This is a genomic window from Chryseobacterium sp. LAM-KRS1 (assembly GCF_013184525.1).
GTDB classification, from domain to species: Bacteria; Bacteroidota; Bacteroidia; order Flavobacteriales; family Weeksellaceae; genus Chryseobacterium; species Chryseobacterium proteolyticum.
Window position 1 is genome coordinate 173,015 of the sequence record NZ_JAAOIZ010000003.1, and the last position, 230,686, is coordinate 403,700.

Annotated in this window: 211 protein-coding genes, 1 tRNA gene, 1 other RNA gene and 1 pseudogene (2 of these 214 cut by a window edge); 98 read left to right on the top strand and 116 right to left on the bottom strand. The window is 35.4% G+C overall.

Annotated elements, in window-relative coordinates:
* From G9C87_RS08280 to G9C87_RS08415, 28 genes are all read right to left on the bottom strand, one after another.
* On the bottom strand, nt 1-253 hold the beginning of the coding sequence (locus G9C87_RS08280) for an NAD-dependent epimerase/dehydratase family protein (RefSeq protein ID WP_172280019.1). It extends 650 nt beyond the left edge of the window; 253 of the gene's 903 nt are visible here — the first part of the coding sequence; the start codon lies at nt 251-253; its stop codon lies beyond the left edge, outside the window.
* 28 nt (nt 254-281) lie between these two features.
* Nucleotides 282-1,490: a glycosyltransferase family 4 protein gene (locus G9C87_RS08285; protein WP_172280020.1), complete on the bottom strand. Its 1,209-nt coding sequence runs from the start codon at nt 1,488-1,490 to the stop codon at nt 282-284.
* A gap of 4 nt (nt 1,491-1,494) precedes the next feature.
* Nucleotides 1,495-2,631 carry a non-hydrolyzing UDP-N-acetylglucosamine 2-epimerase gene (gene wecB, locus G9C87_RS08290; RefSeq protein ID WP_172280021.1) on the bottom strand — a complete coding sequence of 379 codons (1,137 nt, stop codon included), beginning with the start codon at nt 2,629-2,631 and terminating at the stop codon, nt 1,495-1,497.
* An 11-nt stretch (nt 2,632-2,642) separates the two neighbouring features.
* Complete coding sequence (locus tag G9C87_RS08295) at nt 2,643-3,761, bottom strand: NAD-dependent epimerase/dehydratase family protein (protein WP_172280022.1); 1,119 nt, start codon at nt 3,759-3,761, stop codon at nt 2,643-2,645.
* A gap of 58 nt (nt 3,762-3,819) precedes the next feature.
* Nucleotides 3,820-4,224, bottom strand: coding sequence for a WxcM-like domain-containing protein (locus tag G9C87_RS08300; protein WP_172280023.1), 405 nt, complete (start codon nt 4,222-4,224; stop codon nt 3,820-3,822).
* A gap of 48 nt (nt 4,225-4,272) precedes the next feature.
* Complete coding sequence (locus G9C87_RS08305) at nt 4,273-5,307, bottom strand: polysaccharide biosynthesis protein (RefSeq protein ID WP_172280025.1); 1,035 nt, start codon at nt 5,305-5,307, stop codon at nt 4,273-4,275.
* Nucleotides 5,307-5,843, bottom strand: a complete 537-nt coding sequence (locus tag G9C87_RS20945; protein WP_306613945.1) for a CatB-related O-acetyltransferase — start codon at nt 5,841-5,843, stop codon at nt 5,307-5,309. The genes G9C87_RS08305 and G9C87_RS20945 overlap by 1 nt, the downstream gene beginning before the upstream one ends.
* A gap of 4 nt (nt 5,844-5,847) precedes the next feature.
* The gene (locus tag G9C87_RS08315) at nt 5,848-6,912 is read right to left on the bottom strand and encodes a glycosyltransferase family 4 protein (protein ID WP_172280027.1); all 1,065 of its coding nucleotides are present in this window, start codon (nt 6,910-6,912) and stop codon (nt 5,848-5,850) included.
* A 66-nt stretch (nt 6,913-6,978) separates the two neighbouring features.
* A complete protein-coding gene (locus G9C87_RS08320; protein ID WP_172280029.1) occupies nt 6,979-7,905 on the bottom strand; it encodes a hypothetical protein in 927 nt (308 codons plus the stop codon).
* A gap of 32 nt (nt 7,906-7,937) precedes the next feature.
* The gene (locus tag G9C87_RS08325; protein ID WP_172280031.1) at nt 7,938-9,059 is read right to left on the bottom strand and encodes an EpsG family protein; all 1,122 of its coding nucleotides are present in this window, start codon (nt 9,057-9,059) and stop codon (nt 7,938-7,940) included.
* Nucleotides 9,060-9,097: 38 nt separating this feature from the next.
* Nucleotides 9,098-10,297 carry a hypothetical protein gene (locus tag G9C87_RS08330; RefSeq protein WP_172280033.1) on the bottom strand — a complete coding sequence of 400 codons (1,200 nt, stop codon included), beginning with the start codon at nt 10,295-10,297 and terminating at the stop codon, nt 9,098-9,100.
* On the bottom strand, nt 10,297-11,451 hold the full coding sequence (locus G9C87_RS08335; protein ID WP_172280035.1) for a polysaccharide pyruvyl transferase family protein: 1,155 nt from the start codon (nt 11,449-11,451) through the stop codon (nt 10,297-10,299). The genes G9C87_RS08330 and G9C87_RS08335 overlap by 1 nt, the downstream gene beginning before the upstream one ends.
* A gap of 4 nt (nt 11,452-11,455) precedes the next feature.
* Complete coding sequence (locus tag G9C87_RS08340) at nt 11,456-12,919, bottom strand: oligosaccharide flippase family protein (protein ID WP_172280037.1); 1,464 nt, start codon at nt 12,917-12,919, stop codon at nt 11,456-11,458.
* A 13-nt stretch (nt 12,920-12,932) separates the two neighbouring features.
* The gene (gene wecC / locus G9C87_RS08345) at nt 12,933-14,141 is read right to left on the bottom strand and encodes a UDP-N-acetyl-D-mannosamine dehydrogenase (RefSeq protein ID WP_172280039.1); all 1,209 of its coding nucleotides are present in this window, start codon (nt 14,139-14,141) and stop codon (nt 12,933-12,935) included.
* Nucleotides 14,142-14,150: 9 nt separating this feature from the next.
* Nucleotides 14,151-15,278, bottom strand: coding sequence for a non-hydrolyzing UDP-N-acetylglucosamine 2-epimerase (wecB, locus tag G9C87_RS08350; protein WP_172280041.1), 1,128 nt, complete (start codon nt 15,276-15,278; stop codon nt 14,151-14,153).
* 133 nt (nt 15,279-15,411) lie between these two features.
* On the bottom strand, nt 15,412-16,740 hold the full coding sequence (locus tag G9C87_RS08355; protein WP_172280043.1) for a nucleotide sugar dehydrogenase: 1,329 nt from the start codon (nt 16,738-16,740) through the stop codon (nt 15,412-15,414).
* 73 nt (nt 16,741-16,813) lie between these two features.
* A complete protein-coding gene (locus G9C87_RS08360; RefSeq protein WP_172280045.1) occupies nt 16,814-19,150 on the bottom strand; it encodes a GumC family protein in 2,337 nt (778 codons plus the stop codon).
* Between the two features lie 8 nt (nt 19,151-19,158).
* Complete coding sequence (locus G9C87_RS08365) at nt 19,159-19,866, bottom strand: polysaccharide biosynthesis/export family protein (protein ID WP_228456987.1); 708 nt, start codon at nt 19,864-19,866, stop codon at nt 19,159-19,161.
* 214 nt (nt 19,867-20,080) lie between these two features.
* Nucleotides 20,081-20,887, bottom strand: a complete 807-nt coding sequence (locus G9C87_RS08370) for a polysaccharide biosynthesis/export family protein (RefSeq protein WP_172280049.1) — start codon at nt 20,885-20,887, stop codon at nt 20,081-20,083.
* A gap of 72 nt (nt 20,888-20,959) precedes the next feature.
* Nucleotides 20,960-22,909 (bottom strand): polysaccharide biosynthesis protein, encoded by a 1,950-nt coding sequence (locus G9C87_RS08375; RefSeq protein WP_172280051.1) that lies wholly within the window; start codon nt 22,907-22,909, stop codon nt 20,960-20,962.
* A 438-nt stretch (nt 22,910-23,347) separates the two neighbouring features.
* Entirely contained in the window at nt 23,348-23,809 is a 462-nt protein-coding gene (locus G9C87_RS08380) for a regulatory protein RecX (protein ID WP_172280053.1), read from the bottom strand.
* 59 nt (nt 23,810-23,868) lie between these two features.
* Nucleotides 23,869-25,134, bottom strand: coding sequence for a serine hydroxymethyltransferase (glyA, locus tag G9C87_RS08385; RefSeq protein WP_172280055.1), 1,266 nt, complete (start codon nt 25,132-25,134; stop codon nt 23,869-23,871).
* 224 nt (nt 25,135-25,358) lie between these two features.
* Entirely contained in the window at nt 25,359-26,264 is a 906-nt protein-coding gene (locus G9C87_RS08390; protein ID WP_172280057.1) for an NAD(P)/FAD-dependent oxidoreductase, read from the bottom strand.
* A gap of 74 nt (nt 26,265-26,338) precedes the next feature.
* Complete coding sequence (locus G9C87_RS08395) at nt 26,339-27,859, bottom strand: glycosyltransferase family 39 protein (protein ID WP_172280058.1); 1,521 nt, start codon at nt 27,857-27,859, stop codon at nt 26,339-26,341.
* Between the two features lie 155 nt (nt 27,860-28,014).
* Nucleotides 28,015-29,208 carry an efflux RND transporter periplasmic adaptor subunit gene (locus G9C87_RS08400; protein ID WP_172280061.1) on the bottom strand — a complete coding sequence of 398 codons (1,194 nt, stop codon included), beginning with the start codon at nt 29,206-29,208 and terminating at the stop codon, nt 28,015-28,017.
* 31 nt (nt 29,209-29,239) lie between these two features.
* A complete protein-coding gene (locus G9C87_RS08405) occupies nt 29,240-30,511 on the bottom strand; it encodes an ABC transporter permease (RefSeq protein WP_172280064.1) in 1,272 nt (423 codons plus the stop codon).
* A gap of 59 nt (nt 30,512-30,570) precedes the next feature.
* The gene (locus G9C87_RS08410) at nt 30,571-31,800 is read right to left on the bottom strand and encodes an ABC transporter permease (protein ID WP_172280065.1); all 1,230 of its coding nucleotides are present in this window, start codon (nt 31,798-31,800) and stop codon (nt 30,571-30,573) included.
* A gap of 44 nt (nt 31,801-31,844) precedes the next feature.
* Entirely contained in the window at nt 31,845-32,534 is a 690-nt protein-coding gene (locus tag G9C87_RS08415) for an ABC transporter ATP-binding protein (protein WP_172280066.1), read from the bottom strand.
* 425 nt (nt 32,535-32,959) lie between these two features.
* Here G9C87_RS08415 and G9C87_RS08420 point away from each other — a divergent pair, with 425 nt between their 5' ends.
* From G9C87_RS08420 to G9C87_RS08430, 3 genes are all read left to right on the top strand, one after another.
* Nucleotides 32,960-33,934: a ribonucleotide-diphosphate reductase subunit beta gene (locus G9C87_RS08420; RefSeq protein WP_172280067.1), complete on the top strand. Its 975-nt coding sequence runs from the start codon at nt 32,960-32,962 to the stop codon at nt 33,932-33,934.
* A gap of 82 nt (nt 33,935-34,016) precedes the next feature.
* Nucleotides 34,017-34,304: an antibiotic biosynthesis monooxygenase gene (locus tag G9C87_RS08425; protein WP_172280068.1), complete on the top strand. Its 288-nt coding sequence runs from the start codon at nt 34,017-34,019 to the stop codon at nt 34,302-34,304.
* Nucleotides 34,305-34,330: 26 nt separating this feature from the next.
* Nucleotides 34,331-36,022: a ribonucleoside-diphosphate reductase subunit alpha gene (locus G9C87_RS08430; protein ID WP_262888817.1), complete on the top strand. Its 1,692-nt coding sequence runs from the start codon at nt 34,331-34,333 to the stop codon at nt 36,020-36,022.
* Between the two features lie 140 nt (nt 36,023-36,162).
* Here G9C87_RS08430 and G9C87_RS08435 read toward each other — a convergent pair whose 3' ends face one another.
* The gene (locus G9C87_RS08435) at nt 36,163-39,348 is read right to left on the bottom strand and encodes a TonB-dependent receptor (RefSeq protein WP_172280071.1); all 3,186 of its coding nucleotides are present in this window, start codon (nt 39,346-39,348) and stop codon (nt 36,163-36,165) included.
* A 432-nt stretch (nt 39,349-39,780) separates the two neighbouring features.
* Here G9C87_RS08435 and G9C87_RS08440 point away from each other — a divergent pair, with 432 nt between their 5' ends.
* The 3 genes from G9C87_RS08440 to G9C87_RS08450 all read left to right on the top strand — a co-directional run bounded on the left by G9C87_RS08440 (nt 39,781) and on the right by G9C87_RS08450 (nt 43,227).
* Nucleotides 39,781-41,820 carry a T9SS type A sorting domain-containing protein gene (locus G9C87_RS08440; RefSeq protein WP_172280072.1) on the top strand — a complete coding sequence of 680 codons (2,040 nt, stop codon included), beginning with the start codon at nt 39,781-39,783 and terminating at the stop codon, nt 41,818-41,820.
* A gap of 97 nt (nt 41,821-41,917) precedes the next feature.
* Complete coding sequence (locus tag G9C87_RS08445) at nt 41,918-42,808, top strand: DUF72 domain-containing protein (RefSeq protein WP_172280074.1); 891 nt, start codon at nt 41,918-41,920, stop codon at nt 42,806-42,808.
* A 188-nt stretch (nt 42,809-42,996) separates the two neighbouring features.
* Nucleotides 42,997-43,227: a hypothetical protein gene (locus tag G9C87_RS08450; protein ID WP_172280076.1), complete on the top strand. Its 231-nt coding sequence runs from the start codon at nt 42,997-42,999 to the stop codon at nt 43,225-43,227.
* Between the two features lie 93 nt (nt 43,228-43,320).
* Here the strand turns inward: G9C87_RS08450 and G9C87_RS08455 are convergent, their stop codons facing one another.
* The 6 genes from G9C87_RS08455 to G9C87_RS08480 form a co-directional block, all read right to left on the bottom strand.
* Nucleotides 43,321-43,914 (bottom strand): hypothetical protein, encoded by a 594-nt coding sequence (locus G9C87_RS08455; protein WP_172280078.1) that lies wholly within the window; start codon nt 43,912-43,914, stop codon nt 43,321-43,323.
* Nucleotides 43,915-43,952: 38 nt separating this feature from the next.
* Entirely contained in the window at nt 43,953-44,597 is a 645-nt protein-coding gene (locus G9C87_RS08460) for an HD domain-containing protein (RefSeq protein ID WP_172280079.1), read from the bottom strand.
* On the bottom strand, nt 44,590-45,438 hold the full coding sequence (locus G9C87_RS08465) for a serine aminopeptidase domain-containing protein (protein ID WP_172280081.1): 849 nt from the start codon (nt 45,436-45,438) through the stop codon (nt 44,590-44,592). The genes G9C87_RS08460 and G9C87_RS08465 overlap by 8 nt, the downstream gene beginning before the upstream one ends.
* An 89-nt stretch (nt 45,439-45,527) precedes the next feature.
* Nucleotides 45,528-46,421, bottom strand: a complete 894-nt coding sequence (locus G9C87_RS08470; protein ID WP_172280083.1) for a ribokinase — start codon at nt 46,419-46,421, stop codon at nt 45,528-45,530.
* A 57-nt stretch (nt 46,422-46,478) separates the two neighbouring features.
* Nucleotides 46,479-47,114 (bottom strand): DUF4241 domain-containing protein, encoded by a 636-nt coding sequence (locus tag G9C87_RS08475; protein WP_172280085.1) that lies wholly within the window; start codon nt 47,112-47,114, stop codon nt 46,479-46,481.
* Between the two features lie 202 nt (nt 47,115-47,316).
* Nucleotides 47,317-49,932 (bottom strand): valine--tRNA ligase, encoded by a 2,616-nt coding sequence (locus G9C87_RS08480; protein WP_172280087.1) that lies wholly within the window; start codon nt 49,930-49,932, stop codon nt 47,317-47,319.
* Nucleotides 49,933-50,061: 129 nt separating this feature from the next.
* Here G9C87_RS08480 and G9C87_RS08485 point away from each other — a divergent pair, with 129 nt between their 5' ends.
* Nucleotides 50,062-50,532, top strand: a complete 471-nt coding sequence (locus tag G9C87_RS08485) for a DUF1573 domain-containing protein (protein ID WP_172280089.1) — start codon at nt 50,062-50,064, stop codon at nt 50,530-50,532.
* Nucleotides 50,533-50,609: 77 nt separating this feature from the next.
* Nucleotides 50,610-51,479: a PPK2 family polyphosphate kinase gene (locus G9C87_RS08490; protein WP_172280091.1), complete on the top strand. Its 870-nt coding sequence runs from the start codon at nt 50,610-50,612 to the stop codon at nt 51,477-51,479.
* A 130-nt stretch (nt 51,480-51,609) separates the two neighbouring features.
* On the opposite strand, the gene rnpB is transcribed toward G9C87_RS08490, so the two are convergent.
* An RNA gene (gene rnpB, locus G9C87_RS08495) (RNase P RNA component class A) lies at nt 51,610-51,933 on the bottom strand.
* A gap of 214 nt (nt 51,934-52,147) precedes the next feature.
* Between rnpB and G9C87_RS08500 the strand changes: the two genes are divergently transcribed.
* Genes G9C87_RS08500 through G9C87_RS08510 form a run of 3 tightly spaced genes read left to right on the top strand, consistent with a single transcriptional unit; the run spans nt 52,148 to nt 54,991 of the window.
* Nucleotides 52,148-52,639, top strand: a complete 492-nt coding sequence (locus G9C87_RS08500) for an RNA polymerase sigma factor (protein ID WP_172280093.1) — start codon at nt 52,148-52,150, stop codon at nt 52,637-52,639.
* Nucleotides 52,632-53,306, top strand: a complete 675-nt coding sequence (locus G9C87_RS08505; protein WP_172280095.1) for a beta-carotene 15,15'-monooxygenase — start codon at nt 52,632-52,634, stop codon at nt 53,304-53,306. The genes G9C87_RS08500 and G9C87_RS08505 overlap by 8 nt, the downstream gene beginning before the upstream one ends.
* Before the next feature lie 59 nt (nt 53,307-53,365).
* Nucleotides 53,366-54,991, top strand: a complete 1,626-nt coding sequence (locus G9C87_RS08510) for an AMP-binding protein (RefSeq protein ID WP_194304242.1) — start codon at nt 53,366-53,368, stop codon at nt 54,989-54,991.
* 43 nt (nt 54,992-55,034) lie between these two features.
* On the opposite strand, the gene rpoN is transcribed toward G9C87_RS08510, so the two are convergent.
* Both rpoN and asnS read right to left on the bottom strand, forming a co-directional pair.
* Nucleotides 55,035-56,498, bottom strand: a complete 1,464-nt coding sequence (rpoN, locus tag G9C87_RS08515) for an RNA polymerase factor sigma-54 (RefSeq protein ID WP_172280097.1) — start codon at nt 56,496-56,498, stop codon at nt 55,035-55,037.
* Between the two features lie 158 nt (nt 56,499-56,656).
* Complete coding sequence (gene asnS / locus G9C87_RS08520) at nt 56,657-58,105, bottom strand: asparagine--tRNA ligase (protein ID WP_172280099.1); 1,449 nt, start codon at nt 58,103-58,105, stop codon at nt 56,657-56,659.
* A gap of 462 nt (nt 58,106-58,567) precedes the next feature.
* Between asnS and G9C87_RS08525 the strand changes: the two genes are divergently transcribed.
* Nucleotides 58,568-58,690, top strand: a complete 123-nt coding sequence (locus G9C87_RS08525) for an AraC family transcriptional regulator (RefSeq protein WP_172280101.1) — start codon at nt 58,568-58,570, stop codon at nt 58,688-58,690.
* Between the two features lie 11 nt (nt 58,691-58,701).
* Here the strand turns inward: G9C87_RS08525 and rimM are convergent, their stop codons facing one another.
* The 4 genes from rimM to G9C87_RS08545 form a co-directional block, all read right to left on the bottom strand.
* The gene (gene rimM / locus G9C87_RS08530) at nt 58,702-59,244 is read right to left on the bottom strand and encodes a ribosome maturation factor RimM (protein ID WP_172280103.1); all 543 of its coding nucleotides are present in this window, start codon (nt 59,242-59,244) and stop codon (nt 58,702-58,704) included.
* Between the two features lie 12 nt (nt 59,245-59,256).
* Nucleotides 59,257-59,826, bottom strand: a complete 570-nt coding sequence (locus G9C87_RS08535; RefSeq protein WP_172280105.1) for a 30S ribosomal protein S16 — start codon at nt 59,824-59,826, stop codon at nt 59,257-59,259.
* 154 nt (nt 59,827-59,980) lie between these two features.
* Nucleotides 59,981-60,493 carry a nitroreductase gene (locus G9C87_RS08540; protein ID WP_172280107.1) on the bottom strand — a complete coding sequence of 171 codons (513 nt, stop codon included), beginning with the start codon at nt 60,491-60,493 and terminating at the stop codon, nt 59,981-59,983.
* Nucleotides 60,494-60,631: 138 nt separating this feature from the next.
* On the bottom strand, nt 60,632-61,081 hold the full coding sequence (locus G9C87_RS08545) for a hypothetical protein (protein ID WP_172280109.1): 450 nt from the start codon (nt 61,079-61,081) through the stop codon (nt 60,632-60,634).
* Between the two features lie 69 nt (nt 61,082-61,150).
* On the opposite strand from G9C87_RS08545, the gene G9C87_RS08550 reads away from it, so the two are divergent.
* On the top strand, nt 61,151-61,507 hold the full coding sequence (locus G9C87_RS08550; RefSeq protein WP_172280111.1) for a DUF805 domain-containing protein: 357 nt from the start codon (nt 61,151-61,153) through the stop codon (nt 61,505-61,507).
* Nucleotides 61,508-61,545: 38 nt separating this feature from the next.
* Here G9C87_RS08550 and G9C87_RS08555 read toward each other — a convergent pair whose 3' ends face one another.
* Entirely contained in the window at nt 61,546-62,076 is a 531-nt protein-coding gene (locus G9C87_RS08555) for an SRPBCC family protein (protein WP_172280113.1), read from the bottom strand.
* 164 nt (nt 62,077-62,240) lie between these two features.
* On the opposite strand from G9C87_RS08555, the gene G9C87_RS08560 reads away from it, so the two are divergent.
* The 4 genes from G9C87_RS08560 (at nt 62,241) to G9C87_RS08575 (ending at nt 65,600) form a co-directional block, all read left to right on the top strand.
* On the top strand, nt 62,241-64,259 hold the full coding sequence (locus tag G9C87_RS08560; RefSeq protein ID WP_172280116.1) for a M3 family metallopeptidase: 2,019 nt from the start codon (nt 62,241-62,243) through the stop codon (nt 64,257-64,259).
* A 70-nt stretch (nt 64,260-64,329) separates the two neighbouring features.
* On the top strand, nt 64,330-65,061 hold the full coding sequence (locus G9C87_RS08565; RefSeq protein WP_172280118.1) for a class I SAM-dependent methyltransferase: 732 nt from the start codon (nt 64,330-64,332) through the stop codon (nt 65,059-65,061).
* 92 nt (nt 65,062-65,153) lie between these two features.
* The gene (locus G9C87_RS08570; protein ID WP_194304243.1) at nt 65,154-65,354 is read left to right on the top strand and encodes a YqaE/Pmp3 family membrane protein; all 201 of its coding nucleotides are present in this window, start codon (nt 65,154-65,156) and stop codon (nt 65,352-65,354) included.
* 93 nt (nt 65,355-65,447) lie between these two features.
* Nucleotides 65,448-65,600 (top strand): hypothetical protein, encoded by a 153-nt coding sequence (locus G9C87_RS08575; protein ID WP_172280120.1) that lies wholly within the window; start codon nt 65,448-65,450, stop codon nt 65,598-65,600.
* Here the strand turns inward: G9C87_RS08575 and G9C87_RS08580 are convergent.
* Nucleotides 65,597-66,409, bottom strand: a complete 813-nt coding sequence (locus tag G9C87_RS08580) for a helix-turn-helix domain-containing protein (RefSeq protein ID WP_172280123.1) — start codon at nt 66,407-66,409, stop codon at nt 65,597-65,599. The genes G9C87_RS08575 and G9C87_RS08580 overlap by 4 nt on opposite strands.
* Before the next feature lie 70 nt (nt 66,410-66,479).
* Between G9C87_RS08580 and G9C87_RS08585 the strand changes: the two genes are divergently transcribed.
* The 5 genes from G9C87_RS08585 (at nt 66,480) to G9C87_RS08605 (ending at nt 73,044) form a co-directional block, all read left to right on the top strand.
* The gene (locus G9C87_RS08585) at nt 66,480-67,631 is read left to right on the top strand and encodes an Atu1372/SO_1960 family protein (protein ID WP_172280126.1); all 1,152 of its coding nucleotides are present in this window, start codon (nt 66,480-66,482) and stop codon (nt 67,629-67,631) included.
* 30 nt (nt 67,632-67,661) lie between these two features.
* Complete coding sequence (dapB, locus tag G9C87_RS08590) at nt 67,662-68,462, top strand: 4-hydroxy-tetrahydrodipicolinate reductase (protein ID WP_172280129.1); 801 nt, start codon at nt 67,662-67,664, stop codon at nt 68,460-68,462.
* A gap of 126 nt (nt 68,463-68,588) precedes the next feature.
* Nucleotides 68,589-69,695 carry a TlpA family protein disulfide reductase gene (locus tag G9C87_RS08595; RefSeq protein ID WP_172280132.1) on the top strand — a complete coding sequence of 369 codons (1,107 nt, stop codon included), beginning with the start codon at nt 68,589-68,591 and terminating at the stop codon, nt 69,693-69,695.
* A gap of 193 nt (nt 69,696-69,888) precedes the next feature.
* The gene (locus tag G9C87_RS08600) at nt 69,889-70,557 is read left to right on the top strand and encodes a hypothetical protein (RefSeq protein ID WP_172280135.1); all 669 of its coding nucleotides are present in this window, start codon (nt 69,889-69,891) and stop codon (nt 70,555-70,557) included.
* Nucleotides 70,558-70,665: 108 nt separating this feature from the next.
* A complete protein-coding gene (locus G9C87_RS08605) occupies nt 70,666-73,044 on the top strand; it encodes an outer membrane beta-barrel family protein (protein WP_172280137.1) in 2,379 nt (792 codons plus the stop codon).
* 21 nt (nt 73,045-73,065) lie between these two features.
* On the opposite strand, the gene G9C87_RS08610 is transcribed toward G9C87_RS08605, so the two are convergent.
* Both G9C87_RS08610 and G9C87_RS20880 read right to left on the bottom strand, forming a co-directional pair.
* Nucleotides 73,066-73,425, bottom strand: coding sequence for a hypothetical protein (locus tag G9C87_RS08610; RefSeq protein ID WP_172280139.1), 360 nt, complete (start codon nt 73,423-73,425; stop codon nt 73,066-73,068).
* The gene (locus G9C87_RS20880; RefSeq protein WP_262888818.1) at nt 73,418-73,549 is read right to left on the bottom strand and encodes a hypothetical protein; all 132 of its coding nucleotides are present in this window, start codon (nt 73,547-73,549) and stop codon (nt 73,418-73,420) included. The genes G9C87_RS08610 and G9C87_RS20880 overlap by 8 nt, the downstream gene beginning before the upstream one ends.
* Before the next feature lie 91 nt (nt 73,550-73,640).
* Here G9C87_RS20880 and G9C87_RS08615 point away from each other — a divergent pair, with 91 nt between their 5' ends.
* From G9C87_RS08615 to G9C87_RS08630, 4 genes are all read left to right on the top strand, one after another.
* Nucleotides 73,641-74,273, top strand: a complete 633-nt coding sequence (locus G9C87_RS08615) for a TetR/AcrR family transcriptional regulator (protein ID WP_172280141.1) — start codon at nt 73,641-73,643, stop codon at nt 74,271-74,273.
* An 87-nt stretch (nt 74,274-74,360) separates the two neighbouring features.
* Complete coding sequence (locus G9C87_RS08620) at nt 74,361-75,185, top strand: helix-turn-helix domain-containing protein (protein ID WP_172280143.1); 825 nt, start codon at nt 74,361-74,363, stop codon at nt 75,183-75,185.
* A 75-nt stretch (nt 75,186-75,260) separates the two neighbouring features.
* Nucleotides 75,261-75,911: an NAD(P)H-dependent oxidoreductase gene (locus G9C87_RS08625; RefSeq protein WP_172280145.1), complete on the top strand. Its 651-nt coding sequence runs from the start codon at nt 75,261-75,263 to the stop codon at nt 75,909-75,911.
* 240 nt (nt 75,912-76,151) lie between these two features.
* Complete coding sequence (locus tag G9C87_RS08630) at nt 76,152-76,415, top strand: hypothetical protein (protein ID WP_228456988.1); 264 nt, start codon at nt 76,152-76,154, stop codon at nt 76,413-76,415.
* A gap of 39 nt (nt 76,416-76,454) precedes the next feature.
* Here G9C87_RS08630 and G9C87_RS08635 read toward each other — a convergent pair whose 3' ends face one another.
* The 4 genes from G9C87_RS08635 to G9C87_RS08650 all read right to left on the bottom strand — a co-directional run bounded on the left by G9C87_RS08635 (nt 76,455) and on the right by G9C87_RS08650 (nt 79,081).
* Nucleotides 76,455-77,123 carry a hypothetical protein gene (locus tag G9C87_RS08635; protein ID WP_172280147.1) on the bottom strand — a complete coding sequence of 223 codons (669 nt, stop codon included), beginning with the start codon at nt 77,121-77,123 and terminating at the stop codon, nt 76,455-76,457.
* Nucleotides 77,124-77,267: 144 nt separating this feature from the next.
* Entirely contained in the window at nt 77,268-77,789 is a 522-nt protein-coding gene (locus tag G9C87_RS08640) for a RidA family protein (RefSeq protein ID WP_172280149.1), read from the bottom strand.
* Nucleotides 77,790-77,955: 166 nt separating this feature from the next.
* Nucleotides 77,956-78,600 carry an ester cyclase gene (locus G9C87_RS08645; protein WP_172280151.1) on the bottom strand — a complete coding sequence of 215 codons (645 nt, stop codon included), beginning with the start codon at nt 78,598-78,600 and terminating at the stop codon, nt 77,956-77,958.
* Nucleotides 78,601-78,613: 13 nt separating this feature from the next.
* Nucleotides 78,614-79,081 carry a nuclear transport factor 2 family protein gene (locus tag G9C87_RS08650; protein ID WP_172280153.1) on the bottom strand — a complete coding sequence of 156 codons (468 nt, stop codon included), beginning with the start codon at nt 79,079-79,081 and terminating at the stop codon, nt 78,614-78,616.
* A 270-nt stretch (nt 79,082-79,351) separates the two neighbouring features.
* Between G9C87_RS08650 and G9C87_RS08655 the strand changes: the two genes are divergently transcribed.
* Together G9C87_RS08655 and G9C87_RS08660 are read left to right on the top strand one after the other, a co-directional pair.
* Nucleotides 79,352-80,278 carry a helix-turn-helix domain-containing protein gene (locus G9C87_RS08655; protein ID WP_172280155.1) on the top strand — a complete coding sequence of 309 codons (927 nt, stop codon included), beginning with the start codon at nt 79,352-79,354 and terminating at the stop codon, nt 80,276-80,278.
* A gap of 70 nt (nt 80,279-80,348) precedes the next feature.
* Nucleotides 80,349-80,786, top strand: coding sequence for a GNAT family N-acetyltransferase (locus G9C87_RS08660; protein ID WP_172280157.1), 438 nt, complete (start codon nt 80,349-80,351; stop codon nt 80,784-80,786).
* A gap of 26 nt (nt 80,787-80,812) precedes the next feature.
* Here the strand turns inward: G9C87_RS08660 and G9C87_RS08665 are convergent, their stop codons facing one another.
* The 4 genes from G9C87_RS08665 to panD all read right to left on the bottom strand — a co-directional run bounded on the left by G9C87_RS08665 (nt 80,813) and on the right by panD (nt 83,552).
* Entirely contained in the window at nt 80,813-81,481 is a 669-nt protein-coding gene (locus tag G9C87_RS08665) for a TerD family protein (protein ID WP_172280159.1), read from the bottom strand.
* Nucleotides 81,482-81,483: 2 nt separating this feature from the next.
* Nucleotides 81,484-82,059 carry a TerD family protein gene (locus G9C87_RS08670; protein ID WP_172280161.1) on the bottom strand — a complete coding sequence of 192 codons (576 nt, stop codon included), beginning with the start codon at nt 82,057-82,059 and terminating at the stop codon, nt 81,484-81,486.
* 110 nt (nt 82,060-82,169) lie between these two features.
* Nucleotides 82,170-83,198: a lysylphosphatidylglycerol synthase transmembrane domain-containing protein gene (locus tag G9C87_RS08675; RefSeq protein ID WP_172280163.1), complete on the bottom strand. Its 1,029-nt coding sequence runs from the start codon at nt 83,196-83,198 to the stop codon at nt 82,170-82,172.
* Between the two features lie 3 nt (nt 83,199-83,201).
* Nucleotides 83,202-83,552, bottom strand: a complete 351-nt coding sequence (gene panD, locus G9C87_RS08680) for an aspartate 1-decarboxylase (protein WP_172280165.1) — start codon at nt 83,550-83,552, stop codon at nt 83,202-83,204.
* Between the two features lie 397 nt (nt 83,553-83,949).
* On the opposite strand from panD, the gene G9C87_RS08685 reads away from it, so the two are divergent.
* Nucleotides 83,950-84,240 carry an HU family DNA-binding protein gene (locus G9C87_RS08685; RefSeq protein ID WP_034682524.1) on the top strand — a complete coding sequence of 97 codons (291 nt, stop codon included), beginning with the start codon at nt 83,950-83,952 and terminating at the stop codon, nt 84,238-84,240.
* Between the two features lie 73 nt (nt 84,241-84,313).
* Here G9C87_RS08685 and pdxH read toward each other — a convergent pair whose 3' ends face one another.
* Nucleotides 84,314-84,955 (bottom strand): pyridoxamine 5'-phosphate oxidase, encoded by a 642-nt coding sequence (gene pdxH, locus G9C87_RS08690; RefSeq protein ID WP_172280167.1) that lies wholly within the window; start codon nt 84,953-84,955, stop codon nt 84,314-84,316.
* A gap of 24 nt (nt 84,956-84,979) precedes the next feature.
* Here pdxH and G9C87_RS08695 point away from each other — a divergent pair, with 24 nt between their 5' ends.
* A complete protein-coding gene (locus G9C87_RS08695) occupies nt 84,980-85,528 on the top strand; it encodes a YqgE/AlgH family protein (RefSeq protein WP_172280169.1) in 549 nt (182 codons plus the stop codon).
* 327 nt (nt 85,529-85,855) lie between these two features.
* On the opposite strand, the gene G9C87_RS08700 is transcribed toward G9C87_RS08695, so the two are convergent.
* The 9 genes from G9C87_RS08700 to G9C87_RS08740 form a co-directional block, all read right to left on the bottom strand.
* A complete protein-coding gene (locus tag G9C87_RS08700) occupies nt 85,856-86,665 on the bottom strand; it encodes an aminotransferase class IV (protein ID WP_172280171.1) in 810 nt (269 codons plus the stop codon).
* Nucleotides 86,666-86,738: 73 nt separating this feature from the next.
* Nucleotides 86,739-87,125 carry an START-like domain-containing protein gene (locus G9C87_RS08705; protein ID WP_172280173.1) on the bottom strand — a complete coding sequence of 129 codons (387 nt, stop codon included), beginning with the start codon at nt 87,123-87,125 and terminating at the stop codon, nt 86,739-86,741.
* A gap of 189 nt (nt 87,126-87,314) precedes the next feature.
* The gene (locus G9C87_RS08710) at nt 87,315-88,496 is read right to left on the bottom strand and encodes an aspartate aminotransferase family protein (protein ID WP_410499088.1); all 1,182 of its coding nucleotides are present in this window, start codon (nt 88,494-88,496) and stop codon (nt 87,315-87,317) included.
* Between the two features lie 106 nt (nt 88,497-88,602).
* A complete protein-coding gene (locus tag G9C87_RS08715; RefSeq protein ID WP_172280175.1) occupies nt 88,603-90,348 on the bottom strand; it encodes an OstA-like protein in 1,746 nt (581 codons plus the stop codon).
* Nucleotides 90,349-90,351: 3 nt separating this feature from the next.
* Nucleotides 90,352-90,825, bottom strand: coding sequence for a Fur family transcriptional regulator (locus G9C87_RS08720; RefSeq protein WP_089027587.1), 474 nt, complete (start codon nt 90,823-90,825; stop codon nt 90,352-90,354).
* A 65-nt stretch (nt 90,826-90,890) separates the two neighbouring features.
* The gene (locus G9C87_RS08725; RefSeq protein WP_172280177.1) at nt 90,891-92,882 is read right to left on the bottom strand and encodes a KUP/HAK/KT family potassium transporter; all 1,992 of its coding nucleotides are present in this window, start codon (nt 92,880-92,882) and stop codon (nt 90,891-90,893) included.
* Between the two features lie 103 nt (nt 92,883-92,985).
* Nucleotides 92,986-93,969 carry a pyruvate dehydrogenase complex E1 component subunit beta gene (locus G9C87_RS08730; RefSeq protein WP_172280179.1) on the bottom strand — a complete coding sequence of 328 codons (984 nt, stop codon included), beginning with the start codon at nt 93,967-93,969 and terminating at the stop codon, nt 92,986-92,988.
* 110 nt (nt 93,970-94,079) lie between these two features.
* Nucleotides 94,080-94,499, bottom strand: coding sequence for a DUF2147 domain-containing protein (locus tag G9C87_RS08735; protein WP_172280181.1), 420 nt, complete (start codon nt 94,497-94,499; stop codon nt 94,080-94,082).
* A 144-nt stretch (nt 94,500-94,643) separates the two neighbouring features.
* Entirely contained in the window at nt 94,644-96,572 is a 1,929-nt protein-coding gene (locus G9C87_RS08740; RefSeq protein ID WP_172280183.1) for an LTA synthase family protein, read from the bottom strand.
* A gap of 89 nt (nt 96,573-96,661) precedes the next feature.
* Between G9C87_RS08740 and G9C87_RS08745 the strand changes: the two genes are divergently transcribed.
* From G9C87_RS08745 to G9C87_RS08765, 5 genes are all read left to right on the top strand, one after another.
* Entirely contained in the window at nt 96,662-97,360 is a 699-nt protein-coding gene (locus tag G9C87_RS08745; protein ID WP_172280185.1) for a CDP-alcohol phosphatidyltransferase family protein, read from the top strand.
* Nucleotides 97,361-97,435: 75 nt separating this feature from the next.
* Complete coding sequence (locus G9C87_RS08750) at nt 97,436-98,200, top strand: 3'-5' exonuclease (RefSeq protein WP_172280187.1); 765 nt, start codon at nt 97,436-97,438, stop codon at nt 98,198-98,200.
* Nucleotides 98,201-98,202: 2 nt separating this feature from the next.
* Nucleotides 98,203-98,601, top strand: coding sequence for a hypothetical protein (locus G9C87_RS08755; RefSeq protein WP_172280189.1), 399 nt, complete (start codon nt 98,203-98,205; stop codon nt 98,599-98,601).
* A 69-nt stretch (nt 98,602-98,670) separates the two neighbouring features.
* Entirely contained in the window at nt 98,671-99,276 is a 606-nt protein-coding gene (locus G9C87_RS08760; RefSeq protein ID WP_172280191.1) for a fumarylacetoacetate hydrolase family protein, read from the top strand.
* A 59-nt stretch (nt 99,277-99,335) separates the two neighbouring features.
* The gene (locus G9C87_RS08765) at nt 99,336-99,773 is read left to right on the top strand and encodes a universal stress protein (protein ID WP_172280194.1); all 438 of its coding nucleotides are present in this window, start codon (nt 99,336-99,338) and stop codon (nt 99,771-99,773) included.
* A gap of 78 nt (nt 99,774-99,851) precedes the next feature.
* Here the strand turns inward: G9C87_RS08765 and G9C87_RS08770 are convergent, their stop codons facing one another.
* Nucleotides 99,852-100,085 (bottom strand): DUF6341 family protein, encoded by a 234-nt coding sequence (locus G9C87_RS08770; RefSeq protein ID WP_172280196.1) that lies wholly within the window; start codon nt 100,083-100,085, stop codon nt 99,852-99,854.
* A gap of 42 nt (nt 100,086-100,127) precedes the next feature.
* Here G9C87_RS08770 and G9C87_RS08775 point away from each other — a divergent pair, with 42 nt between their 5' ends.
* On the top strand, nt 100,128-101,033 hold the full coding sequence (locus G9C87_RS08775; RefSeq protein ID WP_172280198.1) for a DUF6427 family protein: 906 nt from the start codon (nt 100,128-100,130) through the stop codon (nt 101,031-101,033).
* A 7-nt stretch (nt 101,034-101,040) separates the two neighbouring features.
* Complete coding sequence (locus G9C87_RS08780; protein WP_172280199.1) at nt 101,041-101,625, top strand: DUF3109 family protein; 585 nt, start codon at nt 101,041-101,043, stop codon at nt 101,623-101,625.
* Between the two features lie 61 nt (nt 101,626-101,686).
* Here the strand turns inward: G9C87_RS08780 and G9C87_RS08785 are convergent, their stop codons facing one another.
* The 12 genes from G9C87_RS08785 to G9C87_RS08840 form a co-directional block, all read right to left on the bottom strand.
* Nucleotides 101,687-102,373 (bottom strand): hypothetical protein, encoded by a 687-nt coding sequence (locus G9C87_RS08785; RefSeq protein ID WP_172280201.1) that lies wholly within the window; start codon nt 102,371-102,373, stop codon nt 101,687-101,689.
* A 111-nt stretch (nt 102,374-102,484) separates the two neighbouring features.
* The gene (locus G9C87_RS08790) at nt 102,485-103,819 is read right to left on the bottom strand and encodes a trigger factor (RefSeq protein WP_172280203.1); all 1,335 of its coding nucleotides are present in this window, start codon (nt 103,817-103,819) and stop codon (nt 102,485-102,487) included.
* Nucleotides 103,820-103,957: 138 nt separating this feature from the next.
* On the bottom strand, nt 103,958-104,548 hold the full coding sequence (locus G9C87_RS08795; protein WP_172280204.1) for a hypothetical protein: 591 nt from the start codon (nt 104,546-104,548) through the stop codon (nt 103,958-103,960).
* A gap of 47 nt (nt 104,549-104,595) precedes the next feature.
* Nucleotides 104,596-106,980 carry a TonB-dependent receptor gene (locus tag G9C87_RS08800; protein ID WP_172280206.1) on the bottom strand — a complete coding sequence of 795 codons (2,385 nt, stop codon included), beginning with the start codon at nt 106,978-106,980 and terminating at the stop codon, nt 104,596-104,598.
* Between the two features lie 231 nt (nt 106,981-107,211).
* Nucleotides 107,212-107,568, bottom strand: coding sequence for a hypothetical protein (locus G9C87_RS08805; protein ID WP_172280208.1), 357 nt, complete (start codon nt 107,566-107,568; stop codon nt 107,212-107,214).
* Nucleotides 107,569-107,649: 81 nt separating this feature from the next.
* Nucleotides 107,650-109,590 (bottom strand): ABC-F family ATP-binding cassette domain-containing protein, encoded by a 1,941-nt coding sequence (locus G9C87_RS08810; protein ID WP_172280210.1) that lies wholly within the window; start codon nt 109,588-109,590, stop codon nt 107,650-107,652.
* A gap of 159 nt (nt 109,591-109,749) precedes the next feature.
* A complete protein-coding gene (locus G9C87_RS08815) occupies nt 109,750-111,054 on the bottom strand; it encodes a T6SS phospholipase effector Tle1-like catalytic domain-containing protein (RefSeq protein ID WP_228456989.1) in 1,305 nt (434 codons plus the stop codon).
* 153 nt (nt 111,055-111,207) lie between these two features.
* Nucleotides 111,208-111,885 (bottom strand): response regulator transcription factor, encoded by a 678-nt coding sequence (locus G9C87_RS08820; protein ID WP_172280212.1) that lies wholly within the window; start codon nt 111,883-111,885, stop codon nt 111,208-111,210.
* The gene (locus G9C87_RS08825) at nt 111,869-112,567 is read right to left on the bottom strand and encodes a sensor histidine kinase (RefSeq protein ID WP_228456990.1); all 699 of its coding nucleotides are present in this window, start codon (nt 112,565-112,567) and stop codon (nt 111,869-111,871) included. Before G9C87_RS08825 ends, G9C87_RS08820 begins: the two co-directional genes overlap by 17 nt.
* A 65-nt stretch (nt 112,568-112,632) precedes the next feature.
* Nucleotides 112,633-113,256 carry a hypothetical protein gene (locus G9C87_RS08830; protein ID WP_172280214.1) on the bottom strand — a complete coding sequence of 208 codons (624 nt, stop codon included), beginning with the start codon at nt 113,254-113,256 and terminating at the stop codon, nt 112,633-112,635.
* 8 nt (nt 113,257-113,264) lie between these two features.
* A complete protein-coding gene (locus tag G9C87_RS08835) occupies nt 113,265-113,993 on the bottom strand; it encodes a hypothetical protein (protein WP_172280216.1) in 729 nt (242 codons plus the stop codon).
* 157 nt (nt 113,994-114,150) lie between these two features.
* A complete protein-coding gene (locus G9C87_RS08840; RefSeq protein WP_172280218.1) occupies nt 114,151-114,771 on the bottom strand; it encodes a DUF5715 family protein in 621 nt (206 codons plus the stop codon).
* A gap of 219 nt (nt 114,772-114,990) precedes the next feature.
* Here G9C87_RS08840 and aqpZ point away from each other — a divergent pair, with 219 nt between their 5' ends.
* Nucleotides 114,991-115,707, top strand: coding sequence for an aquaporin Z (gene aqpZ / locus G9C87_RS08845; RefSeq protein ID WP_172281032.1), 717 nt, complete (start codon nt 114,991-114,993; stop codon nt 115,705-115,707).
* A gap of 35 nt (nt 115,708-115,742) precedes the next feature.
* Here the strand turns inward: aqpZ and G9C87_RS08850 are convergent, their stop codons facing one another.
* The 8 genes from G9C87_RS08850 to aceB all read right to left on the bottom strand — a co-directional run bounded on the left by G9C87_RS08850 (nt 115,743) and on the right by aceB (nt 123,241).
* The gene (locus G9C87_RS08850; protein ID WP_172280220.1) at nt 115,743-116,288 is read right to left on the bottom strand and encodes a hypothetical protein; all 546 of its coding nucleotides are present in this window, start codon (nt 116,286-116,288) and stop codon (nt 115,743-115,745) included.
* A gap of 95 nt (nt 116,289-116,383) precedes the next feature.
* Nucleotides 116,384-117,373 (bottom strand): acyl transferase, encoded by a 990-nt coding sequence (locus tag G9C87_RS08855; RefSeq protein ID WP_172280222.1) that lies wholly within the window; start codon nt 117,371-117,373, stop codon nt 116,384-116,386.
* A gap of 173 nt (nt 117,374-117,546) precedes the next feature.
* Nucleotides 117,547-118,338, bottom strand: a complete 792-nt coding sequence (locus tag G9C87_RS08860; RefSeq protein ID WP_172280223.1) for a UDP-2,3-diacylglucosamine diphosphatase — start codon at nt 118,336-118,338, stop codon at nt 117,547-117,549.
* Between the two features lie 25 nt (nt 118,339-118,363).
* Nucleotides 118,364-118,810, bottom strand: coding sequence for a 6-pyruvoyl trahydropterin synthase family protein (locus G9C87_RS08865; protein ID WP_172280225.1), 447 nt, complete (start codon nt 118,808-118,810; stop codon nt 118,364-118,366).
* A 72-nt stretch (nt 118,811-118,882) separates the two neighbouring features.
* Nucleotides 118,883-119,266 (bottom strand): acyl-CoA thioesterase, encoded by a 384-nt coding sequence (locus tag G9C87_RS08870; RefSeq protein ID WP_172280227.1) that lies wholly within the window; start codon nt 119,264-119,266, stop codon nt 118,883-118,885.
* 149 nt (nt 119,267-119,415) lie between these two features.
* Nucleotides 119,416-119,991, bottom strand: a complete 576-nt coding sequence (locus tag G9C87_RS08875) for an OmpH family outer membrane protein (protein WP_172280229.1) — start codon at nt 119,989-119,991, stop codon at nt 119,416-119,418.
* Between the two features lie 195 nt (nt 119,992-120,186).
* Nucleotides 120,187-121,470 carry an isocitrate lyase gene (gene aceA, locus G9C87_RS08880; RefSeq protein WP_410499190.1) on the bottom strand — a complete coding sequence of 428 codons (1,284 nt, stop codon included), beginning with the start codon at nt 121,468-121,470 and terminating at the stop codon, nt 120,187-120,189.
* 196 nt (nt 121,471-121,666) lie between these two features.
* Complete coding sequence (aceB, locus tag G9C87_RS08885; RefSeq protein WP_172280233.1) at nt 121,667-123,241, bottom strand: malate synthase A; 1,575 nt, start codon at nt 123,239-123,241, stop codon at nt 121,667-121,669.
* A gap of 126 nt (nt 123,242-123,367) precedes the next feature.
* On the opposite strand from aceB, the gene G9C87_RS08890 reads away from it, so the two are divergent.
* From G9C87_RS08890 to G9C87_RS08900, 3 genes are all read left to right on the top strand, one after another.
* Complete coding sequence (locus G9C87_RS08890; RefSeq protein ID WP_172280235.1) at nt 123,368-124,852, top strand: helix-turn-helix domain-containing protein; 1,485 nt, start codon at nt 123,368-123,370, stop codon at nt 124,850-124,852.
* Nucleotides 124,853-124,921: 69 nt separating this feature from the next.
* The gene (locus tag G9C87_RS08895; protein ID WP_172280237.1) at nt 124,922-125,572 is read left to right on the top strand and encodes a ComF family protein; all 651 of its coding nucleotides are present in this window, start codon (nt 124,922-124,924) and stop codon (nt 125,570-125,572) included.
* Between the two features lie 76 nt (nt 125,573-125,648).
* Nucleotides 125,649-126,338, top strand: coding sequence for an alpha/beta fold hydrolase (locus G9C87_RS08900; protein WP_172280239.1), 690 nt, complete (start codon nt 125,649-125,651; stop codon nt 126,336-126,338).
* Here the strand turns inward: G9C87_RS08900 and upp are convergent, their stop codons facing one another.
* Nucleotides 126,339-126,989, bottom strand: coding sequence for a uracil phosphoribosyltransferase (gene upp, locus G9C87_RS08905; RefSeq protein ID WP_172280240.1), 651 nt, complete (start codon nt 126,987-126,989; stop codon nt 126,339-126,341).
* A 144-nt stretch (nt 126,990-127,133) separates the two neighbouring features.
* Between upp and G9C87_RS08910 the strand changes: the two genes are divergently transcribed.
* Nucleotides 127,134-131,054 (top strand): Pls/PosA family non-ribosomal peptide synthetase, encoded by a 3,921-nt coding sequence (locus G9C87_RS08910; protein ID WP_172280242.1) that lies wholly within the window; start codon nt 127,134-127,136, stop codon nt 131,052-131,054.
* A gap of 11 nt (nt 131,055-131,065) precedes the next feature.
* On the top strand, nt 131,066-131,548 hold the full coding sequence (locus G9C87_RS08915; protein WP_172280244.1) for a GNAT family N-acetyltransferase: 483 nt from the start codon (nt 131,066-131,068) through the stop codon (nt 131,546-131,548).
* Between the two features lie 116 nt (nt 131,549-131,664).
* On the opposite strand, the gene der is transcribed toward G9C87_RS08915, so the two are convergent.
* Both der and katG read right to left on the bottom strand, forming a co-directional pair.
* A complete protein-coding gene (der, locus tag G9C87_RS08920; protein ID WP_172280246.1) occupies nt 131,665-132,975 on the bottom strand; it encodes a ribosome biogenesis GTPase Der in 1,311 nt (436 codons plus the stop codon).
* Nucleotides 132,976-133,264: 289 nt separating this feature from the next.
* Complete coding sequence (gene katG, locus G9C87_RS08925; RefSeq protein ID WP_172280248.1) at nt 133,265-135,541, bottom strand: catalase/peroxidase HPI; 2,277 nt, start codon at nt 135,539-135,541, stop codon at nt 133,265-133,267.
* Between the two features lie 286 nt (nt 135,542-135,827).
* Between katG and G9C87_RS08930 the strand changes: the two genes are divergently transcribed.
* Nucleotides 135,828-136,289: a heme-binding domain-containing protein gene (locus G9C87_RS08930; RefSeq protein WP_172280250.1), complete on the top strand. Its 462-nt coding sequence runs from the start codon at nt 135,828-135,830 to the stop codon at nt 136,287-136,289.
* A gap of 10 nt (nt 136,290-136,299) precedes the next feature.
* Nucleotides 136,300-136,713: a thiol-disulfide oxidoreductase DCC family protein gene (locus G9C87_RS08935; RefSeq protein ID WP_172280252.1), complete on the top strand. Its 414-nt coding sequence runs from the start codon at nt 136,300-136,302 to the stop codon at nt 136,711-136,713.
* Between the two features lie 185 nt (nt 136,714-136,898).
* Here G9C87_RS08935 and G9C87_RS08940 read toward each other — a convergent pair whose 3' ends face one another.
* Entirely contained in the window at nt 136,899-138,332 is a 1,434-nt protein-coding gene (locus G9C87_RS08940) for an alpha-amylase (protein ID WP_172280253.1), read from the bottom strand.
* Nucleotides 138,333-138,521: 189 nt separating this feature from the next.
* On the opposite strand from G9C87_RS08940, the gene G9C87_RS08945 reads away from it, so the two are divergent.
* On the top strand, nt 138,522-139,181 hold the full coding sequence (locus tag G9C87_RS08945; protein WP_172280255.1) for a DUF4290 domain-containing protein: 660 nt from the start codon (nt 138,522-138,524) through the stop codon (nt 139,179-139,181).
* Entirely contained in the window at nt 139,182-140,489 is a 1,308-nt protein-coding gene (murA, locus tag G9C87_RS08950) for a UDP-N-acetylglucosamine 1-carboxyvinyltransferase (protein ID WP_172280257.1), read from the top strand. It abuts the gene before it with no gap.
* Nucleotides 140,490-140,558: 69 nt separating this feature from the next.
* Here the strand turns inward: murA and G9C87_RS08955 are convergent, their stop codons facing one another.
* From G9C87_RS08955 to G9C87_RS08980, 6 genes are all read right to left on the bottom strand, one after another.
* The gene (locus G9C87_RS08955) at nt 140,559-142,487 is read right to left on the bottom strand and encodes a DUF2207 domain-containing protein (RefSeq protein ID WP_172280259.1); all 1,929 of its coding nucleotides are present in this window, start codon (nt 142,485-142,487) and stop codon (nt 140,559-140,561) included.
* Nucleotides 142,488-142,490: 3 nt separating this feature from the next.
* Nucleotides 142,491-143,045, bottom strand: a complete 555-nt coding sequence (locus tag G9C87_RS08960; RefSeq protein ID WP_172280261.1) for a LemA family protein — start codon at nt 143,043-143,045, stop codon at nt 142,491-142,493.
* 113 nt (nt 143,046-143,158) lie between these two features.
* Nucleotides 143,159-143,470, bottom strand: coding sequence for an NIL domain-containing protein (locus G9C87_RS08965; RefSeq protein WP_172280263.1), 312 nt, complete (start codon nt 143,468-143,470; stop codon nt 143,159-143,161).
* Between the two features lie 158 nt (nt 143,471-143,628).
* The gene (locus G9C87_RS08970; RefSeq protein WP_172280265.1) at nt 143,629-144,279 is read right to left on the bottom strand and encodes a YiiX/YebB-like N1pC/P60 family cysteine hydrolase; all 651 of its coding nucleotides are present in this window, start codon (nt 144,277-144,279) and stop codon (nt 143,629-143,631) included.
* Nucleotides 144,257-144,712, bottom strand: a complete 456-nt coding sequence (locus G9C87_RS08975; protein WP_172280266.1) for a DUF1801 domain-containing protein — start codon at nt 144,710-144,712, stop codon at nt 144,257-144,259. The genes G9C87_RS08970 and G9C87_RS08975 overlap by 23 nt, the downstream gene beginning before the upstream one ends.
* A 124-nt stretch (nt 144,713-144,836) precedes the next feature.
* Nucleotides 144,837-146,624 (bottom strand): T9SS type A sorting domain-containing protein, encoded by a 1,788-nt coding sequence (locus G9C87_RS08980; RefSeq protein ID WP_172280268.1) that lies wholly within the window; start codon nt 146,622-146,624, stop codon nt 144,837-144,839.
* Between the two features lie 291 nt (nt 146,625-146,915).
* Here G9C87_RS08980 and G9C87_RS08985 point away from each other — a divergent pair, with 291 nt between their 5' ends.
* The 5 genes from G9C87_RS08985 to lnt all read left to right on the top strand — a co-directional run bounded on the left by G9C87_RS08985 (nt 146,916) and on the right by lnt (nt 152,252).
* Complete coding sequence (locus G9C87_RS08985; protein WP_172280270.1) at nt 146,916-148,121, top strand: pyridoxal phosphate-dependent aminotransferase; 1,206 nt, start codon at nt 146,916-146,918, stop codon at nt 148,119-148,121.
* 8 nt (nt 148,122-148,129) lie between these two features.
* Nucleotides 148,130-148,627, top strand: coding sequence for a hypothetical protein (locus tag G9C87_RS08990; RefSeq protein ID WP_172280272.1), 498 nt, complete (start codon nt 148,130-148,132; stop codon nt 148,625-148,627).
* Nucleotides 148,617-149,630, top strand: a complete 1,014-nt coding sequence (gene murB / locus G9C87_RS08995; protein ID WP_172280274.1) for a UDP-N-acetylmuramate dehydrogenase — start codon at nt 148,617-148,619, stop codon at nt 149,628-149,630. The genes G9C87_RS08990 and murB overlap by 11 nt, the downstream gene beginning before the upstream one ends.
* Nucleotides 149,631-149,687: 57 nt before the next feature.
* On the top strand, nt 149,688-150,491 hold the full coding sequence (proC, locus tag G9C87_RS09000) for a pyrroline-5-carboxylate reductase (protein WP_172280276.1): 804 nt from the start codon (nt 149,688-149,690) through the stop codon (nt 150,489-150,491).
* Between the two features lie 126 nt (nt 150,492-150,617).
* Nucleotides 150,618-152,252 (top strand): apolipoprotein N-acyltransferase, encoded by a 1,635-nt coding sequence (gene lnt, locus G9C87_RS09005; RefSeq protein WP_172280278.1) that lies wholly within the window; start codon nt 150,618-150,620, stop codon nt 152,250-152,252.
* A 149-nt stretch (nt 152,253-152,401) separates the two neighbouring features.
* Here the strand turns inward: lnt and G9C87_RS09010 are convergent, their stop codons facing one another.
* On the bottom strand, nt 152,402-154,114 hold the full coding sequence (locus G9C87_RS09010; protein WP_172280280.1) for a T9SS type A sorting domain-containing protein: 1,713 nt from the start codon (nt 154,112-154,114) through the stop codon (nt 152,402-152,404).
* A 239-nt stretch (nt 154,115-154,353) separates the two neighbouring features.
* Here G9C87_RS09010 and rpmB point away from each other — a divergent pair, with 239 nt between their 5' ends.
* From rpmB to G9C87_RS09045, 7 genes are all read left to right on the top strand, one after another.
* A complete protein-coding gene (gene rpmB, locus G9C87_RS09015) occupies nt 154,354-154,593 on the top strand; it encodes a 50S ribosomal protein L28 (RefSeq protein WP_007841810.1) in 240 nt (79 codons plus the stop codon).
* A 7-nt stretch (nt 154,594-154,600) separates the two neighbouring features.
* Nucleotides 154,601-154,783 carry a 50S ribosomal protein L33 gene (gene rpmG / locus G9C87_RS09020; RefSeq protein ID WP_034683820.1) on the top strand — a complete coding sequence of 61 codons (183 nt, stop codon included), beginning with the start codon at nt 154,601-154,603 and terminating at the stop codon, nt 154,781-154,783.
* 20 nt (nt 154,784-154,803) lie between these two features.
* Nucleotides 154,804-154,956, top strand: a complete 153-nt coding sequence (locus G9C87_RS09025; RefSeq protein ID WP_002976755.1) for a DUF4295 domain-containing protein — start codon at nt 154,804-154,806, stop codon at nt 154,954-154,956.
* A gap of 104 nt (nt 154,957-155,060) precedes the next feature.
* On the top strand, nt 155,061-156,005 hold the full coding sequence (locus tag G9C87_RS09030) for an MBL fold metallo-hydrolase (RefSeq protein ID WP_172280281.1): 945 nt from the start codon (nt 155,061-155,063) through the stop codon (nt 156,003-156,005).
* Nucleotides 156,006-156,116: 111 nt separating this feature from the next.
* Complete coding sequence (locus tag G9C87_RS09035; protein ID WP_172280283.1) at nt 156,117-156,590, top strand: RidA family protein; 474 nt, start codon at nt 156,117-156,119, stop codon at nt 156,588-156,590.
* Nucleotides 156,591-156,600: 10 nt separating this feature from the next.
* Entirely contained in the window at nt 156,601-157,554 is a 954-nt protein-coding gene (ftsY, locus tag G9C87_RS09040) for a signal recognition particle-docking protein FtsY (protein WP_172280285.1), read from the top strand.
* A 68-nt stretch (nt 157,555-157,622) separates the two neighbouring features.
* Nucleotides 157,623-157,877, top strand: coding sequence for a GlsB/YeaQ/YmgE family stress response membrane protein (locus tag G9C87_RS09045; protein WP_089027653.1), 255 nt, complete (start codon nt 157,623-157,625; stop codon nt 157,875-157,877).
* A gap of 72 nt (nt 157,878-157,949) precedes the next feature.
* Here G9C87_RS09045 and sppA read toward each other — a convergent pair whose 3' ends face one another.
* Nucleotides 157,950-159,704: a signal peptide peptidase SppA gene (gene sppA, locus G9C87_RS09050; RefSeq protein ID WP_172280287.1), complete on the bottom strand. Its 1,755-nt coding sequence runs from the start codon at nt 159,702-159,704 to the stop codon at nt 157,950-157,952.
* On the opposite strand from sppA, the gene folK reads away from it, so the two are divergent.
* The 5 genes from folK (at nt 159,619) to fmt (ending at nt 165,849) form a co-directional block, all read left to right on the top strand.
* A complete protein-coding gene (gene folK / locus G9C87_RS09055) occupies nt 159,619-160,164 on the top strand; it encodes a 2-amino-4-hydroxy-6-hydroxymethyldihydropteridine diphosphokinase (RefSeq protein WP_306614077.1) in 546 nt (181 codons plus the stop codon). The two genes, sppA and folK, sit on opposite strands and share 86 nt — an antisense overlap.
* Entirely contained in the window at nt 160,161-161,273 is a 1,113-nt protein-coding gene (locus G9C87_RS09060; protein ID WP_172280290.1) for an OmpA family protein, read from the top strand. The genes folK and G9C87_RS09060 overlap by 4 nt, the downstream gene beginning before the upstream one ends.
* A 50-nt stretch (nt 161,274-161,323) precedes the next feature.
* Nucleotides 161,324-162,772, top strand: coding sequence for an OmpA family protein (locus G9C87_RS09065; RefSeq protein ID WP_172280292.1), 1,449 nt, complete (start codon nt 161,324-161,326; stop codon nt 162,770-162,772).
* A gap of 77 nt (nt 162,773-162,849) precedes the next feature.
* Nucleotides 162,850-164,751, top strand: a complete 1,902-nt coding sequence (locus G9C87_RS09070) for an ATP-dependent DNA helicase RecQ (protein ID WP_172280294.1) — start codon at nt 162,850-162,852, stop codon at nt 164,749-164,751.
* Nucleotides 164,752-164,901: 150 nt separating this feature from the next.
* On the top strand, nt 164,902-165,849 hold the full coding sequence (fmt, locus tag G9C87_RS09075) for a methionyl-tRNA formyltransferase (protein ID WP_172280296.1): 948 nt from the start codon (nt 164,902-164,904) through the stop codon (nt 165,847-165,849).
* A gap of 41 nt (nt 165,850-165,890) precedes the next feature.
* On the opposite strand, the gene ribB is transcribed toward fmt, so the two are convergent.
* Both ribB and G9C87_RS09085 read right to left on the bottom strand, forming a co-directional pair.
* The gene (gene ribB, locus G9C87_RS09080; protein ID WP_172280297.1) at nt 165,891-167,012 is read right to left on the bottom strand and encodes a 3,4-dihydroxy-2-butanone-4-phosphate synthase; all 1,122 of its coding nucleotides are present in this window, start codon (nt 167,010-167,012) and stop codon (nt 165,891-165,893) included.
* Nucleotides 167,013-167,078: 66 nt separating this feature from the next.
* Nucleotides 167,079-168,083, bottom strand: a complete 1,005-nt coding sequence (locus tag G9C87_RS09085) for an LLM class flavin-dependent oxidoreductase (protein ID WP_172280299.1) — start codon at nt 168,081-168,083, stop codon at nt 167,079-167,081.
* A 589-nt stretch (nt 168,084-168,672) separates the two neighbouring features.
* Here G9C87_RS09085 and G9C87_RS20795 point away from each other — a divergent pair.
* Nucleotides 168,673-169,311: pseudogene (locus G9C87_RS20795) on the top strand (M12 family metallopeptidase).
* Nucleotides 169,312-169,343: 32 nt separating this feature from the next.
* On the opposite strand, the gene G9C87_RS09100 reads toward G9C87_RS20795, so the two are convergent.
* Entirely contained in the window at nt 169,344-171,470 is a 2,127-nt protein-coding gene (locus tag G9C87_RS09100) for a helix-turn-helix domain-containing protein (protein WP_172280305.1), read from the bottom strand.
* A gap of 83 nt (nt 171,471-171,553) precedes the next feature.
* Between G9C87_RS09100 and G9C87_RS09105 the strand changes: the two genes are divergently transcribed.
* Nucleotides 171,554-172,000, top strand: coding sequence for a hypothetical protein (locus G9C87_RS09105; RefSeq protein ID WP_172280307.1), 447 nt, complete (start codon nt 171,554-171,556; stop codon nt 171,998-172,000).
* A 96-nt stretch (nt 172,001-172,096) separates the two neighbouring features.
* Here the strand turns inward: G9C87_RS09105 and G9C87_RS09110 are convergent, their stop codons facing one another.
* Nucleotides 172,097-172,612 carry a gamma carbonic anhydrase family protein gene (locus tag G9C87_RS09110; protein WP_172280309.1) on the bottom strand — a complete coding sequence of 172 codons (516 nt, stop codon included), beginning with the start codon at nt 172,610-172,612 and terminating at the stop codon, nt 172,097-172,099.
* Between the two features lie 152 nt (nt 172,613-172,764).
* On the opposite strand from G9C87_RS09110, the gene G9C87_RS09115 reads away from it, so the two are divergent.
* From G9C87_RS09115 to hemH, 3 genes are read left to right on the top strand one after another with little or no spacing between them, the layout of a single operon-like run.
* Entirely contained in the window at nt 172,765-173,643 is an 879-nt protein-coding gene (locus G9C87_RS09115; RefSeq protein WP_172280310.1) for a NifU family protein, read from the top strand.
* A gap of 3 nt (nt 173,644-173,646) precedes the next feature.
* Nucleotides 173,647-174,177 carry an NADPH-dependent FMN reductase gene (locus tag G9C87_RS09120; RefSeq protein WP_172280312.1) on the top strand — a complete coding sequence of 177 codons (531 nt, stop codon included), beginning with the start codon at nt 173,647-173,649 and terminating at the stop codon, nt 174,175-174,177.
* 10 nt (nt 174,178-174,187) lie between these two features.
* Nucleotides 174,188-175,222 carry a ferrochelatase gene (gene hemH, locus G9C87_RS09125; protein ID WP_172280313.1) on the top strand — a complete coding sequence of 345 codons (1,035 nt, stop codon included), beginning with the start codon at nt 174,188-174,190 and terminating at the stop codon, nt 175,220-175,222.
* Nucleotides 175,223-175,295: 73 nt separating this feature from the next.
* Here hemH and G9C87_RS09130 read toward each other — a convergent pair whose 3' ends face one another.
* A complete protein-coding gene (locus G9C87_RS09130) occupies nt 175,296-177,275 on the bottom strand; it encodes a M4 family metallopeptidase (RefSeq protein ID WP_172280315.1) in 1,980 nt (659 codons plus the stop codon).
* Nucleotides 177,276-177,647: 372 nt separating this feature from the next.
* Nucleotides 177,648-178,859, bottom strand: a complete 1,212-nt coding sequence (locus tag G9C87_RS09135; RefSeq protein WP_172280317.1) for a type IX secretion system plug protein domain-containing protein — start codon at nt 178,857-178,859, stop codon at nt 177,648-177,650.
* 72 nt (nt 178,860-178,931) lie between these two features.
* On the opposite strand from G9C87_RS09135, the gene G9C87_RS09140 reads away from it, so the two are divergent.
* Nucleotides 178,932-179,570 (top strand): MBL fold metallo-hydrolase, encoded by a 639-nt coding sequence (locus G9C87_RS09140; RefSeq protein ID WP_172280319.1) that lies wholly within the window; start codon nt 178,932-178,934, stop codon nt 179,568-179,570.
* Between the two features lie 98 nt (nt 179,571-179,668).
* Here G9C87_RS09140 and G9C87_RS09145 read toward each other — a convergent pair whose 3' ends face one another.
* Genes G9C87_RS09145 through G9C87_RS09155 form a run of 3 tightly spaced genes read right to left on the bottom strand, consistent with a single transcriptional unit; the run spans nt 179,669 to nt 184,840 of the window.
* Nucleotides 179,669-182,113, bottom strand: a complete 2,445-nt coding sequence (locus G9C87_RS09145) for a TonB-dependent receptor (protein ID WP_172280321.1) — start codon at nt 182,111-182,113, stop codon at nt 179,669-179,671.
* Between the two features lie 17 nt (nt 182,114-182,130).
* On the bottom strand, nt 182,131-183,609 hold the full coding sequence (locus G9C87_RS09150; RefSeq protein WP_172280323.1) for a trehalase family glycosidase: 1,479 nt from the start codon (nt 183,607-183,609) through the stop codon (nt 182,131-182,133).
* Between the two features lies 1 nt (nt 183,610).
* A complete protein-coding gene (locus tag G9C87_RS09155; RefSeq protein ID WP_172280324.1) occupies nt 183,611-184,840 on the bottom strand; it encodes an MFS transporter in 1,230 nt (409 codons plus the stop codon).
* A gap of 123 nt (nt 184,841-184,963) precedes the next feature.
* Between G9C87_RS09155 and G9C87_RS09160 the strand changes: the two genes are divergently transcribed.
* Nucleotides 184,964-185,863 carry an AraC family transcriptional regulator gene (locus G9C87_RS09160; RefSeq protein ID WP_172280326.1) on the top strand — a complete coding sequence of 300 codons (900 nt, stop codon included), beginning with the start codon at nt 184,964-184,966 and terminating at the stop codon, nt 185,861-185,863.
* Nucleotides 185,864-185,994: 131 nt separating this feature from the next.
* On the opposite strand, the gene G9C87_RS09165 is transcribed toward G9C87_RS09160, so the two are convergent.
* Nucleotides 185,995-186,549, bottom strand: a complete 555-nt coding sequence (locus G9C87_RS09165; RefSeq protein ID WP_172280328.1) for a thioredoxin family protein — start codon at nt 186,547-186,549, stop codon at nt 185,995-185,997.
* Between the two features lie 165 nt (nt 186,550-186,714).
* Here G9C87_RS09165 and G9C87_RS09170 point away from each other — a divergent pair, with 165 nt between their 5' ends.
* From G9C87_RS09170 to G9C87_RS09185, 4 genes are all read left to right on the top strand, one after another.
* Nucleotides 186,715-187,311, top strand: a complete 597-nt coding sequence (locus tag G9C87_RS09170; protein WP_172280330.1) for a TetR/AcrR family transcriptional regulator — start codon at nt 186,715-186,717, stop codon at nt 187,309-187,311.
* Nucleotides 187,312-187,663: 352 nt separating this feature from the next.
* Nucleotides 187,664-188,824 carry an efflux RND transporter periplasmic adaptor subunit gene (locus G9C87_RS09175; RefSeq protein WP_172280332.1) on the top strand — a complete coding sequence of 387 codons (1,161 nt, stop codon included), beginning with the start codon at nt 187,664-187,666 and terminating at the stop codon, nt 188,822-188,824.
* Nucleotides 188,825-188,866: 42 nt separating this feature from the next.
* Nucleotides 188,867-192,037, top strand: coding sequence for an efflux RND transporter permease subunit (locus G9C87_RS09180; protein ID WP_172280334.1), 3,171 nt, complete (start codon nt 188,867-188,869; stop codon nt 192,035-192,037).
* Nucleotides 192,038-192,058: 21 nt separating this feature from the next.
* On the top strand, nt 192,059-193,471 hold the full coding sequence (locus tag G9C87_RS09185; RefSeq protein ID WP_172280336.1) for an efflux transporter outer membrane subunit: 1,413 nt from the start codon (nt 192,059-192,061) through the stop codon (nt 193,469-193,471).
* A 188-nt stretch (nt 193,472-193,659) separates the two neighbouring features.
* On the opposite strand, the gene miaA is transcribed toward G9C87_RS09185, so the two are convergent.
* Complete coding sequence (gene miaA, locus G9C87_RS09190) at nt 193,660-194,574, bottom strand: tRNA (adenosine(37)-N6)-dimethylallyltransferase MiaA (RefSeq protein ID WP_172280338.1); 915 nt, start codon at nt 194,572-194,574, stop codon at nt 193,660-193,662.
* Nucleotides 194,575-194,666: 92 nt separating this feature from the next.
* On the opposite strand from miaA, the gene G9C87_RS09195 reads away from it, so the two are divergent.
* From G9C87_RS09195 to nadA, 3 genes are all read left to right on the top strand, one after another.
* Nucleotides 194,667-195,524 carry a YicC family protein gene (locus G9C87_RS09195; protein WP_172280340.1) on the top strand — a complete coding sequence of 286 codons (858 nt, stop codon included), beginning with the start codon at nt 194,667-194,669 and terminating at the stop codon, nt 195,522-195,524.
* A gap of 69 nt (nt 195,525-195,593) precedes the next feature.
* Nucleotides 195,594-196,157, top strand: a complete 564-nt coding sequence (gene gmk / locus G9C87_RS09200; protein ID WP_172280342.1) for a guanylate kinase — start codon at nt 195,594-195,596, stop codon at nt 196,155-196,157.
* A 99-nt stretch (nt 196,158-196,256) separates the two neighbouring features.
* Entirely contained in the window at nt 196,257-197,276 is a 1,020-nt protein-coding gene (nadA, locus tag G9C87_RS09205) for a quinolinate synthase NadA (RefSeq protein ID WP_172280344.1), read from the top strand.
* Between the two features lie 72 nt (nt 197,277-197,348).
* Here the strand turns inward: nadA and G9C87_RS09210 are convergent, their stop codons facing one another.
* The 6 genes from G9C87_RS09210 to G9C87_RS09235 form a co-directional block, all read right to left on the bottom strand.
* On the bottom strand, nt 197,349-197,513 hold the full coding sequence (locus G9C87_RS09210; protein ID WP_172280346.1) for a hypothetical protein: 165 nt from the start codon (nt 197,511-197,513) through the stop codon (nt 197,349-197,351).
* Between the two features lie 53 nt (nt 197,514-197,566).
* Nucleotides 197,567-197,761 (bottom strand): bacteriocin-like protein, encoded by a 195-nt coding sequence (locus G9C87_RS09215; RefSeq protein ID WP_172280347.1) that lies wholly within the window; start codon nt 197,759-197,761, stop codon nt 197,567-197,569.
* A gap of 25 nt (nt 197,762-197,786) precedes the next feature.
* Nucleotides 197,787-197,972, bottom strand: coding sequence for a hypothetical protein (locus tag G9C87_RS09220; protein ID WP_172280349.1), 186 nt, complete (start codon nt 197,970-197,972; stop codon nt 197,787-197,789).
* Between the two features lie 112 nt (nt 197,973-198,084).
* A complete protein-coding gene (locus G9C87_RS09225; protein WP_172280351.1) occupies nt 198,085-198,279 on the bottom strand; it encodes a hypothetical protein in 195 nt (64 codons plus the stop codon).
* A gap of 41 nt (nt 198,280-198,320) precedes the next feature.
* Nucleotides 198,321-198,488, bottom strand: coding sequence for a bacteriocin-like protein (locus tag G9C87_RS09230; RefSeq protein ID WP_172280353.1), 168 nt, complete (start codon nt 198,486-198,488; stop codon nt 198,321-198,323).
* Between the two features lie 243 nt (nt 198,489-198,731).
* Nucleotides 198,732-201,413: a reprolysin-like metallopeptidase gene (locus G9C87_RS09235; protein ID WP_172280355.1), complete on the bottom strand. Its 2,682-nt coding sequence runs from the start codon at nt 201,411-201,413 to the stop codon at nt 198,732-198,734.
* A 635-nt stretch (nt 201,414-202,048) separates the two neighbouring features.
* Here G9C87_RS09235 and thrA point away from each other — a divergent pair.
* The 8 genes from thrA to G9C87_RS09275 all read left to right on the top strand — a co-directional run bounded on the left by thrA (nt 202,049) and on the right by G9C87_RS09275 (nt 210,390).
* Nucleotides 202,049-204,493 carry a bifunctional aspartate kinase/homoserine dehydrogenase I gene (thrA, locus tag G9C87_RS09240; RefSeq protein ID WP_172280356.1) on the top strand — a complete coding sequence of 815 codons (2,445 nt, stop codon included), beginning with the start codon at nt 202,049-202,051 and terminating at the stop codon, nt 204,491-204,493.
* Nucleotides 204,494-204,502: 9 nt separating this feature from the next.
* The gene (locus tag G9C87_RS09245) at nt 204,503-205,432 is read left to right on the top strand and encodes a homoserine kinase (protein ID WP_172280358.1); all 930 of its coding nucleotides are present in this window, start codon (nt 204,503-204,505) and stop codon (nt 205,430-205,432) included.
* 11 nt (nt 205,433-205,443) lie between these two features.
* Complete coding sequence (thrC, locus tag G9C87_RS09250) at nt 205,444-206,748, top strand: threonine synthase (protein WP_172280360.1); 1,305 nt, start codon at nt 205,444-205,446, stop codon at nt 206,746-206,748.
* 5 nt (nt 206,749-206,753) lie between these two features.
* Nucleotides 206,754-207,122 (top strand): dihydroneopterin aldolase, encoded by a 369-nt coding sequence (gene folB, locus G9C87_RS09255; protein WP_172280361.1) that lies wholly within the window; start codon nt 206,754-206,756, stop codon nt 207,120-207,122.
* Between the two features lie 33 nt (nt 207,123-207,155).
* Nucleotides 207,156-208,520, top strand: a complete 1,365-nt coding sequence (locus G9C87_RS09260; RefSeq protein ID WP_172280363.1) for a DUF4403 family protein — start codon at nt 207,156-207,158, stop codon at nt 208,518-208,520.
* Between the two features lie 33 nt (nt 208,521-208,553).
* On the top strand, nt 208,554-209,069 hold the full coding sequence (locus tag G9C87_RS09265; RefSeq protein ID WP_172280365.1) for an RDD family protein: 516 nt from the start codon (nt 208,554-208,556) through the stop codon (nt 209,067-209,069).
* Between the two features lie 50 nt (nt 209,070-209,119).
* Nucleotides 209,120-209,190: transfer RNA gene (locus tag G9C87_RS09270), tRNA-Cys, on the top strand.
* Between the two features lie 456 nt (nt 209,191-209,646).
* Nucleotides 209,647-210,390 (top strand): hypothetical protein, encoded by a 744-nt coding sequence (locus G9C87_RS09275; protein WP_172280367.1) that lies wholly within the window; start codon nt 209,647-209,649, stop codon nt 210,388-210,390.
* A gap of 987 nt (nt 210,391-211,377) precedes the next feature.
* Here G9C87_RS09275 and G9C87_RS09280 read toward each other — a convergent pair.
* The gene (locus G9C87_RS09280) at nt 211,378-212,463 is read right to left on the bottom strand and encodes a hypothetical protein (protein WP_172280369.1); all 1,086 of its coding nucleotides are present in this window, start codon (nt 212,461-212,463) and stop codon (nt 211,378-211,380) included.
* A gap of 787 nt (nt 212,464-213,250) precedes the next feature.
* Between G9C87_RS09280 and G9C87_RS09285 the strand changes: the two genes are divergently transcribed.
* The 4 genes from G9C87_RS09285 to G9C87_RS09300 all read left to right on the top strand — a co-directional run bounded on the left by G9C87_RS09285 (nt 213,251) and on the right by G9C87_RS09300 (nt 216,754).
* Nucleotides 213,251-214,012 (top strand): hypothetical protein, encoded by a 762-nt coding sequence (locus tag G9C87_RS09285; protein WP_172280371.1) that lies wholly within the window; start codon nt 213,251-213,253, stop codon nt 214,010-214,012.
* Nucleotides 214,013-214,285: 273 nt separating this feature from the next.
* Nucleotides 214,286-215,782, top strand: coding sequence for a helix-turn-helix transcriptional regulator (locus G9C87_RS09290; RefSeq protein ID WP_172280373.1), 1,497 nt, complete (start codon nt 214,286-214,288; stop codon nt 215,780-215,782).
* 120 nt (nt 215,783-215,902) lie between these two features.
* Complete coding sequence (locus tag G9C87_RS09295; RefSeq protein ID WP_172280375.1) at nt 215,903-216,325, top strand: transposase; 423 nt, start codon at nt 215,903-215,905, stop codon at nt 216,323-216,325.
* A 60-nt stretch (nt 216,326-216,385) separates the two neighbouring features.
* Entirely contained in the window at nt 216,386-216,754 is a 369-nt protein-coding gene (locus G9C87_RS09300) for a helix-turn-helix domain-containing protein (protein WP_172280376.1), read from the top strand.
* Between the two features lie 1,691 nt (nt 216,755-218,445).
* Here the strand turns inward: G9C87_RS09300 and G9C87_RS09305 are convergent.
* Nucleotides 218,446-222,213 (bottom strand): fibronectin type III domain-containing protein, encoded by a 3,768-nt coding sequence (locus G9C87_RS09305; RefSeq protein ID WP_228456991.1) that lies wholly within the window; start codon nt 222,211-222,213, stop codon nt 218,446-218,448.
* 1,027 nt (nt 222,214-223,240) lie between these two features.
* On the opposite strand from G9C87_RS09305, the gene G9C87_RS09310 reads away from it, so the two are divergent.
* The 8 genes from G9C87_RS09310 to G9C87_RS09345 all read left to right on the top strand — a co-directional run.
* Nucleotides 223,241-223,792, top strand: a complete 552-nt coding sequence (locus tag G9C87_RS09310) for a YMGG-like glycine zipper-containing protein (protein ID WP_172280380.1) — start codon at nt 223,241-223,243, stop codon at nt 223,790-223,792.
* Between the two features lie 52 nt (nt 223,793-223,844).
* Complete coding sequence (locus G9C87_RS09315; protein WP_172280382.1) at nt 223,845-225,485, top strand: LIC_10190 family membrane protein; 1,641 nt, start codon at nt 223,845-223,847, stop codon at nt 225,483-225,485.
* A 45-nt stretch (nt 225,486-225,530) separates the two neighbouring features.
* A complete protein-coding gene (gene aroC / locus G9C87_RS09320; RefSeq protein ID WP_172280384.1) occupies nt 225,531-226,601 on the top strand; it encodes a chorismate synthase in 1,071 nt (356 codons plus the stop codon).
* 17 nt (nt 226,602-226,618) lie between these two features.
* The gene (locus G9C87_RS09325) at nt 226,619-227,182 is read left to right on the top strand and encodes a thioredoxin family protein (protein ID WP_172280385.1); all 564 of its coding nucleotides are present in this window, start codon (nt 226,619-226,621) and stop codon (nt 227,180-227,182) included.
* Between the two features lie 38 nt (nt 227,183-227,220).
* Nucleotides 227,221-227,760 carry a TlpA family protein disulfide reductase gene (locus G9C87_RS09330; RefSeq protein ID WP_172280387.1) on the top strand — a complete coding sequence of 180 codons (540 nt, stop codon included), beginning with the start codon at nt 227,221-227,223 and terminating at the stop codon, nt 227,758-227,760.
* 83 nt (nt 227,761-227,843) lie between these two features.
* Nucleotides 227,844-228,191: a YkvA family protein gene (locus tag G9C87_RS09335; RefSeq protein WP_172280389.1), complete on the top strand. Its 348-nt coding sequence runs from the start codon at nt 227,844-227,846 to the stop codon at nt 228,189-228,191.
* Between the two features lie 123 nt (nt 228,192-228,314).
* Complete coding sequence (gene pyrF, locus G9C87_RS09340; protein ID WP_172280390.1) at nt 228,315-229,682, top strand: orotidine-5'-phosphate decarboxylase; 1,368 nt, start codon at nt 228,315-228,317, stop codon at nt 229,680-229,682.
* A gap of 62 nt (nt 229,683-229,744) precedes the next feature.
* Nucleotides 229,745-230,686: the 5' portion of an aminopeptidase gene (locus tag G9C87_RS09345; protein WP_228456992.1), read on the top strand. It continues 1,878 nt past the right edge of the window; the window shows 942 of its 2,820 coding nt (coding positions 1-942); its start codon is at nt 229,745-229,747; the stop codon falls past the right edge of the window.

The window sequence follows — 230,686 nt, forward strand, 5'->3', positions numbered from 1 at the left end:
AGTTTAAGAATTTGTTAAATAATTCAATTGTCAGATCCCTGTTTATTTTATAATACTCCTGGTCATCAGAAGTGTTGGATGTATCATGTGCCTTCCCTGCGAGATGGATTATTGCATCACCATTCATAGGAAATTCATTTCTCCAATTTTCATTTCGGAGAGATAAGGAAGTAACATGATGATCCTTTGATTCTAAGAACGTTGAAAGGTTTTTACCTACAAACCCAGATGCACCGGTGATCGTTATATTCATACTATATTTTTTAATCTGACAAAGGATATTATTTTCCTTTGATGATATTTTCTAAATTGGATATACAACTGGACATTCTGAAATTATCCTCATAATACCTCCTGCTATTTTCTCCTAATTGCGTAAGTACTTCTTTTGATAAACCGGAAGCCTTTAAAATGGTATTTGCAAGCGATTGATAATCTCCCGCAGAAACTGTAAACCCACAATCGGCCTCTTTGACATTATCTGCCCCTTCTCCATTCAGCATTGCAATAACAGGTTTGGAAGCACTCATGTAGGCCTGTAATTTCGCAGGCACTGTAAGGTTAAATATCGGATCATCTTTCAGAGTAACAAGCATCACATCAGCTTTATCAAAAAAACTGGACATTGCTTCTACAGGAAACCTACCCATTGTAAAAACCGTTTCCTGTAACTGATGTTCTTCTATAAATTCTTTTACGAAAGGCATTTTCCGGCCATCTCCTACCAGTATAAATTTAATATCCTTTTTGTCTCTGAGTTCCAAAGCTGCCTTTACAATATTGTCCAGATCCTGTGCTTCTCCGATATTTCCAGCAAACATCACTTTAAATCCATCGGGTAAGGATGGAATGGAAAAATCTTTATTCCCTTCTGATATCGTATCTTCTGCCCAGTTAGGAAAATAAATGATTTTGTCATCAAAATTTCCTTTCTGATTAATTGACTTTCTAAATCCCTGGGAAGTAATCAAAATTTTCTCTGAATTCTTATAAAATCTTTTGATAACATTTTCATAATAATTCAATATCCATTTGTTTTTTACTCCACCCGCGATGGATAAACTTTCAGGCCATAGATCCATAACCCAGAAATAAACCGGTGTCTTCCATATTTTATTCATGAGAAGAGCAGGATAATACTGTGTTATTGGAGACGGTTCGTGTACAATAATAGCATCAAACTTATTATTAAAACCCATTAAAAAGGCTTTAATCGAAGCAAAAACAGCAAAACTATAATAGTTGATAAATAGCCGTATTCCGCCTCCTTTCCCTCTGGGAAGAAGTAGTGATCTTATTACTTTTACACCGTTAACAATTTGTTTTCTATTTTTAAAAACACCGTACCCTTCAAAGATCTTACCCTCAGGATAATTGGGAAGTCCCGTCAATACAGTAACATCGTGACCTTTCTTTTTTAGTTCAAAAGCGAGGTCATTACTTTTGAAATTTTCCGGATAAAAATACTGTGTTATTATAAGAATATTCATAAGTTTATTCTTCGCTCCAAACTACTCTCTTGATGTAATCCGTATATGAGATGATAATTCTTACTACTTTTTCAGATACATTAGGCATCGAATAATCGGCAACAGGTCTGAAATTACGTTGCTGCCCAATACTCTGTTGTTGTACCTGCACAAGCCCTTGCATGATGCGCTCCGGAGATAAGCCTACCATCATTACACTGGCTTCTTCCATAGCTTCGGGTCTTTCATGAGCCTGACGTATGTTGAGAGCTCTAAAGTTAAGAATTGAAGATTCCTCTGAAATTGTTCCTGAGTCTGATAATACAGCATAAGAACGTTTTTGAAGAGCATTATAATCGTGAAAACCAAGCGGTTTTAAAAACTGAATTTCAGGACGAACCTCTATTTTCATCTTATCAATCATATTTCTGGTTCTTGGATGAGTAGAAACAATGATAGGATACTGATAATGTTCTGCAATGGCATTTAATGAATCTATAAGTCCTCTGAAGTTTTTTTCAGAATTAATATTTTCTTCACGATGAGAAGATACTACAAAGAATTTTCCTTCTTCAAGGTTAAGCTTTTCAAGGACATCGGAAGCATTTATTTCAGGGAGATAATGATTCAGTACCTCGTACATTGGCGACCCTGTTTTAATAATTCTGTCAGCAGGTAGTCCTTCACGCAATAAATATTCTCTTGCAATATCCGAATATGTAAGATTCACATCAGCTGTGTGATCTACAATCTTACGATTGGTTTCTTCAGGTACTCTTTGATCAAAACACCTGTTCCCTGCCTCCATGTGGAAAATAGGAATGTGTCTTTTTTTTGCAGGAATTGCACACAAGCAGGAGTTCGTATCTCCAAGAACAAGGAAAGCCTCTGGTTTTAGCTCTTCCAGCAAAGGATCTATTTTAATAAGGATATTTCCTATAGTTTCTGTTGCTGTTTTGCCAGCTGCTTCCAAAAAATAATCAGGTTTCCTTAATCCCAGATCGTCAAAGAAAATCTGATTAAGTTCATAGTCATAATTCTGACCCGTATGAACGATGATATGTTCTATTGCTTCAGATGCATCCAAAGCGGATAATACTCTTGATAATCTAATAATTTCCGGTCGTGTTCCAACAACCGTCATTACTTTTAATTTTTTCATTAATTAATATTTTAAACTTCTACAAAATAGGTGTCGGCATCTTCTGGATTATATGCTTCATTGATCCAGAAAATAGTGTACAATTCTTCTTCACCAATATTCTTAATATTGTGGGTATACCATATCGGCATATCCACGTATGCAGGATCCGACCCGTCCAGATAAAAATCAAGGACTTCATCAGAATCTATTTTTCTTAGCTGAATTAATGCTTTTCCTTTAATTACAGCAAAACGTTCGATTTTTCTAGTATGAAAATGATTTCCTCTTGTGATATTAGGCACTGTAGTTGAAAATGAACATTGCCCTCCGATGCCTAACCGGATGATTTCAACAAAAGCACCTCTGGGATCTGTATGTTGGATAAACTTTACCGGGTAGTGCGTTTTATAATCAATATAAGAACGATAAGTATTAAATAAATTATGTTCAAAAGAATCCTTTATAGCAGGAATCTCACCATTCTCAAAATACAAACTTTTGAATTGATTAAGCAGCTCCAACACCTCAGATACTTTTCTGGACGCAGTAGCTTCTATAAAAAGTTCTTCGGTACTTTGTCCTGAACGGATTTCTTTAATAATACGATCAACAAGTTCCTGAACATAAATTAGTTTAACTTCACCATCGTTTGCAATATTGGGCGTTTCTCCATGTGTTAATTGATAGCAGAATGTAGCAACAAATGAATTATAAAAAGGCTTGCCAAAAGCTCCGAAAACATTTGGAATGATCAAACCTGTTACTTTACCATCATTTGCCTTCGCCCAATTGATAATTGCTTCCCTACCCTCACGTTTTGATTTGCCATACAAATTATCTCTTTCCTCTTGTGTTGAAGATGAGATCAGGACATGCGCCCTGGAATTTGTACGCTTTAATGAGCTTACTAAATTTTGAGCTAGGGCTACATTGGTTTCATAAATCACTTGCTCACTTTCATGACGGTTCATCGCCGCTAAATGAACAATAACATCACATTTAGAAACGAAATCATCTAGCTTCTCCTGACTTTCAAAAAATTCTTTTTTAAATTCAACGCGCTCAAATTCCTCTGGAAATAATCCTAAAGTATTATATAAGTGACGACCAACAAAGCCATTTTGTCCAGTAATTCCAACTTTTTTCATTTAATTATTTTTAAAACAAATATTGGTTATCTGTTATTAATTGTTTAAGATTATTACTTTATTTAAAATAATTTAATTCAAACCGATACTCATCTTCAATCTCACCCAATTCATAATCAGCTAAGACAAGCAGTTTGCTTTCTTCTTCCAAGCTTTGGATAGCAGTTAAACAACCAGCATGAATATGCAGATAGGTTAAGGCTTCTGAAGAAAGTATATATTTATTTATTTTCGCATTTGTTGAAGGATTGTCAAAATCATCTATTACGATAACAGATATTTCAAATTTCCCTTTCATACAAGCAAACCAACGTTGTTCAATTTTATGCCCCTGCCACCCTCTGACAAATTCAGTTGAGTGATTTTCTATTGTATAAATACGTTTAATTTTCGTAGCATCAAACTCATTGTTATAGGTTATAATGCCTCTTATATCTTCGTGCCTGTTTCCTTTTAATATCATCAACTATATTTTGATAATTGTTTGAACTCTAATTTTAATTGATAAATTCTAAGGATATTGCATAACATCCTCTCCAAAAACTTCTTTCCTTATTAGCGGAAGAGTAGATATCAATTTTTTTAAACCTTCTACACCTTGTTGTTCTGTATTATGAGAATGATAGTCTTCTATTCTGGATATATCTTCTTCTCCTTCAGAGAAGTATTTCGCATAGTTCAAATCACGATTATCTGCAGGAATACGGTAAAAATCCCCCATATCTTCTGCTTTGATCATTTCCTCACGAGTGCATAGTGTTTCGTAAAGCTTTTCACCATGACGTGTCCCAATAATCTTAACAGGGACTTCTTTACCTGTCAATTCAATTAGTGCTTTTGCTAAATCTCCAATACTACCTGCAGGAGCCTTGTTTACAAAGAGATCCCCCGGATTGGCATTTTCAAAAGCAAATAATACCAGATCTACAGCATCTTCTAAGGACATGAAAAAACGAGACATATTGGGATCTGTAATTGTTATGGGCTCTCCCTTTTGAATTTGATTTAAAAATAAAGGAATAACAGATCCTCTGGAAGCCATCACATTTCCGTAGCGTGTTAAGCAAACTGTAGTATCTTTTAAATTACGAGCTTCTGCTACTGCTACTTTCTCCATCATAGCTTTGGATATTCCCATTGCATTAATAGGGTAAGCAGCTTTATCTGTTGATAAACAAATAACCTTTAAAACTTTGTTTGCTGCAGCGGCAAGAATAACATTTTGAGTTCCTTCTACATTAGTTTTTACAGCCTGCATAGGGAAAAATTCACATGAAGGAACCTGTTTCAATGCAGCAGCGTGAAAAATATAATCCACTCCTCTTGTTGCCGGTTCTACAGAATTATAGTCTCTTACATCACCTATATAATATTTTATTTTTTCATTTTTATATAGGTTACGCATATCATCTTGTTTTTTCTCATCACGAGAAAATATACGGATTTCTTTAAAATGATCCGTTTGTAAAAATCGATTTAAAACAGCAGTTCCAAAAGATCCTGTACCGCCTGTTATTAATAATACTTTATCTTTAATTCCTTGCATTACTTTGTATAGTCGTTAATCGTTATTTCTAAATTTTCTTTTAGCATTTTTTTGTGCTCATCAATTTCTTCTTCAGTAAATCTATATTTAATAAACTTAGCTGGAGAACCTCCAACAATTGTATATGGCTCTACATCTTTTGTAACAACAGAGTAAGCAGCAATAATTGCTCCATTACCAATTTTAACACCTCTGCTTATAAAAGCACCATACCCAATCCATGCGTCATCTCCTATTATGGTCTCTAATTCTGCTTCTCTACCAGAAAAAATGATTGGTTTATTTGGATTCTTATAGTAATGATCTCCTCCAACAATCTTAACTTGAGGAGCCAGCATTGTATATCTCCCGATTTTAACTTTGGGATAGATTACACACCCTGGTCCGATGTAAGAGTATTCTCCGGCTTGCAGGTCTCCCGATATCTCTGACTTTCCCCCCATATAAAATGTTTTATGTACATTTTTGAGTCCATAAGATAATCTAAAAAATCTCATTTTTAAGTCTCTGTATAGTTGTCGGATTATCCCTTTCATTGATTTAGCTTAAAGATTTATTAATAGCTCTTTTAATTTCATTGGCCATCATTTCAGGAGTTCTATTATTGATGTAATGGTTATATGCATTTTCATTCATTTTATGAACTTGCTCATTATTATTGATAATCCATTCCATTACATCTGCCAAGTTCTCCTGCTCTTTGTATATTATACCGTTATATTTATTTTTTATATTAAAAATTTCACCTCCCGTAATAGCGTCCTCTCTCGTTACGAATGAAGTACTATTACCCATAGAGTTTAGAACGGATAAACCTGCCTGATTAGGTGATATACATGCGATGGATTCAGCAAATATTTTAGAAAGTTCTTTAGCATCATAAATACTTCCAAACAATACAATTTTATCCGCTATGTTCTTTTCCTTAATAAATTCTATAATTTTCTCTTTTTCCGGGCCATCTCCTACAATTAATAATTTAGGGCAATCGTTCCTTTTTGTGTACAATAGATAATATGCTTCAAGTAACTCTCCTATTCCCTTCTGCGGATACAATGTTCCAACAAAAAGAAAATCTTTTTTATTGTTAACATCTGATTTAATTACATTTTCAACTTCTGTAGTATTATGAGCCACAAACAGTTTTTCTTCAGGAATTCCTGCTTTTATATATCTTTCCAACGGATAAGAACTATAAAATAGCGTAAAATCAGATTTTCTTGAAATATAGTACCTAAATTTATCCCATGTCGTTTTAGAGTCAAAACTATTTTCATATGAAGCAGTCACTCCGATTCCCCAATATCCAATCTTATATTTTCTATTTCTTCTTAAGCAAAGTAACATAAGACTAATCCATCTGAGATTAGATAATCCAATTACCACATCATATTGAGATGCAATATTGTACAAATTATCTTTATGAAGCTCAAAAGGTCCTGCTTTTTTAACGGGCAGATACATTGTTTTAAAAGAAAACTTTTTATTTTTAAATTTCTCATCAGAATAGGCAACAGTTAGGTCAAACTCTTCATTGATCAGTTCAAAAATTCTTTCTCGATAAGACCATACTTTGTTGTAAATGATTAAAACTTTGGTTTTCATATTTTTTTAATATTATTCATCGGAAAATTTAATCCGAAATGCCCTCTATTGGTTTAAAATTTAGAATTATTTAGTTGCATTATAATATGTTTTAAAAACATCTAAATCATATTGTTCAACGTCTTTTACATTTGAATATTCTTTCTGAAGTGCTGGGTATTTTTGTCTATTTAAATAAAAATACTTTTGACTATCCCACCATATTACACCACTTACTTTTTTCCCGGAAGAAACACGAGAGGTGATCATCTTATAATAATTTTTAAAAATATCGATTGGAATAAGTGACATCGCCATATTGGAGTTTCCTGAATTTCTCTTTTGCCATATAAATGGATAAACGTCTTTATTGTACTTTTTACCTACCTCTAAAGCATAATCAAGGTTAGTATATAAATAATCCCCACTTCCCACTTCTAATATTGGAGATCGGGCATTATATACTCTTGGATTAGCATTATACATATATAAAGAAGGAGCTATAATATCTACAGCGTTAAAAACCGGAGCCAGCCTCGCATTTACATCTTTCCATCCACTACTGTTTCCTTTGAAGGTTCTAACAGGTAATCCATAAAACCCCCATTTTAAATTGGGACGAAGTTTCTTAGCTGTTTCAACAGCTTTAACGAACTGCTGGATAGCCAAATTGGCACTTTTATCATCAGAACCTGAAATTGCTTTAATGGCAGGACCTTCCCAATCAATAACTGCAATCCCAGTACTTCCAGCAGATGTCTTATCATTAATATTCTTTGTAAATAATTCAACATCAAGATTACTTCCATCTGTTGTAACATCTTTTTGATAAAAGATAATTGCTTTTTCTAACCCATTCTGTTTAATGTATGTCTCCTGCAATTGATTCAGGCCGGTCATTCCTATGTATAATTTAGGTTGTTGCCCATACATTCTGTTTGAAAATACCAACAATATGATTGTTATTAAAAATAACAATGGACTGTTTAATTTTAAGTATTTTGTTGTTTGCATTGTTATAAAATTTAATTATTTCTTATAAACGTTTAATCTGGTATATTTATACTTTTCTCTTTTATTGTCTCTCCTGTACGTTTGTGATATGCATTCTTATTGAGATTGCTTCTATAACTTTTTGGTAGGTGATCTGATGACAAAATATGATATATACTGTTGGTATAAGGGAGATATTGATAACTACTCCAAATTGTTTTAAAAATAGTTAAGCCTATTAATAGATAAAGAGAGTATTTAATTTTGAAATTTGCAGATTTTATAATTATTGCTAAACAAACGGCAAAAAATAGTCCAAAATATAAAGTAATTCTAAAGCCTGTTGGAAAGATCAATAAAATCCTAAATAAATACATGTATAATAATGCAAAAAAATACAGTATATCACCATGAGGATTATTTAAAATTGCTTTTCTATAACGTAACAAAACGAAGAATAAGAAAAACATAATCAATGAACCAATAGTGAATATTGCGTTATTAGATTCCGCTACATAAACATTTAATAACTTATATGCTATTGTTGGAAACAAAGAGGCAAAATAATTTGAAAACTCATTTAAAATTTGTGGAAAAAAACCTATAATACAAGCTATAATATACCAAATTGATAAAGTAACATTTGACCGATATATCATTTTTTTCCTAAATACAACTAGTAAGGATAATAAAATTGGAGCAATTAATGAAATGTGAAATAAAAGTCCTAATAATGCAACAATAATAAATTTAACATACTTCTTATCCAGTAAATATACTGTACTCCAAACTAATATAACTGACCCACACATAAACCTTAAAGGATTATCAATCAGCATAAAAAGGAGGTTATAATTAAGCATAATCCCAATCGGTAAAAACTCACCTTTAATAAATCTTTTTATGAATTTTATAACTGAATATAAATAGAGACATTTTACAAGTCCAAGAAACAACCAAAAATCAGGTATAATATGTCGTATCAAGTATATGAGATAATAAAATCCCTGCTCATAATCTCTTCTTAAAAGGTCTTTATCTGTAGCAAAATTATATAAGTCTTCATAATGTCTCCAGTCTGTTCCAACAGTATAGCCAAAACATAAAAATATATATATCCATACAAGAAATAGCTTCTTACCCAATATATGTTTTCTATCGGGTAGATTATCCATAATGATACACAACAAGAATGTTACAATATAGAAAAGCATTATAATGTATTATATAAATTCAAAATATACTCTTTACCATAAGTGTGATTAAAGCTACTATTTTTTAGTTGGCCATTTTTATAATCATTATAAATTTTTTTAAATTCATTATATATCATACTCTGATCACTAATATCCGCAAAATATTGTACATCATTTTTTTGGTAAAGATCATTTAAAACACCAATTGAAGGACTAATGCTAAATATCGGCGTATTGTGAGACATATAATCACCAACTTTAGTAGGCAGAAAAATACCTTCATCACAAGGTGCTTCAATTATTAACGCTACATCGTACTCTTTTAAAAGTTCTAAACTCTTTTTGTATTCTACAGGAGGTAACAGATTGATTTGATTGTTACCTTCCACATTTTTAATTAATTCCTTCAAATCATTATCAAATATTCCTATAAAATCAAGAGTAATATCTTTTGCACCACTTTCTGCAATGAACTTGGCAAATGCCTGAACAACAATCTTAGGATCACGCGGAGATCGAACATTTCCAGAATGAATTAATCTTAACTTCCCGTTGTTTTCTTTTTTTCCAATAATTGGCTCATATGCCAAATGAGGAATTATTACAGTCTTTGACTTATCGGGATTAAGATAATTCAACATGTAATCTCTTAACCGTTCATTAGGGAAAATATGCTTATCTGCAAAATCCATTATAGTAATAATACCTTTGTTATAAAACGACATCTTGGCATCTAATCCTCCACCATAAGGAACTGGATATTTAAGTGGCGGATACGGATCATTCCATGTAGAAATCCATTTTAACCCCAGTTTCTTTTTAAGATAATATCCGATTAAAAAACTAGGCGTATCTTTTGTAATAACATAATCGTATTTTTCATTTTTAAAAAATGACTTATTATTAAAAATGACTTCATAGGCCCAGTGAGCTCCTTTAAATACTGTTCCAAACAAAAAATAAACGTATAAATGCTGAAATAGTGTTTTTAAGGTAAATTTGTTATCTACTTCTACAACGATACTTCTATTAATTTTGACATTTAAATCTTCTAAAGACTGAGTGGAAGGATAATTACTCCATTTTATTTTTTTAGAAATGAGGTCGATTTTATATCCATTATTACTTAATAATTCCAGCAGCTTAATGTTAACAATAGCTTCAGGAGAATTAACCGGATATGAACTGGGTGCAATAAAAAGTACTTTCTTTGACATTATTCAAAATTTCTTAAAACATTCAATACATCTTCCACCATTGCGTTTGCTCTGGCATTAAGAGTTTTATAGCTATTTCTTATATTCTCTTGATGTTGCTGATAATTACCTTTTATATTTTGTATGTATTTATCCAGAACAGAGATTTCTTCTTCAGGATTCCAATAATAAAATCCACTAACTTCGTCACAAAGCGCTTTTAGTTTTGGATCAATTCCTAAACATATAGTTGGTATTCCCAGATTAAGAGCAAAAATTGCAGCATGATAACGAGATGTAATTAAAATATCACATTCATTTAAATACACATAAAACTCTACAAATTTGTACTTTAAGGGGTGCCAGATAATGAGATTCCTTATTCCTAAATCAGATCTTTTTTTAACCTGTTGAATTAATACATCATCTTTTGATTCAGAAAACATGAATAAATTTCTCTCGAAATCTTTTTGTTCAGGTAACCAATTAAAGATTTTACTGTTAATGAGTTCTCCTGTATTGTTATGAGGCCAATCTCTAAGTACTACTCCAAGCTTTAGCCTGTCTTCTTTAGTGGCTTCATGATTTAATGGATATTTATTCTTGAACAAGTCCGTTAGGCATAGATCTGCTCCAAATTGCCTGTTTTTTAAATCCCATTTTTCTAAATATTGCAATGAAATACTATCTCTGCAATAAATTTTATCATACAATGCCAAGTCATTCTTAACATTAACTTCATCCTTCTCTGTACCAAAAGGTCCAAGCCCTATTCCTAAAGCCAGTTTTAATTTGATATCTTTTTTCTTTTTACCTTTTGAAGTTAAAAAGCTGATCAACAAAGATGGTTCTTTTAATAAAAGATTAAAATAAAGTTGGTATCTGGAGCTTAATGATATGTCTCTTTGTGACTTTTCAAATGAAAAGAACTGGGTTCCACCACCTAAAATATAAACATCAGCTGACTCAAAACGAGATGCTGCTAAACTTAGAAATTTGGCATTGCTGAATTGCTGTTTAATATATTTTTCCTTTTTACAAACAATCTTTGCATCTATATTTCGATTAACATGAGAAAGTAGATCCAAAGTCATTTCTAACAATAAATCATCACCTACATTCGCATCTCCATACGCTCCTTTAATTAATATGTCGATTTTTCTATTTCTCTGCATTTGTTCAATTCTTTATATAAACATTATACCACCGCTTAATTGTAAGTAATACCAATAATAAACTCACCACCAATAAAACCACTCTAATAATTACGGAGACATTCATTTTAAAAAGAAAAAGCCCCCCAAGTACAATTCCAAAGTATAATAGATTATACCATGTTAGCACCAGTTTCTTATTTACCAGTTTATTTTTAATAAAATAAGGAATAAATAATACGGTGTTTAAAAAATAAGCAATCACAAAGGCAACTCCTCTGCCAATGGCTCCATAATCAACAAGTAAGTAACTGAATGCTATTGCCGTAATACCCCAGAAACCATTACTAAAAACACTAAACCACATGAAATTACCTGCAGCAAAATTTCTGGCAATACCCTGTTTTTGTGAATTTATAATAGTAAATATAGAAACTAATATTGTCGTAATATACATATCATTGTTATGATACTGTGATCCAAATAAAGAGGAAAACACCTCAGGTAAAAAAACAGTTGGCAGACATATAATTAAACCAAAAAACATCGGATGGATTATATTTAGAAATTCAAACTTTTTATTTCCATTTCCAAAGTTTTTCATAGCGTAAGGATAAAAAACCTGTCCAATAATACTCAATAAAATCATTGAAATTTGTGAGTAGTTATTGCTGGCATTAAAAATCCCCATTTCGTATAAACCATTATGATTTCTCTTTATTAATATACTATTACAAATTAAAATAATTGGGTTAACCATTAAACTGCTAATGAATGCAGGTAAGCTAAATTTTAGTATAATATCAAAATTTGATTTTATATTGTCAAGAGAAAACCATATTCCATGTTCTTTGCATACTCTTCGTAGTAATATCGCGGAACATAGCCATATAGAAAAGTTTGTGATCAGAAGCGCAAAAGCAAATCCATTCACTCCATATCTTTCCGTTAGTATAATAATTAAAGGAAAGGATAATAATCCATTTACAATATTAATTATAGAAATGGATTTAAAGTTTTCAAATCCTGCCAATGCACCGGTTTGCAAACCATTTAGAGAAGAAAATAAAATAGCAATAGAACAATACAACATAGGTTGCCATATTTCTTCTTTACCTGTCAATAATACACAAAGCTCCTTATTAAAAAATAAAGAAAACACTAACACAAGTATGGCTAGTAAAAAAGAAGATAATCGTACTAAAGAAAATATTTCACTTGTTTTTCTCTTATTTTCATGAAGATTTATAGCAATGTATTTAGTGGCAGTAACTCCAAAGCTTGCAAGACTTAGCAATGAAAAAGTGGTAATATAGGATTGTAGAATCCCTATATTACCAAAATCAGCTACGGACAATTCTCTTGCAACAAAAAACATTGCTAGAAAGCCTAATCCTTTAGAGGCTATTACTCCTAAGAAAGACCAAAAAATACCTTTTATAAGCGTATTTTTTTTAAAATCGTTAATAAGATTTTTAATTTTTATCATTAAATATTAATGATTATAATTTAACGCCACAAAAATCTATTACGATTTTATCGTCAGCAATTTCCAACTTCTTAAATTCATTATGAGCAACAAGGAAAACAATGATATCCGCCTTCTTTACTGCATCTTTGTAATCTGTTAATTTAAAAATCTTGTGTTCTTGTACATTAGGTTCAACAATAAACAAGTCAGCATCTCCTGAATCTTGTAATACCCTTTCTGCAATATGAATAGCTGGAGATTCTCTCAAGTCATCAATATTGGGTTTAAAAGCAAGTCCCATAATAGCTATAGAAGGTTGACGCCCTTGTTTTAATTCGAATTCTAAACGTGCTGTCTTAATTTTTTCAGCACACCAGAATGATTTATAATTATTAGTTGCACGGGCTTGCGCGATGATACGAGATTCCATAGGGAAATCAGCAACAATAAAGTACGGATCAACAGCTATACAATGTCCTCCTACTCCGCAACCTGGTTGTAATATGTTTACACGTGGATGTTTGTTCGCCAATTGAATTAGTTCCCATACGTTAATACCTGCTTTATCACAAATCAATGATAATTCATTAGCAAATGCAATCTGAACATCTCGAGAGGAGTTTTCAGTTAACTTACACATTTCTGCAGTTCTAGCATTTGTCGGATGAAGGTCTCCCTTAACAAATTGACGGTAAAATTCAAGTGCTTTTTCGGTAGATTCTTTATTTACACCTCCAATTACACGATCATTATGAACCAGTTCATACATTACGTTGCCAGGAAGTACTCTTTCTGGACAATAAGCCAAATAAATTTTATTTTCCAATTCCGGACGCTCTGAAAAAATGTATTCCATCATTTTTTCGGTAGTCCCAATAGGGGATGTAGATTCAATAATATACAAGTCTCCCTCTTTTAATAGAGGGATCAACACCTTTGTGGCTGCTTTTACATATGAAATATCAGGTTCATGATTTCCTTTAAATGGTGTTGGAACGACAACCAAATAAGTATCAGCAATCACTGGTTTTGTGTCCGCCTTTAAATAGCCATTTTTAACTGCATTTGCCACAGCTTCATCTAAATCCGGCTCTACAATATGAATTTTACCAGCATTAATGGTATCCACTACATGTTGAGAAATATCTACTCCATGTACTGGTATGTTATTATTAGCAATTAAAGCGGATGTTGGCAATCCGATATATCCTAAACCTATCGTTACTACTTTTGGTTGCATACTTTTATTTTAAATATTACTATTTTGTTTAATGAATTGGACAATACGTTGACATGCCTTTCCATCACCATAAGGATTATGCAAGGCACTCATCATTTGATACCGTTGGGTATCTGTCAGTAAATTTTGTGCTTCAGAAACAATTTTGTTTTTATTAGTTCCTACTAGAATTACCGTCCCAGCATCTACAGCTTCAGGACGTTCAGTTGTATCACGCATTACTAATACCGGTTTTCCTAAACTCGGAGCTTCTTCTTGTACGCCACCAGAATCTGTAATAATCATATATGATTGTGTCATTAACCAAACAAAAGCCGGGTATGCTAAAGGATCAATTAACTTAATATTATCTATTCCTGATAAAATTTCATAAACAGGCCCTTTAACGTTTGGATTTAAATGTACAGGGTAAATAATCTGAACATCAGAATTTACTACCGCTATTTCCTTTAATGCTTCACAAATATTAATAAAACCTTGTCCGTGATTTTCTCTTCTGTGTCCGGTTACTAATATTAATCTTTTGTTAGTATCTACAATATTTTTTAGAGATTCAATCTCATCGTTTTCTATTTTCGTAACTCTTTCTGAGCTATCCAATAATGCATCAATTACAGTGTTCCCGGTTACTAGGATATCTTTCTCAGCTACACTTTCCGAAATCAGATTGCTTTTTGACTGCTCAGTAGGTGCAAAGTGATAATCAGCAATACGTCCTGTAACCTGGCGGTTTATTTCTTCTGGAAATGGAGATCGTTTGTTATGAGTTCTTAAACCAGCTTCTACGTGACAAACTTTTGCACCGGAATAAAATCCAGCTATACTTGCGGCCATAGTGGTTGTAGTATCACCGTGAACATAAATAAAGTCAGGTTGAAAATCGTCCAAAACAGATTTCATTTCTGTAATAATATCTGCTGTTAATGAATATAAATTTTGATTAGGTTTCATCAAATTTAAATCATAGTCAGGTTCGATATCAAAGAATGACAGAACCTGATCAAGCATTTCTCGATGTTGTGCAGTCACACAAACCTTGGTTTCAAAATCAGCATTGTTTTTAAACTCTTTTACCAACGGAGCCATTTTTATAGCTTCAGGACGTGTCCCAAAAATGATAAGATTTTTAATTTTCATAAGTTAATTTCCCATTCTTTTTTTAATAAATCTATGATGAACTCTTAATATTAAAGTTACAATCATCAAAAAACACGTGCGATTTTTAATTTTGCTAATCTACCGCACAGTAATATAATTTTATTTTTTAGGGTTATAGTCTAGAATCGTAATGACTTAAAAAGCCTTTAACATCATAAATGACTCCCTCTTCCTTTAAAAGTTTTGATAAATCAACGTCTAAAAATTCCTTATGAGATACAGTAAGTACTATGGCGTCAAACTTTTGAGAGCTTATTCTACCATTAATTTGTTCAATATCTTTAATGATTTCAAATCCATACTCCTCTTTGACCTCCTCATTTTTTGCCCAAGGATCATAAGTTGTGACTTCTACACCATATTCTTCTAATCCCTGAATAACGTCAATAACTTTAGAATTACGGATGTCCGGACAATTTTCCTTAAAAGTGATACCCAGGTTTAAAACTCTTGCACCCTTTATTTTAATATCTCTTTTAATCATCAACTTAATAACCTGAGAGGCTACAAATGCCCCCATAGAATCATTTAGTCTTCTTGCTGCCAGTATTAATTCTGAATAATATCCTATTTCCTGAGCTTTTTGTGCTAGATAAAAAGGATCTACCCCTATACAATGCCCCCCAACCAAACCAGGCTTAAAGGGTAAAAAATTCCATTTAGTTCCAGCTGCCTCTAAAACATCATTAGTATCAATGTTCATAAGCGAAAAAACCTTAGCTAATTCATTTATAAAAGCAATATTAATATCCCTTTGGGAGTTTTCAATAACTTTAGATGCTTCTGCAACCTTAATGGATGAAGCCAAATGTGTTCCAGCATTAATGATTGACTTATATAAGTCATCTACAATAATTGCAACTTCTTTTGTAGAACCTGATGTTACTTTCAAGATATTTTCTACAGTATGATTTTTATCTCCAGGGTTTATACGTTCTGGTGAGTATCCTGCAAAAAAATCTTCATTAAATTTTAAACCAGATACTTTTTCTAACACTGGAACACACTCTTCTTCTGTGACTCCGGGGTATACTGTGGATTCGTAAATAACAATGTCACCTTTCTTCAGAACTTTTGCTACCGTTTCTGAGGCTTTATATAATGGTGTTAAATCGGGTCTGTTATGTTTATCAACAGGTGTAGGTACTGTGACAATATAAATGTTTGCTTCTTTAATATCATCTACTTCTGATGAACAATACAATCCTTTTTGTGAGATGTTAGAGTTTGAAGCCTCTTTAAAAGGGTTTGTTTTAGATAAGACAGATTGTAGTATATTGTTATCTACTTCTAATGTATGATCTGTGCCGTGATTTAACTCTTCGATTCTTTTCTGGTTAATATCAAAACCAACAACTGGATATTTCGTAGCAAATAAACGTGCTAATGGTAACCCAACATATCCTAAACCAATTATACTAATTCTAATCTGTGTATCCATCAATATTGTACCTTCTAAAAGTCACTCCTAATATTATAATATCTCTTGTTAATCCCATAGCTTAGTAACAAAATTATTTTTTAAATAATCTTTGCCACCAGCTTTCCTTTTTATCTTTAGTATATCCATATCCATAACCATAATTATATCCATAACCTCCAGCACTTTTGGATACATCATTAATAACAAAGGATACATTAGAAAGTTTAGAATCTTTAACTAAATCATTTGTAAAATCTATTAATACATTTCTTGACACCCCAGACCTTACCACGTAAAGAGTTGTATCCGCAACATCTGCAATATTAAGAGTATCCGATACTAGTACAAGGGGTGCAGAGTCGATAATAATATATGCATATTGTGATTCCATTTGGTGGATAAGTTTTTGGTATCTACCATTAGAAAGAAGTTCCTGAGGATTAGGAGGAATACTTCCAGCATAGATTACATCACAATTTGGATTGGTATCTGAAGTATGAATAAGATCTTGGACATTAGTTGATTCATCGTATAGATATTCTGTAAGCCCCTTTCTTTTCACTGGTTCACTATCATAACGCTGAATCTGCGGATTTCTGATATCAGAACCAATAAGTAGAGCCCGCCCATTTTTATTTCCTAATGTAAGTGCTAAATTAACTGATACTAAAGTTTTTCCCTCTCCCTTAACAGATGATGTAACCATAATAATTTTAGCTGATTCCTTAACAGGTAGCACAAATTTAAGATTGGAAACCAATACTCTGAAAGATTCTGCTAATTCAGAAAAATCATTTTTTTGCACTAAATGATTTTCTTTATCATTTAATGTTGGTATATCTGCTAAAATACCTAAAGAAGAACGCTCCTTAATATCGTCACGATTATAGATTTTATCATCCCACATAAAGAACAAATAAAATATGGCAAAGGGAAGCAGTATTCCAAGGAACAGAGCTCCCAGAAAAACAATACTCTTTTTAGGTGATATGGGAATATCATCGGTAAATGCGGGATTTACAATTTTTGCTTTTGGAACATTTACAGATAAGTTGATTGCATTTTCTTCTCTCTTCTGTAATAAAAATAAAAATAGTTGCTCCTTAAGATTCTGCTGACGCTCTATTCCACGATACACTTTTGATTGTCCAGGTACCTTCTCAATAAGTCCGTTACTTGTTGCAATCTGATTATTAAATTGTGATATAGTTGCCTGCACAGTCTCCTTTTGCTGACGAATATTCTCACGAACAATCTCTTTTAATGAAGCTATTTCTTTATTCATTTCCACTACAGCAGGGTTTTCATTAGTCGCCTGCTTTAGTGTTTTATTTCTGGTAATAAGAAGTGTATTATATTGAGAAATAGCTTGTTCCAGTGAAAGATTGAGTCCAAGATTGGAAGGCATAAGCTGGTTTCCACCTTTTGCAGCTTCTTGCGCTAAAGAGTTCAAAAGCTCCAGCTGCGCTTGTTGCTGTAAAAGCGCTTTGGTATTATCGTTTGTATTTTGAAGTGCCAATTGTGCCTGGATTTCAAGATCAACGATACGATTGCGATTCTGGAAATCCTCCTTTTGATTTTCTACTCCAGACAGATCACGGGTAATAACCTCTAACCTTTTATCAATAAATTCTTGTGTATTTTTTGCCTGTAAATTTTTATCTCTCAGACCATCCAAATTATATTGCTTTGTGACTTCATTTAGAATAGCTTCTGATTTTTCCGGAACTCCACCTATCAAACTGATATCCATCAACAATGCTTTTTGATCCGGTAGATCTACTTTAATCTTTTCCTCTAATTTTTTAACTCTCTCAATCGGATTCCAAAATACTATTATATATTTTGAACGAAATTTAATTGCAGAATTTTTATGTAGAATAACTGTTCCGAACTTCAAATGTAGAGGTTTGTCAAATTCTCCTTTAAACTCAGCTTTCTTATCATCAATTAATGTAAATTGATGATCACCTACTTCACTAACATTATATTCTGCAGATTTAAATTTCTTTTCATTTTTAAATGAAAGTATTTTACCTGTAATCGGTATCTGTGTAAATAATTCCGAATCCTTAATTTCTCCAGCACTAAAGTATTGAACACTTAGGTTTAAGTTTTTAACAACCTGCATAAGTATTGGACGGGATGTAACTACAGCTACTTCACTTTTCATCTCATCAGCATTTCCTAAGCCTATCCCCAAATTATCCAAATCCGCAAGTGCAGAAGTAAGATCTGTTTCCTTTTTATCAAATTTAAGAGTAGTTTTTGATTGATATTGAGGAATAGAATATCTTAGATAGATGTAGGCTCCAATCATAAACATTAAAATGGATCCAATAAACCAGGGCCATTTTCTTAGATATTGCCCGATAATTTTCTTTATATCTAATACTTCTTCTTTTTCCTGAAATTCTATATGCTGCATGTTCTAGTTTATCGGGTTAAAGAAATAACGAGGGTTGCTGCTGCCAATGCTGAAGCAATAATTTGAAATGTAAGAGCTCTATTTGGATTAGAGTTTGCCTGTATTTGCTTATTATGATCAGGTTCTACATAAAGAACATCATTTTGTTTCATGTAGTAGTAAGGTGAATTTACTATATCCGATCTTGATAAGTCTAAATTAACAACCTGATCCGAACCATCGTCTCCTGAACGAATAAGTTTTACGTTTGTACGATTTCCAAAATCTGTCATATCTCCCGCAAGACTTAATGCCTGAAAGATATTAAGCTTTTGTGTAGGACTTTCTTTTTGGCCAGGAAGCTTAACCTCACCTAAAACACTAACATTGAAATTTTTCAAAGTAATGGTAACTAAAGGATCTGTAAGATATCTTTTTAAACGGGACTCTAATTCCTGCTTTAACTGTATTTGTGTCATCCCTTTTGCATAAACATTTCCTAACACAGGAAAATTAATATATCCTTCTTCATTTACCATATACTCACTGGGTTGTACATATTGAGTTATACCATTTGGAGACTCACTTCCAACACGATTTGCAGTATTTAGGTTAAATGGTTTTACTGCTATCTCATCAAGCGCAGAAACGAGAATCAGAAGCACATCACTTTCTTGTATATGTAACCCCTGAAATTTTGCTTTAGCCACTTCCTCCTCCATATTATGCTGTGCCATATATACCATATTTTGTTTAGGCTTGCAAGATGCCAAAACCGCTGACAAAATTATAAGGTAAGTAATAATAGTTTTATTCATGATATTATTTAATCTACTGTCGCTTGTCTTTAATTTTATTTATTGATTACATTCCGAACAAGCTATTTTTTTCTACTAATTTGTGATTTAATGTTTACCTGCTGGTGACAATCTATTCTAAAATTTTATTTTATTAATTTTTAATCAATGCCAATATCCCTACAGTTATTGAAGCAATTACAGAGGCAACAGAAATGTAAAGCCCTGTATTAGGATCTACCCTTGCTGCTTTTTCCCTGTTAGCATTTGGTTGAACATATACTACATCATTTTGTTTAAGATAATAGTAAGGAGAATTTATAAAATTAGCACTTGTAAGATCTATTCTTTCTTTACTGATCTGTCCATCAACATTTCGAACAATTAAAATATTATTTCTTACTCCATAAGCAGTTAAATCTCCTGCTAAACCGATCGCACTTAGTAAAGTTGTATTTCCATCAGGTATTACATAAGTTCCAGGCTTAGCAACTTCCCCAAGAACAGAAACTTTAAAATTGATGAGTTTGATGTCTACAATAGGGTTTTTTACATATTCTGAAATTAACCCTGTAAGTTTAGTTCTTAATGTTTCAATATTTTCATTTTTAGTACTTATTTTTCCTATCTGAGGAAAAACAATATCACCATTGGTATCTATGACATAAGTTGGTCCGGACGCCGGAACCTGCTGAGGAAGATTATTGGAACTAGGCAATGTGTATTGAGCAACTGTACTACCTGAAGAATAATTCTGATTAAAAGGCTTTACTACATCCATATCCTTTGCGGAAACTGTAATAATCAGTTGATCTCCCGGCTGAAAATCAATCCTGCTATTTTTAATCGAATTTTCTAGTGTAATACTATCAATGTCTTTCATATAATTGATGTCTTGCCTTGCTGCACAAGAAAACATTGCTAAACTTACAGCACCATAAATAAAATACTTTAAACTCATTCCTGATAATTTTTCCACAAAAATAGGATAATTATTTTTTTACAAACTATTCATTGATTTCATTGCACTCAATTAGTCTTCTACTAATGGTTCTTTATCCAAAATTTCAAACTCGGAGTTATTGCTTATAAACTCCTGAACAATAGTTTTTAAAATTCTAACTACCTGTAATTTATCTCTTTTAACAGCAGCTAATATAATCTGCTTGCATAGCATATCCACCTCATCGAATTCCATTATCGGATCTCTTGAGATCAAAATCTTTTCATGGTGTGTAGGAATGGTAACAGTATTATTACTTAAAAGTTCCTCATATAATTTCTCTCCCGGTCTTAAACCAATGAAGGTAATTTTTATATCTACATCTGGCGTATAACCAGATAGTTTTATCATTCTTTTAGCAAGATCTAAAATCTTAACAGGTTCACCCATATCAAATACATAAATCTCTCCTCCATTACCCATAGTTCCTGCCTGAAGTACAAGTTCACATGCCTCAGGAATTGTCATAAAGTAACGAATAATGTCCGGGTGAGTAATCGTAACGGGACCTCCCTTTTCTATTTGCTTTCTAAAGTGAGGAATAACCGAACCGTTTGATCCCAATACATTCCCAAAACGCGTAGTAATAAACTTAGTAGTATTTCCCGGTGAATTCTGTAAAGACTGAACAAACAATTCTGCTGCTCTTTTTGACGCCCCCATTACATTGGTAGGGTTAACAGCCTTATCGGTAGAAACCATCACAAAACGGTTTACTTTATACTTTTTCGATAATAAAGAAACGTTCTTTGTCCCTAAGATATTTACAAAAATAGCTTCATGTGGATTTTCTTCGATTAACGGAACGTGCTTGTATGCAGCCGCGTGATATACCATTGAGAACTGATAGTCTTCAAACACTTTTTCTAATCTGTAACTGTTAGAAATATCCGCCAGTACAAATTTAAACCGTTGCTCAGGAAATTTTTCCAGAAGCTCTAATTCCAATTCATACAATGGGGACTCTGCCTGATCAAGAACTACAATTAATGCAGGATTGAACTGCGCAACTTGCCTAACAATTTCACTTCCAATAGAACCAGCACCTCCTGTAACTAAAACATTTTTATCAAAATGTCTCTTTTTTACGTCTTCACTCTCTATTTTTATAGGTTTACGATTCAGTAAATCTTCAATCTGAAGCTGGCTGATTCCTCCAACAAGATCACTATCTCGCATCTTACTAAGTGTCGGAGCCTTCAGCACTCTTAAACCACTATCCAAAGCTAAGGTCATCCATTCTTCGATTTCCTGCTTTGTCATAATCTCCTTAATCAACAATACAGCATCAAACTGCTTGATTAATTTTTCGCTTTTAAAAAACTGATTTTTATTATAAATCTTGTAGCCCAATAGTAAGGCTCTGTTTGAATCTGATCTTCCAGTTAGAAACCCTTGTAATCGATAGGGATAGTTAGGATTATGCATAATGGCGCGAGCCAATGCTACAGAAGCCTCTCCAACGCCTACCACTGCTATTCTTACTTTAGAAGAAGCACCTTTAATATCAATTAGCATATTAAAGAATTGCTTAGTAACCATCCTAAAAAAGAACATGATGGATACCGAAATAAGGAAATACAAAAACAGATTAGGATACAGGAAGAGCGATGTACCCATGGCCATCTGTGAAATGTAATTGATAATCAAAAGACTGACCAATGTACTTCCTGATGATAGTATAATCTTGAAAAAATCAAAGAAAGTAGAATGTCTTATAATACCTGCATAGGTTTTGAAGACATACATAAACAGGATATTAATCCCAATTACTAAAATCCTTTTCTGAACAACATATTCCGGAAAATTAACTTTTACATCCAGATTCCTTAAGAAAAGACGTGAAAGCAAAATTGAAAAAAAGATAATTAAAATATCGATAATGATAACCAACCATCTCGGTATATATCTCAATTTCGTGATTTTCACAATGTTATCGCCATTGTAAAGAGCATTAAAAGCTTCATGCAACTTTTTCATTCAACATTAGGTGATTTTATTAGCGGGGCAAAGGTAATAGATATTATTCATAATTTTAATGCAATTGTTTAATTTCTTTTTTCTACTTTATCTATTTCCAATAAAAATTATTTCTAACACATATTATTGTCTATAAAAAAATTTATACACAATCTCCATACTTTTTACGCTATTTATATCATATTTTCATTGTTTTTCAGATATAAATTTCAAAATATAAATATTGCAAACCACATGCATTTTTCGTGCCACTTACTTTAATTTCTTTTAAAATTTTAATTTTTTTTTAATAAAACAATGTAAGATATTACATATAAAAGTCTTATATAAAACTACAGCTCAATTCACAGTATAATTGTTATAATTTATTATCCTTAAAATTTCAACAAAGCTATTTTTTTTAAACAGAAAATAAACGGAACGTAAATTACATATATATTAATTCTCAAGAACCTGCAGGATTATTTCATATTCGTACCCCTTGCCTATTAAATAACTGATTGTTTTCGTTTTTCTCTGGTACTCTTTCAGCCCACTGGATTTGGAATAGTGATCATCAAACATCTTTTTAAGGGTTTTAAAATAATCGTCCTCATCTATTTCATTAAAGCAGGATTGAATAAGCTTTTCGGAAATTTGCTTTTGCTTTAAATTCATCCGAATCTTATTTCTCCCCCAGTGCTTTATATAAAACTTTCCCCTGATATAACTTCTTACAAACCTCTCCTCATTCAGATAATTTTCCTGAATCAGATATAAAAGAATCTCCTCTTTAGCTTCGTTGATCAGCATGAATTCTTTCATCTTTTGTTCAACTTCAGCATGACATCGGTCCTGATAAACACAATAGTTAACCAGCTTTTGTTTGATTTCTTCAAAAGTATAAGATTTCTTATCCATATATTATAAAAAAAGAATGAGCAAAGTGCCCATTCTTAGTATTTAAATTGAAGTAAAATTTAGTAATTAAACAAAGCTTTCCCTTCCATTAATTCATTTACTTTCTTTTTTACAGATGCAATAACTTCTTCATTCTTGATATTATCAACAACCTCGGAGATGAGTTCTGAAATAGTTTCCATATCCTGCTCTTTTAATCCTCTTGTTGTAATTGCTGCAGTTCCTAGTCTGATTCCAGATGTAGTAAATGGTGATTTATCATCAAAAGGAACCATATTTTTGTTACATGTAATATCTGCCAGAACTAATGCTTTTTCAGTCTCTTTACCATTAACGCCTTTATTTCTAAGATCGACAAGCATTAAGTGGTTATCTGTCCCCCCGCTCACAATATCAAACCCTCTACTGATCATTGCCTTTGCTAAAGCTTGAGCATTAGATTTAACTTGTTTTGCATAAGTCTCAAACTGAGTATCCAAAGCTTCTCCAAAAGCAATTGCTTTACCAGCAATCACATGTTCAAGAGGTCCTCCTTGAATTCCAGGAAATACTGCACCATCTAAAACCTGACTCATCATTTTGATCTCTCCTTTAGGTGTCTTATGACCATACGTGTTTTCGAAATCTTTACCCATCATGATCATTCCTCCTCTTGGCCCTCTTAGTGTTTTATGAGTAGTTGTAGTTACTACGTGGCAATGTTCAAATGGAGAATTCAGCAATCCCTTTGCAACCAAACCTGCCGGGTGCGCAATGTCAGCCCACAGAGTAGCACCTACTTCATCTGCCACCTCTCTGAATTTTGCATAATCCAGGTCTCTGGAGTAAGCGGAAAAACCGGCAATAAGCATTTTGGGCCTTTCTCTCAAAGCAACTTCTCTCATTTGATCGTAATCGATCAAACCTGTTTCCTGTTGTACGCCATAAGAAACAACATTATACTGAATTCCTGAAAAATTAACGGCTGAACCATGAGTCAGATGTCCTCCCATGGAAAGATCCATTCCCATAATTTTATCTCCGGGTTTCAAAACGGCAAGGTAAATAGCTGCATTAGCCTGAGATCCGGAGTGAGGCTGAACATTTACATAGTCAACTCCAAAAAGCTCCTTTGCTCTGTTTATTGCTAATGTTTCGACCTCATCTACTATTTCGCATCCACCATAATACCTTTTACCAGGGTACCCTTCTGCGTATTTATTTGTTAATACACTCCCCATCGCCTTCATTACATTATCAGAAACAAAATTTTCCGATGCTATAAGCTCCAATCCATGAGTTTGTCTTTGTTTTTCCTTTTCAATCAGGTCGAAAATAATATCCATTTACTTTTAGTTTTTGAGATTTTTCACCCCAAATGTACGGAATTTTCAACAAGATTTTATTCATAAAAATATGATTTTTGGGATAAAATAATATAAAACACAATTTATTTCTCAATCCCTATCTAGCTTAAAATCTCAGTGAAAAAGTGCCCATCACTTCTTATAAAAAAATATTCCCTGCTATATTAATACAGCAAGGAATACTAAAAACACTTAAAATTTAATTAAAATTCTTCTTCAATAAGCTCCTTATTTACCATAGCACCAACGGTATTTCCAGATCCGACAGCATTTGCTACAGATCTCATCATTGAAGAGCTATCACCACAGGCATAAACACCATACACATTGGTTTTATAAAAAGCATCTGTTTTTATATGGCCTGACTCAGTTATTTCGATGCCTAAATCCTGTGAAACGTTTATATTTTGCTCAAAAGGAACTTTAGCATAGACAGCTTTTAAAGAAACTTTTGATCCGTCTTTAAAGACGACACTTTCAATGATCCCGTTCCTATGCTTCAATTCCGTAATTTCATTTTCATTGATATTAATTTTTTTTTCTTGTAACTTTCTGATCTGATCTTCTGTGAGCTCTGCCTTTCCATTGGTAAACAGAGTAAGGTCTTTCGTCCAATGTGAAATCATTTTTGAAAACTCATAGGCAAAATCGCCATTACCCATAATTCCTGTTTTCTCATTTTTCACTTCGTACCCATGACAATACGGACAGTGTAAAACAGAAATCCCCCAACAATCTTTGAATCCTGGAATAAGTGGCTTTATATCATTAATTCCAGTGGCAATAATCAATTTCTTAGATTTGAATCTTTCTAGTGACTGAGTTTCGACTTCAAATCCGTTATCTATTTTCAGAAGTTTACTCGCAATACCATCATAAAACTTTACAGAACTATATTTTTTCACCTGAGATTTAGCCTCATCACTAATCTCCCGGGGAGTCCTTCCATCTTGTGTCAGAAAATTATGAGAATAAGGTGTTTGCTCATTGCAAGGTTTTCCTCCATCAATAATTAATACATTTCTCAAAGATCTTCCTAAAGCCATTGCAGCTGAAAGACCAGCATAACTGCCTCCAATTATTATAACATCATAAGGGTTTACTTCCATGGTCTGAAATAAAATTTAAGACAAAGATAAAATAATTTTTTAATAATGCAATAAAGTTGCAATAATGAATTATTTCAAAATTCCCTTTTATTATCATCGATCTCATTTTTTAATTTCGGTCTAACATCTATTTTTGCCCGACTGAAACTAAAAATAAGAGTACCTTTTTCTCTGGCAAAAGGATTGGTAATAGAATCAGCTTTTCTTGAAATTTCAAAGTAAGGACCAGTCTCTTTTAGCTCATCATCATTATCATTATCTTTTATTCTTATCAAGTTAAAATATTTGTCTTTAAGATCAAACCAGTTGATATAATCGGCATTAAATGAGACAGCTTTTATTCCCATCTTTGAATAATAGTTAATAGCTCCAGCTTGACCATAATTATCACATAAAACTAAAGTCTTTCCTATCTTTGATAATTTATAATATTCTTTATCTACTTTTTGTGCTAATTCTTTCCACCCTTGCATATCTGCAAAATCCTGAGGTAATGAGTGATCCTTTCCATCCTCCCATCTCAACAATCCAAATTTTTTATAACGCTCCGGATTATTCACAATAAACTCAGGACTCTTATTAGGAAACAAAATACGATACATGGGAATAAATAATAGTATGGGAAAAAGTATACAGAGTGGTTTAAGAAATCTTTTCCATCCGCTTTCTAAAATGTGATCCAAATAAGCTGACCCAAAGGCAATATAAACAGGATAAAGACCAATTGCATAATAATCTTTAGCTTTAAAAAAGACAAACAGAGATATTGCAATTACATATCCCCAAAAGAAAAATCTGAACTTTTCAAATGGTTTGTAAAATAACAGGGCGTAGAAAGCCAATATGATAACAAACGTAACTCCTATAAAGAATAGTAATTGAGATTTAAAAAAGTCAAATCTATTCACATTGACCAATTGATTCTCTGAAAGCTGCTTCATATGATGAATAACAGGGAAGTTATTATTATACTGCCATAAGAGATTAGGAAAAATAATAACTAAAGTTACAAGTGCAGCCCAATAGGTGTGCTTGTTTGCAAAGATCTTTCTTTGGCCTGTTAACAAAAGTGCAGGGATAAAACCCAATGCCAGAAAAGCAATATTATATTTATTTAAAATACCCAAACCAAAAATTATCCCACCGGAATAAAGCCATTTTATTTTCTCTGTATATATGTATTTAATTAAAATATAAAAGAATAAAGTCCATAAAAACACTTCCGAAGAGTTAGGCTGAAAAAACATATTTAATCGCAAAAGCACAGAAAATAATAGCCCAAAAGAAGCCAAAATCTGAGCAAACAATCCTCCTTTTAACTCTTCAATGATCTTCCACACCACAACTATAGTCAGCGCCCCAAATAAAGCCGGAAAAAATCTAACCCAGAATACTGATCTACCTAATATTTTAATTAACCATGCCACCCAAGAACTAACTGGTGGAACGGACAAATATCCCCACGCAAGATGATCTCCCTGATCAATATGAAGAAACTCATCCCGGTGTAATTCGTATTCGGGGTTAATCAATAAATATTGAAGAATAAATTTTGCAATAATAAAAGCGAAAAGAATAAGATAGCTTTTCTTCATAGGTAAAAGTTTGAAATTAAAATTAAGACATTTTAAGATTGCTATTCATTACATTTTCAAACCTTGTTTAACGGAATAGGCAACAACTTTAATGAGCAAAAAAATCCCGGAAATAAATTCCCGGGACTGTAGATAAAATGTATCTGATTAGTTTATTATTTTTTCTTTTCTTTAAGTTCCTCTTTGTCCTTATCTGATGGGTTCCACACTTTTACTTCAGAATTTTTATCTATTCCTGAAAGAATCTGAACATTGATCCCGTCACTGGCTCCTAATTTCACATATACTTTTTTGAATTTTCCATCAGGTTGCTTTACCTCAACAAAAGATCTGTCTTTACCGTTGTTTTTCTCATATTGAATAAGAGATTCATCAAGCAATAATGCATTCTTTTGGGAATTCAATACAATCTCTCCATTTGCTGAAAATCCAGCTCTGATGTATTCATTATTAGGATTGGTTACATCACCTTCTACAGGAAATTTTATCGTTCCCAGATTGTCTTTTCCCTTAGGAGCAATCATTGTTAATTTCCCCGGAAAAGTTTTGTTCTGCAAGGCACCAATTACAATATTCATAGGCATACCCTGTTTTAGTTTTCCCGCCTGAGCTTCATCAATCTCTCCCTGAAAGATCAGTGAATTAAGATCAGCAATAGAGCAAATCGTTGTTCCCGCGTTGAAAGAGTTCGCTTCAATAACCTGGCTTCCTACTTTTACAGGAACATCAAGCACAGTTCCTGCAGCTTTTGAACGTATTTGCGTTGTAGCAAAACCCTGAAGTTCAGGAGTTGCTCCGGTTTTCACAATTTGTAATCTCTTCTGAGCCGTCTGGAATTGCTGGTTTGCGTTTTTAAGAGTCTGTTGCTGAGAATACAATTGTTGTTGAGAGTTTAAATAATCCTGCTTGGAAATAACTCCCTGACTATACAATTTCTGTTGCATATCAAATTGTTTCTGCATGTTATCTACATTCAGCTTGGCATTGCTGATCTGAAGCTGCGCATTCTGAACTTCCTGCTGTGCATTGTTTACATCTGCGATATTTGGAATAATCCTAACCGTTGCAACCAATTGTCCAGCAACTACTTTATCCCCTTCATCAACTAAAATTTTATCAATAATCCCTGCAATATTAGGCTTGATCTCGATTTCTTCTTTTGGTATAATTTTCCCTGTCGCCATGACTTTATCATCCATATTCTGGACCGTTGGTTTTCGCGTAAGGAACGCTTCACTCTCTTTAGAATTGGATTTGATCAGATAACCGATTCCCGAGAATAATGCCACTGCAAATAAAAGCCCCAACAGTATATAAATGGCTTTTTTCCAAGTGAATTTCTTTTTCATATATCTAGTTTATTTTTTATTTAAATGGTTTTTATTCAGTTCTTAACGCTTCAATAGGTCTGATTTTAACAGCTCTCTGAGCTGGAATCATTCCGATAATCAATCCTAAAACTACCATCACCGCCATGGCAGCAAATACATTTCCGTAGTTTACCGTAGGATTATAAAATGGAAAGGCATCCTGATTCTGTGTAGCCATATTCAGGACCATTAGGACGAATATTCCCAACATGAATCCTAATAACCCTGAGGATAGTGTAATTACAACACTTTCCAGCAGAATCTGATTTCTTACTTCTGAAGGTTTGGCTCCTAATGCTCTTCGGATCCCTATTTCTTTTGTTCTCTCTTTTACCGTAATCAGTAAGATATTTGAGATCGCAATAACTCCCGCAAGAATCGTAAGTGTTCCTACAATAATTGTTAATAGCTGCATTCCGGTTAAGAATCCGGTTAATTTTCCAAATTCTTTTCCAAGGTTGAAGCTTCCAAATGCATTTGTATCTTCAGGTGAAACTTTATTTTTAAGCTTTAATACCTGTTTTACTTTTTCTTCCACAATCTTTAAATCGGCATCCGGCCTGCTGACAATAGCAAACATATCAATATTGTCTCCCGCATTATACATTTTCGTGTATGAAGAAAGAGGGATGAAGACAGTACGGTCATTTTCAAAACCGCCTCCTTTTTTCACTCTGAAAACACCGATAATATTAAAGAAAAGCCCTTTTATATTTATTGATTTACCAATAGGATTTTCTTTCTTTTTGGAATTAAAAAAGTTTTTATATACCTCTTCTCCGATCACGGCAACATTTTTATTGCCTGATAAATCGGCATCGTTTATATAGCGTCCGAAAATAAGTTTCTTTTCAGAAATTTTATTTCCCACAGGATAATCCCCTGTAAGAGAATAGGTAGCACTTTTCCCGTTTCTTGACATAGATTCTCCGGGTGTTCCTGTAAAACTTCCCCGAGCATTCTGTGGTGAAATGTAATCTATTTCAGGAATTTTTCTTTTAAGCATTTCCATATCCGGCAAATGCAGTTTCATCTCTCTCCCTTTTGGAAAACCTTCGTATGGAATAGAGGTTTTCTGAGCCCATAGAAAAATAGAATTCGTTGCAAAGCCTGAAAATAATTTATCGAAACCATTCTCCATTCCTTTTGCTGCTCCCAGCAAACTTACGTATAAAAACATACCCCAACCCACCCCGATCATGGTAAGGAATGTCCGAAGTTTATTATTTCTCAGTGAATAATAAATTTCCTGCCAGGTATCCTTTTTAAATAAGATGTTCATTGGTGTTAGTTATGAGTTTGATTTATACTTTTTTTATAATTATGTACGAACATCAGCTATTACTCTGTTCGTAATGCCTCTATAGGTTTAATTTTCGATGCCCTGTAAGCGGGAACAAAACCGGCAATCAATCCTGAAAAAACCAATGCCAGAAACGCCATAAAGATCTCGGTCCAGCCGACACTAGGGTTCTTGATAAAAAATTCTTCAAGGCTGTCTCCCATAAGGCTAAGCGCTAAAACTCCCAAACCTACCCCAATTAAACCTGAGATCACAGTGATCACAACACTCTCCTGTACAATTAATGCCACAATGCTTTTTGGTTTCGCTCCAATAGCCTTTCTAACACCTATCTCCTTGGTTCTCTCTTTAACGATGTAAACCATAATGTTACTGATTCCAATGATTCCCGCGATCAAAGTCCCCATCCCGATAAAACCAACAATACCTGTAAGTACAGCCATAAACATAAATGTATCATTCATATTTTCTGCATTATTCCATACCCGGACCCCATTTTCATCGTCAGGAGAAACATTCTTCCTGGCTTTTAATCTATCTTTAAGCTCGTTACCATATTTTATAGCTTGCTGAGGTGTTAGCTTTTCGTTATAGGCTATATAAACCGTTGTTACAGTATCTGAACCTTTTTTCATCTGTTGCAAAGTAGTAATGGGTACTGTAATATGTCTTTCGTCCCAGTCTCCACCGTCGTCGGAAAATACTCCAACTACTTTGAACATTGTTCCGTTAATATTCAGTTCTTTTCCTACCGGACTTCCGTTTTTGATCAAATCTCTCTGTACCATTCGTCCGATCACGGCAACATTTTGTTTTCTTTCAAGATCGGAAGGATTGATATAACGTCCCTCAAGAATTTTCCTGTTTTCAATGAACTTTTCTTCAGGATCTCCTCCGTTAACCTGATAATTCCCACTTTCTTTTCCGTACTTCACCAGCAAACTGGTTTGATACCTTGGAGTTGAATAGCCTACTTTTTCCTTATCTGCTTTAACCAGAAAGTCATAGTCATCATTATTCATGGTTACGTTACGATCCGACTGTAATCCTTTGTAGGCAATGGTTGTTTTTCCTGTAAAGATGGAAATAAGATTTTGAGCATCCCTTGCAAAACCTTCTGTAAAAGCGTTTTGTAAACCTTTACCGATTCCGAAAAGAACGATAAAGATAAACAGCCCTAATGCCACCGTAAATCCGGAAAGCACCGTCCGCAATACATTACTGCGAATGGAACTGAATATTTCCTGCCAACGATCCAGGTCAAACATATTTTTATTTTTTTACTTTTTTAAAGTCAATGTACATTCACTATTTATAGAACAACCTGTTTGATAAATTCATCACTTTCGATAACTCCATCCTTTAAAATCACATTTCTTTTTGTTTGTGCTGCAACATCAGGTTCGTGGGTTACTACAATGATCGTTTTTCCTTCATTATTAATATCCTGTAACAATTTCATGATATCATGGGTTGTTTTTGAATCCAAGGCACCTGTAGGCTCATCGGCCAATACCACTTTAGGATTTGTGATCAGCGCCCTTGCAATAGCTACCCTTTGTTTTTGTCCACCAGAGAGCTCATTGGGAAGATGGGTTGCCCATTGGGCGAGTCCTACTTTCTCCAGATATTCCATGGCGATCTGATTACGTTCTTTTCGGGGTACGTTCTGATAATATAAAGGGAGAGCAACATTTTCTAAAGCCGTTTTATATCCTATCAGATTAAAAGACTGAAAAATAAATCCTAAAAATTTACTTCTGTATTCTGCAGCCTTTACTTCGGATAAATGCTCGATGGGAACACCGTCCAGCTCATAAATCCCGGAATCCTTTTCATCCAGAATGCCTATAATATTAAGGAGGGTAGACTTTCCGGAACCCGAACTTCCCATAATAGAAACAAACTCGCCTTCGGAAATATTGAGATTAATTCCTTTGAGAACGTGCAGTTTACTTTTCCCTGTATCGTATGATTTGTTTAAATCCTGAATTACTAACATTAAGTGATCTATGTTTTATAGTCAATAAGTAGAAGATATTTTCAATTTGTTACAAGAATCAAAATTTATTGTATTTTTTTAGTGTTTAATAGAATACACCTTTATTTATAGTATTTTATAATTTTATGTTTAACTGTAACTTATCAAAAATATTTATTTTATGCTTATTATTGTATGTAAACCAATATCAGTGCTTGTTTCATGTAAATGTGGAAAACTTTTACGATTAAAAGTCAACCAATTAGTGTTTAGCCCTTTCAAAATCGTTTCTTTTTTTCGAACTTTGTGCTTCGCACTAGCAAATAATAAATACACTTTTCTTGTGAAAAACTTTTAAATATAAGTTCCAACAAATCAAGCTGTTATTTATTCTTTGATTTTTATCCACAGTGATCTAATTAGTTTAATTTAAAGACATTTTTAATATGGGAATTTTTGATAAGAGAGTAAGTTACAAGCCATTTGAATACCCTGAGGTTCTTCAATTTGTAGAAGCGATCAACAAATCGTTTTGGGTGCATTCGGAAGTGGATTTTACTGCAGACATTCAGGATTTTCATTCGCAGCTGGAACCACACGAAAAAAATTCTGTGAAAAATGCTTTACTGGCTATTGCACAGATTGAGGTGTCTGTAAAGACATTTTGGGGAAACCTATACAATCATATGCCAAAACCTGAACTGAACGGTTTAGGAGCTACTTTCGCTGAATGTGAATTCCGTCATTCTGAAGCCTATTCGCGTTTATTGGAAGTACTGGGATATAATGAAGAATTTACCAACGTTATAGCAGTTCCTGCTGTAAAAAAGAGAATTGACTTCTTATCAAATGTTCTGAAACATGCTAATTCTTCCACCCCGAAAGAATATGTTTCTTCTCTTTTACTATTCAGTATCCTGATTGAAAATGTATCGCTTTTCTCACAATTTGCGATCATTCTTTCTTTCACAAGATTTAAAGGATACATGAAAAACGTTTCCAATATTATCGCGTGGACTTCTGTTGATGAACAAATCCATGCTAACGCAGGAATTTATCTGATAAACAAAATCCGCGAAGAACAACCTGATTTATTAACTGATTCAGACATTGAAGATATTTATACTTTAGTAGATCAATCTGTAGAATTGGAAGGTGAAATCTTAGACTGGATCTTTGAATTGGGAGAATTGAGTGTATTCTCAAAAGAAGACTTACTCAACTTTATGAAATACCGTGTTGACGACAGCTTAAAGAAAATCAATATGGATACACGCTACAACATTTCGCCGGAACAATACCGTCCGATGAAATGGTTTGAGGAAGAGGTTTTTGCTAATTCTATGGATGATTTCTTTGCTAAAAGACCTGTTGACTATACGAAACACGACAAGAGTATTACAGCCAACGATTTGTTTTAATTAAACAAGCTCTGTATATAGCTCAACAATCTTTCATTAGAAAGTATCCTTTTCGGATGAAATAAAAACCAAAACACAAAAGATGATTAATGTAATTGTAAGTTATACCGTAAAACCAGAATTTGTTTCAGAAAACAAAGAAAACATTCAAAATTTCCTGAATGATTTCAGACAATTGGATCTGTCGGCATTTGAATACAAGGTTTTTCTTAAAGAAGACGGTGTTACATTCTTACATTATTCTAATTACAGCAATGAAGAGGTACAACATGAGGTTTTGAATACACCATCTTTTAAAGAATTTCAACGATTAAGAGATGAGAGTGGACTTAACGGTTCCCACAAGGTAGAATTTTTAGAATCAATTTAATAACACAAAATTCCTGGATATACGACATGGATATCCGGGAATTTGAAAATATAACAACTATGGAGGAACAAAATACTAATATATGGTGGCTCAACGAGGAGTCTGAGCAAATGCTAAACAGAGGATATCTGTTAAAAGGGGAAACTGTAGATGGAGCTATCGACAGGATTACCACTGCTGCAGCCAAAAAGCTATACAAACCGGAATTACAACCTGCTTTTAAGGAAATGATCACCAAAGGATGGATCAGTTTTTCCTCTCCGGTCTGGGCAAATATGGGAACACAGAGAGGTCTTCCTATTTCATGTTTCAATGTACACATTCCGGATAGCATTGAAGGGATTACTCATAAAATGGGTGAGGTGATCATGCAGACAAAAATCGGGGGTGGAACTTCAGGATATTTCGGGGAACTTCGTAACAGAGGAACTGCAGTAACAGATAATGGAAAGTCTTCGGGAGCGGTTTCCTTCATGAAATTATTTGATACGGCAATGGACGTAGTATCACAGGGAGGAGTGAGAAGAGGAGCTTTTGCAGCTTACCTGGATATCGATCACGGTGATATTGAAGAGTTCTTATCAATTAAAGATATCGGAAGTCCTATTCAGAATTTATTTACCGGAATTTGTGTTCCTGATTACTGGATGCAGGATATGATCGATGGTGATATGGAAAAACGTAAGATCTGGGCAAGAGTTTTGGAAAGCCGTCAGCAAAAAGGTCTTCCTTATATTTTCTTTACGGATAACGTTAACAGAAATAAACCACAGGTTTACAAAGATTTGGGACTTACTGTAAATGCAAGTAATCTTTGTTCTGAGATCATGCTTCCTTCTACGAGAGAAGAATCATTTATCTGCTGTCTTTCTTCCATGAACCTGGAATTATATGATGAATGGAAAGATACGGACGCAGTGAAGTTGGCTGTTTATTTCCTTGATGCTGTTTTAACTGAATTTATTGATAAAACAGAAGGCAATTATTACCTACAGGGAGCAAGAAACTTTGCAATGCGTCACAGAGCTCTTGGGCTTGGTGTTTTAGGATACCATTCTTACTTACAAAAGAACATGATCCCGTTTGAAAGTTTTGAAGCAACTCAGTTTAATGCAAGAGCATTCAGACATATTAAAGAGCAATCTGAACAGGCATCAAGAGAACTGGCTAACATCTATGGAGAACCTGAATTGTTAAAAGGTTATGGGTTAAGAAATACCACCACAATGGCTATTGCTCCTACGACTTCAAGTTCTGCTATTTTGGGACAAACTTCTCCGGGAATTGAACCTTTCGCATCCAACTACTATAAAGCCGGTTTGGCCAAAGGAAATTTCATGCGTAAGAATAAGTACCTGGCAAAATTATTAGAAGAAAAAGGACTTGATAACGAAGAAACATGGAGAACGATTATGTTGAACCATGGTTCCGTTCAGCATTTAACTGAACTAACTGACGAAGAAAAAGCTGTATTTAAGACATTCAAGGAAATTTCTCCGATGGAGATCATTTCTCAGGCCGCTCAGAGACAGCAATATATTGATCAGGCACAATCATTGAACTTACAAATTCCATCTACCATGCCCGTAAAAGATGTAAACTATCTGTACATCGAAGCATGGAAAAAAGGAGTAAAAACATTATATTATCAAAGAAGCTCATCAGTATCTAAGGAAATGATGGTGAACTTTGTATCTTGTTCAAGCTGCGAAGCTTAGACTACAAATAATAAACAATTATATATTGAAGCACGTTTTTTTAAACGTGCTTTTCTTATATCTTGTTTTGTACAGAATTACAAAATAAAAAAAGCCCAGAAAGAAAATCTGGACTCTTGAAAGAATATATAAAGTAAAAATTAAAAATTATATCGAACTCCCAGCTGTGCCTGGAATCTTGATGCAAACTGATCAATCGTATAAGGCAACCCCGGAGATTTGAAATTATAGGTTGGATCTCCAGCTCCCGGCTGTCCCGCTGCCACATTTCCAACTTTCGTTAATCCAACACTTGCTGTTGAATTAAAAGTATTCGGTACAAAATAGATCTTACCCCAATCCTTGTTCAACAAATTGGTGAAGTTGATGATACTTAAAGAAATCTGTATATTATTTTTAGACTTCCGGCTCAGTCTGATCTCATCCATAATTCTGATATCTGCCTGAATATTCCAAGGAGTAAAGTCTCCGTTTCTCTGAGTAAACGTCCCTCTTCTGCTGCTCAGGTATTTATTATTATTAACGAAGCTTTCATAATCAGCCACCTGCTGTTGGGCGGTTACCAAAACATTCCCTGCAGCATCTTTTATCGGAACAATATATTTAGCAGCTTCAGCAGCATCTTTAAAGATATATGCCAATCCGGCAGCTTGTCCTGTATTAGCAATAGTACTGTTTACAAAGCCCCATGAGAAAGGATTTCCTGACTGAGCATTAAAATATACGTTGGCCGACAATCTGTTGGACTCTGAAACATTGAAACCATATCCGAGATTGGCAACAATTCTATTTTTAATAGCAAAGTTAGAAGTTGTCAACTGAGGATTATTAGGTGTAAGGGATTGATTCATCTGCCAGTTACTTTCCATTGAGTTTCTGATCCCGTTGGTAATATCTTTAGCATCTCCGTAAGTATATGCTGCAAAGAAGTTAAATCCGAAATTATAAGATTTAGAAATCTGTGCTGTTATATTATACCTGTAACCTTCTTTCGTATTGGATAACATGTACGCATTAGAAAAATTACTGTTGATATTCGTTGTATAAATAGGCATTTGGTGATTCACGTCATAACTGTAATACGTTACGTTATCCGTTTTATTCACCTGCTGGAATTTCAGATCATAAAGTACTTTAGTGTAAATACCTTCTAATGTCAACTTATATCCTCCAACGGTATAATCTACTCCTAATGAACTTCTCCACACTTTAGGCATTTTGAAGTTATTATCAATAAGGTCTACCTGAACTTTGGAAGAGTTTTGCCAATTAGCAAAGTTTCCGCTTACCAATGGGTCTCCATTAGCTGCCATTTGAGCTGCCGTTGGACCATTATAATCATAACTTCCGAAACCTACTCCATCATTATAATAAGCATAACCTAGCCATGCAAACGGTATTCTTCCTACGAAAATACCAGAACCCCCTCTTAATACAACTGATCTGTTTTCTGTAAGATCCAAAGTAAATCCTAATCTTGGAGACAACGTGGGTTTATTAAGATATTTGTTTGTAAGCTGATTTAATGGTGTATAGCTGTAGGTATTCCCCATATTAGGATCCGTAGGAGAATTAGTAACTTTTGAACTCAAAAGGGGTTTGTTTGGTAAATCAGTATAATCTACTCTTACACCAGGAGATAAACGTAGTCTTCCCAAATTAATCTCGTCCTGAAGGTATAATGATAGAAGGTTCACTTTATATGATGCATATGGATTATTAAACAGCGTCTCTCTGCTATCTCCATTGAAAGGATAAGTTCCTCTTATCCTTGCTGGTTTTGAGTTATAAAAATCATCAAGATTTTTATACGAGATTCTTCCGTTCAATGCATTTACAAAACCATAATCGATATTGTATAATTCATTATGCGTTCCTAATAAGAAAGTATGATTCCCTGTCTTATACGTTAAATTATCGGTGATCTCAAATGTTTTCTGCTTCATATTGAAAACCGTTGCCTCTCTATCATTTCCTAATAAAATAGTTCCTCCATTATACCCTATTTCCACTTGTGGAAACATAGCGTTCGAAGAAGTAGGATCCCTGTAATCATTAATAGAAGAATATCCTAATACTAAGTTATTATTCCATTTATCATTAAAACGGCTTTTTAGTTCCAAAGTCGTCGTTGAAGCATTGTTCTTTTGAATATAGTCCATGCTTGAAAACCTGAAATTGGCACCATCTCTTTCAAGGTTTGAGGCCTGCGAGAATACAGTGTTATTTTTAATGGACAATGTATGTTTATCATTAATCTTCCAGTCTAATTTGTTGAAAAGTTTTGCACTTTCAGAAAAATTAGTGTACTGATTAAAGCTTCCCACATTAAAGCCATACTTGGTTCGAACAAAATCTGAGATCTGTTGAGCAACAGCGTTATTAACCAACGCATTAGGATCATCAGCATTATAAAAAACAGGATCTTTTCTTTTTGTATATTCAAGATTGGTGAATAAAAACACCTTATCTTTAACGACAGGTAATCCTACTCTCCCTCCATAAATAAAATCCTGAAAAGAGCTTGGCATTTTTGAATTATCTCCTACCCTATTTCTTCCTGTAATAGCAGCATTACGTCCGTATACATAAAAAGATCCTTCCACATTATTACTACCACTACGTGTAACGGCATTGATACTTCCTCCAAGGAAATTTCCTAATTTCACGTCATAAGGAGCAATATAAACCTGTACATCCTGAATCGCATCCAAACTAATTGAGTTGGAACGTGTACTACTTCCCGGCATTCCCGATGTTCCCGTTTGTCCACCCAAAGACGGACTAAAACCAATCGCGTCGTTATTGATCGACCCGTCAATAGTAACGTTATTATACCTGAAATTGGTTCCGTTGAAAGAGTTGTTAGCACTTTGAGGGACCAACTTGGTAACATCCTGGATACCCCTGTTAATATTTGGGAGTCCGGAGATCTGAGCCTGGCTAATTGCAACTCCGTTTTTCACAGTGGTTCTCTTCGAGGTAAGCTTTACCTCGTCGATCACTTTTTCTCTGTTTTTGATTTCTACTACAGGCAAATCATTACTTCCTAATGAAAGCTGTAAGTTGGTATTCGAGTAGATAATTTGCGAACCATCGGAAATCTCTATCGTGTAGGGTCCTCCGGGTTGTAGATTATCCAGACTAAATTGTCCTTTGTTATTACTTTTAGTTTCAAAGGTACTGTTGGTGGGAACGTGAACTACTTTTACCGTAACTTCAGAATTTACCCCTTTTAATCTTCCGAAAATTTTAGAGCTGGTTTCTTGTGAAAACGCTAAGCCAAAAGACAAAACAGCAAAAGCACAGATCAATTTTCTCTTCATATTTTTATACTTCTAAATTTTATGGCAAAATTAGAAGCAACAATCATGAAGTGTGGTAACATACAGTTAACATTATATAACATAATGTTTAATATTTCCTTAAAAAAAACTTAATTGCTTAAGGTAAACATGTAAGATGAGATCTTGGTAACATTTTACAAATAAATCTTTTACCGCATTGAAGCTATTTTAAGATATATGAACACAATATGAACAACATTCATTTTAATAAATCAAAGCCTTGATAAAAAACGGAAAACATGGTAGAGGTACTCATCAGTATTTGTACGGATAACAAATATAGTATTAATACTATAGTAGTATTTCTAAGTTGCCAGGTTTAAAAATATAGTACTTTTGTAAGGTTGAGGTTTATAATTTCCTTCACTGGATATATCCTTATTAAAATTAGCAACCCCTTAAAAACACAATATGTACAAAATGCTATTTATCTTCTGTGTAAGCTTTTCCTGCATGGCTTATTCTCAGAACCTTAATTTTACAGATGCCAAATTTAAGGCCTTACTACTAACTTCAGGTCCGGGTAGTCAGATTGCAAAAGACATCAATGGCAACAATATTAAAATTGATGCAAATGGAGATGGACAGATTCAGCTTACTGAAGCCCAGCAAGTAAAAACTTTAAATATAAAGTTCAATGTGCTTCCCACTTACAATAGCCTTCCAAACCAAATCACCGATGCTCTTTTATTCCCCAATATCGAAGAACTTTACATCAATGACACAAAATCAGCGGTCATTAGTTTTGTTAACAATAATAAAATTAAAAAAGTTCTTTACACCGGAAGTGGTGGATTTGTAAACAATGTAGGAGTTAGCCACCGTGTTCCCATTGATTTTTCTTTCGACAATTGTGGTGCCGTAGAAAATGTGAATGACTTTGTTGCAGACATCAATTTATCTCCTTACGACCCCTCCACAATTTTGAGATATAAAAACTGCCTTCTCATCAAGGATGATATTGTCTTAAACAATAAAAACATTAAGGAGCTTCATATCAAAAACTGCCATGTAAAAACGCTCACCTTCATATCCTGTAAGCGGTTAGATAAGATCAGTGTTCCAAATTTAAATTCACTGACCAAAATTTCAGTTTCCGGATCTACCGGAACCATATTACCATCCGGAAATCAGAATATCCACCTTGTTGCGAAATCTTGTACAAACCTGGAAGAAGTTATAGCAGATACGGATCATTATGAAACCACCGGAGCTTATTTTACTTCCGTAGATCTAAACGGCTGTACTTCGTTAAAAAGGATCAAAGGTCTTAATGCATCCTCAATCAATTTTTCCAATGCTGGATTAATCAATTTAGAAGAGCTTGATGCATCATTCTACAACCGGTATGGTTATTATACTACTTCAGGAGTATATTTTGGAAATGTAACCTCTTTGGATGTATCCGGACTTCCCAAATTGAAAATACTAAAAGCTTTCAATCAGCCCATAACCAATGCTACTTTTAATAGTGCGGCTGCTTTGGAAGATATGGACATCACAAATTCCTGTGGCTACATGGCTGTTTTGAATGTAGACAATCTTACCCATCTCCAAACTCTGAAAGCAGATATTCCCGGTGATCTGAATTTCCTGAATCCACATACTGATCTGCAACAGATTTCTGCACAAAACTGTACTTCTTTGGTCAATCTATCGATAAAAGGAAATAAAGACCTGAAAAACTTAGACCTTCAGAATTGTTCGGCTATACAAACATTGAACCTTGGACCTAATTTACCAGGCAACTCACCTTTTGATACCTTTACGGAATTAAATAGCCTTAATATCAATCAATGTACCTCCTTAAAGGAATTAGGTATCGCTAATACAAAAATTTCTACGATAGACCTTTCACAATGTCCACAATTGGAATCTGCTGATCTTGAATATAATTCATTAGTAAACAATATTAACTTTTCACAAAACGTTCAACTCAAGTACCTTACCCTGAGAAGCTGTCCGCTCATTACCAATCTGAATTTATCGGATTGCAACGTTTTAGAAGCTATTGCATTCTTTAACATGTCCGGATTAATCCAGGTGAATATCAAAAACAATGCATTGGAGGGCTGTGACTTTTCCGGGTACACTAGTAATTTAACCATTTGTGTTGATCCTGCTCAACTTACCGATCTTCAAACTATGTATCCGGACATTAATTTCAGTACCAATTGCCCGTCTACTACCAATTCAAAAAATACGAAGCTAGACCATATAATAACCAAAATTGATGTATTTCCTAATCCCGTAAAAAATATCCTTCAGATAAGATCCCCTGAACCCGTCAATACAATAGATATATTCGACAGTATGGGGAGATCAGTATCACATCAGAGCTGTGGCAAAGGAGATTGCACTATTAATACGTCAGGTTATCCTGCAGGAATTTATCTTATCAAAATAAAGACGAAATCTACTGAAATTTCAAAAAAAATAATAAAAAACTGATTCCCTTTTCCTTGATATCTTTAGCTTAAATTCATAAAATAATTGTCTTATTTTTATTTTATATTTGTTAGATACTTAATTCTTAAAAACTTCAAATATGAAATTCGGACAAGTAGAAGATCCTTCAAAAATAGATTTTACATTACCCAAAGATCACAGCAGAACCAAAGAGATCCTCAAACAAAATAAAAAGGGATTAGAGAATATCTCCATCGGATGTGCCAAATGGAATAAAACCGACCTCAAAGGATTTTATCCCAAAGGAACCAAGGACGAATTAACCTATTATGCTACCCAGTTCAATTCTATAGAACTCAATGCGACATTCTACGGAATGCCAACTCCTGATCAGGTATTGACATGGAAAGAAAAAACACCAGCAGGGTTTAAATTTTTCCCAAAGATTACCAATACGGTTTCCCATTTCAGGAGATTAATTGATGTTACAGAACCTGTAACCCAATTTGCAACATCGGTTCTTAATTTTGATGAAAAACTGGGTATGGTATTTCTTCAGCTTCATGATAACTTTAAACCAAAAGATTATGACAGATTAGAGAAGTTTGTCAAAGAATGGCCAAAAGAAGTCCCACTAGCTATAGAGCTCAGAAACACGGAATGGTTTAATGATGAAAACATTTTAAATACAACCTGCGATCTTTTTGAAGCCCATCATATCACTAATATTATTGTGGATACTGCCGGAAGAAGGGATATGCTTCATATGCGTCTTACCACTCCCAATGCTTTCATCCGTTATGTAGGAGCAAATGCAGAAAGTGACTACGAAAGATTGGATGATTGGTTAAAGCGAGTTACACAATGGAAAAAAGAAGGCCTCCAAAATTTATACTTTTTCGTCCATCAGAATATTGAAAAGGCATCCCCTTTATTATCTGCTTATCTCATCAAAAAAATGAATGAGGAATGGAAAACCGACCTCCATGTGCCTCAAATGGCAACAGAAAGTATCCAAAGTTTGTTTTAGTATAAAAAAAATATTCAGCTATTTAATCATTTAATTTAAGATTTTATAGCTTTTTTTTATGTTTTAACAGTAAATATATCACTGTTTGGTGTGAAAAATTTTTTATCAGCAAAAGACACTATTTTTCACCAAGAAATGATATATTGTAAGGTATAAAACCCTTATTACCAACTGTAAAAATCAAAACTATGGAAAAGGAAATATGTACTATCAGCATTACAAACAATTCTCTTGGTGACAATTACACCTTTTACGAAAATGAGAAGATTAAAAGAATCTACGACAGTACCAGCCAGCATCAGGATGTAACAGAATGGCTGACCTATGACCAGATCAGCAGTCAAAGCAAGGATAAGCTCATCAAAAACTGCCCGGAAGAGCTTAAAGAAAAAATCATGATAATTTTAAATTATCCGTGATGTAACAAGAGACATCGATACTAATATTTAACTAAAAAAGAAAGATGATCTGCTGGCTTCAGCAGATCATCTTTTATTTTGAAAGGGTTACATTTATTTTTTAATTCTAAAAAGCAAGACCAAATTAAGAAATAGCAAAAGAAAATCGAGAGATACCCAGATTCCCAGTTTTACATTTTCATAATTATAGGCTTCCACCTGCTTTTTAGCAATCTCAGATAATTTTACACTTTGATTGATATAGTTGTTCACCTCAACGATCTGATCAATATTTTTGTTAGGAACAGAATGCTGTGAAAAATAAACCAGGTTTTTCTTTCCTAAATATCCGATAACCCAATACTCATCAGATTTATCCATCTTGAGGTATTCTATTCTGTAATATTCCGGGCGTATCTTTCCAATGTGCTTTGCCTCGTGCATTGCATTTTTATCCGGATTATTGACGTTGATGACATAAAAATCCAGGGTCTGAGGAAGTTTATTAATAACCTGCAAACCAACGGAATTACTCACCACTCCAACAGCACTTTTCTTGATAAACCAATAAGTGAATACCGAGATTGAAAAAATAAGCGTTGCGATACGGAACAGTTTTGCCCATTCAGCACCTTTTCCTGATTTTACCTTAGATAAAATAAGAGAGAGGACAGAACAAAGAAAGATAACAAAGATGATTAATCCCATGCTGCAAATATACTGATTAAGAATTTTAAGAAAGAACGTTAATCAACATTCCATTCTTTATAAAACTGATCAAGAAATTGAAGCATCACCTCATGCCTTTCCTGAGCCAGTTCTTTTCCTTTCTCTGTGTTCATTAAATCCTTTAAAAGTAATAATTTCTCGTAGAAATGATTGATTGTAGTGCCGTCAGATTTTTTGTATTCCTCTTTCGACATATTCAGCTTTGGCTTAATATCCGGATGGTACATCAGGTTATTTTTAAATCCACCGAAATTAAAGGTTCTTGCAATACCTATTGCTCCTATAGCATCCAAACGGTCTGCATCCTGAACAATCTTTAATTCAATAGGTAAATTCTGCGGAGCTTCTCCCCTGTTTTTAAAAGAAATATTCTTAATAATAAAAAGGACCTGCCCGATAATTTCTTCTGAAACATGCTGTTCTTCCAAAAACTCACGGGACACTTTTAACGCAATTGTTTCATCACCATCATGAAATTTGGGATCTGCTATATCGTGAAGCAAAGCTCCTAATTCTACAACTTCTTTGTTACAGTTTTCATTTTCAGCAATTTTTCTGGAAAGCTTCCAGACTCTTTCGATATGAAACCAATCATGTCCTGCTTCTGCTCCTTTAAGTTTTTCCTTTACAAAATCTATTGTCTTTTCAATTACACTACTCATTATGTATTAATTCATTTAAAATAATATTCCAAAGCTTCTTGTTATAGCTCCTGAAAAAATTAACATGTCCTATTTCTCCTTTTTCAGATTCTGAAGTTTTTACCAGGCGATATGTCGGTTTAAGGTTGGGATACGTGTCGTTTAATAGACTCTTTACTCCTTTATCCGTAAGCCAGACATCATCTTCAGCCCTGATTACAAAAACTTTTTGAATCAATTTTTTAGAATAATCATCAATTTTCTCCAGTAAACCGTTTGTTGATTTTTTATTCAAAATTAAGGTTCTCCAATCATAAGCGCAATTTTTAGGAAGACTTTCTCCAAGTCCAAACCAATGAGCCGGAAAATAACCCAGAAGCTGCGTGGCTAAAGGCTGGACAATCCCAAATCCAAGATAAGCTTCTATTTTTGTCCTGAATTTCAGATTCCCAACAAACGCATTTTGTGTTCCCACAAAAAAGAATTCTTTAAACATCTCCGAATCCTTATTCATCCCAAGGATCAATGCTCCAACAGAATGTCCCAGGCAATATTTCTCATATCCTGTAAAGCGGATTCTGATGTAGGTTGTTACTGCTTTATAATCCCGGGAACCCCAGATTCGCATGGAAGCCTCGAAGCCTTTCATCTGCTCCGGTTTTGAAAGCCCGATTCCCCGATAATCATACGTGATCACTGTAAATCCCTGCTCTGAAAAATATTGTGCAAAGGAAAAGTAAACATGCTGTTTTACGCCTGTAGCAGAATTGATTAGTAATAATTTATTATTGCTCTGTTCCGGCAGGAAAAGGTGGGCGACAATAGAAATGTGATCTGTGGTTTTTAGAATTAGTTTTTCCATAGTGTAAAAAGAAAAAATCCACTCAAAAGTGGAAATTTTTACTGTTTATTTTATGTTAATTATATACTTTCGATATGTACCAAATAGCTTTAAATAACATAATCGGACATTCTAGGCAATCCGGTTTGCGATCCTTTTCTCGTAGAGACTTTTAAAGAAACTTCATTTCCAAACTTTACACACTCCTCAATAGGATTATTATGACACAAGGCTATGGCAAATCCGGATGTAAATGCATCTCCCATTCCCATTTTATGTACCGTTTTATTATCGTTATGGTTTCTGAAGTATTTCATTTCAGTTCCATCAAAATAAATCGTGGAATTCGTATCATCTCTTACAAAAACTTTATTAAAATATTTTTCAAGAACCCGCTCTTTTTCCTCCTCACCAAAAACAATATAGAGTTCACTACTTTTTACGATTACAAAATCTACATTTTCCAGTACTTCTTCACTAAGTTTCATAGCCGGTGAAGCATAGAGACCAACTTTTTTTCCGTATTTTTTTGCTTTTCTAATGGTATATTCAACAACTTCTATAGAAACTTCTAACTGAACCAGGATAAGATCTGCTGTAGGAAAATACCGGTCTGCATCTTCAATATGTTTGGTACTTAAAAGCTTATTTGCAGCCGGTACCACAACAATGGCAGCATTACCATCAGAAGTCGTCACATAAGCTGTTCCTGTAGCTTCTTTGTCTGTTTCTGCAACAAATCCCACATTCACATTTTCATTCACCAGATTACGCATAATTTGCTGTCCCAGTGGGTCCATTCCCACACATCCAATGAAATAAACACTGGCTCCCAATCTTGCAGTTCCTACAGCCTGATTGGCTCCTTTTCCACCAAAATAACTATCCGAATTAATGGCTAAAACAGTATCATTAGGAGCCGGAAGTTTTTCAGTTTCCAGAACAAGATCTATGGAAGAGCTGCCAACAACTATAATTTTGGGTTGTACTGAGGAAAAGTTCATTGCGGTTAAATTGGTTTATACAAAAATAAAAAATTAGGAATACTAATATAACAATAATTAACTTATTTCAATAAATTCCGTAACTACCTTTACAGGCTCATTATTTTTATCATACGCGATATAGCTGGCATAGAAACCTTCTCCATATCCTGTCTCGAAAGCAAAGATAGTTCCCGGATGCTCATCCGCAGGTTTCAAAAAGGCATATTGATCGATCGCTCCGTTTTCATCGAAAAAATATTCGTGGAAAAACTCCTCATAAATTCCCATAAAGTCGGCACCTTTACTGTGATACAATCTTTTTTCCAGTTCATTAAGTTTTTCCTGGGTATCAACATCCATAAAACAACCCATCCCACTTTCTACAGGATAACCAAATATCTCACCCTCTGCAAGGTCTTTTATATCCTGACCTGAAGTAGTTGCCAATTTCCATTCTGCGATTTCTGAGTGACTGAAAATAATTTCAGCATAGGCTACGCAGTTACTTTCTCTCTCCTTATGTAATAGAACAGCAAAATCCCCTTTTGGGAAATCTGTAGTAAAAGGCTGCATATCATTTGTGATCAAGGGGTCACAAGCTACCAATTTCCCACTGGAAAGGTAAATTTTCCCAACCTCAAAGCTTTCTAACAAAGGACTTTCTACAAAATCTCTTGAAAACAGCTTTTTTATATTCTCTACGTGCGTCATTTTTATTGTCTTTATTTATTGGTGATGAGCTGATCCGCTTACAAGTTATTTTGGCAGCTCATCTGCTCTTCAGATATTATGTCTGAACTATTGTATTAAATTCACAAAAGAAGACAAGTTAAACTGGTCTTCTTTTATGGATATAGTTTCCGGGATTGTCCGGATTGATATTTGTTTTATTTCAAGATAAGTGCCAAAAGATTTATAAGCTCTTCAGCTTCTCTTCCAAAATAGCAATTTTATCCTGTGCATCTTTCTGTTTCTTACGCTCCGCTTCTACAACTTCTGCTTTAGCATTGGCAACAAATTTTTCGTTGGAGAGCTTTTTTTCTACAGAAATTAAAAATCCTTTCAAATACTTTATTTCGTCTTCTGTTTTTGTTTTCTCTTCAGCAAGATCCAGGTTTTCGCTCAATGGAATGGACACTTCGGTAGAACCTACCAGGAATGTAAAACTTGGTTTATTTGTTTTTTCACCAAAATAAATGCCTGAAATATTCGCCAGTTTTCTGATAACAGCTTCATTGGCAAACTCTGAAGAACCCGTATAAATTTCAGCTGCCTCTTTAGGAGAAATCCCCTTCGTCTGGCGATAGTTTCTAACTCCTGAAATAAGTTCCTGAGCCATTTCAAAGTTTTTGATAATAGTCTCATTAAATTCTCCTGCTTTTTTCTGCTGAGAGATAATCAACGCTTCCTCTATACTTCTTTCCGAAATCGTCTGCCATAATTCTTCCGTAAGGAATGGCATAAAAGGATGAAGTAATTTCATTAATTCTTCAAAGAAATAAATAGTCTTTTCGTATACTTCTCTCGAAATCCCTTCACCATAATTAGGTTTGATAGCCTCCAGGTACCACGAACAGAAATCATCCCAGATTAACTTATAAACCAAATGCAAAGCATCAGAAATTCTGAATTTCTCAAACTGATCATTAATTTCAGCAATCGCTTTGTTCAATTTATTTTCGAACCACTCTATTGTCTGGTTTTCCGTTACGTTAGCCGGTTTATCTTCATGATTCCACATATTGATTAATCGGAAAGCACTCCAGATCTTGGTCATGAAATTTCTCCCCTGAAGCATAAGATCTTCATCAAAAAGGAGATCATTTCCCGCAGCAGCACTTAGTAAGATTCCAACACGCACACCATCAGCACCATATTTATCAATTAATTCCAAAGGATCCGGCGAGTTTCCTAAAGATTTCGACATCTTTCTTCTTTGCTTATCTCTAACAATACCGGTAAAATAAACGTTTTTAAAAGGAACTGTCTTTTTATATTCTAATCCGGCCATGATCATTCTCGCTACCCAGAAGAAAATAATATCCGGACCTGTTACCAGATCAGAAGTAGGATAATAATACTGAATATCTTTATTTTCAGGATCAAGAAGCCCGTCAAATACAGACATAGGCCATAACCATGATGAGAACCAGGTATCTAAAGCATCCTGATCTTGTGTAAGGTTTTCAGCTGTAAGATTTTGGTCCCCTGTTTTTTGTTTTGCTAATTCTAAAGCTTCTTCTTTTGTTTCTGCAACTACAAAATCTTCATCTCCGCTTCCATAATAATAAGCAGGGATCTGCTGCCCCCACCAAAGCTGGCGGGAAATATTCCAGTCACGGATGTTTTCCATCCAATGTTTATAGGTATTTTTGAATTTTTCTGGATAAAACTTAATTTCATCGTCCATTACTACATCCAAAGCAGGCTGAGCAAGCTCAGACATTTTCAGGAACCATTGAACAGAAATTTTAGGCTCGATCACTGCTCCTGTTCTTTCAGAAGTACCTACCTTATTTACATAATCCTCAGCTTTTAAAAGGAGATCTTTTTCTTCCAGTTCTTTTGCAATCTGTTTTCTTACCTCAAACCTGTTTTTCCCGGCATAATGTAATCCATGCTCATTAAGATTTCCATCATCATCTAAAGCATCAATCATTTTCAACTGATGTTTTTGCCCGATCTCGTAGTCATTGGTATCGTGAGCAGGAGTAATTTTCAGTGCACCGGTTCCAAATTCAATATCCACATATTCATCTTCAATGATAGGTACCACACGGTTCACGATAGGTACGATCACATTTTTACCTTTCAGGTGAGCATATCTTTCATCATTAGGATTGATACAAACAGCAGTATCCCCAAAGATTGTTTCAGGACGCGTCGTCGCAACAGAAAGGAATTCTTCGGAACCTTCTATTTTATATTTCAGGAAATATAATTTCCCGTTCTGTTCTTTAAATATTACTTCCTCATCAGATATGTTCGTTTTTGCTTCCGGATCCCAGTTAACCATTCTGTAGCCTCTGTAGATCAATCCTTTATTATAAAGATCAACAAAACTTTTAATTACCTGCGCTGAAAGCTTATCCTCCATCGTAAATCTGGTTCTGTCCCAGTCGCATGAACAACCCAATTTCTTCAGCTGTTCGAGGATGGTTCCCCCATATTTGTCAGTCCATTCCCATGCATGTTTTAAAAACTCCTCACGGGTAATATCAGATTTATTGACTCCCTCAGATTTCAGTTTAGCAACAACTTTAGCCTCAGTAGCAATTGAAGCGTGATCTGTTCCCGGAACCCAGCAGGCATTAAAGCCCTGCATTCTTGCACGGCGGACCAGAACATCCTGAATGGTATTGTTCAACATATGTCCCATGTGTAAGATCCCCGTCACGTTTGGCGGAGGAATTACGATGGTATATGGTGGCTTGTCATTAGGCTCCGAATGGAAAAACTTGTTTTCCAACCAGTAGTTGTACCATTTTTGTTCTGTTTCCTGTGGATTATACTTTTCTGAAATCTGCATAAATTCTATTTCTTTAGCTTACAATTTGCAAAAATAGCTTAAAGAAAAAAAATTTTCAGTATGAATTAAAATAATTTTTAACTTTGTTTCTTAAAGTTTATCTAAACAAACATATTAACATTCAAGAATATGAAAAAATTAATTGCAGGAATTGCACTATTTGGAACATTTGCTATTGCATCTGCACAAACTATTACTTTTGATAAAACCACTTTCGATTATGGTACTATTAAGCCTAGTGCAGACGGTACAAGATTTTTTACAGTAACTAACACAGGTGATAAGCCTTTGGTAATTTCTAACGTAAAACCTTCTTGTGGATGTACAACTCCTGAATTTAGTACAGATCCTGTAATGCCAGGAAAATCTGCTAAAATCAAAGTTGGATACAATACGACAATCAACGGACCATTCAACAAAATGATTGAAGTATTTTCTAATGACCCGGCAAACAGCAGAAGTGTAATTTACATCAAAGGAAATGTAGATGCTAACGCTCCTGAAGTTGCAGCTACTCCTGCAAAGGTTGAAACTGCAGCAGATGCTAAAGCGGCTAAAAAAGCGGCTAAGGCAGCGAAAAAAGTTGCTGCGGCAAAATAAGCTCTACTCAGAAAAAATAAAAAAACCGTCTACATGTAGACGGTTTTTTTATTACATTTATTTCAAATATATAATTTATGGACACCAATTTCTCAGACGATTTTGAAGTAAAAGGAAAATTTTCCATCAAAAAAACCTCAACGGAATACAAGGGACCTCTTACTAAACAAGAAGGACAGGCAATGCTGGCTATAGAAAAAGAAAAACTTCGTAACCTTCAGGAGAAGTTGTATGCGGATGGAAGCCAGTCTCTCCTTATCATCTTACAGGCGATGGATGCCGCAGGAAAAGACAGTCTTATTGAGCATGTGTTTGGTGGAGTAAATCCACAGGGCTGTAATGTAACAAGTTTTAAAACCCCAAGTTCAAAGGAATACGCCCATGATTTTTTATGGAGACATTATATTGCACTACCTCAAAAAGGAATGATCGGAATCTTTAACCGTTCACATTATGAAAGTGTTTTGGTTTGTAAGGTGCACCCGGAATACAACCTCAGTGAAAAAACATGGAAGTCCGTAAAAGATTTTGACGCCAAATTCTGGGAAAACAGATATGAGAGTATAAGAAATTTCGAAAAACACCTCTCTCAGAACGGAACTAAAATCATTAAAATATTTTTAAATGTTTCAAAAAAGGAACAAAAGCAAAGGCTGCTGGACAGAATTAACGAGCAAGAAAAAAACTGGAAGTTCTCGGCTGCTGATCTTCCGGAAAGGGCATTGTTTGATCAATATATGAGCGCTTATGAACAGGCTATTAATGAGACTTCAAAAGATTATGCTCCGTGGTACGTATTACCTGCAGACAATAAATGGTTTGCAAGAGTAGCCGCTATCCAGATCATTATTGATGCATTAGAAAAGATGGACCTTAACTATCCGGCACTTTCTGATAAGGACAAGAAAGGACTTGTTGATGCTAAAAAAGCCCTTGAGAACGAATAGCATCATAAACAATGCTTCAACTTGTAAAATTCATATTTTCAAGTCGACATTAATTATCTTAACAGGCTCAGAAATACAAAAGCGGGGAATAATCCCCGCTTTATTTATAGTCATTTCGTTATCTAAAAAAATCACGAGAAAATCTATAAGCCGGATTTTGTACTTCCTGAGAAGTGCCTGTTATTTATCTGCGTCTTACATTGCTGCAAAACTTTTGCTGATTACCCCTCGGCTTTCAGAGCGAGCAACTCCTATTTTCATTACTGAAAAGAACCGATATACTTATCATTGCACCGCAAAGAGTTTACCTGGTTTCACTACAGCCGAACTGTACTTGCTTTCTGTTGCACTTGTCCTACCCTCACGGGTGACGGATGTTATCCGCTTTGCTGCTCTATGGTGTCCGGACTTTCCTACCCTTGCCGAAACAAAGATCAACAGGCCGATTTTCTCGTGGGCGCAAAGATACGAATTAAAGGCTTTACATTATATGTTATGACGATTACTTATAAGCCTGCCGAACAATACGCTTTCTTAATCAAAGACAAACAATCCGATAAAGCTTAAGTATATGGTAAGTGCCGATTACCAAAACTTGCAATTTATAATTCATAACCCTTCACTAATTAGCACATTATTATTATCTTCGTGCCGTTATACATCTAATTGTGATTTCCAGAGAAAAAGAATTTGCGCAGCTCATAAAAGATAATCAGGGATTGATTATCAAAGTTTCGCGTCTTTATACCAATTCTCTGGAAGATGAAGAAGATCTCTTTCAGGAAATTGTCCTGCAGCTTTGGAGAAGCTATGACTCCTTTAAAGGGAACTCAAAGATCTCCACATGGATGTATCGTGTTGCCTTAAATACAGCCATTACCCTTTTCAGAAAAAAAAGCAAGAGCCTTCCTACAAATGAGCTGGACATCAATCATAAAGACTTCATTGAGGATGATGATGAAAAACAACAGCAGATTTCACTTCTATACACCGTGATCAAGACATTGCCTAATGTAGAAAGAGCTATTGTAATGATGTATTTAGATGATTTGCCCTATAAGGATATCGCAGAAAACCTCGGGATAACTGAGGTAAATGCCCGTGTGAAAATGAACAGATTAAAGAAAACCCTTAAAGAACAGATGGAAAAATATGCCTGATTTTGATTTAGACAGCTTTAAGAAAACATGGCAGGAACAGCCTGTTCAGCAAAAATACGACAATAGTGAGATTCTTAATATGCTCAACAGAAAGTCACGTAACTACGTGAAATATATTTTCTGGATCAGTGTTTTTGAATTTTTACTTTTCTCCGTAATGGGGCTATTTTATTTCTTTCAGGGAGAAGAAACCAATGGATTCCTCAACGTTTTAGAAAAACTGGGTGCTCGAAAAACTCCCGAAGTGGAAAACAGTTTTGACAAGATATATCTGATCCTTAAGATTCTTAGTTTACTTGTTACCGCCTATTTTGTCTATAAATTTTATCAGAATTATCGAAGAATAAAAATCGAAGAAAACCTTAAAGGCCTTATTACCCGAATTATTAAGTTCAAGAAGACGGTTAATGCCTTTATTTTAATCAGTATTGTTTTACTCGTTGCTTTTACTTCTATTTTTACAATCTTTATTTTTTATGCGTTAAACTCTCAAAATGTGGAACCTGCCAACTCGGCCGTTATCATTTTCATCATAGGGACTGTATTGAGTACCGGACTGTGTGTTTTGCTGATCTGGTTATACTACAGACTCGTTTATGGAATTATCATGAGAAAACTCGATAAGAATCTTGCACAGCTGAGAGACATTGATTCCCTGGAAAATTAACTTTTCCCAGGCGCTATCTTAGGATTTATTTGTTATTTTAGATCAATAAATCTTTTTGTATGGCTTTATCTTATGTATCCGGAGCTTCAAATATTCCTTTACTTGGAGAAACAATCGGTAAAAACCTTAAAAGAACAGTTGAAAAATACCCTGATCATGAAGCTTTAGTTTCTGTTCAGCAGAACTATCGAGCAAGCTACAAAGAATTTTATGACCAGACCACAGCCGTTGCTAAAGCTCTTATTCACTTAGGCACAAAATCTGGTGACAGGATAGGAATCTGGTCTGCCAACAGGTATGAATGGGTACTGCTTCAATATGCTACTGCAAGAATTGGCAGCATTTTAGTGAATATAAATCCTGCATACAGAACTCACGAACTCACATACGTTCTCAATCAGTCAGAAGTTCGTTTTATCTTTTCTTCTTTATCCTTTAAGACCAGTAATTATAAAGAAATGGTTGAATATGCAAAGGAAGTATGTCCTACATTGGACGGTGCTATTTTCTTTGACGACAGTTGGGAACAGTTTCTGGAAAAAGGAAATTCAGTTTCCGATGAAACCTTACGAAATTTTGAAGAAAATATCGAATTTGATGATCCCGTTAATATCCAATATACATCCGGTACAACCGGTTTTCCCAAAGGAGTTACCCTTTCCCATCATAATATACTGAATAATGGTTACTTTATCGGAATACGGTTGCATTACTCAGAAAAGGATAGAGTTTGTATTCCAGTACCTTTTTATCATTGCTTTGGGATGGTTATAGGAAACATTTGTTGCACTGCACATGGCGCCTGTATTGTAATTCCCAATGAGAGCTTTGATCCGGACATTACCCTACAGGTAGTTTCTGATGAAAAATGCACGTCATTGTACGGAGTTCCTACCATGTTTATCGCTGAATTGGCAGTAAAAGATTTTAATACATTTGATTTCTCTAATTTAAGAACCGGAGTTATGGCCGGGTCTGTATGTCCACCAGAAATCATGAAAAAGGTGGAAAGTCTTATGAATATCAAAGAAATGAGTATTTGCTATGGAATGACGGAAACCTCACCGGTTTCAACCCAGACATTAATAGGAACATCTTTGGAAAAACAGGTAAGTACCGTGGGTACCGTTCAGGATCACCTTGAAATAAAAATCATAGATGAGAATGGCAGAACGGTGAAACGTGGTGAGCATGGCGAACTCTGTACCCGGGGATACTCTGTAATGCTCAAATACTGGAATGATCCGGAAAATACAAGAAAGGTTATTGATGATGCCCGATGGATGCATACCGGCGACCTTGCTGTAATGGATTCTGAAGGTTATATTACTATTTCCGGAAGAATAAAAGATCTCATTATCCGTGGCGGTGAAAATATTTCCCCAAAGGAAATTGAAGATTTTCTATACACCTATCCCAACATCCTGGATGTGCAGATTATAGGTGTTCCAAGCGAAAAGTTCGGAGAAGAAGTAATGGCATGGGTGAAGGTGAGGAATGGCTTTGATGTAACCGAAGATGAACTTCTTAACTACTGTACAGGGAAGATTGCCCATTACAAGATTCCTAAATACTGGAAATTTGTAGAAGAATTCCCAATGACGATTTCAGGAAAAATAAGAAAGGTTGAAATGCGTGAAATCTCAGTTAAAGAATTAAAACTAGACCACTTAAGGAACAATTAATATAACCATAAAAAATGCCCGGCTCTCCGGGCATTTATATTTTTTAAAGTTCTTTTCTTAATCTTGCAACTGGAATGTTAAGTTGTTCCCTGTATTTTGCAATTGTTCTTCGGGCAATATTATATCCCTGTTCTTTTAAGATAACCACTAAGGCATCATCGGTAAGAGGCTTTCTTTTATTTTCTTTACTGATCACTTCCTGAAGATGAGTTTTAATTTCTTTAGTAGAAACTTCTTCTCCATCATCGTTCGTTAAACTGTCAGAAAAGAGGTCTTTAAGATAAATAATCCCGTTTGGTGTATCAGCATATTTACTTTTTACTACTCTTGAAATCGTAGAAATATCAAAACCTGTGATATCTGCAATATCTTTAAGAATCATCGGTTTTAAAGATTTTTCATCTCCGGTAATAAAATATTCCTTCTGAAACTTTACAATAGCCGTAATCGTCTGCAATAAGGTATTCTGACGCTGGTTGATTGCATCAATATACCATTTCGCTGCATCCAGCTTTTGTTTGATAAATAATGCAGCTTGTTTATGCTCCGAAGAGTTTTTATCATGAGAATAGGTGGTAAGGATATCTTTATACTCCTCAGAAACCCTTAATGTAGGTGCATTCTTACTATTAAGCATCGGAATAACCACTCCATCCTTCACCTGAATTACAAAATCCGGGATAATTTCCTGATTGATCGTTATCGTTTGCGTATCAAAATTACCTCCGACTTTAGGAGATAGTTTCGAAATTTCTTCCAGAGCATCTTTCAGATCTTCTTCTTCGATATCATACTTCTGGATGATTTTATTATAATGCTTATTGGTTAAAGCATCAAACTGATGTCTCAAAATATTAGCTGCTAAAGAAACAGCTTTATCCGAACTTACTTTCTTCTCGATTTGCAGAAGAAGACATTCCTGTAATCCCCTAGCTCCTACTCCCGGCGGGTCCAGTTTCTGTACATAATTTTCCAGAATATCTTCAGCCTTTTCTATAGTTGTATAAATACCCTGTGAGAAAGCAAGATCATCTACAATAGACTTGATCTCCCTTCTAAGGTATCCATCGGTATCCAGATTCCCAATGATATACTCGGCAATTTTTATGTCCTCAGGATTGATGTTGGCCAGGTGGATCTGTTCCAATAGATAATCGTATAGAGACTGCCCCTCGGTTAGAAGGCTTTCATTATCGAATTCCTCATCGTCCGCAGAATAATTACTCGAAGCAGTTTTATAGCTTGGCTCATCATCATAGATATATTCATTCACATCAAAATCAGTTTCAATGCTTTCATTTCCTTCATTCTCATAAGAATCCTCAAGAGAAGCATAATCATCCTCTTTAGATTCCTCCTTTGCGATTTCCAGGGCTGGGTTTTCTTCTAACTCTCTTTCCAGTTCCTCTTCAAATTCCAAAGTATGAAGTTGAATCAGCTTCATTAATTGGATCTGCTGAGGAGCCAACTTTTGTCCTAGTTTGAGTTGTAAGTGTTGTTTAAGCATATTACTCTTTGTGTTTTAACATAAGATATTCCACGAATTTAATCAATTTTTTTTAAAAATTTCATATTTAGCATGATTTTTGCATTATATAATTTAACATAATAAGCTATTATTAAAAATAAAAAAGCCTTAAATTGAATTTAAGGCTTTTTTTGTATCTAGAATTCAGCACTTTTCGGCGTTCTTGGAAAAGGAATCACGTCTCTGATATTCGTCATCCCTGTTACAAAAAGAACAAGCCTTTCCAAACCTAATCCAAATCCTGAGTGAGGTACCGAACCAAATTTTCTGGTATCCATATACCACCAAAGTTCTTCTTCCTCAACATGCATTTCCTTCATTTTCTGTCTAAGAACTTCAATTCTTTCCTCTCTTTCAGAACCTCCGATGATTTCTCCGATTCCAGGGAAAAGAACATCCATTGCTCCTACTGTTTTGTTATCATCATTCAAACGCATGTAGAATGCTTTGATATCTTTCGGATAATCAAAAAGAACTACTGGACTTTCAAAATGTTTCTCTACCAGGAATCTTTCATGCTCAGACTGGAGATCGGCCCCCCAGCTTTCGATTGGGAACTGGAATTTTCCTTTCTTATTCTCTTTAGAATTCAATAATATTTCAATAGCTTCCGTATAGCTTACACGCATAAAACGTTTAGCCACTACATTTTGAAGCTTTTCTATAAGACCTTCTTTAGCTCTTTCCTTTTCAGGCTTAGCTTTTTGTTCTTCGGCAAATCTTTTATCTAAAAATTCAAGATCATCTTTACAGTTATCCAATACATACTGGATCACATATTTCAGGAAATCTTCTGCCAGATCAATGTTATCTTCAAGGTTGTTAAAAGCAACCTCTGGCTCTACCATCCAGAATTCCGCAAGGTGACGGGTAGTATTTGAATTTTCAGCACGGAACGTAGGTCCGAAGGTATAAATCCTTCCCAATCCCATTGCAGCAGTTTCGCCTTCCAGCTGTCCGGAAACAGTAAGATTGGTTTGCTTTCCAAAGAAATCCTGACTATAATCAATAGCTCCATCTTCTGTTCTCGGAATATTATTCAGATCAAAACCAGTCACCCCGAACATCTCTCCCGCTCCTTCAGCATCTGCACCTGTAATGATCGGTGTATGAATGTTGAAAAACTGATTTTTGTTAAAGAATGAATGAATAGCAAAAGTTACCGCATGACGTACTCTGAATACAGCCCCAAATAAATTGGTTCTGAATCTTAAATGCGCCTGCTCACGAAGTTTTTCCAGACTGTGTTTCTTTGGCTGAAGAATCGTTGTCTGTAGCTCCTCCGTAAAGTTATCTCCTAAAATAACAATCTTCTTAGCAATAATCTCTACCGTTTGTCCTGCACCCTGGCTTTCAACAACCTCTCCTACCACTTTTAGGGAAGAAGCTGTACTGATCTTATTAATAAGAGCCTCATCAAAATTTTCAAAATCAACAACTATTTGCAAATTATTAATTGTAGATCCATCATTTAATGCTATAAAGCGATTTGAACGGAAAGCTTTTACCCAACCGTATACCGTAATGTCATGATGTAATACCTTTTTGTAATCCTGTAGGATTTCTTTAATCGTTTGCTTTTTCATTTGTTGATTATAAATTTTCGTATAAAAATTAATGTCTGCAAAGTTACAAAAAAACAGCGCAAGTTGATGATTGCGTCGTCTTTAAAAAATCACCGACCCATTATTTAATATAAAATCTATTATTTACCTGGTTTTAATTAAAAAAACAGTCCTCATTCTTTGTTTTCCATAGCTTATTTTCCGTGCTGGGGAAAAGCTCAACAACACCATACCGTCACTTTGAAAGTAACTAAGTGATTAGATCAATCAAATCAATTTTCAAATATTTGCCAATGATTTAATAGTTTCTAAACAATTGCATTGTAAAATACCATATAAGAGCCGATTAATAATTTAATAGAAAAATGATAATGAACACACTTCGTAAAGGTGAATTTTCGGGCAAACCAATCAAACTCTTTATTTTGATGGTTTAACCAAAATTAAAAGTAAATAAATCACTTGATTTTCTTCATAGAAATTATGGATCCCCTAACAGATATTGCTCTTGAATGCGGTTTTTCTGATCAGAGCCATTTCATCCGTTGCCTCAGGGAAAACATGGGAGTTACCCCGTTAAAATATAGAAATCTTTTAAATAAGTAATGCAATATATTTTACTCGTCCTTCTTAGATGGAACTAGAAAGACATCAATAAGCCCTTCAGGCAATTGCATTTTAATAAACCTTTCTTCTCTGTTTACTTCGAGAATCCAGTCTTTAATGATAGGAATAACAACTTCTTTTCCATCCAGGTTGGTTACAAAATACGTTTGAGCCGTCTGATCATTGATTGAACGAATAACACCACAGTCATTATCATGTTCATCAAAAATAGTAAAACCAATTACTTCGTGGTAATAAAATTGTTTTCCGGTGAGTTTAGGAAGGGAAGCAAGCGGTAAGTATACACTTTTCCCCAATGACTGATCCACTAATGCTTCAGAAGAGTTTCTAAATGCGATATTCAGAGCATCAGACTTGCTCCAGGATGATTTTTCAATAAAAAAAGGAACCAATAGTCCGTTGATTTCAACGAATATTGATTCCAGTTTATTGTAAAGTTCGGGTTGATCGGTATCCAATTTAAGGATAACGTTTCCCGCAAGGCCATGTCTGCGTGTGATTTTACCTAAAAAGTAGCAATCTTCTTTACGCATACAAGGTGTTTCTTAAGCTTCAGTGTTTTCTTCAGTTTCAGCAGCTGGAGCTTCTCCTTCTGCAGTTTCTTCAGCAACAACTTCTTCAGCAGGTGCGTTAGCAGCTTCCTCAGCAGCTTTAGCATCAGCCTCAGCTTGTGCAGCAGCAGCTAATCTAGCTTCATTTACTTTAACTTCAGCCTCTAAAGCAGCTTTTTTAGCATCAGCCTGAGCTTTAGATAAGCCTTCTACTTTCCCTTGCACTTTTTGTTCTTTAGCATCTACCCAAGCAGCAAATCTTTTTTCAGCCTCAGCCTCATCAAAAGCTCCTTTAGCAACACCACCTTGTAAGTGTTTTTTGTAAAGTACTCCTTTGTAAGAAAGGATAGCTCTTGCAGTATCAGTTGGTTGAGCACCGTTGTTTAACCACTTTACAGCAGAATCAACGTTCAAATCAATTGTTGCAGGGTTAGTAATTGGGTTGTAAGTTCCTAGTTTTTCGATGAATCTACCGTCTCTTCTAGCTCTAGCATCTGCAACCACGATGTGGAAAAAAGGTTTTCCTTTTTTACCGTGTCTTTGTAATCTGATTTTTACTGACATAATGTTTGAATTTTAAGGGAACTCGTCCCAGTTAAATATTTAAGTGTGCAAAGATAAATAAAATTTCTAATGTATCAATAAAAATGTAATAATTTATATGCTTAGCAACATAAAATCACATATAATATTGCCATATTCAATGGTAAGCTTTGTACTAATCAAGCTTTCCCATATAGAAAAGCCCTAAACATCTTTGGTTTTCTTCAATGGTTAAAGAATCTTTCAGGTGATTGACAATTCCAGGAGAACTCCAATAACACCCTATTTCATTGGCTGTGCAAGTAAGATACATATTCTGTACAGCCATTGAAACAGCTGCTATTTCCTCCCATTCCGGAACCATTCCACTGAAGTTGACCACAATGGAAACAACAACATCTGCTTTATTGATTTTAAAGCCTATATCATCATATTTCTTCTGCAGGAAAGTTTGTTCGGACTGGGTTGCTTTGTAAATATTCTGCATTTCTAAAGCCAGCTGAGCTTTTTCTTCACCCCGGAAGGTTTTAAAACGCCATGGTTTTGTACGTTTATGATTCGGAGCCAGTGTTGCGGAATGTAAAATCTCATCAAGGATATCCTGAGAGATTTTTGTTTCGGTATAATCTTTAGGGAAGATACTTCTTCTTTGTTCTATGATCTCTTTTAGAATTTCTGCTTTGTTCATAGAGACAAAATTACGAAAAAGTTAATGTGAGACGATTGCGAATAAGCATATTATTAATTATGAATATTAATTTTTCTTATTCAGTAATCGCTGTATTATTGATGTTTAATTGATAATCATGAAATACATGGTACTAATCTAAAGTACTTCAACAATTTTCTGATGAATATTATTCAAAGTAAAAGCATCTCCCGGTTTCATTCCCATCATCTTTTTAGCCATAGGGCTTTGCGGTGAAATGGCATAGAAACGATCTCCTTCAAAAAAGAATTCACCTAAAGAAACCGAAATGTAAAACCTTGCTTTATTGGTTATCACCAAAGAACCCAACTGAACTTTTTCCGTGGCATTATTTAGGACTTTCGACATATTCCTTTTCAGGTCATTAAGTGCCCCAAGCTGCTTTTGCATCTGATAAATCTCTTCCTGCATTTCTTCTCGCATGCTGTCATATTTTGGAGTCTTCTTAATGTCTCGGCTCGCATCCAAAGTGAATTCTATAAAATTCTTTAGCTTCTCAATCTTTTCGGCGATCACGTTTTTAACATAATTTCTTATGTCACTTTTCTCAAATACGATCTTCTCCATAAATCTAATCTTTACATAAAGATAATATTTTTTTAAATAAATATATTTGTCTCCGAAAAATTAAAAATCATGTTTAAAAATCCATTTTCATTTCAGGGAAGAATAAGGCGCACTGAATTCTGCTTGTCATACATTATTTATGCGTGTGTTGTATTTCCGTTAAGCATTGTTCAGGACCTTGTCAAATCTTCAACAGCAACTATTTTTTCGTTTATTATTCTCATTCCGGTATTTTGGTTTCTGTTGGCACAAGCTACTAAAAGATGTCATGACAGGGGAAATTCCGGATTATATGTATTCATTCCGTTTTATATATTCTGGATGCTTTTTGCAGACAGCGATCCCGGTCCAAATGAATATGGCCTTAACCCTAAAGGAATTGGAAATTATAACTCCATCAATGAAATTGGTACCAAAGAATATTAACAACAAAGCCCTGTCTGCTGACAAGGCTTTTTCTTATTTTACCGCTCTGTTAATTTCTTAAGTTCCCCGAGCCCCTGATCAAAAGTCTTTCCCATCTGGCTATCCATCATAGGTTTCATAGGTTTCATCATAGTGCTGAGCTCATCATCCATAGTCCAGGTTACTTTAGTTCCGTTTCCTTCCGTAGTCAGGATAAAGTTTGCAACTGCTTCACCTTCGAAAGGTCTGATAAAGTGAAGTTTACTGGTTATTTTTTCATTGGGAGTTACTGCAGTAACGGTTTGTACTCCTTCTCCAACATCGTTATTCCCCTTCCATTTGTAAGAATCTCCTACTTCACCACTCGTACCGGAATAGCTGATTGCAATATTTTTATCCGGCTTAATGAAAGGATTCCAGGTATTGAAAGCTTTTGTAGACCCAACATGTTCCCATACTTTTTCCTTCGGAGCATTGATAACTACTGATCTTTCGAAATGATACTTGTTGCTGAAAGCCACCATAGCAAATACGGCATACAAAATAGCTAAAACAATGAGTATCCCTAAGATTTTCAAAATTGTTTTCATAGTTTTTAGATTTTAATGTTAAGCCAAAATTACGCATTCCTGTTATAACGCTGCTTTTCTTATGACAAGATTATGTTGATCGCTACTTTTTGTCATAACCGATAATTAAGGCATTATTTTTGACGAATTCAAAAATTAAGTTTACATCAATAAAAAATAGAATAATGAATATTTTAACAGAAAACTTCAAAACACCTTACCATACTGCTCCTTTTGATCAAATTAGAAATGAAGATTATCTTCCCGCTTTTAAAGAACTAATACAGAGATCTGAGGAAGAAATCAACGCTATTGTTGATAATAATGAAGCTCCCACATTTGAGAATGTTATTGAAGCACTCGCCTACTCCGGTGAAAAATTAGATATTCTTTCCAATATTTTTTTCAATGTAAATTCTGCGGAAACAAACGATGAATTACAACAAATCGCAGAAGAAGTTTCACCTATTTTAAGTGAATATTCTTCAAAAATTTCGCAAAACGAAGCACTCTTCAGCAAAATCAAAAAAGTGTATGAAGAGAAGGAGAAATATAACCTTAACGAAGAGCAGCAAATGCTTTTGGAGGAAACCTATAAAGGTTTTGTACGAAGCGGTGCACTACTGAATGATGAGGACAAAGAGAAGTTAAAGAAGATCAACATGGATTTATCTTTGAAATCCCTGAAATTCGGCCAAAATGTACTGGCATCAACCAACGCCTATTTTAAGCATATTACCAACAAAGAAGATTTGGCAGGTATTCCTGAAGCCATCATAGAACAATATGCTGAAGAAGCAAAAGAAAGAAACCTAGAAGGCTGGGTCCTTACATTGCAATATCCAAGCTATGTACCATTCATTACGTATGCTGAAAACCGTGAACTAAGAAAAGAACTGGCTTTGGCCAATGGTAAAAAATCTTTTGATGGCGGAGAGTTTGACAATCAAAACCTTATCAAAGAAATTATTAATCTGAAACAGAAAAAAGCAGAATTGCTCGGATATAAAAATTATGCTGACTTTGTGTTAGAAGAAAGAATGGCCAAATCTCCAGCTAAAGTTTTGGATTTTTTAAATGAATTACTGACGAAAGCAAAACCTTATGCAGGAAAAGAAATTGACGAATTAAAAGGATTGGCAAAAGAAGATGGTATTGAAGAAATGCAAGGTTATGATCATCCTTTCTACGCTGAAAAACTTCGCAAAGAAAAATTTGACCTTAATGATGAAGAGCTTAAGCCTTATTTTCCTTTAAATCAGGTTCAGGATGCGGTGTTCGGATTAGCCAACAAGCTATTTGGATTAACTTTTGAAGAAAGAAACGATATTCCTAAATATCATGACGACGTAAAAACCTATGAAGTAAAAGAAAACGGCGAGTACAAATCATTGCTGTATGTCGACTACTTTCCCAGAAAAGGTAAGAGAGCAGGTGCCTGGATGACCAGCTATAAAAGTCAGTATAAAAAGAATGGTGAGAACTCACGCCCACATATTTCAATCGTCTGCAATTTCAGCAAACCTACCAAAGATACTCCAAGCTTATTAACATTTCAGGAAGTAACCACGTTATTCCATGAATTTGGCCATGCTTTACATGGTATGCTTGCCAATACCCAGTATCCGGGATTATCCGGCACTTCGGTAAAGTGGGATTTTGTGGAACTGCCATCTCAATTCCTGGAAAATTTCTGTTATGAGCCGGAATTTTTAAAAACTTTTGCCAAGCATTATAAAACTGGAGAAGTTCTTCCTGATGATAAGATTCAGAAAATTGAACAATCTAAAAACTTTATGGAGGGATATCAGACGATGAGACAGTTAGGTTTTGGAATACTGGACATGATGTACCACACCAATGCAGGAGAATTAGAGAGTGAAAGCATAAAGAGCTTTGAAGATAAATACACCAAAGCAACCCAACTCTATCCTACCAATCCGGAAACGGCAATGAGTCCGAGTTTCTCTCATATCTTCCAGGGTGGATATTCTGCCGGATATTATTCTTATAAATGGGCGGAAGTTCTGGATGCGGACGCATTCCAATATTTCAAAGAAAATGGAATCTTTAATCCGGAAATTGCCGCCAAATATAAAATCCTTTTGTCTTCGGGTGGAACAAAAGATCCCATGGAATTGTATAAAAACTTCAGAGGAAGTGAACCGAAAGTAGAAAGTTTATTAAAAAGAGCATTTGGATAATTACCATTTCTAATTATGAAGCATTAAAACCGCTAATCTATACGACAGATTCACAAGTACATTTTTTATCATGAAAGAAAACAAATACGCTGATCCTTCTTTTTTCAGACAATATGAAAAAATGCTTCGCTCTCAACTTGGATTGGAGGGAGCCGGAGAATGGTATGTTTTAAAGGATATGTTACCCGATTTCACAGAAAAGAATGTACTTGATCTCGGTTGTGGTTTTGGTTGGCACTGCCGATATGCTATAGAGCAGGGGGCAAAATCTGTCATTGGAATTGATCTCTCTGAAAAAATGCTTGAAAAAGCCAGAGAGATCAATAAACTAAAAGGTATTGAGTACTTTCGGAGTGCTCTTGAAGAGGTAACTTATCCAAATCAAACCTTTGATGTAATTTTAAGTTCTCTTACCTTACATTATGTAGAATCATTTGATACCATTGCTCAAAATATCTACAAATGGTTAAAACCCGGAGGTCAGTTTGTATTTTCTGTAGAACATCCTGTTTTTACTGCCGAAGGCACCCAGGACTGGAGTTATGATACCCATGGAGAAAAACAACATTGGCCGGTGGATAACTATTTTATCGAAGGAAGGAGAAACACTACATTTCTTGGTGAAAATGTTGTTAAATACCACAGAACATTAACGACGTACATTAGCTGTTTATTAAACTCAGGATTCAAATTAAAGAAAGTTGTAGAAGCTCAGCCAAGCGAAGAAATGCTCAAACAATTTTCAGAAATGAAAGATGAATTGCGAAGACCGATGATGTTACTGATATCTGCAGAGAAATAAACAAGTACACTGTGAGGGATATGACCAGGCTTGCACTTGAAAATATCAACATTAATTAAAAGAAAAGTATCACTATTTAAAATCTTACGATCATGTTACTAGCAATTTTATTACCCTTTTTATCTTTTATCGTTCGTGGAAAAGTCCTCACCGGAATATTATGCCTGATTTTACAGATCACTGTAATCGGCTGGGTCCCTGCTGCAATTTGGGCAGCTCTCTCCCTGAATAATGAAAGAGCAGATAAGCGAAACCGTGACCTCATCAAAGCAGTAAAAGAAAGCCAGAGATAATTATTCTAAGCTTATGATGTTTGGAAAGAAGATCAATTACTGAAATGAAGGCAACTGAATTGCTATTGATTATTAATAAAAACACACTTTACTATGCTGAGTTTTTATTGTATTTATGATGATCAGCCCACTCCTGTCTACCCTGAAAAGATTGACCTGGAACTAGCTGGAGATCTTTTTACACCTCTTCAAAATAAAGGAATATTAAGCAGAAAACCAAACAGAGAAAAAGTCAATGCAGACTAGAAAATAATATCCTTTTTGGCTTTCGGTGCTTCCTTCATAATGGAAGCATAAGAAGAGGTAAAAGCAGAAAGACTTTTATATCCTACTTTAAAAGCTATTTCGCTTAAGGTATATTGCCGGGTATCGATAAGCTCCACACTCTTTAAAATCCTGATCAATTGTCCGTACTTCTGAAGAGTAATTCCCGTCTGCTCTTTAAATATTCTCTGTAAACTTCGGACAGACATTTTTGCAAGGTCTGCCATATCGCTCACATTAAAACTTTCCTGATAATGGCTGTTAATATAATCACAAACAGGAATTAAGCGATGATCTTCAGGAACAGGAATTTCCAGAAAACGACTTTCATTACAAAAGTTAGGCAAACTATTTAACAACGCTTTTAAAAAAACGGTTTGCTCCTGATCTTCAGTATCCAGTTGATTCCATTTTGAAGCATATAAAAGCATCTCTTTCAAAACAGGAGGTGCCGCAAAAACATGCACTTCTTTAAAAAAATCAGATGGTAAAAGCTTTTTAAATAAAATGACCATCAGATTTACTGATCTTGCATCAGAAGTAGTGCGGTGCTTAACTCCGGAAGGGATCCAGATCACATGATTTTTAGGAACAAGATATATTTTCTGCTGAATATGCAGATACTGATACCCTTCTTCCACATAAGTGAGTTGGGCCCTTTCATGAATATGCTCATATTCATCATGTTTCCAGTTTTCCTCATACCACACATAGGCATCCTTTGAGATGGTATCATTGTAGAAACCCCGGTTCGTTTCAATCAATCCGCATTTAAGTTTGGCGTTTTGCATATTCTTTTTGGCAAAGTTAATAAAAACGACATTGTTAATTTTGTATCTGAATGTTAGACCTTAAAAAAATATGAAAAATATAAGCAAGATCATCACTGCTTTCTTACTTCTGATAATAACCCAATCTATGATGGCACAAGAACATAAAGCTAGAGTTCTGGTTCTGTTTCATTCGGATAATGGAGGAACTTATGAATTAGCAAAAGAAATATCAAAAGGAATTGAAACCAAAGGAAACGTACTGGCTGTAATCAAACAGGTAAAAGCGTCAACCCATCCCAAACTGAAAGATATCCCTGTAGCCAGCGTCGAAGAACTCTCTTCCTACGACGGAATTGCATTTGGATCACCCGTTTATTTTGGAAATATCAGTACGGGAATGAGTGAGTTCTTATCAAAGACTGTTGGATTGTGGAGCTCCCATGCATTAGAAGGAATGCCGGCGACCGTGTTCATGTCTGCCGGAAGTGGTGCAGGAAAGGAGCTGGCTATTCAGTCTTTTTGGAATAGCCTGGCCGTTCATGGAATGGTACTGGTATCGAATGGTATTCGTGGTGCAGAAAACACAGACAAAAATACCCCACAGGGAAACACCGTTCTTGGAGTAACCAGCCTTGCTTCAGTTAAAAATGTAGAACGTCCCAGCGAAAGTGAACGTTATATTGCCAGATTGCAAGGAGAAAACTTTGCTAAGATAGCAGCAGCACTAAAAGATACCTTTCCCCATAAGATGACATCGGAAAATGATATCCAAGAAAAAACAGCTAATATCAACACTGTCTTAAAACAAAAGCAGATCATTCTTCCACAGGTTCCTAAACCTGCAGGAAATTATCAGCCCTATGTACGTTCAGGAAATCTGGTTTTCATTAACCAGGTTGCATTAAAAGACGGGAAAATCCTCAATCCAGGAAAGTTAGGCCTTTCACTTACTGAAGAACAGATAAAAGAAGCTACGAAAGTGACCATGCTTAATGTTCTTTCTGTATTAAATGAGGCCTTGGGTGGTGATTTAAACCGCGTAAAACGTTGTGTACAGCTTACGGGAATATTTAACACAAAAGACGACTACACCAAACACGCAGATCTTATGAATATAGCATCCGATCTTACTGTAGAAGTATTTGGAGAAAAAGGAAAGCATGCAAGAGCTACTTTTGGGGCATCATCGATTCCTGTTAACTCTTCTGTAGAGATTCAGGCCGTATTTGAAGTGGAGTAAAAAATATTAATTAACTTAAACAAAAAAATTATGATCAAAATATTCGTTGCAGGGGCTACCGGATGGGCCGGCTCTGAGCTGAGCAAAGCTATTTTTAAACAAAAGGGAATGCAGCTGGTCGGTGGATTGTCCCGTTCCGGCAGTGGAAAAAACCTCGCTGAGATCCTTGATTTAGGGAATGAAAAAATTCCGGTATTTGATACCATTGAGAAGGCTTTAGATGCCCTTGACTTCGATGTGTTATTTGACTACACAAAACCTGATGTTGCCAAAACCAATGTCCTGGCGGCCGTAAAAAGAGGTAAAAAAGTTATTGTGGGAACTTCAGGCCTTACAGGAGAAGATTATGCAGAAATAAAAAAAGCTGCCATTGAAAATGATACTTCCGTACTGGCGGTAGGAAACTTTGCGATCACAGTTGTTCTTCTTCAAAAGTTTGCTGAAATTGCTGCAAAATATATTCCCAACTATGAAATTATAGATTATGCACATGAGCTAAAAATCGATACCCCAAGCGGAACTGTAAGGGAACTCGCTCACCGATTAGCCCAGGTTCAAAAACCCGTTGTCCCTATTCCTACGGATCAGATGGTTGGTGAAAAGGCAACGAGGGGAGCAGAAATGGAAGGGGTTCATGTTCATTCCGTAAGGCTTCCGGGGCATGTTATTGCTGTAGAAACTATTTTTGGGTTAAAAGATGAAAAATTAATCATCAGACACGACTCAGGAACCAGTGCAGAACCTTATGTAAAGGGTGGGTTACTTGCTATTGAAAAAATAGGCACATTCAAAGGTCTCAGAAGAGGACTGGATACAGTAATGGATTTTTAAATAAAATTACAAAGGGTAAAAAAAGGAGACTAAATAAGTCTCTTTTTTTTGTGATATTTCCTGAAAACAATAACGGAAGTTACTCATAAAACAATATCTTTAATTTTTTAAAATCTCAATTTATTTATGAAAAAAATTTCACAGGTCTTACTTTTTTTATCATTCTGTACTATTTATTCCCAAACCAATTTTAAAATGGATATCAGTGCTCCGGTATTTGCTAAAGATTCCATAACCATTGCTCCTCCGATGGGAATGGGAGAAACCCATAAACTGTACAATTTTACCATTCAACCGGAAAAAGGTGTAAGATTTATGAAGGGTTTTAATACCGCATTTATCAGGATCGATGACTCAAAGGCAGTGACCGGACAAATAGAATATCCTCAGCCTGTTATCTTTGGATATTTTAATGCTGTAGAAAAGGGAGGGTATGGTTCTGATATTTTTTTCATTGAAAAAGGGGATTACAAGATCAGTATCGTGGATAAAAATCTGAATTTTACGTCAGGTTCTGAAACGCCAACCAACGCCGAATACAAAAAACTGAAGAAGTTACTTGAGATAGCAGACAAAAAATTAAAACCTTATGAAGACAATAATCCTGGTGATATTGAAAGTAAACAAAAGCTGCTGAGAACCTATATCACTAAAAATCCAAACTCCTATGTGGCGTTCTGGGAAATCGTAAATGATTTCTCAAAATACGGTTTTAACCCAAGCTATGTGGAAAATATGCCCTTATTTTCTAAAAAGATAAAAGGGATATTCAGTTATAAAGAATTTGAGAAAATCCTGAAAATAGAAAATGCTACAAGTGTCGGTGCAAATTTCCCGAACCTGAAACTTAATTCAACCGATCAGATAAATAACTCCAGTTTTTCTGACCACAAACTTACCTTGATAGATTATTGGGCTACAACCTGCAAACCTTGTATTAAAGATTTGCCCAAGCTGGTCACCTTATATGAAAAATATAAGGATAAAGGTGTGCAATTCATAAGTGTTGCTGACGATATTGTGAAAGACAGAATGGATCGTGCCAATACAATACTGAACGAAAATAAAGTAAGCTGGAAAAATTATTTCGATGTGAATCAGGCATTCCTCAATAAGCTTCATGCTACCGGATATCCTCTACAAATTCTGGTAGATCAAAATGGAAAGATCATTGCCAGAAAGTTCGGTGAATTGGATCAGATTGCTGGGGAAATAGAAAAGCACATTCAATAATAAAAAAATGACAGCCAAACAGCTGTCATTTTTTTGGCCATCAGTAAAATCAGAATTGAACTTTATCCGACTTTGAAAAGACAGAAGAAAGCATTGCATACAAAACCAAAAAATATATTCAACTTATATCACCGCATATTTGTATCTTTAAATACATCTAAAGGTTTTATTGTTAATTTTTTGATACAAAATTATGGCAGAAAAAATTTATTTCATAAAAACTAACCCTACTATTGCCAAGATCAATTTGTACAATAAGCTTTGCCGTGAGGAAAATTCAGCACTCAGATATCTGGATGATGACAAAAAAACCAGCCTGGAAATTATTAAGGCTAAAGTAAAAGACAGTGTCGAAAATCTTACACCTGATGAACTATGCAGTATTTTTCACTGGTTTCAGGGTGAATATCATGATACAAGTGCAGATCCATCAAATTCAAAGGAAGAAGTAATTAATCAGCTTTTTATTAATGGGATTGATCAGTTTTACGAAATTTCTCCTCCTGACGTTACTCCATTCAACCAGATTATTTCCGATTATCAGAAATATTCTCAAAGCACTTTACCCTATAAGTTCAATACAGAAGAATTCAGTCCTTTTCTTATCTATGGAATATTTTTTACCGGACTACTCAGCCGGTTCCATAAAAAAGAAAACAGCCATATTCTTTTAATGGACTTTTTAAAGCCGGATCATAAGGATTTATATTCCTTCGCTGAAGACAAATTCAATGCTGTTCAAACCAATCCTGAAACAGGATCACTCTTTGACAGTGGTGTTCAACTTTCAACATACTTCGGTGAACTCTATGACCTAACCCGATTTTACAAAGACCCAATTATCAAACTTCACGACTCTTAATATATAGATTTATCTATAAGGATACCATATTTTTTTATAAAATTCACTATCAAATGAATAATGATGTAACATTATTTTCTTAAATTGCCCCTGTCAGTAAATAATGATATGGTTCGAAAGATATTTACCTTCATATTTTTCTTATTTTCTCTTTTCATCTATGCTCAAAGCATTGAAGGAAGTATTATTGACGGACATCACAAGCCTGCGGTAGAAACTGAAGTGGTTATAACAAACGATACTGAAAAATTTTCTGCTATTACAGATCAGAACGGAATGTTTAAAATAGTTCTGAATAAAAATGGAATTTATTTATTAGAGGTTATTCATGACGGAATAAAAGTAGAAAGCGAAAAAATAACTGTTAGCGGAAATCTTACTAAAGACATCCATATAAAAGAAAATACACCTTTTGAGCAAAAGATAGAAGGAGTTTCTGTTTCCATAAAGAAAAAGCTATTTGAAAGAAAAGTCGACCGATTGGTTTTTAATGTTGAAAACTCTATTGCATCACAAGGAATAGATGTCGTGGAAGCATTAGCAAAAACTCCAATGGTACGGGCTACAGATGATGCTATTTCTATTGCTGGAAAAAGCAATGTTGCAGTGATGTTGAATGATCGGATCTTAAATTTATCCGGTCAGGAATTGATCAATTATCTAAAAACATTACGCTCGGATGATGTCGCTAAAATTGAAGTTATCACTACACCTCCTGCCAAATACGAAGCAGAGGGGAAAAGCGGGCTGATAAATATTATTCTGAAAAAGAAGGCTGATATGGGATGGAATGGCTCTTTACAGACATCAGGAAGTTACTTTTATGGAAAACCTACCGTCAGTGCAAGAAGTGGAGCCGGTTTTAATTACCAGGGGAATAAATTATCTCTTACAGCCAATTTATCTGCAGGAGATAATTATTGGGACAGTTCATCTTACAATTATTTAACAGGGACTACTAACTCAAATTACTGGAACACCGATTCCAAAGAACTGTATAATAACAAATACAAAGGAGCCAATCTGAAAGGAGAATATAAAATCAGTGATAAACACCTTGTAGGATTCAATTATAATTATTCTTTCGGCAACCCATTCGAAAAGGCTGAAAATTATACATCTATTTTTAATGAAGGAGGGAAACTCAATGTATTCTCCGACAGTAAAAATAAAAATCACAGAAACCTTCACAATACCAATGCTTTTTACGATATAAAGCTTGACACAATTGGAAGTAAACTTAGCATATCAGGTAATGTATTAATTAATAACGCACACGCCGATAACTTTTACAATACCGTCACCGATACCAAAGTTTCTACTCTTACCAATCCTGTCAGCAGGTACCGGATCTATTCAGGCCAGGCTGATCTGGAAAAGAATTTTGTCAAAATAAAAACGGAATCAGGCTTGAAATACACCAAAATAAAAAACGCATCTGATTTTAATTTCTTCAACATTGAGAATGGACAATATATTTTGAATAGAGAAAGGACCAATACATTTATCTATAATGAAGAGAACTTTGCTGCATACCTGTCTACCAGTTTTAAAATCAATGATAAATGGGATGCAAAAGCGGGCCTTCGTTATGAGTACACTACACTGGAAGGCGTTTCATTAAATGATAATTCTTCTGCCAACATCAATTACGGAAAATTTTTCCCTACGGCTTATTTAAGTTATAAACCTAACGAAAACAATACATTTACATTAAATTATTCCAGAAGAATTTCGCGGCCCTATTTCGGAAACCTTAATCCCTTCAAATATTATACTTCAGAATATGAATATAATACCGGAAACCCATATCTTCTTCCCTCTTTTTCAGACAATTTTGAGTTGGGTTACGTGCTTAAAAATAATTTAAACATTACACTCTACTACAACTACAATAAGGATAATTGGGATAGAATACAGGTGGTAGAAGGAAATCTGAAATACAGTATTGTCAAAAATTTCTATAACCAAAATCAGGCGGGTATTAACATCAGCTACAATTATAATAGGCTTACGTGGCTGGAATCTAATGCATTCTTAAATGGGTTTTATGCCAAATCCAAATCATATCTTCCTGAAGCGGTGGCAGCACCGGCAGGATATGGAGCCAGTATTAACCTGGATAATAACTTCTTCCTTAATAAGGAAAAAACATTGACTTTAATGCTAGGTATATGGGCAAACATTCCCAACAGAATTGGAAATACTTATTTTAATGGAAACGGATCGGTTTATACGGGAATAAAATTAAACCTGATGGAGAAAAAATTAATGATCAACTTATACCTGAATGATGCTTTAAATACCGACCGTAATAAGGGAACAGAATATTATCCCAATTATAATGTAGAGTATTATTCCAAAGGAACCTCACGAAACATGTTATTTTCAGTAACCTATAAATTCGGTAATAATGATATAAAGGGAGCAACCAAGCAAACGAAGTTCGAAGAATCGAACAGAGCTGGAGGAAGCAATGGTAATTAAAATAAGTAGGATAACAACAGTTTAGCCTGGTACTTTTTTATGCTGAAAAACATAGTATCCAATTCCTCCGATGGAATAAGCCAGTACATCAAAAAAATCTCCAACAAAGTGATCAGAAACCAATGGACAAAACCATTCAAATAAAAGAGAGAGATAAATAACCGAGCTTATGATAAACTTTAGATCGGGCTGCCACCGGAAACCCAATATTTTATTCATCCCATATTGTATCAGATAACCGTACATGGGAACTGTAATAAGATCTGTAAAATAATCATTGAACCAGGGAATAATAATTCCATTCTTTCGGAAAATGATAATGGCTGACCAGATGAATAAGCCACATAAGAATAAGACCGAGATCCTGTATTTTCTAAGCATGTAATACCGCCATAATGACTCCTAAAATGACCTGCAGAACCTTGACCATCACTTCCTGCAAGTCTTTTTCATCTTTTCCTCTCTCTGCCACTTTTTCGTAATTAAATTTTTGTTTCCCTTCCATTGCATTTTGATTTCTGAGTACAAATATACAAAAATTAGAACAAATGTTCTAATTTTTAAAATATTCAAAAAATCTCTCTTATATTTGAGGCATGAAAACCAGGGAAAAGATTATTTCAACAGCAATCCAGCTTTTCAACGAAAAAGGATACAATACAATCACGACAAGACATATTGCGGCTGAACTCAATATAAGTCCGGGAAATCTGCATTACCACTTCAAACATTCTGAAGATATTATTAAAGTTGTTTTTTCCGAACTCCTACTGGCAATGGATGAAATGATGAATACACTTCAGCAAACTGATCATAAGACCTTACAAAACTTATTTGACTTTACTTACCGTACTTACGAAATTTTCTATTCTTATCGTTTTATCTTCCTCAATTTCGTTGATATTCTAAGAAAAATTCCAGAAATAAAAACTCAGTATGAACAAATTAATTTGCACAGGAAAACTGAATTTGAATCTATATTTCTTGATTTTCAGAAGAACAGGATCTTCCGGGAAGATATCCCTGATTTTATTATAAATAACCTTAGCACCCAAATATTTATTATTGCCGATAATTGGGTTACCCATAATAGCCTAACACTCAATCTACCAAAAGAAGAAGCAATTACGCATTACAGCCTTATCCAGATGAATTTGTTTTACCCTTTGTTAAATCCTGAACAGCAGAAATTATATCGATTGAATTTTATTCAAAAACTTAAAAAATAAATCTCAATTTGTTTTAATTTTACCATTCAGTTAAAACGATGTAGTAATGAAAATCCTTTATTTTACATCATAATAAATGGCTTATAAATGTCCGGATCTTCAGCACAATATAATGGTTACAAAATCTCAGTTCCGCCGGAATTCGAGAATATATTTTCACATTTCTATTTTGCTGAAAACAATTCCGAATTTCCGGTAACCAAGACATTGCTGCCTACGTATCAGACGATATTGCTATTTTGCTTTGGGGAAAGTGCATCAATGGTAACTAAGGAAAAAACGATGATAACGGTAGATACGTGTGTCGTTTTTGGGCCTATCAGGCATTCTTTCGACTATACGTTGCCTTCCGGAACTTCAATTCTTGTAGCTAATTTCAAAGATGATGCTTTTTATCGTTTTTTTGGAAAAGCGTGCATCTCATATCAGGCCGCGATAAATCCTGACGAGCTTCTTGAAGAAAACTGTTTTACCAATCTATGGCATCAGATTTCAAAAATTAATTCTACTCAGGAACAGGTAGATTATATTCTTGAGTTTTGTAAACCCTATTTGCAGGAGCGGGATCTCACAGGTCAGCTCTTGAGTGATTTTACAAATAAAAATTTAAACCCCATTAAAACAATTGCTGAAAAGACCAATCAAAGTGAACGAAGTATTCAGCTAAAACAAAAAGAGCAATTTGGATATTCATCCAAAGAGATCAGCCGGTATAGCAGGTTTTCAAAAGCCATCCAGCTTATTGAGAAAGAAATTGCCAATCAAAACAAAGTTGAATGGTTTACCATTGTTGATGAGTGTAATTATTACGATCAAAGCCAGCTGATCCATGATTTCAAGCACTTCATACATCTTTCACCTTCACAGTTCCTGAAGTTTCAACAGGACATCTGCAACCCAAAATCGGATTAGGCACTTCGTTTTCTTACAATTTTTGTGTACTCAGCTATTCTACCTTTGTCCTGCAACAATAAAAAAGTAGAAAAAATGAGACATCTAATTATTTACGCACATTATAACGAAAAGAGTTTAAACCACCATCTGTTAGAAACTGTTGTTGAAAGCCTGACTTCCCAAAATCATGAAGTTATTGTAAGAGATCTTTATGCAATTAACTTTGATCCTGTGTTTTCTTTAAAAGATATACAGGAACAGAGAATGGGAATTCTTGCCGATGATATCAAATATGAGCAGGAGTTCATCACATGGGCAGAGCATATTACCTTCATCTATCCTATCTGGTGGACCGGAATGCCGGCTATTATGAAAGGATATATCGACAGGGTTTTCAGCTATGGTTATGCTTACCGTTATGACCAGGGCATTCAAAAGAGTTTATTGGCAGGAAAACAAGCCATAATTATCAATACTCATGGTAAATCACATGCAGAATATGAACAAATCGGAATGGATAAAGCACTTTCATTAACCTCCGATAAAGGTATATTTACATACTGCGGTTTTGAGATCAACCAACATTTTTTCTTCGATAAAGCAGACAGGGTATCTCCTGAACAAGTGGAAATATGGAAAGAGCACATTAGAAATACATATTCAGAAATCAATGATCGCTTAACGAATGCTAATGAATCTGAAATATTGAACACTCATCCATTGCAAACCCGTCAATCTTCTTAAAGAAAATAATCAGCCAGTTTCCTGATTGAATTCTTACAATAGAAAAAAGTTTCTATCTTTGCTGTTCATATGAAATATTTAAACAGCATATTACGTCTTCCTTTCTTTAATGAGTATTACTACCCGATGTACTGTTCGGGAAGACTGTCTATGTGTATAATTCAATAACAAAATATTAATTTATTATATAGAGCCCGAACATTATTGTTCGGGCTTTTTTAATGCAAAATTTTAAAAGAAATGATTCATCTATTACAAGAAAATGTGGAAATTATTTTACCACAAAACGGTCTGGAAAACAAATTACAACAGGCTAAAGACGAAAACAGGAAACTAAACATCAAACTGGGATTCGATCCTACTGCTCCGGACCTTCATCTGGGACACGCTGTTGTTCTAAAAAAACTCAGACAATTTCAGGATCTGGGACACCGGATTATTATTGTTGTCGGAAGTTTTACAGCAAGAATCGGGGATCCCAATTGTAAATTAAAAACAGAATAAAGATCAAAAAACTCTTAATAAATCATCCACATTAGATCTTTAAAATAAATTGATATTAATAAAAGCTCCTACATTATAATCGTATTTTTTCATTGGCCCATACCAATCTAAATTTACTCCAGTACCAAATGAAAATTCTTTATACCTAAGCCCTAACCTTAGCATGACATAGCTTCTGTCATGGAGTCCAGAGTTGATGGTAACTGAATGCATACCCTGAAACCTGGTATATAATCGCAATTTATCGGTTATACTTGGTATATATTCTGTCATAAGCATCACTTCTGCGTTTGCATTTTTTGATACATCAACGCTGGGAGCCATTATTACAGTGTAATTAGAATCACTCAACGTATAGATAAGTCCTGTTGATGTTCTGAGACCATTTACAGATGTATACATAAATCCTCCCGTAATATCAAGTCCTTTTAAAACCGAATATGTAAACTTTCCCTGGGACATGATGCTATCTGTTCTAGGTTCCCAATTTGTTATTAAGTTTGAAACACTAAAAAATCCGAATCTGGATAAGGAAGAAATTTTTTTTACAACCAGTAATTGATAAAATAGTCCATTGTAACCAACCAAAGTTTCCATATTTATTGGAGGATTTCCTATTGTCTGTTTTTCCGCATACTGCCCTAAAATAAATGTTTTAGAAAATAGTGTGATTAATATTATTAGTAATATTCTGACCTTGAAACTCATTGATGTTTTATTATTTTGTAAAACTTTCTTTGTAATAATAATTTTACTATTGTGATTGTTGTGTACAAGTATAGCTAAACAGTATTTATTTAATAAAATACAAGCAAAAAGCTATTTAAATGATCTCTTTGCTTGTATTATTTATTATTTAGCTAGCCTACTTTTTTTTACTACAGCCTCGGCCTGAACTTCAAGTTTAACATCGGGGTGCCATAATTTCACAACCTGAACTGCTGTGGAAGTTGGGGGATTTTGAGTATTTACATATTTATCCCGTATTTCTTCAAATTTATTGAGTTCATTAATATCGGTCATATAAACTTTGATTTTAATTACATCATTAAGGGTTCCCCCTTCTTTGGCCAATGTACTTTTAATATTTTCAAATACAGTCTTAGCTTGTACAGATATATCATCCTTTCCTATGATCTTTCCGGCCCCATCAAGATAACTTGTAGTACCGGATAAGTCAATTTTCATATAATTATGTGATAAATCATATTTAACATATTCTGCATATCCAGGAGCAGAGGGGCCGTAAGTTAAATTAATGTTCACATCATGTTTTCTGGCCATCGTAGAACAGCCCATTGATAAAAGGCTCAGTGATATACTAAAAACAGCGAAAAATATTTTTATTAGTAATGAATTATTGGTAAACTTCATTGTTATTTTATATTTAATGGTCATTATATCATTAGTACATTTTGTAATTTCTCATTAAAGTATATCACAAAAACATGTTAATCAATTTTCTTTCTTTTATTTAATTCAGATTCTTATAGTTTAATACCTCTGGGTAAAAAATAATACGAATGAGGCCATTTATAAATCACAGTGCACCGATCTGAGACATAAAGGTATAATCATCATAAAACAACCATTCTTCAACCATCCTTCCTCTATCATTCCACCGGCCAATCGTAGCCATCTCAATATTAAACTTCTTTTTTGTAGGCTGTATAATCCTACCATTAGCTAATAACATTGGTCTTGTAAACGTTCCTTTCCAAATACCTGTTACCGCAGTATAATATCCTTGTCCAATTCTTACATGATGTATAGGATTTTCAGTATCGGGAGCAAATGAAAATATCTTTTTAGATCGTTCAATATGGGCTTTTAAGCCAACAGTTTTTGTTCCATCCGGATAATGTACAATAATTCCTTGATCATGACTTCTGCTCATTTCATCCCATTTTTGATGGCTATACACATTGAAATCCAAATCATCAAAATTATCAAGGTTATTTTCTACCATTTCTCTTTCCTTCCTAAATTCATTTAAATTTTTACCTATATTTTTTTTTGCTGTTTCAGGAGCTGTAGATGAAAAATCATCAGGAATAATTTTATCACCTGTCTGCTCATATGGAGCTATCCTGTTCAATCTTTTTTTGGGTGTATTATCCTTGCAGGAAATACAAAAAGCGAGGCCCACAGTCAGTAATAGCAGAACGAAAATTCTATTTCTCATTTTCTTGTAAGTATTAATTACCTTTATTGTATAAGGGGTTTATATCCATATAGATAAGTGTATGTGTTATTTTATTACCGTCAAAAACAAAAACATCCGTTACAGGAAGTGTAATATTACTGCCATCGTGTCTAGTGTAGGAAACTTCCATTTGAACAACTGTGGAAGTAGAATCTTTCCATATTCTTAAAATCTTATGTTTTAAGTCTTTTATAGAGTTATAAAAATCTGTCTGAGCTTTAAATATAGCAGATTTCCCTACCTCCTCCGGAAAATTTCCAAATTTAAAAACAGAGTCCTCAGATAAAAATTCAGCAAACTTATTGGGATCTTTACTATCTATAGCTGATAGTATTTTTTCTATACTAGGCTGTTTTTTTATAACCGTACTTTTGGAATAAATCATTTCTCGATTTTGTTTTTTCTGTCCAGAAATAATTAAGGACGAAAGACTGATCATAAATACTAATGTATATTTCATAATGTAAAAAATGTTGTTATTATTTAGCTACAAATTTATTTTGACATATAAGCATTTATGTGATTAATTTAGAAGTAATAATGACGAATTTTGGATATGGCGTTTAATAATTACACACCGAGTGCATAGTCAAATACATTATCTTATATTTGGTCAACGAAACAGATCATTTACCTTTCGCACGATTAAAACTGTTTTCTAATTAAACTTGAAAAGCATAATACATATGCTTTGTGTAGTTTAGAGTATTTATTAAGCTTATTTATTTGTATGGCAATGAGAAATAAGAGTAAAACAATTAAGAGTAATATTTTTGATTCATTAAAAATATCTAAAGTAAACAACCAAGAGCATATAGAAGATTTCACAATTATCAACTTAAGAGATGCAGGACTTTCTGCTCCCTATACATCTTATCCTTTCAGGTCCGATGACTTTATATTTATTTTTATAAAAGAAGGCAACGGAAAGATTTACAGAGGAAATTATCTACAGGAAGTACAACCACTGTCAGTACATTTTATAAATACATGTCAGCAAATTGAGCTCAGTATGGATAGTTTAGATGACATATATATGATAATTGTAGGAGAATATTTTTTTAAAAAGTACATCGACAAGGATTTTTATAGAATGTTTACTTTTCTAATCATTGAAAGTGGTATTTCCAAAGAATCTACTCCTGATTTCTTTTCAATGATGGAGGATACATATATAAAAATTTATAATGAATTTAAGAGAGCAAATAGAAACTATCATGCGATTGGACATCTAGTTGGATTTCTCCTACATAAATTCACAGATGAGTTCTGGATTGAAAATTCTAATATTCATGAAGAAAAATGTACTTTAGAAATGCTTATTTCTTTTAAAAGACAATTATCCGATAATTTTATTGAACTTATTAATGGTAAAACAGAGAAAGTTTTAAAGTTGTCAGATTTTGCGTCAAGTCAGAATATACATCCAAAACACTTCAATACCATTATAAAAAATAAAACCGGTAAGACAGTTTCAGAATGGATTACTGAAAAATCTATTGATGAAGCTAAAATTCTTTTAAGGGAATCAAACTTATCTATTAAAGAAATTTCAAATCTGTTCGGCTATTCAGAACCTACTCATTTTTCACACTTTTTTAAGAAAAATACTAAAATGTCCCCAAAGGAATATAGAGAAGGGTCAAAAATGATTTGAAGAATTTTTTCGAACTTTTTTTAAATCTTAAATTCAATATATTCGTGGTATTGAAAAGGTTGAATATACCATGAACTTTACATTGAAATACAGGAAAGCTGAGGAAAGCGATATTGAATTCCTGCTCGATCTGAGAACGAAAACGATGACTGAGCATTATGCCACTTCGAATCTTCCAACCACAAAAGAATATGCTCTTCAAAGGATCCTTTACCAATTTGAAAATGCTCATATCATCATTTTAAATGATAACCCAATGGGATTGTTAAAAATAAACAGAACTGCAGATAATATAGATATTTTACAACTTCAGATTCATCCTGACCAACAAGGTCTGGGTATTGGAAAATCTATTTTGGAAAAAATTATCCGTGAATCGGTTTCGGATCAGAAATCAGTTTCCCTTAGTGTTTTAAAAACTAATCGGGCACAGAAACTTTATTCCAGCTTAGGTTTTAAAATCATCGATGAAGATGATCATTCTTATAATATGAAATTTTTTAATTAAAAAAAGTATGCTCTTCAGCATACTTTTTATTTATACGTATAAGGCACCAGAACATCTATAAAATTATCCGTACTGTAAGGATCTCCTATTGCCCTGAATTTCCAGTCTCCATGATGGCGATATGCTTCAGCAAAAACCATCGAGCACATGCCATTCATACTGCTATCTCCGGAAAGACTATATTTTGTAATTTCTTTTCCTCTTGCATCAACCGCTCTGATAAAAGCATTATCAATCATTCCGAAATGCTGTCTGTTGGTCCTTCCCTGATATATAGACACTACAAAAATTATCTTTTGATAACGTTCGTTTAATTGATCCAGCTTCACTATAATCTGTTCATCATCTCCATCGCCTTCCCCTGTTCTATTATCACCCGTCAACCAGATGTGACCTGAAGGATGACGCATCGAATTAAAGTAAATAACATCACTTTCATAAAGCACAACCTGTTTTCCATTATGCCCATGAAGAGTTCTTCCCATATCAGCAACTTTCCCATTTTTATCCAGAAGAAAAGCAACAGCATCGAGGTCATATTCGGGTTCATTGCTGAATAACCTCCCAAAGAAACCTCCCTGCTTGCGAACGTCCCAACCCAATCCGATAGTGACCTGAGAAAGATCATAAACGCTTTCACCAAGATTGTTTTTCCTCAGATCTATGGTTTGGCCTTTTTGTAAATTAATTGCCATTGTTATTTAATGATTTGCCCTTTATAATATTTTTCAAGGAAGAAAGAAAGGTCTGCCCTGTAACCAATTCCGGAAGCCTCAAATTTCCAGCTTCCATTCCTCTTGTATAACCTGCCGAACTCGATTCCCGTTTCTATAGAAAAATCCTCATCCAGTTCATATTTGGCGATTTCCTGGTTGCTATTATTATCAATAATCCTGATATATGAATTTCTTACCTGACCAAAATTTTGTTTTCTTCTTTCAAAATCTTCAATGGTAACCACAAAGAGTATTTCTTCTACTCTTCCATCAACTTTTTCCAAATCGATAATAATAGATTCATCATCATCCCCGTCACTGTTCTTTCCACTCGGATCATCACCCGTATGAGTCAATGCGCCATCCGGAGAGCTTAGATTGTTATAAAAAACAAAATAATCTTCACTTACAAGTTTTCTTTCTGCATCGATCATAATTGCAGAAGCATCGAGATCAAAATCATATCCTCTTCCATCGTTAGGATCCCATCCCAATCCAATCGTTAGTTTTGTTAATCCTATATCTATTCTTTGTCCTTTCTGTAGGTTAATTGCCATAATAAAATCTTAAATATCTAAGATAAATTTGATTTCCCGAATATCCAAATATTTTAATAGAAAAAGCCCGATCTAATTGACCGGGCTGTATTGTATATCAGAATGGATATTTAACTTTCAAAATTATTGTGACTGACTCTGCTATTTCTTGCTTTCGCCAGCATTGGAATAGAAATCAATCCCATAACCAACATAATTACAATTTGCAGAGGTAAGGAAATAAAAGAATAGGTAAGTCCCATTTCACCTCCTAATTCCGCACTTTTTCCCATGGATATAAATAATGCCATAAATCCGAATTTCATAGCCAGGTTGAAGGCTCCGATACCTCCACTGGCAGGAATGATCATTCCCAATGTTCCTACTACAATAATAAAGAAACCGTCAGCAATGGTGAAGTTTGAAGTTTCCGGAAGTGCAAAACATACAAGATAGGCTGCAAAATAATAGGATATCCAGATTCCCAGCGTATACAAAATAAACTTTCCTTTCTGTTTCAGCCTGAAAATCGAAGTGATCCCCTGGAAGATTCCATCTATAAAGCCAATAATCTTTCCTAAAAGAGGAATTGTTGCAAGCTTCTTTTTGAGAACAAAAAAAAGTATTGTTCCTACTGCAAGAATTAAAAGAACGATTAAAATTTTATTTGGGTTGATATCTATTCCTGAGTTTTCGTAAAAAGAAAGAATGGCCTTGTATTTAAAGATTAAGGTTAATCCCAAGAATCCCAACATACAAATAAGATCCACTACTCTTTCCAAAATAATCGTTCCAAAAGATTTATCTACCGGAACTCCTTCCACTCCATACAATGCCGTAGCCCTTGCTACTTCTCCACTTCTGGGAATGGTAAGATTCATCAGGTAGCCAAATGAAATAGACCACAATGAATTGGAGTTAGAGATCTGATGCCCCATTGGCTCTAATAAAAGATTCCAGCGAACAGCCCGAAACCAGTAAGCTAAAATCCCAAAAACAGAAGCAAATAAAACCCACAGGTAGTTTGCTTTTGCCAATGATTTCTGAATCACCTTAAAATCAAGTCCCTTTAAAGCAAGCCATAAAAAAAAGCCTGCAAAAGCAAGCGAAATTACGACTGTAATTATTGACTTTATGGGATTCGTTTGTTTTTTCTCCATGAATCAGGTAAGAAGGTTTGTCTTTTCATCCGGGAAAACGATCTTTGGCTGGAAACTTTTTGCCTCCTCCGGCGTCATTTGTGCATAAGCTATAATAATGATGATATCATCCTTCTGAACTTTTCTTGCAGCAGGCCCGTTTAAGCATACCTCTCCGGATTTTCTCTTACCTTTTATAATGTATGTATCGAAACGCTCTCCATTGTTTACGTTTACGATATAAACTCTCTCACCTACCACCAATCCGGCAGCTTCGATAAGATCTTCGTCAATCGTTATACTCCCGATATAATTAAGGTCTGAGGCAGTAACCCGTACCCTGTGAATCTTTGACTTGAAAACTTCTATTAACATGCTGCAAATTTATTAATAAAAATTTATAAATTGAAGTTTATAACCATTTTAAAAGCATCAGATACACAGGTATTTATTTTTTTTTAAATTAAAATATTTGGATTTTACTTACTAAATCTACAATCATATCACCAAATACATTAATACTTAATACAAATTCAAGATTTAATAAATACAAAAAATAATATTCCGATTTAGCTAAAGTCAATACACATAAGCATTTGGCATGATTTTAGTAACGGGTAACGTAGATTTTTGGTGAAAAACCGAATTATGATATTTTGATGTTTTTTCGCCAAAATCAAAAAAATAACACAAAATTTAATAAAAAAATTGCACAATTAGAAAATAGTATTATATTTGCTATAATTACGAACCAACTTTAATATTAAAAATTATGAACAAGTCTGAATTAATCGACGCAATCGCAAAAGATGCAGGAATTACAAAAGTTGCAGCAAAGTCTGCTCTTGAATCTTTTATTTCTAACGTAACTACTACTTTAAAGAAAAAAGACGGAAAAGTTTCTTTAGTAGGATTCGGTACTTTCTCAGTAGCTGAGAGAGCTGCTAGACAAGGTATCAACCCTGCAACTAAAAAACCAATCAAAATTGCTGCTAAAAAAGTTGCTAAATTCAAAGCTGGAGCTGATCTATCTACAGCAGTTTCTGGAGCTAAGAAAAAATAATCATTCAGATTAGAAAATGCAAACCTCATCTTTTGATGAGGTTTTTTTATGTTTATTCAGTTTGATAAAGGGATTAAGGCGCTAAACGGGAAATTTTCCAGTCGAGACCTTCAAGCTGATAGATAATCCTGTCATGTAATCTATTGGGTCTACCCTGCCAGAATTCTATCTCATAAGGTTTTGCGATATAGCCACCCCAATTCTCGGGTCTTGGAACTTCATCCGTTTCATATTGCTTCTCCAGCTCTTTTAATTTCTCTTCCAGAAACTCCCTGTTGGGAATAATCTGGCTTTGAGGCGACACTACTGCACCCAGCTGGCTGCCTTTTGGTCTGGAATGAAAATAGCCATCACTCAGATTCTCCGCTACCCGTTCCAAATTGGCTTTTATGATGATCTGCCTTTCAAGTGTTGGCCAGAAAAAATGGAGACAGGCCTTATGATTTTTTTCAATTGCCTTTCCTTTCTTGCTTGAATAATTGGTGTAAAAAATAAACCCTTCATACGTATATGCCTTTAAAAGAACCATTCTCGTCCTTGGGCATCCATCTTCCTCTACAGTTGATATAGCCATTGCATTTGCTTCGGAAACATCTGGATTCTCTGACGCTGTAAGAAACCAATCCCTGAATTGCTCAATCGGATTTTGTTTTATCTCACTTTCAATAAGTTGGGATTTCTCATAGATTTTTCTCTTATCGTGAAGGTTTTCCATAAATATTTTTTATTAAATTTGAGTATGCATTACTCATACAAAGGTAAAATATTAATTTCCACACCTGATATTTCCGGAGATATTTTTTCCAGATCAGTAGTCCTTATCGTAGAACACAACGAAAGCGGCGCATTTGGTTTAATATTAAATAAGAAAAACAATCAGGTGAGTGGCAAGTTCAAGAACTTCTTTGATTTTAAAATCGATGTGTACGATGGTGGACCGGTGGAAAATGATAAGATATTCTTTATTGTAAAAGGCAAGAAAGTAACGGAACTATATACTGATATTGCTGATGGATTTTATCTGACAGAGGATATTGAAAACATCATTAGCTCCGTTTTAAGTGGAGACCTCCTTATAGATGATGTCAAGATCTTTTCCGGATATTCAGGATGGACAGCCAATCAGCTGGATAGTGAGGTTCAAAGAAAAATGTGGACTGTAGTCGATATCTATAATCTGGACTATACATTACCCAATGACCAGACCTTATGGAAAACTATCATGCAAAATCTGGGTGGTGAATATCTACTCTGGGCTAATTCCCCGGAAGATATTTCATTGAATTAATTCTACTTATATTGGGAATTAGAGAGAAAATATTAACAAATTTTAAGCTTGCTTTAACCAATTTTTAAGAAAGAATTTCCGTTATTTGAATAACCAAAAAGTCGTGAAAATGAAAATCTTAAAACAACTCATTTTATTTTTCTTTCCGGAAGTATTTTTAACTCTTAAGCCTATTAAGGTGAAGCGAGGCAATAAATAAAAATAATATTGTAAATAAGTCTGCCAGATACATCTCAGCAGGTTTAAAAAAATACAATTTCTGATATATTCAGAATAAAACCCGGTAAAGGACTTTGGAACTTTTGTTGTTTACCGGGTTTGTCAATTTTAAAAACTTTCCTTCCATTTTTCCACCAATTCGGTGAATCGGGAATTTCCAAAAGTCTTATTTCTTATCTTTCCTACAGAAAATATGCCTTTCTCATCTGAAATCATTAAAATTTCTTCAGCTTTCTGAGATTCAAATGCAATAATTTCATGCTCCTGAATATCAGCAAGATTATTCTTATGTAAAAAAGTAACAAAATTTTCCAGTAAAGGAGAAATGTATGCACCTTCGGAATGTTTTGGAACTTTAATGATATTTCCTTCTAAAAACAGAAGGTTTCCAGAAGTAGATCTCGCAATCCTCTTATTCGGATTAAGCAGAATCACATCATCCAGATCGTTTTCCTGAGCATAAATCCCTCCATAGATGTTTTCCGGACAATGAACCCTGATATTACTCAAAAGATTATTATTTACATTAATTTCTTTGATAAGATCAAGCTCAAGAAGCCTTTGATGAATGGCCAGAATATCATCCTTTTCATCGACTTCATAAAAATAGGAAATTGATGATTTTGCTAAAGTAAGTTCATCTGAATTTCTGAAAACCTGAAAATTAATAATCGCATTTTTACTATTCTTTCCTTCAATCACCTCTTTTTGAAAAAGAGTTTGAAAAAATTCAAGAGTATAAGTCAAAGGAATATTCATTCTCATTTTTCTCATTGAGGCCATTAGGAAGAAATAACACTCTTCGTCCATAATGAGCTTAGAGTTCCTAATAAAAAAAGAAACCTTTACAGCATCTCCCAGGAGAAATGCCCTGTTCTTCACATTCAATTCGTCTGATGTAAAATATTGATTTTCCAATGTATGATTTATTTATAAAAAAATAATGAACGATAAATCGTTCATCAGTTTTATCATTTTGTACAGCCCACTATTAAGCAGCCCCTAGTTTTATTCTTAGATTTTCTATAAGATTCTCCCAATACATCGCATTTTCTTCTTCATCTCCTTCTTCACAAAAATCTGTGATATTTAAAGCCAAATCTTCAGTAATATCATCAATCGTGATGGTCATTTCAAAGAAATTCTTTGTTCCCTCATCTTCTTCCCATCTGAAACGCACGAAACCTTCTGGCTTATATCTAATCAAAGTCGCCTTTTCAGCAGGGCCTCCACCCCAGCTAAAAAAGAAGTCATCTCCTTTCTCTACTACCTCATCCGCAAACCATTCAGATAATCCTTCTGCCGTCGCCAGATACTCATATAAAATCTCTGAAAGACAATGCATTGGAAATTCGTAATGGACTTTAAGTTTCGCCATATAATCTTTGTTTTATCGTCCCGCAATATATAAATTAATTTTTTTATTACACAAAAATGTATTTACTTTTTTATACAATATGCATGATATTTGTCACAGTTGTTCTGACACTATCGTGAAGGATTTTAAAAGCAAAATTTACAGTGCTTGGCATAAAAAAATCTCTTCTTTGAAAGAAGAGATTGATATCTAATTTTCGTTTAAAACTTCAAGGATAATCTGGCATCCCTCTTTTATTTCCTCAAGAGATATGGTTAACGGTGGAGAAATTCTTAAATATTCATTCCTGTACAGTTGCCAGAACACTACAAGACCTTTTTCCATACACTTCTGAGCAACTTTTAAAGTATATTCCGGGCTTCCTAAATTTACAGCGAGCATCAACCCTCTCCCGTTTATATTACTGATCTTGGGATGCACCAGTAATTCTCTGAATAGTTCCTCTTTCCTGTCCACCTCATTCATTAGCCCACTTTCCAGTATTTCTTTTAATGTTGCATAGCTGGATGCCGCTATAAGAGGATTCCCTCCGAATGTGGTGATATGTCCCAACTTCGGCGAATGTGACAAACTATTCATTATTTCCTTAGAGCTCATAAAAGCCCCAACAGGGACTCCACCTCCCATTCCTTTCCCCATAACAAGGATATCCGGAACAATTCCATAATGCTCAAATGAAAACAGCTTACCTGTCCTTCCAAACCCCGGTTGTATCTCATCCAGGATAAGGAGAGCCCCCACCTCCTCACATCTTTTTTTTAATTTCTTCAGATAATCGTTCTGAGGAACTAAAAATCCTGCCGCACCCTGTATCGTTTCAAGGATTACACAGGCTGTCTTCTCTGTAATCTTATCCAGATCATCTTCATTATTGAATTCAATAAATGATACCATCGGTAAAAGAGGACGAAATTCCCTCTTATGATACTCATTTCCCGAAACACTTAATGCTCCATGGGTATTTCCATGATAAGAATCTTTAAAGGAAATAATTTCTTCCCTTCCGGTATATCTTTTGGCCAGCTTCAGACTTCCATCTATAGCTTCAGCTCCACTATTGACAAGATAAGTTACTTCCAGCGGATCCGGAGTAGCTTCTGCCAACAAACGACATAATGCCACAGGTTTATCCTGCGCATATTCACCATATACCATTACATGAAGGTACTTTTCCGCCTGTTCTTTGATTGCATTAACGATTTTAGGATGGGAATGTCCCAAAGTATTGGCAGAAACTCCTGCTACAAAATCAAGATATCTCTTTCCGTCCGTTCCAAAAATATAGCTTCCTTCTGCTTTTTCAACTTCAAAACCTGCTGCAAATTGTGTAGTTTGTGCCTGGTATGAAAAAAAATCTTTTTGCAATTCCATTTTAAATAAAATTTTAGCAAAGCTAAAAAACATTCATTAAATCCCGAAATTATCATTACACAAAAAAAGCCTGCTTTTTGGCAGGCCTTTTATTTTTTACAGAAACTCATTTTCTGACTCTCTTAGGTTTTTTAGCTTCTTCCTTAGCTTTTTCCTTTTCAACAGCTTCTTTAGCCGCATCATAAAGTTCAGTGTCGGCTTCGTATTTTATCTCTTCATATCCAGGAGTATCTACGAGGATATCCTGCCATTTCCTGATTCTGTCTTTTGTATTCCAGTTAAAGTCCTGAAATTTCCTTCTGGCAGGTTCTATCTTACTCATAGGATATGTATCGGATGTTGCTCCGATATTACAGGATACAATCTGAAGTACTCTGCTTTCAAATATAGCATCAATAATTCCACATGAGGTAAGGGTAATACCTATTCTTTCATTCTCTTTAGTCTTTTCGTTAAAGTCATCCGCATAACTTATGGCCTGTGCATTTCCTATAACTTTGGTTTCTTTGACCTCGCTTTTTTCATAATAAACGGTCATGAGCTTTCCTTTTACCTGGTTGAACTCATCTTTCAGGTTCAAAGAATCAACTTTACTTATAGCAAATGCATTTCCTATTACTTTCAAGGAGTCAAGATCCTCGGTTGCCGTATTAAAATAAGCTTCGATTTTATCTCCTGTCACCTGCTTTTCTCCACTCCATAAGATTGGTGCAGTATACATATGCATAATACCATCCGTTTCGTTAAATGCAATGGAATCTGCTCTTCCCTGTGCATTAGACTTATAAAACCGTCCTTTCCTAAATGCTCTCAAAAAACTTTTTTTCTTTGTAGCATCAGTTTCATCAGGTTTCTGATAAGAGATTATCTTTTCAGCTGCAAAATATATAGAATCCTTTTCAAGGATCTTTACGGCATATGGATTTTTGGTAATGATCGAAGAATCTTTCTTTTGAAAAATTTCTCCATAACCTCCTTTCACATATCTTTTTTCTTTAGGATCATCTAATGTCACATTTCCGGTAGCTGTACCAAACCCTGTGAGCTGATTAAAATACATATCATCTCCGGTCAGAATTTTATCGTTATAATGTATCCTCGAATTTTTATTAAGGTAGGATTCTTTAGAACCCATTTTATAGGTACCTCTTTCGGTGTATATATAGTTTTTCGGATTGGCCCTGTTGGTTATCGTTGTCGGACCAAAGAACTCAGCAACTTTAGTATTCTGGTTCTGTTTAATGTTGGGACCTTCGATAACATAGTCCGGAGTATCAATTTTTACATTGCCCACAAAATCGATCATCTTCGTATCCAGAAAATAGGTCGCAGATTTTGTATACATTACATTCTGTCCGTCAGAAATCGTTCCTCCTGTATTAAAATAGGCAAGATTTGAAAGTTTATCGTAATAAAGAATATCGGTTCTGATGGTTTGCTTTGGGTCGGTAAGGACTACGTTCTTACGTGCAACGCCCTTTTGGGTATTCCCATCGTATTCCATTTCCCCAGCAGTAATTACCGATCCATCTGTGTTCTGGAGCTTTGTATTACCAATCGCTTTCGCAAAGTTTTCTTCGCTATACAGCACAACTTCATCTGCCGTAAGGATAGAACCCTGATTTTCGATTTTTACATTTCCCTCAAGATATTGGTTTCCGTCATACTTTGCAGGATCTTTTTTTACAAAATCCGCATGGATGATTTTAATTTTATCTTCAGGTCTTATTTGCTTGGGTGTATTATTATTTACAGGAGCTTTTAAATAAGGATCCCTTTGCGCAGGTTTTTGTTGATCTTGCGCAAATATAAAAGTAGAAACAAAGAGTATCAGAAAAAGAATCAGTCTCATTGATTAGTCATTCTTAATGCCATAAAAATACAGCGAATGAGAATCAATTTTTACGCCAAAAGCATCTTCTATAGCTTCTTTGATCCCTTGAATCCTAGGATCACAAAACTCTATAATTTCCTCAATCTCCTTATCAGAATCTTTTTTGTAGATCACCAAGTGATCGTGTTGCTTATCAAAATAAGACTTCTCATAAGATGAAGACGTCAGTGTTTTTTCTCCAAATTGGTGTTTACGAATTAGCCCTGCATCCAGGAAGATCTCAATTGTATTGTAAATTGTTGCTTTAGAAACATGATATTTCTTCTGCATCATCAACAGATAGAGATCATCCACATTGAAATGGTGATCCATATTATAGATCTCTTCCAATATGGTGTATCTCTCAGGTGTGTTTCGGAAACCTTTTTCTAAAAGGTAGTTTCTCAAAACATCTTTGATAAGAGCTATATTTTTTTCTTTTTGTATAGTATCCATTAAAATAATTATCTACAAATTTATTAATTTTTATTTAAATAGATAGTATGCTTATAAAGTGGTGCTTAGAAGTTATGGCGTAAAAATCCCGCCTGTTCAATTTTTTTATCATATAATGTCTCCTCTGTAATCGGAGCAGATTCTACCACTACATTGTGTGAAGTGACTCCCCAGGCCTTGAAATCGTCACTTCCGATATACTTCACAAAATTGTAAATATTAAGCGTGATTTTTTGTTTTACCGTCAAAAGTATATCGTTGATATATGTATTATCTATAATCACATATTTAAGATCCGGAGGTATATTATGTGCTCTCAAAGAAGGATGACTGCTTCTTGATGGAATAGTTCCATCAGCCATAAGGTCTTTCAGAACCATACCGAAATAATCATTGATTCTACGGTCTACTTTAAATCCTAAAAGAAAATTCACTTTAAATACAGTTCCCGGTAATATTTCATCTACCGTATATTTAAAAGTATACGGATCTTCCTGATTTACAATACTTAAAACAAAATAATGATCTGCCCGTTTAGGCTGTTTCTTGATGATGGAATAAATAATCTTTGACTCTACTTCATCATTTCTTTTTGCTCTGCTTAAGTAAGCAAGATTGGTAGCATATTTAGGAATGGTCTCATCAAGTTTCATATCCTTAATAATGGACACATATTTATCGATCTTTACATATTGTATAAAATTAGCCTTGATCAGTCTGCCATTATACCATGCATACATACATACTGCAATAAATCCACCTAACACCATTGTTAGCCATCCTCCATCAACAAATTTGATGACATTGGCATAGAAAAATCCTGATTCAAGGAAAAGATAAACTGCTCCGAAACCTATGATAAAGAATTTGCTTACCCGTGTTCTGCTTAACCAGAAAAGTAATAGTATGGTGGTCATTAACATGGTAATGGTAATCGTCAGACCATAAGCCGCTTCCATTCTTTCAGATTTTTGAAAAAATATAACCACAACAAAACAGAATACCATTAATCCCCAGTTTACTCCCGGGATATACATTTGTCCTTTAATACCCGAAGGATATTCAATGTGCTGATTCGGCCAGAATGAAACCGACATGGCTTCCGAGAACATAGTAAATGATCCGGTGATTACGGCTTGACTGGCGATAATTGCAGCGGCTGTTGCAAGGATAACCCCAGGTAAAACGGCCCATTGCGGCATAATTCCAAAGAATGGATTCACTCCACTGAATACCTGATGATAATTATCCAGCAGCCATGCTCCTTGTCCCAGATAGTTCAGGATAAGCATTAATTTTACAAACACCCAGCTGATTCTTATATTTTTAGCACCACAATGCCCCAAATCCGAGTACAAAGCCTCCGCTCCTGTTGTACAAAGGAACACTGCTCCCATGATAACAATAGCACTTGGAGAGTGTGTAATAAGATTGTAGGCATATATCGGGTTGAATGCTCTTATAATTTCAATGTGATCAAAAAGGTGGATTGATCCGAAAACCCCTAAGGCCAGGAACCAGGTTACCATAACGGGTCCAAAGAATTTCCCAATAGAAGCCGTTCCAAACTGTTGTACCACAAAAACTACAAACAGGATGACCAGGGTAATGAGAACTACCGGTGTCTCGGGATTATATATTTTTAAACCTTCAATAGCAGACATAACCGTTAGTGAAGGAGTGATTACACTATCTGCAACAAGTGTTGCCGCTCCTATAATGGCAACCACATAGAGCCATTTCTTCTTGAGTTTCTTTACTAGTGAATAAAGTGCAAGAATTCCCCCTTCTCCTTTATTATCTGCTCTTAGAGCAATAATTACATACTTTATAGTAGTTTGAAGGGTCAATGTCCAGATAATACATGATAATGCACCTTCAATATATTCATCGAATGGCATTGCCGCACCATCTTTTCGGGCATTCACAATTGCTTTCATTACGTACAATGGTGACGTCCCAATATCCCCAAAAACAATTCCGAGGGACACAATAACCCCTACAAATGAAAGTTTCTTTAGGTCAAAATGATGACCACCCTCTGTAACTTCTGACATATCAGCTAATTTTAAAAGCGCAAATCTACACTAAATTTATGACCTCATGAATTATTCTTCATGAATATAATAAATGAAAAAACTTCCTTTCGGAAGTTTTTCTCTATGATTTAATATACAACGCATTTTTAATCTCCTCTTTCACTTTTTCAAGTTTAGGGAACCATTCTGCAAATAAAGCTGCTGAATATGGAGCAGGAGCATCAGGAGTCGTAATTCTCTTGATTGGTGCATCCAGATAATCGAAAGCTTTTTGCTGAACCATATATGCAATTTCAGAAGAGATAGACGCAAACGGCCATGCTTCTTCCAAAATAACCAGTCTGTTTGTTTTCTTAACAGAATTTAAAATAGTATCATAATCCAAAGGACGGATTGTTCTAAGGTCGATCACCTCTACAGAAATTCCTTCTTTAGCCAAATCTTCAGCAGCCTGAATCGCTACTTTCATGATCTTACCAAAAGAAACAAGAGTTACATCCTTACCTTCTTTCTTGATATCTGCCTTTCCGATTGGTAGATAGTATTCTTCTTCAGGAATCTCCATTTTATCTCCATACATCTGCTCGGATTCCATGAAAATTACCGGATCATTATCCTGGATTGCTGATTTCAATAATCCTTTTGCATCATAAGGATTAGAAGGTACGATCACTTTCAATCCCGGACAGTTTGCATACCAGCTTTCGAAAGCCTGAGAGTGTGTAGCTCCCAATTGTCCTGCAGAAGCAGTAGGACCACGGAAAACAATAGGACAATTCCACTGTCCTCCACTCATCTGACGGATTTTTGCTGCATTATTGATAATCTGGTCAATTCCTACCAAAGAGAAATTGAATGTCATAAATTCTACAATGGGTCTGTTCCCATTCATCGCTGCACCTACGGAGATTCCGGTAAAACCAAGTTCTGCGATCGGTGTATCGATTATTCTTTTAGGACCAAATTCATCCAGCATTCCTTTTGAAGCCTTATACGCACCGTTGTATTCTGCAACTTCCTCCCCCATTAAATAAATGGATTCGTCTTTACGCATTTCCTCACTCATTGCCTGTGCAATTACCTCACGAAAAGTATATTCTGCCATATTTCTTTGAAAAATTTAGACTACAAAAATAGTGTTTTTTTATTACACACATCATAAAAACGGCATCTCATTTAAATGAAATGCCGTTAATTAATTTTATTTAAAACAGATTAGTTTACTTTTTGCCAAGTCTGCGTTCTTCCTAACAGGGATAAACCTATGTATCCTCTTACATTCAACTGATCTCCGGATCTTGTAATTGTACATTTATAAGTTTTTCCAGTCTTCGGATCTGTAATAGTTCCTCCGGTAAATTCGTCACCTTCTTTTTTTAATCCCCTGATAATTTCCAGTCCAAGAATAGGTTTTCCTTTTCTGTCATCTTTACAATTGGTACAGTTAGGATCAGCGGGCTTTATAAGTAATTGCGAGACCTTGCCATAATAAGTCCCATCTGTTTTTTTATAGATTTCTACAATAGATTTTGCCTGTTTGGTCTCATCATCTATAGTTTTCCATTTTCCTTCTATCTGTGCAAAAGATAATATACTTGCCAAAGAAAATGCCAGGGTAAATAATAATTTTCTCATATACTTGTTATTTTAATTTTGATATACTGTTCTTGTTATCTATTTAACGCTAAAAATATAAATTAATTTTAAACAAACAAAAACATTTATTATACTAGGCATATATAACAAGACACATACCAATTTAAAAAATTAAACACCCTCTTAGTTCAGTTTACGGTTGATAACCCTGTCCATATAATCCTGATACCAGGCTTTGGCAATCTCCTTTCCTTTTTCAGTCTCCGGTGTATTCAAATGATCTGCCAGATTTTTCTCCAATCCCAGATCTGATTTATCATAGATGCCTACTACATTTTTTCCGTCGAAACGATAGATATAATTCCCAATAATAAATTGTTCCACACCGCCATCAGAATTTGCTATGATAGCAGGGTATTTTTTATCACTTACAAGACTTCTTCCCCAGCTTCTTATCCTTTTATTATATCCGATCAGATCTGCCAGTGTTGGATAAATATCAATCTGCTGTGCTTCTTCCGTATTTACTCCTTTCAAATGATATTCGGGATTGGGAGAATATAAAATAATCGGAACGGCAAAACGGTTCATACTTTTCTGATATTCCGGATAATAGATTTCATTGGTATGATCTCCGGTAAACACGAAAATAGTATTATTATACCAGGGTTGTTTTTTAGCCGTTTCAAAATATTTTTTTATTGAATAATCAGTATATTGTATCGGTTCATGCATTTGATTTTTACCTTTTTTAAATTTCCCCTGGTATTTTTCAGGAATTTTAAAAGGATGGTGAGAAGAAGCGGTAAAAACAGTAGCCATAAATGGTTGCGTTTTCCCAACATTTTTAGCAAAGTATTGCAAAAACGGCTCATCCCAGATCGCCCACATTCCGTCAAAATCGGCATCATGATTATATTCGGTCTTTCCAAAATAATGTTTGAAGCCTAAAATATTTCCAAAGCCAAGGAATCCCATGGATCCATTGGGTGCTCCATGATAAAATGAAGTATCATAACCCAGATCATTACAAATAGAAACAATAGATTGTATTTTCTGATTGGAATATGGTGAACTTGTAAAAGCATCCGTAAGACTCGGAATTCCGGCAAGCACACTGCTCATTCCATGGATAGACTGTCTTCCGTTCGCAAAGGTGTTGGGAAAAATTAAACTTTCACCAGCTAAACTATCAATAAACGGGGTGTAAGAAACATAATCTTTAATATTCTTATCCTTATTAAAAGCTCCGGAATATTCCCTGCTGAAGGATTCAACAATAAATATTACGATATTCGGACGGTTGGTTACCTGCCTGTCGTATATTTTATAAGGCTGGATATTATCTTCTATAAACTTCTGGTCTACAAAGTGAACTTCTTTAAAATTATTGGTTCCTAATGTTCTGAAGAATGAAAACGTACTGTTCAAAACCATATTCCCCTGAGATGGAATTTTCACGAAACGATTTGCGTCCACAAGATTAATAGGCCTTGTGCTGTGTCTGAAGTCTCCACGGATCCCTCCTACTACCAAAACTGTAATTCCACATAGACAAAGGACAGAAAGGATAAAATAAGGAATAAGTCTTACCGGCTTCTGTTCCGTGATCTTTACCCTTTTGTAAAGAAAAACCCACAGTGCCATAAGAACAAAAAACCATATAAGAACAAAAGGATTCTGAACAATGGAAGCACCAAACACTTTTCCGATATTAGTTTCATGCTTGGCCACCTGAAATGCAGCCGACGTTAATCTTGTCTGGGCAAATTTATAATAAACAAAATCACCGAAGTTCATGGCATAGGCAATTCCATTTGTAATAAAGTAAAGCCAAAATAACATTTTTTGATATCCCTTTCTGGTATTGATTATAACAGGGATAAGACTCAGCAAAATAAATAAAGAATTGACATATAAAATTGCAGTAGTATCAAAGGCAATTCCATGAAAAGATAAACTAAAATAGTCTGAAACCGAATCTACCTTTATGAGCTCTTTATTAAAATACCAGAACAAAAATCTGGCAATCTGATAAAAAACATATGCCAAAAAAATCCGGTATACCAATACCAGAACTTCCTGTTTTCTAAATTCTTTAAAAAATTTCATTTGGCAAATTTACATCAATTTCAGATTAATGTATTTTTTAGTGGGTAATATTTTAACCTAGAATTCTTAAAAAATGTAATTTTGTGACTATGAATTTTATTAAAAACAATCTTGCGAACGTCCTAACCTTAGGAAATTTATTTTCCGGATGCATAGGGGCAGTGCATCTTATCCTTGGTGATTATAAAATAACCGCTATTTGCCTTATCCTTTCGCTGGTTTTAGACTTTTTTGATGGCTTTGTTGCCCGTGCTTTAAAAGCTAATTCGAATCTGGGGGTTCAGCTGGATTCACTGGCGGATATGGTAAGCTTTGGTTTTATTCCGGGATTGACCATGTTTGTTGCTCTCACAGACAATTCTTATTCTCACATTCCATGGTATGTTTATTCAGGATTTTTACTTACTGTATTTTCATGCCTGAGGTTAGCAATTTTTAATCTGGATGAAGATCAGAAGTATTACTTTAAAGGTTTAAATACACCTTCCAATACTATTTTAATTTTTGGCTTGTATTATGCCTTTAAAAAAACTCAGAGCTATGAGTTTATATTTTCCAATCTATATCTGATGATAGCCATTACCATTGTTTTTTCGTTACTTTTGGTAAGTCCTGTTAAAATGATTGCCATGAAATTCAAATCCATGAAACTGGAAGACAATTATCCAAAGCTTGCTTTATTAGTAGGTTCCATCACCATTCTGATCATATTTGGAACAGTAGGAATCCCAATGGTTATACTTTATTATATTTTAATTTCACTTATATTTCAAAAACAACTTACATAAATTCAGAATTTTGACTAAAATAAATTGATATATTATTACTTCAAAATTCACTATCTCAACTTATAAATCTTCAATATGAATTTAAAACTATATAAACCTCTTTGCATTTTCGACCTTGAAACAACGGGAACAAATATCGGAAAAGACAGGATTGTTGAAATCTGTATTCTAAAAGTAAATCCCGATGCATCCAGGGAAAGTAAAACCTGGCGTATTAATCCTGAAATGCCAATTCCTTTGGAATCGAGCCACATTCACGGCATTTATGACGAAGACGTTAAGGACGCTCCTACTTTTAAATCTATTGCTTCGAAGGTAATGGAAATGATTTCAGGCTCAGATTTGGGAGGTTTCAACTCCAACAGGTTTGATGTTCCTCTTCTTGCAGAAGAGCTTTTGCGCGCAGGAATTGATTTTGACCTGAGTAAATTCAAGTTGGTGGATGCTCAAACCATCTTCCATAAGAAAGAACCGAGAAACCTTGGAGCCGCTTATCAGTTTTATTGTGGTAAGACATTGGAGAATGCACACTCCGCTGAGGCTGACGTTATGGCAACCTTTGAGGTATTAGATGCCCAGGTAGGAAAATATGATGACGTGCCGAATGAAATTGCTGCTTTGAGTGAATTTACATTTCATAATAAGAATGCGGATTTAGCAGGGTTTATCGGATTCAATGAGAAGATGGAGGAAACTTTCAGCTTCGGTAAATATAAAGGACAATGTGTAAAAGTAGTTTTCCAGAAAGACCTGGGATATTATGGTTGGTTACAGAACGCCGATTTTCCTTTGTATACAAAGAAGGTCTTTACAAAAATTCAACTATCAAGTAAATTCTAAGGATGTCAAAACTTGTTCGTTTTAAATTTTACGAAACGGCTCTTGAAGCCAATAGGGATAAACAGATATTGGCAGAAAAAGGCCTCAACAGCTTCATAGCTAATGAGCAGCTCATTCAGTCGGACTGGCTATTGTCTCAGGCAGTGGGAGGAATTCAGCTTCAGGTTTTTGAAGACGACCTTGATAAAGCAACAGAAATTTTGAAAGATTACAAAGAAAACGAGACTATGGCTCTAGAAGTGGAGCATACCATCGAAAATCCCGAATTCGATTTTGTATGTCCAAAATGTGGCTCCAATCATATTTACAGAGATGATAGTGCTACAAGTTTTTTCGGAGTTTCTATCTTAACAAGTCATAAGTTCATCTGCTATTACTGTGAGAATGAATTTACCCATTAACAATTAAATAATTTTTGCAAGGTATCATCGTCAATGATTTCATACCATGCAATAAAAAAATATAAGCATATGAAAATTATCTGCATAGGAAGAAATTATAGTGAGCATGCGAAAGAATTAGGAAATGAAATTCCTGAAAAACCTGTAATCTTTATCAAACCTGATACTGCTGTCCTGAAGGGTAATGATTTTTACCTACCCGAATTTTCTAAAGATATTCACTATGAACTTGAGGTGGTATTGAAAATCTCAAAAGGAGGAAAATACATCCAAAAAGATTCCGCTCATAAACATTATGAAGAAATAGGTTTGGGAATAGATTTTACAGCAAGGGACCTGCAGACAGAGTTAAAATCAAAAGGCCTGCCTTGGGAATTAGCTAAGGGGTTTGATGGTTCGGCTGTAGTAGGAAACTTCTTTAATAAAGAAAATTATAATCTGGAAAGTTTAGGCTTTTCATTACTGCAAAATAAAGAAAAGGTACAGGACGGAAACACAAAGGATATGATATTCAGTTTTGATGATATCATCGCATTCGTTTCCCAGTATTTCACATTAAGAGTGGGAGACCTTATCTTTACGGGAACTCCAAAAGGAGTTGGGAAAGTTGAAGAAAATGATATTCTGGAAGCATTCCTTGAGGATGAAAAAATTCTGGATATCCGAATATTATAAGTATTTAACAGCGTATTTCATATTTTTTTCACTATCTTTAGTTAACAAAATTAAAGGTTATGATAAACATTATATTGCCCGTGGATTTTGGGGATAAAACAGAACAACTCGTAGATGGTGCGATCAAATTTGCCAAAGAGATAAATGGCAAGATTCATCTGATCCATGTAGCACCTACAGACATTGGATTTGCTATTGGTGATATGGGATTTCAGTATTTTCCTGAAGTTGAAGAAAATGAGATCAGAGAAGAACTGGTACAGCTGAATAGGCTTGAACAGAGAATTATTTCTCACGATGTAGAATGCGAGCATCTTTTAAAACAAGGTATTGCCAAAGATATTATCCTGGAATACGCTAAATCAAAAAATGCCAGCTATATCGTAATGGGCTCTCACGGAAGAAGTGGAATTTATGATGTTTTTGTAGGCAGCCTGACTAAAGGTTTAACGAAAAGCTCTACAATTCCGGTTTTGGTACTTCCTATTCACGAATAAAAAAAGTAAATTTTAACCGTTATAAAAAAGCCGATCAAATAAATTATTTGATCGGCTTTTTACTATATAACCAATTAATTAACCTTCTTTTTTGTAGATACTTGGATCATAATAAGGGTGTTTTCCCTCTGTTGGAGAATAGTAGTCTTTATCTTTATCACCTCCCAGTGTAACCACCAGAACGTAACACCAATAGGTGAACAACACACAGCAAACAATAAATAGGATCCAGTTTAAAACATTTCCAAAGGAATCAAAAAAACCGAAAGACCATTTGAAAACTTTGCTTAAGAATAGAAAGAAAGACGTCATTATTTTCCTTTTTTAAATTAACTTTGTACAAATTTATAAAAAATGTTTAAATTACTTTCAAAAGAAAGCAATATTTTTTCAATTCCTGTTTATATTGGTTTTCTTCTTTTAATAGTAATAATATTTAACATCCTGAATTTCAATACTTATGAAGCAATTGTTGCCGGAATAACATTTCTGGGAATTGCTTTGGGATATTTCTGTTTTCACAGTATTGCACTTAATCATCAGACTCATCTCCCCTTATTTTTATATTCATTTTTCATTTTCGGGCTCTATCCGGGAAATCTTGATATCGGAATTGCCGTATCATTACTTACCAATTCCTTTCTTTTGCTTCTTCTGACGAGCGCTAATGAAGATACCCGGAAAAAATCATATGTCCTGGTAGGTGCCATCGTTGCATTGAATTTTATTTTTTTACCTACAACATGGCCAATGGCCGTTTTTGTAGTTATACACGTTATTGCAACCTCTGAAAAAATAAGTTTAAATATATTCAGATTTTTACTTGGAATTATCCTGATCGTGTTCAGTTATTTTTCTGTCATGTTCTTTATGGACTTTACCACCTGGAACCTTGATTATTTCCCATTTGGAAAGATGAAACTGATTACAGATTACAGAGGAATTATCCCTTTAATCCCGGTTGCATTAATGCTGATCTATGCGGTATATGATCACTTTAAAAATTACAACAAAAAAAGCCCGATAAGCAGATATAAATATACCTTCCTATTGGTTTTCTCTTTAGCTCAGCTGGTTACTATTATCCTGTATATGAATAAGAGCTATGAATATTTACTGCTCCTCGCATTTCCTTCCAGTATCATACTGAGCCGGATGATGCGTTTTTTGCCCAAATACTGGATGCAGGAAGTCAGCCTTTGGCTGATTATTTTGAGTTTGGTTACCTTTAAAATAGGTACGTATTTTAATTTATTTTAAAAAGATTATGATTCAGATAGACGATAAATTAATCTCCGAGGAAATATTTTCCGAGGAGTTTGTTTGCAACCTTACCAAATGTAAGGGAGCATGTTGTGTGGAGGGAGATGTTGGAGCTCCTTTAGATAAAAACGAGCTTGAAATTTTAGATAATATCTTTGATAAAATCAAACCTTATCTGACGAAAGAAGGTGTAAAAGCTCTTGAAGAACAGGGAACATGGACAACCGATCCCTCTGACGGAATGTATGTAACGCCCATGGTAGAAGACCGCGAGTGTGCCTATGTAACATTCGATGAAAAAGGTATTACAAAATGCGGAATTGAAAAAGCGTATGAAGACGGTGCTATTGACTGGCAAAAGCCGATTTCGTGTCATCTGTATCCAATACGAATTACGGAATACTCTTCTTTTACTGCTTTAAATTACCATGAATGGTCTGTGTGCAGCGATGCATGTACATTGGGAAGAGAATTGCAGGTTCCTGTTTATAAATTCCTGAAAACACCCCTTATCAGGAAATACGGTGATGAATTCTATACCGTTCTAAGTGAAGCTGCTGAAGAATGGAAAAAAGAATATGGAAATTAAAAAAATAAAAACCGCAGATTTTGCGGTTTTTATTTTTTTATAAGCTGTAGGTTTTACCTTATTATAATTTAAAATCAGCGTCAGTAACACCGGAATTCAGAACAATTTTAGTGGTTTTGATAACTACCTTCTGTCCATTTCCTTCAGCATCTACTTCTCCAGGGAACTTCAATCCGTCTACAGTCATGTAATCTTTTACAATCGCTGTACCTTCTTTTGATTCGGACTTGTATAACAATCCTGTAGTTGCATCAAAGAAGTATTTTCCTTTATCTGAAGTTAGCACATTATAATCTTTGCCATCTATCTTCTCTACATTTACGGATTGGAAAGAAGCAGGATCATATCCCAATGCATCAACTGTTTTGCTCTTTTTAAGGTCAGCAATTTTATCTGCAGGAATATCCATTTTTTGTCCCATCTGGTCAAAAGTTCCTTTTTCGCCATCGAAAACCTGAGTCATTTGTTGCCCCATTACGCTTTGTACGGACTTGAATTTATTTCCCATTTTTTTAGTCGTCATAGCAATTTCCATCCCTTGTACAGTAACGGTATTTTCTATAACGGTTGTTTTTATAGCTTCTAATTTATCTCTTCCCCCCAAAGCTTTAAGATAATTATCTATTACTTCTTTAGGTGTCAGTTTCGATTTTACTGCTTCTGTTTTAGCAGCGGTTGTTTTTTGCTGTGCTGCTACTGAAGTGGAAAAAAGCACTGCACAGAAAAACGGAATGATTATCTTTTTCATATAATTTATTTATTACGTAAATATAGGAATATTGCCCGATATAAAATCTATGTTTTTTACAACAAAAAACCACCAAAATTGGTGGTTTTAAAATATTTATTTAAAAATAAATTATTTTTTAAGTTCTTCTAAAAACTCGTCATGCGAAATTGCAGTTTCTTTTTTGCTTGCCTTTTCAAGAATTACATCTTTCAATTTAGTCATAGCTACTTCAGAAGAAATCTGTCTTACCTGCTCCTGGTCTTTCAACATTTCAACAGCATACTTTTGAATTTCTTCATCTCCTAAATGGTGAATTCCGTAGATCGCCAATTGGTTTCTTACTAATTGTTCAGCTTGTGCAAGAACATCAGCATAATCCAATTTAATATCGTTATCATTCATCAATTTACCTTCGATGATCTGATAGCTTAATTGTTTTTTCTCAGATTCAAGGATTTCTTTTGCCTGCTCTTCAGTTTGGATATTCTGGTTAGAGAATAGTAACCATTTTACAAGGAAATTTTCAGGAAGTTTTACTTCTTCTTTTTCTGTAATTTGTTCCAATACTTTATTCACAAAATGAACATCAGCATTTTGCTGGAAATACTCATCTAATTCAGCCTTAACTTTATTTTTAAGCTCTTCTTCAGACTTGATGTTTCCTTCTCCGTATACTTTATCAAAAAGATCCTGATTAAGTTCTGCTAAGTTCAGGCTATAGAAATCTTTTACTTTAACTTCAACTTCAGCGTGGTGTAAATGCTCAACTTCTTCTTTAGTAAACCCTAATTCTTTAGCTAATTCTTCATCACCTGCCAATGTTTCTTTAGAAACTTTTACAGAACCGTCCATTTTTAAAGCTTTAACTAATTTGAAAGCTTCTTTGTTTTCAGCTGTAATAGTAACATTTTTCGGATGGTGGTGGTGTTCTCCTTCAGCATCTTCTTCTACAACCTGAGAAACCTCTAAAGCAACATAAGAATCCTTAGTGATCTTATCTTGAGGAACCTGCTCAGCGAAACGCTTCTGCATGTTTTCAATGCTTTTTGTGATTTCTTTATCAGAAGCTTCTACTTTATAGTGAGGCGCTTCATATTTAGCTAAATCTATAGTGAATTCAGGCTCGTATCCTACTTCAAAAGCAACTTCAAGTTGATCTGCATTATGATTGAAATCATTTACAGGTTGAGGTACAGGCTGGCCAACTAATCTTAACTTGTTTTCGTTTACATAGTTATTTAAAGCATCAGAAACTTGTTTGTTGATCTCTTCGAATGCAATACCTGCTTCATATTGTTTTCTAACCATACTTAAAGGCACTTTTCCTTTTCTGAAACCAGGAACTTGCGCATTTTTAGCATAATTAATCAACTGCTTCTCTACTTTGTCTTTGTAGTCAGATTTTTCCAATGTTACAGTAAGTAATGCACTTACGTCATCATGGTTTTGTGCGGTAACCTTCATTATTGATTAAAATTTTAGGTTGCAAAAATATGAAATTTTTATCAAAATAAACTATTAAAGATAAATTCTTCGGCATCAAATATTTATAAATAAAAAACCACTGAATTTTTCAGTGGTTTTATCTATTTGCTGTTTTTTTTAATTTGTAATCGTATAAGTAGCCTGAGCATCGGTTTCTCCTCCTGTTTGAGCTCCATACACTATTCCGTTTCCACTTACTGAAGAAGCTTCGGAAACGGTGGCTGGTTCGTGATACAGAGTAAGAATAAGCTGGCTTTGTGCTGATGCATTTTTTACGGCCTTGGTTACTACCCATTTTGTTTTAAGTCCTACATGTTTTCCATCACCTCTTGTAGAACTTGCATCATCGGTTCTGGTTAGTGTAAGATCGGAATTAGGGAAATTGTACACTAGAAAGTGTTCATCTTTTGCATCTTTAATTTCCTGGGTTGCATCTTCATTACCATTCTTGAACTGCACTTCTACTTCATATGTCTTCCCGTTCTCTAATTTTATCGACTGTGCCCCTCCGGCACCTACACTATAATTGTAAGGTACAGTTACCTGTGTGGCAACATCTTTTACCAATAAAATAATATTAGTAAGATCTTCCTGAGGCAGATCATCTTCTTCTGCTGAGTTATCTCTTTGACAAGATACGATAGAAACTGCGATGAATAAAATACCTATTAGTTTGATAATATTTTTAGTGTTAAATAATTTGTTCATTTTTTTTAATTTAATTTTTTAAAATCTTGATTTGTAATGGTAAAATATTAGAAACGATATCTAACATTAAGTATAAAATTTCTTCCTGCTTCATCTGCAAAAAATCTCATACGATTAAGATAATCTCTGTATGAAACGTTGAATAGATTATTAACGATAAGTCCTGCAGAAAGGTTTTTACTGATATTAATACCAGTCTGAATATTCCAAAGTGAATATCCGCTTGGAGGAGTGCTGAAATCTACTATCTTTTCTACTTCTACGCCGTTTTCAAAAATAGTAATGGGAGCATTGTGAATAGGAAATCTATTTTGCTTTAAAAAGGTTTGATTTTCAAGGCTGAAATAGAATTGATTCCATTTTTCCATTTTAAACTGTAAGGCATTCGAAAAATTAGGTGGCATCATCAGGATTAGTGGTTCGTTATTTGAATCGTCCTGCCCATTAACATAACTTCCTCTTCCTATATAGGTAAGGTTTTCTGTAAGTTTCCAGTTGACATCCACATCTATACCATACATTTTGGCATCAATCTGTTGATAAGACCATACAGGAAAAACACCTCTTATCGTATTCTGAACCCCGGTAGGAATTTCATTAATGTAATTTTTAGTTATGAAAAAATAAGGGTTTACTGATATGTTTAATCCCTTCAGTACATTAAATTTAGCATCAGCAACTAAATTAAATTGATGTCCCTGTTCATTTTTCAAGCCCATATCTCCAATTTCTATTACCGCTGCAGAATGGTGCAACCCATCGGAAAATAATTCAGCAATATTAGGTGTTCTTCCTACTTTAGCATAATTAAATTTCAGATTAAAATTTGAGCTAGGATGATATTCCAGTCCGGCATTAAAAGAAATATTTTCATAATTAAGTTTCGGACGTGTTAAGACTCTGTTTTTATCTGTTTTCACATAAAACTGAGGATAAGTCGCTTTATATAATTTATCCCAATCACTTTTGTCATACCATTTTGTTACATCATATCGGTTAAAGTCATATCTTACACCTCCCTCTGCATTCAATTCATCTGAAATTTTGTATTTAAAAACAGAGTAAACGCCCGCAGAATATTTGTCATAATTAGGGATCAGACGTCTTGCTTTTGTGGCCGGATCTGAATAATTGTTCTGAAAACTTGCGTCAATTCCAGTTTCCAACGACCATTTTTCTCTTTCTAATAAATCGTTCACATTAAACTGATGAGTCATCAATGCCAGATCCAAAGAGGGAATATCTTTTAAATCTCCCCTTCTTATATCATATTCTTGCCTATGGTTGTATTGAAAGCTATAACTTGCAGATACCTTACCAATATTTTCAAATCTTTTAAAAGCAGAAACTTTGGCAATATGATGTTCTATAACCTGTCTTGGATTATCAATATCATAACTAAAATTCCCCGTATATACAGGAATATTAAGCGTCATCGCATTATAAAAATCATTATTATTTCCAACATGCGAACCTCTGTAAATCCCAATATTCTGATTAGTAAGATAATAATCAAAAGAAATTCCCTGTTCATAGGTATTCTTCTGAACTGTAAAATTAAATGATGAAAAATCCATCCCGGTATTCATTAAGTTATAATCAGGAGTATGCTGATCACCTAATTTTTTAATGGATCCTCCGGATTTTACCGCCCATCCGTTTTTCCAGATCTTGGCAACATTTACATCTAACCCAAGACCTTTCCCGTTTGAAATACCTGAAAGATTCACAGAACCTTTTAGCGTGTCTTTTTTAGGGAAAATTTCAGGTTCCATAACTATAACTCCTCCGATTGCATCGCTCCCATATTTCAGAGCAGACGCCCCCTTGATAACGTCTATATGCTGGAAATTATTAATATCCACATTAGGAGCATGCTCTACTCCCCATTCTTGTTCCGCTAGCTTTACTCCATTATTCATAATAGCTATACGGCTTCCATATAATCCGTGAATAATGGGTTTCGAAATATTATTTCCGGTCTTCAAAGCATTAACACCTGAAATCTTGGATAGTAAATTCCCCAAGTTATCAGTGGAATTTTTTTCTATTTCAGATTTATCAATGGTCTTAATAATCAAAGATCCGTTTGATTTATGGTTTCCATGAATAGTCACCGTCTCAATATCCTGAATGTGATGTTCCAGGACGATGGTTAAATGAAGATCCTGATCCACTCCTATATTTTCAGTATAATCATGGCAATCAGGATGCTTTGCAATGAGATTATAAGATCCCGAAGGAATTTTGCTGAATAAAAACTTACCCTTTTTATCCGTTTTAGCCGTAAAGTCTCCTATTTTCACGACTGCATTTTCAAGCATGCTTTTATCATGAAAATCCTGAACGGTGCCTTCAACAGTATAAGTTTTTTGTGCGTTTGTTAATACCAATCCGCAAAAGATCAGTAATAAGCTATATATCAATTTCATTGTAAATAGATAGATTGCGTACTTAAAAAGTACATTTTTTCGTAAAAGTTTGTTGCTTTATTTTTTATACAATTCTAAATTGTACAAAGTAAAATGTATTGATGTAATGATAATTCTCCAATACATTTAGTCTTATTTCTATTGTACCTCATAATACCTACCTGATGTTTTTCTTGTCAGGCATACATTGAAGTCTCAGATATAAGACAAATCCGATAAAGATCTATGAATTTATGAAATTGCGGGTGGTCCTCGAAGCTGAAAAGTAAATTTGGTTTGAGACCAGATGATCTCCTGAATGGTAATAACCTGCTTTACCTCTTGTGTATACCCATCGAAAGAAAAATTAAATTCTTCGGGTACCAAAGTATGACCAGTAGCCAGGAAATGACAAGCTAAACAATCGCCTACCTTCTCTTTCGCTACATTTTTTGTAACGGTATTTTCAGATTTTTTGAGGTTAAAATTTCTAAAGTTATCCACTACATCATGGTGGTGAAAGCTTTGAGAAAACAGCGCAAGAAAATAGATCCCAAACAAAAGTCTGGAGATAAAATTCTTTAATTGTCTGGTTTCCTTAAAAATCATGCACCAAAAATAACAATAATAATTGTAATTATTCAATAAAAATAATAACCTCAATTAAAACATCTGATCATATTTCGAGGTTTACTCAAGCTGAGATGCTAAATGTTCCCACTCCTGTAAAGCCAGCTCCAGGTCTGCTTTTACTTTATTATATTTTTCCAGGCTCTCTTCTGAAGGATTTTCTTTTGCAAAAGAGGCTTCCATTTCTTCAGATTGAGTTTCCAATTCGGAAATCCTTTCTTCTACTTTCTTTATTTTGTTCTGGATATTTTTTTGCTCCTTACTTACAAATCCTGATTTGGGCTGAGATACTGTTTCAGTTTTTTCCGGTGTTTCAACTTTTGGCTTAGCCTCTTCTTTTACATCATCATTATGAAGCTTTGCCTTTTCCGCAGAAATTTCCCTGATGGATTCTTTTTGTCTGTACTCCAGATATTCGTTGATATCTCCCAGAAATTCTTTCATTTTCCCATCCCGGAATTCAAAGATCTTATCACAAAGACCCTGCAGGAACTCCCTGTCGTGAGAGATTACGATCAATGTTCCTTCAAACTTTTGCAATGCCAGTTTGATGATCTCCTTAGACTGGATGTCAAGGTGGTTGGTCGGTTCGTCCATAATCAAGGTATTGAACGGACGCAATAACAATTTACATAATGCCAGACGGTTTCTTTCTCCACCCGACAATACTTTGGTTTTCTTGGTAACAGCTTCCCCCTGAAATAAGAATGATCCCAGCAAATCTCTTACTCTAGGTCTGGTTTCTTCCGTAGCAGCATCTTCCGCTTCTTCCAGAACCGTTTTATCCGGTGTTAATACTTCTTCCTGGTTTTGGGCGAAGTATCCGATATTTACATTATGTCCTAAATTCCAGGTTCCTGTGTAGTCTTTGATTTCTCCTGCAAGAATTTTTGCCAAAGTTGTTTTACCCTGTCCATTTTGCCCTAAAAGAGCAATCCTGTCTCCACGTTGGACCATAAAGTCTACGTTATCGAATATTTGCTTATTTCCATAAGCTTTTCCAAGATTTATAGCTTCAAAATTAACTTTCCCGGGAACAACCGATTGTACAAAACGAATATTGAATTTGGAAACATCTTCATTTTCCACCTCGATACGTTCTACTTTCTCAAGCTTTTTAATCAACGACTGGGCAAATGCGGCTTTGGAAGCACTTGCACGGAATTTATTGATCAGGTCCTCGGTGTGTTTTATTTCGGCATCCTGATTCTTTTTAGCCTGAATCAGCTTTTCTTTTCTGTCTTTTCTGAGTTCAAGATACTTGGTATAATTTGCCTTATAATCATCAACCTTTCTGTTATTAATATCAAAAGTTCTGTTACAAACAGAAGTCATAAACTGTTTATCGTGACTCACCAGTACAATCGCTCCAGGATAATCTTTAAGAAAGTTTTCAAGCCAGATGATGGATTCCATATCAAGGTGGTTGGTAGGCTCATCGAGAAGCATTACATCATTCTTTTGAAGAAGCAGTTTTGCCAGCTCTATTCTCATTCTCCATCCTCCGGAAAACTCATCCGTAATTTTCTTAAAATCATCTGCTTTAAAGCCTAACCCGAATAATACTTTTTCCATATCGCCTTCCAGATTGTAAGCATCATGGTGCATTAAGAGGTCGTTTAACTCAGTCATTCTGTTGATCAAATCCGTATAAGAATCACTTTCATAATCTGTTCTTACCGTCATCTGATGATTCACCTCCTCAAGTTCATTTTTCCAGGCATTGATCTGTTCAAAAGCCTGCATGGTTTCATCCCAAACAGTTCTTCCTTTCACAAAATCCAGATCCTGCTTTAAGAAACCAATGGTGATATTTCCATCAGGGACTACATTTCCTTCGTAGAATGTAATTTCTCCGGAAAGCATTTTCAATAAAGTGGATTTCCCAGCTCCATTTTTACCTACTAAACCAACTTTATCATCCTTTTTAATTGTGAAATTCACATTTTGAAACAAATAGTTTCCCGAATGATGTAACCCTAGACCTTGAACCGAAAGCATTTAATGATATAATTTAAGAATTAATACTGAATATTTTTCGGGTGCAAAAATACGGAAAAAGAAATGAATAGACCAGAAATAAAAAAAGCCTCCTGCATGCGGCGCTTTATTACATAAGTTTCAAGTAAAAAAGGGCGAACATCTGATTTATCCGTTTACTTAATAAATAATAGACCGTATCCAATCATCATTGTTTGGAATATTACTTTCATAAGCAAAATCTGTAATGGCCATATCTTCCGGAAAAAACATTTCGGTCCGGAGAGCAGAATGAAAGTTATTATCTAAGGATTTACACGGAACATTCAGTCCACTGTTTATGATCTCCTTATACATTAAAGCTTGTGATTTTTGAAGTTGCCCTTTTTTATATAAACCGAAATTGGCTGAAATATGAATATAGCATGCAAGCTTTTCATAATCATATAAAGGTTTCTGGCCTGATTTAAGATTAACTGCGTATTTTTCCAGCTCATTATAAAGGGTTTCCAAATAAAAATGTTCCGGATCTAATGTAAAATCACTTTTACTAAAGTCAGTGATAAAAACCGGAGCCACGGAATTTGTCTGCATGAGCATTAAACTCCCGTACACTTTTGAAAGATCATTATATACCATTTCTTTTTCAACATATGCCTGGGACAGGATATCCCCCTCATCGATCCGGTGATTCCTTAAAGGTATATCCCATATTTTATTTTCTTCTGTCTCTTTTACATGAGAAACATAATCATTAACATCTGAAACCTCAAAATAATTTCCTGAAATATATACCGATTGTGAGCTATTAAGATACCCACCACCAACATCCGCATGAACGCCCGGAACAAAAATTTCTTTCCAGACGCATTTTTCAGTCATAAATTCGGAATCATTCATAGTACGGGAGTTCTCAAAAAAACCGGTCAGCGGAAAAAAATACCGGCACTCGTTCATCGCACATAAGTGAAGGGCATTTTCCACTCCTTGCGATAACTTTACGTGGTATTGGTTAAATGGAGCTGATTCTACAGTATCGAACACTCCAAGGAACTTTATTTTTATATGCCCTGAAATTGAAGGCCCCAGCTTTAACAGTTCATAGCAAAAATTCCTCGCCAGCATACCTCCTCTTCCAAATCCATAAACATAAAACTGATATTCTTTGGTTGTGTCTCTTATTTTATCTTCAATAAAAGCATATGCTTTCCGAAGTTTATCATCCGAAGAATAGCCGGAATATCCTGTAGGATTTTTACAGGTAGCCTTTGCAAAATCACTGTCTTCGGAGCCTGTTATTGTTCCTATTCCTTCTACATATAATTTTTCATTCCCGTCGAATACTTTAAAAAGTTTATATATATTGGTTGGCAAAGCGTGATAACTTATGTGATCCGTCAATGTTTTTTTATCTGAAGTTGCATTGAGCCCGTTGCTTCCTGCCCCATCAAAAAAAATTCCGACGGATATTATAGTATTCTCCATAATAACAATTTTAAACATTTACCCTCTGCACATTTAACAGTAAGCCTTAAAAATTTTAGCTTTCAGCAGGATAAACATTTCAAATTAACCGTGAAAAAAAATGGAATAGTAGAGTAAAAGCTACCAAATAAAAAATTCCGTATTTCTACGGAATCATATTTTTTCTATTGAATAAATATGATTGATGATGGCATAGATCACAATACCAACTGTATTTTTAGCTCCGATCTTTTCAAGGACTCTTTGGCGGTGGCTTTCCACTGTTCGCGGGCTTATAAAAAGTTTTTCCGCAATTTCATTATTGGTAAACTCCTGGCAGATGAGTTTTACAACATCTTTTTCACGCTCGGAAAGTTCATCTTCCATTTCAAATAAGGATTTCTTTTTACTGGAAGAATTCATATATGAAAAAAGCATTTGATGATCTTCTGCCGTAAAATAAACTCCGTTTTTATGTACCATGGTAATGGCCTCAATAAATGTTTTTTTATTGGAATTCTTCGGAAGGAAAGCAGACACGCCCAGTTTTACCATATACCCCAAAATGGAACTTTTATAATGAGAGGAAAGAATAATAATCTTAAGATCTGGATATTTCTCTTTAAGAATTCCCACCAACTCAAAGCCGTTCATAGGTTGCATCTGCACATCCACGAGGGCAATATCCGGAAAACTATTCTCCGCAAGACTTTCTAAACTATTTATAAAATCGGGACCGTTATCTGAAGTAAGGGTCACGGAAATATTCTGCTCGTTTGATAACAGTAACTTTATTCCCTCGAGAATTAACTGTTCATCATCTATCAGTGCTATTTTAATCTTGGAATTCATTGTTGCATGGAATTTTAATAATTAGACGACTTCTTTTACCCGGTACATTCTTCCACTTATGGATGGCATTAATGGATTTGATCCTGGATTCAATATTTTTGATGCCCATCCCTTTTTTTACCAGGTTATAATCAAACCCATGTCCGTTATCTGAAACCACGAGTGCTGTAATTTTCGAATAATCTTTAAGATAAATCCAAATCTTCGTGGCTTCTGAATGCTTGATAACATTGGTCGTAAACTCCTGTATAATCCGGTAAAGCTGAACCTCAATAAATATATCTTTCTTTTTATAATGAGATGCCACATGTAATGAAATATTGACCCTGTTGGACAGATTTGCAATCAGTTCTTCGATGTATAAGACAAGTCCTACCGATTCCAGATTCACCGGATAGAGGGAATGAGATATTGTCCTTGCTGAATCGATAAGGGCAGACATTTGCCCGTTGATGTTCTTTTTGATCAGTTCATCGCCTTTTGTATCGAGATTATTCAGCCACAAAGAGAGAATATTGAGTCTGTTTCCCATATCATCATGAATCATCACGGCAATCCTTTTCCGTTCTTCCTCCTGGGCCTTAATATTTTCCAGTACAAGCTTTTTCTGATGAAGGACTTCAGCTTCATGCTGTACATTCTTTTCTTTGATGATCCGGTCGACAAAAGTTTTGTATGCCAACAAAATAAATACTACGATAATTGCTATGGTAACAATTATAAGTATTAAAAAATCAATATGTAAGGTTATTTCTTTAATTTGATAAAAGTATATATAAATGAACCATACAAAATGCTTGACAATATATTATTGGTTCCTAAAATTGTATAATAATCATCTTCTGACAAGGTGGCTATCTGATGTTGAATGATAAAAATAAAGACTGAAACAGAGTAATAGAAAAAAATACAGGCATCCACCAGTATAAACCTGTTGATGGCTTTATTATTTTTAATTTGTTGCAGTAAAATAGATCCTGCAAAGCAAATAATGATGATGTTGGAAGTTACTTTTACAACATCATCATTAAAGCAAACCTTAAACGTTTTATTCATCAGTAAAAAACCGAGAGAAAGAACCGCTACCGGAATCCATCCGTATTTAGATATTCCCAGCTTTCTAATGAATAAACTTGTCAAAAGGAAAAATTCGCCAGCTATATAAATAGGGTACAAAAATGAAGTATCCTTGTAATGCAAAATAACCGTTAAAAAATTAGTGGCCGCTTCAATGAAAAAAAGAAATCCGATATAAAAAACATATTGTTTTTCTTCTTTTTTAAGAACGGAATACTTTGCTATCCCAAAAATAAGGGAAACAAGAAGTAAAAAATTAGTGATACCCCACGTAGTAATAAAATAGCCGTGCATTTATTGTTCTATAATTGACAAATTGGAGGACATGGCCTGGACCAGTCGTAGGTATTGGAAATAACTTCTACACTTCCTGTATTTTGCAGATCTTTATAAAATGAAATAAAGATGAGTGTTACCAATGGTCTCTGATAAATTTCAGAAAATTTAATTCCGAAAGAGCATATGATGTAGCTCAATCCTTCTTTGGATGGACACAAATCTTCAACAGGTACATAGAATCTCTTAAAAATCCTTGCTCCTTTGAATTCATCACATTCCCTGTAAAACCAGGTAGATCCTTCATCTCTCCAGAGCTCAATAGCAGCAACAGCTTTATCCTGCTCCATTATCGGCATATTAGCTACCGGTAAATACATATCCGCTGTTTTATCTACCTGCTGAAGTTCCTTGGAAAGAACGGCGTTTTTTACTAATGTATATTCTTTGGTTTCTACTAAAGTAAGATTCGATGTAAGTTCTGCAAGAATACTGTATGGATATTCATTAACAGCAATTTTTTGTCCGTTGATATCAAGAGGGCAAAGGATCAGTACAAGCTGATTTTTGTATACCCCTATTTCAGAACAAAAATCATCACATTTATTGTTCTTTTTTAACCAATCAATCTGATCAAAGGAAAGGGTAAAAACATAATTGGGGGGAATAAGTTTTTTTATCGTTGAGTAATCTTTAGAACTGGTATCCCATGCGGCGATTGCAGCGGCATACTCTTCTCTGTTGAAAATTATCATATTTACATGGTTTTAGTGGCATAAAATTATGTAAACTAAACTACCTATGCAAATATCCCATCTATAATTGAAGATTTATTAATATTTTTAAATATATAAGAATAGCCTATTCAAAGGCTTTTCCAAAGGAAGTGCTATTGTTTCTTTTCAAGCAGACTTAATAGTTCCTCACTGTAATATGGTAACAGCTTTGTTGCCTTTCTTTGATGTAATAAATCCTCCCGGCATTCGCATAAAATTTCAACACCTTTTCAAGGGCAATTTCCATTTTAGGATTATACTTCAGGACATCATTAAACCGTATATAGGAGATATCAAAAGAGTTACCGTAGTTGTGGGAGCTGATTCCGAGGGAAGCATTGGAGTTTACTCGTCTTAGCCTGCATTGATCCTCAAGCGTTCTTGTCATGGATGAAACCGTAAAAGTATGTCCTTTTGTTTCTTTACTGAACCTGGCTCCCATTTTCTCGAGTGTTGTTTTTGCCTTGGAAACCATATAAGGCCTACTATAATCCAGTTTTTGAACCCGATAACCTTTTCCTGACTTTTTTATTTTATGAAATTTTCCACTGTTGATGTATTTCTGAACCGTTTTACTATTTGTTAATAACTTTACACCAAAGCTCCTTGAAGCGTCTAGATGTGGCTTATAAAGCGGAGTCGGCTCTACCTTTAAAACCTCTGCAAGATCGTAACAGATCCCTATTTTTTTTGAAGATTGCCCATAATGAAAACATCCTATAAAACATCCAAAAATCAAACAAAGAATTTTTTTCATTCGCCGTTTTTTTTAATTAAAAAAATGAAAAATAAACATTTATGCAATGTAGTTCAACCATAAGAGATGTATATTTAAAATATATACTTCAATAAATCCCATATTACATTATCATATTCACACTCGTTAATCAATTTAATTTAATTCTTTTTAAAAATTAATTTGAAAATCTGAAATTTAAACTATAAATTTGGTTTCAATATAAAAATAAACATTATGATAAAAAAACTTTTTGCTGAATTTTTCGGCACATTTTGGCTTGTTTTTGGCGGTTGCGGTAGCGCAGTCTTTGCCGCCGGAGTTCCCGATATCGGTATAGGTCTTTTAGGTGTTGCTTTAGCATTTGGTCTTACAGTGCTTACTATGGCATACGCTGTAGGTCATATATCAGGTGGACATTTTAATCCTGCAGTTACTTTCGGCCTTTTAGCCGGAGGAAGATTTCCTTTCAAGGATCTGATTTCATATGTTGTCGCACAATGTCTCGGAGCAATTGCAGCAGCAGGATGTCTTTACATTATACTGAATGGAGCCGGAGCTTTCAGCGCCGAAGGGCCCGGAGCCTTTGCAACGAATTTCTATGATATGCCAGGTTATAACAACAGAAGCTATTCAATGGGGGCAGCTTTCTTAGCAGAATTTCTGTTAACAGCTTTCTTCCTTATCGTTATTATGGGCGCAACGGATAAATGGGCTAATGGGAAGTTTGCAGGAATCGCTATTGGTCTTGCTTTAACCCTGATCCATCTGATTTCCATCCCAATTACAAATACTTCTGTAAATCCTGCAAGATCTTTGTCTCAGGCATTATTCGTAGGAGGAGCTGCCATGTCCCAATTATGGTTGTTCTGGGTCGCACCTATCCTTGGTGGAGTTGCCGGTGGGATAATTTATAAGTTTTTACTTCAGCGGTCAGACAATGAGGTCGCCGCTTAATCATAAAAAAATCCTGTCAGATCTGACAGGATTTTTTATTTTCTTTTTTTAATATCGAACGGGTTTTTAAAAATCAGTTCTTCATGTTTTCCTTTAACTTCCATTTTTTTCTGAAGTAAATTCAAAGCCATTTTCCGGATAAAAAGGTCTTTATCATTAAGCTTCCAGTAAGAATCCATATGTACCTGTACCGGTTTTTTAATGTGATAAAATTCCGTTTCCCATGTATCCTCATTATGATAAAACTCAATAAGCCCACAATGTTCCGGAATCTGTTCATGATCGACCATCCCCATAGGAAGGAGAAAGCTGAATGCGTTACAAACATAATCACCACATGAGATTTTGTCGTGTTTTAAAAATTTTTCTCCTGTAGATGCATTCTGATAAGATTTTTTGAAATCATTCTTAAAATCACTTTTAGAGAGTTTAATCTCTATTTCATGGCTTAGCCCCACAGCATCAATAATCAAAATATCAGCTTCCCAATCTGAATGAAAATGATTGGTTAAAACAAGTTCTTTCTCAAAGTCACAATGAGAATGAATGAATGCATGAACAAGTTCTTCAATTTTTAGCATATTTCTTTTGGGCATAAGGTTGGGAACGAGAGATTTCAGTGGGTAAGCTCTGGAAACTTTGAGATGAAATCTAAGGCTTGCACATTACGCATACCTCAGCTCACCAATAAACTGCATCCCCTGATATCTGAATGATCTATCCTTCCGAGGATCTGAAATTTATTTTTCGGAAGCATCTTACCCAAATCCTGAGTCGCAATAAAGGAGCAGGAATGAAAATTCGCCAAATCGATAATATTTACAGCACCTGTTCTTCCTTCTTTTTCATAGGTTAAAGGGTCTTCAGCATTTCTCACCAACACCCTCATCCATTTCGGACATTCATACTCGTTATTTCCTAAAGAGTACGCTTGTGATAAAAGTTCTGTCATAGAATACTCGGAATATATGGCATTGGTGTTAAAACCTTTTTGTAAAATCACCAACAGTTCATCTTTTGTCATTTCTTCTTTACGTCCCTTCATTCCTCCTGTCTCAATTATTATAAGATTTTTAGAAAAACCAATCGGCTCATCACCTCTTTGGGAGGCACAAAAATCCAGAAAATCTAAAAGCGCAAAAGAAACCCCGAAAAGAATTACTTTTTTACCCTTCAGAATTTTTAAAAGTTCAAATAAATCAGCATGATTGTATAAAAAATATCCGTTTTCAGACTGGGCAGAAACATTCATTAAGTAATCCACCATATAAATCAGAGAAGAATTTTTCTTTTCCAGGTAGCTCGGAAGAAGGCCAAGAAATATAAAATCTTCAGGTTTTCCGATAAACTGTTCAAAACTCTTATAAATACTTTCCCTATACAGATTTTCATTAGCAATGAAATGTTTTGACAAATTCATCTGCGTGGTTCCGGAGCTTTGAAAATACAGATCAGCGACTACTCTTTTGTCGAGGATCTGATGATTTTTAAACATCTCAATGGGCAAAAATGGAATTTTTGTCACTGTGTCAACAGTGTCAGGATCAATTTTCAGGTAATCTACAAATTTCCTGTATACATCAACATTTTCATATTGATAGCGAAATGTTTTTAATGAAGCATTTAAAAAATCCTGTTCAGTTCGTATGTTGAATATATTTTCCAATTTTCTAAATTTTTAACATTCTTTTGATCTCATTTTTAACCGGTTATCCTTACAACATTCTTTTTTAATATTTTTTTAATATAAATTGAAATTTTTGGTCAAATTCTTGCAATACTATTTTCGGAATATGGATTAAAAACAGAGTGAATTTATTCATTCGAAGATTACCTCTTTTAGAGGTAATTTTTTTTTGCCTTATCATCAAAAGTTTTTAATTCAAAATCTTTTTCAAAAACCCCGTAGGTAAAGTAAGAAATCCAATCTCCGAGATTGATGTATTTAGCTTTATGTTCGAGATCTAAAACCATGGGAAGGTGACGATGTCCATAAATGAAATAATCAATTTTCTCAGTTTTCAATTTTTCTTTTGAATAGATGATCAGAAACTCTTTATCCTCTCCTAAAAACGCTTTATCCTCTTCACCGGAAATCATTTTATTTTTCTGGGAAAGATATAATGCAATCTTCATGGCAATATCAGGATGAAGCCATTTAAAAGCCCATTGTGCAATAGGATTGGTGAATAACTTTTTCATTCTTTTATATCCTTTATCCCCCGGACCCAAACCATCTCCATGGGCAAGAAGGAACTGCTTGCCACCCATTTCAAAATATTGCCTCTTATAGAATACAGTACATCCGATTTCCTCTTCCAGATAATCTTTCATCCATAAATCATGATTTCCCACAAAGAAGTAAACATGAATCCCACGATCCTTCAGTTCAGCAATTTTTCCTAATACACGAACGTATCCTTTGGGAATAACATATTTCCATTCATGCCAGAAGTCAAAAAGGTCACCCATTAAAAATAAAACCTGAGCATCTTCCTTTATCTCATCCATCCAGCGTATAAACTTCTCCTCACGAACCTTGCTTTGTTTAGGATCAGGAGCGCCAAAATGCTGGTCGGATGCAAAATATACTTTTTTTCTAGGTTGTAAATTGATGGTTGTCTTTAGCACCGGTTGAGTTTTTTATTGAATACAATTATACATTATCTTCTGCAAACCATTCCCCGTAAGAGTTTTCAGTTTCATGAAGTTTAAGATAAGCTAAAGAAACCTCAGCAGGAAGCTTAGATTTTATTTTAGCAGCGATAGCATACAGCATATTTTCGCATGTAGGCTGGAAATTACAATAGATTACTTTATGCCCTCTTTCTTCAAGATCTTCACCCAGTTCCTTATGCGGCGATAATCCGTTGATCAATACTGCATGATCCCAAACATCTACAATTTCAGATTTTACGATACTTTTAATATCACCAAAATCCACTACCATCCCATTTTTAGGGTTTTCCAAATCATTAATAGGCTTTCCTTTCACTGTTACAAACAGCTTATAGGAATGTCCATGCATATTTTTACACTTTCCATCGTAATTATACAGCACATGTGCTGTTTCGAATGTAAAAATTTTTGTAATACGTATCATGATGCAAAGATAAGGAATTTGGGCTGAGTATGGGCCACATGCCAAGGAGTACAATCAAATGAACGGTGATATTTAAATCTTCTCAAGCCAATCACTTTTCAGCCTTTGAATCCTTTGTGTTTTAGAATCAATAAGAACCCAAAGTGTTAATGAATCTACCACAAGCTCTCCATTACAATAAAATTCAACTTTCCTGGGTTGCCTGATTCCTTCAGGATTTTTAGGATATGTTTTTACTATAATAATATCATTCAGATATACTTGCTTTTTGTATTGGATATGATGATCAAGCAGCATCCAGATATCTTCAGGGTATTCAGTTAAATGCTTTACAGAATCCCAATGTTCGGTTGCAATTTCCTCTACCCAACTCACATATTGTACATTATTGACATGCTTATTCTGATCTATATTTTCTTCTGTTACCTTGATCTGCTTTTCATACACTAGACTCATCTCTCTTCAAAATTTATCCAAAAATAAGGCATAAAAAATAAAATCTGCCAAAACAGGAAATACCTTTCCTGTTTTATTATTTTAATTTGATCAAAAAAAACAGAATCGAATAAATCCGATTCTGCTTTTATATTATAACTTAAAAGTTTTTACTTAGTTTTTGCAGCCGGTTTAGTGGCTGTTGCAGTAGCTCCCAGTTTGGTTTTTACAGCCGGTGTAATATCCTCGCTTCCGTCTGTATATACCAGATTGTTGGCTCCCTGCGCTGATGAAGTATCAAATACATAGCTCAGATTTCTTTCTTTTGCTACAGCAGAAATCGCATTTTGGATTTTTTGCTGTACCGGAGTAAATAACTCGGTCTGTTTAGCAGAAACCTCCTTCGCCGCCTGACCTCTGGCATCTTCTATCTTTTTACCTAATGTCTGTAATTCTGTTTGTGCAGCCATCAGCTCTTTGGTAACAGCCTCTTTATTGGCTTCACTCAATGTCTTCTCTTTATCTTGAGCTGCCTTAAGTCTGGTTTGATATTCTGTGATCAACTTCTCAATTTCAGCCTGCTTGGTTTTAGTCAGGTTATCAATAGTAGAGGTTACCGTTTTCACCTCAGACATACTTGCAAAAATATCATCAGAGTTTACATGGCCAATCTTCTGTTGAGCGTGAGCAGCGTTAGCCGTTAGCGTAAGTCCTGCTGCAATAAAAAGCACTTTAATTAACTTCATTTTCTTATTAAATTGTTTGAAAAACACTATTTTTAGTTTTCAAATATAATACAAATTTTCATTAGTTTTTTAAACCTTTATTCCCGTACAAAAGCCTGCAAACCTGAGAATATTTAATTTCTTCATCGCAAAAAATCCTTCCCAACATGGAGAAGGATTTCAAACAATATGTATAATGTGGAAAAAACTTACTTTTTAATGAAACTGTGCTATTTCAGTAGAGTCTTTCATGGCGACAGTTGCTGAAGAACCACTTGTTACCACATTCTGAATCTCATCAAAATATCCGGTTCCTACAAAAGACTGGTGTTTCACGGCCCTGAACCCTTTTTGCTGTAAAGCAAACTCACGTTCCTGTAACTCGGAATATCCAGCCATTCCTTTTTCTTTATACGCTAACGCCAGCTCAAACATTGCTGTATTGAGTGCATGGAAACCAGCCAACGTGATAAACTGGAATTTATATCCCATTTTGGCAAGCTCCTCACGGAAAGTAGTCATTTCCTCAACACTTAATTTGGCAGCCCAATTGAATGAAGGTGAACAGTTATACGCTAACATTTTTCCAGGAAACCTGGCATGGATTCCCTCAGCAAATCTTCTTGCCTGTTCCAGATCAGGATTAGACGTTTCCATCCAGATCAGATCAGCATAGGGCGCATACGATAAACCACGGTCGATTCCTTGTTCCACTCCGTTTTTCACTACATAAAATCCTTCTGAAGTCCTCTCTCCGGTCACAAATTTCTTATCTCTGTCATCAATATCTGAAGTCAGCAGGTCTGCGGCGTCAGCATCTGTTCTTGCAATAATGACACTCGGAACCCCTGCTACATCGGCAGCTAAACGGGCAGCTACTAATTTATTGATGGCTTCCTGAGTAGGTACCAATACCTTACCTCCCAAATGTCCGCATTTCTTTGCAGAAGACAACTGGTCTTCAAAATGAACCGCTGCTGCTCCGGCCTCGATCATCTGTTTCATCAGTTCAAACGCATTCAGATTACCTCCAAATCCAGCCTCTGCATCAGCAATAATAGGAACAAGGTATTCTTTATCGCCACCTCCGTTTACAGACTGGATCTGATCCGCTCTTAACAGAGCATTATTGATTTTCTTAACTACAGAAGGAACGGAGTTCGCTGGATACAAAGATTGATCAGGATACATTTCTCCTGATAAATTCGCATCAGCAGCCACCTGCCAGCCCGAAAGGTAAATAGCCTCCAACCCGGCATCTACTTCCTGTACTGCCTGATTTCCTGTTAATGCGCCCAATCCGGCTACAAAATCCTGAGTCGTAAGCTTCTCCCAGAATTTTTTAGACATTTCAGTGGCGATCGTGTACTCGATCGTATAAGATCCTCTGAGCTTTAAAACCTCTTCAGCTGTATAAGGTCTTTGTACTCCCTTCCAACGTGGATTGTTCAGCCAATCCTGCTCTAAAGCCTGAATTTTTTCTTGTTTCGTTTTCATAATATTTTGATTTGTATTTAGTTATAAATTATTTTTATAAAATTCGGAATACGAGTTCTATAGGTTTATCATTGGAATTCCATCAGCTTGACCAAAAAGAACATATTGCTCATAGATTCAATTATTTCAAAAACCAACTCGAAGTGACTATATTATCGGATTGTTACCACCAACTTTTCATTCTCAAACGCGTTGATACCTAAATAAAAGGATACGCTTTCAAAGTGAGGAATTCTTCAAATTTTTCTGAGAAGATCAATTCGTTAAAAAGCTCTTTAGCCAGATTAAATTTCCCGTTTTTAAAGCGCTCTTCACCTACATATTTTTCAATGGTATCCATCTCTTCCCTTTCCCACTGGAGAACCATTTCTCTGGTCAGAATCCGGTCATCAATTAAAACAGCCTCATTCTTCAGCCATTGCCAGATCTGTGTCCGTGAAATTTCTGCGGTAGCTGCATCCTCCATAAGATTATAAATAGCCGCTGCACCTATACCCATCAACCAACTTTCGAGATAAAGAATTCCTACATTAATATTTTTACGAACACCTCTTTCACTAATCTCTCCCTTAGGAATTTCCAGCAGATCACTTTCCTTGATTTGATAATCCACTTTCTTGTCAATTTGGTTTTTTGAAGGCATATATTCGTCAAAAATATCTTTAGCCAAAGAAACCAAAGCAGGATGGGCTACCCAGGTGCCATCATGCCCATTTTTTACTTCACGCTCCTTATCTGCTTTTACTTTTTCAAAGGCAATATGATTCGCCTGATCATCATTTTTTATAGGAATCTGAGCAGCCATTCCTCCGATGGCATGCACATTTCGTTTGTGGCAAATTTCAATCACCCTTTTGGAATAGGCAGTCATAAACGGAGAGGTCATAGTTACCTGATCACGATCCGGTATTATAAATTCAGGAAGGTTTCTGAATTTTTTAATAAATGAGAAAATATAATCCCATCGTCCGCAGTTCAATCCTGCGCTGTGTTTTTTTAGTTCATATAAAATTTCATCGATCTGAAAAGATGCGGTGATCGTCTCTATTAAAACCGTAGCCTTAATCGTACCTCTTGGAATCTGAAGATAATTCTGGGCAAAATCAAAAACTTCATTCCACCATCTGGCTTCTTTATAGTGTTCCAGTTTGGGAAGATAAAAGTAAGGACCACTCCCCTTTTCAAGAAGTTTTTGTGCATTCCTAAAAAAATAAATCCCAAAATCAACCAATGAACCGGAAGCCTCTTCACCGTTGATCTCGATATGCTTTTCATGAAGATGTAATCCTCTTGGACGAACTAGTAATACGGCTGTCTTTTCCTGCAATTGATATGCTTTCCCTTCTCGGGTTGTAAAATCTATACTTCTGTTAATGGCATCTGAAAGATTAATCTGCCCTTCCATGCAGTTTTTCCATGTAGGAGCATTGCTGTCCTCGAAATCTGCCATAAATGTGGATGCTCCAGAATTAAGAGCATTAATGATCATTTTACGATCTACCGGACCCGTAATTTCAACTCTCCGGTCAAGTAAATCTTCAGGCAATGGCGAACATACCCAATCTCCATTTCTTATTTCTTCTGTCTGAGGTAAAAACCTGGGAAGATTTCTGCGATCAAAATCAAGCTGAGTTTCTTTTCTTTCTTCTAAAAGATCAAGCCTTTTAGCATTAAAGTTCTGGTGAAGTTCAATCAGAAACTCTATCAATTCGGGATTGAAAATCTCTTCAAACTGGCTTTGAGCCTTTATTCTTAATTGGGTGGTTGTTTCCATAACTCATTGATTTTGTGATTTGATATTACAAACATAAATAAAAATTTTCACAATCAGCGAACGTTCGCTAATTATTTTTAAAAATTATTATGCGAATAATCGCAATCAAATATCTATATTTGAGTAATGAATGCAGAAAGTGATTTTATTAAAACGGTTTTCGGGCTTAAACTGAAGCAGCTGAGACAAAAGAAAAATTGGTCTCTGCAGGACCTTGCCGTAAAAACAGGGTTATCAAAATCTTACCTCAACGAAATTGAGAACGGAAAAAAATACCCCAAGCACGATAAGATTATCCAGCTTTCCGAATCTCTGAACTGTACATTCGATGATCTGGTTTCTACGAAACTGGACAAAAGCCTGGCTCCGTTTAATGAAATTTTACAATCGGATTTTTTTAAAGAAGTTCCCCTGGACCTTTTCGGAATAAATAAAAATAACCTCATCAGCATCATCAGTGATGCCCCCAAAAAGGTCACCGCCTTTATCAATGCACTGATTGAAATATCTCAAAACTACAATCTGGGAAAAGAGCGTTTTTATTTTGCAGTATTGCGATCCTTCCAGGAACTTTATGATAATTATTTTCCTGATATCGAAGAAAAAGTATTATCCTTTGCTCAGGAGCATTGTTTAGAGTTCAGTAAAAATCTGGATCCGGATATTTTACAAAATATCCTCAATGAAAAATTCAATTACACGATTCAATCCAAAGATTTCGAACCTTTTGGAACATCCGTGCATCTCCGTTCATTATTTATTCCTGAAAAAAAACTTTTACTGCTCAACAGCAAATTAGAAAAAGACCAGAAGACATTTATTCTCGCTAAAGAAATTGGTTTTAATGTTCTTGAATTAAAAAACCGCCCCAACACCTACTCATGGCTGGATTTTGGAAGCTTCGAGGAAATCCTGAACAATTTCTATGCGTCCTATTTCGCCGGCGCACTATTGATTTCGAAAGAGCAGATTATAGAAAATACTTCTGACTTCTTTTTACAAAATAGCTGGAAACCCAAAAGCTTCACCCATCTCATTGAAAGCTTTACGAATTCTCCGGAAACATTTTATTACAGGCTGACTAATGTCCTGTCTTCAGAATTAGGAATAAAAGATTTGTTTTATTTATGCCTGGTTAAAAAGAAAGATTCCGAAAGAATTCAGATTTTAAAAGAACTGCATCTGAATCACCAGCAGGCTCCTCATGCTAATGCTACGAATGAACATTATTGCAGAAGATGGATTGCTGTAAAAAATCTTCAGGATTTAACGGAAAATGAAACATTAACGGACGCTCAGATCTCCCATTATAAAGATCAGGGGATAAGTTATCTCGTTATTTCCACTTCCCAGAAAAACCCTTTTTCAGACGGCAGTAACCGAAGCTACTGTCTGGGAATATTATTAAATCCTCAAACAATAAAGAAAATAAACTTTATCAAATCTCCAAGTTTACCGACGATCAACGTGGGGGTAACCTGTGAATCCTGCAGTATTGCAGATTGTGAAGTAAGACAAGCTCCACCGGTTCGTCTTGAAAAGGAATATTTTAATCAGAGTATGAAAAATTCCATTGAAAAAATCCGAAAGGAAGTGGAATCTCAGGGTTAAAAAGCATTACATTACTTCTTACCTCTTTCATTTTTCAGCTAATAAACTTATATTAGTAAAAACACAAAAATGATTCTTGACCTTCTTTTCCCCAATCGTTGCATCCACTGCAACCGGATCATCGATGCTGATCTTCTGGTATGCTCCTCCTGTTTTGAACATATTCATTTTACCCATTTCAATTATTTTGAAGATAACCTGTTTAAAGAAAAATGCAAATTATTGTTTCCGGTTGAAAACGCATATGCGCTTATGTATTTTGAGGAGGAAAACTTAAGCCGTAAGATCATCCACGAATTAAAATATAAAAACCGGGAAAAAACCGGGAAAGTGATTGCAAACTGGACAATCGGTAGACTGGATTTTAAAAATAACAAACCTGATTTACTGGTAAGCGTTCCACTTCATCCTAAAAAAGAAAGAGAAAGAGGATATAACCAATTGCATCTGTTTACAGAAATACTATCCAATAAATATCATATCCCATTTGACCATCACCTGATCAAAAGAAATTACTACTCACAAGCTCAGGCCCTAAAAGATAAAAAACATCGCCTAAAAAATGACAACACTTTTTCAATATCCCGAAAGGTATCTGATAAACATATTTTATTAATTGATGACGTTTTTACCACCGGCAATACGATCGCAACTATAGCATGGGAAATCTTAAATAGCGGCAATAACAAAGTGAGCATTCTGGTAATGGCAATAGATTAACCTCTAACTTCTAACCTCTAAACCTTACTTCCAGCTTTCAATTCTTTTTCATAATTTTCCGGATAAACTAATAGATATGAAAAACCTGCTTTTACTGCACGGTGCTTTAGGGCACAGTGATATTTTCAAACCTTATCTAAAGGACTTATCAAAACAATTCAATATACACACCCCTCTTTTTTCAGGGCATGGAAACACTGAAATTCCGCAAGATGGTATCAGCATAGAAAAATACACTCAGGAACTGGCTGAATACTGTAAGCAACAAAAACTCAATGATGTTTATATTTTCGGACACAGCATGGGTGGCTATGTTGGTCTCTGCTATGCTCTGCAGGTACCGGAAAATGTAAATTCCGTATTGACATTAGGCACAAAATTCGACTGGACAGAGGAGCAGGCTTTAAAGGAAAGTACAATGCTTGACCCTGAGACCATTCTTTTAAAAATTCCGAAATATGCGGAACAACTGGAATTACAACACGGCTCCCAATGGAAAGAGCTGCTTCCCGCAATTGCCGGCATGATGGTTTCTTTAGGTAAAAAACCACCGCTAAATTCAGATAGTTTATCAAAGATTACAACTCCAGTCCAGATCATGGCCGGAGACCATGATAATATGGTAACATTGGAAGAGACCGTTGAAACCTATCGCCGTATTCCTAACGCAAGATTAATGATACTTCCGGATACCAGACATCCAATGGAAAAAGTACGTCCGGTATTATTGATGGATATAATGAAGGATTTCTGGAATCTGTATTAATTACCGCTGTAATTTTTCACCATAGCTAAGGTCACCGGCATCTCCCAATCCGGGAGTAATGTAGCCTTTGGAAGTCAGTTGATCATCAATAGCACCTACCCAAATTTTTGCTTCAGGATAAGCTTTTTCAATTGTTTCTACTCCCTGTTTAGATGCGATGGCCGCTACAATGTGCAATTGAGTAGGTGTTCCGTGTGTGAGTAAGTCTTTGATTGCTTCAATTAATGACGCTCCTGTAGCCAGCATAGGATCTCCCACGATTAAAGGTCTTCCTTCAATACTTGGACAAGTAAGATAATCCTGCTTGATCGAAAAATAATCGTTGGCATCATGTTTTCTATAGGCTGCTACAAAACCGCAATCAGCTTTATCCAAATAATTTAATATCCCCTGAAATAGAGGAACTCCTGCCCTAAGAATAGTAGTAATCACTGGTTGTACTGCAATTTCCCTAACCTTTATCGTATCCAGAGGAGTCTGGATTTCAACTTCTCTTTGCTCAAGTTCTTTACTGATTTCAAAAGCGGCAATTTCTCCGATACGTTCCATATTTCTACGGAATCTTAATCGGTCATGTTGAACATCTACATTACGCAGTTCGTTAATCCACTCATTAACAAGAGAAAAGTTTTCAGATAAAATAGTAACCATGAAATTTTAAATTTTAATTAGAGTTGGCGGGCTTTAATTCCTGCAAAATTACAATTAAAAAACGAAATCCGAGATTGAACGTAAACAGAAATAAAGTATATTTATGAAAGTTTCCCAACCCATCTGTACATAAAAAAATCTTGAATGATGAAAAGTTTAATCTTAGGAAAAATAGCTCCTGAATTTCTGAAGGAAGAGACTCTTCCCGGGTTATTAGCTCCTATTTTTGAAAAATACAAAAATAAAACAGCATTTATATTTAATGGTAAAAAACTCTCTTATGAAGAACTCAATAACTGGAGTAATGCAATTGCTTTACAGCTTCACAATGAAGGTATAAAACCGGGCGATAGTGTCGGGGTTTGGTATCCCCGAAGTATGGAGCTTCCAGTTGCTATTTTAGGAATATTAAAAGCCGGAGCCTCTTATGTTCCACTGGACCGGGAGATGCCTGAAGACAGAATAAGAAAAGTTTTTACAGACATTCATGTAAAAGCTTATTTCTCTGATGCAGATGTCGGAATCCATTGTCGGCCTTTAGCCATTGCCCCACAACCCGACAGCACTATCCCTCCAATCAGCGATCCGATTAGCCCCGACCAATGGGCATACGTGTTATTTACTTCCGGAAGTACCGGAAATCCTAAAGGAATTCCAATTTCCCACAGGAATATCTGTCATCTTATAAGATCTGAAGAAGATTTCATAGGAATAAAAGATACCGATATTGTATATCAGGGTTTTTCCGTTTCCTTTGATATGTGGTGTGAAGAGGTATGGATCAGTCTTTTTTCCGGTGCAACGATATGGATTGCAGATGCCCTTACTGTAAAAGCTATTGATGAATTAAGTGATGTATTAATCAGGAATAAAATCACTGTTCTTCATGCAGTACCCAGTATCTTAGCCATCATCGAGGAGGTTCCTTCAGTGAGGATCATCAATACAGGGGGTGAAGCATGCACAAAACAAGTACAGGAAAAATGGGCAAAGCCTTACAGAACCTTCATCAACAGCTATGGTCCCACGGAAACTACAGTATCTTCCAACATGGCTAAGCTGAAGGATGATGACGAGCTTACGATTGGCCATCCTCTACCCAATTATCATATTGCTGTGGTTGATGAAAATCTGAATATCGTACCACGAGGAGAAAGGGGTGAAATGATCATTTCTGGTCCCGGAGTCAGTAATGGATATTTCAACCTCCCGGAACTAACAGATCAAAAATTCCTGAAAAATCCATTTCCTGAACTTCCCGGCGATACCATTTACAAAACTGGAGATGCTGTTATTATACGGGAAAACGGTTTTATAGATTTTCAGGGAAGAATAGATGACCAGATCAAACTCCGTGGCTACAGGATTGAATTGGGAGAAATAGAAGCCAGGTTGAATCAGCTTCCCGGCATTTCTTCAGCAGCTGTTGCCGTGAAAGAAGACGCTAACGGACAGGGGCAACTCGTTGGTTATACTGTAATGAGTGACGATCATGAATTCGATGAAAATACAATACGTAAAGAGTTAGCAAAGTTTCTGGCACCTTATATGGTTCCCGTCTCGATCATCAAAATGAGGGAAATGCCCAGGATGCCGAGTGGAAAAATTGACCGAAAAAAACTGCCGGTTCCTGAAAGCTTTATCAGTCATGAGAAAAGTGAAGACATTGAAGTAAATCCTGAAGCTCCTATCGAAGAAAAACTGTTGCAGACCCTTCATTGGATGTTTCCGGGAAAAGAGATCCAATTACATCAGGACTTTTTTACGGATCTGGGAGGGCACTCCTTACTTGCTGCAACATTAGTTTCTCACCTCCGGCAAAAAGCAGGGATTCCTTACGCTTCTTTAAAAGATATTTATGAAAACAGGCCGCTTTCTGCATATTCAGATTGCCTTAAAAATAAACACACTGAAAAGGCATCCGATCAGGAACCGTTTACAAGAGTTTCGTCATTTCAATATTATGCCTGCAATCTTGCCCAGACTATTTCTTTACTGGTTGTTTTTGCATTATTTAGTGTACAGATATTTTTCCCCTATCTTAGTTATTATTATTTCCAGCTTAATGGGTACGGAACCGGATTAGCCCTGTTAAGTGCTATTCTTTTGTATACACTCATACCACCGGTTTATTCTGTTATTATTCTTTTAACAAAGTGGCTTGTTATCGGAAAAATAAAAGAAGGTGATTATCCGTTATGGGGCTGGTATTACTTCAGATGGTGGCTATGGAAAACCGTAAAAAGACTGATGCCTTCAGAATTTATTGTTGAAACCCCATTGTATCCGAAATATCTGAAATTATTAGGTGTACAAGTTCATCCGAGCGCACAGCTTAGCCTTTTACCTATTGCAGCTGAAGACCTTGTTACCATTGATCAAAACGTAACCACGAGCTCAGGATGTAGTATTGATAATGCATCTGTAGAAAATGGAGTGCTTAAAATAAGAAAAGTACATATTAAAGCACATTCTTATCTTGGTTCTTCAGCTATCGTATGTGGTAATACTGTCATTGAGGAATTCGGAGAACTTCAGGATCTAAGCTGCTTAAATGAAGGAAATACGATCGGGTACGGTGAAGTCTGGGATGGTAGCCCGGCTGAAAAACTAAGAACAAAAAGTAAGGAAGAGACGCAGATTCCACAGCTGGTTTCTGCCGCAAAAAGAAACAAATATGCTATCATATATGCATGTTCTCTGTTTTTCTTCCCACTTTTAATCGTTTTACCGCTTGCTCCAACATTGTACACCTTGTATTATCTGGACGACCGTTCAGCGGATTATAGTTTCTATTACCTATGGCAGGCTCCTATTCTATCTACAATCTACATATTAATTTTTATCGGGGTTGTCAGTATTATCACAAGGTGTCTGCAATACCGTATGAAGCCGGGAATATATCCTGTTTACAGTTTTATCTATTATCGGAAATGGGTAAAGGATCAGATATTTAATCTTGCATTAACCGTCGTACATCCTCTTTTTGCTTCAATTTATATCAGTAAATTTTACAGGATGATGGGAGCCAAAGTGGGCAGAAATTCAGAGATCTCTACAGCAAGCGATGTTTCCCACAATCTTCTGGAAATTGGAGAGGGATCTTTTATTGCTGACGCGGTCATCCTGGGGGAACATGATGTAAGAAATGAAAAACTGATCCTGGCAAAAACCAAGATCGGCAACAATAGTTTTGTAGGAAACAGCGGATTGATCCCACAGGGATATGAATTAGGAGATAATATGCTTATCGGCGTGCTAAGCAAAGCTCCGAATGAAGAACAACTTAAAAACTCTTCTGAAAAAGACTGGTTTGGATCTCCGCCAATCGGACTTCCCTCAAGACAAAAATCGGAGAGCTTTGACAATAGCCTTACCTACAACCCTCCCTTCAGTCTTAAGTTTGCACGTGCTATTGTGGAGGGAATCCGGATTATTCTGCCTCAAACCGTTATTATTATCTGCAGTGTATTATTTATTGCCTACACCAGCAATTATCTTGAAGGAAGAATCCATCATTTGATCTTATTTTCTCCATTTTATTATCTGGGAATTGTAGCCCTACCTTCCTTTTTCTTTATGGTACTCCTTAAATGGGTTCTCGTTGGAAAGTATAAAAAAACAGAAATGCCCATGTACAGCCTAAAAGTCTGGTTGAGTGAAGGAATAACTACAGTATATGAGGCACTCCCTGTAATCTTCTTTCTTGATTTCCTGCGGGGAACGATGTGGCTTCCTTTCTTTATGAGATTTTTGGGTGTGAAAATCGGTAAAAGGGTGTGGCTCAATACAACAGATATTACAGAGTATGATATGGTAACGATAGATGACGAAGCAATGTTGAATGAAGACTGCGGGCCGCAGACGCATCTTTTTGAAGATCGTATTATGAAAATAGGAAGTGTAAAAATCGGTAAGCAGACAACCATTAATTCGAGAACCATTATTCTTTACGATACCGAAATAGGTAATAACGTAAATGTTGATGCCCTTTCACTGATTATGAAGGGCGAGGTACTTTCTGATCATACATCCTGGCACGGAAGCCCGATACGAGGAAAATAAAAAATTATATTATGAACTTTACAATCCGAAAAATAAAAATATCAGACCATCTCCCCATTGTGGATGAGTTGGTAGGAGAGCTTCATGTTTCTGAAAAGGAAATGAATGAGAAAACAGCCGACTGGAGCAAGATCAGAAAACATTATTTGCGCTTTATGACCGACTGTGAGGAAGAGAATAACGGAACATTTCTTATTGCTAACGCAGAGGGAAAAGCTATTGGTTTTTTATTCGGGTATATTGATGAAAAAGATGACAGCAACTTTGAACTGGGAGATGCAGATGACCTGTATGTTTCTGAAGGATATGTAAAGCAGGAATATAGAAAACACGGAGTTTACACTGCCCTAAACAAAGCATTTGAAGAAACCTATAGAGATTTTAATATCCGGAAAATTTACAGGTTTACTTTATGCAATAACCATATTATGCAAAGCTGGCTTGATAAACAAGGCTATAAACCTGTCCGGTTAATGTATGAAAAGTGGCTGTAAAGGATAAGATATATTTGATGAAAGAAAAAAAGTTCTGATAAGATATTTCTTACCAGAACTTTTTAAATATCGATTATTACTTTGTGACACTTTTTTAATAAGCGCAGCCGAAGTCATTATTTTTGTCTGAAATATACCTCGATAGGAACTCCGGTAAATCCGAATTCTTTTCTCAATTGATTTTCAGTAAATCTCTTATACGGTTCTTTTATATATTGTGGAAGATTACAGAAGAATACAAACTGCGGTGACGGCGTAGGAAGCTGCACACAATATTTGATTTTAATGAATTTTCCTTTATTTGCAGGAGGTGGAGTTTGTTCGAAAATAGGAAGCATCACTTCATTTAATTTCGAAGTTTTAATCTTCTTCTTACGGTCTTCATATACCTGCATCGCCACTTCTACCGCCTTCAGTATTCTCTGTTTCGTTAATGCAGATACAAACAGAATTGGAATATCCTGGAACTGCCCGATCTTATCTTTAATTGCTTTTTCAAAATCACGGATCGTATTGGTTTGCTTATCTTCGATCAGATCCCATTTGTTAACCAGGATCACAATTCCTTTTCTGTTCTTCTGTGCTAAACCAAAGATATTCATATCCTGAGATTCCCATCCCTGAGTAGCATCTACCATAATGATCACTACATCAGAATATTCAATAGAACGAATTGATCTCATTACAGAATAAAACTCAAGATCTTCGGAAACTTTAGCCTTACGACGCATCCCCGCAGTATCTACCAATACAAACTCGTGCCCGAATTTATTATATAGTGTTTGTATACTGTCTCTGGTTGTTCCCGCAATATCTGTTACAATATTTCTCTCTACATCCAGTAAAGCATTCGTTAAAGTGGATTTTCCTACATTCGGACGACCAGCGATCGTAATTTTAGGTAATCCTTCAAAAGGATCCTGATAATCCGTGGTTGGGAAATCTTTAACGATATCATCTAACAGATCTCCTGTTCCTGATCCTGTAGCAGAAGAAAGAGTATAATATTTTTCGATTCCTAACTGATAAAATTCTGTAGCTGCCAATTCTTCTTTTGCAGAATCTACTTTATTTACAACGATATAAACCGGCTTATTGGATCTTCTTAATAATTCATGAATTTCATAATCCGTATCTGTAAGGCCTTCCTCTACATTAAGCATAAAAATAATAGAAGTAGCTTCATCTACTGCCAGCTGTACCTGTTTACGGATTTCTTCTTCAAAAATATCCTCTGTCCCCACATCATATCCTCCGGTATCAATTACTGTAAATTCTACTCCGTTCCAGTCGGATTTTCCGTAATGACGGTCTCTTGTAACACCTGCAGTAGAGTCTACTATAGCTTCTCTTCTCTCCAGGAAACGATTAAATAATGTGGATTTTCCTACGTTGGGACGCCCAACGATAGCGACAATGTTTGACATAAAAAATGTTTAATAATCCTTCGATTCTCTCAGGACAAGTTATTAATGAGTTACTCCAACCTTTGGAGCTCAATTTTTTGCAAAGATAAGGCTTTATTATTTAGCAATTAAAAAAATGAAAATTCCAGAGCTTCTGCTTCCATGTATATATCTCTGCATCGTAATATTAAACACTATCTTCATGCTGTTCAATATCAATTCGCATAAGAAATAGGCCCCACATGTTCTTCAAAGCAAAAAACCATCCCGGGTAGAGATGGTTTTAATTGATATCAGATATGTAAAAAACTTAAGCCAGTTCAAACCGATCCAGATTCATCACCTTTGTCCATGCTGCAGCAAAATCTTTTACAAATTTTTCTTGTGCATCAGCACTTGCATATACTTCCGCAATTGCTCTTAATTCTGAATTGGATCCAAATACGAGATCAGCACGGGTAGCTGTCCACTTTGGCTGTCCGCTTTTACGATCAGTTCCCAGGTATAATTCATTGTCACCAGAGGCTGCTTTCCATTGAGTTCCCATATCAAGCAGATTGACAAAGAAATCATTGGAAAGAACTCCAGGACGATCTGTAAACACTCCGTTTTTAGAGCCGTCAAAATTAGCATCTAATGCTCTCATTCCACCGATTAATACTGTAAGTTCGGGAGCAGTAAGGGTCAGCAATTGTGCTTTATCAATTAATAGGGCTTCAGTAGAAACCGTATATTTCCTTTTTAAATAATTACGGAAACCATCTGCTGCCGGCTCCAGATATCCCATCGATTCAATATCCGTCTGTTCCTGAGAAGCATCCATACGGCCAGGCGTGAATGAAAGCGAAATATCGTGCCCTGTGGCTCTTGCTGCTTTTTCTACAGCTGCTGTTCCTCCTAAAACAATAAGATCTGCTAAAGAAACCTTCTTACCGGAAGTCTGTGAAGCATTGAATTCTGCCTGAATATTTTCCAGCACATTCAGAACCTTTTGTAATTGCACAGGATTATTCACTTCCCAATCTTTTTGAGGAGCTAAGCGAATTCTTGCTCCGTTTGCTCCTCCCCGCTTATCACTTCCTCTGAAAGTCGAAGCCGAACCCCATGCAGTTGTGATCAGTTCCTGAGAACTTAACCCCGAATCAAATATTTTCCCTTTCAAAGTTTCAATATCAGAACCATCTATTAAGGCATGATTTACCTCAGGGATAGGATCCTGCCAGATCAGTACTTCATCCGGCACATCCGGTCCAAGATAGCGGGCTCTTGGCCCCATATCTCTGTGCGTAAGTTTGAACCATGCTTTTGCAAACGCTTCAGCCAAAGCATCAGGATTCTCGTAAAAATGTCTTGATATTTTTTCGTAAACCGGATCAAATCTCAGGGAAAGATCCGTTGTAAGCATCGTCGGTTTATGTTTTTTAGAAGAATCGAATGCATCAGGAATAATCTCGGCACCATCTTTCGCTACCCATTGATGAGCTCCTGCAGGGCTCTTGGTAAGTTCCCATTCATTTTCAAAAAGATTTTTGAAGAAATAATTACTCCATTGCGTAGGAGTTTCTGTCCAGGTTACTTCCAGTCCGCTGCTGATCGCATCTGCTCCTTTTCCAGATTTATAGCTGCTCGCCCATCCTAGTCCTTGCAATTCAATACCTGCTCCTTCAGGTTCTTTATCTACATGGTCGGCCGGTCCTGCACCATGTGTTTTACCGAAGGTATGTCCTCCTGCAATAAGGGCCACAGTCTCTTCATCATTCATCGCCATACGCCCGAATGTATCACGAATATCTTTAGCTGCAAGGATTGGGTCTGGATTTCCATCCGGACCTTCAGGATTTACATAGATAAGTCCCATTTGTACTGCTGCTAAAGGCTTTTCAAGATTTCTGGAATGTACTTTTCCATCCGCGTCATCATCTGTTGGTAACACAGCATGATTTTCCACTACTCCCTCAGAACCATGTGCATATCGGAGATCACCTCCCAGCCATGTTGTTTCGGAGCCCCAATACACGTCCATATCCGGTTCCCAGACATCTTCACGGCCTCCTGCATATCCAAATGTTTTAAAACCCATGGACTCTAATGCGATATTACCGGTGAGAATCAAAAGATCCGCCCATGATATATTTTTACCATATTTTTGTTTTATAGGCCAAAGTAACCTTCTTGCTTTATCCAGACTTACGTTATCCGGCCAGCTATTCAATGGTGCAAAACGCTGCTGACCTGCTCCGGCTCCTCCTCTTCCGTCTCCCACACGATACGTTCCGGCACTATGCCATGCCATACGGATAAACAAAGGGCCATAATGTCCGAAGTCTGCAGGCCACCAATCCTGTGAATCCGTCATTAATGCATGAAGATCTCTTTTTACAGCTTCAAGATCCAGGCTTTTAAATGCTTCAGCATAATTGAAATCTTTATCCATGGGATCGGATAAAGAGGAATGCTGACGTAAAATATCAACTCTTAACTGATTAGGCCACCATTGTTGATTTTGAGTTCCGCCACCAGCTACATTTTGTTTCATTGTTCCATTATGAAACGGACATTTACTGATGTCATTTGAATCTTTTTCCATTGTCGTTTAAATTTTAATATTGATTAATACCGTTTATCTGATCTGAACAAGACAAACTTACAACAACCCTTTCAATAAATACGATCTATTGATAAAATTTTTACGATAGTTAAAAACTATAATAAAACTTCTACAGCCTTTGCCTTATTTATTGCAATAAGTTAGCTATATTTAATTGAAAATGAAGCAAAATAGAGACAAAGACTTCCTATTTAGAATGATTCTATCTTTTATAATAGAGAAAAAAAGATTACATTTAAACACATAAACACTAAAATTCATTAGTATGAAAAAAATATTGATCGTTCTATTGGTGGCTTTTATCATAATCCAGTTTTTTCCCATTGACAAGACCAATCCACCGGTGAATCCGGGTATGGATTTTTTAAAAATAAAAAAAACGCAACCTGAAGTTGCCAAACTCATCCGTACATCATGCTACGACTGCCATTCCAACGAAACGAAGTATCCATGGTACTCTAGCATTGCTCCTTCATCGTGGTTTCTTAAAAATCATATTGATGAAGGAAGAAAACATTTAAATTTCTCTACCTTTGCAATGTATGAACCTGAAAGACAGGCACACAAATTGCAGGAATGTATTGAAATGATCGAGAAAGAGGAAATGCCTCTGGAATCCTATATTGTTGGCCATCAGGGTGCAAAATTAACCCCGGAACAGAGAAAGCAGCTTATACAATATTTTAAACAAGTAAAAGCAGAAACTGAACGGTCGATGGTATTTTAAAAAAAGTGTTATGCAGGAAAATTGGCAGGATAAATATATTGTCTTCTTTGACGGAGATTGTGGAGTTTGTAATTTCTGGGTACAGTGGATCCTGGAACGTGACAAAAAAAACAAATTCCTTTTTGCTTCTTTACAATCGGATTTCGGCCAGAAGTTCTTATCCGAAAGAGGGTTGGAGACTACTGTTTTCAATACGATGTATCTTTGGAAACCTAATCAGTACTATCTGGTAAAATCTAGAGCTGTTCTTCAGATTGCTCAACTCCTGGGTGGTGTATATCAACTTATTGCTGTTGGAAAAATCATACCGACTTTCTTAAGTGACCAGGTATATGATTTGATTTCAAGAAACAGAATGAAACTTGCTGCTCAAAAGTGCTACCTGCCTGATCAAAATCAGAAAAGAAAGTTTATAGAAGTTTAAAAGCACTGTAATTTTTGAATTACAAATGGCAAGCATCATGATATAATTTCACAATACCTGCCATTAAGTAGTATTACATATCTGATTTTCGTATCGAAATTCTAAAATTCTTACTTCCCTAAGTCATTCACCATGATAAAATCCTTGTGGAATTCATTAAATAAATTGACGATTCTGTCCTACAATTATTGATTTAATGACCAAACAGAATAACTATTAGGAGGACATTGAATTTTCACTCTCTTATCAGCCTGTGTTGTAGGATACCAGGTTGATGCTCCTGTAAAATCCTTGATCTGCTGATTGCTCCAATTGGTGTCTATCCATCTTTCCTGCCAGCTTGATGAAGTGTTAATATAAACCACCAGTCCAGGATTACCATTATATCCGTTACGTCTCGCAATATACTCATCATTATCTGTGTAGAGAATAGAGGTTGTTCCTGTTGCTTTATTGTTATGAATCCAGATGAGATTATTTAATCTTTCTTTATTAAGCCACTCCTCGTAATCCCTGTAAAATATGGTAGGATACCCTTCATGCGTCAGGATATAAGCATATGCAGGCATCTTATTATAAATAATATCAGTATCATGGTTGGCGACAAAAGTAACGGCTTTATATGGATTTCTTTTCCACATCATATCATCATTCAAAACATTGAGATTTCCGTTATCAAATGCTTCATCCATTTTATAATAGGCCGCAAAATCAAATACAGAACTGTTTGCATTATTTGCCCATGATTCCAGTGTATTAACATTGGAATCCCATAATTCCCCTACCGAAAAGCCACCTACCTTTGCATTCCAGTTATTAACCACCCACGCACCAAAACCTTTTACATAATCAAATCTCCACCCGTCGAACTTCATTACATTCTTATAGTATTTACCAACGGAATCGTCTCTTCCCCAAAGCCAGTCCTGCACATGGGGATTAGCATGGCATAAATCCGGAAAACCACCGAAAGAGCCTTCGTCGTTATTTCCATAGGCATTTTTATAAAAATCATTGTAGTTTCTGGTAAATTTTCCTGAAGCTATTCCTGAAAAATTCGTCCATGTATTGGTTCCTGTATAAGGATTCGCTTCCGACTGCCCTCCACTGTTATGGTTGATCACAATATCCGCATAAACCTGCATATTTTCTGAGTGTGCTTTGGTGATCAATGCTTCCAGCTCAGCTCTTGAACCAAAACGAGTTTCTACACTTCCGTTTTGATTAAAGTTTCCAAAATCATAATAGTCGGTAGGATCATATCCCATTGAATAAGCTCCGTTCTGCGCTTTGGATGCGGGAGGCAACCAAACTGCCCCGATTCCTGCATTGGACCAACCGGTAAGTTTATCTTTTACTGTATTCCACCAGTTTCCGCCATCCGGAACATCCCAGTAGAAGCCCTGCATCAGAACACTTCCCCCCGGACCTGCAACAAATTTACCATTTACTGACTCTTTTCCAGTACTGAACGGCCTTCCATCATGACGAGTGACCTGTACTATTTTGGAATGAACTTCTTGTTCCCTCGAAGTGTTCCCGACTCCTTCATCATTGGTTTCACAGGAATTCATGATTCCTAAAGCCATTAATGAAAATAAGAAAGATGTTTTTTTCATAGTCCGTTTTTTAATTATTAATATAATAACTAAATTACACTTTTATTAAAATAAATTCCACTTAACGTGAATAAATTTACTTAGACTCAAAAATATGCTCTAAAATGGTATCATAAATTTTCATTAAAAAATCATAAACTTTTAAGATTATCGGCACAATTTTTCTTTTAATCCATATATTTGCATATTATGGAATATAACACCCAAAAAACGCAACTTAATATGCCGGAATACGGCAGAATTATACAACAGTTGGTTGAGCGTTGCAAAGAACTCCCTTCTAAAGAGGAGAGAAATGAAATGGCAATGGCAATCATCGATTTTATGGGACAAAGAAACCCACAACTTCGCGACGAAGAAAATTATAAACATAAACTTTGGGATCATCTTTACATTTTAGCCAATCATGATCTTGATGTAGATTCTCCTTATCCTTTTCCGACGAAAGAACAGCTTGAAGAAAAGCCAAAGAGAATGGAATACCCGAAACTTCAGGGTGATTTCAAATTTTACGGAAAAAGTATTCTTCAATTAATTGAAAAGGCTATAGAGCTTGAGGCCGGAGACGAAAAAGAAGCTCTTATTGAAGTGATTGCCAACAACATGAAGAAATCCTACAATGTTTATAATAAAGAGCATGTTACTGATGATGTGATCTTCCGTCATTTGAAAGAGCTTTCGGAAAACAGACTGGACCTTACAGGTATAGAATCCCTGGAGAAAAGTAAAATCTATTACAATACCAACAACCGAGGCAACAACAATAACAATAGTAATCGCAACAGCAATAATAAAAATCAAACCAACAAGAGAAGACATAACAATAACAACCATAAAAACAGAAAGTAAATGAGTGGAACGTTTCAAATAAGAGGAGGAAAAAGACTGCAAGGTGAAATTACTCCACAAGGGGCAAAAAATGAAGCTTTACAAATTTTATGTGCAGTTTTACTAACTGATGAGGAGGTAACAATTAAAAACATTCCTGACATTCACGACGTAAACAGGTTAATTGAAATTCTGGGCGATTTTGGTGTAAAAATCACTAAAAACGGGCCTGGAAATTACACTTTTAAGGCTGATCACGTTAATTTCGACTATGTAAAATCCAGCGAATTCAAAAAGGACGGTGCTAAATTACGTGGTTCTATTATGCTTATGGGGCCTATGCTGGCCAGATATGGTGAAGCTTATATGCCAACTCCGGGTGGAGACAAAATCGGACGACGACGACTGGACACTCATTTCCAGGGGTTAGTAGAATTAGGTGCCGAATTTCACTATGACGAAGAAGAATATTTTTACTCTTTAAAAGCTAAGGAGCTCAACGGGAAATTCATCTTACTGGAGGAGGCTTCAGTAACCGGTACTGCAAACATTGTTATGGCAGCAGTATTGGCGAAAGGAAAAACAAGAATTTACAATGCAGCTTGTGAACCTTATCTTCAGCAACTTTGTAAGATGCTGAACAGAATGGGAGCTAATATTTCCGGAATAGGTTCAAACCTATTAACGATTGAAGGAGTTACCCATCTGCGAGGTACGGAACATACGATGCTTCCCGACATGGTAGAAATAGGTTCATGGATTGGTCTTGCTGCAATGACAAAATCCGAACTTACTATAAAAAATGTAAACTGGAATCAGCTGGGAGTAATCCCTAATACCTTCAGAAAATTGGGAATCCAGCTAGAACAAAGCAACGATGACATTTATATTCCTGCTCAGGAAAATTATAAAATTCAGAAATTCATTGATGGTTCTATCCTTACTATTTCGGATGCTCCATGGCCAGGATTCACTCCTGACCTGCTCTCTATTATTCTGGTAGTTGCTACACAGGCGAAAGGAAGCATTCTGGTTCATCAGAAAATGTTTGAATCAAGGTTATTTTTTGTAGATAAGTTAATTGATATGGGAGCGCAGATTATTCTATGTGATCCACACAGAGCGACCGTAATTGGCCTTAACCAGGAAGCTCCTCTTCGTGGGACAACAATGGTTTCCCCGGATATCAGAGCCGGAAACGCTCTTCTTATTGCAGCTTTATCTGCCGAGGGAAAATCTATTATCCACAATATTGAACAGATTGACAGAGGATACGAAAATATCGACGGAAGACTGAAAGCAATTGGAGCGGATATTGAAAGAATATAAAAAAACATTTGTTTACAATATAAAAGCGTTCAGGACCTCTGAACGCTTTTTCTTTTTATAAGGCCTGGTTTACCAGCCGCCGCCTCCACCGCCACCGCCGCCGCCGCCGGAGAAACCTCCACCGCCAGATCCGCTTCCGGAACTGGAAGGTTGTGTAGATGCAGATTGTATAGATTTGGTAAGGCTCGAGTTCAATGTATTTCCAAAGCTATAATGATTTATAGAATTTCCAATATACCAGCTATGAACATATTCTGTTCCGTTAGCCATATTTTTCAACAAGGTATCAAATTTTTTACCCCAGATTTCATCTACTCCCAAAACCATAGCAAATGGCAGAAGAGTTTCAAAAACCTGCGGTGTCAATTGTGGTGGATTATGGAATTTCAACTGTTCATTTTCCGCTGCTCCCATATACATTTTGAAACCTTCAATCAGTGATTTTTTCTGTAATTTCTCTTCTGACGGCCTTTTGATCAGATATTGATAGATCATCAGTGAAGTAAATGCCAGTGCAATGAAAATATAACAGATATTGAAATTACTGCTTTCAGTTATTTCATGACCGTTACTGAGTAAGCCACCTATTCCAAATAGTATGCAAAATGGAATTGGAATCAGAAATTTCCAGGAAAGGCTTTTAAATAAAAATGTAACTAAAATAAATGCCACAAAAAGTATAACATACACTGCAATTCCGATAACAACCTTTTCCGCTTCCGGATAAATAGTATAACTTATATATAATCCAAGCATATACACTATTGTAATAAGTAAAGTAGGCAATACTAATTTTCCTGTGTTATTTCCTTCATTGACAAATTTATCATGTTGGAATTTCAGCGTTTCCTTAAAATTCGTAACCACTCTTTCAATTCTGGAATCATATTTCCCATCAAACTTTACAGTATCGATGTTATCTGAAAAAAGCGTATTCATGAGATTAATTTCTTCTTTTGGTAAAGACTCATCTGCTTCTTTCAATTTTTTAAGGGTAAATATTTTTGAACTGAAAAGACCAAGAATTCCGGAATCTTCTCCTTCAATGATCTGAACATATCCTTTTATGGCCAGATTGACAATAGCTGCCGTCAGATATTTATTTTTGAAATTCTCATTTCTCAAATACCCTAAAGAAGCAGGAGAAAGATTTTCGGGAACATTAAACTGCGGATAAACTATTGGTTTTTCAGGATCCACGCCATATTTTCTCCATGTTGAGTAATAATAGAAGATCAATCCGATAAAAACGATAAACCCACCAATTAAAATTCCAAACTTTTCAAAGAAAGTGGGTGGCGGAGGAGGAATCATCACTCCTTTATTAAATCCTACGGCCACAGTAAGCCCTTCATTAGACTTAAGATCTGCCGCGGTCCATTCTATCGAACGATCAGACAAAACCTTTACAGTACAGTTCTGCGAACTGCTGCCATACGCTCCTGTATAACAGGAGTTCTGAAGTATTTTAGCGCCCTCCGGAAGGTTAATTGTAGCAGAAACAGAATCAATATCAAAATCCCAATAGGTTCCGTTTACATTCCAGTACACCTCATCATATTTATCAAAAAAACCGATCTGGTTCTCTGTTTTATACCTGATCTCATATTCATAATCTCCCGGACTCAGTATAATGTCTTTATTTCCAACATATATTTTTAAAAAGCCATCTTCTATTACGTCATGATAATCTTCTTCTACTCCATTTTTTTTAATGGAGAGGATGATATACTTAACTTTCTGATTTTTGTTATTCAGATTTCTGGAAAGCGGCAATGCCCGATAGATCCCTCGTTTAATCTGATCTCCCAGACTATGAACTTTGATATCTTCCGTTATCGTAAGACCTGAACTTTTATCGACATCAATATCAGAATGAAAGGAGAGAATTTTTTCGGTATTTTCTACGATGGCCATTTGATCGGGACGCCGGGGCTCTTCCTGACTGAAACCCAATACAAATGCTAACAGAACAAAAAGCAACAGAATTTTTTTCATTGCTTAAAATTTCACAGATGGAACTTCTCTTTCAGCTATATTTTGTAATTCAAAGAAAGCAGATTTTTCAAATTTATACATATTAGCAATGATATTGCTTGGAAAAGATTCTACCAGCGTGTTATTCTCACGAACCGTTCCGTTGTAATACCTTCTTGATTTTTCAATATCATTCTCTATAGAAGTAAGCTCCGATTGCAGCTGCTGAAAATTGGTATTGGCTTTCAGATCAGGATACTGTTCAGCTACGGCAAAAAGATTCATCATGGCTTGGTTCAGATTTTTTTCAGCTGCTTCCTTAGCTTCAACAGAATTAGCTCCTATAGCCTGAGACCTCGCTCTTGTAACACTATCTAAAGTTTCACGCTCGTGGGTTGCATATCCTTTCACCGTTTCTACAAGGTTCGGAATAAGATCATGACGTTTTTTAAGCATAACATCAATACTGCTCCACCCTTCCTGAACCAGGTTCCTCAGTTTCACCAAACGATTATAAATAGAAACTCCATATAAAAGAAACAAAACAATTACAGCGACAATGATAATTAGTATGGTCATAGATTTTTAATTTATTGTAGTTAAAAGTACTATTTTTTCAGATACTGTTTACCATAAAAAAAAGTGCCCGGTAAACCGGAACACTTTCGTAATTAAAACTATATGAATCTCCCCTAAAAATACTTCCTGCAGGTATACTCCACACTGGTATTTAAAAGTTTATTTTTATTCAGATAATGCTCAAGCTGCCGGCAATCATCTGAGTCTGCATTAATGTACAACTGTACTGAACCAAAATTACGTCCCTCTATATATTCCACATTGGCAGATAACACCCTGTGACAAATTCCGAACTGGTTATAAATGACATTCAGAATGTTTTCAAACTTCATTTTGCCATTTAATTCTATTTCCAGTATTAATTCTTTTTTTGGCAGGTTAATTTTATTTTGTAAAACCTGCAGGTTCGGATTTGGTGTTATCATCACTCAACTTTTTTTGGTTAGACTACTTTGATTTCACATTTTCTTATTGCGTTAAATCTTTAGCAAAAATATAAAAAAATATTAGTCCACCAAATTAGTAGACTAATATTTTTCAATTTTAACATAAAAAAAGAGAAGCTCTTCACTTCTCCTTATTTTTACAACTGTTTTATTCTTTCCAATTTATCTGAGGCAGCCAATCCATTAGGATTACAACCGGGTTCTCCTTCAGGTACTTTCAGTTTCTTTTTTTCATAGAATTCTTCCCAGAACAGGTTGATCTTTCCTGTCTTAGGATCAATAAATGTCATCGGCTCCAGCTTAAAAATATGATACTCTCTAAATGCTCTTTCAATAAAATCCGAACAATAATAGGAATTGTCATCCAGAATATAATTGAAATTATACGGTTTCCCGATCATTGATTCAGCTTTAGCAATAGCAGACGGAATGGTATATTGATAATTCTCTTTTAGCCGGTACACCACAATATTTTGCTGATCCTTCACCTGAGCCTTTACAAAATTTTTAAGGGACTGTTTTTGAGATCCTCCTTCAGGCGCTGCATGCAATACAAAAAATGCATTACCTTCTTTTTTCAGAATACCGATATGATCAAAAGAAGCATTTTTTTGCTTTTGTGTTACATTATTGATCGCTCCCGACAAACCGGACTCTTTTGCCGTTACAAAAAGTAAGTCCCCATTTTTAAGATCTCCATTTTTAATGCTTTTGCATGCTGATATCAGAAATAAAAGAACAATGCATACAACAGGATAAACCGGGTTATTTTTTAAAATTTGATTCATAACATTCAATCCAGTCTTCGACGGTCATTTTTTTACTTAGCTCAGCAATTAGTTCAAAAGGAATATCCTCCATTTTTTTAAAACGGATACAGGATTTCCCCATATCAAGCTTTTTCGTTGAATGCTTCGGAAATTCTTCAACAAACCACTCCAGAAGATCCGGCTTCGAGTAGATTCCCATATGATAGAGTGCAATAAAATTCTTTTGGGAAGCCAGGCTGATAAACGGAAGAGGTGATCCGGGTGTACAATGGTATCCGGCGGGATAAGTTTCCAACGGAACGCCCCACCCTACCATTCCATAACCAGTATTGCTACTAAAGCCTTTGGGTAAATTATTGTTTACAGCATCAAACAGTTTTTTAAAAGCCTCTTTCCTTTCTTCAGGAATCCGGGCGATATACTCTTCTATAGAGGTTGTATGGATTTGCATATTCGTTCAGTTTTATCAGTTTCCAAAATAACAAAATTAAAAGACAACTTCATATCATTATATATCAAATAAAAAAAGGCAGTCATTCTCATAACTGCCTTTCTTTATAATCTACATTAAGGATCTATTGTTTGATAGCCTTTACTGTTGTTTTTGAACCGTCTTTAAATTGAATATTCACAAAATACAATCCTGAATTCAATGTATTTAAATTGATTTCTTTCGTCGGATTTTCAATTGTTTTCACCAACCTTCCTGCCACATCCGTAACCGTAACAGCTTTAACATCTTTGGTATCTGAAATATACAATACATCTTTGAAAGGATTCGGATGAACATTCACCGTTTTTTTGTTTGCGTTTACTTCAGAAGTGCTTAGTTGTGCAGATTCTACCGTAAAGTTGTCAACAAAGAAATTATAATCCGGAGCATCATCTACTGTTCCGTCCGTTCCATAAAAGGCAAAGACTGTATTTGCACTGGTGTTACTTACCAGATCATAAGAATAATTAGTCGATACATTAGTAGCCGGGCTGTTTACATCCCAAGTCTTCAATATATTCCAAGTACTTCCACCATCATTGGAGACCATAAAATGTATTATATCATCAGAACCCATTGGAGAAGAAGCAGTTCCTGAATAGGTTGTTGCTCCGTAATCAAATTTTACTTTGTAACCACCTGCTGAAAGATCAAATGGTACTGTTTTTAGCCATCCTGTGCTATTTGTCGTGTAAAGATTGATTCTTATGGAACCTGTGGTCCCTACATTTAAAAATCCATCCTGCACCCAATATGTTGTAGATCCCGTAGGGCCTGTTGTAGGGGTACCTCCGGAAAGATTATTTGCCCAGCAATTTCCAGGTATAGAATCAAAAGTGTTTGTATACGGAGGTATCATTGCTCCGCATAAGGTTGTAAAAGTACCACCAATTGACCATCCGCTCTGGCTTGTTGCCGTTGTACAATTCGTTCTCACCCAATAATAATAGGTTGTTGATGAAGACAAGCTTCCAATAGTGGTTGATGTTCCGGTAACTCCCGTAATATTCGGAGTTGTAGCACTTGTAGGAGGCGTGTTTGTTGTACTGTAATACACATCATAACTTGCTGCTGTTGTTGTCGGAGGAATTGTCCACGAAACCTGCGCTGAATTTGAAGTAAGTGTTCCTACAGGCTGAAGCGTCGGAGCCGAACAATCTGTGAAAGCATCCGCTGAAAACGCAAAAATATTCGAAATTCCTGAGCCGGCACTTTTCGCAACGGTTATGCTCTGTATCGGTTTCGTAACATTTGCCGCATCAATGGTAAGTACGGATTGATATAATCTGGGATTTGTCGTACTGGATTCCAATGCGTTATTTGTCCTGTTAATCCTTCCGATTCCCTGGATGGCATAATTCGATCCCCCATACCAATCCGAAAGGGCAAGGCCTGAAAATACCTGAGTAGTATTATCTGTAAAAGTTACCGTAGCACTTACGGTAGATGTTCCACTACCACTTGTTGAAAGCATGTACAGTTTAAAAGCCGCCTTGGGAGTTCCAAAAACCAAAGTTCCGGACTGGCCTATGGTCGCAAGCCTTAAAGAGTTATTTCCACTTAGATCTCCCAGCTGATAGCTGAGGCCCGGTGTACTTCCCACTACGGAATTGATAATTCCATTTACAGGAATTCCATAATTAATAGGGGTACTTGAGGAAGTAAGCTGGAAGTCCCTTGCCACAAATGCAAAGGAAACCCCATCTACATCCATTGTTGTAGACGTCATGGATGAACCTATCCCATTCGCAATAACATCTGCAGTATATCCTGATTGTACAGGCATTGTTTGAAAGTTTTGAGCCATCGCATCTGACCCGAAAAACAGAGCACACGTACTTAATGCTCCAAAAAGTAGATTTATTTTCATAGTATTTAACATTAGCTCAGTAAATTTATAAAAAAATCAACACAAAACAACTTTATTTAAACAATATATAATAATTTAATATTATAATATACATAATCAACAATAATTAAAATAAAAATTAAAAACAATCATCAATACTAAAATTAAATAAATATTGAAAAGACAATCAGGGGATTATAGATTTTAACCTCAAAGAACAATTTAATGCATGAAATATAATTATATAGTGTTCCTTATAATTTTAATATTGAAAAATTAAGTGTTATTTTTGCCATACAAATTTTTCAAACAATGCCGAATATATCAAACAGAGCACAACATATGCCGCCATCGCCGGTAAGAAAGCTGGTTCCTTTTTCTCTTCAAGCAAAGCAGAAAGGAATTAAAGTATATCACCTTAATATCGGACAACCGGATATTGAAACTCCGGAAACGGCTTTAAATGCTTTAAAAAATATTGATTTAAAAGTATTGGAATATGCTCTTTCTGAAGGAAACCTGGAATATAGAAAAGCACTTACAGACTATTATCATTCTTTGGGGTTTGCGGATCTCACTCCTGATAATTTCATTGTAACCAACGGAGGTTCTGAAGCATTAAATTTTGCCATTTCCACATTATGTGACGATGGAGACGAAGTTATTATCCCTGAGCCTTACTATGCCAATTACAATGGATTTGCAAGCACATTCAATGTCAACGTTGTAGCTGTTCCATCGACTATAGAAACAGGCTTTGCTTTACCTCCAATTGAAGAATTCGAGAAAAAGATCACTGAAAAAACAAGAGCTATCGTTATCTGCAATCCCGGAAACCCAACCGGATACCTTTATACCCGTGAAGAGCTCCAGAAGCTGGCAGAAATTGCTTTAAAATATGATATCGTTGTAATTTCCGATGAAGTATACAGGGAATATGTATATGATGGGAAACAGCAGGTATCTATGCTTTCTTTTCCGGAATTAAGTGAAAACTGCATCATTATAGACTCAGAATCAAAGAGATATTCCATGTGTGGTGTAAGAATCGGCTGTATGATTACGCGTTCAAAAAAAATACACGATGCAGCAATGCTATTTGCACAGGCCAGATTAAGTCCTGTTCTTTTAGGACAAATTGCAGCTACAGCTGCACACCACAATGACGGAGCATATATCCGCGCGGTAAGAGAGGAATATACCCACAGAAGAAACGTTTTGGTGGATCTGTTAAATGCTATTCCCGGAGTAATCTGTCCTAAACCGAAAGGAGCCTTCTATTGTGTGGCACAACTTCCTGTAGATGACACTGAGAAATTCGCTCAATGGTTGCTGGAAAAGTTTTCGCTCAATAAAGAAACAATCATGGTAGCACCGGCAGGTGGTTTCTATAGCGATCCTGAACTGGGTAAAAAACAGGTAAGAATTGCTTATGTACTAAAAGAGCAGGATTTAAGAAGAAGTGTTGAAATTCTAAAAGAAGCACTAAAACAATATAAATTAGAGTTCAATCTATAAATAACACAATGTCAGCAGTAAGAAATTTCGTTTTGAGAATATTATTTTCAATGTTTTTATTGCTGACATTTTTTTCATGCTCCCAAAAGGAGAAAAAAGCTCCTGTTCCACAAAATCCTAATGAAATCACTTTCATAAGCGTTTCAAATATTGGTGGCATTCTTGGAGACTACAGGATTATAAAAGTTACTAAAGATTCCATTTCCTTAGAAAAAGGCACCACAGCAAAAAAGACACACCAATACTGGAGCTCTTCAATGCATGCTAACAAATGGAAGCATCTGGTTTCAAGTCTTGACGTACGAACCCTGAACAGCATTAAAAGCTCTCCCAGCGCCCAATCGGTAGATGGAGTTGACGAAACTTTTCAGATCAGGACACCGAAAAAGGCACATGTCTACGTGAATGCTTATCAGGACACGATTCATTATTCCCAACTGCAAACTCTTAAAAACAGAATAGAAGAGATTCTTCCTAAAGAATACCAACAAGCCTATGCACGATAATTTTTCCCTAAAACCCTACAATACCTTTGGCGTTGAAGCGAAAGCAAAATATTTTACAGAAGTAACAACCATTGATGAGCTCAAAGAAGCAATCCTATTCTCAAGATCTCATTCTTTACCGCTCTTATTTTTGGGCGGCGGAAGTAACGTTTTACTTACAAAAGATTTTGATGGTCTTGTAATCCTTCTCAATCTGAAAGGGATAACTGAAAAAAATCAGGACGAAAACAATATCCTGGTAACAGCAAATGCTGGTGAAAACTGGCATGGGTTTGTCATGTACTGTCTGAATAATAATTATGGCGGACTGGAAAATCTATCTTTAATCCCGGGAAATGTGGGTACCTCTCCCATGCAGAATATCGGCGCTTACGGAACTGAAATAAAAGACATCTTCGTTCAATGCTCTGTCCTGAACCTGGAAACCCTTGCAGTTGAAATATTTGATCTGGAACAGTGCCGGTTCGGCTACAGGGATTCTATTTTCAAACAAGAAGGAAAAGGAAAATATGTGATTCTGGACGTAACGTTCAGGCTGACAACGAAAAATCATATCATCAAAACTGAATATGGTGCAATTACAGGAGAACTGGAGAAATTAAACATTAAAAATCCTACCATACAGGATGTTTCCAATGCTGTGATCAATATCAGACAAAGCAAACTTCCAGATCCTAAACTGATCGGAAATGCAGGCAGTTTTTTTAAAAATCCGACAATTCCGAAATCCCAGTTTGAAGACCTTAAACTAAAATTCGAAAATATTCAGGGATATCCTAATGGAGATCAGGTAAAAGTTCCCGCAGGATGGCTGATTGAGCAATGCGGATGGAAAGGTAAGCAAATAGGAAACGTAGCTTCACATCGATTACAATCGCTTGTTATCATTAACGCTACAGGAAATGCTACAGGAAAAGAAATTTATGATTTCTCCACATTAATCATTAACTCTGTAAAGGAAAAGTTTGGAATAGAGCTGGAGAGAGAAGTAAATATCATATAAAATAGAAAAACTAATTACAAAAAACAATATTTTCGTTTAGAATAAAAAAAGCACAATATGAAAATAGCCATTCTAGGAGCAGGAAATATGGGGTTATCATTTTCAAAATCTTTCCTGAAATATGAGTTGATAAAACCTGCAGATCTGCATCTGATTACAAGAAACGAATCTAAATTTGCCAAAATATCGGAAGAATTTCCCCATTCAAAAATTTCTACGTTCGATGATGTTAGGGAGCTGGATGCTGATCTTATTATTATGGCTGTAAAGCCACAGGACTTTCAGAATGTGGTGGATAAGATTCAATTTACTATTAAAGAAAATCAGATGATTTTATCCATTATGGCCGGAATTAAAATACAGAAGATTCAGAAATTATTAAACCATCGCATGGTGGTCAGAGCGATGCCTAACTCCCCCACTCTTTTAGGAATGGGCATTACGGGATATACCTCCGCGGAAGGTATTTCTTTCAGCCAGCTTATTATTATTGAAAGGCTTCTCAACAGCACAGGAAGATCGGTTTATTTGGAAGACGAAGAACTATTGGACGGTGTAACCGCTTTATCCGGAAGTGGTCCTGCTTATTTTTATTACATTGTTGATGCAATGATTAAAGCCGGTGTAGAAATGGGAATTGATGAAAACCTCTCTAAACTTTTCGTTAAACAAACCATGTTGGGCGCCTACCATCTGATGAATAACTCCGAAAAAAGCCTTGAAGAATTAATAAAAGATGTTGCCTCGAAAGGAGGTACTACCGAAGCAGCTCTAAAGACTTTTGAAGAAAAAGGATTAAAGGAAGCTATCGGGAAAGGGATTCTAAATGCAGAAAATCGCGCTAAAGAACTAAACGGCTAAATCCACTACATAAGGTACAGTAAAAATAGTGTTCGAGGTATAATAATAAGCCTCTGCAATTTCTTTACCCTCAATTGCAGATTTATTCATTTCAAAAACATTAAATTTGTATGTTAATCTAATGTAATGAAATACGTTCTACTTACGCTCATTTCAGCGATGCTGCTGTCCATATCATGGCCAACTTACGGGATTCCGTTTTTTATTTTCTTTGCTCTTGTTCCTCTCCTTATGATGGAACATGGCGTTTCTAAATTTTCAAGCTTTAACAGAAAAAGCTGGGTAGTTTTCGGACTTTCCTACCTATGTTTTGTGATCTGGAATATTGTGACAACAGGATGGCTGTACGGTTCAAGAAACCCGGATGGCAGTCATTCATTATTGGCCGTTGTATTTCCTGTTCTCGTCAATTCATTTTTATACTCCCTGATGTTCCAATGTTACCATTGGTATAAAAATGCACAGGGAACCTACTGGGGATTTGCATTTCTTATCGCTATCTGGATGGGATTTGAGAAATTTCATATGAGCTGGGAACTTACATGGCCATGGCTTAATCTCGGCAATGCATTTTCCGATTATCCGAAATTAATCCAGTGGTATGATACCCTGGGAGCTACAGGAGGCAGCTTCTGGATCCTGATCGTCAACCTTTTTATTTTTTATACCATAAGGACTTGGGAAGCAGGACGCAAAAGAAAAGATCTTATCAAAAATACATCGATTGCCGTAGCTATAATCGTCATTCCAATGATTATTTCAATAATTAAGTATAATAATTTTGATGAAAAACCGACAGGCCAGGTAAATGTTTTATTACTCCAACCCGATCTTGATCCATATGCAGAAAAATATTCGACGGACAGCCTGACAATAGAAAATGATCTTCTTGGTCTTGCGGAGAGAAACTCCAAAGGTAAGATTGATTATTATATTGCTCCGGAAACAGCACTTCCGGGAAGAGGATCCATTTCGGAAACTGCTTTTGAAAAAAGCGTACTTCTGAATAACATAAAAGACTTTCTCTCCAAACATCAAGGTTCTGTTTTTGCTACCGGAATTTCTTCGCACCGTTTTTACCTGAATCAGAACAATCTTCCTAAGGAAGCTTATCAGATCAATCGGGGACTGTGGGTTTCCAGCTACAATTCAGCCATTCAGGTAATTCCCAATCAAAAAGTAGAAGTCTATCACAAAGGCAAATTAGTTCCCGGTGTGGAAATATTTCCCTACATGAATGTTTTAAAGCCTATTTTGGGAGATGCCATGCTCAACCTTGGAGGAACCGTAGCATCATTGGGTATAGACAAAGAAAGGGTAGCCTTTTCAAACCCTTACAATAAAGGAAAACTGGCTCCTATTATTTGTTATGAAAGTATCTACGGAGAGTTTGTTACGGATTATGTGAGAAAAGGGGCTAACTTTTTAGCCATTATGACCAACGACTCCTGGTGGGGTGTTACAGAAGGGCATAAGCAACTTTTGTCTTATGCCAAATTAAGAGCCATTGAAACCCGTAGAGAAATTGCCCGCGCAGCCAATAGTGGAATTTCAGCACACATTGATGCAAGAGGAGAAATTGTTGCCGACACTTTCTACGGAGATAAAACTACTTTATTTGCGAAAGTGAATCTGTATGATCAACAGACTTTTTATACAAGAACAGGGGACCTTTTATCAAGAATTTCGATTTTTGCACTAGGCTTCTTGCTTTTCTATTTTTTAATTAAAAAAGTTCAGAGCAGATTTCAAAAAAAATAAAATTTAATTGACTAAAACGGGAAGCTTTTGAGCTTCCCGATAGCCGTCCCTCCGCTTTAATATATCGAAGATCCGACACAAACAAATACAAACAATAAAAAGAAAAACCAGCTGGACATCTGGTTTTTCCCGGTTAATAAAACGTTCAATTATTTAATGATAAGTTTTTTAGCAGTCCATTGATCCTTTATTTTTACTTTCAGAAAATAAATCCCTTTTGGGAAATCAGACAGATTTACAGACTGATCCACATTCTTTTTTACAGTCAACTTTCTTCCGTCTACTGAATACATTTCAACATCAGTAATTTGCTTTCCTTTAATAAATACTTTTTCCGAAGCAGGATTAGGGTATATTAAAAACTCATCATCTTTAATAATATCCTGAGTTCTCAAGGTTCCTTCTGCAGAAGGATCTGAATATACTCCTGAGGCATCTATTGATCTTACGCTCCAATATACATTCTGAATGGATGGGTCAAGATCTAAGAACCATGAGGACGTTGTTATTACATATCGGGCCACATCATGAGCTCCGGGAGTCTTTCCAACTTTGATTTCGTACCGCAAAGCATTTACAGGCGTCTTATCATCACCTGCTCCACTCCATGAGAAATTAAATTTGTTACCGTTTCTGGTAAGATTCAGATTTACAGGAGGCGAAGGTTTTAGGTTTGTTTCCGCAGAAACATTTTTGAAGATCTTAGTTAATGAGGGCATTCCCGGATCTGCCCAATCAAATCCGGACAATACAACATCAAGATGATGATCATTGTTATAGTCAAGTAAATGCACAAAACCAGGGCCTCCCAAAGTATGTAAACCTGCTGTTATATTTTCAGTAAATGTTTGACCGGCTGGATTAAATAAAAACACTTTAACCAAAGCATTATTATTTTCATCATTTCCAGACAGTATAAAATCATAATACCCGTCATTATTCAGATCCCCTGTTGCCAGGGATGGCTCTGAAAACTCCGGAATGTCAAGTTGCTGAAGACTAAAATGGCCGGTACCATCATTCATCAGCACACCAAGATATCCCTCATAATTTTCATCCTGAGCAGCTACCACAATATCCTGATAACCGTCTGCATTAAAATCGGCAAATTCAAGCTTTCCGTTTGCTAAAGATAAAAGCGTCTGAGACAGGGTAAGGACCCCTGAATTATTGAGATAAACCCTGAATAGCGGATTACTATTGATATCATATCCCAAAATTACCATATCCAGCAACTGATCATTATTCAGATCCACCATTTTAAAACTGCTGTTTTGTGTGCCTTCCATCCAACCCGGAATCAAAAGAAATCCATTCCCTGTATTCTGATAATAATCCAATTTATTAACGAAACCTGTCCCGCTAATGTATTGCGCTCCATTAATAGCATAATCCTGCCGGCCATCATGATTAAAATCGAAAACTTCCATTGAACCATATACCTTACCGGGAAGCTCAGCTTCCTTAACAAATCCCGAACCGGTATTGCGGAACCGGTAATGTTTGTAATTAACGATATCCATATAACTTAAGCCAGTAGAAATAATATCAGCAAGCCCATCATTATTATAATCAATAAATTTGATATCTCCCAGATGAGTAACATCTACTCCCAGATTATCATAGGAAGTCATTGTAGTACCGTTATTCTTATATATTTCATTGAATGAAGTATCCGCACTACCATCTCCATCTGTGTCTATTGCTCCATTAACGACTATGTCCTGAAAACCATCTCCATTAATATCCGCCACATCACAGGATGAATAATAAAAATTCTTCATATCCGTTTGTACTTCAGAAAAATTTTGTGCCATTATACCGACCGGTAACATAGATAGTAAAACATAGACCTTCTTCATGTTATTTTTATTTAGATTAATTAAAAACAAAGATATATGATAAATTTATCTAATGTTATGATCTTTACATGAAATATATCAGTTCCCGCTCTCTGTCAGGAATCAGCTGTTATATAAGGTAATCTTCAATATTATTAATCAAGATGTTATTTGTAAATATTTTCTAAAAGATTTGCCTATCTAAAAAATTCTTCGTTATTTTGCAACCTCAAATATTATACAAATAAGAACATCGAGATATGTCAAGAATTTGCCAAATAACAGGAAAGCGTGCAATGGTTGGTAACAACGTTTCTCACGCTAATAACAAAACGAAGCGTCGTTTTGAAATTAACTTATTGGAGAAGAAGTTTTACCTTCCGGAGCAAGATAAGCACGTAACACTGAAAGTATCAGCTCATGGATTGAGAGTGATTAACAAGATTGGAATCGAAGAAGCTCTTGAAAGAGCTGTAAGAAACGGATTGATTAAAAAGTAATTGAATCATGGCAAAAAAAGGAAACAGAGTTCAAGTAATCCTTGAATGTACAGAGCACAAAGAAAGCGGTATGGCAGGAATGTCTAGATACATTTCTACTAAAAATAAAAAGAACACTACAGAAAGATTAGAGCTTAAAAAGTATAATCCTGTTCTTAAGAAATATACTCTTCATAAAGAAATCAAGTAATTTATAAAATATAATTTACCATGGCAAAAAAAGTAGTAGCAACCCTACAAAGCGGTCAGTCAAAAAAAATGACTAAAGTTGTGAAAATGGTGAAGTCATCTAAATCAGGTGCTTACGTTTTCGAAGAAAAAGTAATGAATGCAGACGAAGTTGATGGTTATTTGAAAAAATAATCCCCTACTTTATTTACAATATAAAAACTACTCAAAATATGAGTAGTTTTTTTGCTTATTACATATTTTAAGTTAAAACAACTTATTTTAGTAAAAAAATATTGATGAAAAATTTCATTTTATGTACATTCCTACTACTTATAGCTAGCTGCAATAGTAGAAAAGCATCAACAGCAGAGAAAAGTAAAACAGGAATACAGCTCATTGTATTAGGAAATGTTCAGGACGCAGGTTCTCCTCAATTAGGATGCAACAAAGAATGCTGTAAAGACCTTTGGAAAAATCCTGATTTAAAACGAAAGATCATATCCATGGGAGTAATGGATCATCAATACCAAAAAAACTATCTTCTTGATGCCAGTCCTGATATTTCTTCTCAGTTACAACTACTGCAACAAGAACATACAACACCAAAAATAATTGATGGGATCTTCATAACGCATGCTCATATAGGACATTATACAGGTTTAATGTATCTGGGAAAAGAAGGTGCATCCACACAAAATATTCCCGTCTATGCAATGCCCAAATTAACAGGATTTTTAAATAACAACGGACCATGGTCGCAATTGGTGACTCAAAAAAATATTGTGGTTAACGAAATGCAAAATGAGCATCCTGTTACCTTAAGCCCTAATCTAAAAATCACCCCTATTCAGGTCCCTCACCGTGATGAGTTTTCAGAAACGGTTGGTTTTTTGATCGAAGGTCCTGAAAAAAAAGCGTTGTTTATTCCTGATATTGATAAATGGGGGAAATGGAAATACAATATTACGGACTTCATAAAAAAGGTGGATTACGCTTTTATTGATGCAACATTTTACAATGCCACAGAGCTTAATAACCGGGATATTTCAACCATTCCTCATCCCCTCGTTGAAGAAAGCATGCAATTGTTTAACAATTTAAGCACGGAGTATAAAAAGAGGGTATATTTCATCCATTTTAATCACACCAATAAACTATTAAATCCGGAGAGCAACGAAACTAAGACTGTCATTAAAAACGGATATAATATTGCAAGAATGGGTGATATTGTAGCATTATAATTTCATATATATGATGTTTTAAAACCGCTGTAATAAGCTTAGCCAAAAAAGACAGCTTTCAGGAAGTTTTTTTGTTATCTTTGCTCACCAGATGATTTAATACAATTGGATATGAAAAAGATTGTTGTTCTGGTTTTTACGTCAATGTTCCTTTTTTCATTCAGTCAAAACACAATGAATAATATAGAATATAAAAATTCAGAAAATGTTTTCCCGATAAAAGGACTCTCCCAATCTGTAAGCATAGATTGCGGATCATCAAAAATGATCCTTTTATCCGGACAGGTTCCCCTGGATGCCAAAGGAAATTTAGTAGGGATGGATAACGTAGAAAAGCAAACGGAACAAATCTTTAAAAATATCGAGAGCATTTTAAAAGAATATGGAGGAACCACGAAAGATATTATCAAGCTTGGAATTTTCATTACAGATATTTCCAAGACTCCAGACTTCAGAAAAGTCAGAGATCGGTATATCCATCTTCAGAATCCTCCCGTAAGCAGCCTTGTGGAAGTAAGCAAACTCTTCAGAGATGACGTGCTTATCGAAGTGGAAGCAACTGCAGTTATTAAAAAAAATAAATAAGAACGGAACTATGAGTTGGTTTAAAAATATTTTCAAAAAAGAAGAAAAGGAAACTTTAGATAAAGGATTGGAAAAATCCAGCCAGGGTTTCTTTGAAAAAATAACAAAAGCCGTAGTCGGTAAAAGCACCGTAGATGATGAAGTATTAGATGACCTCGAAGAAATACTAATTGCTTCGGATGTTGGTGCATCCACAACGATCAAGATCATTCAGAGAATTGAAGAACGTGTTGCCAGAGACAAATATGTGAATGTAGGTGAACTCGATAAAATTCTTCGTGAAGAAATATCCAACTTACTTCTCGAAAATCCGCATGCAGGAACCGGAAATATTGATACATCAAAAAAGCCATATGTTATTATGGTTGTCGGTGTAAACGGAGTCGGAAAAACAACAACTATCGGAAAACTGGCCCATCAGTTTAAGTCGGAAGGCAAAAAGGTAGTTTTGGGAGCCGGAGACACTTTTAGAGCTGCAGCTGTGGATCAGCTGACCATTTGGAGTGAAAGAGTCGGCGTACCTATTGTAAAGCAGGAAATGGGTTCCGATCCTGCCTCCGTAGCTTTTGATACCGTTCAAAGTGCAGTTGCCCAAGGAGCCGATGTTGTGATCATTGATACGGCAGGAAGGCTCCACAATAAAGTGAACTTAATGAACGAACTTTCAAAGATCAAAAGAGTAATGCAAAAGGTGATTCCTGATGCTCCTCATGAGATTCTTTTAGTTCTTGACGGTTCTACCGGTCAAAACGCATTTGAGCAGGCAAAACAGTTTACAGCAGCCACAGAAGTAAACGCTTTAGCCGTTACAAAATTAGATGGAACAGCCAAAGGAGGAGTGGTTATAGGCATTTCTGATCAGTTTCAGATTCCAGTGAAATACATAGGGGTTGGGGAGAAAATGCAGGATTTGCAATTGTTTAATGGTACGGAATTTGTTGACTCATTCTTCAAGAAGAGATGATTTATATCATATTCTTCCTGAATTTGCAAAACACATTTCATATATATTAACAATTAAAATTTAAAACTATGGGAATTTTAACTTGGATCATTTTTGGTCTTATCGCAGGTGCAATAGCTAAACTTATTATGCCTGGAACACAAGGTGGTGGTTGGCTTATGACCATTATACTAGGAATCGTTGGAGCTTTCGTAGGTGGATTTGTTGGAAGTTTAATCGGCTGGGGAACAGTTGAAAACTTTGACTTCAGAAGCATGTTATTAGCAGTGGGAGGTTCACTTATCGTCCTTTGGATTTTTGGAATGGCCTCAAAGAAAAGCTAAAAAAATATTTTATCAAAAATTAAAAGACCGACTTGAAATTCAAGCCGGTCTTTTTTAAAACAATATAATAATTTAGTTGATCTTTATCTGATAAGGCATTTCCATTTTTACTTCAGATCTTAGCTTCTCTTCTGTAATCTGTTGTAAAATTTCATAATTGGCTTTACCTATTTTGCTTTTGATAACTCTTGCAGAAATATCATCTTCATTCAGGTCTTTAAATATTTGTTCAAAAGGAGACATCTTCTTAGGATAAGAAGCTACATTATAAGATTTCAATCCGGCTTTTTGCGCTGCAAATTTCACGGCATCATTTAATGTTCCCAATTCATCCACCAAACCGATTTGTTTAGCTCTTAAACCACTCCATACTCTTCCGCCACCAATGTTATCGATCTGCTCAAATGTCTGTTTTCTGTTTTGGGTTACAAAGTGTACAAATCTTTTATATGTTCCTTCCACACTTTTTGTAATCATACTTACACCATATGGAGTTACACCGTTCAAACCTGAATAATATTGCGAATTGGCATTCGTAGCGACAATATCTGATCGGATTCCATTCTTATTGGCAATATCCTTAAAATAAGGAATTACTCCAAAAACTCCGATAGATCCCGTCAAGGTATTAGGTTCAGAATAAATTTTATCTGCAGCCATTGCAATATAATACCCTCCTGACGCGGCATAATCACCAAAAGAAACAATCAGTGGTTTTTTCTTTTTTAGCTGCTGAAGCTCAAACAAGATCTCATCGGATGCATTAGCACTTCCTCCGGGGGAATTGATCCTGAATACAACTGCTTTTACTTTATCATTTTCCTGAAGATCCTTAATATACTTAATGTATTTTTCAGAGTAAATTTCATTATAACCATCTCCATTGTTTATAGAACCGGAAGCATACAATACCGCTACTTTATCTCCTGATTTTTCATCATCAGAATAAGAGTTGATATACTTTCCTAATGAAATTTTGTTCAGCTTATCTTTTTCTTTTAAGCTTAGCTTAGATTTAATAAGCTCATCATATTCCGTTTTCTGAATAAGCTGATCTGCCAGTTTATACTTCAGACTTTGTTCAGGAATCATACCATACAAACTATCAACAATAGTCTTAAACTGTAATGAATCAATTTTTCTTGATGCTGCAATTTTCGAAGATGTATTTTTCCACAGATCGTTAAGAAGAGTACTTAATTGCTCTTTATTTTCTGGAGAAATATCATTTCGTAAAAACGGTTCTACTGCAGATTTAAATTTTCCATGACGGATCACTTCAATTCCGATTCCGTATTTATCCGCAAAATCTTTGAAAAAGGTAACTTCTGTAGCCAATCCTTTTAATTCGATCATACCGGAAGGATTCAGAAAATATTTATCCGCTACAGATCCCAGGTAATAAGATGACTGTGAAGCCGCATTTCCATAAGCATACACAAATTTTCCACTCTTCTTAAAATCCTGTATCGCGTTCCTTAAATCGTCGATTTGCGTAATTCCCGCATTTAGATCATCCGCCTCAATACTGATTCCTTTAATATTGTCATCCGTCTTAGCTTTTTCAATGGCTTCTAAAGCTTCATATATTAAAATGCTTTTATTCTGATTTCCTATATTAAATACACCCGTTTGTTCTTCAGTAGGGCTATCAATTATGATCGTCTTTAAATTGATCGTTAAAACTGAGTTCTTTTTTACCACTACCGATTTATCACTACTCATAGAACTAAATACCAGCATGACTATAAAAAAGAAGAAAAATACAGCACATAGTATGACAATTGCCACTATATTTGCTAAAACATTTTTAAAAAAACTTTTCATATATCAATCATTTTTTAATATGTCGCAACATAAGGTAGTTTTGTTACTAGGGAGTAACCTTGGGGATGGAAAAAAAAATATAGAACAGGCTATTGAAATGTTAAAAGCCGGTGGAATTGAAATGTTAAATATTAGCATTTTTTTAACATCTGACCCCGTAGAGTTTGTTAGTTCTAATATTTTTTGTAATATTGCAACAATAATACGCACACATCTTTCGCCTATTCAACTGCTTGATTTTGTTAAAAGTATTGAATTTGAAATGGGAAGAACTAGCGATTCAAAATCCTCTGGAGGTTATAAAGACCGCATTATTGATATTGATATTGTTAAGTATGATGAGTTAAAATTTATATCAGAAAGGTTGGAAATCCCTCATACCAAACATCTTTATGAAAGGGAATTTTCCAGAGTATTATTAAATGATGTTATCAAACAAAACATAAAACATATTGTATGAAATTAGGTTTATTATTATTGGCCGCGCTGCCTATTGCTACTTATGCTCAGGACAGTACTACAGTAAATTCGTCGGACAAGTACCCTAATACATTCTCCTCGGGTTCCGCTAATGTTCAGCCTTTTGATAATAAGGCAAGAAGATTTAACGATTGGTCTATATCAATCGGTGGAGGTGCTGCATTTATGCCACATGCCGATCTTACTTCATTTTATGATGGAAAGATCAATTGGGGATACAATGCATATATCAGTTTGGACAAACAGATCTCTCACGTTTTTGGGGTAAGCCTTATCTACCAGAGAGGAGAAACGAATCAAAAAGCTAAATTAGCCGGTGCTGCCGGTGTAGCTGCTGGAGTGGGTGTAGCCAACACAAGATACGATCAGATAGCTTTATTGGGGGATGTAAATTTCTCAAATCTATTAAGAAGAGTTGATAATCATTCTCCATACAGATGGGCTTTCCATGGATATGGGGGAATTGGTGTTATGGGATATAACACTTCCCTGCATGACAACAACGAATTCAGATGGAGTAATGCTCCAAGAAGAGTTCCTTTATTTATCAAACAGGATATAGACATCAACTCTATTTTCTACCAATTCGGGTTTGGAGTGAAATATAACGTTTCAAAACTTATCGATATTGAAGCCAGAACAATGTATATCATCAGTGGTGATGACGAGTTCGACGGTGGAGGTAATGCCGGACCTGCTGATTATGATCCTGCATCTAAAGTATCTAAGTACAACATGATCAACAAATCAAGATCTGATAATATGTGGACTGTAAACTTAGGGGTATCCTTTAAATTAGGAAAACATATGTCGCATCTGGCATGGCATGATCCTTTACAGGAAGCTTATTACAGAACAGAAGAGCTAGAAAAAGCGACAACTGATCTTGTAGTTTGTGAAAAAGGAGACAACGATAACGACGGAGTTTGTGACGATTGGGACAGAGAACTTAATACTCCTGCCGGTGCAAGAGTAGATGGTGCTGGTGTTGCATTAGACATGGACCTTGATGGCGTTATTGATTTGTATGATAAATGTGTTACAGTTCCGGGACCTGCTGAAAACAACGGTTGTCCGACAGGAAAGTAATCACAACGACTAAAGAAATCATTTAATTAACTAAATAAAAAAAATACACTATGAAATTAAGTTTAGCAATTGTAGCATTAGCATTAGCTGTTCCAACAGCTTCTTTTGCTCAAGACTCAACGGCAGTTTCAAAAGGAGAATATCCTAATACATTTTCTTCGGGTTCTGCCAATGTATCCCCTTTTACACAGAAGTCTAAAAGATTCAACGACTGGGCGATTTCATTTGGTGCCGGGGTACCATTAATGCAATCAGCGGATTTAACATCTATCAAAAATGGTAATGGTAAAAATCTTTTCGGATATTCTGCATATGTAAGTATCGATAAAGCTATTACTCATGCTTTTGGTATTAACTTACAATACGACAGAGGAGAGACCAGACAAGGATTCTTCAACACAAAAAATTCAGCTCCTACTGATTTAGCTGTAAGAGACAGAATTGGTGCAAGAACTCAATACGATGCGATCTCAATCTTGGGGGATGTTAACTTCTCTAATTTATTAAGAAGAGTTGATAATCACTCAACTTACAGATGGGCGCTTCACGGGTATGCAGGTATCGGTACTCTAGCATATAGAGCTTATTTAAAAGATCCTTCTGGGCAAAAGCTAATGACAGAAGTTAAACCTTTTAAATTCAACTCTCTGTTTGGACAAGCCGGAGCAGGTCTTAAATTCAAAGTAAACAGAAGCTTAGACATCGAAGGTAGGGTAATGTATGTAGTTACAGGTGATGATTCTTTCGACGGTGGAGGTGCACCATACAGTGCAATCAACCAAAGAGAAGAAGGAACATCTGATAATTTCTTCAATGCTACTTTAGGGGTTTCTTTAAAATTAGGAAAACACGAGTCTCATTTAATGTGGCATGACCCATTACAGGAAATCTATTATAAATTAGATGTTTTGGCTAACAAAAACCAGGATATCGAAGTTTGTAAAAAAGGAGATGCTGATAATGACGGAGTTTGTGACGATTGGGACAGACAGCTTGATACTCCTGCCGGAGCAAGAGTGGACGGTGCAGGTGTTGCCCTTGACACAGACCTTGATGGGGTAATCGATCTTTACGATAAGTGTGTTACTGTTCCTGGACCTGTTGAAAACAACGGTTGTCCTACAGCAACTACAGGACCTGTAAAAGAAGAAGAAAGAACTCTTGAAGGAATTGAATTCGATTTAAATTCTGACAGAATCTTACCTTCAAATACACCAATCCTTAACAATGCAGTTACTTATATCAATCAATCAACTGGTTCTTATAACGTAATTGGAGCAACAGATACAAGAGGAACTGATGCTTACAACAAAAAATTATCTGAAAGAAGAGCAAATAACGTTAAGAATTACTTAATCAAAAATGGTGTTCAGACAGGTAAGTTAAATGCTATCGGTAAAGGTGAAAAAGACCTTAAATATCCTGAATGTGAACCAGCTACTAAATGCCCTGAATGGAAAAACAGAGCAAACAGAAGAGTTTACTTCGAGGCTAAATAATAAACTATTTATTCATTATACAAAAGTCACGCATTGCGTGACTTTTTTTGTTGTGATACTTTCCTTATTTTTATGCCATGATTTCTTCAAGCGATTTTGACCAGTTAAAATATAAGACCCTTAAATATTTCTGGGGATACGATAGTTTCAGAGATTCTCAGGAAGAAATTATTAATTCTATTATTAACGAAAAAGATACACTGGTTTTACTTCCTACAGGAGCGGGAAAATCACTATGCTATCAGCTTCCGGCTTTGTTCCGGGAAGGTGTATGCCTCGTAATCTCTCCTTTGCTTGCCCTGATGAAGGATCAGGTAAATCAGCTTAAATTCAGAGGAATTGAAGCGGAATATCTGTCTTCGGAACTTGATGACTATGATGCAGAAGTTATTTTTAACCGATGCAAAGACGGATTAACCAAGCTGCTTTACGTTTCACCGGAAAGATTAACGAACAGACAGTTTATCCAGAATATGGAAGAAATACAGCTTTCGTTTATTGCTGTAGATGAAGCACACTGTATTTCGGAATGGGGACAGGATTTCCGTCCAAGCTATCAGAATATAAAGGAATTCAGAAAAAATAATCCCGACATCCCATGCCTTGCTTTAACTGCTACTGCTACCCCAAAAGTTTTAGAAGAAATAAAGATAAAGCTGGGATTGATCAATCCTGTAGTTTTTCAAAAAAGTTTTAAAAGAGAAAATATACGGATCTTTACTGAAGAAGTGTCCGATAAATACCAGCGGATTTATGATATTTTAAAGTACAATAATGACTCAGGAATTATATATGTCCGTACCCGAAAAGAAGCTGAACTGCTTACGGAATTTCTGCACAGGAATCAGCTGAAAAATGTAGATTACTTTCACGCAGGATTATCCACAAAAGAAAAAAATGCTAAACAACATTTATGGAACACCCGTAATGATTATGTTCTGATCTCAACTAATGCCTTTGGTATGGGAATCGATAAGGATAATGTCCGGTTTGTAATTCATTACTCCCCTTCTCCATCGCTTGAAAATTACTATCAGGAAATAGGACGGGCAGGAAGAGACGGGCAGGATAGTTTTGCATATTTATTATGGAACCAACAGGAAATTGTAAATTTTGAACAGATATTAAAAAATCAGATTCCTAACAAAGCAGAGTTTCTGAAGATCATCAGTTACCTTTACTCAGTTTTTCAGGTTGCCGAATATGAACTTCCTGAAAAAGTATTTCAATTGAACATGAATGGTATTCAGAATTTTACAAAATTATCTGTTGCCAAGATTAAAAACGTTCTGAACTTTCTTCATAACCAGGAAATCATCTATCACAACGACAACAAAAGTTTATCTTCACTTGAGTTGCTGATACAGGCGGATGAAATAGATCAGCTTCCTAAAAAAGATGCTTACTTTATCGAGCTTATGCTACGCACTGTATCAGGAATAACAACTCATAAAGTAATGTTCAGTGAACAAAATGTAAGCAACAAAATTGGAATTGCAATTCCTTTAATAAAGGAACGTCTTAAAGAACTTCAGCAAAAAAATTATCTCGAATATGTAGACGGAGCCCTATCCAGTATTAAGTTTTTAAAACCCCGGGATGAAAGAACCATCAATGGCGCCTACTGGAAGCTTTTTGAACATATTCAAAGAAATAAAATCCAAAAATGGGAGGAGATGAAGTTTTATGTAGAAAACAAAGATTATTGCAAAATGAAGCTTATCTTGTCCTATTTTGGAGAGAAAAATTCAAAAACCTGTGGGCAATGTTCTATTTGCGAAAAGAATAAACAAACCATCTTTGGAAAGAATATATCGACTCAGCTGATAACATTATTGGCTAAGAGACCCGCTACTATTGAAGAGCTTTCCATCCAGCTGAGTTATCATTCCAAAGAGAACATCTTAGAAAACCTAATTTTTCTATTGGACTCCGGAAAAGTAAAAATGTTGAATTTCAGGACGTATGCTTTGGCTTAGTTGAAAAATGTATTTATGTAGTTATGTATTTATGTATTAATGATAAAAATTAATATTTCTAATGAGTTTTCAATTAGCAACCTCTAACCTCTAACCTCTAACTTCTAAATTCCCACCATTCAACTTCAACTAAAAACTTATCTTTGCAGTATGAAATCATTAAAAGTCGTTTTTCTAGGTACTCCCGAATTTGCTAAAACTGCTTTAGAAGCTATTCACCAGTCTCATCATGAAGTAGTTGGTGTTGTAACAGTTGCCGATAAAGCGAGCGGACGGGGCCAGAAAATCCATCAGTCTCCTGTAAAAATATATGCTGAAGAACATAACCTTGCTGTTTTCCAGCCGGAAAAATTAAGAAATCCTGAATTCTTACAACAAATCAAAGATCTGAATGCTGATGTATTTGTGGTTGTTGCTTTTAGAATGATGCCCAAAGTTCTTTTTGAAATGCCAAGAATAGGGACATTCAATCTTCACGCTTCCCTCCTTCCCGATTACAGAGGTGCAGCCCCTATTAATTATGCTGTAATTAATGGTGAACAAAAGACAGGGGTAACTACTTTCTTTATCAACGAAAAAATAGACGAAGGAAATATCCTTCTTCAGGAAGAATTACAGTTGCTGCCGGATGAGAACGCGGGAAGTCTTCACGACAGATTAATGCAAATAGGATCAAAGCTTGTTGTACGTACTTTGGATGGCCTTGCTGAAAACTCTATTAAGGAAATACCTCAACCACAGGTTGAGCATCCTAAAAATGCCTTTAAAATTTTTAAAGAAGATACTAAAATCAACTGGAATGCTCCGTCTAAAGTCATCCATCAGTTTATTCTGGGAATGTCCCCGTATCCTGCTGCTTTTACGACCCTGAAGATTGGAGAAGAAGATAAAGGATTAAAGATTTTTGGAGGAAAATTTGAGGTTTCCCATCATAATGAAACTCCCGGAACACTGGAGATATCCAAAAATACTTTTAAAATTTATACCCAGGACGGAATCTATGAGCCATTAGAACTCCAACTGGAAGGTAAAAAAAGAATGAATATCAAAGATTTCCTGAATGGTTTCAGAAATTTTGACGAAATAAAAATGGCTTGATTACTCAAGCCATTTTTTATATTGAAATGTCGTAGATATTTCTATAATTTCACCATCTCAGTAACTTCCACATCATATCCTCCTACCTGAGGTTTTACATCAGGATTCTGGGTAAGTACTTTGAATTTATTAATTCCCAGGTTTTTCAGAATCTGTGTTCCGATACCGTAGTCCCTGTAATTATAGGCTAATGTCGGATGTTGCTGCTGACCATCCTGATAATCTAGGAACTGCTGTAATTTTTTCAATGTGTTTTCAGAATTGGAAACATTATTAATGAAAATAATAACTCCTTTCCCTTCTTCATTGATCATTTTGGTTACTTTCTCCAATAACGGAGTTTCCCCATTATTCAGTCTTGTTAAAACATCAAAATAAGAATCAGAAGACTGTACTCTTACCAATACCGGTTCATCTATAGTCCATGCACCTTTGGTCAGTACAAAATGAATCTGCTCATTAGAGGTTTCCCTGAATGCATAAAAATCGAATTCCCCATAATGGGTTTTCACTTTTCTTTCTTCTATTCTGTCAACTAAATTTCCTTTTTTAAGCTGATAGTGAATAAGATCCTCAATTGATACAATCTTCATATCATGCTTCTGAGCAAATGCGTACAAGTCGGGAAGACGGGACATCGTGCCATCTTCATTCATAATTTCACAGATTACTCCACCTTCTTTTAAACCTGCCAAATGTGTAAGGTCAATAGCCGCTTCAGTATGTCCGGCTCTTTTTAGTACTCCCCCTTTCTTTGCACGAAGCGGAAAGATATGTCCCGGTCTCATAAAGTCAGTAGGTTTGGATTTTTCGTCCATTAAAGCAAGAATGGTTTTAGCTCTGTCACCTGCTGAAATTCCGGTTGACGTTCCATTTCCCAAAAGGTCCACGGAAACTGTAAAAGCTGTTTCTTTAGGATCACTGCTTCTACTCACCATGATGTCAAGACCTAGTTCATCACATCTTTTTTCAGGAAGAGGCATACAGATAAGTCCTCTCCCGTGCACTGCCATAAAGTTGATCAGTTCAGGAGTTGTAAGTTCTGCAGCACAAAGAAAATCTCCTTCATTTTCTCTGTTCTCATCATCCACTACTATGATTATTTTACCATTTTTAAGGTCTTCAATAGCCTCAGGAATAGTATTTAATTTAATATCAGACATTTTTACTTTAAATTTTTGCAAAGATACTCATAAAAAAAGGCATCGCCAATTAATATAAATGGTTTGTTATTTTATGATTAAAGAGTCCATAGCTTTTCTGAAAATCCCGTACGAATCAAGTCTTTTCTGATGATCATAAATATGAGAATTGATGATAAGCTCGTCTACATTGAATTTTTCCTGGAAGTCTTTTAATTTTTTTTCAATTTCAGATTGATCCCCGATAAAACTGTATCTCAATTTCTGTAGCACAGCCGATTTTTCCATAGGCGACCATATATCATCCATATCCGCCACTGGAGGAGCAAATGGCTTTCTATCATTTCTGATAATATTAAGAAATGCCTGAAATAATGTGGTAGAAAGCTGATGAGCCTCTTCTGAAGTTTCTGCGGCAGTTCCATTCACACAGGCCATAATATAAGGCTTGTCAAGCTGTTTGGATGGCTCAAAATGTTCTCTGTAAATACTGAAAGCCATTTCCATCTGTTCAGGGGCAAAATGTCCCGCAAAAGCATATGGAAGGCCCAATTCTGCTGCAAGCCATGCACTGTCAGTACTCGAACCCAGGATATACAATGGAATATCCAGTCCCTCACCAGGAATCGCACGAACTAAAGAGTTGGAATTTTCTTTGGAAAAATATCTTTGCAGTTCCAGAATCTGTCTGGGAAATTGTTCGTTGATAATTGCAGGATTCCTTCCCAGTGCCTGGGCGGTAATGCCATCCGTTCCGGGAGCCCTTCCAAGCCCAAGATCAATCCTGCCTGGGAATAAAGACTCAAGTGTCCCGAATTGTTCGGCGATGACCAGTGAACTGTGATTGGGAAGCATAACCCCTCCCGACCCTACTCTTATTTTTTGGGTTCCATTTGCAATAAAACCAATAAGAACAGAGGTAGCCGAACTGGCTATGCTTGCCATATTATGGTGTTCTGCCAGCCAAAATCTTTTATAATTGATATTTTCAGCATAATTTGCCAGGGACAGACTGTCCTGAAAGGTATCGTGGATGCTTTTTCCCTGCTTTACCGGAGCAAGATCCAAAACAGATATTTCAAAATTTTTCATAGATGATCATTATTTTCTAAAGAAGATCTGAAACCTCCTTTGCCAATTTCGTAATTATAAATTGAGATTTAAAAACATACAAATTTACCACATAAAAACTGCATTAGTTACTTTTTGTAATTGATAAGTCTGATGACCTATTTCAGGCAAAAACTATTAAAAATCCTTATCCGGACTTCTTATGTATTTCTAAAAATGAGATCGAAAAATACTTTTCCAAATCCTCTTTTTAAAAGTCTGTAGTATCAAAAAAATCAACAATCAGTAAAATTTATATTGCATCCATACAAATAAATCATATATAAGAGAAATAAAATATTAAATTTGTATATGATCCTATCATATTGGATTATAGTTTAATACCACAAAAAATATTATTATGAAAAAACGATTTGAAAAAACATTCTTAAGCAGAATGTTAACCAAAAGAAATCTATCGATCAGCCTGATTGTTGCCTTGATTCTTACATCATGCAGTAAAAACAATGAAGAAATGATGACGGAAGCACAAACTGATGCTTTCAATTCAGCTAATATTAAACAGGGCAAATTAGGAGGACAGGTTATTACCTACGAGAGAAAGAATGGAATGAATTTTTTCCAGGGAGACATCGTGTTATCCGATAAACAATTAGCGGAAGATAATTCTGCAAATAAAGGTGGAGCAACTTTGTCAAGGTGGCCGAATGGCAAAATTTACTATACCGTAGCCAGCAATATGGGGTCTATTAATGCAAATAAGATTACTTCAGCAGTCAATGAGTATAATACAAAAACCAATACCCAATGGATTCCCCGTACCAATCAATCCAATTATGTAGAATTTATTTTCGGAAGCTCTTCCGGATATGACGGGTGGGCCCATATCGGATACCAGGGAGGTAAACAAAACATCTAATTGGATCAGAATATTTCTACGGCATCAGTGATCCATGAAATGGGACATACTGTAGGGCTTTATCATGAGCACTGCCGTAAAGACCGGGATCAATATGTAAGCATCCAATGGGATAATATCCAAAGCGGGCAAGCTTATAATTTCAATATTTATAATTCGGGAACAGATATCGGGCCTTTCAATATTAATTCAGTGATGATGTACTGGCCAACCTCGTATTCTAAAAATGGATTACCTACCATTAAAAAAGCGGATAATACCAATTTCACCTACAACAGGACAGGCTTTACGACAGGAGACATCAATACGATCAATGCAATGTACCCTTAATTTTCAATATGCTATAGACAGGAAAAGAATTCTTAGGAATTCTTTTCCTTTTTGTAATTATAGTGGTTGATCAGAATTCTTATCTCATTAAATTCAAAATCATTCGGCAAAGCATTCTTCCATTCCGTCAATGTCTCGTGCGGTTTCTGGTAAAATTCTTTCTCAAAAGCTTTAATCTTATCTGAAGTAATGACTCTGGAGATATCCAGTAAACCTTGTTCTGCAAATTTCGCCAGGTGCCCGATAACGGTTTCTTTTACAAGCCCTCTTTCCAGTGAGATTTCACCAATTGTTTTTCCTTGCTCAAATAGTTGAAAGGTAAGCACCTGAGATGGAACTTTGGCAATTTTCAGGCTGACCTCCTGGTTGTTTTTCTCATCCAGAAGTTTAGTATCCAGCAAATGAATATCTTTCAGGCTATTCAGGTATTCTTCAATATCTTCCAGCCAGTCTTTAAATTCTTCATTATATTGCTTAAGCCCTTTTGCTCCTTTTATTTCAGCATAAAAATCTTTCAAAGGATTAAAAACCTTGTCGCGTATCTCGGCAAAAAAGAAATTAACAGCCCCTTTTGCCTTATTTTCAATTTCAGACCATTCCTCTTTCTTATCAAGAAGAAGCTCTATTTTTTGAGTTAATACCCTTTCCAGTTTTCCAAAAATCTTTCCAAGCTGAACGATTTCATGCTTTAGCTGAAGATAGAGCTGGTTGGTTTTTACATGATCAATATTTTTTGTAGCGACAGACAGCTTATTCCATTCTTCAACTTCTTTCAGAAACCATAAACTATCAATTGTACGAAGCACTTTTTTAATACTGTAATCGTATTTTTCTCTGTTTAAAATATCTTCTACATGATCATTAGCAAAAGTGTCGCCCTGGAATTGAAGTATCCTAGTATCTTTAAATATGACTTCAGGAGTAATTTTTGATTTTAAAACAATCCCCTCCAATGTCCTGCATCGTGATAAGGCAACATACACCTGCCCTGCCGTAAAACTTTTTCCGGCATCAATAATTACCTTATCAAAGGTTAATCCCTGGCTTTTGTGGATGGTAACTGCCCATGCCAGTTTTATAGGAAATTGCTCAAAGCTTCCTAAAACCTCTTCTTTAATATTTTTATCAGTATCCAGGAAATATTTTTTCTGTTCCCATACTTCTCTTTTGACAACGATTTCTCTTTCACTTCCTTCTAAAGCTACACGAATCTCATTTTCATCCAGTCCCACAATTTCCCCGAGCTTTCCATTAAAATATTTCTTTTCGGGAGAAATATCATTTCTGATAAACATAATCTGAGCTCCTATCTTCAGCTCCAGAAACTGATCATTCGGAAACTGATTTTCTTTAAATTCCCCAAAGAGTTTCGCTTCATAAGTGCTGGGATCAACTTTTATTTCTGCGAGTTTTTTCTGATTGATCTCATCTGCCATTTTATTGTGAGAACACAGATAGACATAAGAATCCTGTCCCGTTTCGAAATCGGGGTCATACCTCTCATTAAGATGCTCAAAATCAATATTGGCGATATCGCCATCCCGGATAGCATTCAGGATTTCCAGAAATTCCTGATCGGACTGACGGTAGACTTTTGTCAATTCAATAGTAATCAAAGGAATTTCCTTGATTGCAAGGCTATCGAAAAAGAAAGGAGACTGATAATACATCTTCAGGATATGTTCATCTCTTACCACCGGCGGCAGCTGATACAAGTCTCCAATGAACAGCATCTGAACCCCTCCGAATCTTTGATTATTTCTTCTGACAAATCTTAAGGAAAAGTCCATCATGTCCAGGACATCAGCTCTGAGCATCGAGACCTCATCGATGATGATAATTTCTATTTCCCTTAAAAGCTTGAGTTTATCCTTACGGTACTTAAAATGAGGCATCAGATCAGCAATATTATTTGCTAAACTTCCATCGATTCTTTCTGTGGTAGGTAAAAATGTTCGTAATGGCAGCCCAAACATGGAATGAATGGTAACTCCACCTGCATTAATGGCAGCAATCCCTGTAGGTGCTATCACAATGTGCTTCTTCTTGGTCCTTTTTACAAAATCATTCAGAAAAGTTGTTTTACCTGTTCCTGCTTTTCCGGTGAGGAAAACACTTCTGTTGGTGTGCTCTATTATGTCAAAAAAATGATTGTTCATCGTCTTCAAAATTACGGAAAATGAATTTGAAATCGCTCTTGTGGCATAACTTTTGAGTTCGTTTTTTAAAGATAAAAACTAATATGGGAAAAGTACCCGCTAAGATTTCTGTGATATCACTATGTATAGCAATGGCTTTGGCTTCTTGTGGCACAAAAAATATAACAGATAATTTACCTAAAGATATTTCAGAAAGACCCGCTGATGAAAACAGCAAGAAATATGATGAAGTTCAATTGGAAAAAGCAAAAGCAGTAGTAGAATCAGAAATTGCCAAGGAAAAATGCAGTAATCCTGATGACTGGAAAATAGCACCGATGGGAGCAAAAGCTTGTGGTGGTCCTAAATTTTACATTGCTTATCCTAAAGTTTCAGAGGAGCAGATTTTACCTTTAATAGAAGGCTACAATAAAAAAGAAGCAGAGTTTAATACCAAATACGGGATTACTTCGGATTGTTCTGTAATTGCGGAACCCAAGGGCATAAAATGCAAGAATGGAAAAGCCGAGCTCATATTTGAAGGACAATAAAACAATATTTTTATATACATTAACAGGAGTTTTTACTAAGGATAAAAAAATGCTCTGTCATCTGACAGAGCATTTTTTTATATCATATTTTTAATCTTATTCCTTATACCATGAGGAATACTTCACATAATTATCGGCAATCCTGTTAACCTCTCCTTCAAGCAACTGGGAGGAAATATCTTTTATTTTCCTGGCCGGTACACCACCCCATACTTCTCCGGATTTAATATGCGTTCCCTGAGTAACAACCGATCCTGCACCAATTATTGAATTTTCTTCCACAAGGCAGTCATCCATCACAATTGCTCCCATTCCGATCAGAACGTTATCCTGAACCGTACATCCGTGCACAATGGCGTTATGCCCTATAGAAACGTTATTTCCTATAACCAATGGATATTTTTCATATGTACAGTGTAGCATGACGTTATCCTGGACATTTACCTTATCCCCCATTTTTATGTAGTTAACATCTCCCCGTATTACTGCATTATACCATACACTGCATTCTTTTCCCATAGTAACATCTCCAATGATAGTTGCCGTTTCTGCCAGAAAAGTATTTTCCCCTATTTGTGGTGCTTTGCCCAAAAGTTCTTTTATAAGTGTCATATTGTTAATTTGATATTTTGAAAATGAGTAACTTCTGAAATCAGGTGAAGCAATCACTATTTTTAAATTACAGTGATAGCAAAAATCTAACTTCTTCCTTCTCCCTCCTAATTTCTAATTGCGTATTTTTGTATCTCAAATTTAACGAAAAAATGCGTAAGATACTTATAGAGCCAACAGAAAACCCAAAAGTGATGAAATTTGTTGCTGATTACAATTTGATTCCCGGGTCTCTTGAATTGGACAGAAGTTCAGATATTTCAGAAATTCCTATTGCTCAGGAACTTTTCAACTACCCTTTTGTAGAGAGAATTTTCATTACGGCTAATTTTGTGGCTGTTGCAAAACAAGATACTGTAGAGTGGGAGCATGTTGCTGAAAGTCTTAAAAATGTAATTGAAGATGAATTGCTTGCTAACCCAAGGGTTTACCTTCAGAAGAAAAAGGAAATGTATCAGATCTATGCAGAGATGACTCCTAATCCTAATGTGATGAAATTTGTTTCCAGCAAATTATTACTGGATGGTTTTGTAGAGGTTAAATCAAGAACTGAAGCTGATGGAGTTCCTTTAGCTCAGGCTATCTTTAAGGAATTTGATTTTGCCAAAGAAGTATTTATCTCTGATAATTTCGTTGCAGTAACAAGAAACGATTCTGTAGAATGGCATCAGGTTATGATGGCTGTACGCGGGCTTATTGCTGAATATCTTCAGAACGGGGGTGAGATTTCAAACCTTGAACCTCAGAAGCACGAGAATCCGGTAGAAAAAATCATCAACAGGGATTATACGGATGATGAACAGAAAATCTCTGATATATTAAATGAATACGTTGCACCGGCAGTGGAAAATGATGGCGGGAAAATTTCATTAATGGAATATGACGAAGCCAACAAAACAGCGAAAATGCTGTTACAGGGTGCATGTTCAGGATGTCCAAGTTCTACTGCTACCCTAAAAAACGGAATCGAAAATATTTTAAAACAATTCGTTCCTGATTTGGTAGAAAGAGTGGAAGCTGTAAATGGATAATTGATGTCTGGAGGAAAGAAAATCGTAGTAATCATTGGTAGTGCCACAAAGAACTCCAGTAATTGGAAACTTATACAGCACGCCATTAAAACGAGCAGCATTGATTTCGAGATTTACGACGATCTTTCCATTTTTCCTCATTTTGACACGCAACAAACGGATCATAATACACCTGTAGAAATTTTAAAGATCAGAGAAGATATTAAAGGTTCTGCAGGTGTATTATTTTCTACACCGGAATATATTTTCAGTATTCCAAGCAGATTAAAAAACCTTCTGGAATGGTGTGTATCCACTACGATCTTTTCTGAAAAACCTGTGGCTGTTATTACAGCTTCGGCTCAGGGAGAAAAAGCACATGAAGAACTTTTACTGATTTTAAGAACACTCGGTGCTGCAACGGAGAGTGATCATCAACTCCTTATAAAAGGGATCAAAGGTAAATTTGATGAAAATGGTAACATTGAAAATAATACCTTTGCGATGATATCAAAATTGATGATCAGTTTCGAAAACTCTATTTTTCATAATTAAAATAAAAAAATTGGCTAAAAAAGGAATTTTACTTGTAAATCTTGGTTCTCCCAAATCTACAGCTGTAAACGATGTAAAGGAATATCTTGATGAGTTTTTAATGGACGAAAGGGTTATAGATTATCGCTGGATTTTCAGAGCTCTCCTTGTGCGTGGTATTATACTCAATACAAGACCGGCCAAATCTGCTGAAGCTTACAAAACCGTATGGACAGATGAAGGTTCACCATTGATAGTGATCACTGAGAAGATTCAGAAGAAGTTACAGAAGTTGGTTGACGTTCCTGTGGAAATCGGAATGCGATATGCACAGCCGAGTATCGAAGCCGGGATTCAAAAACTGGTTGATCAGGGCGTTTCCGAAATTGTTCTTTTCCCATTATATCCCCAATATGCTATGAGTACGACGGAAACGGTGATTGAAAAGGCAGAAGAAGTAAGAAAGAAAACTTTCCCGACTGTAAAAATCAATTATATCCAGCCTTTTTACGATAGAGATATTTATATCAACTGCCTAGCAGAAAGTATCAAGGAAAAACTTCCTGAAAATTTCGATGCCTTGCAGTTTTCATATCATGGAGTTCCGGAAAGACATATCTATAAAACAGACCCTTCCCACACGTGTAAGATCGATGATTCCAACTGCATTAACAGTACAATAGAAGGCCATAATGCCCGTTGCTACAGACATCAGTGCTATAAGACCACTGAAACTGTTATTGCAAAAATGGGATTACCCAAAGAAAAAACTATTGTTTCATTTCAGTCCAGACTGGGAAAGGATAAGTGGATAGAACCTTATACCGATGAAACGTTAGAAACAATCCCTAAAAAAGGAGTCAAAAATCTGGCTATTGTTTGCCCGGCATTCGTTTCAGATTGTCTTGAAACCCTGGAAGAAATTTCAGTAGAAGGCAAAGAACAGTTTTTACATGGCGGTGGAGAAAACTTCCATTATATACCGTGTTTAAATGATGAAGATCGCTGGATTGATGTTGTAAAAACGCTATGTGAAGAAAAACTGAATGAGTTCTATTTCGTATAAAATTCAGATCAATATAATAAAAGAAAGGACATAAGAAATTCTTATGTCCTTTCTGTAATTAAATATATTAAGATTATTTTTTGATTAAATTCCCAGCTTTCTGGCCATTAACCACTACAACATATACTCCAGGAAGCATTGTAGATGGAATCTGTAAACCAAGTTTATTAACCCCGTCTGTAAGCTCTACTTTTTCAGAAATTTCTTTCTTACCTGTTAAGCTTACTACCTCAACAACTCCTTTTCCTGCTTTACCTTCAAATATTACTGTAAATTTATCAGTCGCCGGATTTGGACTAATGGTGTATAGCGAAGTATTTGGCTCAGCAACAGCACGTCCTGCAGAGGAAGTACCACCTCCAACTCCTACGGCATTCCAGGCATTGGTTACCTGAGTAACTTCATTACTACCTGTACCATAAAGATCTGCTGCAGCTTGTAATGAAGAAGTTCTTGCATTGGCATAAGTAGATGAAGAAGTAAGATAAGAAGTCAATGTTCTGTAAGCAATAGCTCCCGCTTTATCCAATCCTATTCCTGAAACATTGTATGCAAAACCGTTATCATTAGTTCCTGAACCACCGGTTACTAACAAGTAATACCAAAAGTTAAGAACTCCTGAATTGGTATGTACTCCACAATAGTCGTTATATCCAGGTAAATTAGGATTTCCCTGAGGAGTACAAGAGCTGCTCGCATCTTTCCAATACGTTCCTTTATACGTATCAGGCTGACGGTAAGCATTAGGATTAGACATATCTCTGATAACATAATTAAAATCTTCTCCTAATTTCCAGCTTGCCTGTGAAGGTCTCGCCCATAATTCTATTGAGTTTCCAAATACATCTGAGAAACCTTCATTTAATGCACCTGACTCCCTTTGATAGGCAAGGTTTGCAGTTTTAGAAGTCATTCCGTGGGTAATTTCGTGCCCACAAACATCCAGAGCTGTTAATGGCAATCCGCCAGTGGTATTAGAGGCGCCATCACCATATGTCATTCTGGATCCGTCCCAAAATGCATTTGTATAATTGGTAGAATAGTGAACATAAGATTTTATAGCAAAATTATTGTTGTCAATACTTTTTCTGTTAAATTTTGTGTATAAGTAATCTAATGTTGCTTCTGCTCCCCAGTGGGCATCAGTAGCATACTGATCTTTGTTCGCATTTACATTATTCCAATTGTTATCAGCATCCGTAAAATCTACAGCTGATGAGTAATTGGTTCCCTTCTTTAAATTATATGTTTCTACAGCAGTCCCTGCTCCACTCCCTGCATTTCTTCCGGTTTCCCTCAATCTGTAACTTCCATTATACGAATCTGCAACAATACTTCGGTTTCCGCTATACCCTGTAGTAGCAGTTCCCGGAGCATTCACATCATGAATTATCGCATCAGTTCCCAGGATCTTCCCGTTCTTAGCGTCTACAAAAACATACTGTCTGCTAAGAGGCTTTTCCGCATAAATATCAAACTTATAGGCTAATTTCAAATCACGAAGCTTTTCATCAGTAGGATCAGAGTAATAAACCAACTCTGCTTTCGGGGCAAAACTAGCGTTAGGATCATTGGATTCTTTTTTAATAAAATCTTCTTCCTCTTTATTCTGCCATTTGTATGAATCTGCTCCCACAAATGACAATGCATTTTGCAATGCTATATCTTCGGAAATATTTGTGCTTTTTTCAAGTTTCTCAGGAACTTTAAGAATCCATTTTCCTGATTCACCCACAATTTTTCCGCCTTTGGTCTGAACAGCTATTGTTCCATATTCAACGGGGATGCTGTTGACAGTTTGTTGAAATCTATGTGTTTCAAATCCCAACCTGTCCTTTTCTGTGCTGAGTTTTTTTGCTTCAGCAGGGATATACCTTTGAGAAGTTTCATCAAACAAAACCGGACTTCCCTGAAAAGAAGGTCCATTTTTATCAAATCTCATAAGCTCTGCGTGTAATCCGTTTTTACCAGAAATCAATTTTGACGGTTTGTCTTGCCCAAATACAAAAGAGCAAGCGGCAATACTTGCCACTAAGATAAATTTTGTTTTCATAAAGTATCTGTTAATTGTCTAGCGAATTTATGGACTTTTCACAATAAAAAATCAAAACCAATAAAAAATATTCAACCGATATAAGAAATCGATCAATAAAATATAATTCCCATTTCAAACAAAAGAAAACTAATTAACTATTATTTTAAAACACAACTCACTTTTAATGAATAAATTAAGTTAAAAATCATAATTAAGTGAAATATTTTTTCAATATGCAATGCATATTAATTTATTTAACAAAATCATCCTAGAATTTCATAAAAGTCCCTCTCCTTATGGTGTTATAAAAAAAAGAGCCATCCTGAAGCAGGTAGCTCTTTTTTTTATCCGTTGAGAGGATTGTATATTTTGACTCATTTTAGTGTAAGCCTATTTTCCGATTGGAGTTCTGAATTCTCCATATCCCATCAGACCATCATAATTTCTCCCAAAAGGAGCATAATATAAAAATGCCTGATATAGATTCTCTGTTTGCCAGAAGTTTCCGTTGATTTCACCAAAATTCAAGGTTCCATTACTCTCTTTTGTTGCTAGAATGTAGTTGTAGAAGCCCTGCTTAAGAAAGATCTTCGCCACATATTTCTTAGTTGCAGCATCGTATTGCATTTGATTCAGCTTGCTGGGCATAAAATTATTGAAACCTCCCAATACATAAATTTCCTTGTCTACAGGATCTGAGTCCAAAGAGAAATATACCCATGAATAATCCGCTTCCCTTTCTGCATTTCTCTCAAGTCCCAGGTCATTTCTTCTGAAGTAATAAGCTCCGTTTACATCAGGCTGGTATTGGTAATTCAAAGGAAAAGCCCATACGGGATGCAGGTATGTTTGATTCACTCCGTCTTTTACTTCCGTAGCTCGAACCATGTCAGCAGCCATATTCATGTTTTTATTATCAAAATAATAAAACTCATTATTTCCGGGGAACGTGAGGCTCATCTGTTGGAAAAGTAATTTATTCCCAAGAGTGGAACTGGGCTTCAGATTGTTAACAGCCACATTGGGATTGTTATTCTGCATGACATTCAATGTCATTGAATTTACATTTGACGACAGATCATTTCCTTTTGCTAATGCCTGCACCTCTACCCTTTGATTGATGTTCGGGTTTTTATCGGTGATCCTCGATACATTTAAGGCCAGTGAAACATTGTCTTCAACCAAATAAAATCTTCTTTTAAAAAGAGGTTTATCCGCAGAATCTTTGTACACAATCAGTTCAAAATTTCCGGAGATTTTCGGTTGTATTTTATCATTAGGAAACACGAGTTTATAATGAGTATAAGCCTGAAGCGTATTGAATGAATATTCAAATTTATCCAATAAGCCATTAAGACTTCCATTAGCAATTTCCGTAAAGAAAAGATTATCATCATTCCAGTTGCGGTCATAGTGTTTTATGGTATACCTGTAGATCTCACTGGCATTTGTAAGATCATCAAAACTAAGAACCAATGTCTGATTAAAATTGATCACAGGAGTTTCATCATTGGTTTGAGGATTAAAAAGCTGAATGCTCTGGATGTTCTGTCCGAACACCCATCCCCCTAAAGAAAGTAAAAGTAGTCGCAATGTTTTCATTATGACGAAGATAACGAAAAATCACCACTTTCTTAGGAATATCGTATTTTTGGATAAAAAAACAATCAGAACATGCTGAAGATCCAAGCCTTTGTATTCAACTTTGCAAGCGAAAACACCTACATCCTATATAATGAACATAAAAATGCCTGGTTAATTGATCCGGGAAACATGAATGAGCAGGAAACCAACCTTATCAGTAATTTCATTAAGGATAACGACCTAAAAATTCAAAAAATACTTCTCACCCATACCCACATTGACCATGTTTTTGGTTTGCAGTGGGCATATGATACGTTTAATCTTCCCGTACATATGCATCAGCAGGATCAGGAAATTCTGGATATGCTTCAGATGAGCGGAATGAGGTTTGGAATTAATATTGACCCTGTAAAAGTAGAGGTTCAATATATCAATGATGGCGACGAACTGGACTTTGATGGTGAAAAATTCAAAATCTATCATGTTCCCGGGCATTCTCCCGGAAGTATTATTTTCCACAACGAAAAACAGAAATTCATGATTTCCGGAGATGTTTTGTTTGAAGGAAGTATTGGAAGAACAGATCTGTACAAAGGAAATTACGAACAGCTGATCAACGGAATTAAAACCAAACTTTTTATATTGGATGATGAGACCCAGGTTTTTTCAGGTCACGGAAATCCAACGACCATTGGTTTTGAAAAACAATATAATCCCTTTTTGAAATAAGATTAACAATACCTTATTTTTCATAGATTTTAGTCATAACACTCAATAAAAAAACCGTCAGACTGGTCTGACGGTTTTTACATATATGAGAAATAGATCTAGAAATCAAATGTTACGGATGCTCTCACTGCAGCACCCATGATCGGTCTTGCCATTCTTATATCCCCGGTTCCTGTAAGCGGAGATCTTGGATCTCCTTCAGTAATACCTATGGTATTGAAAATATTGGTTCCGTCAACAGCAAAACGGATATTACCTAACTGATAGGAAGTTCCTGCCCCTACCTCACTGAATGAAGGCAAAATATTTTTATCACTGTTCGCCTCATCCTGGAAACGCTTTCCATAATAATTATAGCTCACATATGCTCTCCACTGCTTCGTAATATTAACGGCAGGGGAAATATTAAAATAGAATTTGGGAATCCTTCTTACCTGGTTACCATCGTAATCAAATGTTGATCCGTCGGCATTTCTTCCTGTGAAATCTTTGTATTTCGGATTTTGGAAAGTTCCATTGAATGATAATTCCAAAAAGTTATTGAATAATCTGGCAAATCCTTCAAGCTCTACTCCAATGTTTGTTGTATTTGCAAATTTATTTTCTGAAGTTCCGTCAGAATATACGTCCGTAAAAGAAAGGTTTTTCAGAGTTGAATAAAACGGGATAACTCCAATGTCGAATGTACGGGTGTAATACTTATATCCAATTTCCAATTGATTGGTTTGTACCGGTTTGATCTGGCTCAGGTCTGCCATATTGTTATAATATGATTCTTCATTAGGAGATCTGAACCCATTTGAGAAGCGGGCATAAACCGCATTTTCTTTATTGATCTTATAGTTAGAAGCTACTGTAAAAGATACTCTGTTAACATCATAATTCCAGTATTTGTATTTATTTCCCAGTACAGACATATTGTCGTCGGCTGTCGTAGTAGCAAAACTAAGGGTTCCATCTGTCGTTAATCCAGAATTATTCAGATTTGCTGTTGTTGTATTTACTCCATATCCTTTATAATAATCACGGCTGTAACGAATTCCTCCGTTAAAGCTTAAATTATCTGTAATATTATAATCCAGATTTAAGTAAACATCATTCAAACTTCCCTGGATTTGAGAATCCCTCACAAGAAAAGACATATCTGTAACCCCGTTATAAGTTTTAGAATATCCTACATCAGTAGGGCTCAATGAGGTATCTACCAGATTAAGAAGCTGAGGCCTGTCTGTGGCTGTGGTCAAAATATTGCTCCAGTTCCAGTATTGATGAGACTTCCAGTTTGATTTATAAAATCCGGCCGTTACATTTCCTTTATCAAATTTATAATTGAACTGTAAATCATTGACAAAATTATTCATCTGCTTATCAATCGCCCAGAATCCTAGCTTCTGCACATACTGCGGATTTACAAGAGCCCCGTTGCTTACCAGAGAATATTGATAATTATTTCCCGCAATTCCGTTGCTGTTGGCAAAAGCGCCTGCCTGTTGAGGTGCTCCCGCAGGAAATATACCGGTATAATTCATATTGATATTCGTATATCGTGTCTTGTTCAAAACGGTAAAATTGTTTCCAAGATCATATTTGAATTCAGCTCCTACGACATCTACTTTCGGATGAATTCCGTCTTCCAGATTTCTTCTGAAGAAACCTCCTCCGGGCTGTGGAATATTCAGCTGGCTGATGGATCGGTAACTGTATGTCCCGTAATTAGCATCGAAGCCAGGAAATTCTTTCAGGTCATTTCCATTCTGTACTAAAGGAATCGGTAAGAAAAAGGTATTTCTGTCATCAAGTTTCTTATAATACACTTTTGCGTATCCTTTATCAAATACATATTTTAAGTTCATCCTGATCTGTCCCCCGTCATTGGCCTTAAACCCTGTTTTCCTGATTCCGCTGTCCGTTCTGTAAAACCCTCCGATATTAAAGAACAATTTATCCTGTACCAAAGCGCCACCTACGTTTACATCAGTACGCATTAATCCATAAGTACTTGTTTCTAGTTTAGCACTTCCCCGGAAATCATTGGTTCCTTCTCTTGTAATAAAGTTGATTAGCCCTCCGGGAGAGTTGTTAGCATAAATTGATCCCGAACCTCCTCTTAATGCTTCCAGTCGGTTTACAGAATTGTCAACCCGGAAGAAGTTGTCGGCATTGGCAAACTGCAAAGCTCCATCTTCAAAAACCGGTAATCCATCTTCCTGTACCTGAACAAATTCGTATGCTCCGGCAGAAGGAATTCCTCTTGCGAAAAGGTTATTTCCCACTTCCCCACCAGAAGTTTCAACAGCAAAACCCGGAACACGCTGCAACAATGCCGCTGCACTGATAGGATTTTGTTTTTGAATTTCTTTTGCACTGAATGTAGAAATTGCCGTACTTGATTCTATTTTCTTTTTCGGATTTGCATTACCCGTGATAACTATCTGATCAATAGATCCTGTTCTGGTGGAATCCTTAACCGTTTCCTGTGCATACGCATTATTAAAATATAGCGTAGCGACTCCTGCGAGTAAAAAGATTGATTTTTTTTTCATGCCCATATAGAATTTAATTATTGTTTTAATTTTAAATAGACTCCGTTTGTCCAACCAAATCCATCCTGATTAGGGTACTCTCCTCCTCCGGCTATCGCTTCATTGTCTAATGCATTGTATTTTTCCATAAGTTTACCTGTGTTCGCATAAACTCTCTCGACATTAGAGCACCAGTTGTTTTTTATATCATTAGCTAATTGTGTAAATCCATAATTTTTCATCGAAACAAATCCAAGCCATTGGTAAGGTGCCCAGGCATTGGGTAGATCCCATTGTTGGCCGGAACGTTTTGTTGTCGTAACGAGACCGCCTTTGTAAAGGAATTTTTCAGCGATAATTTCGGAAACCGCCTTTGCCTGTTCATCGCTGGCCAGACCTAAAAATAATGGATAAAGAGCAGCAATATGTTCGGACACTGTATTTTTGTGTTTCTTAATATGATAATCTTTGTAAGTCCGGGCATCCTGATCCCAGAAATATGTATCAATTACCTGTCTCCTTTTTGCTGCCCTTTCACTGAAATATTTTTCTTTTTCTTTAAAATGTTTAAGACCTGAAGCTTTCACCAAAGTTTTTTCAAGATGCCACAAAAGGCAATTAACATCTACCTGCGAGATGTTCAGTGTTTCTATACTTTGTATGGTTTCCCCGTCTGAAAACCATCTGCTGGAAAAATCCCATCCAGACTCACAGCCACTTCTGATGTTTCTGTAGAACTCTTCTCCCGTAGCATTTTCATGATCTTCAATATCGATCAGGTAACTCTCGGGACGCGGCGTATTTTCAGCATCATAATATCTGTTCAGGATATCACCATTGTAGGTTTTCAACACCCTTTTGCTTTGGGTATCATTGTTTAAACCTTCTTCCCCATCCATCCAGAACTCATATTCTTTTTCAAGGGTATCATAATATTCGATATAAACATTTTCATCCCCTGTACTCTCTGCAAGCAGATCAAGCATCAATGAAAAGTAAGGAGGCTGCGAACGGCTTAAGAAATGGGTCCTGCTCGCATTAGGAACAAATCCTATATTTTGAATTAGATAAGAACAGTTCTCAACGATATTTCTCATCATTTCAACCCTTCCTGAAACCTGCAATCCAAGCATAATGAAATAACTATCCCAATAAAAAAACTCATTGAACCGCCCTCCCGGAACGATATAAGGTTTTGGAAGCTTTAAAAGTGTTCCTCTTTCTTCATAAGCTGTCCTGGTAAGCTCATCCCATAGTTTTTCTATATGCTGATCAATCGGCAAATGATCCTCCCGTTGGATAGATACTGTGGCACCCAAAAAATCAAAGTTGGAAAGCACAAAAGCTTTAAGATCAAAATCTGCTGCAACTCTTTCCTTTTCATACTTCTCGTTGATTTCTGCGACAGGAAATAAAGGCACTGCATCTGTCATCATCTTTTGATCTTCAAAGATCCTTGATCTTTGGACATCATCAAAAAGTGCCTGGATATCCCTGATATAAAGTTGTGTATTCATTCTATTTTTTAGGGTTTATTTTTAATTTATTCATAATAACAGCTGATATGATCAACAGTGAGAGTGGTATCAATGAAAGATAAAAAGCACGCTGCCCGCTGAATTCCTGAAATACAAAACCGGTGATGATCGAACCTATCGTTCCTCCAATTGCGGAAAAAACAACAATAAGCCCGGACATCGCACTATGCAAATATTTAGGTATGGATGCTAAAATAACAGAATTGATGCTCGGGTAGATCGGAGCCAACAGACCTCCCATAAGGGGAAACAGATAGACTACAACCGGGGCATTGAACCATGTTGTACCTGTACTGATTTCAGTGTTATGGGTTAAGGGTAAAACAAATAGTAAGCTTACGGCAAAACCTATCACACAAAATGACACAACATAAATCCAGCTGAATTTCTTGGAGAAGAAACCCGATAAAAACCTTCCCAATGCAAATGCTCCGGCTAAAACAGCCCCTGCCTGTATACTCATAGAAGTGGGTAATCTGAGGATCTCCTTATAAAAAGTGGGTGTCCAGGTTTGAAAGCTCTGCTCCACTAAGACAAACAGAAAAGCACACACAAGAAAAAACAATACTTTTTTGTAACTGAACAAGCTTATGCTATTCTTAATATCTCCTAGTAAATCTGTCGTTTCACTTCTGGCTTCCTTCTCATTTAACCTTGAGAAGAATAAAAACAAAAACGATAGAGCAGACAACGCACCCAAGACCCAATATACATTAAGCCAATGTGTGGATCTTGGATTATGATCATCAATAAATAAACTAAAAAGTACATTTCCCGCTAATACACCGATCATGAAAAAGCCTTCTAGAAAACCCATAAAACTGGAATGTTCTTTATCAGTATTGGTCACAAGCCCGATGGATGTAAAAACTGAAATTTTAATCAATGCAAAGGAAACTCCTACAATGGCAAATAACAATTTGAAAAACCAGAATGCATTTGAAAAAGGCATGATAAAGCACATCCCACTAACCAGAAAAAGAGCAATCAGCATGGAATTTTTAATTCCGATTTTGGGTAAGAATGAAGCAAGAATAAAGGAGCAGATAGCAATAGGCAGATCTTTAAAACCCTCCAAAACACTCGCTGAGGATTTTGAAATCCCGAAATTCTGCTGGACCTGCAGGATCACCGTTCCTACTGAGTTCAGAAGAATGGCAAAAACAAAATAGTTTAAAAACAGAATAGCCTTTATGTTGAAATTTCGCATTAAATTAATTTCTTGTTGGCTAAGATAGAAGCATTTGCCTTAACGTTAATTTAACATAGTAAATATATATTTGAACTATATTAATATAATTATTATTTTTATACCATAAATATCATTAATCTAATGAAAGTTAGCTTTGAAAGAGTTTTACCTAATGAGAAAAGCTCCTTTCGCACATTACATAATAACTCCCCCATTTCTGAATTTAAGTGGGAATATCACTACCATCCCGAAATTGAATTGGTGTGCGTAATTTCCGGGAGTGGAACCCGGCACGTAGGCTATCACAAAAGCAATTACTCAAATGGAGATCTGGTACTGATAGGTTCGAATATTCCCCATTCCGGATTTGGTCTGAATTCCATTGATCCGCATGAGGAAATAGTCCTTCAGTTCCGTGAAGAGATATTACAATTCCCCGAACAGGAAATAGAAGCACGCTCTGTTAAAAACTTACTGGAGCTTTCCAAATATGGAATTCATTTCAGCCCGGCTACAAAAAATGCATTACTGCCTAAGCTGAAAAAAATGCTGGAAACTGAAGGGTATAAAAGATATCTGCTTTTGCTTGATATTCTTTTTGATCTTTCTACCCGTAAGGATTATAATCTGCTCAATAAAGAGATTATGCCTTACACAATCATTTCAAAAAATAAGGCCAGGCTTGAAAATATATTCACCTATGTGGAACATCACTACGATAAGGACATCAATATAGAAGACGTCGCAAAGCTTGCCAATCTTACGCTTCCGGCATTTTGCAATTTCTTCAAAAAAGCTACACAAATTACTTTTACAGAGTTTGTCAACCGTTACCGTATTAACAAAGCCTGCCTGCTGATGGTTCAGGATAAAAGCATTTCGGAATGCTGTTACAGCTGTGGTTTCAACAATGTAACTTATTTTAACAGGATGTTCAAAAAATACACCGAACAAACACCTTCAGAGTTTATCAGGAATTCTTCACATGAGAAGATTGAGAGCGTGGACCCACCTCTAAAAGTAGTTCAGAAATCTTTTTAGATATTTATACTTACACAAATAAAAAAGCCATTCCAAAAAGGAACAGCTTTACTATCTTATTATTACAATAGGTTGAAAAGAAAATATAAAAAATTCAGGTTTGAATTTCAATCTCTATTTCAATTCAATAATTATTTCCATTTAATGTTACATCCCATGCTCGGTCTTTGAATCTCTTCCTGTGGTTCTCCCAACAGAAGGTTTTCAAAAGCAATGATCAGGTCTTCACCTGTAACATCTTTGTGATTTCCAGGTCTTGAATCATCCATCTGGCCTCTGTAAACAAGATCCAGTTTATCATCAAAGAAATAAAAATCCGGAGTACATGCTGCATCATAAGCCTTAGCAATACTTTGACTTTCATCATATAAATAAGGAAAATCAAATTTTCTTTCAATCTGGAACTCGATCATTTTTTCAGGAGAATCTGCGGGATACTTTTCAATGTCGTTTGCATTTATAGCTATAAACTCAATCCCCTTTTCCTGATAGTCTTCATACAGCTCATTAATCTTATCGATTACATGCAAAACAAACGGACAATGGTTGCACATAAAGATCACCAACGTTCCTTTTTCTCCTTTCAGATCATCCAATGACTGAATTTCATTACTTTTTGACGGGTTAGGAAGTTCAAAAAACGGAGCTCTTGTTCCTAATGCCAACATATTTGAGGGAGTATTCATATCCTTTATTTCTTTGCCTACAAAGATAAAATTTCTTTTATGATTGGGCAATTCAGGTTTTTATAAAGTTCAGTTAAATGTTAAAATAAAAATATTATTTAATATTATTTGGAAGTTATAAGTTAATATTCGTAGTTTTGCTAACGCTGTTAGTAAAAAAATATCATGGGATTACATGAACGCCGTCAAAGAGAAAAGGAGTCTATCCGTGCAAACATTTTGCAGGAGGCATTCACTTTGGCAAAAACAGAGGGCTGGGCTTCACTTTCCATTAGGAAAATAGCTGACGCGATTGAATACAGTGCTCCGGTTGTTTATGATTACTTTGAAAATAAAGAAGCTATTTTATTTGAGATTTCTTTAAATGGGTTTAAACTTTTACACAAAGAATTGGTAAAAGCTCAGAAAAAATATGACAGTCCTGAAGAGCAGCTTACTGCCATTGTAGATACATATTGGAAATTTGCTTTTAAAAATAAAGAATATTACCAGTTAATGTTTGGATTGGGAATGCAATGCAGTGGTAAAGGGCAAATGAAGGAAGAATTTTCTTCTTTCCAGGATATGATCTACGACTGTACATACAATATTATTAAGAAAAACGGATCTAATCCGGATAATGCATGCCATATGTCACATGCTTTGTTTTCTGCGGTACATGGTTTAATATCAATTATGATGATGCGTAATTCTGATATTCCTGCCACAATGAACAAAACTACCCTGGATGAAACAGTGGCAGCTTTTATTAAGTCTTTGTAAATTTTTTTTGAACCAAACCTTAACACTGTTAGGAAAAATAGCACAATTAAATTAGATTTTTAAACAAAATTAGCATTAAGAACTTCAAAGGATTTAACGATAATACAATCATAAATTCAACCCTGAACATTAACACTGTTAGTAAAATTAACGCGATACACCTCACCTTTATATACTTAAAAACAACATTAAAAACTTTATGATTATGGAAATGACGATCTAATTCTAGTATTAATAATTCTGTAATTTTTTTTAAACTTATCATTAACACCGTTAGAAAAAATAACACGAATTATTAAAAAAAACAACATTATTAAATTTTCAAACGCTTAACAAAACAAATTAAATTTTAATGAAAATACCTGGAACAATGAGGATCTTATTACTTATAACAAGTATTATCCTTTTACAGAACTGCAGTAAGGCCGCAGAAAATTCGAATCAGGCCCCTCCTGCACCAGAATTACCGGTTTATACTGTAATTACTTCTCCAGCTACAACATATCAGGAATTCCCGACTGCATTGGAAGGAAAAAACAATGTGGAAATCAGATCACAGGTGGATGGTTACCTGGATAAAATATATGTAGAAGAAGGAGCCTTCGTAAGAGCAGGCCAGCCCCTGTTCAAAATCGATTCAAGAGCTTATGGTGAACAAATGAATATGGCACAGGCTAATTTACAGGCTGCTAATGCTAATATTCAGAAAGCCAAAGTAGAAGTAGATCGCCTTCAGCCGTTAGTAGCTGCGAAAGTGGTATCTGATGTACAGCTTAAAACAGCAAAAGCAAATTATGCAGCCGCTGTTGCAGCCGCATCACAGGCTCAGGCATCGGTAGGAAATGCGAGAATCAATGTAGGATTTACAACAATCACAGCACCGGTAAGTGGTTATATTGGAAGAATTCCTTATAAAAAAGGAAGTTTAATTTCAAGAACAGATCCAAACCCTTTAACTTTATTATCCGACATCAGCGAAATATATGCGTATTTTTCTCTAAGTGAACTCGATTTTATCGCTTTTCAAAAGAAATACCCGGGTGCGTCTCTGGAAGAAAAACTGAAAAATATGCCGATGGTAGAATTGGTAATCGCTGACAACACCATCTATTCTGAAAAAGGGAAAATGAGCATTGTAGACGGTCAGTTCGATAAAAGTACAGGAGCAATCAGTGTACGTGCGGTATTCCCAAATCCTCAGGGGGCGCTAAGAACGGGAAATACAGGAAGAGTGCGTATGCCTCAGCTTCTTACCAATATTGTGGTTATTCCACAGGAATCTACATTTGAGATTCAGGATAAAACATATGTATATGTCGTTGGAAAAGACAAAAAAGTAACGAGCAAACCAATCACTATTTCTGGAAAAACAGAAAGCTATTACTTCATTTCCGACGGAATTTCTGTAGGTGACAAGATTGTATATCAAGGTCTTGGAAGCTTAAAAGATGGTGCTACGATACAACCGAAAGCAGTATCTTCTGACAGCTTGTTCAAATCAAAACCTTTGTAAACACCTGTACCATTACAGAAGACTTAAAAAAATAAACTTCTTATGTTAAAACAATTTATAGAAAGACCAGTGCTCTCTACGGTCATCTCCATAATATTACTATTACTGGGAATACTGTCGGTTTTCAATCTTCCGATTACATTATTTCCGGATATCGCGCCTCCTACCGTTCAGGTAACGGCCTTTTATCCGGGTGCCAATGCGGAAGTGGTAGCACGTTCTGTCGCTGTCCCTATTGAGGAAGCGGTGAACGGGGTTGAAAATATGACCTACATGACTTCCAATTCAAGTAATGACGGATCGATGACTTTGAGCGTTTATTTCAAACAGGGCTCAGATCCTGACAACGCTGCGGTAAACGTTCAGAACAGGGTATCAAAGGCAATGAGCCAGCTTCCTCAGGAAGTGGTTCAGGCCGGAATATCAACTCAGAAAGTACAGAACAGTATGATCATGTTTATGGGATTATCCAGTGATGATCCGAAACAATATGACGAACTGTTTTTACAAAACTACCTTAAGATCAATGTAATTCCGCAGATACAACGTATTCCGGGAGTTGCACAGGCACAGGTATTCGGTACACAGGATTATTCCATGCGTATATGGCTGAAACCGGATCGTCTGGCAGCTAATAATTTATCTCCGCAAGAGGTAATGACAGCTATTAAAGATCACAACCTTGAAGCTGCTCCGGGACGTCTTGGCCAGGGAAGTAAGGAAACTTACGAATATATTCTTAAATATAAAGGAAAACTGAACAAGAATGCGGATTATGAAAACATAGCTATTAAGGCAAATGATGATGGTTCCTTCCTGAGATTAAAAGATGTTGCAAGAGTAGAATTCGGCTCTTATACATATACAGCAACCAACAGGGTGGACGGAAAACCTGTAGCAGGTTTCGCAATTTTGCAGACTGCAGGTTCTAACGCGAATGAGATTCTTACTGAAATTGAAAAGCAGGTAGACGAGCTTAAAACTACGCTGCCGAAAGGAGTCAATCCAATTATTATGTATAATTCCAAAGACTTCCTGGATGCTTCTATTGATCAGGTGGTGGAAACATTAGTGATTGCGTTTATCCTTGTATTTATCGTAGTTTATATCTTCCTTCAGGATTTCAGATCTACGTTAATCCCGGCGATTGCGGTTCCGGTAGCTATTATTGGTACCTTCTTCTTCCTGCAGTTATTCGGATTCAGTATTAACATGCTTACTCTGTTTGCCTTAATTCTTGCGATTGGTATTGTGGTGGATGATGCCATTGTGGTGGTAGAAGCAGTCCATTCCAAGATGGAACATACAGGAATGCCTGTGGAAAACGCAACGGTAAACTCGATGAGTGAAATTTCAGGAGCGATCATTTCCATTACTTTAGTAATGTGTGCTGTATTTATTCCTGTTGGTTTCATGCAGGGACCTGCTGGGGTCTTCTACAGACAGTTTGCTTTCACTTTGGTAATTGCGATCCTTATTTCAGCTGTAAATGCATTAACATTAAGTCCTGCTTTATGTGCTCTTTTCTTAAAAGATCCACAGGATGGAGAGCATGGTCATGAGAAAAAAGGATTTGGTGCAAAATTCTTCAATGCATTCAATACCAGCTTCAATAACATGACTCAAAAATATATCTATAGCCTTAAATTTTTAATTAAAAATAAATGGGTAGCTGTAAGTGGATTAGCCGTATTAATTGCAGCAAGTGTTATCTTAATTAAAAAGGCACCGTCAGGATTTATTCCAACAGAAGACCAAGGTTTTGTTTTATATGCAGTAAACACTCCTCCGGGAAGTTCATTGGACAGAACCCAACGTGCAACAAAACAAATTGATAAAATTGTAAACGGAGAAAAAGCAACCAACCACTTATGGGTAGCGGACGGGGTAAACTTTATCAGTAATGCGAATGCTTCTCCTTACTCTGCCGGATTTATCAAATTAAAAGATATTGACAAAAGAGGTGATGTAAAAGATCCGGATCAGATTGCTGCCGGGTTAACGGGAAAAGTGAGCCAGGTAAAAGATGCCAGCGCATTCTTCTTTAACTTCCCTACAATTCAAGGTTTCGGTAACGTAAGTGGATTTGAGTTTATGTTACAGGATAAAACCAACGGATCTTTTGAACAGTTGGGAGCTAATACCCAGGCGTTCATTGGTGAGCTGATGAAACGTAAAGAAATTGCATTTGCCTTCACCACTTATGCTGCAGGAAATCCACAATACACTATAGAAGTGGATGCGGATAAAGCAAACCAGCTGGGTGTATCTGTTACGGATCTGATGCAGACCATGCAGATTTATTTCGGTAGTAGCTTCGTTTCGGATTTCAACAGATTCGGTAAGTACTACAGAGTAATGGCACAGGCTGATATTCCTTATCGTACAGACATCAATTCTTTAGAGGGAATTTATGTTAAAAACAAACAGGGAGAAATGGTTCCTACCAAAACATTAGTAACCTTGAAAAGGACTTTCGGGCCGGAAACCGTAACAAGAAATAACTTGTTCAATGCGGTAACCATTAACGGAACTCCAAAACCAGGATACAGTACCGGTGACGCGATTAAAGCTGTGGAAGAAGTCGCTAAACAGTCTCTTCCGCGTGGATATGGATATGAATGGACAGGTATTACCCGTGAAGAGATCAAAACCAGCGGACAAACTGCTTTCATCTTCATGTTGAGTATTTTATTTGTTTACTTCCTATTGGCAGCACAGTATGAAAGCTATATTCTTCCTTTTGCGATTATCCTTACCGTTCCGACGGGGATATTCGGAGTGTTTGCCTTCACAGGGTTAGCGGGAATAGATAATAATATTTATGTACAGGTGGGACTGATCATGCTCGTGGGATTACTGGCGAAAAATGCGATTCTTATTGTAGAATTTGCTGTTCAGAGGAGAAAAGCGGGAAAAACATTGATCGAGTCGGCTCTTCAGGCTTCAAGATTACGTTTAAGACCTATCTTAATGACCTCATTTGCCTTTATCATTGGTATGCTTCCATTGGTTTGGACACAGGGAGCTTCCGCAAAGGGTAACCACTCTATCGGGATCAGTACTGTGGGGGGAATGCTAACCGGAGTAATTTTCGGGATCTTCATTATCCCTGTGATGTATGTGATTTTCCAATATCTGCACGAAAAAATGCCAAGCAGAAAAAAACGCAGACTTCAAAAACAAAATCAGGCTTTAGCGCCAGGTCATTAAGGTCCACTTAAAAGAAAAACAATGAAATTAATAAAGAATATTTTTCTAACTTTTATATTGGCTGTAATAGCGGTTTCGTGTGTGACTAAGGTCGCTTACACGGAACCGGACTTACAGCTTCCGGAAGACTTTCGCTTTACGGCAACGGCTGATACAGCCAGTGTAGCGAATTTACAATGGAAAGATTTTTTTAAAGATCCTATTTTACAGGGATTAATAGAAAAAGGAATTGCAAATAACCTTGATCTGCAAATTGCTTTAAAACAAGTTGCATCATCACAGGAAAAATTATTACAGGCTAAATACCTTCAATATCCGGATATAGGTTTTGCTGTCTCAGGACAGATTTCAAGGCCATCAAAAAACAGCATGAACGGGCAAAGTCTTAATCTTTTTATAGGAAAAAATCATGTAGAGGATTATAACGCAGCATTCAACCTTTCATGGGAAGCGGATATCTGGGGTAAAATAAAAAATCAGCAGGAAGTTTCAAGAATGCAGTATCTGCAAACTTATGAAGCGACCAAAGCAATCCAGACCCAGGTTGTTGCAGCTATTGCTCAGGGGTATTATAACCTGCTTATGCTGGATAAGCAACTGACTATTGCACAATCTAACCTGGAACTAAGCACCAATACATTATCAATCACTGAAAAAATGTGGGAAAGTGGAGACACTACGTCTCTTGGAGTTCAGCAGGCTACCGCTCAGAAGCAGTCTACAGAGCTTTTAATTTCCCAATTGCAGCAAAATATTGCAATCCAGGAAAATGCATTGAGCATATTGATAGGTGAAGCTCCCAATAAAGTCAACAGAGGGATCGAAATGTCTGATACATCTTTGTCTCAGGATCTTTCCACAGGACTTCCGGCAAAAATGGTAAGCCGTCGCCCTGATGTACGCCAGCAGGAATTGGTATTACTGGAGTCCAACGCTATGGTAGGAATTGCACAAGCTAACATGTATCCTTCATTAAAGATTACAGCAAACGGCGGAATCAATTCTTTTAAATTTGACAATTGGTTTCAGATTCCGGCTTCATTATTCGGATCCGTTTTGGGAGGAATTACACAGCCGATCTTTCAAAAAAGACAGTTGAAAACCGATCTTGCGGTTGCTAAAATTCAGAGGGAGAAAAATGTACTGGCATTCCGTCAGTCTGTTTTAAATGCAATGGGAGAAGTTTCCGATGCGTTGGTTTCCAATGAAAATTTAAAAGTTCAGGAACAAAAAGCAACTGAGCAGGTAACTACGTTAAAGGATGGTATTAAAAGTGCTCAAATGCTTTATAAAGGAGGTTTAGCTAATTATCTTGAAGTGATTACGGCGCAAGCCAACTCTCTTCAGGCAGAATTAAACCTGGCATCTGTAAAAAGACAAAGATTAAGCAGTATTGTTGATCTGTACAGAGCCTTAGGTGGAGGATGGAAGTAGTCAATTAAATTTAATATTGTTGATAGTGCGGTCTTTAGGGATCGCACTTTTTTTTTAATCTTTAAGCGAAAAAAGATTCTGTAGGTATGGTTTTCTAAAGAAAATCAAAGAGATGTTTCTTAATCGTAAAGCATAGTTAAACTAAATTTACTTTTTAAGTTTAACAAGTAACTAAAGACTAAAAAGAATTATTGTAAAGCTTTCCGATTAATATATTCAACCAGGTTATTGAAATCATTTTGTGAATACCCTACCTGCAAATAATGAATATCATCCGCTTTTCGATACCAGGTCAATTGGCGTTTCGCATATCTCCGGCTATTTTTCTTAATTTCTTCAACAGCAAAATCAAGACTCCAGGTTCCTTCAAAATATGTAAACAATTCTGCATAACCGACCGTATTCAAAGCAGTAAGATGTTTAAATTCTTCAAGCCCTTTAGCTTCATCCAGCAAACCTTTCTCCATCATGATATCCACTCTCCTGTTGATTCTTTGATATAATTCTTCCCTGGGAGCTTCAATTCCCACCCTGATTACATTAAAATCACGGGAATCCTGAGAAACAGATATCAGTTCCGAATACTTTCTGCCAGTTTGCCAGATGATATCAATGGCTCTTAAGAGTCTTCTATGATTATGAATATCAACAACTGAATAATATTCCGGATCAAGTTCTTTTAAAATTTCCTGTAGTTTTTCAATGCCTTCCGTCTCAAAAATATCCTGTAATTTTTGTTGATTTTCTGTATTAGCCTCAGGAAGGTCGTTCAGTCCTTCGATGACCGCTTTTTCATACATCATGCTTCCTCCGACAAGGATCACGGTATTGTATTTCTTAAAAAGTTCGTTTAGTTTTTGTAAGGCGTCTTCTTCATATTGCCCGATAGAGTAATATTCTTTGACCGAAAGATTTCCAATAAAATGATGAGGAGCTTCCGCAAGTTCCTCTGCTGATGGAGAGGCTGTACCTATTTTCATTTCCGCGAAAAACTGGCGTGAGTCACAGGAAATGATTTCCGTATTGAAATGCTTAGCCAGATCAATTGCCAGTCTTGTTTTTCCAATTCCGGTGGGTCCCACTACTGAAATCAAATTTTTCATCAGTTCACTTTCATTTTTTATCGTCAGATGGAATCTTTATAGATTTCACAGTGCTAATTTAAATGTTTATCTTTGTACGACAATAAAAAACTATGATTTTATCAATGACTGGCTTCGGTAGAGCCGAAGATGTTTTTGAAGGAAAAAAAATATGCGTAGATATTAAATCACTGAACAGCAAGAGCTTTGATTTAAATATCAAAATACCGTTGCGCTATAAAGAAAAAGAATTCGAAATCAGAAAAATCCTTAACGACAGAATTATCCGCGGAAAAGTAGATTGCTACATCTCTGTGGAAAATCTTGAAGAAACCAACGATGTAAAGATTAATAAAAATCTTATTGACTCTTACATCAATGAACTTCGTGCTATCGCCTCAGACGGACCGGATTTCGAATATCTTAAAATGGCAGTAAGACTTCCTGATGCCATCACGTCCAGACCCGACGAACTAACAGAAGGTGAATGGGAAAATTTAGCTGCTATTGTCAACAGTTCAATTGACAGATTTGAAGAATTCAGAAAAGCAGAAGGAAAAACCTTACACCTTGAACTTGAAAAGAATATTCAGAATATCGACAAATATTTATCTGAAGTTGTTCCTTACGAAGAAGTAAGAATCAACAGTGTAAAGGAGCGTTATCAAAAGTCCCTGAAAGAGTTTGAAAATGTAGATGAAACACGTTTCTATCAGGAAATGGCATATTTCACGGAAAAACTTGATATTTCTGAGGAAAAGGTGAGACTTTCCCAACATTTAAAATATTACAAAGAGGTAATGGATAATGAAGATTTCAATGGGAAGAAATTAGGTTTCATTTCTCAGGAGATCGGAAGGGAAATCAATACATTAGGTTCAAAAGCCAACCATGCTGAAATTCAGAAGCTGGTGGTGATGATGAAGGATGACCTGGAGAAGATTAAAGAACAAACGTTAAATGTATTATAAAATAGTTGACAATTGATAGTTAACAGTTGAAAGTAACCTATTAACTATCAACCAGCAACTGACAACTATATGGAAAAAGTGATCATATTTTCAGCACCTTCCGGGAGCGGGAAAACAACATTAGTAAAACATTCATTATCCGTATTTCCGGAGCTTAAATTCTCCATCTCCTGTACAACAAGACAGCCGAGAGGAGGTGAAGTACATGCTGTAGATTATCATTTTCTGACACCTGATGAATTCAGACAGAAAATCAGTGAAGAAGCTTTTGTAGAATATGAAGAAGTATATACAGACAAATATTATGGTACTTTAAAATCTGAAGTAGAAAACATCTGGAAGCAAGGTAAAGTAGTTATTTTTGATGTCGATGTTAAAGGAGGGATTTCCTTAAAAAAATATTTTGGAGAAAAAGCATTATCTATATTTATTGAACCTCCTTCCATTGAAGAATTGGAACGAAGATTGATCTCGAGAGATACAGATGATGCAGAAACCATTAAAACCCGTGTAGAAAAGGCGGAAGAGGAAATGACCTACGCCGGAGAATTTGATAAAATTGTCATCAATACGGATCTGGATCAAGCAAAAAAAGAAATAGAAAGTTTAATAAAAAGTTTTATCAGCAACTAATCGCTGGAAGATCAAAGTAAGAAATGAGCACTAATGCCCAAAATCACACTTCTGATTTCTAACCTCTAGCTTCTGGTAATTAAAAAAATTGAGGTTGATATGAGTACCGAAACATTAGAAAAAGCTAAATCTGCAATTCCTGTAAGGGGATTTTTAGATATTAAAGATATAGCGATTCCTCAGGGAGAAGAGCTGGTGAAAGCTATTCTTAAGCTTAAAGAAGAGAAAAATGCGGTTATCTTAGCGCATTATTACCAACCGGGAGAAATTCAGGATATCGCAGATTTCCTGGGAGACTCTTTGCAGCTGGCAAGACAGGCTAAAGAAACCAATGCAGATATGATTGTATTCTGCGGTGTCCATTTTATGGCAGAGGCAGCTAAGATCCTTAACCCTACAAAAAAAGTTGTTCTTCCTGATACAATGGCCGGATGTTCATTGGCTGACGGGTGTAGTGGTGAAGGATTGAGAAAAATGCGCGAACAGCATCCAAATGCTTTGATCGCAACTTACATCAACTGTAATGCAGAAACGAAAGCAGAAAGTGATATTATTGTAACCAGTTCCAATGCGGAAACGGTGATCGAGGCCTTACCTAAGGACCGACCTATCATCTTTGCACCAGATAAAAATCTTGGAAGATATCTTTCTAAAAAAACAGGCCGCGATATGATCCTTTGGGATGGAAGTTGTATAGTTCACGAAGCCTTTTCAATGGAAAGAATTGCTCAGCAATTGGCTGATAATCCGGATGCAAAACTAATTGCACATCCTGAAAGTGAAGAAGCTGTTTTAAAATTAGCCCACTTTATAGGTTCTACTTCTGCGTTATTAAACTATGTAGAAAAAGACGACTGCCAGAAATTCATTATTGCTACAGAAGAAGGTATTCTGCACGAAATGAAAAAACGTGCTCCTCATAAGGAACTGATTCCGGCATTGGTTTTCGATGAAAGCTGCAACTGTTCAGAATGTTTCTATATGAAACGAAACACTATGGAAAAGCTCTATTTGTGTATGAAATATGAACTTCCGGAAATTCTTATTGACGAAGAACTTCGTTTGAAAGCCTTAAAGCCAATCGAAGCCATGCTTGATCTTTCAAAAAGCATCAAATAAATAAAAAGCACTGTTATCACAGTGCTTTTTTTGATTTATTTTTATTCGAAACAAAAAGTGTTTACCTCTGGATTAACATTGGGGAAGTTCTATTAATCTCGCTTTACAGCATTCCGGCATTGCATTGAATACAGCACATGATTCCGGATCCGGACCAAACGGACCGGGAGGACAAACGTGATTACAATTCCCATTGCCATTAATTGCTTTTAAATGTTCTCTGTTTAAATTTTTCATGTCTGATCTATTTTTACATATAATATTCAATTAAGAATTACATCAGACATTTACTAATTACTAGTCAGGTCAAAACAATCAGCACTTACCAGTACTCTGGTTTTACAACATTCCGGGAGCGCCTTAAAAGCGTCACAAGAGTATGGGAATCCAGGTCCGTAAGGTCCCGGAGGACAGTTTTCATTGCATGTATCGCCACCAATGACAGACTTTAAGTCCTTTCTGTTGATTCTTTTTAGATTTTTCATAGCCATTTTTTTTGATTAGTGAAAATTAGTCCGGTGCACACTCGTAGCTTAACAAAACTTTAGGTTTACAACATGCTGGCAAAGCATCATAGTCCGCACATGATCTGGGGAATCCAGGCCCGTAAGGTCCCGGAGGACAAGCATAGTTACAAGTTGCTCCTCCATTAACTGATCTTAATTTTTCTCGTTTTAATTTGATTAGATTTTTCATATAATTCTATTAAGTTTGAATTATAAATATAGCAAATACATTTGAATTCCAGAGAATTAAACCTATCAAAACATAAAAAAGGTTACTCATCTTTGAATAACCTTTTCTTACGCTACATTGTAATTGGCCCGGCACACGCAGGACTCAGAAACGCCTCATTCTTACAACACTGTGATAACAATTGATAGGCAGCACAGGAATGGGCCGCTCCTGACCCCGGTGGGCCGTAAGTATTTCCTGCCGGACAGCCACCAGGGCAAGATCCTCCGTTAATCATTTTTAATTTTACTCGTGATAATTTTTTCATAATGAATATTTTAATCAATTTAAATTCTAAAAGTCAGTTCATCACACCATGGGTGGGTAACAGGTTCCTCCAGGAGTACGCCAGCAACCCCAGCCTCCTTGTCTGAAACACACATATGCTGCTCCGCCACAAGTATCAATCTGAAATTGGGTAAATCCCCCATTCACTTTTTTCTGCTCTTCTCTGGAGAGCTTCTTTAACTTTTCCATATACTCAAGTTTTGTTATTTGTATTCGGATTAAATTTTTGATATAAAAATGAGAATCATAAAATCCAAAACAAAGGAGTATTTAATATCTGTACAGGATCAATAAGTAAGTGTAGAGGTTTTTATTGTTTTTGTGCGAATAGACCTGTTGAGCATAAGGAAATATTGAATACACCAAAGGCTGCCCGTGTATGGACAGCCTTTTAATTTAACTTTTCCTTTTAAATTGGAAAATTATAATATTTTAATTTTTAATAAATCTCTTCGAAATTTCATTAATTTGTATTACATAAGCACCTTTTGTAAGGTAATTTATGTTAACAGTTCCATTTATGAGTTTTCCAGAATTGATTAATTTACCTCCTATATCAAAGATCTTAAATTCTTCAGATGTAGTCCCGGAAATGTGAAGAACATCTTTTACAGGATTAGGATATAGTTTTATATCTGCTACCTGTTCATTAGTATTTAACACATTACTTTTTGCAGTGGAACCGATATTAACTGTATAGTCTTCAACCTGTCCATAAGTATAACTTCCACAAGGTGATGACGGAACAGAGCTGTATTTCATCATTACCCTCATTCTTGTTGATCCCGATGTTGCAGAAGTTGGAATTGTAATGCTTCCTGTTACAGGCGTAGTTGTTGATCCTGCTTTTGACCATACCAATTCTCCACTGTCTGTAAAATCTCCATCTTTATTGTAATCAATATATACGGCATATGCTTCATTATAAACTGTGGAAGCCCAAACCGGAGTTATTGAAATCGTGTAAGCGGTTCCTCTTGTTACATTGGTGGAAAGAGCTGTAAAATCTTCATAACCAACTGTTCCGGTAGAAGTATTATTAATGGTTCCGAATTTTACATTTCCAATTCTTTCATCAGCAGTGTTACTTGCACTGGCTGAACAATATGTTGTTGTGCCAGAACCCTGATTTATAGTAATATCAGCATTGTTCACGTCAAAAAATATATGATTGGAACCTTTAACCATTATTCTTCCCTTTGTAGTAGAAGTATTAGGCATAGTAACAGCCTGGCTTCCATCGTTCGGTGTTCCGGCCAACAATGTCGTCCAGTTATTTCCTCCATCCGTTGACCATAAAATATCAACCTTGGAAGCATTTATATTATTTTCTGTAGTTCCTGCCACATCCCATGTTATTGTTTGAGAACTTCCTGCAGCATATGTAATAGCAGAATTTTGAGAAGAAACAACGAAAGGTCCGGCTTTAGCGTTTACTGTAATCACTGCATCATCAGAATTATTTCCTGAACCGTCAGCCCTATTGTCACGAACCGTAAACCTGAAATTTAAAGTTCTGGCTACGTTAGATAAAGCTTCAACTGTGATATCAGTCCCTGATGTGGTGGTGGCTCCCGTTAAAATAGAAGCCATTTTTGGAAAATACCTTACCGGCGATGTGGTTGGTACCCAAGATCTGAATGTAGGACCGGAAGCTTTAGTTGCACTTGCAGCAGAGCTTGCTCCTGTTTGTGATGAGGATGCTTTATCCATTTGCTCCCAAATATAAGTGAGGGAATCACCATCTGCATCCGTACCGGAACCTGTTAACATAAATGGTGTCCCTTTAGGGATCGTATAATCAAGACCTGCATCAGCTGTCGGAATAGAGTTTCCCGTATCTGTATCCACTGAACAGGTATTAGCTTTGATATTATTCGTAATCTGCTGGATGCTGATTGCATGGAAGAAAGCATCAGAATGAGGTTGCACATCCTGGGATGTTATTCCCGCATAACCCATAATCGTTGACCCCGAACCTGGCTCCATATTTACATTGTATGGTTCAGACTTATGGGAAAAGGTATGATTTCCTCCAAACTGATGTCCCATTTCGTGAGCAACAAAATCAATGTCAAAATTGTCTCCTGATGGATTTCCATCATTGGGCGAAGTATACCCACTTCCCTTGTAATTTTTAGGAGAACCCTGTAAATCTACTGTCTTGTCGTTATTACAAACACAGCCTATACAACCCGCATTACCGCCACCGCCATCATGCCCGAATAAATGGCCTATATCAAAATTATCATCTCCGATTGTAGAGTTTAGGTTATCCATTAATTCATAATTCCAATTATCGAGTTGAGTTGATGGAGAATAAGGATCGTTTGAAGCACTAGTGTAAATAATATCATCATTATTGGAGATCAGAACCATTCTTGCAGCAAAATCTTTTTCAAAAACACCATTAACTCTGGTCATTGTATTATTCATAGCAGCTAAAGCATTTGCTTTAGTTCCTCCGAAATAAGCAGTATACTCTCCAGTACAGGAAAGGGCGAGTCTAAAAGTTCTGAGTTTAGAATCATCCGCATTTGGTTTTGCAGTAATTGTATTTTTCCCAATCCCATCCTGTACAACATCTCTGACTTTACAATCAAATTTATTAAGCAGCTCATTTTTATCTGACTTTTTGAAAACAATATATGTGGAAAGATTTTTTGTGTATGGCTCAATAAACAAAGTTGATTTATCACCATATATTTCCATGGATGAAAGACCTAATGGAGAAATGCTAAAATAAATCGTTGAATTAGGATCCCGTAATCCTTGACCTACATAGGATTTGATGTCCGGATATCTGGCCGCTAGTCTGGGATCAAAATTTGAATTTTCTTGTACTTTAAAATTTTCCATTTTCCCATCGGAGTTTGGAAAAGAAATAATAGTTTCTGATTTTTCTCCATGGGCAAACCTTTTAGGCGCTTTTGAAAGCACCTTTTTTAAACTCTCAATATCAAGTTTATATAATTTAGGATCATTAATAGTGGTTTTGTTTTTTAAAACATTTTCAAATGTTTTTTCTGAGCTTTGAGACCATAAACGATCGGTTTGAGCGAAGGAAATGCCTGATATAAGAAGCATTCCAACCAGAGCTAATTGTTTTTTCATAAAATATTATTATTTAATTGTTGGATTTCAAATCTAATAAAAAATATTTAACGAAAAATAAAATTTTATTGCATTTTTATTATTCATTTCGTAGAAAAATACAAATTATAATAAAAATAAAATAATCCTATATTCTATCAAAATGAGAAAATATATCCAACAAAACCTGATTGTGCCTGTATTATTGTAAAAACACAAACATTAATTAAAATAAAAAATGCACAAGTAGATATAGACAATTGAATATCAATAAATTACATTAAAAAAACATATAAATATTAAAATACTACTCTAAACTTAAAAATTATGATCTGATTTATAGGTGTGAACTGTAAATTACCATTACAAAAATGATAAGTTGGTCATCCATATATACTTATTTCCAAAAAAATTAGATTAAAAATTTTTATTTTCCAAAATAACTTCTACATTTGTTACTTCAAAGATGCAATCAGTACAAAACATATCTGTAACTATTTATCCGGAGTTCTCTACTTCGGTTGCATCATCCATTATTATTTCTACTACAACTACAACCCCATAACGGGGTAGATTTTCACATATTATTTCAGGTACCTCGTACTCTTTTTTTAAAGAGTAACATTTTCAATTTTTCCTAACCTTAAAAATATACAATGAAAGTCTTAAAATTCGGCGGAACTTCTGTTGCCCATGCACAGGCAGTTCTGCAAGTCGAAAAAATTATAAAAAAAGAATCTTCCGCTAAGCAAATTGTCGTTGTAGTTTCAGCATTACATGGAGTAACAGATTTATTGATCAAGGCAGCAGAGCAAGCTTCCGAGGCTAATGAAAGTTACCCTCATCATCTTAAAATCCTTGAAGAAAAACATCTGAACCTTGTAAAAGACCTTCTTCCCATTTCAGCACAAAGTGCATGGCTAAGTTTTGTAAAAAAGCACTTTAATGATATTGAAGATATTTGCAACGGGATATTCACCTTGGGAGAATTTACCCCCAGAATTAAAGATAAGATCGCTTCTTATGGCGAGTTCCTCTCTTCAAATATCATTACGGCAAGGTTTGAATCTGCCGGGCTGGACGCCGTATGGATGAATTCAGCTGATTATATCAGAACAAACACCCATTATACACGGGCAAAAGTTGATTTTAATGTGAGTAATAATAATCTCAGACATTATTTCGAAACCAATCCAAGGCAGATTTACGTAGCACCAGGTTTTATAGCAAGTGATGAACATGGCAACAGAACAACTCTGGGAAGAGGAGGTTCAGACTACTCCGCTGCAATTATTGCTTCAGCCATTAACGCTGAGGAGCTTCAGATATGGACAGATGTCAGCGGAATGATGACAGCCGATCCAAGGCTTGTATCCCAGGCAAAAGTTATTCCTGAAATAACTTATCAGGAAGCAATGGAATTATCCCATTTCGGAGCAAAAGTACTTTATCCGCCAACCATTCAGCCGGTCATGATAAAGAATATAGATCTTCGTATCAAAAATACTTTTAATGCGGATGCTTCCGGAACTTTAATCTCTCATGATCTGCAGAATACTGATCCGGAACAAATAGCTGTTGGTATTTCCAATATGAATAATATTGCTCTTCTCACTCTTGAAGGAAGTGGAATGGTCGGAATTCCCGGAATCTCTGCCAAGCTTTTCCAGTGTTTAAGCCACGAAAAAATAAACGTTATTCTAATCACCCAAAGTTCTTCTGAGCATTCAATCACCCTTGCAATTGATGAAAAAGAGCTTTTTCACGCGGAAAGCGCAATCAATCTTGCATTTGAAGATGATTTGAAACTTCAGAGAATTGAACCTGTAAAAATTGAAAACAGGCTTTCCATTGTGGCGGTTGTAGGAGAAAATATGAAAAGCAGAAGTGGTGTAAGCGCCAAAATGTTCAGCTGTCTTGGAAATAACGGGATAAACATCAGGGCTATCGCACAGGGTTCTTCAGAAAAAAATATCAGCATCGTAATTGCTGAAAATGATACAAAAAAAGCAGTAAACATTCTGCATGAAGAGTTTTTTGAGTCGGAAATCAAACAGGTACATCTTTACATCTGCGGAACAGGAAATGTAGGCACTAAGCTTATACAGCAGGTGTATGCCCAGAATAAATACCTTAGAGATCATCTATCCCTTAACCTGAGAATCGCCGGTCTTTCCAACAGTCGGAAAATGGTATTTTTGAATGAAGGAATTCCGGAAAATGATTATGTCAACCTGCTTGAAAACGGAGAAAAAGCTTCTGCTCATCAATTTAGCAGAGAGATCATAACAAGAAATCTTAGAAACTCGGTCTTTGTAGACCTTACAGCCAATGCTGAGATCCCGGAAATTTATGAGAACCTGTTAAAAAAGAGTATCAACATTGTAGCCTGTAATAAAATAGCAGCCGCATCAGATTTTGAAAATTATAAAAAGCTGAAAAACCTTGCTAAAAACCACAATTGTAGATTTTTCTTTGAAACCAATGTAGGGGCAGGACTTCCTATTATCGGTACTATAAATGATCTGGTGAGAAGCGGCGATGCTATTACTTCCATTAAGGCCGTGTTAAGCGGTACTTTAAATTTTGTTTTTAATGAGTACGATGGAACCCAATCATTTTCAGAAGTTGTTGCCCGTGCTCAGAAAGAAGGATTTACTGAACCCGACCCGAGACTGGATCTTGCCGGAACAGATGTGGGGAGAAAAATTTTAATACTTGCACGCGAAGCCGGTTTTCCTCTGCAGTTTAATGAAATCGAGAACATTAGTTTTTTACCGGAAGAATGCATGCAGGGTGATGTAGAAAATTTTTATACCATGCTTGTAAAATATGAGGATCATTTTAAAAATCTATTTGACCAGGCTAAAAAGGTCGGAAAAATTTTAAAATATGTCGCAGAGTTTGACAATGGTAAAGCAAAAGTTGGATTACAGCATATAGCGCCCGACAGTGATTTGTTTCATCTGTACGGAAAAGACAATATTGTTATTTTCAAAACTTTAAGATATTCCGAGCAACCCCTGGTTGTAAAAGGTGCAGGTGCCGGTGCTGAAGTTACAGCAAGTGGTGTTTTTGCAGATATTGTACGTTCCGTTTAAAAAAAATCTATGAAAAGTATAAAAATTAAAGTCCCGGCAACCGTCGCTAATCTGGTTTGTGGTTTTGATATCCTGGGCATGGCGATCAATGAGCCATATGATGAAATGGAAGTAAGACTATTGGAAACACCAGATATTATTGTCCGCCATACCGATGGCTTCAATCTTCCGGAAGAAGCTTCAAAAAATGTAGCAGGAGTTGTCCTTATGAAAATGCAGGAACATCTTCACCTGAAGAACGGATTTGAAGTCATTATTCACAAACACATCAAGCCCGGCAGCGGCCTCGGTTCCAGTGCTGCCAGTGCTGCAGGTGCCGCTTTTGCGGCAAATATCCTGATAGGAAATATTTTGTCCAGGGAAGAAACAATTCATTTTGCGATGTTTGGAGAAGAGCTCGCTTCCGGAGTACGGCATGCGGACAATATTGCTCCGTGTATTTATGGCGGGATCACCCTTGTGAAATCCTCTGATCCTATTGATATTATTTCCCTGAATACTCCTGGTTTGTTCATTGCCGCTGTGCATCCGCAGGTTGAAGTAAAAACATCTGACGCAAGACAGATCCTTAAAAAAAATATTCAGCTGAAAGATGCCATAACGCAATGGGGAAATATTGCCGGACTCATTGCCGGTATTGAGAAAAATGACCTGTCCCTGATTGGGAGAAGCCTGAATGATGTTATTGTAGAACCGGTTCGAAGCATTTTGATTCCGGAATTTGATACCATTAAAAGAAAAAGCCTGGAAATGGGGGCACTCGGGGGAGGAATTTCAGGATCAGGGCCTTCTGTTTTCATGTTAACGAAAAAGAAAAAAACGGCCGGGGATATTGCCATGATGATGAAATCGGTTTATGATCACATCAACATCAATAGCATGGTGTATGTATCGGATATTAATTCTACCGGGATCATCATAGAAGAACAGAATAACTAAAAAACAGAAAGATGAACTATTACAATTTAAAAGATAAAAAGGAAAAGGTAAGTTTTAAAACCGCTTCAATTAAAGGGCAGGGAAAAGAAAAAGGGCTGTTTTTTCCGGAAAACATTCCGTTGTTCGATACCTATTTTATTCAGAATCTGAACCGGTTTTCAGATGAAGAGATTGCTTTTCAATGCATGAAAGACTTTGTAGATGAGGAAATTCCGGAAAATGAATTGCGACAAATTATTTCGGAAACAATTTCTTTTGACATTCCTTTAAAAAAAATTACGGATAGCATATCCGTACTCGAATTATTCCACGGTCCTACCCTCGCCTTCAAAGATGTAGGAGCAAGGTTTATGAGCCGCTGCTTATCTTACTTCTTAAAAGGAGGACAGAAAAAAGTAACAGTCCTGGTTGCTACATCCGGGGATACCGGAGGGGCTGTTGCCCATGGTTTTTATAATGTGGATGGAATCGATGTGGTTATTTTGTATCCGAAAGAAAGAGTAAGTCCTGTTCAGGAAAAACAATTGACAGCCTTAGGAGGAAACATTACTGCTTTAGAAGTAAATGGAAATTTCGATGACTGCCAGAGCCTTGTAAAACAGGCATTTTCAGATCCGGAAATCAATAATAAATTATTCCTTACTTCAGCCAATTCCATTAATATTGCTAGATGGTTACCTCAACAGATCTATTATCTGCTGGCTTTAAAACAGTGGCAAAAAACTGAAAGAGAAAATCCTGTCATTTGTGTTCCTAGCGGAAATTTCGGAAACATCTGCGCCGGATTGATGACTTACATGAGAGGACTTCCTGCAGACCATTTTATCGCTGCATGTAACGCCAATGATGTAGTGCCCCATTATTTAAAAACACAAATCTTTGAACCTAAAGAAACAGTAGCAACCCTTTCCAATGCAATGGATGTCGGAAATCCCAGTAATTTCATCCGTATTCTTGAAATGTTCCAGCACCAATTTGAAGATCTCAATCATGTTATTTCCGGATATTCCGTAAATGACGAAGAAACTTTAGCAACCATCAGGGAAGTCTGGAAACATCATGCATATCTTCTCGAGCCCCATGGAGCAGTTGCCTATACTTCTTTAGAAAACTATCTGAAGCAAAATCCTGAAAAGAAAGGTTTTATCCTGGAGACAGCTCACCCTGTAAAATTCCCCGATGCTGTGGAAAAAGCCATTGCACAAAAAATTGATATTCCGGAATCATTGGCGGACTTAATGAAAAAGGATAAAAAAACCGTTGAAATTAATTCAGATTTTCAAGAATTAAAACGATTTTTGCTGAACAAAAACTGAATTTTATGAGCAAGATCTTTTTGGAAGATGTGAAAATATATGCGTACCATGGTGTTTTACCTGAAGAAAACATCATCGGTACGTACTACATTTTAAATCTAGAGATCCATACCGATCTCTGGAAAGCTGCAGAATCAGATGATCTGAATGATACCATCAGCTATGCGGATATCAATGATATTATCCTTGAGGAAATGAAAGTTAAATCAAAACTTCTGGAACATGTGGCCGGAAGAATTATTTCAAAAATTAATCAAAACTTTCCTGAGGTTTCTTATATCAAGCTTAAAATCACCAAAACAGCTCCTCCTATGCAGGGAGAAATGAAAGGTGCAAGTATTGAACTGGAAAAAAGTTTTAATCCAAATAATTAAAATCATTAATTTCACTCTCTAAAATTTAAAGAATTGAAATCCATTAAAATTATATTATTACTGCTTTGTATCAATATTTTTGGCCAGGCTAAAGTTGACAACCAGCTGGCTGATTATAATTTTCCAAAGATAAAATCCAGCATTACCATGCCGGTTACCATTCCGCTTGCTGAAATTGGTAATATCATCAATTCTTCAGTAAAAGAATTGATTTATCAGGATGATTCCTACACGGATAACAACAATGACCAGTTTAAGGTAAAAGTATGGAAAACCCGGCCTATACGACTTGTAGGGGGAACGAATCAAAACCTTTTAATTGAAGTTCCTCTGAAAATATGGGCAGAGAAAGGGATTGGTACCCTGGGACTTTATACTTACCAGAATACTACATTTGAAACGGTAATGTATTTCAACACCTCCCTTAATTTCAAAAATAACTGGACTATTGTTACCAATACGCAGCCTATGGGATTCAAATGGGTTACCAAACCGGTTCTTGATTATGGAAAAGTACAGATCCCGATTACCGCACTTGTTGAAAAAAGCCTGAAAGAGCAACAACTGAAATTTTGCAAAACAATAGATCAGCAAATGGGTACCCAGCTTAATTTCCAGCAATATGCAGTGATGGCCTGGAATGTTTTCGCGCAGCCTTTTAACATTTCGGAGGAATACAACACATGGCTGAAAGTAACCCCTGTAAATGTAAATATTACTCCATTGAAATTCTATGGAAATCAGATTGATGCCAATATCGGAATTGACATTTACTCCGAAACCTTTACCGGAAGTAAACCGGCATCTTCAGCTCCTATTAAAACGGCAGCTAACTTCAATTTCACCCCTGTACTTGGAGACCAGTTTTCGCTTCAGACAACAGCCAATGTTCCTTTTACCGAAGCGTCTAATATTGCCAGAAAAATGTTCCTAGGAAAAGAATATGATGTTCGCGATTCTAAAGTAAAAATTACCGATATCAGGGTATACGGCGTTGAGAACAGAATTATGATCGAAGCTCAGACCGAAGGGTATATAAAAGGAACTGCACTTATTTCGGGAATTCCTGTTTATGATGATGCCAGGAAAAAAATTGTACTGTCCGATACTAAGTTTAAGCTGAAGACAATGAATATCCTCCAAAAAACAGCAAGCCTTCTATTTCAGGGAAAAATTGTAAGAATGATAGAAGAAGAATATGGTATCCCAACACAGGAACTGGTGGATACTTCAAAGAAAAGTATTGAGGAAGCTTTTAATAAAGAATATTATAAAGGACTAAAGATGAATGGAAGGGTTTTTAATCTGAAGCCAGGCCAGATCCTTCTCGGTACATCAGGAATTACTGCAGTCATTGATACTAACGCTTCTTTAAAACTCATTATCAATGGCATTTAAATAAAAAACAACACCAAAAACTAAACTATTACCATGAGAAAATACTTACAGATTGTTGACAGACACAGAGCATCACAAGGCCTCAGACTTGCGAATTATATTATTGATCTTATTTTCAGCTATATCCTGATCCTTATATTATTAGGTGTATTGGGAATTGCCTATGCATTTATTACAGGAAATACCGTAGAAGAAATAGGTTACAGAATGGAAAATATGAATCCTTTACTGGACCGGCTGATCACCTTATCCGCTTATCTTCTGATGATGTTTCTCACAGAGCTGATCACCCAGGGAAGAAGCTTAGGGAAACTGATCACCGGAACAAAGGTGGTCATGATAGACGGAACCTCTCCCGGTACAAGTAATTATCTCCTTAGAAATATCATCCGAGGAATCCCTTTCGTGGATCAGTTATCTTTTTTAGCAGATAAAAGTGGATTCCATGATAAATGGAGTGAAACCTGCGTTGTTGTAAAGAAAAATTATGAAGCTGAGTTACAGTTAAAAAGCGATATAAACACGTTGGGAACTAAAGAAAATATCTAAAAAACTTTGATTAAGTCAGAAAAATTTTTATATTTGCACACCTCAAAAATGGTACTTTGGCCGAGCGGCTAGGCAGTGGTCTGCAACACCATCTACAGCGGTTCGAATCCGCTAGGTACCTCACTTAAAGCCCCTAACGACTTGACAACAAGTTAACTAGGGGTTTTTAGTTTCTAATAATTCCAGCATAATTCCAACATAATTCCAACGGATTCCAATGTAGAAATATAAATGAAGCTTAAAAGTTACAAAACCATAAAAGCTATTGTATGTTTTTTACGGTTATATTCTTTATAATGAATAACACAAACTTAAACAATTTAAATCATTTAAAAATTTCAACACAATTAACATATTACATTGCAAAAGACATGGTATTAATGCTTTTTTTATATAAATTATATAATTTTACAATACCAATCAGCAATACAAAAATGAAAAAATGAGTAGAAGATTATTTTTCCTGTTATTGCAACTGTGAAAAATATTCCATTAGTATGTATATACTAACAATCTTTATAACTTATCTCATATAGTTCACTTTTTATTTGATTTTTTATAACCTAAAACATTATTTATGATTAAAAATTTTATTACGATTTTTTGTTTCAGTTTAGCTAATGCACAAGTAGGGATTAATACATATACTCCTGAAAGCACACTTGACGTCACTGCAAAATTGAGCATTGGAACATCTTCCTCTGTAGATGGAATATTAATTCCGCGCGTAAGCAGAGAAAGAGCTCAGTCCATGCTAAATGTACCGACTTCTACTCTTGTTTACATTAATGATATTTCAACTGGTGATACTACAGGTACAGTTCAAAATGTCAGCGAAACAGGATTTTACTATTTCGATGGAAGTTTATGGTCGCCTCTTGTTTCTATGAATACCATAACTAATGATTCCGGAGTATCAGTAAAAAAAATACAATCGATAGGAAATTATAGCAATAATACAATTGTTAACGGTTTTTTTGAGTTTAGAATGAGAGGAACAGGAGCCGGGAATAATAATATGGCCTATGAAATGAGATTGACAAGTATACCTTCTGGAACGGCTAGGGTTTTCTGTTCGATTCTCCAAGCTGTTGGACAGACTCCTCCGGCGGGAGCTAAAAGTAATTTTTCTTTTAATCAGAGTAATTGGAATACTTGGCAAACTATAGATACGGTTACTACGCCAGGAAATGGACATATAGCTTATCTCTCAGTTGATGGTTTAGAAAATAATAGAATATTTTATGTAATCAATGTACAAAGAATTGGCGATAACACCAGCGATAGCGGATTAAAGTCATTAATAATAAGCAGATACTAGTTCAAATAACAGATCAATAATAAAGTCTCTCATATTCTATAAGAGACTTTTTTTATGAATTCAAATTAAATGATTTCCCATTCCTACTTTGTAAACAATTTTAGGGAAAATAGCATTAATATAGCAGCATCTATCTCGTTCATAAAAAAATCCCCAACCGAAGTTGAGGATAAAAAACTAATGACCATGAAAACTATATAAAGTCTACATTAGAAATATTGTAAGTGCCATTATTTTGAGAATATTTCTCCCAATTAAAAAGCACTAATAGAAACTATATAATAAAAATATTCCTTGTCCGGTTTAAAAACGAAAAGGCCGGACAGTGATCCTGCCTTTTCTGTAAAACCCAACTTCAAATTTTAATTATATATATTTATTTTTTAATGAGTTTAGTATTAAATGTTTTGTTCATCTACTTCTTTTTGTACTGAGAAGCTTTTTGTGAAACAGGCTCCCATCTTTGACCATAAACAGTAGCAAAACCCGCTGCCAAGGTACAAACCACTAAAATTCTTTTTTTCATTCTTTAATTCTGATTTTCTATTTAATAAAATATTGCAACGATTTAAAAAAATAATCGTGCATTAAACGATGGTCCGAAAATCTAAATATTACCTTCAAAAATAAAATAAATGCCTATCACATAAATATCACAAAATACAAAATGCTAAAAACCAACTGATTGCAACAAAACAATATTCATCTAATGATTAACCTTTATAAAAAGAATACTTTTCAGCATCTCCTTATTCACAAAAAAGAGAAATAATTAAACGCGATTACCAACAATATCTCACTTAAGCAAATTACCGTCCAGGTAAAAAAGAAATTCTCTCAGTTTATCTGTTAAATGGTAAATGGATATCTCCCTAACCTATGAATTTTATATTGAAGAACAGCTAAAAAACTCCCAACAAAAATGCGGGAGTTTAAACAATAAAACAGTTATACTATGAACACCATTTTCATACTATGACGTCTTATTTAATTTCTAAAGAATCTCATAAACATATAGTCTCCTAAGGCATTTACTTCACTTGCCCTGAACAACCTGGTAGAAAGGTTATAAGACTTTACAGTTGCATTATCTGTAGGAGAAGGATCATAAGTATCGAACTGCATGATTGTCCCCTCAGAGTTTTGAGCTCCATAGCTGTATGTTTCAACCCATGTATTAGGTTGCAATGTGTAAGGTCCGTCATAAGTAGTACTTGAACCACTTGTATGTCCCCAGGTTGCAAAATAGTAGGCATAAATAGGATGTGTTCCCGTATTTCTGAATGAAATTGTGCCTGCTGTATTGGTTCCATTGTACCTTACCTGCAGGTCTCCTAACTGGATGACTGAATCCGTAGCAGTAGTCGCATTAATAAATCCCTGGTAATTTACACTTGCACCACTTTGGGTTCCTGATGTCTGACTGGTTAAATACCATTTAGAACCGTCATTATAGTAAATACCGGGTATGACATTATTCGGAGATGTTCCGGCACTAGCCGTATTGTATACTAGCATTCCCGCGGTATGGGAAGTTAAAGGAGCAGCTGAAGTTGTTCCTGTAAGTGCAATTCTGGGCATTAATAACCCTTTATTGGAAGATGAAATCTCTAATTTGGCGTCAGCATTAGGAGATGCTGTACCAATACCTATATTTCCAATTCCAATAAATGTCAAGCTAAAATTTACCAAATTTACTTCTCTGTTTCCTGTAAGAATCCCATCGGCACTATATATATCGCCTCCTGATGATCCGCCACCACCCGAAAATTTCTTCCATGTGGTTCCTTCAAAATAATAATATCCTGTAGCATTAATATTAACTGCCTGGCCGGTGGCAGTACCCGTTGAAATGTCATTCACATAAATTAATGTGCCGTTTGGAACACCGGACATATTAAAAGCTCTTAACCGGTCTACTCTTGGAGCAATAAGCCCATCAACACTGGTTGCTGATTCATTTTTGGCTACAACATCTAAAGTTGCTGTTGGAGTGGTTGTATTTACTCCTACCTGAGCTTTAAATATAGGGAAGCATCCGATGATCCCTAAAAGAATAATCTTGTTTTTCATTTTAAATGGTTTTTATGATAATGTTATTTTTCAGATACAATTACATAAACCCATCAGAAATCTTATTCCGGCAAAACAGACAATCTCATCATACTATCTATCAATACCACATGGTTTCAAAATTAAACTTTGAAGTTGTGCTTTTACATCAATAAAAAATTAGAATTTGAAAGAGGGAATATCTAACTTTTATCATTTGCATATTTAGAATCTTAATCTTCTATAAACTATCGCCTTATTTTTAAATTCAATCTTTCTGATTTATTGGTAATTAATTTTTTATACTATATATTCAAATACATTTTCCTTATTTTAATATTACAGTTAATACTCCCATCCAAAGGTTGTCACAAACATAATAATATTAAAACCTCAACGATATATCACATATATATCACATCATAGATAGAGCCGATTAAATCTGAAAAAACTACTGTAAAATATTTCTAAACTGAAAGAGTTATTCTCGAACCTTAAAAAACAAGGACTATAAATTAAGAAATTGATGATCGAATAAAATTCAGATTTGAGCTGCAGAACATTAAAGAAATAATAAACATTATAATTTAAACCAAAAGTTTTTATATAGGGTAACCAGTAGTTTAAATGAAATGATTAGTAAACAAGCCCCAAAATTATTCCGGAAAATTCTTTAATGTAAGAATCCTTCTATTGATCGTATGTGATACCTATGTGATACCATTCATTTTGCCTGACAAATTTATTGGCTGTAACATTGCACCCGAAAATTATATTAACATTTAATTATTAACACTAAGATTTTACGATGAAAAAGACATTCATAACATGTATTATTTGTTTTGTATTTAATTTGGGGTATTCTCAAGTTGGGATCAATACTACAAATCCCGATAAATCAGCAGTATTGGATATCACCAGTCAAAATAAAGGAGTGCTTTTCCCAAGAATTTTTCTACAGTCCCTGACCGATACGAGTACTATACCGGACCCCGCAGAAGGACTGGTTGTATGGAATACCAATACAGGCTTAAGTCGTGGAAAAGGGCTTTACTATTTTGTAGATGGCAGCTGGGTTAAAATCCCTAAACCATTCAACCCTACTGGTAAAACATATGATTTTGTAGATTTTAAACAAACAAACAGCAGTTTAAACCTCACTGGCACCTTAAAAGAATTAACCGAGCTTAGCACCTCATATACGGCTCCATCTGATGGTAATCTATTCTTAAACTATATTATCTATGCAACCATGGAAGACAATCCAAACCCAAGGGTTTCGAATACTTATTGTGAAATTCAGGTAACAGATATTGCAACTTCAGTCGTTCAAAAGGGAAGCTTATTGATTTCTCCGGTATTGGTTGTCACTAATCAGGGGTCTAATGCTGCTGCCAGTCCAAGTATCATCCCGGTAAATGTTGTAAAAGGGCATAGCTATAATATCAAAGTATTTGTGAAAGAGGCTTACTTGGATACCAGTAAGTATACTATCCGTGTTGGCACTGTAGATTACGCAAATAGTAAAGCTAATTCTTCCTTAACTATCAATTCTTTACTGAATCCGTAAATTTTGTTTCCCGTATCAACATATCCATATCCATATAAATATCCTAAATCTTTAAGGTAAGATTTAGGATATTCTATTTACCACATCATATTATTTTAAAGAATTTTGCTTGACAATTATGAAAATTAAACCCTGAAAAAAACTAACTAAATTGACTCTTAACAATTTTCATTTTTTTTAACTTCCCATACTAAAATATATAATAAATTTGGCTTAGATATTATTAAAATTAAGAATAACCAAACTTCCAATTCACACTGAACCACAAGTTAAATGAAAACTAAAATTATATTAATATTATTATCAACCTATACTATACTTTATTCACAATCAACTGCTCATACCGCTTCCAACAACCCAAAACTGCAAAAAGAAGAAATACAATCTCTTCTTGCCTTATTCAACAGAAAATATCAGAACATGGAGTTGGATGCAAGTGAATTTTATGCAAAAAAAGCTCTGGCAAAAAGTATAAAAACTAAGTATTCATATGGAATCGCCTATAGCTACCTTTATAATGCACAAGTAGCAATTGATAAGGCCAAATTCAACACGGCTTTACAGCTTCTTAGAAAAGCTGAAAAGGAATCCGGAGAAGATATTCCTTTGTTAACGATTGAAATACATACAGCAAGAGCAAAGATCTATGACATGGTGATGTCATCACAAGCCTGCATAAAGGAACAAAAAAAAGCCTTCCCATTCATTGAGGAAATTACTGATAAGCAAAAACGAGGCATCTTACAAATAATAGCAAACAATACAATTTCCTTTTCTTATTTACATGAAGGCCAAATCGATTCCCTAAGCTATTATTTAGCAAAAAATGATAAGCTTATTCCTACTCTATCTGAGGCAGAAATCCCAACAAGACCATTAACGGATTTTTATGCTTTAAAGGCCGTCCCATTCAATAAAAATAAACAATATGATTCTGCCAACTTTTACATTAATAAATCTATTCGTATAGCACAAAATCGCCAATACAAGGATATCAGCCTGGCTTATTTCCTAAAAGGTAATCAGGCTTTCAATAAAAAGGTCTATGATTCTGCCGTTTCCTATTATTTGAGATCTCTTAAAAATATGGAAGAGCTTGATTATATAACAATTCGCACAGGAGCAATCTTTGAACGTCTATCCATTGCTTATTCTAAACTCGGAGATGTTAAAAATTCAAACGAGTACAAGCTCAGGTTTATTGAACATCAAAAACAAATGCATGAATACAGTGATGCTCATTATACTGTAATTGATGAAATAGCTGCAGAACGCAATGAAAAAGAGCAGGAACATATCAATAAAGATATTTTCATCATTATATCAATTTTCCTGTTATTAATTATTATTTTAATTTATTTTTTTTATAAAAGGCATGTACACCATCGCAAAAAAATAAATATCCAGGAGACCATTATTTCGAAAGAAGAAGAGAAAAATTTCTTATTGGAAAGGAAAGTAAACAAAGCTTTTGATGAAGTAGTACAGTTGGCAAAAGAAAACAGCCCGGAATTCCTGACCCGGTTTAAAGAAGTTTATCCGGAGGTAATATCTTCTCTCCTCTCTGTAAATCCAAAACTTCAAATCAGCGAGCTTACTTTCTGTGCTTATTTATATCTTAACTTTTCATCAAAAAATATTGCACAATATACCTTTGTAACTCCACGAGCCGTTCAGCTGAGAAAAAACAGACTGCGAAAAAAATTAAATATCCCGTCTGAAGACGATATTTATTTGTGGATCAAAAAAATAGCTGAAAACCATATATAAGAAAAATGCTCATATAGAATAAAAAAACATTCTGCTGTATTCCATTTCCCTACTGAGATATTGATGTGATACATCAGTATTTTGCCAACCAGCGGTCTTCCCGTATGTTTGTCGAAAAACATGAACAAATTCAAAGACATTCACTTAGGGCAGCTTATTGAACAACTTGTAAATGAACGAAAAATAGGAGTTCCCCGCATTTGTAAATTTCTAAACATTACCGTACATGATATTTCTGAAGTATATAAATCAGAAAGCATGGATACAAAGCAGCTTATAAAATGGAGTAAACTTTTGGAGTATGATTTTTTTAGAATTTACTCCCAACATTTAATTCTATATGCTCCCCCGTCTTCGGCTGATAATAAAAACGGTCAAAAAACGGATCTTCCTAAATTCAGAAAAAATATTTATACAAGAGAACTGATCACCTATATCCTCGAAGTAATTTCAACAGGAGAAATGACGAAACTTCAGGTGATCGAACTATATGGAATACCTAAATCCACTTTGTATAAATGGTTCGAAAAATATGGATCTTAAATTTCTAATGATTCCATAATCGAAATTATCATTTCAAAAAATCAAAAACCGTATTATCCTATGGAAAATAAAACCTTAAAAAAAGTACCGGTAAATTATAAAAAGATCTATTCAGATATTCTTACTAAAAAGTTTCCTGAAAAATCATCTATTCTTGATAGTATTAAAAATAAAGACAGTCTCTCTTATATGGAGATTATCAACTTAAATCAGAAAATCTTTGGTAATGCTGATAATGAAACTGAAAGATTTAATCAGACCCATAGATCATATGATGAATCTACCATATTAAAAATCCTGGAATATCAAAAAGATAATTGTCTCAGTAACTTACAGGTATCCCTTCACTTCAAAATAAGCCGAAATACAATCGCAAAATGGAAAAAAATATTTGCTGCAAAAAAACCTGACAGGAAAAAAATCAGGTAAAAAAATCAAAGTGAGAGTACAAAAAATAAGTAATAAAAAAGTTTCGAATAATTTATGGGCTCTTTGCTTGTTGGGGCTGACCATTATTATTTCTTTTTGGATCATCACTTATTTGCGCTTTCCTGAATTTCAGTTGAAAATAAATACAATAGGAATTTTATCTTGCCTAAATATTCTGCTCCTTTTCCTGTTTATTCAGGTTTTTGATTTTGAGAATACCGGAGAAATCATAATAATCAAAAATTACAATGTGTTTACTCTTATTTTCAGAAACTATTTTTTGAAAAAAGTAGAGTTATCAAATGATAAAATACTAGAATGTAAGATAAAGAAAACAAAACTTTCAAATTACCTCATCGTCAAGATCAGCGGGTGTGATGGCAGTATTAGATATATCTTATTTTCTATTCAGCATCTATCGGATGAACATATTTATTGTATCCAATCTTCTATTAATCAATCATAATTATCTCAAAGCTTTCCATTTATTTGGAAGGCTTTTTATGTATGTCCTATTTACTTTTACAAAACTTTATATAATTCACCTTCTTATGATCTCGGTCATAAAAAAAATCAAAAACTTCTAGTAAGTTTGTTGTACAATCCTTTAATAATCATCACTTAGTGTCTTTAACTAAAATGGATAATTATTACTTCCTCTTTATGGGGAAGTTTTTATGTGAAACACTTTTTTAGATCTTATAATATTACAGCCCCTGGAGTCTTTCAATTTTTGGAAGGCTCCTTTTTTTGTAGAAAACTAATAATGAACATTTATGATTTAAGTCATAAATAAGCTTGAAGGTTCAGAATATATTTGATTAGAGTTCATCACGATCTCGCAACCCTATTTTAAACAAATACTTATATATTTATTTTTACGTCCTGGACGTCTTTTAAAATTAAAAGACATCTTTTAATAAAAAATCCCCAACCGAAGTTGAGGATAAAAACTAATAACCATGAAAACTCAATTTAAACATGAGTTACATTTTACATTGAAATATCGTGCCAAGAATTTCATTTATTTCATTTTAACTTAATTTTAAGATTTTACATCAAATAAATATAATTTCTTAACATTAAAAAGCCCCTCAATTGAGGGGGCAAACTTTACCTTTTGTTCAAGGTTACAACATATATGGAACAGTAAAGATACCTGAACCTGAAAATACACATTATGATCAGAATCATAATTACTGATATTAAGTAGTTTCAATACATTCCGCTATAGTATTCCTGTTTTGCCAGGAGGTTTTAATTTTAATGGAGAATTTACCTTTAAATGTATTTGTAAGCTTGGAGCTATATGATGGTACAGTATCATAAAACAAGACCTCCCGTCATTAATACAAGAGGTCTCAAAAACAATAAAAACTTTTATATCATATCATCATATTACCTGTGTATACAATCATCCAATTCTTAATAAGATCGTTTGACTTTTTGTTTAAGTTTGTCCCATTTCGGCTAAACGCTTATCAAACAAAATTGAAAACTAACGATCAAAAAAATAAAAAACTCATTTAATAAGAAATAAACAACTGAATACCACACCATTAAAGGTAAGATTTTATTTTTAAATATTTCAACATTTATTGAAATATTTTTCTGTGCTTTGTGACAGTGACTTGAGAAAAAAAATAAGCTCCCATATTTGGGAGCTTATTTTTTACAAATTATTTAACGTATTATTCCTTGATAAATTTCTTTTGGGCTGTACCCTGAGTATCATCAATATCGATAACATATACTCCGTGGATCAGGCTGCTTACATCTATCTTGTTATTTAAGATGATCCCGCTTGTCACAAGCTGGCCCGCCGCATTGTATATCTTATAATTAGCCCTTTTGCTAATATTCTTCACATTCAATATTGTATGTACCGGGTTAGGATAAATCAATATTTCCGTTTGGTTGGTTGCATTAGGCACCGGATTTTTAGAGATTCTTACTGTATAATCCTCAACTTCTCCGTTGGCAAATCCTGTACAATTTACGGGGATACCATCTCTCTGCATGGCAACTCTCATTACAACATACTTATAATCTGTCGTACTGATAAACGCATCAGAAGGCACACTGAACGTTCCTGTAATAGGTGTTGTCGTATTAGGTGAAGACACAAGAATTCTCTCATTGATATCAAAGCTTCCGTTTCTGTCAAAATCAATCCATACAGCAATACCTTCATTATATGTATTTCCTGTCCAAGACTTTTCAATAGAAATCTCATTACCTGTAGATCCCTGAATCAGCTGAATAAATTTGGATGTATCAGCTGTAAAGTCTGAATACGTAGTGGCATCTGTACTGCTCTCCATGGTCGGTTTACCGCTTGGTTTTACCGTAACTTTTGAAATATATTCAGATGCTGAGCTTCCGGATTTCATCGGACAATAGATTACTGTAGGTGTTGTGAAATAGTATGGAAGCGTATAAGTTCCCGGTGTACCACTACAAACATTGGCTACTTCCATCTCATATTTTGTTAACTCCAATAATCCTGTGATCACATAATTATTGTTCGTTACTGCAACTGTTGTCCAGCTTGGTATACCTACTTTTCTATATCTTAAGATATAAGTAGCACCAGGGAAAGAATCCCAAACTACAGTAGCGGTAGTAGTTGTAAGATTAGTAATTGTTAATCCCGGAGGAGGTAAATCACATGTTCTTTCAGTTGTGAATACAGCAGGAGAAGACCATCCGTTATAAGTTGTTTCATTATCACACTTATTGGCAATCTGAACCTCGTAAGTTGTATAGACATTCAAACCGCTTAATAAGTACGTATTTGTCGGCGCTAGTGGTAAAATAATATCAGCGCTCCATCCTGCGTTACCACTTCCTACAATTCTATATCTCATTTTATAAGATGAACTTACCGCAAGTGGCGACCATGTGATCAACGCAGATGTTGTCGTAATGTTACTTGCTGTAACATTCGGAGGTGTCGGATCACATTTCGTTAAAAATTCATTATGAGAATATGTTCCAGGAATACTGTTACAAACTGCCGCTACTTCTACTTCATATAGTGTAGCCGGTAATAAACCTGCCAGGTTATATGTATTAGTAGTTGCAGGAGCCGCTGCCGCTGCCACACTTACCTGAGTCCATGCACTACTAGAACCTACCGGTCTGTATCTCACAATGTATGAAGCTCCACCGCTATCTTGTGGCCATGTTAATGTTGCTGTATTATGTGTAATAGCACTTACAGCTACAGTTGGTGTTGCTGTGCTACAGATTAGTAATTTAATATTATCTACAGCTACAGGAGGCTGATTACCACCACTGCTGTCGTTTCTCCATTCAAATACCAGACGCATTGTTGTTCCTGCAAAGCTGCTGATGTTTAATGTACTGTTAAGATAGGACTGCCATGTGGTTTGCTGGTTATAGTTATTTCCTAACTGAATTCTTCCCGCACCTGCAGTAATCTGAGCTCCCGCAACAGGCATAAAAGATGATGGAACTAACCAAACTCTTAGGTAATCATAAGAACTTTCTCCATCTGCTTTCCAGTCAAAAGATAATGTAGCAATCGAAGCTCCGGCCGGTACAAGAATATCACGGTAAGCCTGTACTACACTCGTAGAACTTGTAGAATATTCATTCGTAGTTCCGTTTGTATTGGATATATAAATGGAATTAGCAGGGTTTCCGGTTGCTGAACCATAAGCCCATTTATTGGTCTGAGTTCCGTTGATGAATCCAAAATCATTAGCTCCTGTAAAGTTTTGATTATATGGGATCGTTGCAGGAATCTGCGTAGTACTGAAACTTGGACCCCCAATCCAGAAACTGCTGTCCGTAGGGCTACATACAGACTTCACCCACCAGTAATAAGTTGTATTTGGCGTTAACGTCGTTAAGTTTACAGAAGTCGTAGTACTTGTTCCTGTTGGAGGGGTACCTGCAACAGGCGGAGTATTCGTTGTTGTAAGATAATAAGCATATCCATTGGCAGGTGCCGGCGTCGGACCTGTCCAGCTCAGTACAGCACCTGTTGCTGTTACCCCATTTACAGCCAAAGCTGAAGGTACCACACAAGTAGGAATTGCTAAATTGATATTATCTAAAGCTACAGGAGGCTGAGTACCACCACTGCTATCATTTCTCCATTCGAATACCAAACGCATTGTAGTTCCGGCAAAACTGCTCAGGTCTAAGTTGGTATTAAAATAAGTCTGCCAGGTCGTTTGTTGATTATAATTACCTCCAACCTGGATTCTTCCTCCTCCGGCAGTAATCTGAGTTCCTGCTACAGGCATAAAAGATGCCGGAACCAGCCAGACTCTTAAATAGTCATAAGAACTTTCCCCATCTGCTTTCCAGTCGAAAGACAAAGTCGTTGCAGTAGTTCCTGCCGGGATAATTATATCTCTGTAAGCCTGAACAATACTGGTTGTTCCTGTAGAATAAGTATTATCGGTTCCGTTATTCGATATATAGATGGAATTCGCAGGATTTCCTGTTGCAGAACCATATAACCATTTATTAACCTGGGTTCCATTCGTGAATCCCAGATCATTCCCAGTCGAGAAGTTTTGACTGTATGGAATAGTTGCCGGTATTTGAGTCGTGGTAAAATTATCTCCATTCGCCCAAATACTGCTGTCTGTAGGGCTACATATTGCTTTTACCCACCAATAATAAGTAGTATTAGGAGTTAAAGTTGTTAAGTTCACAGAAGTTGCAGTAGTAGTTCCTGTAGGGGTTGTTCCTGCAACAGGCGGAGTATTTGTAGTCGTAAGGTAATAAGCATATCCGTTCGCAGGTGCAGGCGTAGGTGCTGTCCACGATATCGTTGCAGAATTGGCTGTAATGGCTGAAACCGGCGATACTGTTGGAAGTAAACATGTTGGAATCGACAGATTAATATTATCGATTGCAACAGGTGGCTGGGTTCCTACACTTCCATCATTTCTCCATTCAAACACTAAACGCATAGTACTTCCTGCGAAGCTGCTGATGTTCAAACTTGTATTTAAATACGTTTGCCAGGTTGACTGCTGATTAAACTGTCCCAGCTGAATATTTCCCCCACCAGTGCCAATCTGTGCACCGGCAGTTGGAGTTAATGTAGCCGGAACCAACCAAACTCTTAAATAATCATATGTACTTTCCCCATCTGCTTTCCAATCAAATGCTAAAGTTGCAATTGTGGATCCTGCAGGAATTGTGATATCTCTATATGCTTGTACAACGCTGGAACTTCCAGTATCATAAGCATTCGCCGTTCCTCCGTTATTTGAAATATAAATGGAATTGGCGGCATTTCCTGTTGCGGAACCATATTCCCATTTATTTGTTTGACTTCCATTAACCAATGTCAGATCATTTGCCGTCGAAAAATCCTGAATATACGGCAGCGTGGCGGGGGCTTGCGCAAGCAAGTTCACGTTGATCAAACAAAGAAGAAGTATTAAAAAAATAGAAAATCTCTTCATAAGTTATCATTATTAATATTAATCCTACAAATCTAAATCGTTTTTTTATAACATTTAGTATATAAATTAATATTTTTTATATGAATGTTATAAATAACAAATATTGAGATAGCGGAAAAAAGTAAGGATTAATCACTCTTTACAGAAATGACAACCAACAAAAAAAACGGGAGTTCCCATTTAACTCTACTTTTTTACTGAAAAAATGAATTGTAAAATTCACTGTTGGAAATTATTTTTACTAAAATAAAAAAACAAACGGCCTCCTGAGAGGCCGCAAAAAACACAAATGATGAAAAAAATCTATTTCTAGAGTCGAAATAGAATATCTTAAATATAAAATTTAGCTTTCTATTGCTTTTGATCCGCTCAATTAATGCTGTATCATGTACTCATTAAGCTTATTAAACTTGTAATTATTGAATTTAAACTACAATGTACGATCAAAATTTGTATAAATATAATTTTTAAAAAACCAAAAATACTATTTATTTCTAAAATCCATTAATAAAATACTGTTAAATCCCATTTTAGGAAATGATCACAATACTTTGCCGTACTTAATTTCATCAACAATATTTCAAAAATATACTTATCCTCAAAAGTACTTATTTAATATGAATTTAATCAAAACCCATAATTAAATGAAATGTACATTATAAAAGATCCCTGGTATATCCGAGGGATCTTGATGAATAATATTTTAGAAGATTAAAACTTTTCAATGATTAAAAGCTTTGGATTATGCCGCAATTTTCATGCCTACACATAAAAAATTAACAACCTTCACAATAAATTAACTTTCTTATGATTTTATTATAAACAACCAAACCATAACTAACTGACAATAAAACGCTTACAAATAAAAACTTTTTATTTTCTGAAATTTTTAAAATATATTTTTACTTTTTCTGATTCTTTTCTGATTTTTTAACTTTTGTTAACTAAAATTTGGCTTCATAATTGAAAATACCTAGAAAGCTATCATCTTTTTGATGAGGCAACCTTAGACTAAAAAATTTGAATTATGAAGAATATAGTAATAACAGGTTTATTGTCAGTATTTTTACTGACAGCTTGTAAAAAGGATGATCAGGTGGCGGAAAAGTCACTGGAACAACAGAAAATTGAATTCCAGGCCAAACAACTTGAAATAGAAAAACAAAAGTTGGCGATTGAAAAAGAGAAAATGGCCTATGAATCTCAGAAAAAAGCAGACAGTATTGTTGAATCCAATAAAGCAAAAGCTGTAGCTGCAAGAAATTCTGAACCAAGAGTTATCACAAAAACCCGAACCATATATAGAGACAGAGAATCAGGTTCAAGCAATAGTAATAATGGAAACTACGCAAACAACGGAAGCAATGCTTCACAGGGAACAACTCAGAAAAGAGGAATGAGTAAGGCTGCTAAGGGAACCATTATTGGTACCGTAGGTGGAGCTGCTGCTGGGGCTATTATCAGTAAAAACAACAGAGGTTTAGGAGCTGTAATAGGTGGTGTTGTAGGTGGTGCAACGGGATATGCAATTGGTAGATCCGGAGACAGAAAGGACGGAAGAGTACAACCTCGTAATTAATAATTATACATAAAAGAATAAAAGATTGCTTATTTTTAAGCAATCTTTTTTTATGATTCTAATGCTGTTTTCCTCTGTAATTATTATCTCCACCCTTCTGGGATGGGGAAAAATTATGGATATGCTTTCAGGAACTTTATTATCAGGTATTTCAGGAAAAGCTTTTTCGGGAATATTTATCATAAGTGTTATATGGACCTTAATCGCATTTTTCATTCCGCTCAATATCAACGTAGAAATAACAACGATTGCAATAGGTTTGTTCTTTTTTTTTAAAGATAAACTCTATCTGGAATATTATCGGTTTTCAAAAAAAGACATGATTCTTCTGACTGCCATCGTGTTGATCATTCTTTTTTGTGGTTCTTATTATCCTTATATTCTGGATCACTTCGGCTATTATGTACCCTCTATAAAATGGCTCACGGAATACGGCCTTGTTAAAGGAATCTCTAATCTAGACCTTACATTAGGGCAAATGTCGGTATGGCATATATTCCAGGCAGGGTTTTCAAACTTTTCAGATCCTTTTTTAAGGATCAATGTCATTATTTTAATCATTTATGCATTTTATATCATTGAAAAAAAATCCTGGATTCAACTTGGTTTTCTTCCGGTTATGCTTCTCTTTTCTCAGTCCCCAAGTCCGGATCTGCCGGTTATTATTTTTTCCCTAATTATTTTAAATGAAATTTTATCAGAAAATAAAAAATCAACTCTCCTTTTCGCACTTTCTGTTTTTATTTTCACAATAAAGCCAACCATGGTCTGGCTTCCCGTTCTTAGTTTGCTTTATTCGGTCTTTATTATCAAATCGCCTGTAAAGAATATTTTTTTGGGAATTGTAATACTTATTTTGTTTTTCGTAAAAAATATCTGGACATTCGGGTACCCTGTATTTCCAATTGCTTTTGTTGACCTGGGAATATCCTGGAAAACCAACCCTGAAATACTTAAAAGATCATCTCAGTTTGCCATTCAGAAAACCTATGACATGCAATACACTTTTGAAGAAATTCAAAAGTTTTCTTCAATAGATTATATTAAAAACTGGCTCTTTTTAAAAGGCATTAAAGCAAAGATCAATATTTTATTCATACTGACTCTTCTTCTTTTGATATTGTATTCTGTTCGAAGGAAAAACAGAGTTATTAATCTTATCACCATTTCAATAATTATCAAGACAATCCTTGTTCTTTTATTCTCTGCACAGTACCGGTTCTTCATTGATGTTTTCTTTATTGTAGCCTTTATTTTGTTATCTCATTATATTAACAGAAGTAAATCAATAGCCATATTTTCAATAACGGGCGCTTGCGTTATATTCTTTTTCTTATTTCCATCATTGATTGCAACGCATATTCCAAGCTACAAAATGGCCCGTTTCATGGGTAAGTTTGACAAAAAACAGATTTACCAACCCTCTGTGTATCAATATACCCCGTTCAGGTCTTTCAGAATCGGAAATCTTATCTTTAATGTTCCTGAAAACTATCCTTATAGTTTTGGCACTCCACTTCCTTCTATGACCGTTAGTTATATTATTGATAATGCTAACGCAAATATCTTTCCGCAACCCATCAATAAAAATAATATCAGGGAAGGCTTTGTATGGAAAACGATGAATATGAAGGATAAAAAAGAGGCAATGCGGGTTATCAATATTATCATTAACCACAATAAACAGAACTAAACACAAAGGCATTATTATATTAATAAAAAGCCGTAAATTTGTGCTATGTTCAATACTTTAGGTAATCTTCTCAGTCTTACAACATTTGGAGAAAGTCACGGTGTGGCTTATGGTGGAATAATCAATAACTTTCCGGCAGGTTTAACAGTTGATCTCGATCAGGTTCAATATGAACTGGATCGTCGCAAGCCTGGCCAGTCTGCTATCGTTACTCAGCGAAAGGAAAGTGATACGGTAAAATTTCTTTCCGGAATATTTGAAGGAAAAACCACAGGTACCCCCATTGGTTTTATCATCGAAAATGAAAATCAGAAATCAAAAGATTATGATCATATTGCAAATGCATACCGTCCAAGTCATGCAGATTTTACATATGATCAGAAGTTTGGGATCAGGGATTACCGCGGAGGTGGAAAATCATCTGCCCGGGAAACAATCAACTGGGTTGTAGCCGGAGCGCTTGCAAAACAGCTCTTATCAGATATCGAGATCAATGCTTATGTTTCTTCCGTAGGTGACATCTTCTGTGAGAAGCCTTATCAGGATTTGGATTTTTCCAAAACAGAAAGCAATGATGTACGTTGTCCTGATACTGAGACAGCAGAAAAAATGATTGCCCGAATTAAAGAAATTAAAAAAGAAGGAAATACCATCGGGGGAACCATCACCTGTGTTATAAAAAACGTTCCTGTAGGAATTGGAGAACCTATTTTTTCCAAATTGCAGGCTGAACTTGCAAAAGCAATGCTGAATATCAATGCCTGTAAAGGTTTTGAATACGGAAGTGGTTTTTGTGGGGCTAAGATGACCGGCAAAGAACATAATGATGCCTTTAATCCCGATTTTACTACAAAATCTAATCTTTCTGGGGGAATACAAGGTGGTATTTCCAATGGTATGGATATTTATTTCAGAGTAGCTTTCAAACCTGTAGCCACCATATTAAGACCACAGGACAGCATAGACAAAGATGGAAATCCTGTTGTTGTTGAAGGAAAAGGAAGACATGATCCATGTGTCGTTCCAAGAGCGGTTCCCGTAGTTGAAAGTTTAGCCGCATTTGTATTAGCCGACTTATTTTTGATCAACAAAACAAGAAATCTAAATAACTTTTAAACACAATAATATAAACCATGAAAGATTATTGGGATAAAGCAATCAATTTTGAAGAATATGTTCATATTGGAAGACAAAGACTTGAAACTCCTGACAACCAACATGACATCGATTATAAACAATATTATGAACTGGGGCTTCAAAGGATGGACAGAACCCTAAAAAAATATATCCTTGACGAAAACCAGGTTAACGAATTAAAATCTAAAAATTTTAACGGGAAAATTCTGATTATTTCAGAAGTATGGTGTGGTGACGCCAGCTCTACGGTACCGGCACTTGTTAAGTTTTTTGAGGGTCATAATGAGGTAAGAATTTTTCTGAGAGACAGTGATAAAAGTTTAATTAATCAGTTTCTAACGAATGGAACAGAGTCTATTCCTAAAGTTATCATCCTGAATGATGATTTTACGGTAAAGAACTCATGGGGACCCCGACCTCATTACGGCAAAGAATTGTTAATGAAATATAAGGCAGATCCGGAGGCTTATCCTAAAGATCAGTTTTATAATGATCTGCAAATTTACTATGCTAAAAACAGAGGTAAGGATGCTGTTCAGGAAATACTGGAGTTATTGTAATAAATGTATGCGTCAGAAATGACAATAAAAAATAGCAGATGAAAAAAAATATACCATATCTTGTACTTATCATTATTATAGGCATTATTGCTTTTATTCCAGGAGTAAGAAATTTTGTGAAGGACCAGTTCTTTCCTGTTGCTACTATAGAAAATGCAGTAACTGTAAGTAAGGAAGATTATGATATCGATTTACAGGGGATTAACGTTCCAAGTACAAATCTGAAAAACTTTACAGATAAGCCTATCTTTCTAAATTTCTGGGGAACCTGGTGCCCGCCATGCAGAAAAGAATGGCCAACCATTCAAAAGCTGTACGACACCAGAAAAGGGAATGTAGACTTTGTACTGATTGCTATGAAAGATGAAGAATATGCAGTAAGGAAATTCCTTCAGGAAAATAATTATACGGTCCCTGTTTATATTGCCCAAAGTCCGATTTCAGAAAAGCTGTTACCAAAAGCATTCCCGACAACATTTTTACTGGATAAATCGGGAAGGATCCTGATCAAAGAAGACGCGTACAGAGATTGGAATACAGAGTCTGTACATCAGTTCATTGACAATATTATTAAATAAATCTTTTAACGAATTTTTATAATTATTTGGTATAGAATTTGCGAATTTTGTAAAGTCAAGAATTTATTTAAACCAAACACAAAATGAAATATTCTAAATTAAACCTGGCTAAAGAAGCCATCAACCATAAGGGCTTTGTCAAAAAAATACCTGACATTTTCAGAATGGTTAAATATTGGAGAAAAGGAATTTATCCTATGAAATCCATTGATATTATTTTACCAATGTTAGGGATTTTATATATCATTTCTCCAATCGACTTAATTCCGGAAGTAGCTGTTCCTGTTTTGGGAGTCCTAGATGATCTGGCTGTTTTATACTTAGTGATCCCTAAACTAATCAAAGAAGTGGACAAGTTTTTACTTTGGGAAGCTGAACAAAAACTAAATACAGGTAATACCAAGATAATCGATGCTCAAATAATAAAATAATTGACGCAAATATATTATTTGAAGCCATTCCAAAAATTTGGGATGGCTTTTTATTTATAATTTAGGGATAAATTTTTGAGCCTTATTACAAATCCTTAAATTTGCAACATCTAATAAAAAATAATGGAAAGTAAAAAAGAGTTCTTTTTAGAGTGCTACAAGCTAGGTATCATTAAATTTGGGAGGTTCACTTTAAAAAGCGGTATTGAAAGTCCGTTCTACGTAGATCTGAGACCTTTGGCTTCTGATCCTAAAATTTTGAAAAATCTTGCAAATTATTTATTGGAAATGCTTCCTCTGGATAATTTTGACCTTATTTGTGGAGTTCCTTATGCCGCTCTTCCTATGGCTACAGCCATGTCTCTGGAAAGTTATATTCCACTTATCATTAAAAGAAAGGAGGCTAAAGATTACGGAACCAAGAAAATGATCGAAGGAATTTATCAGAAAGGACAAAACTGTTTATTGGTAGAAGATGTGATCACTTCCGGAAAATCTTTATTAGAAACCATTGCTGAAGTAGAACAGGAAGATCTAAAAGTAGCAGATATCGTTGTAGTTCTTGACAGGGAACAGGGAGGAAAGCAGCTTTTGGAAAGTAAAGGATTCAGAGTTCATACCCTATTTAATATTTCAGAAGTATGTACTATTCTTCAGGAAACAGGAGAATTATCAGATGAAGAAGTAAAAAGGATCCAGGATTTCCTTTTAGGAAACCACATCCAATTTGAAGAAAAAATCAGAGCTTCTTATGAGCAGAAATTAAAATCCGCTCAACATTCTGTTTCTAAAAAATTATTAGAACTAGCCATCAGTAAAGAATCGAACCTTATCGCTTCAGCAGATGTTACCACAACCAGAGAGTTACTGGAATTTGCTGAAAAAGTAGGACCTCATATTATTGCTCTCAAAACACATATCGACATCATCTCAGATTTCGAATTTGAAAAAACAATTACTCCGTTAAAAGAATTAGCCGAAAAGCATAAATTCTTACTCATGGAAGATAGAAAATTTGCCGATATTGGAAACACACAGGAATTACAATTCACGAGTGGAGTTTTTAAAATTACCGACTGGGCAGATTTTGTAACGTCACAGGTTATCGGTGGTTTTGAATCTCTTGACTGCTTTAAGAATGTAGGTGTTGTTGCAATTATAGGAATGTCTTCAAAAGGAACGTTAACAACGAATAGCTACCGTGAAGAAGCTCTTAAAGTATCTCTATCCCATCCTAATGTAATCGGAGGAGTTTCTCAAAACCCAATTCCTGAAGAATTATTGTTATTCACTCCAGGAGTAAATCTTTCAGATTCGGGAGATGGAAAAGGACAACAGTACAATACTCCTGAACATGTTTTTAAAAGCCTGAATACTGATTTTATAATCGTAGGAAGAGGAATTTATAAATCTGAAAATCCTGAAGCTGCCGCATTAACTTATAAAAACGAAGGCTGGAAAGCTTATATAAGTTCTTTAAAAAAAGGTTAATTCGAGAATAAAAATTTATAAGTCTATACAAAATGAGTTATATTTGATGCTTTATCACCACATTGAGAAAGATCAGTATTTGTCTTATTTTGTTTTTGGGAATTGTGCAGGTTTCTGCGCAAAAAGACAGCATTTCTATTGAAGCGAAATTATCTTCAGATAAAAAAACGCTGGATATAAATCAGGAAATTGTTTATTACAATAATTCTGAAAAAGATTTAAGTACCGTTAAACTTTTAAACTGGGTTTCTGCTTATCAAAAAAGAGGAACTTCACTTGTTTACAGAAAACTGGAAGATCGTAATACTGATCTTCATTTCGCAAAGCCTGAACAACTGGGGAAACTTTTACAATTTAACATAAAAGGACCCGATGATGAGGCTATTCCTGTAAATAATTTAAGTGCGGAAAATCTTTTTATTCCTTTGAATGCACCTCTTCAACCGGGAAAAAGCATAAGATTAAAACTGCAGTATCAGATACAGCTTCCGGATAAAAAATTTACTGGATACGGTACAGCTGATCGAAATATAGCTTTAAAATATTTCTTTATTGTTCCGGATCATTTTGATCCGGACAATATTTTAGGAAGATATTACCATGATATCGAAGAGTCCGTAAGTTTCAATACCTACTGGACCGTCCAATTTGACCTTCCTGCCCAATCTTTTATTGAAAGTAATCTTCACCAGGATCAATCCAATTTATTCAAAGGTTATCTGGATTCAGATCCCGAGTTTATCATTTCCCAGGACGAATACCCTTTCATTAATGTAAATACAGGAGATATAAGCACAGAAGTACGGTTTGGATATCCTCTAACACCCCAGGAAAAGGAAAATTTAGAATTCTATCTTCCGCTGCATTTAAAATTTATAAAGGAAAAGATCGGTTATCTTCCATCAAGACTTTTTATTTCTGAAAAGTTCAGAGCGAATGAAGATTTTTTTGGTAATAATGATATTAGTTTCTGGAAATTCCGGTTTCAATTATTTACAGATGCA

Excerpts from the sequence above, each read along its gene's own strand:
- G9C87_RS09070 (WP_172280294.1), top strand. The coding sequence starts at position 162,850 with ATGATTTCTTCAAGCGATTTTGACCAGTTAAAATATAAGACCCTTAAA.
- G9C87_RS08745 (WP_172280185.1), top strand. The coding sequence starts at position 96,662 with ATGAATTTTATTAAAAACAATCTTGCGAACGTCCTAACCTTAGGAAAT.
- G9C87_RS08930 (WP_172280250.1), top strand. The coding sequence starts at position 135,828 with ATGAAAAAAATATTGATCGTTCTATTGGTGGCTTTTATCATAATCCAG.
- G9C87_RS09140 (WP_172280319.1), top strand. The coding sequence starts at position 178,932 with ATGCTGAAGATCCAAGCCTTTGTATTCAACTTTGCAAGCGAAAACACC.
- G9C87_RS09220 (WP_172280349.1), bottom strand. The coding sequence starts at position 197,972 with ATGAAAAATCTAATCAAATTAAAACGAGAAAAATTAAGATCAGTTAAT.
- G9C87_RS08620 (WP_172280143.1), top strand. The coding sequence starts at position 74,361 with ATGTCCGGATCTTCAGCACAATATAATGGTTACAAAATCTCAGTTCCG.
- G9C87_RS09295 (WP_172280375.1), top strand. The coding sequence starts at position 215,903 with ATGAACAAATTCAAAGACATTCACTTAGGGCAGCTTATTGAACAACTT.
- G9C87_RS08915 (WP_172280244.1), top strand. The coding sequence starts at position 131,066 with ATGAACTTTACAATCCGAAAAATAAAAATATCAGACCATCTCCCCATT.
- G9C87_RS08330 (WP_172280033.1), bottom strand. The coding sequence starts at position 10,297 with ATGTCAAAGAAAGTACTTTTTATTGCACCCAGTTCATATCCGGTTAAT.
- G9C87_RS08390 (WP_172280057.1), bottom strand. The coding sequence starts at position 26,264 with ATGGAAGTAAACCCTTATGATGTTATAATAATTGGAGGCAGTTATGCT.
- G9C87_RS09280 (WP_172280369.1), bottom strand. The coding sequence starts at position 212,463 with ATGAAAAACAAGATTATTCTTTTAGGGATCATCGGATGCTTCCCTATA.
- G9C87_RS08630 (WP_228456988.1), top strand. The coding sequence starts at position 76,152 with ATGATTCATCTATTACAAGAAAATGTGGAAATTATTTTACCACAAAAC.
- G9C87_RS09315 (WP_172280382.1), top strand. The coding sequence starts at position 223,845 with ATGATTCTAATGCTGTTTTCCTCTGTAATTATTATCTCCACCCTTCTG.
- G9C87_RS08965 (WP_172280263.1), bottom strand. The coding sequence starts at position 143,470 with ATGATAACACCAAATCCGAACCTGCAGGTTTTACAAAATAAAATTAAC.
- G9C87_RS20880 (WP_262888818.1), bottom strand. The coding sequence starts at position 73,549 with ATGGAAGGGAAACAAAAATTTAATTACGAAAAAGTGGCAGAGAGAGGA.
- G9C87_RS08410 (WP_172280065.1), bottom strand. The coding sequence starts at position 31,800 with ATGTTTGACCTGGATCGTTGGCAGGAAATATTCAGTTCCATTCGCAGT.
- G9C87_RS08670 (WP_172280161.1), bottom strand. The coding sequence starts at position 82,059 with ATGGCAATTAACCTACAGAAAGGACAAAGAATAGATATAGGATTAACA.
- ribB (WP_172280297.1), bottom strand. The coding sequence starts at position 167,012 with ATGTCTGATATTAAATTAAATACTATTCCTGAGGCTATTGAAGACCTT.
- G9C87_RS08865 (WP_172280225.1), bottom strand. The coding sequence starts at position 118,810 with ATGATACGTATTACAAAAATTTTTACATTCGAAACAGCACATGTGCTG.
- miaA (WP_172280338.1), bottom strand. The coding sequence starts at position 194,574 with ATGAAAAATTTGATTTCAGTAGTGGGACCCACCGGAATTGGAAAAACA.
- G9C87_RS08645 (WP_172280151.1), bottom strand. The coding sequence starts at position 78,600 with ATGAGAAATAGAATTTTCGTTCTGCTATTACTGACTGTGGGCCTCGCT.
- murB (WP_172280274.1), top strand. The coding sequence starts at position 148,617 with ATGCACGATAATTTTTCCCTAAAACCCTACAATACCTTTGGCGTTGAA.
- G9C87_RS08560 (WP_172280116.1), top strand. The coding sequence starts at position 62,241 with ATGAATATTTTAACAGAAAACTTCAAAACACCTTACCATACTGCTCCT.
- G9C87_RS08315 (WP_172280027.1), bottom strand. The coding sequence starts at position 6,912 with ATGAAAACCAAAGTTTTAATCATTTACAACAAAGTATGGTCTTATCGA.
- G9C87_RS08740 (WP_172280183.1), bottom strand. The coding sequence starts at position 96,572 with ATGAAATTTTTTAAAGAATTTAGAAAACAGGAAGTTCTGGTATTGGTA.
- G9C87_RS08490 (WP_172280091.1), top strand. The coding sequence starts at position 50,610 with ATGGACACCAATTTCTCAGACGATTTTGAAGTAAAAGGAAAATTTTCC.
- folK (WP_306614077.1), top strand. The coding sequence starts at position 159,619 with ATGACTATAAAAAAGAAGAAAAATACAGCACATAGTATGACAATTGCC.
- G9C87_RS08900 (WP_172280239.1), top strand. The coding sequence starts at position 125,649 with ATGAAAAACCTGCTTTTACTGCACGGTGCTTTAGGGCACAGTGATATT.
- G9C87_RS08910 (WP_172280242.1), top strand. The coding sequence starts at position 127,134 with ATGATGAAAAGTTTAATCTTAGGAAAAATAGCTCCTGAATTTCTGAAG.
- G9C87_RS09025 (WP_002976755.1), top strand. The coding sequence starts at position 154,804 with ATGGCAAAAAAAGTAGTAGCAACCCTACAAAGCGGTCAGTCAAAAAAA.
- G9C87_RS09305 (WP_228456991.1), bottom strand. The coding sequence starts at position 222,213 with ATGAAGAGATTTTCTATTTTTTTAATACTTCTTCTTTGTTTGATCAAC.
- G9C87_RS09230 (WP_172280353.1), bottom strand. The coding sequence starts at position 198,488 with ATGGAAAAGTTAAAGAAGCTCTCCAGAGAAGAGCAGAAAAAAGTGAAT.
- G9C87_RS08465 (WP_172280081.1), bottom strand. The coding sequence starts at position 45,438 with ATGGAAAAACTAATTCTAAAAACCACAGATCACATTTCTATTGTCGCC.
- G9C87_RS08775 (WP_172280198.1), top strand. The coding sequence starts at position 100,128 with ATGTTTAAATTACTTTCAAAAGAAAGCAATATTTTTTCAATTCCTGTT.
- G9C87_RS08810 (WP_172280210.1), bottom strand. The coding sequence starts at position 109,590 with ATGCTTTCGGTTCAAGGTCTAGGGTTACATCATTCGGGAAACTATTTG.
- nadA (WP_172280344.1), top strand. The coding sequence starts at position 196,257 with ATGAGTACCGAAACATTAGAAAAAGCTAAATCTGCAATTCCTGTAAGG.
- G9C87_RS08985 (WP_172280270.1), top strand. The coding sequence starts at position 146,916 with ATGCCGAATATATCAAACAGAGCACAACATATGCCGCCATCGCCGGTA.
- G9C87_RS08340 (WP_172280037.1), bottom strand. The coding sequence starts at position 12,919 with ATGATAAAAATTAAAAATCTTATTAACGATTTTAAAAAAAATACGCTT.
- wecB (WP_172280041.1), bottom strand. The coding sequence starts at position 15,278 with ATGAAAATTAAAAATCTTATCATTTTTGGGACACGTCCTGAAGCTATA.
- G9C87_RS08990 (WP_172280272.1), top strand. The coding sequence starts at position 148,130 with ATGTCAGCAGTAAGAAATTTCGTTTTGAGAATATTATTTTCAATGTTT.
- G9C87_RS08795 (WP_172280204.1), bottom strand. The coding sequence starts at position 104,548 with ATGAACAAATTATTTAACACTAAAAATATTATCAAACTAATAGGTATT.
- G9C87_RS09065 (WP_172280292.1), top strand. The coding sequence starts at position 161,324 with ATGAAATTAAGTTTAGCAATTGTAGCATTAGCATTAGCTGTTCCAACA.
- G9C87_RS08870 (WP_172280227.1), bottom strand. The coding sequence starts at position 119,266 with ATGAGTCTAGTGTATGAAAAGCAGATCAAGGTAACAGAAGAAAATATA.
- G9C87_RS08615 (WP_172280141.1), top strand. The coding sequence starts at position 73,641 with ATGAAAACCAGGGAAAAGATTATTTCAACAGCAATCCAGCTTTTCAAC.
- G9C87_RS08600 (WP_172280135.1), top strand. The coding sequence starts at position 69,889 with ATGGCAGAAAAAATTTATTTCATAAAAACTAACCCTACTATTGCCAAG.
- G9C87_RS08540 (WP_172280107.1), bottom strand. The coding sequence starts at position 60,493 with ATGAACAAAGCAGAAATTCTAAAAGAGATCATAGAACAAAGAAGAAGT.
- G9C87_RS09330 (WP_172280387.1), top strand. The coding sequence starts at position 227,221 with ATGAAAAAAAATATACCATATCTTGTACTTATCATTATTATAGGCATT.
- G9C87_RS08485 (WP_172280089.1), top strand. The coding sequence starts at position 50,062 with ATGAAAAAATTAATTGCAGGAATTGCACTATTTGGAACATTTGCTATT.
- G9C87_RS09180 (WP_172280334.1), top strand. The coding sequence starts at position 188,867 with ATGTTAAAACAATTTATAGAAAGACCAGTGCTCTCTACGGTCATCTCC.
- rpmB (WP_007841810.1), top strand. The coding sequence starts at position 154,354 with ATGTCAAGAATTTGCCAAATAACAGGAAAGCGTGCAATGGTTGGTAAC.
- G9C87_RS08545 (WP_172280109.1), bottom strand. The coding sequence starts at position 61,081 with ATGGAGAAGATCGTATTTGAGAAAAGTGACATAAGAAATTATGTTAAA.
- G9C87_RS09160 (WP_172280326.1), top strand. The coding sequence starts at position 184,964 with ATGAAAGTTAGCTTTGAAAGAGTTTTACCTAATGAGAAAAGCTCCTTT.
- G9C87_RS08295 (WP_172280022.1), bottom strand. The coding sequence starts at position 3,761 with ATGAAAAAAGTTGGAATTACTGGACAAAATGGCTTTGTTGGTCGTCAC.
- G9C87_RS08715 (WP_172280175.1), bottom strand. The coding sequence starts at position 90,348 with ATGAGACTGATTCTTTTTCTGATACTCTTTGTTTCTACTTTTATATTT.
- asnS (WP_172280099.1), bottom strand. The coding sequence starts at position 58,105 with ATGAAAAAGCAAACGATTAAAGAAATCCTACAGGATTACAAAAAGGTA.
- G9C87_RS09100 (WP_172280305.1), bottom strand. The coding sequence starts at position 171,470 with ATGAACAATCATTTTTTTGACATAATAGAGCACACCAACAGAAGTGTT.
- G9C87_RS09265 (WP_172280365.1), top strand. The coding sequence starts at position 208,554 with ATGAGAAAATACTTACAGATTGTTGACAGACACAGAGCATCACAAGGC.
- G9C87_RS09275 (WP_172280367.1), top strand. The coding sequence starts at position 209,647 with ATGATTAAAAATTTTATTACGATTTTTTGTTTCAGTTTAGCTAATGCA.
- G9C87_RS08635 (WP_172280147.1), bottom strand. The coding sequence starts at position 77,123 with ATGAGTTTCAAGGTCAGAATATTACTAATAATATTAATCACACTATTT.
- katG (WP_172280248.1), bottom strand. The coding sequence starts at position 135,541 with ATGGAAAAAGATTCAAATGACATCAGTAAATGTCCGTTTCATAATGGA.
- G9C87_RS09165 (WP_172280328.1), bottom strand. The coding sequence starts at position 186,549 with ATGAATACTCCCTCAAATATGTTGGCATTAGGAACAAGAGCTCCGTTT.
- G9C87_RS09135 (WP_172280317.1), bottom strand. The coding sequence starts at position 178,859 with ATGAAAACATTGCGACTACTTTTACTTTCTTTAGGGGGATGGGTGTTC.
- ftsY (WP_172280285.1), top strand. The coding sequence starts at position 156,601 with ATGAGTTGGTTTAAAAATATTTTCAAAAAAGAAGAAAAGGAAACTTTA.
- G9C87_RS09335 (WP_172280389.1), top strand. The coding sequence starts at position 227,844 with ATGAAATATTCTAAATTAAACCTGGCTAAAGAAGCCATCAACCATAAG.
- G9C87_RS08760 (WP_172280191.1), top strand. The coding sequence starts at position 98,671 with ATGAAAATTATCTGCATAGGAAGAAATTATAGTGAGCATGCGAAAGAA.
- G9C87_RS08780 (WP_172280199.1), top strand. The coding sequence starts at position 101,041 with ATGATTCAGATAGACGATAAATTAATCTCCGAGGAAATATTTTCCGAG.
- G9C87_RS09175 (WP_172280332.1), top strand. The coding sequence starts at position 187,664 with ATGAAAATACCTGGAACAATGAGGATCTTATTACTTATAACAAGTATT.
- G9C87_RS08820 (WP_172280212.1), bottom strand. The coding sequence starts at position 111,885 with ATGAATTCCAAGATTAAAATAGCACTGATAGATGATGAACAGTTAATT.
- aroC (WP_172280384.1), top strand. The coding sequence starts at position 225,531 with ATGTTCAATACTTTAGGTAATCTTCTCAGTCTTACAACATTTGGAGAA.
- G9C87_RS08570 (WP_194304243.1), top strand. The coding sequence starts at position 65,154 with ATGTTACTAGCAATTTTATTACCCTTTTTATCTTTTATCGTTCGTGGA.
- gmk (WP_172280342.1), top strand. The coding sequence starts at position 195,594 with ATGGAAAAAGTGATCATATTTTCAGCACCTTCCGGGAGCGGGAAAACA.
- G9C87_RS08575 (WP_172280120.1), top strand. The coding sequence starts at position 65,448 with ATGCTGAGTTTTTATTGTATTTATGATGATCAGCCCACTCCTGTCTAC.
- G9C87_RS08425 (WP_172280068.1), top strand. The coding sequence starts at position 34,017 with ATGATTAATGTAATTGTAAGTTATACCGTAAAACCAGAATTTGTTTCA.
- wecB (WP_172280021.1), bottom strand. The coding sequence starts at position 2,631 with ATGAAAAAATTAAAAGTAATGACGGTTGTTGGAACACGACCGGAAATT.
- G9C87_RS09325 (WP_172280385.1), top strand. The coding sequence starts at position 226,619 with ATGAAAGATTATTGGGATAAAGCAATCAATTTTGAAGAATATGTTCAT.
- G9C87_RS08750 (WP_172280187.1), top strand. The coding sequence starts at position 97,436 with ATGAATTTAAAACTATATAAACCTCTTTGCATTTTCGACCTTGAAACA.
- G9C87_RS09030 (WP_172280281.1), top strand. The coding sequence starts at position 155,061 with ATGAAAAATTTCATTTTATGTACATTCCTACTACTTATAGCTAGCTGC.
- fmt (WP_172280296.1), top strand. The coding sequence starts at position 164,902 with ATGAAATCATTAAAAGTCGTTTTTCTAGGTACTCCCGAATTTGCTAAA.
- G9C87_RS08830 (WP_172280214.1), bottom strand. The coding sequence starts at position 113,256 with ATGCACGGCTATTTTATTACTACGTGGGGTATCACTAATTTTTTACTT.
- G9C87_RS08695 (WP_172280169.1), top strand. The coding sequence starts at position 84,980 with ATGCATTACTCATACAAAGGTAAAATATTAATTTCCACACCTGATATT.
- G9C87_RS08655 (WP_172280155.1), top strand. The coding sequence starts at position 79,352 with ATGGCAATGAGAAATAAGAGTAAAACAATTAAGAGTAATATTTTTGAT.
- G9C87_RS08640 (WP_172280149.1), bottom strand. The coding sequence starts at position 77,789 with ATGAAGTTTACCAATAATTCATTACTAATAAAAATATTTTTCGCTGTT.
- rimM (WP_172280103.1), bottom strand. The coding sequence starts at position 59,244 with ATGCGTAAAGAAGATTGCTACTTTTTAGGTAAAATCACACGCAGACAT.
- wecC (WP_172280039.1), bottom strand. The coding sequence starts at position 14,141 with ATGCAACCAAAAGTAGTAACGATAGGTTTAGGATATATCGGATTGCCA.
- G9C87_RS08790 (WP_172280203.1), bottom strand. The coding sequence starts at position 103,819 with ATGAAGGTTACCGCACAAAACCATGATGACGTAAGTGCATTACTTACT.
- G9C87_RS09245 (WP_172280358.1), top strand. The coding sequence starts at position 204,503 with ATGAAAAGTATAAAAATTAAAGTCCCGGCAACCGTCGCTAATCTGGTT.
- G9C87_RS08355 (WP_172280043.1), bottom strand. The coding sequence starts at position 16,740 with ATGGATACACAGATTAGAATTAGTATAATTGGTTTAGGATATGTTGGG.
- G9C87_RS08475 (WP_172280085.1), bottom strand. The coding sequence starts at position 47,114 with ATGACGCACGTAGAGAATATAAAAAAGCTGTTTTCAAGAGATTTTGTA.
- G9C87_RS09310 (WP_172280380.1), top strand. The coding sequence starts at position 223,241 with ATGAAGAATATAGTAATAACAGGTTTATTGTCAGTATTTTTACTGACA.
- G9C87_RS09035 (WP_172280283.1), top strand. The coding sequence starts at position 156,117 with ATGAAAAAGATTGTTGTTCTGGTTTTTACGTCAATGTTCCTTTTTTCA.
- G9C87_RS08375 (WP_172280051.1), bottom strand. The coding sequence starts at position 22,909 with ATGAAAAAGTTGCATGAAGCTTTTAATGCTCTTTACAATGGCGATAAC.
- G9C87_RS09115 (WP_172280310.1), top strand. The coding sequence starts at position 172,765 with ATGCGTAAGATACTTATAGAGCCAACAGAAAACCCAAAAGTGATGAAA.
- G9C87_RS08835 (WP_172280216.1), bottom strand. The coding sequence starts at position 113,993 with ATGATAATTTTCAACAGAGAAGAGTATGCCGCTGCAATCGCCGCATGG.
- G9C87_RS08535 (WP_172280105.1), bottom strand. The coding sequence starts at position 59,826 with ATGTCAGTAAAAATCAGATTACAAAGACACGGTAAAAAAGGAAAACCT.
- G9C87_RS08805 (WP_172280208.1), bottom strand. The coding sequence starts at position 107,568 with ATGATTTTTAAGGAAACCAGACAATTAAAGAATTTTATCTCCAGACTT.
- G9C87_RS09235 (WP_172280355.1), bottom strand. The coding sequence starts at position 201,413 with ATGAAAAAACAATTAGCTCTGGTTGGAATGCTTCTTATATCAGGCATT.
- folB (WP_172280361.1), top strand. The coding sequence starts at position 206,754 with ATGAGCAAGATCTTTTTGGAAGATGTGAAAATATATGCGTACCATGGT.
- G9C87_RS09105 (WP_172280307.1), top strand. The coding sequence starts at position 171,554 with ATGGGAAAAGTACCCGCTAAGATTTCTGTGATATCACTATGTATAGCA.
- G9C87_RS08720 (WP_089027587.1), bottom strand. The coding sequence starts at position 90,825 with ATGGATACTATACAAAAAGAAAAAAATATAGCTCTTATCAAAGATGTT.
- G9C87_RS08380 (WP_172280053.1), bottom strand. The coding sequence starts at position 23,809 with ATGGATAAGAAATCTTATACTTTTGAAGAAATCAAACAAAAGCTGGTT.
- G9C87_RS09300 (WP_172280376.1), top strand. The coding sequence starts at position 216,386 with ATGGAAAATAAAACCTTAAAAAAAGTACCGGTAAATTATAAAAAGATC.
- G9C87_RS09215 (WP_172280347.1), bottom strand. The coding sequence starts at position 197,761 with ATGAAAAATCTAAAAAGAATCAACAGAAAGGACTTAAAGTCTGTCATT.
- G9C87_RS08850 (WP_172280220.1), bottom strand. The coding sequence starts at position 116,288 with ATGCTAAAAATTGAAGAACTTGTTCATGCATTCATTCATTCTCATTGT.
- G9C87_RS08445 (WP_172280074.1), top strand. The coding sequence starts at position 41,918 with ATGAAATTCGGACAAGTAGAAGATCCTTCAAAAATAGATTTTACATTA.
- upp (WP_172280240.1), bottom strand. The coding sequence starts at position 126,989 with ATGGTTACTATTTTATCTGAAAACTTTTCTCTTGTTAATGAGTGGATT.
- G9C87_RS08895 (WP_172280237.1), top strand. The coding sequence starts at position 124,922 with ATGATTCTTGACCTTCTTTTCCCCAATCGTTGCATCCACTGCAACCGG.
- G9C87_RS08365 (WP_228456987.1), bottom strand. The coding sequence starts at position 19,866 with ATGGCACAGCATAATATGGAGGAGGAAGTGGCTAAAGCAAAATTTCAG.
- G9C87_RS08525 (WP_172280101.1), top strand. The coding sequence starts at position 58,568 with ATGGATCCCCTAACAGATATTGCTCTTGAATGCGGTTTTTCTGATCAG.
- G9C87_RS08725 (WP_172280177.1), bottom strand. The coding sequence starts at position 92,882 with ATGTCAGAAGTTACAGAGGGTGGTCATCATTTTGACCTAAAGAAACTT.
- G9C87_RS09085 (WP_172280299.1), bottom strand. The coding sequence starts at position 168,083 with ATGAAAAATTTTGAAATATCTGTTTTGGATCTTGCTCCGGTAAAGCAG.
- proC (WP_172280276.1), top strand. The coding sequence starts at position 149,688 with ATGAAAATAGCCATTCTAGGAGCAGGAAATATGGGGTTATCATTTTCA.
- G9C87_RS08840 (WP_172280218.1), bottom strand. The coding sequence starts at position 114,771 with ATGAAAAAAATTCTTTGTTTGATTTTTGGATGTTTTATAGGATGTTTT.
- G9C87_RS08800 (WP_172280206.1), bottom strand. The coding sequence starts at position 106,980 with ATGAAATTGATATATAGCTTATTACTGATCTTTTGCGGATTGGTATTA.
- G9C87_RS08785 (WP_172280201.1), bottom strand. The coding sequence starts at position 102,373 with ATGAAAAAGATAATCATTCCGTTTTTCTGTGCAGTGCTTTTTTCCACT.
- G9C87_RS08285 (WP_172280020.1), bottom strand. The coding sequence starts at position 1,490 with ATGAATATTCTTATAATAACACAGTATTTTTATCCGGAAAATTTCAAA.
- G9C87_RS08705 (WP_172280173.1), bottom strand. The coding sequence starts at position 87,125 with ATGGCGAAACTTAAAGTCCATTACGAATTTCCAATGCATTGTCTTTCA.
- G9C87_RS09145 (WP_172280321.1), bottom strand. The coding sequence starts at position 182,113 with ATGAAAAAAAAATCAATCTTTTTACTCGCAGGAGTCGCTACGCTATAT.
- pdxH (WP_172280167.1), bottom strand. The coding sequence starts at position 84,955 with ATGGAAAACCTTCACGATAAGAGAAAAATCTATGAGAAATCCCAACTT.
- G9C87_RS08945 (WP_172280255.1), top strand. The coding sequence starts at position 138,522 with ATGGAATATAACACCCAAAAAACGCAACTTAATATGCCGGAATACGGC.
- G9C87_RS09195 (WP_172280340.1), top strand. The coding sequence starts at position 194,667 with ATGATTTTATCAATGACTGGCTTCGGTAGAGCCGAAGATGTTTTTGAA.
- G9C87_RS08980 (WP_172280268.1), bottom strand. The coding sequence starts at position 146,624 with ATGAAAATAAATCTACTTTTTGGAGCATTAAGTACGTGTGCTCTGTTT.
- G9C87_RS08325 (WP_172280031.1), bottom strand. The coding sequence starts at position 9,059 with ATGGATAATCTACCCGATAGAAAACATATATTGGGTAAGAAGCTATTT.
- G9C87_RS08565 (WP_172280118.1), top strand. The coding sequence starts at position 64,330 with ATGAAAGAAAACAAATACGCTGATCCTTCTTTTTTCAGACAATATGAA.
- G9C87_RS08675 (WP_172280163.1), bottom strand. The coding sequence starts at position 83,198 with ATGGAGAAAAAACAAACGAATCCCATAAAGTCAATAATTACAGTCGTA.
- G9C87_RS08415 (WP_172280066.1), bottom strand. The coding sequence starts at position 32,534 with ATGTTAGTAATTCAGGATTTAAACAAATCATACGATACAGGGAAAAGT.
- G9C87_RS08585 (WP_172280126.1), top strand. The coding sequence starts at position 66,480 with ATGAAAAATATAAGCAAGATCATCACTGCTTTCTTACTTCTGATAATA.
- G9C87_RS08440 (WP_172280072.1), top strand. The coding sequence starts at position 39,781 with ATGTACAAAATGCTATTTATCTTCTGTGTAAGCTTTTCCTGCATGGCT.
- G9C87_RS08400 (WP_172280061.1), bottom strand. The coding sequence starts at position 29,208 with ATGAAAAAGAAATTCACTTGGAAAAAAGCCATTTATATACTGTTGGGG.
- G9C87_RS08735 (WP_172280181.1), bottom strand. The coding sequence starts at position 94,499 with ATGAGAAAATTATTATTTACCCTGGCATTTTCTTTGGCAAGTATATTA.
- pyrF (WP_172280390.1), top strand. The coding sequence starts at position 228,315 with ATGGAAAGTAAAAAAGAGTTCTTTTTAGAGTGCTACAAGCTAGGTATC.
- G9C87_RS09170 (WP_172280330.1), top strand. The coding sequence starts at position 186,715 with ATGGGATTACATGAACGCCGTCAAAGAGAAAAGGAGTCTATCCGTGCA.
- G9C87_RS08360 (WP_172280045.1), bottom strand. The coding sequence starts at position 19,150 with ATGCAGCATATAGAATTTCAGGAAAAAGAAGAAGTATTAGATATAAAG.
- G9C87_RS08370 (WP_172280049.1), bottom strand. The coding sequence starts at position 20,887 with ATGAGTTTAAAGTATTTTATTTATGGTGCTGTAAGTTTAGCAATGTTT.
- G9C87_RS08650 (WP_172280153.1), bottom strand. The coding sequence starts at position 79,081 with ATGAAATATACATTAGTATTTATGATCAGTCTTTCGTCCTTAATTATT.
- G9C87_RS08505 (WP_172280095.1), top strand. The coding sequence starts at position 52,632 with ATGCCTGATTTTGATTTAGACAGCTTTAAGAAAACATGGCAGGAACAG.
- G9C87_RS08580 (WP_172280123.1), bottom strand. The coding sequence starts at position 66,409 with ATGCAAAACGCCAAACTTAAATGCGGATTGATTGAAACGAACCGGGGT.
- G9C87_RS08710 (WP_410499088.1), bottom strand. The coding sequence starts at position 88,496 with ATGGAATTGCAAAAAGATTTTTTTTCATACCAGGCACAAACTACACAA.
- G9C87_RS09130 (WP_172280315.1), bottom strand. The coding sequence starts at position 177,275 with ATGAAAACAAAATTTATCTTAGTGGCAAGTATTGCCGCTTGCTCTTTT.
- G9C87_RS08755 (WP_172280189.1), top strand. The coding sequence starts at position 98,203 with ATGTCAAAACTTGTTCGTTTTAAATTTTACGAAACGGCTCTTGAAGCC.
- G9C87_RS08890 (WP_172280235.1), top strand. The coding sequence starts at position 123,368 with ATGAATGCAGAAAGTGATTTTATTAAAACGGTTTTCGGGCTTAAACTG.
- G9C87_RS08955 (WP_172280259.1), bottom strand. The coding sequence starts at position 142,487 with ATGAAAAAAATTCTGTTGCTTTTTGTTCTGTTAGCATTTGTATTGGGT.
- G9C87_RS08450 (WP_172280076.1), top strand. The coding sequence starts at position 42,997 with ATGGAAAAGGAAATATGTACTATCAGCATTACAAACAATTCTCTTGGT.
- G9C87_RS08625 (WP_172280145.1), top strand. The coding sequence starts at position 75,261 with ATGAGACATCTAATTATTTACGCACATTATAACGAAAAGAGTTTAAAC.
- rpoN (WP_172280097.1), bottom strand. The coding sequence starts at position 56,498 with ATGCTTAAACAACACTTACAACTCAAACTAGGACAAAAGTTGGCTCCT.
- G9C87_RS08550 (WP_172280111.1), top strand. The coding sequence starts at position 61,151 with ATGTTTAAAAATCCATTTTCATTTCAGGGAAGAATAAGGCGCACTGAA.
- G9C87_RS08395 (WP_172280058.1), bottom strand. The coding sequence starts at position 27,859 with ATGAAGAAAAGCTATCTTATTCTTTTCGCTTTTATTATTGCAAAATTT.
- G9C87_RS09060 (WP_172280290.1), top strand. The coding sequence starts at position 160,161 with ATGAAATTAGGTTTATTATTATTGGCCGCGCTGCCTATTGCTACTTAT.
- G9C87_RS08480 (WP_172280087.1), bottom strand. The coding sequence starts at position 49,932 with ATGCAGATTTCAGAAAAGTATAATCCACAGGAAACAGAACAAAAATGG.
- G9C87_RS09010 (WP_172280280.1), bottom strand. The coding sequence starts at position 154,114 with ATGAAGAAGGTCTATGTTTTACTATCTATGTTACCGGTCGGTATAATG.
- G9C87_RS08305 (WP_172280025.1), bottom strand. The coding sequence starts at position 5,307 with ATGCAAGGAATTAAAGATAAAGTATTATTAATAACAGGCGGTACAGGA.
- G9C87_RS08510 (WP_194304242.1), top strand. The coding sequence starts at position 53,366 with ATGGCTTTATCTTATGTATCCGGAGCTTCAAATATTCCTTTACTTGGA.
- G9C87_RS09110 (WP_172280309.1), bottom strand. The coding sequence starts at position 172,612 with ATGACACTTATAAAAGAACTTTTGGGCAAAGCACCACAAATAGGGGAA.
- G9C87_RS09210 (WP_172280346.1), bottom strand. The coding sequence starts at position 197,513 with ATGAAAAATTTAAACAGAGAACATTTAAAAGCAATTAATGGCAATGGG.
- der (WP_172280246.1), bottom strand. The coding sequence starts at position 132,975 with ATGTCAAACATTGTCGCTATCGTTGGGCGTCCCAACGTAGGAAAATCC.
- G9C87_RS09120 (WP_172280312.1), top strand. The coding sequence starts at position 173,647 with ATGTCTGGAGGAAAGAAAATCGTAGTAATCATTGGTAGTGCCACAAAG.
- G9C87_RS08320 (WP_172280029.1), bottom strand. The coding sequence starts at position 7,905 with ATGCAAACAACAAAATACTTAAAATTAAACAGTCCATTGTTATTTTTA.
- G9C87_RS09155 (WP_172280324.1), bottom strand. The coding sequence starts at position 184,840 with ATGCGAAATTTCAACATAAAGGCTATTCTGTTTTTAAACTATTTTGTT.
- G9C87_RS08605 (WP_172280137.1), top strand. The coding sequence starts at position 70,666 with ATGGTTCGAAAGATATTTACCTTCATATTTTTCTTATTTTCTCTTTTC.
- G9C87_RS08730 (WP_172280179.1), bottom strand. The coding sequence starts at position 93,969 with ATGGCAGAATATACTTTTCGTGAGGTAATTGCACAGGCAATGAGTGAG.
- G9C87_RS08420 (WP_172280067.1), top strand. The coding sequence starts at position 32,960 with ATGGGAATTTTTGATAAGAGAGTAAGTTACAAGCCATTTGAATACCCT.
- glyA (WP_172280055.1), bottom strand. The coding sequence starts at position 25,134 with ATGGATATTATTTTCGACCTGATTGAAAAGGAAAAACAAAGACAAACT.
- G9C87_RS08660 (WP_172280157.1), top strand. The coding sequence starts at position 80,349 with ATGAACTTTACATTGAAATACAGGAAAGCTGAGGAAAGCGATATTGAA.
- G9C87_RS08435 (WP_172280071.1), bottom strand. The coding sequence starts at position 39,348 with ATGAAGAGAAAATTGATCTGTGCTTTTGCTGTTTTGTCTTTTGGCTTA.
- G9C87_RS08815 (WP_228456989.1), bottom strand. The coding sequence starts at position 111,054 with ATGGAGAATACTATAATATCCGTCGGAATTTTTTTTGATGGGGCAGGA.
- sppA (WP_172280287.1), bottom strand. The coding sequence starts at position 159,704 with ATGAAAAGTTTTTTTAAAAATGTTTTAGCAAATATAGTGGCAATTGTC.
- G9C87_RS09045 (WP_089027653.1), top strand. The coding sequence starts at position 157,623 with ATGGGAATTTTAACTTGGATCATTTTTGGTCTTATCGCAGGTGCAATA.
- G9C87_RS08975 (WP_172280266.1), bottom strand. The coding sequence starts at position 144,712 with ATGCAAATCCATACAACCTCTATAGAAGAGTATATCGCCCGGATTCCT.
- G9C87_RS08765 (WP_172280194.1), top strand. The coding sequence starts at position 99,336 with ATGATAAACATTATATTGCCCGTGGATTTTGGGGATAAAACAGAACAA.
- G9C87_RS08335 (WP_172280035.1), bottom strand. The coding sequence starts at position 11,451 with ATGCAGAGAAATAGAAAAATCGACATATTAATTAAAGGAGCGTATGGA.
- G9C87_RS08875 (WP_172280229.1), bottom strand. The coding sequence starts at position 119,991 with ATGAAGTTAATTAAAGTGCTTTTTATTGCAGCAGGACTTACGCTAACG.
- G9C87_RS08940 (WP_172280253.1), bottom strand. The coding sequence starts at position 138,332 with ATGAAAAAAACATCTTTCTTATTTTCATTAATGGCTTTAGGAATCATG.
- G9C87_RS08455 (WP_172280078.1), bottom strand. The coding sequence starts at position 43,914 with ATGGGATTAATCATCTTTGTTATCTTTCTTTGTTCTGTCCTCTCTCTT.
- G9C87_RS08470 (WP_172280083.1), bottom strand. The coding sequence starts at position 46,421 with ATGAACTTTTCCTCAGTACAACCCAAAATTATAGTTGTTGGCAGCTCT.
- G9C87_RS09290 (WP_172280373.1), top strand. The coding sequence starts at position 214,286 with ATGAAAACTAAAATTATATTAATATTATTATCAACCTATACTATACTT.
- G9C87_RS09150 (WP_172280323.1), bottom strand. The coding sequence starts at position 183,609 with ATGAATACACAACTTTATATCAGGGATATCCAGGCACTTTTTGATGAT.
- murA (WP_172280257.1), top strand. The coding sequence starts at position 139,182 with ATGAGTGGAACGTTTCAAATAAGAGGAGGAAAAAGACTGCAAGGTGAA.
- G9C87_RS08935 (WP_172280252.1), top strand. The coding sequence starts at position 136,300 with ATGCAGGAAAATTGGCAGGATAAATATATTGTCTTCTTTGACGGAGAT.
- G9C87_RS08970 (WP_172280265.1), bottom strand. The coding sequence starts at position 144,279 with ATGAATCAAATTTTAAAAAATAACCCGGTTTATCCTGTTGTATGCATT.
- G9C87_RS08610 (WP_172280139.1), bottom strand. The coding sequence starts at position 73,425 with ATGCTTAGAAAATACAGGATCTCGGTCTTATTCTTATGTGGCTTATTC.
- G9C87_RS09225 (WP_172280351.1), bottom strand. The coding sequence starts at position 198,279 with ATGAAAAAATTATCACGAGTAAAATTAAAAATGATTAACGGAGGATCT.
- G9C87_RS08300 (WP_172280023.1), bottom strand. The coding sequence starts at position 4,224 with ATGATATTAAAAGGAAACAGGCACGAAGATATAAGAGGCATTATAACC.
- G9C87_RS08770 (WP_172280196.1), bottom strand. The coding sequence starts at position 100,085 with ATGACGTCTTTCTTTCTATTCTTAAGCAAAGTTTTCAAATGGTCTTTC.
- G9C87_RS20945 (WP_306613945.1), bottom strand. The coding sequence starts at position 5,843 with ATGAAAGGGATAATCCGACAACTATACAGAGACTTAAAAATGAGATTT.
- thrC (WP_172280360.1), top strand. The coding sequence starts at position 205,444 with ATGAACTATTACAATTTAAAAGATAAAAAGGAAAAGGTAAGTTTTAAA.
- G9C87_RS09185 (WP_172280336.1), top strand. The coding sequence starts at position 192,059 with ATGAAATTAATAAAGAATATTTTTCTAACTTTTATATTGGCTGTAATA.
- G9C87_RS08685 (WP_034682524.1), top strand. The coding sequence starts at position 83,950 with ATGAACAAGTCTGAATTAATCGACGCAATCGCAAAAGATGCAGGAATT.
- G9C87_RS08555 (WP_172280113.1), bottom strand. The coding sequence starts at position 62,076 with ATGAAAACAATTTTGAAAATCTTAGGGATACTCATTGTTTTAGCTATT.
- G9C87_RS08665 (WP_172280159.1), bottom strand. The coding sequence starts at position 81,481 with ATGGCAATTAATTTACAAAAAGGCCAAACCATAGATCTGAGGAAAAAC.
- aceB (WP_172280233.1), bottom strand. The coding sequence starts at position 123,241 with ATGGAAACAACCACCCAATTAAGAATAAAGGCTCAAAGCCAGTTTGAA.
- G9C87_RS08430 (WP_262888817.1), top strand. The coding sequence starts at position 34,331 with ATGGATATCCGGGAATTTGAAAATATAACAACTATGGAGGAACAAAAT.
- G9C87_RS08460 (WP_172280079.1), bottom strand. The coding sequence starts at position 44,597 with ATGAGTAGTGTAATTGAAAAGACAATAGATTTTGTAAAGGAAAAACTT.
- lnt (WP_172280278.1), top strand. The coding sequence starts at position 150,618 with ATGAAATACGTTCTACTTACGCTCATTTCAGCGATGCTGCTGTCCATA.
- thrA (WP_172280356.1), top strand. The coding sequence starts at position 202,049 with ATGAAAGTCTTAAAATTCGGCGGAACTTCTGTTGCCCATGCACAGGCA.
- rpmG (WP_034683820.1), top strand. The coding sequence starts at position 154,601 with ATGGCAAAAAAAGGAAACAGAGTTCAAGTAATCCTTGAATGTACAGAG.
- G9C87_RS08960 (WP_172280261.1), bottom strand. The coding sequence starts at position 143,045 with ATGACCATACTAATTATCATTGTCGCTGTAATTGTTTTGTTTCTTTTA.
- dapB (WP_172280129.1), top strand. The coding sequence starts at position 67,662 with ATGATCAAAATATTCGTTGCAGGGGCTACCGGATGGGCCGGCTCTGAG.
- G9C87_RS08595 (WP_172280132.1), top strand. The coding sequence starts at position 68,589 with ATGAAAAAAATTTCACAGGTCTTACTTTTTTTATCATTCTGTACTATT.
- G9C87_RS09285 (WP_172280371.1), top strand. The coding sequence starts at position 213,251 with ATGAAAAAGACATTCATAACATGTATTATTTGTTTTGTATTTAATTTG.
- panD (WP_172280165.1), bottom strand. The coding sequence starts at position 83,552 with ATGTTAATAGAAGTTTTCAAGTCAAAGATTCACAGGGTACGGGTTACT.
- G9C87_RS08405 (WP_172280064.1), bottom strand. The coding sequence starts at position 30,511 with ATGAACATCTTATTTAAAAAGGATACCTGGCAGGAAATTTATTATTCA.